At 71.0% G+C, this 229,887-nt stretch carries 216 protein-coding genes, 6 tRNA genes, 1 other RNA gene and 1 riboswitch (2 of these 224 cut by a window edge); of the genes, 138 read left to right on the top strand and 85 right to left on the bottom strand.

Annotated features, from left to right (window positions below):
* Window positions 1-756, bottom strand: the start of a protein-coding gene (locus LZP97_RS10515) for a 1,4-alpha-glucan branching protein domain-containing protein (RefSeq protein ID WP_017680828.1). 795 nt of this gene lie to the left of the window's left edge; 756 of the gene's 1,551 nt are visible here — the first part of the coding sequence; it begins with the start codon at window positions 754-756; its stop codon lies off the left edge, out of view.
* The gene (locus tag LZP97_RS10510; RefSeq protein ID WP_228287200.1) at window positions 753-1,532 is read right to left on the bottom strand and encodes a class I SAM-dependent methyltransferase; all 780 of its coding nucleotides are present in this window, start codon (window positions 1,530-1,532) and stop codon (window positions 753-755) included. The genes LZP97_RS10515 and LZP97_RS10510 overlap by 4 nt, the downstream gene beginning before the upstream one ends.
* A gap of 230 nt (window positions 1,533-1,762) precedes the next feature.
* Here LZP97_RS10510 and LZP97_RS10505 point away from each other — a divergent pair, with 230 nt between their 5' ends.
* The 9 genes from LZP97_RS10505 to LZP97_RS10465 all read left to right on the top strand — a co-directional run bounded on the left by LZP97_RS10505 (window position 1,763) and on the right by LZP97_RS10465 (window position 11,543).
* On the top strand, window positions 1,763-2,548 hold the full coding sequence (locus LZP97_RS10505) for an electron transfer flavoprotein subunit beta/FixA family protein (RefSeq protein ID WP_010596595.1): 786 nt from the start codon (window positions 1,763-1,765) through the stop codon (window positions 2,546-2,548).
* A 46-nt stretch (window positions 2,549-2,594) separates the two neighbouring features.
* Window positions 2,595-3,551 carry an electron transfer flavoprotein subunit alpha/FixB family protein gene (locus tag LZP97_RS10500; protein ID WP_010596594.1) on the top strand — a complete coding sequence of 319 codons (957 nt, stop codon included), beginning with the start codon at window positions 2,595-2,597 and terminating at the stop codon, window positions 3,549-3,551.
* A 137-nt stretch (window positions 3,552-3,688) separates the two neighbouring features.
* Window positions 3,689-4,528: a GNAT family N-acetyltransferase gene (locus LZP97_RS10495; protein ID WP_010596593.1), complete on the top strand. Its 840-nt coding sequence runs from the start codon at window positions 3,689-3,691 to the stop codon at window positions 4,526-4,528.
* A gap of 43 nt (window positions 4,529-4,571) precedes the next feature.
* The gene (locus LZP97_RS10490; RefSeq protein ID WP_234420209.1) at window positions 4,572-5,426 is read left to right on the top strand and encodes a lysophospholipid acyltransferase family protein; all 855 of its coding nucleotides are present in this window, start codon (window positions 4,572-4,574) and stop codon (window positions 5,424-5,426) included.
* Window positions 5,427-5,468: 42 nt separating this feature from the next.
* Entirely contained in the window at window positions 5,469-6,695 is a 1,227-nt protein-coding gene (locus LZP97_RS10485; protein WP_048770788.1) for a cysteine desulfurase family protein, read from the top strand.
* Between the two features lie 5 nt (window positions 6,696-6,700).
* Window positions 6,701-7,792, top strand: coding sequence for a tRNA 2-thiouridine(34) synthase MnmA (mnmA, locus tag LZP97_RS10480; protein ID WP_026137780.1), 1,092 nt, complete (start codon window positions 6,701-6,703; stop codon window positions 7,790-7,792).
* Window positions 7,789-8,841: a methionine synthase gene (locus LZP97_RS10475; RefSeq protein ID WP_048770789.1), complete on the top strand. Its 1,053-nt coding sequence runs from the start codon at window positions 7,789-7,791 to the stop codon at window positions 8,839-8,841. The genes mnmA and LZP97_RS10475 overlap by 4 nt, the downstream gene beginning before the upstream one ends.
* A 10-nt stretch (window positions 8,842-8,851) precedes the next feature.
* Window positions 8,852-10,975: an NAD-dependent DNA ligase LigA gene (ligA, locus tag LZP97_RS10470; RefSeq protein ID WP_026137779.1), complete on the top strand. Its 2,124-nt coding sequence runs from the start codon at window positions 8,852-8,854 to the stop codon at window positions 10,973-10,975.
* Window positions 10,976-11,054: 79 nt separating this feature from the next.
* Window positions 11,055-11,543 (top strand): GNAT family N-acetyltransferase, encoded by a 489-nt coding sequence (locus LZP97_RS10465; RefSeq protein WP_010596586.1) that lies wholly within the window; start codon window positions 11,055-11,057, stop codon window positions 11,541-11,543.
* 9 nt (window positions 11,544-11,552) lie between these two features.
* On the opposite strand, the gene LZP97_RS10460 is transcribed toward LZP97_RS10465, so the two are convergent.
* Window positions 11,553-12,203 (bottom strand): amino acid-binding protein, encoded by a 651-nt coding sequence (locus LZP97_RS10460; protein WP_010596585.1) that lies wholly within the window; start codon window positions 12,201-12,203, stop codon window positions 11,553-11,555.
* 290 nt (window positions 12,204-12,493) lie between these two features.
* Between LZP97_RS10460 and gatC the strand changes: the two genes are divergently transcribed.
* Both gatC and gatA read left to right on the top strand, forming a co-directional pair.
* Window positions 12,494-12,793: an Asp-tRNA(Asn)/Glu-tRNA(Gln) amidotransferase subunit GatC gene (gene gatC / locus LZP97_RS10455; RefSeq protein ID WP_003936975.1), complete on the top strand. Its 300-nt coding sequence runs from the start codon at window positions 12,494-12,496 to the stop codon at window positions 12,791-12,793.
* Complete coding sequence (gene gatA, locus LZP97_RS10450) at window positions 12,790-14,265, top strand: Asp-tRNA(Asn)/Glu-tRNA(Gln) amidotransferase subunit GatA (RefSeq protein ID WP_017680823.1); 1,476 nt, start codon at window positions 12,790-12,792, stop codon at window positions 14,263-14,265. Before gatC ends, gatA begins: the two co-directional genes overlap by 4 nt.
* A 28-nt stretch (window positions 14,266-14,293) precedes the next feature.
* Here the strand turns inward: gatA and LZP97_RS10445 are convergent, their stop codons facing one another.
* Window positions 14,294-15,619, bottom strand: a complete 1,326-nt coding sequence (locus tag LZP97_RS10445; RefSeq protein WP_010596582.1) for an alpha/beta-hydrolase family protein — start codon at window positions 15,617-15,619, stop codon at window positions 14,294-14,296.
* On the bottom strand, window positions 15,604-16,182 hold the full coding sequence (locus LZP97_RS10440; RefSeq protein WP_225222834.1) for a hypothetical protein: 579 nt from the start codon (window positions 16,180-16,182) through the stop codon (window positions 15,604-15,606). The genes LZP97_RS10445 and LZP97_RS10440 overlap by 16 nt, the downstream gene beginning before the upstream one ends.
* A 104-nt stretch (window positions 16,183-16,286) precedes the next feature.
* Here LZP97_RS10440 and LZP97_RS10435 point away from each other — a divergent pair, with 104 nt between their 5' ends.
* From LZP97_RS10435 to gatB, 4 genes are all read left to right on the top strand, one after another.
* Window positions 16,287-17,501, top strand: a complete 1,215-nt coding sequence (locus LZP97_RS10435; RefSeq protein WP_082061362.1) for a sensor histidine kinase — start codon at window positions 16,287-16,289, stop codon at window positions 17,499-17,501.
* Window positions 17,502-17,510: 9 nt separating this feature from the next.
* Window positions 17,511-18,185, top strand: coding sequence for a response regulator (locus tag LZP97_RS10430; protein WP_010596579.1), 675 nt, complete (start codon window positions 17,511-17,513; stop codon window positions 18,183-18,185).
* Between the two features lie 85 nt (window positions 18,186-18,270).
* Entirely contained in the window at window positions 18,271-19,302 is a 1,032-nt protein-coding gene (locus LZP97_RS10425; RefSeq protein WP_010596578.1) for a 6-phosphofructokinase, read from the top strand.
* Window positions 19,303-19,361: 59 nt separating this feature from the next.
* Complete coding sequence (gene gatB / locus LZP97_RS10420) at window positions 19,362-20,873, top strand: Asp-tRNA(Asn)/Glu-tRNA(Gln) amidotransferase subunit GatB (RefSeq protein ID WP_017682349.1); 1,512 nt, start codon at window positions 19,362-19,364, stop codon at window positions 20,871-20,873.
* A gap of 72 nt (window positions 20,874-20,945) precedes the next feature.
* On the opposite strand, the gene LZP97_RS10415 is transcribed toward gatB, so the two are convergent.
* On the bottom strand, window positions 20,946-21,362 hold the full coding sequence (locus LZP97_RS10415; protein ID WP_010596576.1) for a VOC family protein: 417 nt from the start codon (window positions 21,360-21,362) through the stop codon (window positions 20,946-20,948).
* A gap of 277 nt (window positions 21,363-21,639) precedes the next feature.
* On the opposite strand from LZP97_RS10415, the gene LZP97_RS10410 reads away from it, so the two are divergent.
* Complete coding sequence (locus LZP97_RS10410) at window positions 21,640-22,590, top strand: linear amide C-N hydrolase (RefSeq protein WP_048770795.1); 951 nt, start codon at window positions 21,640-21,642, stop codon at window positions 22,588-22,590.
* Window positions 22,591-22,614: 24 nt separating this feature from the next.
* On the opposite strand, the gene LZP97_RS10405 is transcribed toward LZP97_RS10410, so the two are convergent.
* On the bottom strand, window positions 22,615-23,727 hold the full coding sequence (locus tag LZP97_RS10405; RefSeq protein ID WP_082061363.1) for a PQQ-dependent sugar dehydrogenase: 1,113 nt from the start codon (window positions 23,725-23,727) through the stop codon (window positions 22,615-22,617).
* 112 nt (window positions 23,728-23,839) lie between these two features.
* Here LZP97_RS10405 and LZP97_RS10400 point away from each other — a divergent pair, with 112 nt between their 5' ends.
* Complete coding sequence (locus tag LZP97_RS10400; protein ID WP_040275066.1) at window positions 23,840-24,631, top strand: DoxX family protein; 792 nt, start codon at window positions 23,840-23,842, stop codon at window positions 24,629-24,631.
* 54 nt (window positions 24,632-24,685) lie between these two features.
* On the opposite strand, the gene ilvD is transcribed toward LZP97_RS10400, so the two are convergent.
* Both ilvD and LZP97_RS10390 read right to left on the bottom strand, forming a co-directional pair.
* The gene (gene ilvD, locus LZP97_RS10395; RefSeq protein ID WP_010596572.1) at window positions 24,686-26,527 is read right to left on the bottom strand and encodes a dihydroxy-acid dehydratase; all 1,842 of its coding nucleotides are present in this window, start codon (window positions 26,525-26,527) and stop codon (window positions 24,686-24,688) included.
* 121 nt (window positions 26,528-26,648) lie between these two features.
* Window positions 26,649-27,122 (bottom strand): PH domain-containing protein, encoded by a 474-nt coding sequence (locus tag LZP97_RS10390; RefSeq protein WP_040275068.1) that lies wholly within the window; start codon window positions 27,120-27,122, stop codon window positions 26,649-26,651.
* Between the two features lie 266 nt (window positions 27,123-27,388).
* On the opposite strand from LZP97_RS10390, the gene LZP97_RS10385 reads away from it, so the two are divergent.
* The 6 genes from LZP97_RS10385 to LZP97_RS10360 all read left to right on the top strand — a co-directional run bounded on the left by LZP97_RS10385 (window position 27,389) and on the right by LZP97_RS10360 (window position 35,636).
* Window positions 27,389-29,335 (top strand): acetolactate synthase large subunit, encoded by a 1,947-nt coding sequence (locus LZP97_RS10385; protein ID WP_026137646.1) that lies wholly within the window; start codon window positions 27,389-27,391, stop codon window positions 29,333-29,335.
* Entirely contained in the window at window positions 29,332-29,835 is a 504-nt protein-coding gene (ilvN, locus tag LZP97_RS10380) for an acetolactate synthase small subunit (protein ID WP_010596569.1), read from the top strand. The genes LZP97_RS10385 and ilvN overlap by 4 nt, the downstream gene beginning before the upstream one ends.
* A gap of 50 nt (window positions 29,836-29,885) precedes the next feature.
* Window positions 29,886-30,887, top strand: coding sequence for a ketol-acid reductoisomerase (ilvC, locus tag LZP97_RS10375; protein ID WP_029540232.1), 1,002 nt, complete (start codon window positions 29,886-29,888; stop codon window positions 30,885-30,887).
* Window positions 30,888-30,963: 76 nt separating this feature from the next.
* Window positions 30,964-32,742, top strand: a complete 1,779-nt coding sequence (locus LZP97_RS10370) for a SulP family inorganic anion transporter (protein ID WP_010596567.1) — start codon at window positions 30,964-30,966, stop codon at window positions 32,740-32,742.
* Between the two features lie 212 nt (window positions 32,743-32,954).
* Window positions 32,955-34,547, top strand: coding sequence for a phosphoglycerate dehydrogenase (gene serA, locus LZP97_RS10365; protein ID WP_010596566.1), 1,593 nt, complete (start codon window positions 32,955-32,957; stop codon window positions 34,545-34,547).
* Between the two features lie 78 nt (window positions 34,548-34,625).
* Window positions 34,626-35,636, top strand: coding sequence for a 3-isopropylmalate dehydrogenase (locus tag LZP97_RS10360; protein WP_010596565.1), 1,011 nt, complete (start codon window positions 34,626-34,628; stop codon window positions 35,634-35,636).
* A gap of 45 nt (window positions 35,637-35,681) precedes the next feature.
* Here the strand turns inward: LZP97_RS10360 and LZP97_RS10355 are convergent, their stop codons facing one another.
* Window positions 35,682-36,854: an MFS transporter gene (locus LZP97_RS10355; RefSeq protein ID WP_203010804.1), complete on the bottom strand. Its 1,173-nt coding sequence runs from the start codon at window positions 36,852-36,854 to the stop codon at window positions 35,682-35,684.
* A gap of 114 nt (window positions 36,855-36,968) precedes the next feature.
* On the opposite strand from LZP97_RS10355, the gene LZP97_RS10350 reads away from it, so the two are divergent.
* The 5 genes from LZP97_RS10350 (at window position 36,969) to LZP97_RS10330 (ending at window position 39,823) form a co-directional block, all read left to right on the top strand.
* A complete protein-coding gene (locus tag LZP97_RS10350) occupies window positions 36,969-37,745 on the top strand; it encodes a fumarylacetoacetate hydrolase family protein (protein WP_017680301.1) in 777 nt (258 codons plus the stop codon).
* Between the two features lie 68 nt (window positions 37,746-37,813).
* Window positions 37,814-39,286, top strand: a complete 1,473-nt coding sequence (gene gltX, locus LZP97_RS10345; RefSeq protein WP_010596560.1) for a glutamate--tRNA ligase — start codon at window positions 37,814-37,816, stop codon at window positions 39,284-39,286.
* 162 nt (window positions 39,287-39,448) lie between these two features.
* Window positions 39,449-39,520, top strand: a tRNA-Gln gene (locus LZP97_RS10340).
* Window positions 39,521-39,612: 92 nt separating this feature from the next.
* Window positions 39,613-39,688, top strand: a tRNA-Glu gene (locus LZP97_RS10335).
* Window positions 39,689-39,747: 59 nt separating this feature from the next.
* A tRNA-Glu gene (locus LZP97_RS10330) sits at window positions 39,748-39,823 on the top strand.
* A 56-nt stretch (window positions 39,824-39,879) separates the two neighbouring features.
* Here the strand turns inward: LZP97_RS10330 and LZP97_RS10325 are convergent.
* From LZP97_RS10325 to LZP97_RS10315, 3 genes are read right to left on the bottom strand one after another with little or no spacing between them, the layout of a single operon-like run.
* The gene (locus LZP97_RS10325; RefSeq protein WP_010596559.1) at window positions 39,880-40,047 is read right to left on the bottom strand and encodes a DUF5302 domain-containing protein; all 168 of its coding nucleotides are present in this window, start codon (window positions 40,045-40,047) and stop codon (window positions 39,880-39,882) included.
* Between the two features lie 46 nt (window positions 40,048-40,093).
* Complete coding sequence (locus LZP97_RS10320; RefSeq protein WP_010596558.1) at window positions 40,094-40,636, bottom strand: pyridoxamine 5'-phosphate oxidase family protein; 543 nt, start codon at window positions 40,634-40,636, stop codon at window positions 40,094-40,096.
* Window positions 40,637-40,677: 41 nt separating this feature from the next.
* The gene (locus LZP97_RS10315) at window positions 40,678-41,379 is read right to left on the bottom strand and encodes an IclR family transcriptional regulator (protein WP_010596557.1); all 702 of its coding nucleotides are present in this window, start codon (window positions 41,377-41,379) and stop codon (window positions 40,678-40,680) included.
* Between the two features lie 129 nt (window positions 41,380-41,508).
* On the opposite strand from LZP97_RS10315, the gene leuC reads away from it, so the two are divergent.
* The 3 genes from leuC to LZP97_RS10300 all read left to right on the top strand — a co-directional run bounded on the left by leuC (window position 41,509) and on the right by LZP97_RS10300 (window position 44,457).
* Window positions 41,509-42,927: a 3-isopropylmalate dehydratase large subunit gene (gene leuC / locus LZP97_RS10310; RefSeq protein WP_010596556.1), complete on the top strand. Its 1,419-nt coding sequence runs from the start codon at window positions 41,509-41,511 to the stop codon at window positions 42,925-42,927.
* 26 nt (window positions 42,928-42,953) lie between these two features.
* Window positions 42,954-43,550 carry a 3-isopropylmalate dehydratase small subunit gene (gene leuD / locus LZP97_RS10305; protein ID WP_048770800.1) on the top strand — a complete coding sequence of 199 codons (597 nt, stop codon included), beginning with the start codon at window positions 42,954-42,956 and terminating at the stop codon, window positions 43,548-43,550.
* 169 nt (window positions 43,551-43,719) lie between these two features.
* Entirely contained in the window at window positions 43,720-44,457 is a 738-nt protein-coding gene (locus LZP97_RS10300; RefSeq protein ID WP_048770802.1) for an HU family DNA-binding protein, read from the top strand.
* 130 nt (window positions 44,458-44,587) lie between these two features.
* Here LZP97_RS10300 and LZP97_RS10295 read toward each other — a convergent pair whose 3' ends face one another.
* Genes LZP97_RS10295 through cofC form a run of 3 tightly spaced genes read right to left on the bottom strand, consistent with a single transcriptional unit; the run spans window position 44,588 to window position 48,512 of the window.
* Window positions 44,588-45,526 carry an NUDIX hydrolase gene (locus tag LZP97_RS10295; protein WP_010594219.1) on the bottom strand — a complete coding sequence of 313 codons (939 nt, stop codon included), beginning with the start codon at window positions 45,524-45,526 and terminating at the stop codon, window positions 44,588-44,590.
* 8 nt (window positions 45,527-45,534) lie between these two features.
* Window positions 45,535-47,751 (bottom strand): RNA degradosome polyphosphate kinase, encoded by a 2,217-nt coding sequence (locus tag LZP97_RS10290; RefSeq protein ID WP_017680309.1) that lies wholly within the window; start codon window positions 47,749-47,751, stop codon window positions 45,535-45,537.
* A 50-nt stretch (window positions 47,752-47,801) separates the two neighbouring features.
* Entirely contained in the window at window positions 47,802-48,512 is a 711-nt protein-coding gene (gene cofC, locus LZP97_RS10285) for a 2-phospho-L-lactate guanylyltransferase (protein WP_048770805.1), read from the bottom strand.
* A 116-nt stretch (window positions 48,513-48,628) separates the two neighbouring features.
* Between cofC and LZP97_RS10280 the strand changes: the two genes are divergently transcribed.
* The 14 genes from LZP97_RS10280 to holA all read left to right on the top strand — a co-directional run bounded on the left by LZP97_RS10280 (window position 48,629) and on the right by holA (window position 62,514).
* Window positions 48,629-49,627 (top strand): NAD(P)H-dependent glycerol-3-phosphate dehydrogenase, encoded by a 999-nt coding sequence (locus LZP97_RS10280; RefSeq protein WP_010594222.1) that lies wholly within the window; start codon window positions 48,629-48,631, stop codon window positions 49,625-49,627.
* Between the two features lie 4 nt (window positions 49,628-49,631).
* A complete protein-coding gene (locus LZP97_RS10275) occupies window positions 49,632-50,753 on the top strand; it encodes a cystathionine gamma-lyase (RefSeq protein ID WP_026137647.1) in 1,122 nt (373 codons plus the stop codon).
* A gap of 49 nt (window positions 50,754-50,802) precedes the next feature.
* The gene (locus tag LZP97_RS10270) at window positions 50,803-51,909 is read left to right on the top strand and encodes a D-alanine--D-alanine ligase family protein (protein WP_026137648.1); all 1,107 of its coding nucleotides are present in this window, start codon (window positions 50,803-50,805) and stop codon (window positions 51,907-51,909) included.
* A gap of 30 nt (window positions 51,910-51,939) precedes the next feature.
* Window positions 51,940-53,244 (top strand): glutamate-5-semialdehyde dehydrogenase, encoded by a 1,305-nt coding sequence (locus LZP97_RS10265; RefSeq protein WP_010594225.1) that lies wholly within the window; start codon window positions 51,940-51,942, stop codon window positions 53,242-53,244.
* Window positions 53,245-53,310: 66 nt separating this feature from the next.
* Window positions 53,311-54,192, top strand: a complete 882-nt coding sequence (locus LZP97_RS10260; RefSeq protein ID WP_003937011.1) for an AAA family ATPase — start codon at window positions 53,311-53,313, stop codon at window positions 54,190-54,192.
* 1 nt (window position 54,193) lies between these two features.
* Window positions 54,194-55,645 (top strand): vWA domain-containing protein, encoded by a 1,452-nt coding sequence (locus LZP97_RS10255; RefSeq protein ID WP_048770808.1) that lies wholly within the window; start codon window positions 54,194-54,196, stop codon window positions 55,643-55,645.
* A 19-nt stretch (window positions 55,646-55,664) separates the two neighbouring features.
* Entirely contained in the window at window positions 55,665-56,387 is a 723-nt protein-coding gene (nadD, locus tag LZP97_RS10250) for a nicotinate-nucleotide adenylyltransferase (RefSeq protein ID WP_228287198.1), read from the top strand.
* A complete protein-coding gene (gene rsfS / locus LZP97_RS10245; RefSeq protein ID WP_048770810.1) occupies window positions 56,384-56,884 on the top strand; it encodes a ribosome silencing factor in 501 nt (166 codons plus the stop codon). The genes nadD and rsfS overlap by 4 nt, the downstream gene beginning before the upstream one ends.
* On the top strand, window positions 56,881-57,534 hold the full coding sequence (locus tag LZP97_RS10240; protein ID WP_010594229.1) for a histidine phosphatase family protein: 654 nt from the start codon (window positions 56,881-56,883) through the stop codon (window positions 57,532-57,534). Before rsfS ends, LZP97_RS10240 begins: the two co-directional genes overlap by 4 nt.
* Window positions 57,521-58,294, top strand: coding sequence for a diglucosylglycerate octanoyltransferase (gene octT / locus LZP97_RS10235; protein WP_026137649.1), 774 nt, complete (start codon window positions 57,521-57,523; stop codon window positions 58,292-58,294). Before LZP97_RS10240 ends, octT begins: the two co-directional genes overlap by 14 nt.
* Before the next feature lie 5 nt (window positions 58,295-58,299).
* Entirely contained in the window at window positions 58,300-59,118 is an 819-nt protein-coding gene (locus tag LZP97_RS10230; protein WP_026137650.1) for a DegV family protein, read from the top strand.
* Between the two features lie 92 nt (window positions 59,119-59,210).
* Window positions 59,211-60,014: a ComEA family DNA-binding protein gene (locus tag LZP97_RS10225; protein WP_048770812.1), complete on the top strand. Its 804-nt coding sequence runs from the start codon at window positions 59,211-59,213 to the stop codon at window positions 60,012-60,014.
* Window positions 60,011-61,549, top strand: a complete 1,539-nt coding sequence (locus LZP97_RS10220) for a ComEC/Rec2 family competence protein (RefSeq protein ID WP_048770814.1) — start codon at window positions 60,011-60,013, stop codon at window positions 61,547-61,549. Before LZP97_RS10225 ends, LZP97_RS10220 begins: the two co-directional genes overlap by 4 nt.
* A complete protein-coding gene (gene holA / locus LZP97_RS10215) occupies window positions 61,546-62,514 on the top strand; it encodes a DNA polymerase III subunit delta (protein WP_010594235.1) in 969 nt (322 codons plus the stop codon). The genes LZP97_RS10220 and holA overlap by 4 nt, the downstream gene beginning before the upstream one ends.
* A 61-nt stretch (window positions 62,515-62,575) precedes the next feature.
* On the opposite strand, the gene rpsT is transcribed toward holA, so the two are convergent.
* Window positions 62,576-62,836: a 30S ribosomal protein S20 gene (gene rpsT, locus LZP97_RS10210; RefSeq protein ID WP_003937021.1), complete on the bottom strand. Its 261-nt coding sequence runs from the start codon at window positions 62,834-62,836 to the stop codon at window positions 62,576-62,578.
* A gap of 342 nt (window positions 62,837-63,178) precedes the next feature.
* Here rpsT and LZP97_RS10205 point away from each other — a divergent pair, with 342 nt between their 5' ends.
* A complete protein-coding gene (locus tag LZP97_RS10205) occupies window positions 63,179-64,060 on the top strand; it encodes an aquaporin (RefSeq protein WP_010594236.1) in 882 nt (293 codons plus the stop codon).
* Window positions 64,061-64,098: 38 nt separating this feature from the next.
* Here the strand turns inward: LZP97_RS10205 and LZP97_RS10200 are convergent, their stop codons facing one another.
* Window positions 64,099-64,668: a type II toxin-antitoxin system PemK/MazF family toxin gene (locus tag LZP97_RS10200; RefSeq protein WP_026137651.1), complete on the bottom strand. Its 570-nt coding sequence runs from the start codon at window positions 64,666-64,668 to the stop codon at window positions 64,099-64,101.
* Between the two features lie 187 nt (window positions 64,669-64,855).
* Here LZP97_RS10200 and lepA point away from each other — a divergent pair, with 187 nt between their 5' ends.
* Both lepA and LZP97_RS10190 read left to right on the top strand, forming a co-directional pair.
* The gene (lepA, locus tag LZP97_RS10195) at window positions 64,856-66,643 is read left to right on the top strand and encodes a translation elongation factor 4 (protein WP_230831611.1); all 1,788 of its coding nucleotides are present in this window, start codon (window positions 64,856-64,858) and stop codon (window positions 66,641-66,643) included.
* A 6-nt stretch (window positions 66,644-66,649) separates the two neighbouring features.
* A complete protein-coding gene (locus LZP97_RS10190; protein WP_234575020.1) occupies window positions 66,650-67,582 on the top strand; it encodes an NAD(P)H-dependent flavin oxidoreductase in 933 nt (310 codons plus the stop codon).
* 4 nt (window positions 67,583-67,586) lie between these two features.
* On the opposite strand, the gene LZP97_RS10185 is transcribed toward LZP97_RS10190, so the two are convergent.
* Complete coding sequence (locus LZP97_RS10185) at window positions 67,587-69,545, bottom strand: glycoside hydrolase family 15 protein (RefSeq protein WP_010594240.1); 1,959 nt, start codon at window positions 69,543-69,545, stop codon at window positions 67,587-67,589.
* A 64-nt stretch (window positions 69,546-69,609) separates the two neighbouring features.
* Between LZP97_RS10185 and LZP97_RS10180 the strand changes: the two genes are divergently transcribed.
* Both LZP97_RS10180 and LZP97_RS10175 read left to right on the top strand, forming a co-directional pair.
* Window positions 69,610-69,816: a hypothetical protein gene (locus LZP97_RS10180; RefSeq protein ID WP_010594241.1), complete on the top strand. Its 207-nt coding sequence runs from the start codon at window positions 69,610-69,612 to the stop codon at window positions 69,814-69,816.
* A 98-nt stretch (window positions 69,817-69,914) separates the two neighbouring features.
* Window positions 69,915-70,931: an extracellular solute-binding protein gene (locus LZP97_RS10175; RefSeq protein WP_040275162.1), complete on the top strand. Its 1,017-nt coding sequence runs from the start codon at window positions 69,915-69,917 to the stop codon at window positions 70,929-70,931.
* 68 nt (window positions 70,932-70,999) lie between these two features.
* On the opposite strand, the gene LZP97_RS10170 is transcribed toward LZP97_RS10175, so the two are convergent.
* From LZP97_RS10170 to LZP97_RS10145, 6 genes are all read right to left on the bottom strand, one after another.
* The gene (locus tag LZP97_RS10170; protein WP_010594243.1) at window positions 71,000-71,881 is read right to left on the bottom strand and encodes a universal stress protein; all 882 of its coding nucleotides are present in this window, start codon (window positions 71,879-71,881) and stop codon (window positions 71,000-71,002) included.
* 72 nt (window positions 71,882-71,953) lie between these two features.
* Complete coding sequence (locus LZP97_RS10165; RefSeq protein WP_010594244.1) at window positions 71,954-72,709, bottom strand: sirohydrochlorin chelatase; 756 nt, start codon at window positions 72,707-72,709, stop codon at window positions 71,954-71,956.
* Window positions 72,706-74,028, bottom strand: coding sequence for a sulfate adenylyltransferase subunit 1 (locus LZP97_RS10160; RefSeq protein WP_010594245.1), 1,323 nt, complete (start codon window positions 74,026-74,028; stop codon window positions 72,706-72,708). Before LZP97_RS10160 ends, LZP97_RS10165 begins: the two co-directional genes overlap by 4 nt.
* A 2-nt stretch (window positions 74,029-74,030) precedes the next feature.
* Complete coding sequence (gene cysD / locus LZP97_RS10155; RefSeq protein WP_010594246.1) at window positions 74,031-74,975, bottom strand: sulfate adenylyltransferase subunit CysD; 945 nt, start codon at window positions 74,973-74,975, stop codon at window positions 74,031-74,033.
* Complete coding sequence (locus tag LZP97_RS10150; protein WP_010594247.1) at window positions 74,972-75,709, bottom strand: phosphoadenylyl-sulfate reductase; 738 nt, start codon at window positions 75,707-75,709, stop codon at window positions 74,972-74,974. The genes cysD and LZP97_RS10150 overlap by 4 nt, the downstream gene beginning before the upstream one ends.
* Entirely contained in the window at window positions 75,706-77,433 is a 1,728-nt protein-coding gene (locus LZP97_RS10145) for a nitrite/sulfite reductase (protein ID WP_234575018.1), read from the bottom strand. Before LZP97_RS10145 ends, LZP97_RS10150 begins: the two co-directional genes overlap by 4 nt.
* 512 nt (window positions 77,434-77,945) lie before the next feature.
* Between LZP97_RS10145 and hemW the strand changes: the two genes are divergently transcribed.
* A complete protein-coding gene (gene hemW / locus LZP97_RS10140; RefSeq protein WP_040275167.1) occupies window positions 77,946-79,148 on the top strand; it encodes a radical SAM family heme chaperone HemW in 1,203 nt (400 codons plus the stop codon).
* Between the two features lie 190 nt (window positions 79,149-79,338).
* Here hemW and LZP97_RS10135 read toward each other — a convergent pair whose 3' ends face one another.
* The gene (locus LZP97_RS10135) at window positions 79,339-79,674 is read right to left on the bottom strand and encodes a type II toxin-antitoxin system VapB family antitoxin (RefSeq protein WP_040275169.1); all 336 of its coding nucleotides are present in this window, start codon (window positions 79,672-79,674) and stop codon (window positions 79,339-79,341) included.
* A 149-nt stretch (window positions 79,675-79,823) separates the two neighbouring features.
* Here LZP97_RS10135 and hrcA point away from each other — a divergent pair, with 149 nt between their 5' ends.
* The 4 genes from hrcA (at window position 79,824) to LZP97_RS10115 (ending at window position 83,664) form a co-directional block, all read left to right on the top strand.
* A complete protein-coding gene (gene hrcA, locus LZP97_RS10130) occupies window positions 79,824-80,867 on the top strand; it encodes a heat-inducible transcriptional repressor HrcA (protein WP_017680320.1) in 1,044 nt (347 codons plus the stop codon).
* A 72-nt stretch (window positions 80,868-80,939) separates the two neighbouring features.
* Window positions 80,940-82,088: a molecular chaperone DnaJ gene (gene dnaJ, locus LZP97_RS10125; protein WP_048770818.1), complete on the top strand. Its 1,149-nt coding sequence runs from the start codon at window positions 80,940-80,942 to the stop codon at window positions 82,086-82,088.
* Between the two features lie 9 nt (window positions 82,089-82,097).
* Window positions 82,098-82,859 carry a 16S rRNA (uracil(1498)-N(3))-methyltransferase gene (locus LZP97_RS10120; RefSeq protein WP_048770821.1) on the top strand — a complete coding sequence of 254 codons (762 nt, stop codon included), beginning with the start codon at window positions 82,098-82,100 and terminating at the stop codon, window positions 82,857-82,859.
* 13 nt (window positions 82,860-82,872) lie between these two features.
* Entirely contained in the window at window positions 82,873-83,664 is a 792-nt protein-coding gene (locus LZP97_RS10115; RefSeq protein WP_048771121.1) for an alpha/beta hydrolase family protein, read from the top strand.
* A gap of 4 nt (window positions 83,665-83,668) precedes the next feature.
* Here LZP97_RS10115 and LZP97_RS10110 read toward each other — a convergent pair whose 3' ends face one another.
* Window positions 83,669-85,243 (bottom strand): MFS transporter, encoded by a 1,575-nt coding sequence (locus tag LZP97_RS10110; protein ID WP_040275171.1) that lies wholly within the window; start codon window positions 85,241-85,243, stop codon window positions 83,669-83,671.
* A 127-nt stretch (window positions 85,244-85,370) separates the two neighbouring features.
* Here LZP97_RS10110 and LZP97_RS10105 point away from each other — a divergent pair, with 127 nt between their 5' ends.
* The 6 genes from LZP97_RS10105 to LZP97_RS10080 all read left to right on the top strand — a co-directional run bounded on the left by LZP97_RS10105 (window position 85,371) and on the right by LZP97_RS10080 (window position 90,473).
* The gene (locus LZP97_RS10105) at window positions 85,371-86,045 is read left to right on the top strand and encodes a TetR/AcrR family transcriptional regulator (protein WP_048771123.1); all 675 of its coding nucleotides are present in this window, start codon (window positions 85,371-85,373) and stop codon (window positions 86,043-86,045) included.
* Between the two features lie 62 nt (window positions 86,046-86,107).
* Window positions 86,108-87,175: a PhoH family protein gene (locus LZP97_RS10100; RefSeq protein WP_010594259.1), complete on the top strand. Its 1,068-nt coding sequence runs from the start codon at window positions 86,108-86,110 to the stop codon at window positions 87,173-87,175.
* A 67-nt stretch (window positions 87,176-87,242) separates the two neighbouring features.
* Window positions 87,243-87,785 (top strand): rRNA maturation RNase YbeY, encoded by a 543-nt coding sequence (ybeY, locus tag LZP97_RS10095; RefSeq protein WP_003937044.1) that lies wholly within the window; start codon window positions 87,243-87,245, stop codon window positions 87,783-87,785.
* A 24-nt stretch (window positions 87,786-87,809) separates the two neighbouring features.
* Window positions 87,810-89,120: a hemolysin family protein gene (locus LZP97_RS10090; RefSeq protein WP_017680325.1), complete on the top strand. Its 1,311-nt coding sequence runs from the start codon at window positions 87,810-87,812 to the stop codon at window positions 89,118-89,120.
* Window positions 89,121-89,187: 67 nt separating this feature from the next.
* Entirely contained in the window at window positions 89,188-90,105 is a 918-nt protein-coding gene (gene era, locus LZP97_RS10085; RefSeq protein ID WP_010594261.1) for a GTPase Era, read from the top strand.
* Between the two features lie 62 nt (window positions 90,106-90,167).
* On the top strand, window positions 90,168-90,473 hold the full coding sequence (locus LZP97_RS10080) for a hypothetical protein (RefSeq protein WP_010594262.1): 306 nt from the start codon (window positions 90,168-90,170) through the stop codon (window positions 90,471-90,473).
* Here LZP97_RS10080 and LZP97_RS10075 read toward each other — a convergent pair.
* Both LZP97_RS10075 and LZP97_RS10070 read right to left on the bottom strand, forming a co-directional pair.
* Window positions 90,440-91,072 (bottom strand): TetR/AcrR family transcriptional regulator, encoded by a 633-nt coding sequence (locus LZP97_RS10075; RefSeq protein ID WP_017680326.1) that lies wholly within the window; start codon window positions 91,070-91,072, stop codon window positions 90,440-90,442. The genes LZP97_RS10080 and LZP97_RS10075 overlap by 34 nt on opposite strands.
* On the bottom strand, window positions 91,063-92,481 hold the full coding sequence (locus tag LZP97_RS10070; protein ID WP_048770824.1) for an amidase: 1,419 nt from the start codon (window positions 92,479-92,481) through the stop codon (window positions 91,063-91,065). Before LZP97_RS10070 ends, LZP97_RS10075 begins: the two co-directional genes overlap by 10 nt.
* A gap of 192 nt (window positions 92,482-92,673) precedes the next feature.
* On the opposite strand from LZP97_RS10070, the gene LZP97_RS10065 reads away from it, so the two are divergent.
* The 5 genes from LZP97_RS10065 (at window position 92,674) to LZP97_RS10045 (ending at window position 96,324) form a co-directional block, all read left to right on the top strand.
* Complete coding sequence (locus tag LZP97_RS10065; protein WP_026137655.1) at window positions 92,674-93,711, top strand: alpha/beta fold hydrolase; 1,038 nt, start codon at window positions 92,674-92,676, stop codon at window positions 93,709-93,711.
* Between the two features lie 64 nt (window positions 93,712-93,775).
* Window positions 93,776-94,591: a DNA repair protein RecO gene (gene recO, locus LZP97_RS10060; protein WP_082061366.1), complete on the top strand. Its 816-nt coding sequence runs from the start codon at window positions 93,776-93,778 to the stop codon at window positions 94,589-94,591.
* Window positions 94,548-95,354, top strand: a complete 807-nt coding sequence (locus tag LZP97_RS10055) for an isoprenyl transferase (protein WP_040275176.1) — start codon at window positions 94,548-94,550, stop codon at window positions 95,352-95,354. Before recO ends, LZP97_RS10055 begins: the two co-directional genes overlap by 44 nt.
* A complete protein-coding gene (locus LZP97_RS10050; protein ID WP_010594268.1) occupies window positions 95,351-95,824 on the top strand; it encodes a hypothetical protein in 474 nt (157 codons plus the stop codon). The genes LZP97_RS10055 and LZP97_RS10050 overlap by 4 nt, the downstream gene beginning before the upstream one ends.
* Window positions 95,821-96,324: a T3SS (YopN, CesT) and YbjN peptide-binding chaperone 1 gene (locus LZP97_RS10045; protein WP_017680331.1), complete on the top strand. Its 504-nt coding sequence runs from the start codon at window positions 95,821-95,823 to the stop codon at window positions 96,322-96,324. The genes LZP97_RS10050 and LZP97_RS10045 overlap by 4 nt, the downstream gene beginning before the upstream one ends.
* Before the next feature lie 43 nt (window positions 96,325-96,367).
* On the opposite strand, the gene LZP97_RS10040 is transcribed toward LZP97_RS10045, so the two are convergent.
* Entirely contained in the window at window positions 96,368-96,796 is a 429-nt protein-coding gene (locus LZP97_RS10040) for a Fur family transcriptional regulator (RefSeq protein WP_010594270.1), read from the bottom strand.
* A gap of 8 nt (window positions 96,797-96,804) precedes the next feature.
* Window positions 96,805-97,191, bottom strand: a complete 387-nt coding sequence (locus tag LZP97_RS10035) for an ArsR/SmtB family transcription factor (RefSeq protein WP_010594271.1) — start codon at window positions 97,189-97,191, stop codon at window positions 96,805-96,807.
* 166 nt (window positions 97,192-97,357) lie between these two features.
* On the opposite strand from LZP97_RS10035, the gene LZP97_RS10030 reads away from it, so the two are divergent.
* Window positions 97,358-98,749: a glycine--tRNA ligase gene (locus LZP97_RS10030; RefSeq protein WP_017680332.1), complete on the top strand. Its 1,392-nt coding sequence runs from the start codon at window positions 97,358-97,360 to the stop codon at window positions 98,747-98,749.
* A gap of 62 nt (window positions 98,750-98,811) precedes the next feature.
* Here LZP97_RS10030 and LZP97_RS27260 read toward each other — a convergent pair whose 3' ends face one another.
* Window positions 98,812-100,830, bottom strand: a complete 2,019-nt coding sequence (locus LZP97_RS27260; protein WP_048770826.1) for a TPM domain-containing protein — start codon at window positions 100,828-100,830, stop codon at window positions 98,812-98,814.
* Window positions 100,831-100,915: 85 nt separating this feature from the next.
* Here LZP97_RS27260 and LZP97_RS10015 point away from each other — a divergent pair, with 85 nt between their 5' ends.
* Genes LZP97_RS10015 through dnaG form a run of 3 tightly spaced genes read left to right on the top strand, consistent with a single transcriptional unit; the run spans window position 100,916 to window position 104,828 of the window.
* On the top strand, window positions 100,916-101,605 hold the full coding sequence (locus LZP97_RS10015) for a YdcF family protein (protein WP_026137657.1): 690 nt from the start codon (window positions 100,916-100,918) through the stop codon (window positions 101,603-101,605).
* An 11-nt stretch (window positions 101,606-101,616) separates the two neighbouring features.
* A complete protein-coding gene (locus LZP97_RS10010) occupies window positions 101,617-102,888 on the top strand; it encodes a deoxyguanosinetriphosphate triphosphohydrolase (protein WP_010594275.1) in 1,272 nt (423 codons plus the stop codon).
* Window positions 102,889-102,905: 17 nt separating this feature from the next.
* Window positions 102,906-104,828, top strand: coding sequence for a DNA primase (dnaG, locus tag LZP97_RS10005; RefSeq protein ID WP_010594276.1), 1,923 nt, complete (start codon window positions 102,906-102,908; stop codon window positions 104,826-104,828).
* 16 nt (window positions 104,829-104,844) lie between these two features.
* Here dnaG and LZP97_RS10000 read toward each other — a convergent pair whose 3' ends face one another.
* Window positions 104,845-105,090, bottom strand: coding sequence for a hypothetical protein (locus LZP97_RS10000; protein ID WP_010594277.1), 246 nt, complete (start codon window positions 105,088-105,090; stop codon window positions 104,845-104,847).
* 146 nt (window positions 105,091-105,236) lie between these two features.
* On the opposite strand from LZP97_RS10000, the gene LZP97_RS09995 reads away from it, so the two are divergent.
* Window positions 105,237-105,309 (top strand) — tRNA-Asn (locus LZP97_RS09995).
* A 212-nt stretch (window positions 105,310-105,521) separates the two neighbouring features.
* Window positions 105,522-105,595 (top strand) — tRNA-Ile (locus tag LZP97_RS09990).
* Between the two features lie 18 nt (window positions 105,596-105,613).
* Here LZP97_RS09990 and LZP97_RS09985 read toward each other — a convergent pair.
* Entirely contained in the window at window positions 105,614-106,354 is a 741-nt protein-coding gene (locus LZP97_RS09985; protein ID WP_010594278.1) for a PIG-L deacetylase family protein, read from the bottom strand.
* Between the two features lie 190 nt (window positions 106,355-106,544).
* On the opposite strand from LZP97_RS09985, the gene LZP97_RS09980 reads away from it, so the two are divergent.
* Window positions 106,545-107,009, top strand: a complete 465-nt coding sequence (locus tag LZP97_RS09980) for an ArsI/CadI family heavy metal resistance metalloenzyme (protein ID WP_017680336.1) — start codon at window positions 106,545-106,547, stop codon at window positions 107,007-107,009.
* A 70-nt stretch (window positions 107,010-107,079) separates the two neighbouring features.
* On the opposite strand, the gene LZP97_RS09975 is transcribed toward LZP97_RS09980, so the two are convergent.
* Complete coding sequence (locus LZP97_RS09975; RefSeq protein ID WP_010594281.1) at window positions 107,080-107,715, bottom strand: sigma-70 family RNA polymerase sigma factor; 636 nt, start codon at window positions 107,713-107,715, stop codon at window positions 107,080-107,082.
* 190 nt (window positions 107,716-107,905) lie between these two features.
* On the opposite strand from LZP97_RS09975, the gene LZP97_RS09970 reads away from it, so the two are divergent.
* A complete protein-coding gene (locus tag LZP97_RS09970) occupies window positions 107,906-108,745 on the top strand; it encodes a class I SAM-dependent methyltransferase (protein ID WP_029540024.1) in 840 nt (279 codons plus the stop codon).
* Window positions 108,746-108,971: 226 nt separating this feature from the next.
* On the opposite strand, the gene LZP97_RS09965 is transcribed toward LZP97_RS09970, so the two are convergent.
* Window positions 108,972-110,576 (bottom strand): MBL fold metallo-hydrolase, encoded by a 1,605-nt coding sequence (locus LZP97_RS09965; RefSeq protein WP_048770938.1) that lies wholly within the window; start codon window positions 110,574-110,576, stop codon window positions 108,972-108,974.
* A gap of 275 nt (window positions 110,577-110,851) precedes the next feature.
* Entirely contained in the window at window positions 110,852-111,055 is a 204-nt protein-coding gene (locus tag LZP97_RS09960) for a hypothetical protein (RefSeq protein WP_010594284.1), read from the bottom strand.
* 264 nt (window positions 111,056-111,319) lie between these two features.
* Between LZP97_RS09960 and LZP97_RS09955 the strand changes: the two genes are divergently transcribed.
* The 3 genes from LZP97_RS09955 to LZP97_RS09945 all read left to right on the top strand — a co-directional run bounded on the left by LZP97_RS09955 (window position 111,320) and on the right by LZP97_RS09945 (window position 113,928).
* Window positions 111,320-112,447, top strand: coding sequence for an NDMA-dependent alcohol dehydrogenase (locus tag LZP97_RS09955; RefSeq protein WP_010594285.1), 1,128 nt, complete (start codon window positions 111,320-111,322; stop codon window positions 112,445-112,447).
* 37 nt (window positions 112,448-112,484) lie between these two features.
* Window positions 112,485-113,315 carry a serine hydrolase domain-containing protein gene (locus tag LZP97_RS09950; protein WP_040275184.1) on the top strand — a complete coding sequence of 277 codons (831 nt, stop codon included), beginning with the start codon at window positions 112,485-112,487 and terminating at the stop codon, window positions 113,313-113,315.
* Window positions 113,316-113,418: 103 nt separating this feature from the next.
* Entirely contained in the window at window positions 113,419-113,928 is a 510-nt protein-coding gene (locus LZP97_RS09945; RefSeq protein ID WP_003937070.1) for a DUF3145 domain-containing protein, read from the top strand.
* A gap of 70 nt (window positions 113,929-113,998) precedes the next feature.
* Here LZP97_RS09945 and LZP97_RS09940 read toward each other — a convergent pair whose 3' ends face one another.
* From LZP97_RS09940 to aceE, 6 genes are all read right to left on the bottom strand, one after another.
* Window positions 113,999-115,432 (bottom strand): acyl-CoA carboxylase subunit beta, encoded by a 1,434-nt coding sequence (locus tag LZP97_RS09940; protein WP_010594287.1) that lies wholly within the window; start codon window positions 115,430-115,432, stop codon window positions 113,999-114,001.
* A gap of 99 nt (window positions 115,433-115,531) precedes the next feature.
* Window positions 115,532-116,779 (bottom strand): KasA/KasB family beta-ketoacyl-ACP synthase, encoded by a 1,248-nt coding sequence (locus LZP97_RS09935; RefSeq protein WP_010594288.1) that lies wholly within the window; start codon window positions 116,777-116,779, stop codon window positions 115,532-115,534.
* Between the two features lie 8 nt (window positions 116,780-116,787).
* A complete protein-coding gene (gene acpM, locus LZP97_RS09930; protein ID WP_003937073.1) occupies window positions 116,788-117,066 on the bottom strand; it encodes a meromycolate extension acyl carrier protein AcpM in 279 nt (92 codons plus the stop codon).
* Between the two features lie 117 nt (window positions 117,067-117,183).
* Window positions 117,184-118,101, bottom strand: a complete 918-nt coding sequence (locus LZP97_RS09925) for an ACP S-malonyltransferase (RefSeq protein WP_017680341.1) — start codon at window positions 118,099-118,101, stop codon at window positions 117,184-117,186.
* Between the two features lie 128 nt (window positions 118,102-118,229).
* The gene (locus LZP97_RS09920; RefSeq protein ID WP_225222858.1) at window positions 118,230-119,543 is read right to left on the bottom strand and encodes a PucR family transcriptional regulator; all 1,314 of its coding nucleotides are present in this window, start codon (window positions 119,541-119,543) and stop codon (window positions 118,230-118,232) included.
* A gap of 49 nt (window positions 119,544-119,592) precedes the next feature.
* Window positions 119,593-122,445 (bottom strand): pyruvate dehydrogenase (acetyl-transferring), homodimeric type, encoded by a 2,853-nt coding sequence (gene aceE / locus LZP97_RS09915; RefSeq protein WP_048770940.1) that lies wholly within the window; start codon window positions 122,443-122,445, stop codon window positions 119,593-119,595.
* 356 nt (window positions 122,446-122,801) lie between these two features.
* Between aceE and LZP97_RS09910 the strand changes: the two genes are divergently transcribed.
* The 4 genes from LZP97_RS09910 to LZP97_RS09895 all read left to right on the top strand — a co-directional run bounded on the left by LZP97_RS09910 (window position 122,802) and on the right by LZP97_RS09895 (window position 125,730).
* Complete coding sequence (locus LZP97_RS09910) at window positions 122,802-123,224, top strand: DUF3052 domain-containing protein (protein ID WP_003937077.1); 423 nt, start codon at window positions 122,802-122,804, stop codon at window positions 123,222-123,224.
* A gap of 47 nt (window positions 123,225-123,271) precedes the next feature.
* Window positions 123,272-123,736: a peroxiredoxin gene (locus LZP97_RS09905; RefSeq protein WP_010594292.1), complete on the top strand. Its 465-nt coding sequence runs from the start codon at window positions 123,272-123,274 to the stop codon at window positions 123,734-123,736.
* A 34-nt stretch (window positions 123,737-123,770) separates the two neighbouring features.
* A tRNA-Val gene (locus LZP97_RS09900) sits at window positions 123,771-123,845 on the top strand.
* Between the two features lie 163 nt (window positions 123,846-124,008).
* A complete protein-coding gene (locus tag LZP97_RS09895; protein WP_040275189.1) occupies window positions 124,009-125,730 on the top strand; it encodes a SulP family inorganic anion transporter in 1,722 nt (573 codons plus the stop codon).
* A gap of 54 nt (window positions 125,731-125,784) precedes the next feature.
* On the opposite strand, the gene LZP97_RS09890 is transcribed toward LZP97_RS09895, so the two are convergent.
* Window positions 125,785-127,218 (bottom strand): DUF1254 domain-containing protein, encoded by a 1,434-nt coding sequence (locus LZP97_RS09890; RefSeq protein ID WP_040275192.1) that lies wholly within the window; start codon window positions 127,216-127,218, stop codon window positions 125,785-125,787.
* Window positions 127,219-127,403: 185 nt separating this feature from the next.
* The gene (locus LZP97_RS09885) at window positions 127,404-127,616 is read right to left on the bottom strand and encodes a hypothetical protein (RefSeq protein WP_230831604.1); all 213 of its coding nucleotides are present in this window, start codon (window positions 127,614-127,616) and stop codon (window positions 127,404-127,406) included.
* 176 nt (window positions 127,617-127,792) lie between these two features.
* Between LZP97_RS09885 and LZP97_RS09880 the strand changes: the two genes are divergently transcribed.
* Both LZP97_RS09880 and LZP97_RS09875 read left to right on the top strand, forming a co-directional pair.
* On the top strand, window positions 127,793-129,013 hold the full coding sequence (locus LZP97_RS09880; protein ID WP_371851030.1) for a lipase family protein: 1,221 nt from the start codon (window positions 127,793-127,795) through the stop codon (window positions 129,011-129,013).
* A gap of 60 nt (window positions 129,014-129,073) precedes the next feature.
* The gene (locus tag LZP97_RS09875; protein WP_040275196.1) at window positions 129,074-130,912 is read left to right on the top strand and encodes an AMP-dependent synthetase/ligase; all 1,839 of its coding nucleotides are present in this window, start codon (window positions 129,074-129,076) and stop codon (window positions 130,910-130,912) included.
* A 183-nt stretch (window positions 130,913-131,095) separates the two neighbouring features.
* On the opposite strand, the gene LZP97_RS09870 is transcribed toward LZP97_RS09875, so the two are convergent.
* The 5 genes from LZP97_RS09870 to LZP97_RS09850 all read right to left on the bottom strand — a co-directional run bounded on the left by LZP97_RS09870 (window position 131,096) and on the right by LZP97_RS09850 (window position 133,747).
* Window positions 131,096-131,236: a hypothetical protein gene (locus LZP97_RS09870; protein WP_017680347.1), complete on the bottom strand. Its 141-nt coding sequence runs from the start codon at window positions 131,234-131,236 to the stop codon at window positions 131,096-131,098.
* 92 nt (window positions 131,237-131,328) lie between these two features.
* On the bottom strand, window positions 131,329-131,688 hold the full coding sequence (locus LZP97_RS09865; RefSeq protein ID WP_010594297.1) for a DUF5655 domain-containing protein: 360 nt from the start codon (window positions 131,686-131,688) through the stop codon (window positions 131,329-131,331).
* 23 nt (window positions 131,689-131,711) lie between these two features.
* Window positions 131,712-132,551 carry an SURF1 family cytochrome oxidase biogenesis protein gene (locus LZP97_RS09860; RefSeq protein WP_017680348.1) on the bottom strand — a complete coding sequence of 280 codons (840 nt, stop codon included), beginning with the start codon at window positions 132,549-132,551 and terminating at the stop codon, window positions 131,712-131,714.
* A 28-nt stretch (window positions 132,552-132,579) separates the two neighbouring features.
* Window positions 132,580-133,047 carry a low molecular weight protein-tyrosine-phosphatase gene (locus LZP97_RS09855; protein WP_017680349.1) on the bottom strand — a complete coding sequence of 156 codons (468 nt, stop codon included), beginning with the start codon at window positions 133,045-133,047 and terminating at the stop codon, window positions 132,580-132,582.
* Window positions 133,037-133,747, bottom strand: coding sequence for an HAD hydrolase-like protein (locus LZP97_RS09850; protein WP_017680350.1), 711 nt, complete (start codon window positions 133,745-133,747; stop codon window positions 133,037-133,039). The genes LZP97_RS09855 and LZP97_RS09850 overlap by 11 nt, the downstream gene beginning before the upstream one ends.
* Before the next feature lie 95 nt (window positions 133,748-133,842).
* Here LZP97_RS09850 and LZP97_RS09845 point away from each other — a divergent pair, with 95 nt between their 5' ends.
* From LZP97_RS09845 to LZP97_RS09830, 4 genes are all read left to right on the top strand, one after another.
* The gene (locus LZP97_RS09845) at window positions 133,843-134,976 is read left to right on the top strand and encodes a Nif3-like dinuclear metal center hexameric protein (protein ID WP_040275199.1); all 1,134 of its coding nucleotides are present in this window, start codon (window positions 133,843-133,845) and stop codon (window positions 134,974-134,976) included.
* A gap of 85 nt (window positions 134,977-135,061) precedes the next feature.
* Window positions 135,062-135,799 (top strand): zinc ribbon domain-containing protein, encoded by a 738-nt coding sequence (locus LZP97_RS09840; RefSeq protein ID WP_010594301.1) that lies wholly within the window; start codon window positions 135,062-135,064, stop codon window positions 135,797-135,799.
* Entirely contained in the window at window positions 135,757-136,890 is a 1,134-nt protein-coding gene (locus LZP97_RS09835) for a bifunctional RNase H/acid phosphatase (protein ID WP_172603557.1), read from the top strand. The genes LZP97_RS09840 and LZP97_RS09835 overlap by 43 nt, the downstream gene beginning before the upstream one ends.
* 226 nt (window positions 136,891-137,116) lie before the next feature.
* Window positions 137,117-137,314, top strand: coding sequence for a hypothetical protein (locus LZP97_RS09830; RefSeq protein WP_010594303.1), 198 nt, complete (start codon window positions 137,117-137,119; stop codon window positions 137,312-137,314).
* Between the two features lie 43 nt (window positions 137,315-137,357).
* Here the strand turns inward: LZP97_RS09830 and LZP97_RS09825 are convergent, their stop codons facing one another.
* Window positions 137,358-137,882 carry a DUF1697 domain-containing protein gene (locus LZP97_RS09825; protein ID WP_026137661.1) on the bottom strand — a complete coding sequence of 175 codons (525 nt, stop codon included), beginning with the start codon at window positions 137,880-137,882 and terminating at the stop codon, window positions 137,358-137,360.
* 56 nt (window positions 137,883-137,938) lie between these two features.
* Here LZP97_RS09825 and rnpB point away from each other — a divergent pair.
* The 4 genes from rnpB to LZP97_RS09805 all read left to right on the top strand — a co-directional run bounded on the left by rnpB (window position 137,939) and on the right by LZP97_RS09805 (window position 140,764).
* An RNA gene (gene rnpB / locus LZP97_RS09820) (RNase P RNA component class A) lies at window positions 137,939-138,351 on the top strand.
* Between the two features lie 212 nt (window positions 138,352-138,563).
* Entirely contained in the window at window positions 138,564-138,743 is a 180-nt protein-coding gene (locus LZP97_RS09815) for a hypothetical protein (protein WP_040275203.1), read from the top strand.
* Between the two features lie 16 nt (window positions 138,744-138,759).
* Window positions 138,760-140,169: an RNB domain-containing ribonuclease gene (locus LZP97_RS09810; protein WP_040275205.1), complete on the top strand. Its 1,410-nt coding sequence runs from the start codon at window positions 138,760-138,762 to the stop codon at window positions 140,167-140,169.
* Entirely contained in the window at window positions 140,153-140,764 is a 612-nt protein-coding gene (locus LZP97_RS09805) for a CHAP domain-containing protein (protein ID WP_040275207.1), read from the top strand. Before LZP97_RS09810 ends, LZP97_RS09805 begins: the two co-directional genes overlap by 17 nt.
* 3 nt (window positions 140,765-140,767) lie before the next feature.
* Here the strand turns inward: LZP97_RS09805 and pip are convergent, their stop codons facing one another.
* From pip to panB, 3 genes are all read right to left on the bottom strand, one after another.
* Complete coding sequence (gene pip / locus LZP97_RS09800) at window positions 140,768-141,727, bottom strand: prolyl aminopeptidase (protein WP_040275210.1); 960 nt, start codon at window positions 141,725-141,727, stop codon at window positions 140,768-140,770.
* Entirely contained in the window at window positions 141,727-142,161 is a 435-nt protein-coding gene (locus tag LZP97_RS09795) for a hypothetical protein (RefSeq protein ID WP_017680353.1), read from the bottom strand. Before LZP97_RS09795 ends, pip begins: the two co-directional genes overlap by 1 nt.
* A 91-nt stretch (window positions 142,162-142,252) precedes the next feature.
* Window positions 142,253-143,101, bottom strand: coding sequence for a 3-methyl-2-oxobutanoate hydroxymethyltransferase (panB, locus tag LZP97_RS09790; RefSeq protein ID WP_010594310.1), 849 nt, complete (start codon window positions 143,099-143,101; stop codon window positions 142,253-142,255).
* Window positions 143,102-143,385: 284 nt separating this feature from the next.
* On the opposite strand from panB, the gene LZP97_RS09785 reads away from it, so the two are divergent.
* The 4 genes from LZP97_RS09785 (at window position 143,386) to thiM (ending at window position 150,368) form a co-directional block, all read left to right on the top strand.
* Window positions 143,386-144,918 (top strand): alpha/beta hydrolase, encoded by a 1,533-nt coding sequence (locus LZP97_RS09785; protein ID WP_040275225.1) that lies wholly within the window; start codon window positions 143,386-143,388, stop codon window positions 144,916-144,918.
* A gap of 84 nt (window positions 144,919-145,002) precedes the next feature.
* A complete protein-coding gene (locus LZP97_RS09780; protein ID WP_010594312.1) occupies window positions 145,003-146,340 on the top strand; it encodes a glutamine synthetase family protein in 1,338 nt (445 codons plus the stop codon).
* Between the two features lie 118 nt (window positions 146,341-146,458).
* The gene (locus tag LZP97_RS09775) at window positions 146,459-149,470 is read left to right on the top strand and encodes a bifunctional [glutamine synthetase] adenylyltransferase/[glutamine synthetase]-adenylyl-L-tyrosine phosphorylase (RefSeq protein WP_040275228.1); all 3,012 of its coding nucleotides are present in this window, start codon (window positions 146,459-146,461) and stop codon (window positions 149,468-149,470) included.
* Between the two features lie 55 nt (window positions 149,471-149,525).
* A complete protein-coding gene (thiM, locus tag LZP97_RS09770; RefSeq protein ID WP_026137662.1) occupies window positions 149,526-150,368 on the top strand; it encodes a hydroxyethylthiazole kinase in 843 nt (280 codons plus the stop codon).
* A 19-nt stretch (window positions 150,369-150,387) separates the two neighbouring features.
* On the opposite strand, the gene LZP97_RS09765 is transcribed toward thiM, so the two are convergent.
* The gene (locus LZP97_RS09765) at window positions 150,388-150,708 is read right to left on the bottom strand and encodes a PASTA domain-containing protein (RefSeq protein WP_010594315.1); all 321 of its coding nucleotides are present in this window, start codon (window positions 150,706-150,708) and stop codon (window positions 150,388-150,390) included.
* Window positions 150,709-151,287: 579 nt separating this feature from the next.
* On the opposite strand from LZP97_RS09765, the gene LZP97_RS09760 reads away from it, so the two are divergent.
* Window positions 151,288-154,749, top strand: a complete 3,462-nt coding sequence (locus LZP97_RS09760) for an indolepyruvate ferredoxin oxidoreductase family protein (protein WP_048770946.1) — start codon at window positions 151,288-151,290, stop codon at window positions 154,747-154,749.
* A gap of 69 nt (window positions 154,750-154,818) precedes the next feature.
* Window positions 154,819-155,892 (top strand): Leu/Phe/Val dehydrogenase, encoded by a 1,074-nt coding sequence (locus LZP97_RS09755; protein WP_048770948.1) that lies wholly within the window; start codon window positions 154,819-154,821, stop codon window positions 155,890-155,892.
* Between the two features lie 146 nt (window positions 155,893-156,038).
* Here the strand turns inward: LZP97_RS09755 and LZP97_RS09750 are convergent, their stop codons facing one another.
* Entirely contained in the window at window positions 156,039-156,548 is a 510-nt protein-coding gene (locus LZP97_RS09750) for an Lrp/AsnC family transcriptional regulator (protein WP_010594318.1), read from the bottom strand.
* A 216-nt stretch (window positions 156,549-156,764) separates the two neighbouring features.
* On the opposite strand from LZP97_RS09750, the gene LZP97_RS09745 reads away from it, so the two are divergent.
* On the top strand, window positions 156,765-158,306 hold the full coding sequence (locus LZP97_RS09745) for an amino acid permease (RefSeq protein WP_010594319.1): 1,542 nt from the start codon (window positions 156,765-156,767) through the stop codon (window positions 158,304-158,306).
* Window positions 158,307-158,430: 124 nt separating this feature from the next.
* On the opposite strand, the gene LZP97_RS09740 is transcribed toward LZP97_RS09745, so the two are convergent.
* Window positions 158,431-159,045 carry a TetR/AcrR family transcriptional regulator gene (locus LZP97_RS09740; protein ID WP_010594320.1) on the bottom strand — a complete coding sequence of 205 codons (615 nt, stop codon included), beginning with the start codon at window positions 159,043-159,045 and terminating at the stop codon, window positions 158,431-158,433.
* A 242-nt stretch (window positions 159,046-159,287) separates the two neighbouring features.
* On the opposite strand from LZP97_RS09740, the gene LZP97_RS09735 reads away from it, so the two are divergent.
* Together LZP97_RS09735 and LZP97_RS09730 are read left to right on the top strand one after the other, a co-directional pair.
* Entirely contained in the window at window positions 159,288-160,214 is a 927-nt protein-coding gene (locus tag LZP97_RS09735) for a metal-dependent hydrolase (protein WP_048770951.1), read from the top strand.
* Between the two features lie 12 nt (window positions 160,215-160,226).
* A complete protein-coding gene (locus tag LZP97_RS09730; protein ID WP_048770953.1) occupies window positions 160,227-161,372 on the top strand; it encodes a hypothetical protein in 1,146 nt (381 codons plus the stop codon).
* Between the two features lie 104 nt (window positions 161,373-161,476).
* On the opposite strand, the gene glnA is transcribed toward LZP97_RS09730, so the two are convergent.
* Window positions 161,477-162,913: a type I glutamate--ammonia ligase gene (glnA, locus tag LZP97_RS09725; protein ID WP_010594323.1), complete on the bottom strand. Its 1,437-nt coding sequence runs from the start codon at window positions 162,911-162,913 to the stop codon at window positions 161,477-161,479.
* A 212-nt stretch (window positions 162,914-163,125) separates the two neighbouring features.
* Here glnA and LZP97_RS09720 point away from each other — a divergent pair, with 212 nt between their 5' ends.
* Entirely contained in the window at window positions 163,126-163,602 is a 477-nt protein-coding gene (locus LZP97_RS09720) for an RDD family protein (RefSeq protein ID WP_026137663.1), read from the top strand.
* Window positions 163,603-163,674: 72 nt separating this feature from the next.
* Here LZP97_RS09720 and LZP97_RS09715 read toward each other — a convergent pair whose 3' ends face one another.
* From LZP97_RS09715 to LZP97_RS09690, 6 genes are all read right to left on the bottom strand, one after another.
* Entirely contained in the window at window positions 163,675-164,415 is a 741-nt protein-coding gene (locus tag LZP97_RS09715) for a DUF4191 domain-containing protein (protein ID WP_048770955.1), read from the bottom strand.
* A gap of 56 nt (window positions 164,416-164,471) precedes the next feature.
* Window positions 164,472-165,482 carry a lipoyl synthase gene (gene lipA / locus LZP97_RS09710; RefSeq protein ID WP_026137664.1) on the bottom strand — a complete coding sequence of 337 codons (1,011 nt, stop codon included), beginning with the start codon at window positions 165,480-165,482 and terminating at the stop codon, window positions 164,472-164,474.
* A 66-nt stretch (window positions 165,483-165,548) separates the two neighbouring features.
* Window positions 165,549-166,331: a lipoyl(octanoyl) transferase LipB gene (lipB, locus tag LZP97_RS09705; RefSeq protein ID WP_017680361.1), complete on the bottom strand. Its 783-nt coding sequence runs from the start codon at window positions 166,329-166,331 to the stop codon at window positions 165,549-165,551.
* Between the two features lie 46 nt (window positions 166,332-166,377).
* Window positions 166,378-167,268 (bottom strand): TIGR01777 family oxidoreductase, encoded by an 891-nt coding sequence (locus LZP97_RS09700; protein ID WP_010594328.1) that lies wholly within the window; start codon window positions 167,266-167,268, stop codon window positions 166,378-166,380.
* Window positions 167,269-167,379: 111 nt separating this feature from the next.
* A complete protein-coding gene (gene sucB / locus LZP97_RS09695; RefSeq protein WP_017680363.1) occupies window positions 167,380-169,143 on the bottom strand; it encodes a 2-oxoglutarate dehydrogenase, E2 component, dihydrolipoamide succinyltransferase in 1,764 nt (587 codons plus the stop codon).
* A gap of 257 nt (window positions 169,144-169,400) precedes the next feature.
* On the bottom strand, window positions 169,401-170,909 hold the full coding sequence (locus LZP97_RS09690) for a leucyl aminopeptidase (protein WP_048770958.1): 1,509 nt from the start codon (window positions 170,907-170,909) through the stop codon (window positions 169,401-169,403).
* Window positions 170,910-170,983: 74 nt separating this feature from the next.
* Between LZP97_RS09690 and gcvT the strand changes: the two genes are divergently transcribed.
* Both gcvT and LZP97_RS09680 read left to right on the top strand, forming a co-directional pair.
* Window positions 170,984-172,084, top strand: coding sequence for a glycine cleavage system aminomethyltransferase GcvT (gene gcvT, locus LZP97_RS09685; RefSeq protein WP_048771135.1), 1,101 nt, complete (start codon window positions 170,984-170,986; stop codon window positions 172,082-172,084).
* Between the two features lie 33 nt (window positions 172,085-172,117).
* Window positions 172,118-173,221 (top strand): branched-chain amino acid aminotransferase, encoded by a 1,104-nt coding sequence (locus LZP97_RS09680; protein WP_048770959.1) that lies wholly within the window; start codon window positions 172,118-172,120, stop codon window positions 173,219-173,221.
* A gap of 15 nt (window positions 173,222-173,236) precedes the next feature.
* Here LZP97_RS09680 and LZP97_RS09675 read toward each other — a convergent pair whose 3' ends face one another.
* Together LZP97_RS09675 and cobT are read right to left on the bottom strand one after the other, a co-directional pair.
* On the bottom strand, window positions 173,237-173,989 hold the full coding sequence (locus LZP97_RS09675; protein ID WP_048770961.1) for an adenosylcobinamide-GDP ribazoletransferase: 753 nt from the start codon (window positions 173,987-173,989) through the stop codon (window positions 173,237-173,239).
* On the bottom strand, window positions 173,989-175,092 hold the full coding sequence (gene cobT, locus LZP97_RS09670; RefSeq protein WP_048770963.1) for a nicotinate-nucleotide--dimethylbenzimidazole phosphoribosyltransferase: 1,104 nt from the start codon (window positions 175,090-175,092) through the stop codon (window positions 173,989-173,991). The genes LZP97_RS09675 and cobT overlap by 1 nt, the downstream gene beginning before the upstream one ends.
* A 134-nt stretch (window positions 175,093-175,226) precedes the next feature.
* Here cobT and LZP97_RS09665 point away from each other — a divergent pair, with 134 nt between their 5' ends.
* A complete protein-coding gene (locus LZP97_RS09665; protein WP_040275257.1) occupies window positions 175,227-175,442 on the top strand; it encodes a hypothetical protein in 216 nt (71 codons plus the stop codon).
* 103 nt (window positions 175,443-175,545) lie between these two features.
* Here the strand turns inward: LZP97_RS09665 and LZP97_RS09660 are convergent, their stop codons facing one another.
* Window positions 175,546-176,211, bottom strand: coding sequence for a DUF3043 domain-containing protein (locus tag LZP97_RS09660; RefSeq protein WP_010594336.1), 666 nt, complete (start codon window positions 176,209-176,211; stop codon window positions 175,546-175,548).
* 145 nt (window positions 176,212-176,356) lie between these two features.
* On the opposite strand from LZP97_RS09660, the gene LZP97_RS09655 reads away from it, so the two are divergent.
* Both LZP97_RS09655 and LZP97_RS09650 read left to right on the top strand, forming a co-directional pair.
* A complete protein-coding gene (locus LZP97_RS09655; protein ID WP_010594337.1) occupies window positions 176,357-176,707 on the top strand; it encodes a HesB/IscA family protein in 351 nt (116 codons plus the stop codon).
* A 113-nt stretch (window positions 176,708-176,820) separates the two neighbouring features.
* A complete protein-coding gene (locus tag LZP97_RS09650) occupies window positions 176,821-177,792 on the top strand; it encodes a carbohydrate kinase family protein (RefSeq protein ID WP_048770966.1) in 972 nt (323 codons plus the stop codon).
* A gap of 63 nt (window positions 177,793-177,855) precedes the next feature.
* On the opposite strand, the gene asnB is transcribed toward LZP97_RS09650, so the two are convergent.
* Window positions 177,856-179,781, bottom strand: coding sequence for an asparagine synthase (glutamine-hydrolyzing) (gene asnB / locus LZP97_RS09645; RefSeq protein ID WP_010594339.1), 1,926 nt, complete (start codon window positions 179,779-179,781; stop codon window positions 177,856-177,858).
* Window positions 179,782-180,053: 272 nt separating this feature from the next.
* On the opposite strand from asnB, the gene ctaC reads away from it, so the two are divergent.
* Window positions 180,054-181,118 carry an aa3-type cytochrome oxidase subunit II gene (gene ctaC, locus LZP97_RS09640; protein WP_234575016.1) on the top strand — a complete coding sequence of 355 codons (1,065 nt, stop codon included), beginning with the start codon at window positions 180,054-180,056 and terminating at the stop codon, window positions 181,116-181,118.
* Between the two features lie 31 nt (window positions 181,119-181,149).
* A complete protein-coding gene (locus LZP97_RS09635; protein WP_010594341.1) occupies window positions 181,150-181,566 on the top strand; it encodes a cytochrome c oxidase subunit 4 in 417 nt (138 codons plus the stop codon).
* Between the two features lie 102 nt (window positions 181,567-181,668).
* Here LZP97_RS09635 and LZP97_RS09630 read toward each other — a convergent pair whose 3' ends face one another.
* Window positions 181,669-181,980, bottom strand: coding sequence for a hypothetical protein (locus LZP97_RS09630; protein WP_010594342.1), 312 nt, complete (start codon window positions 181,978-181,980; stop codon window positions 181,669-181,671).
* Between the two features lie 167 nt (window positions 181,981-182,147).
* Between LZP97_RS09630 and LZP97_RS09625 the strand changes: the two genes are divergently transcribed.
* Window positions 182,148-183,023 carry a cytochrome c oxidase assembly protein gene (locus LZP97_RS09625; RefSeq protein ID WP_165276436.1) on the top strand — a complete coding sequence of 292 codons (876 nt, stop codon included), beginning with the start codon at window positions 182,148-182,150 and terminating at the stop codon, window positions 183,021-183,023.
* 138 nt (window positions 183,024-183,161) lie between these two features.
* Here LZP97_RS09625 and qcrB read toward each other — a convergent pair whose 3' ends face one another.
* From qcrB to ctaE, 4 genes are all read right to left on the bottom strand, one after another.
* Window positions 183,162-184,811 carry a cytochrome bc1 complex cytochrome b subunit gene (qcrB, locus tag LZP97_RS09620; RefSeq protein ID WP_010594345.1) on the bottom strand — a complete coding sequence of 550 codons (1,650 nt, stop codon included), beginning with the start codon at window positions 184,809-184,811 and terminating at the stop codon, window positions 183,162-183,164.
* Window positions 184,808-185,935, bottom strand: a complete 1,128-nt coding sequence (gene qcrA / locus LZP97_RS09615; protein ID WP_010594346.1) for a cytochrome bc1 complex Rieske iron-sulfur subunit — start codon at window positions 185,933-185,935, stop codon at window positions 184,808-184,810. The genes qcrB and qcrA overlap by 4 nt, the downstream gene beginning before the upstream one ends.
* On the bottom strand, window positions 185,932-186,801 hold the full coding sequence (gene qcrC / locus LZP97_RS09610) for a cytochrome bc1 complex diheme cytochrome c subunit (RefSeq protein WP_026137666.1): 870 nt from the start codon (window positions 186,799-186,801) through the stop codon (window positions 185,932-185,934). Before qcrC ends, qcrA begins: the two co-directional genes overlap by 4 nt.
* 63 nt (window positions 186,802-186,864) lie before the next feature.
* Window positions 186,865-187,476 carry an aa3-type cytochrome oxidase subunit III gene (gene ctaE / locus LZP97_RS09605; protein ID WP_010594348.1) on the bottom strand — a complete coding sequence of 204 codons (612 nt, stop codon included), beginning with the start codon at window positions 187,474-187,476 and terminating at the stop codon, window positions 186,865-186,867.
* Between the two features lie 137 nt (window positions 187,477-187,613).
* On the opposite strand from ctaE, the gene LZP97_RS09600 reads away from it, so the two are divergent.
* Together LZP97_RS09600 and trpD are read left to right on the top strand one after the other, a co-directional pair.
* A complete protein-coding gene (locus tag LZP97_RS09600; RefSeq protein ID WP_048770970.1) occupies window positions 187,614-188,060 on the top strand; it encodes a hypothetical protein in 447 nt (148 codons plus the stop codon).
* Window positions 188,061-188,125: 65 nt separating this feature from the next.
* Window positions 188,126-189,199, top strand: a complete 1,074-nt coding sequence (trpD, locus tag LZP97_RS09595) for an anthranilate phosphoribosyltransferase (protein ID WP_026137668.1) — start codon at window positions 188,126-188,128, stop codon at window positions 189,197-189,199.
* A 54-nt stretch (window positions 189,200-189,253) separates the two neighbouring features.
* On the opposite strand, the gene LZP97_RS09590 is transcribed toward trpD, so the two are convergent.
* Together LZP97_RS09590 and LZP97_RS09585 are read right to left on the bottom strand one after the other, a co-directional pair.
* A complete protein-coding gene (locus tag LZP97_RS09590; RefSeq protein WP_003934124.1) occupies window positions 189,254-189,529 on the bottom strand; it encodes an Lrp/AsnC family transcriptional regulator in 276 nt (91 codons plus the stop codon).
* 42 nt (window positions 189,530-189,571) lie between these two features.
* A complete protein-coding gene (locus tag LZP97_RS09585) occupies window positions 189,572-191,353 on the bottom strand; it encodes a DEDD exonuclease domain-containing protein (protein ID WP_442792842.1) in 1,782 nt (593 codons plus the stop codon).
* Window positions 191,354-191,548: 195 nt separating this feature from the next.
* On the opposite strand from LZP97_RS09585, the gene LZP97_RS09580 reads away from it, so the two are divergent.
* From LZP97_RS09580 to LZP97_RS09520, 13 genes are all read left to right on the top strand, one after another.
* On the top strand, window positions 191,549-191,710 hold the full coding sequence (locus LZP97_RS09580; protein WP_017680373.1) for a hypothetical protein: 162 nt from the start codon (window positions 191,549-191,551) through the stop codon (window positions 191,708-191,710).
* A gap of 148 nt (window positions 191,711-191,858) precedes the next feature.
* A riboswitch (cyclic di-AMP (ydaO/yuaA leader) is annotated at window positions 191,859-192,025 on the top strand.
* A 14-nt stretch (window positions 192,026-192,039) separates the two neighbouring features.
* The gene (locus tag LZP97_RS09575; protein WP_010594353.1) at window positions 192,040-192,621 is read left to right on the top strand and encodes a C40 family peptidase; all 582 of its coding nucleotides are present in this window, start codon (window positions 192,040-192,042) and stop codon (window positions 192,619-192,621) included.
* Between the two features lie 197 nt (window positions 192,622-192,818).
* A complete protein-coding gene (locus LZP97_RS09570; protein ID WP_174557560.1) occupies window positions 192,819-193,862 on the top strand; it encodes an NlpC/P60 family protein in 1,044 nt (347 codons plus the stop codon).
* Window positions 193,863-193,918: 56 nt separating this feature from the next.
* Window positions 193,919-195,247 carry a hypothetical protein gene (locus tag LZP97_RS09565; RefSeq protein WP_099527994.1) on the top strand — a complete coding sequence of 443 codons (1,329 nt, stop codon included), beginning with the start codon at window positions 193,919-193,921 and terminating at the stop codon, window positions 195,245-195,247.
* 42 nt (window positions 195,248-195,289) lie between these two features.
* Entirely contained in the window at window positions 195,290-196,417 is a 1,128-nt protein-coding gene (locus LZP97_RS09560) for a glycosyltransferase family 4 protein (protein WP_234575014.1), read from the top strand.
* A 75-nt stretch (window positions 196,418-196,492) separates the two neighbouring features.
* Window positions 196,493-196,891, top strand: a complete 399-nt coding sequence (locus LZP97_RS09555; protein ID WP_010594358.1) for a hypothetical protein — start codon at window positions 196,493-196,495, stop codon at window positions 196,889-196,891.
* A gap of 124 nt (window positions 196,892-197,015) precedes the next feature.
* Window positions 197,016-197,453: an SRPBCC family protein gene (locus LZP97_RS09550; protein ID WP_010594359.1), complete on the top strand. Its 438-nt coding sequence runs from the start codon at window positions 197,016-197,018 to the stop codon at window positions 197,451-197,453.
* A gap of 32 nt (window positions 197,454-197,485) precedes the next feature.
* Entirely contained in the window at window positions 197,486-198,706 is a 1,221-nt protein-coding gene (locus tag LZP97_RS09545; RefSeq protein ID WP_017680376.1) for an ArsA family ATPase, read from the top strand.
* Window positions 198,703-199,143, top strand: a complete 441-nt coding sequence (locus LZP97_RS09540; protein ID WP_010594361.1) for a hypothetical protein — start codon at window positions 198,703-198,705, stop codon at window positions 199,141-199,143. The genes LZP97_RS09545 and LZP97_RS09540 overlap by 4 nt, the downstream gene beginning before the upstream one ends.
* A gap of 13 nt (window positions 199,144-199,156) precedes the next feature.
* The gene (locus LZP97_RS09535; protein WP_010594362.1) at window positions 199,157-200,131 is read left to right on the top strand and encodes an ROK family protein; all 975 of its coding nucleotides are present in this window, start codon (window positions 199,157-199,159) and stop codon (window positions 200,129-200,131) included.
* 131 nt (window positions 200,132-200,262) lie between these two features.
* Window positions 200,263-201,000: a lysophospholipid acyltransferase family protein gene (locus LZP97_RS09530; protein WP_010594363.1), complete on the top strand. Its 738-nt coding sequence runs from the start codon at window positions 200,263-200,265 to the stop codon at window positions 200,998-201,000.
* A gap of 82 nt (window positions 201,001-201,082) precedes the next feature.
* Window positions 201,083-201,574, top strand: a complete 492-nt coding sequence (locus LZP97_RS09525) for a polyadenylate-specific 3'-exoribonuclease AS (RefSeq protein ID WP_010594364.1) — start codon at window positions 201,083-201,085, stop codon at window positions 201,572-201,574.
* 90 nt (window positions 201,575-201,664) lie between these two features.
* A complete protein-coding gene (locus tag LZP97_RS09520) occupies window positions 201,665-203,050 on the top strand; it encodes a class II 3-deoxy-7-phosphoheptulonate synthase (protein WP_010594365.1) in 1,386 nt (461 codons plus the stop codon).
* Window positions 203,051-203,063: 13 nt separating this feature from the next.
* On the opposite strand, the gene pknB is transcribed toward LZP97_RS09520, so the two are convergent.
* Window positions 203,064-205,064: a Stk1 family PASTA domain-containing Ser/Thr kinase gene (pknB, locus tag LZP97_RS09515; protein WP_017681751.1), complete on the bottom strand. Its 2,001-nt coding sequence runs from the start codon at window positions 205,062-205,064 to the stop codon at window positions 203,064-203,066.
* 134 nt (window positions 205,065-205,198) lie between these two features.
* Between pknB and LZP97_RS09510 the strand changes: the two genes are divergently transcribed.
* Both LZP97_RS09510 and LZP97_RS09505 read left to right on the top strand, forming a co-directional pair.
* Complete coding sequence (locus tag LZP97_RS09510) at window positions 205,199-205,462, top strand: hypothetical protein (RefSeq protein ID WP_234575012.1); 264 nt, start codon at window positions 205,199-205,201, stop codon at window positions 205,460-205,462.
* Between the two features lie 35 nt (window positions 205,463-205,497).
* Window positions 205,498-205,869, top strand: a complete 372-nt coding sequence (locus LZP97_RS09505; RefSeq protein ID WP_026138005.1) for an Rv2175c family DNA-binding protein — start codon at window positions 205,498-205,500, stop codon at window positions 205,867-205,869.
* Between the two features lie 10 nt (window positions 205,870-205,879).
* Here LZP97_RS09505 and LZP97_RS09500 read toward each other — a convergent pair whose 3' ends face one another.
* The 4 genes from LZP97_RS09500 to LZP97_RS09485 all read right to left on the bottom strand — a co-directional run bounded on the left by LZP97_RS09500 (window position 205,880) and on the right by LZP97_RS09485 (window position 211,132).
* Entirely contained in the window at window positions 205,880-206,788 is a 909-nt protein-coding gene (locus tag LZP97_RS09500) for a phytoene/squalene synthase family protein (RefSeq protein WP_010594368.1), read from the bottom strand.
* Window positions 206,785-208,437: an alpha-(1->6)-mannopyranosyltransferase A gene (locus LZP97_RS09495; RefSeq protein ID WP_040272698.1), complete on the bottom strand. Its 1,653-nt coding sequence runs from the start codon at window positions 208,435-208,437 to the stop codon at window positions 206,785-206,787. Before LZP97_RS09495 ends, LZP97_RS09500 begins: the two co-directional genes overlap by 4 nt.
* Before the next feature lie 116 nt (window positions 208,438-208,553).
* Window positions 208,554-210,086: a phytoene desaturase family protein gene (crtI, locus tag LZP97_RS09490; protein ID WP_017681753.1), complete on the bottom strand. Its 1,533-nt coding sequence runs from the start codon at window positions 210,084-210,086 to the stop codon at window positions 208,554-208,556.
* The gene (locus LZP97_RS09485) at window positions 210,086-211,132 is read right to left on the bottom strand and encodes a polyprenyl synthetase family protein (RefSeq protein WP_040272706.1); all 1,047 of its coding nucleotides are present in this window, start codon (window positions 211,130-211,132) and stop codon (window positions 210,086-210,088) included. Before LZP97_RS09485 ends, crtI begins: the two co-directional genes overlap by 1 nt.
* Window positions 211,133-211,339: 207 nt before the next feature.
* Between LZP97_RS09485 and metF the strand changes: the two genes are divergently transcribed.
* Window positions 211,340-212,308, top strand: a complete 969-nt coding sequence (gene metF, locus LZP97_RS09480; RefSeq protein ID WP_172603580.1) for a methylenetetrahydrofolate reductase [NAD(P)H] — start codon at window positions 211,340-211,342, stop codon at window positions 212,306-212,308.
* A 52-nt stretch (window positions 212,309-212,360) separates the two neighbouring features.
* Here metF and LZP97_RS09475 read toward each other — a convergent pair whose 3' ends face one another.
* The 5 genes from LZP97_RS09475 to LZP97_RS09455 are packed head-to-tail and all read right to left on the bottom strand — an operon-like array spanning window position 212,361 to window position 217,233.
* Window positions 212,361-213,494: a glycosyltransferase gene (locus tag LZP97_RS09475; RefSeq protein ID WP_040272695.1), complete on the bottom strand. Its 1,134-nt coding sequence runs from the start codon at window positions 213,492-213,494 to the stop codon at window positions 212,361-212,363.
* 3 nt (window positions 213,495-213,497) lie between these two features.
* Window positions 213,498-214,199, bottom strand: a complete 702-nt coding sequence (locus LZP97_RS09470; protein WP_048770977.1) for an LppM family (lipo)protein — start codon at window positions 214,197-214,199, stop codon at window positions 213,498-213,500.
* Window positions 214,200-214,230: 31 nt separating this feature from the next.
* A complete protein-coding gene (locus LZP97_RS09465) occupies window positions 214,231-215,037 on the bottom strand; it encodes a carotenoid biosynthesis protein (RefSeq protein ID WP_010594376.1) in 807 nt (268 codons plus the stop codon).
* Window positions 215,034-216,623, bottom strand: a complete 1,590-nt coding sequence (locus LZP97_RS09460; protein WP_048771139.1) for a phytoene desaturase family protein — start codon at window positions 216,621-216,623, stop codon at window positions 215,034-215,036. Before LZP97_RS09460 ends, LZP97_RS09465 begins: the two co-directional genes overlap by 4 nt.
* A 10-nt stretch (window positions 216,624-216,633) precedes the next feature.
* Window positions 216,634-217,233, bottom strand: coding sequence for a GNAT family N-acetyltransferase (locus tag LZP97_RS09455; RefSeq protein ID WP_010594378.1), 600 nt, complete (start codon window positions 217,231-217,233; stop codon window positions 216,634-216,636).
* A 301-nt stretch (window positions 217,234-217,534) separates the two neighbouring features.
* On the opposite strand from LZP97_RS09455, the gene LZP97_RS09450 reads away from it, so the two are divergent.
* The 11 genes from LZP97_RS09450 to ftsW form a co-directional block, all read left to right on the top strand.
* Window positions 217,535-217,969, top strand: coding sequence for an SAV_6107 family HEPN domain-containing protein (locus LZP97_RS09450; protein ID WP_043805390.1), 435 nt, complete (start codon window positions 217,535-217,537; stop codon window positions 217,967-217,969).
* A 218-nt stretch (window positions 217,970-218,187) separates the two neighbouring features.
* Complete coding sequence (locus LZP97_RS09445) at window positions 218,188-218,604, top strand: DUF3040 domain-containing protein (protein WP_010594380.1); 417 nt, start codon at window positions 218,188-218,190, stop codon at window positions 218,602-218,604.
* A 469-nt stretch (window positions 218,605-219,073) separates the two neighbouring features.
* Window positions 219,074-219,505, top strand: a complete 432-nt coding sequence (gene mraZ, locus LZP97_RS09440; RefSeq protein ID WP_010594381.1) for a division/cell wall cluster transcriptional repressor MraZ — start codon at window positions 219,074-219,076, stop codon at window positions 219,503-219,505.
* 251 nt (window positions 219,506-219,756) lie between these two features.
* The gene (gene rsmH, locus LZP97_RS09435; RefSeq protein ID WP_010594382.1) at window positions 219,757-220,773 is read left to right on the top strand and encodes a 16S rRNA (cytosine(1402)-N(4))-methyltransferase RsmH; all 1,017 of its coding nucleotides are present in this window, start codon (window positions 219,757-219,759) and stop codon (window positions 220,771-220,773) included.
* Between the two features lie 137 nt (window positions 220,774-220,910).
* Window positions 220,911-221,543 (top strand): hypothetical protein, encoded by a 633-nt coding sequence (locus LZP97_RS09430; protein WP_010594383.1) that lies wholly within the window; start codon window positions 220,911-220,913, stop codon window positions 221,541-221,543.
* Window positions 221,544-221,605: 62 nt separating this feature from the next.
* Window positions 221,606-223,453, top strand: a complete 1,848-nt coding sequence (locus LZP97_RS09425) for a peptidoglycan D,D-transpeptidase FtsI family protein (protein ID WP_010594384.1) — start codon at window positions 221,606-221,608, stop codon at window positions 223,451-223,453.
* Between the two features lie 228 nt (window positions 223,454-223,681).
* The gene (locus tag LZP97_RS09420) at window positions 223,682-225,268 is read left to right on the top strand and encodes a UDP-N-acetylmuramoyl-L-alanyl-D-glutamate--2,6-diaminopimelate ligase (RefSeq protein WP_043823060.1); all 1,587 of its coding nucleotides are present in this window, start codon (window positions 223,682-223,684) and stop codon (window positions 225,266-225,268) included.
* Window positions 225,265-226,791 carry a UDP-N-acetylmuramoyl-tripeptide--D-alanyl-D-alanine ligase gene (locus tag LZP97_RS09415; protein WP_010594386.1) on the top strand — a complete coding sequence of 509 codons (1,527 nt, stop codon included), beginning with the start codon at window positions 225,265-225,267 and terminating at the stop codon, window positions 226,789-226,791. The genes LZP97_RS09420 and LZP97_RS09415 overlap by 4 nt, the downstream gene beginning before the upstream one ends.
* Window positions 226,788-227,870 (top strand): phospho-N-acetylmuramoyl-pentapeptide-transferase, encoded by a 1,083-nt coding sequence (gene mraY, locus LZP97_RS09410; protein WP_003934158.1) that lies wholly within the window; start codon window positions 226,788-226,790, stop codon window positions 227,868-227,870. The genes LZP97_RS09415 and mraY overlap by 4 nt, the downstream gene beginning before the upstream one ends.
* 4 nt (window positions 227,871-227,874) lie before the next feature.
* Entirely contained in the window at window positions 227,875-229,380 is a 1,506-nt protein-coding gene (gene murD, locus LZP97_RS09405) for a UDP-N-acetylmuramoyl-L-alanine--D-glutamate ligase (RefSeq protein WP_010594387.1), read from the top strand.
* Window positions 229,377-229,887: the beginning of a putative lipid II flippase FtsW gene (gene ftsW, locus LZP97_RS09400; RefSeq protein WP_010594388.1), read on the top strand. 980 nt of this gene lie beyond the right edge of the window; the window shows 511 of its 1,491 coding nt (coding positions 1-511); it begins with the start codon at window positions 229,377-229,379; the stop codon falls past the right edge of the window. Before murD ends, ftsW begins: the two co-directional genes overlap by 4 nt.

The following is a 229,887-nucleotide window of genomic DNA, read 5'->3' as shown; positions in this document are numbered from 1 at the left end:
ACCGGACTTCGGCGACCACACCCGGTAGGACACCTGCAGGTCCCGGCCGAAGGCGACGACGTCGGAGTCCCACACGGTCCGCCCGAGAGACGTGTCACCGCGCAGCGCGGGACCGTCCACCATGAAGTGCCCGACCCCGGCGGCGGCGTATCCGGTCTCCATGCCGGGGGTGAAGGCGCACTCGGGAGCCCAGATTCCCGGCGGCGTGTGCGCCCAGCGTGCGTGCGCGTCGGCCAGGCCCTCGGCGAGGGAGAATGCCCGCAGCCGAGGGTCGAGCAGCGGCTGGAACGGGTGGGCCAGAGGCCCGCCGAGCAACTCGACCGCGTCGGCGTCGAGGAGTTCGCGGAACACCGGCGATCCGCCGTGGCGCCAACGGGTTTCGAACTGTTCGAGGGCGGCGGTCGCCTGCCGGTGCTCACGGGCCCCGAGCGCGCGGTAGGACGGCTCCCGCATGCCCGCGGCCTCGTGGGCCCGCAACTGCCAGTTGCCCAGCCAGTGGTGCATGCCGGTCAGGCAGTGCGGATCGTCGAGCTGCGCGGCCAGCACGGGTGTCACCCCGAGGGTGACCAGGTGTGTGCGGCCCTCGGCGGCGAGCCGGCGCAGAACATCGGTCACCGGGAGATACGTTGCGGCCCAAGACTGGTAGAGCCATTCCTCGCCGACCGGCCAGCGACCGTGGTGGGCGAGCCACGGCAGGTGCGAGTGCAGCACGAGCGCGAACAGTCCCGGTTCCCGCCGGGGGGCGGGAGTGGTCACCGCGCCGGATCCTTCACCGCGATCGCGACGAGATCGAGACTGGCGTCGATGTTCTCGGGCGCGAGAAGGAAGTCGTCGACTGTCACCGCGGCGACGTCCGCGGTCAGGTCCGCGGGCCAGGGCTCGCCGGCGAGAGCGCGCTCGATCTGGGCGTCGATGAAGGAGCCGCCGTGCTTGGCGTCGAGGGCGCGCAGCACGGGCCCGTGGTGCACCCCGGTGGTGAGCGCGACGCGGAAGCCGGCTCCCTCGAGGAGTTCGTTGAGTTCGGCGGCGTTCAGTTCCCGGGTGTGGAACGGGTTGAGCGGGGTGTCGCGGCCGGGGGAGAACGTGATGCGGTTGGGGGTGCTGATGAGCAGTTCGCCGCCGTCCCGGAGCACCCGGTGGCATTCGCGCAGGAACCCGGACTGGTCCCACAGGTGCTCGATGACCTGGAAGTTGACCACGACGTCCACGGACGCGTCGGCGAGCGGCAGCTCGACGAGGTTGGCGTGCCGCATGTCCACGCGCGGGTACCGGGCACGCACGTGCGCGACGGCACTCTCGTCGTAGTCGAGCCCGACGACGGCGGTCGCGACATCCGCGATCATGTCGGCGCCGTAGCCCTCGCCGGCGCCCGCCTCGAGCACGGTGCGGCCCGCACACCGGGGGAGCAGGTCGCGGTAGACCACCTCGTGGCGGCGGAACCAGTAGTTCTCCTCCGCGATGCCGGGAACGGTGCGTTCACCGGTGAGGGGCAGTCGAGGGGCGTCGCCGGCGGGGACGGTGGATTCGCTCACCGCCCAGACATTAGCCCCACCTTTGTCGACCTCGTCGTCGGTGGTCCAGATCACAGCCGTGCGGCTCCCTTCGTGTGGTTATGGTGAACGAGGTTCCCATCCAAGTTACCAGCGGGTAACTTAGCGTAAGGTAATCTATCGCACACCCCCGTGCGAAGCACGAGAGCTCGGTCAAGGCGTTGCGCCTCGCCGATCCAAGGAAGTCATACACAGGAGGTCGACGTAGACCCATGACGAACATCGTCGTTTTGATCAAGCAGGTCCCCGACACGTGGTCCGAGCGCAAGCTCAGCGACGGCGACTTCACGCTCGATCGCGAGGCCGCCGACGCGGTGCTCGACGAGATCAACGAGCGCGCCGTCGAGGAAGCCCTGCTCATCAAGGAGCGCGACGGCGGGGAGGTCACCGTGCTCACCGCCGGTCCGGACCGCGCCACCGACGCGATCCGCAAGGCGCTGTCCATGGGTGCCGACAAGGCAATCCACCTCAACGACCCGGCCATCCACGGCTCGGACTCGATCCAGACCGCGTACGCGCTCGCGGCGGCTCTCGGCCAGATCGAGGGCGTCGACCTGGTCATCGCCGGCAACGAGGCCACCGACGGCCGGATGGGTGCCGTGCCGGCGATCATCGCCGAGTACCTCGGCCTGCCGCAGCTGACCCACATGCGCAAGCTCAACGTCGCCGACGGCAAGGTCAGCGGCGAGCGCGAGACCGACGAGGGTGTCTTCACCCTCGAGGCCACGCTCCCGGCCATCGTCTCGGTCACCGAGAAGATCAACGAGCCCCGCTTCCCGTCCTTCAAGGGCATCATGGCCGCGAAGAAGAAGGAAGTTCAGGCCCTCACTCTCGCCGACATCGGGCTCGATCCCGAGATCTTCGGCGTGTCCAACGCCGGCAGCACCGTCACCGGTGTCAGCCCGAAGCCCCCGCGTACCGCTGGTGAGCGCGTCGCGGACGAGGGTGACGGCGGCAGCAAGATCGCCGCGTACCTCGTCGGCCAGAAGATCATCTGATCGCACCCACGCGACACAGCAGACATACCAAGGGAGAGAAAGAGCAATGGCAGAAGTACTCGTGCTCGTCGAGCACGCCGAGGGTGCGCTGAAGAAGGTCAGCACCGAGCTGATCACCGCCGCCCGTGCACTGGGTGAGCCCGCCGCGGTCGTGACCGGCCCGGCCGGCACCGCCGACAAGCTGCAGGACGCGCTCGCCGCCGCCGGCGCCGCCAAGGTCTACGCCGCCGAGTCCGACGACATCGACGGCTACCTGGTGACCCCGAAGGTCGACGTGCTGGCCTCGCTCGTGGAGTCCGCCAGCCCCGCCGCGGTGATCACCGCCGCCAGCGTCGAGGGCAAGGAGGTGTCGGGCCGCCTCGCCGCACGCATCGGTTCCGGCCTGCTCTGCGATGTCATCGACGTCAAGTCCGACGGTTCGGCCGTGCACTCGATCTTCGGTGGCGCGTACACCGTCGACGCCAAGGCCAACGGTGAGGTGCCGGTCGTCTCCGTGCGCCCCGGTGCCGTCGAGGCCCAGCCGCAGGCCGGTGCCGCCGAGCGGGTGGACGTCGAGGTTCCGGCGCAGGAGGAGAACGCGGTCAAGGTCACCGCGCGCAACCCGATCGTGGGTGGCGACCGTCCGGAGCTGACCGAGGCGTCGATCGTCGTCTCCGGCGGCCGCGGCGTCGGCAGCGCCGACAAGTTCACCGTCGTCGAGGAGCTTGCCGACTCGCTCGGTGCGGCCGTCGGTGCCTCCCGCGCCGCCGTCGACTCCGGCTACTACCCGGGCCAGTTCCAGGTCGGTCAGACCGGCAAGACCGTCTCGCCGCAGCTGTACGTGGCGCTGGGCATCTCCGGCGCCATCCAGCACCGGGCCGGCATGCAGACGTCGAAGACGATCGTCGCGGTCAACAAGGACGAAGAGGCCCCGATCTTCGAGATCGCGGACTACGGCGTCGTGGGCGATCTGTTCAACGTCGCTCCGCAGCTGACCGAGGAGATCAAGAAGCACAAGGGCTGAGTCCCGAGGTCCTGCCGCGGCCCCGCACCCGTCCGGGTGCGGGGCCGCGTGCGTGCCGGGGCATGTTCACCGGACGTGCACGGAGGCGACACCGTGCCGCCCCTGCCGCGACGTACCGGCTCGATACACATTGCGCCATGACCACTTTGCTGGCGCCGGCCCGGGACCCGCGGCCGGAGGCGATGCTGTCGGGGCCGCGCTATTCCCTTCTCGTGTCCGCCGACCGGGAACACCGCGAGGCCGCCCAGCGGCTGCGTTACCGGGTCTTCGCCGCAGAACCCGGGTTCCGTCTTCCCGCAGGCATGGCGCCGGGCATCGACGCCGACCGTTTCGACGAGTACTGCGACCACCTGCTGGTGCGCGAGAACCACACCGGCGCGGTGGTGGGCTGCTACCGGATGCTGCCGCCGGACGCCGCCCGCGCCGCCGGGGGCTACTACACCGCCACCGAATTCGATCTCACCGCCCTCGATCCCGACGGTTTGCGGGCGGTGGAGATGGGACGCGCCTGCGTCGACCCCGCCCACCGTTCCGGCTCGGTCCTGTCGCTGATGTGGGCCGGGATCCTGCGCTACCTGCAACTCACCGGGCACAACTGGGTGATGGGGTGCGTGTCGGTGCCGATACGCACCCACCCCGCCGACGTGCCCGGCGCCAACGTACGGGCGGTGCGCGACGTGCTGCTGGCCCGGCACGCGGTCGAAGCGGACCGGCGGGTGCTCCCCCGGAAACCCGTCGTCGTCGACGGCCGCGCCCTCGAGGACATCCCCCCGCCCGCCCGGCCGGTGCTGCCGCCGCTGCTGCGCGGATATCTGCGGCTCGGTGCCCGCATCTGTGGCGAGCCCGCCCACGACCCCGACTTCGGCGTGGCCGACTTCGTGGCGCTGCAGAGCCTCGCCGGTGCCGACGCGCGCTACCTCGACCGGCTGCGGACCGCCGCCGAGAACGCCGAGGCGGCCGCGGGAGCACGGGCGTGAACGCCGCCGGAGGGCGGCCGTGAACACGCGCGCCCACGCCTGGATGCCGGCCAGTCCCTGCGGCGCGGGCTGCCTCCCGGCCGATGCGGGACGCGTGAATTTCGTCACGGCCGCGGGCCGGTGGATGCTCGTCGTGGCGGTGCTGACGACCGCCCCGTTCCTGACGGCCGGCCGGCTCCTGCCCCGCTCCGGGCGCCTCGCCGCCCAGCGGGCGTTCGCCCACGTGCTGCTGCGGTGTGCCGGGCTGCGGCTGACGGTGACCGACCTGCGGGGCCGGGACGAGGAGGGCGGGGGCGTGCTCGTCGTCGCCCCGCACGTGTCCTGGACCGACGTGCTCGTCCTCACCGCCGTCGCGCCCGCGGGGTTCGTCGCCCGCAGCGACCTGCTGGAGTGGGGACTGCTCGGCGCGCTGGCCCGGCGGATGCGGGTCATTCCCATCGCGCGCGAACGCCTGCGCGAGCTACCCGTCGTGGTCGCACGAATCCGCGACCGACTCGCGGCGGGGGAGACGGTCGCGGCGTTCCCGGAGGGCACCACGTGGTGCGGCAGGGCGTACGGCGGATTCCGTCCGGCGCTGTTCCAGGCCGCGATCGACGCCCAGCGCCCGGTGCAACCGGTCGGGCTCCGGTACGCCGACGCCGCCGGGACGATCGCCACCAGCCCGGCGTTCGTCGGCGACGAGACGATCGGCGCCTCGTTGCGGCGGCTGCTGCGGCACCGGGGCGTCGTGGTGGAAGTGGTGCTCGCCCCGCTCGAGCGGCCCGGCTCCGATCGCCGCGACCTCGCCGCGCGGTGCGAACGGTCCGTGCGGCGGAACGACGACGGAGCCGAACTCGCCAGGCTCGGCCGCGCCGTCCACGACACCGCCGGCCGGGAGGAACTCCGGGCCGGACGGTGAGGGCGGCGGGCGCGGAGCCCGACCCGCTATCCTGGTCCGGTCATGACCTCGAACCCCGCCGGAGCCTCCGGCACCTCGAAGACCGTCTACCTCGATCACGCCGCGACCACGCCGATGCTGCCCGCGGCCGTGTCGGCGATGACGGAGGTCTTCGCGACGGTCGGCAACGCGTCCTCCCTGCACGGGTCGGGACGCGCGGCGCGCCGCCGCGTCGAGGAGGCCCGGGAGTCCGTCGCCGCGGACCTCGGCGCCCGTCCCTCGGAGGTCGTCTTCACCTCGGGGGGCACGGAGGGCGACAACCTCGCGGTCAAGGGCATCTACTGGGCGCGCCGCGACGCCGATCCGCGCCGTCGCCGGGTGATCGCGAGCGCCGTCGAGCATCACGCGGTGCTCGATGCCGTCGAATGGCTCGTCGCCCACGAGGATGCCGAGGTCACCTGGCTGCCCGTCGAGGCCGACGGGCGGGTCGAGCCGGATGCGCTGCGCCGGGCCCTGGCGGAGCACTCCGACGAGACGGCCCTCGTGTCGGTGATGTGGGCCAACAACGAGGTGGGCACCGTGATGCCCGTCGCCGAACTCGCCGCCGTCGCCGCCGAGTACGGGGTGCCGATGCACAGCGACGCCGTGCAGGCGGTGGGTCATCTGCCGGTGGACTTCGCCGCGAGCGGGCTCGCCGCCATGACGATCGCCGCGCACAAGTTCGGTGGTCCCCAGGGGGTCGGTGCCCTGCTGCTGGGCCGCCAGGTGCCGTGCGTGCCGCTGACGCACGGCGGAGGGCACGAGCGCGACGTCCGGTCGGGAACGCACGACACGGCCGGGATCGCCGGCATGGCCGCGGCGCTGCGCGAGGCGACGGCCCAACTCGGCGAACGCGCCGCCGTCCTCACGGCGCTGCGTGACGAGCTGATCGCCGGCGTGACGGGCGTGGTACCGGACGCGATCCTCAACGGCCCGCGCGGTGCGGACCGCCTGCCCGGCAACGCACACTTCACCTTCCCCGGCTGCGAGGGCGATTCGCTGCTCATGCTGCTGGATGCGGCCGGGATCGAGTGCTCGACCGGTTCGGCCTGCACCGCCGGCGTGGCCAGGCCCAGCCACGTGCTCGTCGCGATGGGTGCGGACCCCCGCACGGCCCGCGGGTCGTTGCGATTCTCCTTGGGCCACACGTCGACTCGCGCCGACGTGGAGGCCCTCGTGGCGGCACTGCCGCAGGTGGTGGGACGGGCGCGGGCCGCCGGACTGGCCGGCGCCGGTAGTCGAGAGAGGTGACATCGATGAGGGTGCTCGCGGCAATGAGCGGTGGCGTGGACTCGGCGGTGGCCGCGGCCCGCGCGGTCGATGCCGGCCACGACGTCGTCGGCGTGCACCTGGCGCTGTCCACGGCGCCGGGGACGCTGCGGACCGGGTCGCGGGGCTGCTGCTCGAAGGAGGATGCGGGCGATGCCCGCCGGGCCGCCGACGTGCTCGGAATCCCGTTCTACGTCTGGGATTTCGCCGACCGGTTCAAGGAAGAGGTCATCGACGACTTCGTCGAGTCCTACGCCGCCGGCCACACCCCGAATCCGTGCCTGCGCTGCAACGAGAAGATCAAGTTCGCGGCCCTCGCCGACCGAGCCGTGGCCCTCGGCTTCGACGCGGTCGCCACCGGCCACTATGCCCGGCTCGAGGACGGCGTCCTGCGACGCGCGGTCGACGCCGGCAAGGACCAGTCGTACGTGCTCGGCGTGCTGACGGCGGATCAGCTCGCGCGTGCGATGTTCCCCGTCGGGGACACCCCCAAGGAACGGATCCGCGCCGAAGCGGCCGAGCGGGGTCTCGCGGTGGCGGACAAGCCCGACAGCCACGACATCTGCTTCATCCCCTCCGGTGACACCCGCGCCTTCCTCGGCGCCCGCATCGGGGTGCGTCCCGGCCGGGTCGTCGACGCACGGTCCGGCGCCGTGCTCGCCGAACACGAAGGGGTGCACGGTTTCACGGTCGGGCAGCGCAAGGGCCTGGGCATCGCCGGCCCCGGCGCGGACGGCCGCCCCCGCTACGTCACCGCGATCGAGCCGGACACCGGCACCGTGAAGGTGGGCTCCGCGGAGGATCTGAAGGTGTGGACGATCCGCGCCGAGCGCGCGGTGTGGTCCAGTGGCACCGCGCCGGCCGGACCGCTCGAGTGCGTCGTGCAGGTGCGCGCCCACGGCGGTGTCGCGGCGGCCGTCGCCGAGACCGTCGGCACCGGTCTCGAGGTGACCCTGCGCGAACCCCTCACCGGCGTGGCCACCGGACAGGCCGTGGTGCTGTACCGGCCGGACGCGGCCGGCGACGTCGTCCTCGGCAGCGGCACCATCGCCGGCACCGGTACGGCGACGACCCGGTGAGCGCGGAATCCTGGTCCGGTGTCGCTACCGGCATCGGCTCGTGGCCCGGCGTCGACGCCCGGGAGTCGGCGGCGACCGTGCTCGGCGAGCTCGAGGCGCTGCCGCACCTGGTCGAGCTGCCGGCCCGGGGCCTCGGGGCCGATCTCGTCGGCCGTACCGGCGCGCTGCTGGTCGACCTGCATCTCGACACGTCCACCACCGGATATCGGCTCGGCGGTCGTCGCGGCGTGGTCGCGGCCCGCGCCGGCGATCTGCTGCGCCGAGACCTTGATGCACTCGAAGAAGCTTGGGAGACAGCGGGACTCGGACCGGGTCGGACTCTGAAGGTGCAGGCGGCCGGACCCTTCACCCTCGCCGCGCACACCGAGCTGGCCGGCGGCCGGCGCGTGCTCACCGACGCCGGTGCCGTGCGTGACCTCGCCGAGTCCCTCGGCGAGGGGCTGGCGCGGCACGCCGCGGAACTGACCCGTCGCCTCGGCGCCGACGTGGTGGTCCAGCTGGACGAGCCCGCGCTGCCCGCCGTCCTGGCCGGGACCCTGACCGGGCGCACGTCCCTCGAGTCGGTGCCCGCGCTCCCCGAGCCGGAGGCGCAGCACCTCCTCGAGACCGCACTGGCGGCGATCGGCCGGCCCGTCGCGGTGCACTGCTGCGCCCCGGGCGTGCCGACGGGGATGCTGCGTCGCAGCGGTGTCGACGCCGTCGCGCTCGACGTCGCGCAGCTCACCGCCGCCGACCTCGACGGAGTCGGTGAGCTGGTCGACGCCGGAACGACCCTCCTGCTCGGGCTGGTCCCCTCCACCGCGCCCGACGCCGCCGTCCCCACCTGGCGTGAGCTCGCCGGCCCCGCGACCGCGCTGATCGATCGGCTGGGCTTTCCCCGTGCCACCTTGCGTTCGGTCGGGGTCACCCCGCGTTGCGGCCTGGCCGGCGCCGATCCCGCGTGGGCGCGCCGGGCACTGCGCCTCGCCCGCGACATCGCCGCCGCGTTCACGGATGATCCCGACTCGCTCGGGTCCGCAGCGGCCGGGAACGTCGTATCGCTCGACTAGTCTTTCCGGCGTGAGTGAATCGACGGACGCGCCCACCCAAGCTCCGCCCGACGTGCGTGAGCGCTGGCAGCAACTCGCGGAGGAGGTGCGCGAGCACCAGTTCCGTTACTACGTGCGCGATGCGCCGATCATCTCCGACGGTGCCTTCGACCAGTTGCTCGGCGCGCTGAAGCAGCTCGAGGACGACTACCCGGACCTGCGCGTCCCCGATTCCCCCACCCAGCTCGTCGGGGGCGGCTTCGCCACCGACTTCACCGCCGTCGACCACCTCGAACGGATGCTCAGCCTCGACAACGTCTTCACCGAGGACGAGTTGCGGGCCTGGGTCTCCCGCGTGGAAGCCGAGACCGGCCCGGACCTGCACTACCTCTGCGAGGTGAAGATCGACGGCGTCGCGCTGAGCCTGGTGTACGAGGACGGCCGGCTGCGCCGGGCCGCCACCCGCGGCGACGGCCGCACCGGCGAGGAGGTCACGCTCAACGCTCTCACGATCGACGACATCCCCGAAAGACTCACCGCGACCGAGGAATTCCCGATTCCCCGCGTGCTCGAGGTGCGGGGCGAAGTGTACTTCCGGCTCGAGGACTTCCACGCGCTCAACGCCGCCCTCGTCGCCGAGGGCAAGGCCCCGTTCGCCAATCCGCGCAACACGGCGGCCGGATCGCTGCGGCAGAAGAACCCTGCGGTGACCGCGCGACGGCGCCTCGGGATGATCTGCCACGGGCTCGGCCACGTCGAGGGATTCGAGCCGGTGTCGCTGTCGCAGTCCTACGCCGCCCTCGCCGCCTGGGGGCTGCCCGTCTCCGGGCACACCGCCCGTGTCGTCGGCGTCGACGAGGTCCTCACCCGGATGCGGTACTGGGGTGAACACCGCCACGACGTCGAACACGAGATCGACGGGCTCGTGGTCAAGATCGACGAGGTGTCCCTGCAGCGGCGGCTCGGCAGCACCTCGCGCGCGCCCCGGTGGGCGATCGCCTACAAGTACCCGCCGGAGGAGGTGACCACGAAGTTGCTCGACATCCGCGTCAGCGTCGGCCGCACCGGCCGGGTCACCCCGTTCGCCTACATGGAACCGGTCACGGTCGCCGGATCGACCGTCTCCCTCGCCACGTTGCACAACGCGTCGGAGGTCGCACGCAAGGGGGTGCTGATCGGCGACACCGTGGTGCTCCGCAAGGCCGGTGACGTCATCCCCGAGGTGCTCGGACCGGTCGTGGACCTGCGTGACGGCACCGAACGCGAGTTCGTCATGCCCGCCGAATGCCCCGAGTGCGGGACACCGCTCGCCCCCGCCAAGGAGGGCGACGTGGACCTGCGCTGCCCCAACCAGCGGTACTGCCCGGCGCAGCTGCGCGAGCGGGTCTTCCACGTCGCGGGCCGCGGCGCGTTCGACATCGAGGCGCTCGGGTACGAGGCGGCCACCGCGCTGCTCGAGGCCGGGGTCATCGCCGACGAGGGCGACCTGTTCGACCTGACCGCCGACGACCTGCTGCGCACCTCGCTCTTCCGCACGAAGGCAGGGGCACTGTCCGCCAACGGCGCCCGCCTGCTCGCGAATCTTCGCGCGGCCAAGGACAAGCCGCTGTGGCGGGTGCTGGTCGCGCTGTCGATCCGGCACGTCGGCCCGACCGCCGCGCGGGCACTGGCCACCGAGTTCGGCAGCCTCGACCGGATCCGGGAGGCGTCCGTCGACGAGCTCGCCGCAGTGGAGGGGGTCGGACCGACCATCGCAGCGGCGCTGGGCGAATGGTTCGCGGTCGACTGGCACGTCGCGATCGTCGAGAAGTGGCGCGCGGCCGGGGTGCGCATGCTCGACGAGCGCGACGAATCCGTCGAACGCACACTCGAGGGTCTGTCGATCGTCGTCACCGGCTCGCTCGAGGGGTTCTCACGGGATCAGGCCAAGGAGGCGATCCTGCTCCGCGGTGGCAAGGCGGCCGGCTCGGTGTCGAAGAAGACCGCGTTCGTCGTCGTCGGGGACGCGCCGGGAACGAAGGCCGACAAGGCGGCCGAGCTGGGCGTCCCTGTCCTCGACGAGGAGGGGTTCCGCCGCCTGCTCGAGCTCGGCCCGGCCGGCGTCTCGGGTGGCACGGACGCGATCGAGGAGGAGTTCGGCGAGCTCGAGAGCTGACCGGCGGCCGGTGCCGGTGTGACGAGGATCGCGCGGGAACCGTTTGGGCGGAGGGGGTGGGCACTGCGATAGTCCTCGAGTGATCGAGATCAGACGCGTGAGCCCGGACGAGTACGACGCCGTCGGCGCCCTCACCGTCGACGTGTACGTCGGCGGCGGATTCGTCGAGCCCGACGACCCGTACGCCGAGCGTCTGCGCGACACCGCCACCCGCGACGAACACGCCGAGGTGGTGATCGCACTGGCCGACGGCGAGATCGTCGGGTCGGTGACGCTGGCCGAACCGGCATCACGCTTCGCGAACATCGCCGAGAAGGGCGAACTCGAGTTCCGGATGCTGGCCGTCGCGGCGTCGGCACGCGGGCGCGGGGTCGGGTCGGCGCTGGTGCGGCACGTCCTCGACACCGCGTACGACCGCGGTGATCGCGCGGTGGTGCTGTCCACCCAGCCGGACATGGTCGAGGCGCGCCGCATCTACGACCGCAACGGATTCGTCCCGGTCACCGAGCGGGACTGGGCGCCGGTCCCCGGCGTGGAGCTGACCACCCTGGTGCGCGAACTGGTCTGAGCCGTCCGCTCAGCCGAGGACGGTGCCGATGATGCCGGCCAGGTAGCCGAGCCGGGCCACCTCGGACGGGCGGAACTCCGGGCCGCCGGGCCGGCCGAGCATCAGTACCCGCCCGTGGGTGCCCAGCGGCGCCGCCGCCAGGGTCGTGTTCATCGTCCGCCACAGGTCGGGCACCCACTCGCCCTCGTGGTCGAGCAGCATCGGCTTCTCGAGCGGCATCCACGGCACGTCCGCCGGCCGGGTCTCGGGGGCACCGGAACTGCCCACCACCCGGTACGCGCCGTGCGGGCCGGTGTCCACGACGGTCGCCCAGCCGACGCGCAGCACCCGGGGTGCACCGTCGACGAGCACCTGCAACCGGTCGTGGCGGGCGGTGGCGACCTGGTCGATCAGCTCGAGTTCGCGGTGGGTGTCGAGGATTCCCGCATAGGGCCGGATCGAGTCCACCGTGACGCCCTCGAGGCGTTCGGCGGCCGTGATGAGCGTGTCCGGCAGCGAACCGGCATCGACGTCGACGACGAGATCGTCGATCGCGAAGCCGGCACCGCGCTCGACGACGTCGAGCGAGAGGATGTCCGCACCGACCGACCCGAGCGCAACGGCGAGTGAGCCGAGGCTGCCGGGACGATCGGGAAGCTGGACGCGTAACAGGTACGACACGAGCGTCCTTTCCCGGTTCCGAAGTCACGGCCGAGGCGGGCGGCCGGCGACGGACACCATCTTTTCACTCCCGCACCCCCGCCGGACGCCGGTCCCGCACGGCGGCACCGAGGCGAGCCGGGAAACCGCCGGTCACGCGCGCGTTGTCACACGAACGACACAGGTGTTTCTCCGAACTGCAACACGGCGGGCGGCCGGCGACGGTCCGGGGAACCGGCGAAACCGTGCCGTTCGGCACGCACTACCCTGGACGGCACGTTCGTTTCTTCATCGGAAAGGGGTCACCGAAGGTGCCTGCCATCTCCCGTGACGAGGTCGCGCACCTCGCCCGGTTGTCCCGGCTCGCGCTGACCGACGCCGAACTCGACGAGTTCGCCGGCCAGCTGGATACGATCCTCAGCCACGTCAAGGCTGTGTCGGAGGTGGCCGCGGACGATGTGGCGCCGATGGCCAACCCGAACGCGGTGACCAACGTGACCCGCCCCGACGAGGTGCACCCGGGTCTGACTCCGGAACAGGCGCTCGCCGCCGCCCCGCTGGTCGAGGACGGCCGCTTCTCCGTCCCGCAGATCCTGGGGGAGGGCGAATGAGCACCGATCTCACCCGGCTGTCCGCGGCCGATCTCGCCGAACGCATCCACTCCGGCGACCTGTCGTCGGTCGAGGTGACTCGTGCGCACCTCGACCGCATCGCCGAGGTCGACGGCGAGTACCACGCGTTCCTGCACGTGGCGAGCGACCAGGCGCTGGCCGCGGCGGCCGAGGTGGACCGCGCGGTCGCGGCGGGGGAGAGCCCGGCCTCGCCGCTCGCCGGTGTCCCGATCGCCCTCAAGGACGTGTTCACCACGACCGACATGCCCACCACGTGTGCCTCGAAGATCCTCGAGGGCTGGATGTCGCCGTACGACGCGACCCTGACGACGAAGCTGCGGCAGGCGGGCATCCCGATCCTGGGCAAGACCAACATGGACGAGTTCGCCATGGGCTCGTCCACCGAGAACTCGGCGTACGGACCCACCCGCAACCCGTGGGACACCACCCGTATCCCCGGTGGGTCCGGTGGCGGTTCGGCAGCCGCGCTGGCCTCCTATCAGGCACCGCTGGCCATCGGCACCGACACCGGCGGGTCGATCCGCCAGCCTGCCGCCGTCACCGCCACGGTCGGCACCAAGCCCACCTACGGCACGGTCTCCCGGTTCGGTCTCGTCGCCTGCGCCTCGTCGCTCGACCAGGGCGGCCCGTGCGGCCGCACCGTGCTCGACACGGCGTTGCTGCACGAGGTGATCGCCGGACACGACCCGCGCGACTCCACGTCGGTGGACGCACCCGTCCGGCCCGTCGTCGAGGCCGCCCGCCAGGGCGCGCAGGGCGACCTGAAGGGTCTGCGCATCGGGGTCGTCAAGGAACTGCACTCGGACAGCTACCAGCCGGGCGTGCTGGCGTCGTTCGACGCGGCCGTGGCCGAACTCACCGCGCTCGGCGCCGAGGTCGTCGAGGTCTCCTGCCCGCACTTCGAATACGCGCTCGCCTCGTACTACCTGATCCTGCCGTCCGAGGTCTCGTCCAATCTGGCCCGCTTCGACGCCATGCGCTACGGCCTGCGCGTCGACGACGGCACGATGAGCGCCGAGCAGGTCATGGCCGCCACCCGGGCCGCCGGGTTCGGCAAGGAGGTCAAGCGCCGCATCATGATCGGCACCTACGCGTTGTCCTCCGGCTACTACGAGGCCTACTACGGGCAGGCGCTCAAGGTCCGCACCCTCATCGCGCGGGACTTCGAGAAGGCGTACGAGCAGGTCGACGTCCTCGTCTCGCCGACCAGCCCGTTCACCCCGTGGAAGATCGGCGAGAAGGTCGACGACCCGCTGGCGATGTACCTGTCGGATCTGTGCACGCTCCCGACCAACCTCGCCGGACACTGCGCGATGTCCGTTCCGTCCGGGCTGTCCGCCGACGACGGGCTGCCCGTCGGTCTGCAGATCATGGCCCCGGCGCTCGCCGACGAACGGCTCTACCGCGTCGGCGCCGCGTTCGAGGCCGCCCGCGGCCCGATCGTCGCCTGAGCCCGGGTCCCCGGTGCGACTGCCGCCGTCAGGGGCGGTCGCACCGGGCCTGGTCCGGGCCGTAGCGGTGCCCGTGACCCGGGGGCGCGTCCAGCGCCACCGGCAGATCCAGCGTCGCCTGCACGAAGCTGACCACCGGCAGCCACCGCGGCACGGGCGCGTCGCGTCGCGCACGGGACAGATCGGGCGGTGACCACAGCAGCGAGGGTCGCCACCACACCACCGGATCCGACGTGTTCGCGGTGACGGCCGCCCCGTCCGTGCGCACCGCGCCCGCCGGTGGGCCGGCCCAGATCGCCGCGCACGGACCCGTCGCCGTCGACGCCAGGGCGGCGCTGCCCCCGACCGCGCCGAGGCTCTGCCCGTACACGTGCACCTGCGGACGCCGGACCGGGTCCAGGGCATCGATGCGGGAACGCACCGACGTGAGCAGGGCGCGGGCCGACTCCGCGGCCGCGTCCCGGTCGAACAGGAACGTCACCCAGCTGGGTGCGGACGAGTACTGCTGCGCGACGAGCGCGACGTCGCCGCCGAACAGCGCGGCGAACCCCCGCACCGCGCCGGGGTCGACCCACCCCGAACCGGTGGGCACCACCACTACGACGTGGGCGCGTGCGAACCCGCCCGCGCGCTCGAGCTCGCGGACGGCCAGCGCTGCGCGCGACCGGACGTCCGGGGCGGATCCGAGCCCCACGTACGTGCGGATCGCTCGAGCGTCGGCGCTCACGAAACGGCGGCCCTCGTCGCCCAGTGACTGCCATGCCACCAGCGACGACGGGCTCCCGGCCGCGGTGGCGGCGACGGGCGCCGTGTCCGGGTACGCCGGCCCGGCCCCGACGGGAGCAACCGCGACGACCGCTCCCAGCGTCACCGCGGCGGCCGTGGCGACGCCCGCGCGGACGTCCGCCCGCCGCCGCCACGCCTCCGGAACCCGGCCGAGCACCCGTGTCGCGCCGAGTATGCACGAGGAGCACACGCACACGACGATCCAGTGCCCCGTCCCCGTCGGGGGCCGCCCCATCGCGGCCCGCAACCCGTCCTGCCACTGCGCCGCCGCGAGAACCGTCCACCCCAGCGCGACGGCCGCGGCGAGCAGCGCCACCGCCCGCGCCACCGGGCGCGCGGATCCCGCGTTCCGCCGGCGGCACAGGCCGGCGGCTCCCGCCGCGGCTGCGGCGGCGCATCCCGAGACCGCGGCCTGCGCCAGGGCCGGACGGGGCAGCAGCGACGGCGCGAGCGAGACCCACACCGCCACCGTCACCGCCACGGTCGCCGCCACCCGCGGGCAGCGCCGTGCGAGGACGTCGAACCCCGCGCCGGGGGACGTCGCGCGCCCGCTCATCGGGGCGTCCATCGCGCCGCCGCAACCAGCGCCCACACCGCGGCCGCGTACGGAAGCGGTGACTCGGGGACCGGGGCCCCGTCGCCTTGCCGCCACGAATTCACCCGCACTGCAAACGAAGCCACAGTCGCAGTGACGCCGCACCAGTCGTCGCCGGGCGCCGTCGCGCGGCACGCCTCGTGCAGCTGCCGGCTCAGCCGGGCGTCCAGGCCGCGCCGCGCCTGCGGACCCGGTTCGTGTCCCGACGACCGCGCGTACCGCAACAGGTCGTATCCGAGATCGTGCTCCCGGCAGGGCGTTTCGAAGAAGTCCGGCAGGGGGACGGGGGAGGAGCAGCCGCCGAGCGGGTCCACCAGGATCCCGTCCTCGGTGACCGGTCGATAGTGCATCGCCGGCTCGAAGCCGTCCGGGAAGGCGTCGAGCGCCGCCCCGGTGTCGCCCTCGGACAGTGCCGCCACTGTCGCAATCACGGCGCCCGGATCCGGCTGCGCGGGCGGAGCGGGCTGTGCCCACGCGGTTCCCAGACACAGCGCTGCGGCCGTGCCCAGAAGTGCTGTCATCGGTGGTCTGCGCATGTGGCGGACGTTAGGGACGGCGGGGACTGCCGGAGATCCCGCGACGGAGCGGTCCGGCCACGAGCGTCTACCGCCACGGGGCCAGGCGGCTCTCACTCCCCGGTATGACGACAGTGCCCACGCCCCGGACCTACCGTGGTGCCGTGCGCTGGACGAGAGAACACGGCCGCGGCCGTCGGTGGACGATCGCGATCGTGGCGGTGACCCTGATCCTGTATGCGGTCGCGTGGCCCACCCTGCACCTCACCCACGAGGTGCCCGTCGCGCTGATGCCCGTCGTCGCGGCGCTCGCGGCCTGGCCGTTCGTGGCGATCCGGACCGATCCCGCCCTCGGCTGGGCGGTTTCGGCCGGGGCCGCGCTGGCGATCCCCCGCGCCTTCGACCTCGCCCCCGGCTACGACTACCCCTGGCAGGTGGTGCACATCCTCGTGCTGTGCGCGCTTCTCGTCGCGGTGAGCATGCGCGCTCCCCTGCAGGTCGCCGGGCTCGTGTGGGCGGCCACCGTGGTGCTGTTCTTCACCCACGTGCCGGGGCAGAACGGCTGGGGGTGGGCACTCGGCCTGAGCGCGATGGCGGTGTTCGGCCTGCTCGTGCGGTGGCTCGTGCTGTCCCGCCGCCAGCTTGCCCGGCAGGAGGAGCTCAGCGAACTCGAACGGGCCCGCCGGGCGATCCTCGAGGAGAAGGCCCGCATCGCCCGAGACCTGCACGACATCGTCGCGCACCACATGTCCCTCGTCGTGGTCCAGGCGCAGAGCGCCCCGTACCGTCTGCCGGACGTTTCCGAGCCGGTGCGCGCCGAATTCGACTCCATCGGGGCGACCGCGCGCGAGGCGCTGAACGAGGTGCGCGGCATGCTCGGGGTGCTCCGGAGCGAGAACCTCCCCGACGACAGGGCCGCCGGCGACGAACGGGCGCAGGACCCGCAGCCCGGCCTGGACCGGCTCGGGGACCTGTTCGAGGGGGCGCGCCGCGCCGGCATGGTCCTGTCCACCGCGGAGAACGGTGACCCGTCCGGCGTCTCGGACGCCACGGCCCTGACGGTGTACCGCATCCTGCAGGAATCGCTCGCCAATGCCGCCCGCCACGCCTCCGGTGCGCCGGTGCGGGTCCGCGTGGGCTACGGGCCGGACGAGGTGAGCGTGACCGTGTGCAACGGCCCCGGGCGGGCGGGACCCGGGTCGGGGGACCGCAGCGGCGGGAACGGCATCCGCGGCATGGTCGACCGGGCCCTGGCGGTCGGAGGCCACCTCGTCGCCCATCCCGCCCCGGGCGGTGGTTTCGAGGTGCGCGCGCAGCTGCCGCGCGTCCAGGCCGCCTAGGCTGAGGCCGTGACGGACCCGACCCCCATCACCGTGTTGATCGCCGACGACCAGGCCATGGTTCGGCAGGGCTTCGGCGCGCTGCTCGCTGCCCAACCCGACATCAGCGTGGTCGGCGACGCTCCGGACGGCCGGCGGGCCGTCGCAGAGGCGGCCCGCCTGCGACCCGACGTGGTCCTGATGGACGTCCGGATGCCGGAGATGAACGGACTCGACGCGGCCCGGCACATCCTCGCCGGGCGGATCGATCCGCCGACGCGGGTCCTGATGCTCACCACGTTCGACATCGACGACTACGTCTACGAGGCACTGAGCCTCGGCGCCAGCGGGTTCCTGCTCAAGGACGCGCCCGCCGAGGAACTGATCCGGGCGGTCCGCGTCGTCGCCGACGGCCAGGCGCTACTCGCCCCGACCGTCACCCGCCGCCTCATCGCGGACGTCACCCGCCGGCGATCGCCGCGCCGCGGCCGCGAGCGGGCACTCGACGCGCTCACCCCGCGCGAACGTGAGGTGCTCGAGCTGATCGCGCGTGGACTGTCGAACCAGGAGATCGCCGCTCACCTGTTCGTCGCCGAGCAGACGGTCAAGACGCACGTGGGGAAGGTGTTCGGGAAGTTGCACCTGCGGGACCGGGCACAGGCGGTGGTGCTGGCATACGAGTCCGGACTGGTCGTGCCCGGGTGAGCGACGCCCGCGATCGGGATGCCGCGGGCGCCGGGCCGGGGCAGTATTGCCGGGAGGACCACCGACAACCTGCACGGAGGAACGAATGACGCGCATCGGCATTCTCACCAGCGGCGGGGACTGCCCCGGCCTGAACGCGGTGATCCGCGGAGCGGTCCTCAAGGGGAGGACCGTCTACGACCAGGAGTTCGTCGGGTTCCTCGACGGCTGGCGCGGATTGGTGGAAGGCGATGCGATCCCCTTGGACCGCAGCAAGGTCCGCGGATTGTCGCATCAGGGTGGCACCATCCTGGGCACCAGCCGGTTCGGCCCCTACCAGGGGCCGGACGGCGGCGCCGAGAACATCGCCCGCACACTCGAGCGCATGGGCGTCGACGCCGTGATCGCCATCGGCGGCGAGGGCACGGCCGCCGCCTCCAAGCGGTTGTTCGAGGAGGGCATCCGGATCGTCGGGGTGCCCAAGACGATCGACAACGATCTCGGCCAGACGGACTACACCTTCGGCTTCGACACCGCCGTCGAGATCGCCACCGAGGCGATCGACCGGCTGCGCACCACCGGCAACTCGCACAAGCGCTGCATGGTCCTCGAGGTGATGGGCCGGGAGGCAGGATGGATCGCGCTGCACTCCGGCACGGCCGGGGGCGCCCACGCCATCCTCATCCCCGAACAACCCGAGAGCATCGAGCAGATCTGCGAGTGGGTCACCAGCGTCCGGGACCGCGGCCGCGCCCCGATGGTGGTGGTCGCGGAGGGATTCACCCTGCCGGACATGGCCGAGGCGTACTCCGACAAGGGACGCGACGAGTTCGACCGGCCGCGGCTCGGCGGCATCGCCGACGTCCTCGCCCCGATGATCGAGGAACGGACAGGCATCCAGACCCGTGCCACGATCCTCGGCTACATCCAGCGGGGCGGCGTGCCCACGGCCTTCGATCGGGTACTCGCCACCCGCCTGGGTATGGCGGTCACCGATCTCGTCGCCGACGAGGAGTGGGGCCACATGGTGGCGCTGCACGGAACCGACATCGTCCGGGTCGGTTTCGACGAGGCGCTCGCCAACCACAAGCGGGTGCCGAAGGACCGCTACGAGGAGATGCGCATCATCTTCGGGTGAGCTCACGCCGGGCGTGAGCGCCGGATCGCCGGATGTCGGCACCGTCTAAAATCGAGCCCATGACTGCCGCCATGTCCGATGATCTGCTCGCCTACGACGAGGTGCTCGCGAAGTTCGAGCCCGTGATGGGCATGGAGGTGCACGTCGAGCTGCACACCGCCACCAAGATGTTCTGCCCGTGCCCGACCACGTTCGGAGCCGAACCGAACACCCAGGTGTGCCCGGTGTGCCTCGGTCTGCCCGGTTCGCTGCCCGTGGTCAACCAGGCGGCGGTGGAGTCGGCGATCCGCATCGGGCTGGCGCTGAACTGCTCGATCACGCCGTGGGGCCGGTTCGCGCGGAAGAACTACTTCTACCCGGACCAGCCGAAGAACTACCAGATCTCGCAGTACGACGAGCCGATCGCCACGGACGGCCACCTGGACGTGGTCCTCGACGACGGCACCACGTGGCGCGTGGACATCGAGCGCGCGCACATGGAGGAGGACACCGGCAAGTCGCTGCACGTGGGTGGCGCCACGGGCCGCATCCACGGGGCGAGCCACTCGCTGCTCGACTACAACCGGGCCGGGGTGCCGCTCATCGAGATCGTCACCAAGCCGATCGTCGGTGCCGGCGAGCGCGCCCCCGAGGTCGCCCGCGCCTACGTCACCGCGCTGCGGGACCTGCTGAAGGCCCTCGACGTGTCCGACGTGCGCATGGACCAGGGCTCGATGCGGTGCGATGCCAACGTCTCGCTCAATCCGATCGGAGCGGCGGAGTTCGGCACGCGGACCGAGACGAAGAACGTCAACTCCCTGAAGTCGGTCGAGGTCGCCGTGCGGTACGAGATGCGCCGCCAGGCCGCGGTTCTGACCGCGGGCGGCACCGTGGTGCAGGAGACCCGGCACTTCCAGGAGGCGGACGGCACCACCTCCCCGGGCCGGCGCAAGGAGACGGCGGAGGACTACCGCTACTTCCCGGAACCGGACCTCGAACCGATCGCTCCGAGCACGGAGTGGGTCGAGGAACTGCGCGCCACCCTGCCCGAGCTGCCGTGGCTGCGGCGCGCCCGGATCCAGGCCGAGTGGGGCATCTCCGACGAGGAGATGCGTGACCTCGTCAACGCCGGCGCCCTGGACCTGATCATCGCCACCACCGAGGCCGGTGCCCCGGCCTCGGAGTCGCGGTCCTGGTGGGTCGCCTACCTTGCGCAGCAGGCCAACAGCCGCGGCGTCGAACTCGTCGAGCTGCCCATCACCCCGGTGCAGGTCGCAGAGGTGATCGCCCTCGTCGCCGACGGCACGCTCACCAACAAGCTCGCCCGCAAGGTCGTCGACTACGTGCTCGCCGGAGAGGGCGACCCGAAGCAGATCCTCGCTGCCCACCCCGAGTTGGTGGTCGTGCGCGACGACTCGCTGATCAAGTCGGAGGTGGAGAAGGCGCTGGCCGCCAACCCCGACATCGCCGACAAGATCCGCAGCGGCAAGGTCCAGGCGGCCGGCAAGATCGTCGGCGACGTGATGAAGGCTACCCGTGGTCAGGCCGACCCGGCCCTGGTCAAGGAGCTCGTGCTCGCCGCCTGCAGCTGAGTTCTTTCAGGACATGTTCTTCCACGAGAGAGGGTGGCCCGCCGGGACGGCAGGCCACCCTCTCTCGTGTGTCTACTGCGATTCGCCGGCGATGTTCACCATCCACTGGATGCCGAACCTGTCGGTGCACATGCCGAACTGGTCGCCCCACGGTGCTCGCTCGAGCGGCATGGCAACGGTTCCGCCGTCGCTCAGCTTGTCCCAGTAGCCACGCAGCTCGGCCTCGTCGTCGCCGCTGAGCGAGATCGAGATGTTGTCTCCCGGGTTGTGGCTCATCTGGTTGGGGGTGTCCGCCGCCATCAGGACGAGACCGTTCGGGCTCGCCAGCATCGAATGCATGATCTTGTCCTGTTCGGACGGGTCGTCGCTCGCGTGCATCTCCGCGAACGTGCTCAGGTCCAGTTCTCCGCCGAACACGGATCGGTAGAACTCCATGGCCTGGCGGGCATTGTCGCGAAAGCTGATGTACGGATTCAGGCGTGTGGTCATGCGGGCCCCTCCCTCGGGCGTGCCACTGCTTCGGACCGATCGGCGACATTGTTGCACCGTCGCGGGCTGAGCGGGGAAGTGTGACGGAAGCAGTTGCCACACAGTGGAAGTCGAGTGATTCGGATCGTCGGGGGTGCGGGTCCTCCGCGAAAGTGCTGAGATTCGACCGAAACGTCCGTATCGTCACTGTCGTCGCGGGGAGCGGGTCGACGCTCGCGGCGCACGGGCGGCCGGTTTTCCCGTCGGACATCGTGGAGGATCAATGTGCACTCGGGCAATGTGGACCGGAAGCGGGCACGGCGTTCTCGTCGGCCGGAACATGGACTGGCGCGAGGAGATGGACACGAACCTGTGGTCGCTGCCGCGCGGGGCCGACCGGATCGGGCACGACCGTGATCCCGACCCCATGGCCTGGACGGCCCGCTACGGCAGCCTGGTGGCCACCGTCTGGGACAACGCCACGAGCGACGGGATCAACGAGGCCGGTCTGGCCGCCCACGTGCTGTGGCTCGCGGAAGCCGATTTCGGGGAACGGAACCCGGATATTCCCGCGCTCGCGGTGTCCCTGTGGCCGCAGATCTTCCTGGACCTGTGCGGGACCGTCGACGAGTGTCTCGCGCTGATGGCCGACCGGCCCTTCCAGGTCCGTCCGCTGATCGAACCGCGGTCCCAGCGTCCCGCAACCGTGCATCTCGCCCTCGAGGACGCGAACGGCGACTCCCTGATCCTCGAGCACATCGGGGGAACGCTGCGGGTACACCACGACCGCGCACACACCGTGATGACGAACTCGCCGCCGTACGACGAGCAGATCGAACTCCGGAAGAACTTCACCGGCTTCGGGGGATCCGAGCCGCTGCCGGGTACGACGGAAGCGTCCGACCGCTTCGTCCGGGCAAGCTACTATCTCGGCCGGCTGCCCGCCGTGGCGACGCCGACCCGTGCGTATGCGGCGCTGCTGAGCGTCATGCGCAACGTCGCGCAACCGTTCGGCGAGCCCGATCCGCAACGGCCGAACATCTCGATGACGATCTGGCGCACGCTGACGGACCTGACCGAGGGACTGTACATGTTCGAGTCGTCGTTCAGCCCGAACATCGTGTGGACCCGGTCGGCCGACCTGGACTTCTCGACCTGCCGCAGGCTCGACCTGTCGAAACCGGGTCTGCTGGGCAACGTGAGCGGCGCGTTCACCGACGCGGCCGAGCCGCCCTTCACGCTGTCGTGAAGGACCCGTGCCGAACGGTTCCGGCTAGTCGAAGCCGCCGCCCCCCGCGGGGAACTGGATCAGCACGACCCGATCGTCGTTCGGGCCCGGTTCGCCGCCGGACTTGTTGACGGTGGACACCCACAGCTGCCCGTCGCCACCCACCGCCGCGCCGCCGAGCCGGCCGTAGCGGTCCTGCACGGCCGTCACGGGCGCGGCCGTCACCGCCCCGGTTCCGGGGTCGACGGCAACCACCGCCACCGCCTTGCCGTCCGTCAGCGACACCGCGACGGCGTCCGCGCCGGCCGCGCATCCGGCCACGCCCGGACGCTCGGGCCACGTCCACGCCGGGGATGCACTCACCGCGCCGTCCACGTCGACACGCTGCAGCCGGTCCTCGAGGACGGTGCGGTCGGTGATCCACAGGTTTCCGGCGGGGTCCCGGCACACGTCACCCGCCGTCCCGATCCCGGACAGCACGACCGACGGCGTGGCAGCCGCACCCGGCGCCGGCACGGGCATGCGCAGCAGCTTCCCGGCGAGCGACCCCGGATCAGCCGCCGCGGCCGCATCTCCGGCGTTGCCGGTCAGCACCACCAGGTCGGTGGGGGAGGTGAACTCGAGCGCGCCCGCGTTCCCGCTCGCCCCCCGCGGGATCCCGGTGAACACGGGCTTGGGGACGTCGCCCGCGGCGAGCCGCACGACGCGGTTGTCGGTCGGGGTGGTGATGTAGGCGTAGAGCAGCCGATCCTCGTCGTAGGTCGGCGACAGCGCGAGATCGAGCAGCCCGCCGTCGCCGGATCCGTCGACCGGCACGGTCGCCACCTCCACCGGCTCCGTCTGCGGCGCCACCCGCAGGATCCGGCCCGTGCGCCGCTCCGCGACGAGAGCGGAACCGCCGTCGGGCAGGGTGACCAGTCCGCCGGTGGTATCGAGACAGGTGGCGACCACCGCGGGATCGGGGTCCTGACACGGGCCCGGCGGTGTGGGCGGTGCGCCCGTCGTCGTGGTTGCCGTCGGGGGTTCGAGCGGTTCGAGTTCGGCGCCCGCGTCGAAACTCGGTTCCGGGGTGAACGGCGTGGTGGTTGCGTCGTCGAACCGGGCGCACGACGTGGTGAGGGCGAGCAGACCCACGATCGACGCGACCGTCGTTCGCATCCGTCGCGACCCACCGACTCTCGCGCGCCTCGTCATGTCCATGACGTTACCGGGGCGGCGCGCCCCGCCTCGGTTCCCGGGTCGGCCCACCCGGTCGACCTACCCTGGTTCGGTGACCGACAAGGCGAAAGACCACATCCCGGAGCCGACGCCGCAGGATGCCGCGGAGCCGGTGTCGAGTCCCTACGACGAACCCACGCTGGAGTTGCGGCGCCCTCGTTCGTCGATGCTCGAATCCGACGACGACCTCGACCTCGACAACTCCGCCTTCGACCGGCCGGCGCAGTACGGCTACGAGGACTCCGGCGTCGCGCCGACCGAGCAGCTGTACCGGTACGAGCCCGGCGGCGCGACCGCGGCCGCCGGCGACGCGGAGGCGGGGGTGTCGACCGGTCCGGCCGAGGCGCGGCGCGGCACCCTGGACCTGGGGCTGCTCGTGCTGCGGCTCGTCGTCGGCGGCACGATGGTGGTGCACGGGCTGCAGAAGCTGACCGGTTTGTGGGGCGGTCCCGGCATGGACGGGTTCGAGGCGATGCTCGCCGACGCCGGCTACCAGCGTCCGGCCCTGCTCGCGGTGCTCGGCGCGGTGGGGGAGGTCGCGGCCGGAGCGCTGCTGATCCTCGGGCTGCTCACCCCGCTGGCCGCCGCCGCAGTGCTGGCGATCATGATCAACGCGTGGCTGTTCCGGCAGTCCGCCGAGCCGGGACTGCAGTACTTCGCGCCCGCCGGGGTCGAGTACGAGACCCTGCTCGCGGCCACTGCGGCCGTGATCGTCCTGACCGGTCCGGGCCGCATCGCGATCGACGGCACCCGCGGCTGGGCGACCCGGCCGTTCATCGGCTCCTTCGTCGCACTGCTGCTCGGCGTCGCCGCCGGGGTCTGCCTCTGGCTGTTCGGCCGCTGACGCGGCCGGTGTGTCCTTCGGGCGGCCAGGGCAGCCCGAAGGACACACCGGTGCCTACGGCACCTTCCGGACGGCCCCCTTGTCGGCCGAGGTGGCCAACGCGGCGTAGGCGCGCAGGGCGGTGGTGACCGTGCGCTGCCGGTCGACCGGCTGCCACGGCCGCTCCGACGCCTCCATCTTGGCGCGCCGCTCGGCGAGAACGGCGTCGTCGACGAGGACCTCGAGGGTGCGCGAGGGAACGTCGATCCGGATCCGGTCGCCGTTCTCGAGCAGACCGATGACCCCACCGGACGCAGCTTCGGGCGAGATGTGCCCGATCGACAGCCCGGAGGTGCCACCGGAGAAGCGGCCGTCGGTGATCAGGGCGCACTGCTTGCCCAGGCCCGCGCCCTTGAGGAACGCGGTGGGGTGCAGCATCTCCTGCATGCCGGGGCCGCCCGCGGGTCCCTCGTAGCGGACCACCACCACGTCACCGGGCTGCACCTTCTTGCCGAGGATCATCGAGACGGCCTCCTCCTGCGACTCGACGACGAGCGCCGGGCCCTCGAAGGTGAACAGATCCTCGTCGATGCCGGCGGTCTTGAGGATCGCACCGTCCGGGGCGAGGTTGCCGCGCAGGACGACGAGTCCGCCCTCGACGGTGTAGGCGTGCTCGACGTCCCGGATGCAGCCGCCTGCGGCGTCGGTGTCCAGCGACGACCAGCGGTTGTCGGTGGAGAAGGGCTCGGTGGTGCGGACGCCGCCGGGAGCCGCGTGGAACAGCTCGACGGCCTCGTCGGAGGCCTTGCCGGAACGGATGTCCCACGTGTCGAGCCACTCGTCGAAGCTCGCGGTGTGGACGGTGGTCACGTCCGTCTCGAGCAGGCCGCCCCGGCGCAGCTCACCGAGGATCGCCGGGATGCCGCCGGCCCGGTGGACGTCCTCCATGTGGTAGTCCGAGTTGGGGGAGACCTTCGACAGGCACGGCACCTTGCGGCTGATCGCGTCGATCGTGGTGAGGTCGAAGTCGACCTCGCCCTCCTGCGCGGCGGCGAGCGTGTGCAGCACGGTGTTGGTCGAGCCGCCCATCGCGACGTCGAGCGCCATGGCGTTCCGGAACGCGGCGGGGGAGGCGATGTTGCGCGGCAGGACCGACTCGTCCTCGTCCCGGTACCAGCGCAGCGCCGCCTCGACGACCGTGGTCCCGGCCCGCTCGAACAGCGCGCGGCGTGCGGAGTGCGTGGCCAGCGTCGAGCCGTTGCCGGGCAGTGCCAGTCCGAGCGCCTCGGTCAGGCAGTTCATCGAGTTCGCGGTGAACATGCCCGAGCACGACCCGCACGTCGGGCAGGCGCTGCGCTCGACCTCGTCGAGGCCCTCGTCGGTGACGGCGTCGTTGGCCGACGCCGAGATCGCCGTGATCAGGTCGGTGGGGGCCTGTGCGACACCGCCGACGACCACCGCCTTGCCCGCCTCCATCGGACCGCCCGAGACGAACACCGTCGGGATGTTCAGGCGCATCGCAGCGTTGAGCATGCCCGGGGTGATCTTGTCGCAGTTGGAGATGCACACCAGCGCGTCGGCGGTGTGCGCGTTGACCATGTATTCCACCGAATCGGCGATGATCTCGCGGCTGGGCAGGGAGTACAGCATGCCGCCGTGACCCATGGCGATGCCGTCGTCGACGGCGATGGTGTGGAACTCTCGCGGTACACCGCCCGCGGCCCGGACCGCCTCGGCGACGATGTCGCCGACGTCCTTGAGGTGGACATGGCCGGGCACGAACTGCGTGTAGGAGTTCGCAATCGCGACGATCGGTTTGCCGAAGTCGGAGTCGGTCATGCCGGTGGCGCGCCACAGTGCGCGGGCCCCGGCGGCATTGCGTCCGGCGGTGGTGGTGCGTGACCTCAACGGGGGCATCGGATTCCTCGGGGGCTAGGGCTCTTCGGGCTGCATGCTGCGCGGGCGCGGCGACACCGGGGGCCGGGCTCCCCCGGGCGGGGCGGGAGCGGGCCTGGGCGACGTCGAATCTACCCGTGTGCTATTTCGACTCGACGTCCGCGTCCGGCTCGGTGTCCGCGGCCTGTTCCCGTGCCTGCGCGTCGTGCGCGGCGGCGTACGGGTCGGTGATGCGCCCGCCGCTGCCCGCGGCGAGCTGGGGGAGGCGGCCGAACGTGACGACCGGGAGGGGTACCTCGGTGCCGTCGGTGCGGCGCGCGCGTGCCCAGCCCCGCTTGGGGAACCGCAGCCCGTCGAGCTCGTCCCACGCGAGCGTCCGGGTGGAGAACGCGGATCGGGCCGTGATGCCCTCGGGGCCGACGACGGTGCGCACCCGCAGCACCCACGCGGCGACGAGGAACGGGATCACCACCATCCAGCCGAACGCGGCGGGCCAGGCCAGCGCCGGAGAGGCCACTCCGAGCAGCACGAACCCGCACGCGAGCAGGGCGAGCCGGGAAATCTGGATGACCTGCGGCTGCTGTTCCGCCGTATGGGATGATGGGCGTGGTGGCACGGGCTGCTGTGGAGATGACACCTCACCATCTTCCCATTGCAGCCGAGGCATCTCACATTCTGGGACAGGTGACCGAACCAAGTTGACTGTCGGACGTTCGCGCGCCTACCGTCGAGCGCGTGAATCAGAATGGGTTGCTCGTAATCGGCCGGCGCGTCGTCGCCTGAGCCGCTTCTCGCAACTCGCCCACGACGCGCCACCCTCGTACAGCAGATGCTGCTGACGGGGGTTTTTTGTTGCCCGGAGCCAGAACCAGAGGAATCGCAGTGAGCGCACCAACCGCAAGGCCTCAACCGTCGCCGCGCAAGCCCGGGGCTGCGGCCCCGTCGCCCGCGGCCGCGGCCGCCCAGCCCGGTACCCGACGCCAGGTCGCCCCCGAGCGGGTCACCGGCGCCCAGTCGGTGGTCCGAGCCCTCGAGGAGCTCGACGTCGACACGGTCTTCGGCATTCCGGGCGGTGCGATCCTTCCCGTCTACGATCCGCTGTTCGACTCGCAGAAGGTCCGGCACGTGCTGGTCCGCCACGAGCAGGGCGCGGGCCACGCCGCGACCGGATACGCCCAGGCCTCCGGCAAGGTCGGCGTGTGCATGGCCACCTCCGGCCCCGGCGCCACGAACCTCGTCACCCCGCTCGCCGACGCGCAGATGGACTCCGTTCCCGTCGTGGCGATCACGGGTCAGGTCGGCCGCGGTCTGATCGGCACCGACGCCTTCCAGGAGGCCGACATCTCGGGCATCACCATGCCCGTCACCAAGCACAACTTCCTCGTGACCGACGGAGCCGAGATCCCCCGCGTCCTCGCCGAGGCGTTCTACCTCGCCGCATCCGGCCGTCCGGGGGCCGTCCTGGTGGACATCCCGAAGGACATCCTGCAGGCCCAGACCACCTTCAGCTGGCCGCCGGAGATGCACCTGCCCGGCTACCGTCCCGTCACCAAGCCGCACGGCAAGCAGGTCCGTGAGGCCGCCCGCCTGATCGCCGAGGCGAAGTCGCCCGTGCTGTACATCGGCGGCGGCGTGATCAAGGCGGAGGCCTCTCCGGAGCTGCTCGAGCTGGCCGAGCTCACCGGTATCCCGGTCGTCACGACTCTCATGGCCCGCGGCGCCTTCCCCGACACCCATCAGCTCAACTGCGGCATGCCCGGCATGCACGGCACCGTCGCGGCGGTCGCCGCCCTCCAGAAGTCCGATCTGCTGATCACGCTCGGTGCACGGTTCGACGACCGCGTCACCGGTCAGCTCGACTCGTTCGCGCCCGACGCGAAGGTCATCCACGCGGACATCGACCCGGCCGAGATCGGCAAGAACCGGCACGCCGACGTGCCGATCGTGGGTGACTGCAAGGAGGTGATCGTCGAGCTGATCGAGGCGATCCGGGCGGATCTCGCGACGGGTACCACGCTCGACTACGCCCAGTGGTGGGAGTACCTCGACGGGATCCGGCGCACCTACCCGCTCAGCTACGACCGGCCGGCCGACGGCATGCTCTCGCCGGAGTACGTGATCCAGATGGTCGGCAAGCTCGCCGGACCGGACGCGATCTACTGCGCCGGCGTCGGGCAGCACCAGATGTGGGCTGCGCAGTTCATCGACTACGAGAAGCCGCGCACCTGGCTCAACTCCGGTGGGCTGGGCACCATGGGCTACGCCGTGCCGGCGGCCATGGGCGCCAAGATGGGTGTGCCCGACGCCGAGGTGTGGGCCATCGACGGTGACGGCTGCTTCCAGATGACGAACCAGGAGCTGGCGACCTGCGCGGTCGAGGGTGTGCCGATCAAGGTCGCACTCATCAACAACGGCAACCTCGGCATGGTCCGGCAGTGGCAGACGCTGTTCTACGAGGAGCGGTACTCGAACACCGATCTGTCCACCCACACCCTGCGCATCCCCGACTTCGTCAAGCTGGCCGAGGCTCTCGGCTGTGTCGGCATCCGGGTCGAGCGCGAGGAGGACGTCGAGGAGGCGATCCGCCGGGCGCAGTCCATCGACGACCGTCCGGTCGTCATCGACTTCATCGTCGGTCAGGACGCCCAGGTGTGGCCGATGGTCGCCGCCGGCACCAGCAACGACGAGATCATGGCGGCGCGGGGCATCCGTCCGCTCTTCGACGAGGACGAGGCGGCCGCGGAGCCGGCCGTCATCCACGAGGCACTCGAGCACGAGCGGCACCCGGAACAGCGCGGTGCCGCAGCACCAGGAGAGGATCGTCAGTGAGCACCAGTCACACCCTCAGCGTTCTCGTCGAGGACAAGCCGGGCGTGCTGGCCCGCGTGGCGAGCCTGTTCTCCCGCCGCGGGTTCAACATCGAGTCCCTCGCGGTGGGCGGCACCGAGATCCCGGAGATCTCCCGCATGACGATCGTCGTGACCGTCGACGAGTTTCCGCTCGAGCAGGTGACCAAGCAGCTCAACAAGCTCGTGAACGTCATCAAGATCGTCGAGCAGGAAGAGGATGCCTCGGTCGCCCGCGAGCTGCTGCTGATCAAGGTGCGGGCGGACGCGAGCGTGCGCACGCAGGTCATCGAGACGGTGAATCTGTTCCGCGCCAAGGTGATCGACGTCTCGCCCGAATCGCTCACCATCGAGGCCACCGGTACCCGCTCCAAGCTCGACGCCCTGCTGCGGATGCTCGAGCCCTACGGCATCCGCGAGATCGTGCAGTCCGGGGTCGTCGCGGTCGGACGCGGTCCGAAGTCGATCACGGCCACCCGTTAGCCTGAACACACCCTTATTTGCTGAGAGAGGTAACAACTGTGGCAGTCGAGATGTTCTACGACGACGACGCCGATCTGTCGATCATCCAGGGCCGCAAGGTCGCGGTGATCGGCTACGGCAGCCAGGGACACGCGCACTCGCTGAGCCTGCGTGACTCGGGCGTCGAGGTGCGCATCGGCCTGAAGGAGGGCTCGAAGTCGCGGGCCAAGGCGGAGGAGGCGGGCCTGGCGGTCGGCACTCCGGCCGAGGTCTCCGAGTGGGCCGACGTCATCATGGTGCTGGCGCCCGACACCGCGCAGGCGTCGATCTTCACCGAGGACATCGCGCCGAATCTGAAGGACGGCGACGCGCTGTTCTTCGGCCACGGCCTGAACATCCACTTCGGTCTCATCGAGGCACCGGAGTTCGTCACGGTCGCGATGGTCGCCCCGAAGGGCCCCGGCCACCTGGTGCGCCGGCAGTTCGTCGACGGCAAGGGCGTGCCCGCGCTCATCGCCGTCCACCAGGACCCGAAGGGGGAGGGCCAGGCGCTGGCGCTGTCCTACGCCAAGGGTATCGGCGGCACCCGCGCCGGCGTCATCAAGACCACCTTCAAGGAGGAGACCGAGACCGACCTGTTCGGTGAGCAGGCCGTGCTCTGCGGTGGCACCGAGGAACTGGTCAAGACCGGTTTCGACGTCATGGTCGAGGCGGGCTACGCCCCGGAGATGGCGTACTTCGAGGTGCTGCACGAGCTCAAGCTCATCGTCGACCTCATGTACGAGGGTGGCATCGCCCGCATGAACTACTCGGTGTCCGACACCGCGGAGTTCGGTGGCTACCTCTCCGGCCCGCGTGTCATCGACGCCGGCACGAAGGAGCGCATGAAGGAGATCCTGAAGGACATCCAGGACGGCACCTTCGTCAAGCGTCTCGTCGCGAACGTCGAGGGCGGCAACAAGGAGCTCGAGGGCCTGCGTAAGCAGAACGCCGAGCACGGCATCGAGGTCGTCGGCAAGCAGCTGCGCGACCTGATGAGCTGGGTGGACCGGCCGATCACCGAGACCGCCTGATCGGATCCCGCCGCTTCGACGGCCCGGCACCGCTGTGGTGCCGGGCCGTCGGCGTTCCCGGGTGGATAATGCCCTGATGTCCTGGGGTCTGGGAAAGCTGCCGGGGGTCGCCGTTGCCCGCACCTACCGGCGGGAGTGGCTGCGCCCCGACCTCACCGCCGGTCTGGCGCTCACCGCGCTGCTCGTCCCCGCGGGCATGGGCTACGCGACGGCGGCCGGCCTGCCCGCCTACGCCGGGTTGTACGCCACGATCGTCCCGCTGCTGGTGTACGCCCTGCTGGGGCCGTCGAAAGTGCTTGTGCTCGGTCCCGATTCGGCCCTCGCGCCGCTCATCGCCGCGGCGGTGCTCCCGCTCGCCGCGACCGGCGATCCACAGGAGGCCCTGGCCCTCGCGGGAGTCCTGGCCCTGCTCGTGGGTGTGATCCTCGTCGCCGCCGGTTTCCTGCGGCTCGGCTTCGTCACCGAACTGCTGTCCAAACCGATCAGGCTCGGCTACCTCAACGGCATCGCGCTGGTCGTCGTGGTGGGGCAGCTGCCGACACTGTTCGGCTTCGCGATCGACGAACCGGGTCTGCCCCAGGACCTCGCCGCGATCGTCCGCGCGGTCGCCGCGGGTGACGTCGACCCCGTCGCCACCGCCGTCGGGGTGACGTCCCTGGTGGTGATCGTGGCGTTCCGCCTCCTGCGGGCGCGCATCCCGGGTGTCCTGGTCGCCGTGGCCGGAGCGTGTGGGGTGTCCGCGCTGCTGGGCCTGACGGAGCGGATCGCCATGGTCGGGGCGCTGCCCTCCGGGTTGCCGGCACCGTCCGTGGCCGCGGTGAGCTGGGCCGACGTGCTCGCGCTGCTCGGCCCGGCAGCCGGCATCGCGCTCATCGCGTTCGCGGACACGGGGGTGCTCTCGCGGACCTTCGCGGCCCGCCGCGGCGACGACGTGGACGGCAGTACCGAGATGAAGGCCATCGGCGCCGCCAATGTCGCGACCGGTCTGTTCGGGGGATTCCCCATCTCGGCCAGCTCGTCCCGCACGCCCGTCGCCGAGCAGAACGGCGCCCGCACCCAGCTCGTCGGGGTGGTCGGCGCCGTCGCTGTCCTGCTGTTCGTGCTGCTCGCCCCCGGCGTGACCGCCTATCTGCCCGAGGCGACGCTCGCAGCGGTCGTCCTGGTCGCGGCCTCGGCGCTCATCGACGTGCGCGGGGTGGTCCGCATGTGGCGGATGAGCCGGATCGAGGCCGGCCTCGCGGCGGCGGCCTTCCTCGGGGTGGCGCTCGTCGGAGTTCTGGAGGGGATCCTCGTCGCTATCGGCCTCTCGTTCGTCGCCGTCGTGGGGCACGCATGGTCGCCGTACCGCACCGAGCTCGTCGAGCTCACCCGTGTCGCGGGCTTCCACGACATCAACCGTCACCCCGAAGGGCATCGCATCCCCGGTCTGCTGCTGGTGCGGTTCGACGCCCCCCTGTTCTTCGCCAACGGTTCGATCTTCGACGACTACGTCCGCTCGCTGGTCGCGCAGTCGCCCGAGCCGGTCGAATGGGTCGTGATCGCTGCCGAACCGATCACCGGTCTCGACACCACCGCCGTCGACGAACTCGTCGACCTGGACCGATACCTCGCAGGCAGGAAGATCCGCCTGGCCTTCGCCGCCATGAAGGGGCCCATCAAGGACCGGCTCGTACAGTTCGGGGTGGGGGACCGGTTCACCCCCGACCGCTTCTATCCCACTGTGCGGACAGCGGTCGTCGCCTTCCGGCACCGCGCGTCGTCGCCGTCCCCGGAACCCGCGCCGCGCGGTAACCCCGATCACACCGCGGGTCGCGTGTCGAAGTCGCTGCCGCGCAAGAGGAATCGTCGGCGCTGAGCTCCCGCACCCGGTACCGGCCGGCGCGTGCCGCCGACCGGGCGCTGCCCCGGCCGGCACGCCCGTCGCGAAATCCACTGCGCCTCGCAGGGTGGCGGTCCGGAAGAGACACGTACGCACTAAACTGAGCCGGGTCACGGCTGCTTCGCGCACCTCGGGGTGCGGCGCCGTCGACGACCCGTCAGACAAACCAACCACAGGGGAGTTCGCACGTGAGCCAGAATGGCCGTCCCGTTGTCCTGATCGCCGACAAGCTGGCGCAGTCGACCGTCGATGCGCTCGGTGACGGCGTCGAGGTGCGCTGGGTCGACGGCCCGGACCGTCCCGCGCTGCTCGCGGCGGTGCCCGAGGCGGACGCCCTGCTGGTCCGTTCGGCGACCACGGTCGACGCCGAGGTCCTCGCCGCCGCCACGAAGCTGAAGATCGTCGGTCGCGCCGGCGTCGGCCTCGACAACGTCGACATCCCGGCCGCCACCGAACGCGGTGTGATGGTCGTCAACGCTCCGACGTCCAACATCCATTCGGCCGCCGAGCACGCCGTGGCGCTGTTGATGGCCACGGCCCGGCAGATCCCCGCCGCCGACCGCACGCTGCGTGAGCGCACCTGGAAGCGGTCGAGCTTCAACGGCACCGAGATCCTGGGCAAGACCGTCGGCGTGGTCGGCCTGGGCCGGATCGGACAGCTGTTCGCCCAGCGCCTCGCCGCCTTCGAGACCCACGTCATCGCCTACGACCCCTACCTGCCGCCGGCCCGTGCCGCCCAGCTGGGGATCGAACTGGTCGACATCGACGAGCTGATCGAGCGCGCCGACTTCATCTCCGTGCACCTGCCCAAGACCAAGGAGACGGCGGGGCTGATCAACGCCGAGCGGCTCGCGCGGGCCAAGGACGGCGTCATCATCGTCAACGCCGCCCGCGGTGGTCTCATCGACGAGGACGCCCTCCACGACGCCCTCGTCTCCGGCAAGGTTCGGGCCGCCGGCCTCGACGTCTTCCACTCCGAACCCTGCACGGACTCGAAGCTGTTCGACCTCGACAACACCGTCGTCACCCCGCACCTGGGCGCCTCCACGACCGAGGCCCAGGACCGCGCCGGCACCGACGTCGCCAAGAGCGTGCTGCTGGCTCTGGCCGGCGAGTTCGTCCCGGACGCCGTGAACGTCTCCGGCGGTCCGGTCGGCGAGGAGGTCGCACCGTGGCTCGAGCTCGTGCGCAAGCTCGGTCTCATCGCCGGCACGCTGTCGCCGGAGGCGGTGCAGAACGTGCAGGTCGTCGCCAGCGGTGAGCTGTCCGCGGAGAATGTCGAGATCCTGGGCCTCGCGGCACTGCGCGGTCTGTTCTCCGCCAGCAGTGACGAGCCGGTCACCTTCGTCAACGCCCCGGCCCTCGCCGAGCAGCGCGGCGTCAGTGTGGAGGTCGACAAGCACAGCGAGGCCTCCACGCACCGCAGCGCGGTGGAGGTCCGCGCCGTGGCCGCCGACGGACTCGTCACCACAGTCACCGGCGCGCTGACCGGCCTGCAGCAGATCGAGAAGATCGTCAACATCAACGGCCGCAGCTTCGACCTGCGTGCCGAGGGCCACAACCTCGTCGTCCACTACGAGGACCGGCCGGGCGTGCTCGGGGTCCTCGGCACGGTCCTCGGCAACGCCGGGATCGACATCCAGGCGGCGGCGCTGAGCCAGGACGTCGAAGGACCCGGCGCCACGGTGATCCTGCGGGTCGACCGGGTCGTCGGCGACGCCGAGGTCGCCCAGATCGTGGAGCAGCTCGACGCCCGCGTCGCGCAGGTCGACCTGTCCTGAACCACCCCGCTGTACCCGATGGCCGCGATCGTCGAACACGGTCGCGGCCGTCGTCGCGAAGAGGAAGAGAGTGTGTCCATGAAGCTAGCGGTCATTCCCGGTGACGGCATCGGTGTCGAGGTCACGGCAGAGGCCCTCAAGGTGCTCGGGACGCTCGTCCCCGACCTCGAGACCACCGAGTACGACCTCGGCGCCCGGCGGTACAACGCCACCGGGGAACTGCTCCCGGACGCCGACCTGGCGGCGATCCGCGCGCACGATGCGATCCTGCTCGGCGCCATCGGCGACCCCTCCGTCACCCCGGGCGTGCTCGAGCGGGGTCTGCTGCTGAACATGCGGTTCGCGCTCGATCACCATGTCAATCTGCGGCCGTCGCGGTTGTACCCCGGGGCGAGGTCCCCGCTCGCGGCCCAGCCGGAGATCGACTTCGTCGTGGTGCGGGAGGGCACCGAGGGCCCCTACACCGGCAACGGCGGTGCCATCCGCGTCGGAACCCCCCACGAGATCGCCACCGAGGTCTCGATCAACACCTGGTTCGGAGCCGAACGCGTCGTGCGGTACGCCTTCGAGCTCGCGCAGAGCCGCCGCAAGCACCTCACCCTGATCCACAAGACCAACGTGCTCTCCAACGCCGGTGCCATCTGGACGCGTGCGGTCGAGACGGTGGGCGCGCAGTACCCGGACGTCGAGACGGCCTACTGCCACATCGACGCCGCCACCATCTACATGGTCGACGACCCGGGCCGGTTCGACGTGATCGTGACCGACAACCTGTTCGGCGACATCGTCACCGATCTCGCCGGTGCGGTCACCGGGGGCATCGGACTGGCGGCCAGCGGCAACATCGATGCCTCCGGCACCAACCCGTCGATGTTCGAGCCGGTCCACGGCAGCGCCCCGGACATCGCGGGCAAGGGTATCGCCGACCCGACCGCGGCGATCCTGTCGGTCGCCCTGCTGCTACGCCACCTCGGCCGGCCGGACGAGGCGGCCCGGGTCGAGCGTGCGGTCGAGGCGGACCTCGCCGCCCGCGGCGCGGGTCCGATCGTGACCACGGAGGTCGGCGACCGCATCGCGGCCGCCCTCTGACCCCGTCCCGGTGCGGCCTCCCGGCGTCCGGGAGGCCGCACCGGCTCATTTGCGGGGGACCAGGGGCACCGCGGCGGCCGGGATCAGCGCGGCGAGCGCGAACGCCGCGGGAAAGCCGGCCAGTGCGATGAGCCCGCCGAACGCGGGACCCACGCACGCCGCGGCGACGAACTGGCCGGTGTTCTGGATGCCCAGCGCGCGGCCACCCCAGAACGGTCCCGCGATCTCGGCGACCGCGGTGAAGGCCAGGCCGTTCGGGGCCACCGTCGTCACCGAGGCCACGATCAGGAGCGCGACGGCGACGGCCGAGTCGGTGAGCGAGGCGGCCGCGAGCGCGGCCATGGACAGCACCACCGAGAGCGCCACGAGCCGCAGCGGCCGCAGGCGGCTGCCGACCCGGTCGGACCACCCGCCGGCGGCGACGCGACCCAGCGCACCGAGGAACTGCGCGGCGGTGATGACCAGGCCCGCGGCGGACTCGGTCCAGCCGCGCTCGGAGATCAGCCACACCAGCGCATAGGTCCACACCACGTACTGCGGCACCACCAGCAGGACCGACGCCGCGTGGATCCGTTGCAGCGACCGCCCGGCGCGGTAGGGGTTGTCGAGCAGGCCGAGTTCGGCGGCCCGGGCGCGTTCCGGCCGCGGTGGATCGACGATGCCGATCGCGCACGCTACCGCGGCGACGGCACACACCGCGGCGGCGAAGGCCAGGGCCGAGCCGATTCCGTGGTCGCGCGCGAGCGGAGGAATGGCCAGTGCGGCGACGGCGACGCCGAGCGGCAGCGACATCTGCCGGATCCCCATGGCGAGACCGCGCTGCTGCGGTGGGAACCAGCCGACGACGACGCGGCCGCTCGCGGCGTTGGCACTCGCCGCGGCGGCGCCGCCGAGGGCCAGCATGAGCGCGAGCATCGGCGCTGTCCCGCTGGCGGCGGCCGCGGCCGCGGCCGCCGCGGCCAGTGCGAGTCCGACGGCCAGGACCCGCCGCTCGCCGTACCGATCGGCCAGGGCACCCCATGCGACGAGACTGAAGACGACTCCGAATAACGGTGCGGCGGAAAGTGTTCCGGCCTGTGCAAGCGTGAGGCCCCAGTCCTCGTGCAGCGTGGGGATGAGGAAGGCGGCGCCGTTGACGAGGACTGCCTGAGCCGCCTGCGCGAACACGCCGAGCGCCAGGATGACCCAGCGCCGCGCGCCGATGTCCCGAACCGTCATGTCATCTCACTATCTGAAACAAGAATCCCGTAGAGTGAACTTCTGTGTGGGAGCCTATACCTGGGCGACGTGGTCCGCAGGGCTGCGGGCGGCGGCACGGATAGACTCCCCGGCATGCGCCTTGGTCGAATTGCCAGCCCGGACGGTGTCGCCTTCGTCAGCATCGAGGGGGAGGGGGACGCCGCGATCGCGAAGGAGATCGCCGAACATCCTTTCGGCACCCCGACCTTCACCGGCCGCAGCTGGCCGCTCGCCGACGTCAGGCTCCTGGCGCCGATCCTGGCGAGCAAGGTGGTCTGCGTCGGCCGCAACTACGCTGCCCACGCGGCCGAGTCCGGCAACGAGGTCCCCGACGAGCCGGTGATCTTCCTCAAGCCGAACACCTCCATCGTCGGCCCGGGGGCGCCGATCGTGCTCCCGCCGAGCAGCAACCTCGTCCACCACGAGGCCGAACTCGCCGTCGTCATCGGCCGCCCCTGCAAGGACGTTCCGGCCGCGAAGGCGCTCGACGTCGTCCTCGGCTACACGGTGGCCAACGACGTCTCGGCGCGTGACCATCAGCAGCAGGACGGACAGTGGACGCGGGCCAAGGGGCACGACACGTTCTGCCCCCTCGGGCCCTGGATCGAGACGAACATCGATCCCACGGATCTCGAGATCACCGCGCAGGTCGACGGACAGACGCGTCAGCGGAGCCGAACGTCGTTGATGGTGCACGACATTCCGAAGCTGATCGAGTGGGTCTCGGCGGTGATGACCCTGTTGCCGGGCGATGTGATCCTCACCGGCACCCCGGAGGGCGTCGGACCGCTCGTCGACGGCGACACCGTCTCGATCACCGTCGAGGGCATCGGCACGCTGACCAACCCGGTGACCGCCAAGCGCAGGTAGGCCGCGGCTTCGCGATCGGCCGGGACTAGCCTGGAGGGGTCTTTTCGATCCCTCGACCCGAGTGAGCCATGACCAACAGCGAAGTACGCGTTCGTTTCTGTCCGTCCCCGACCGGAACCCCGCACGTGGGCCTCGTGCGCACCGCCCTGTTCAACTGGGCTTTCGCCCGTCACCACGGCGGCACCTTCGTGTTCCGCATCGAGGACACCGACGCCGCCCGCGACACCGAGGAGTCGTACCGGGCCATCCTCGACGCGCTCCGGTGGCTCGGGCTCGACTGGGACGAGGGCCCCGAGGTGGGCGGCCCGTACGAGCCGTACCGGCAGTCGCAGCGGCGAGACCTGCACCTCGACGTCGTCGCCCGGCTGCTCGACGCGGGCGAGGCGTACGAGTCGTTCTCCACGCCGGAAGAGGTCGAGGCGCGCCACCGCGCTGCCGGCCGCGACCCGAAGCTCGGCTACGACAACTACGACCGTGACCTGACCGCCGAGCAGCGGCAGGCGTACCGCGAGGAGGGGCGCAAGCCCGTCGTGCGCCTGCGCATGCCCGATCACGACCTGACCTGGAACGATCTGGTCCGCGGTGAGACCACGTTCAAGGCCGGCACCGTGCCCGATTTCGCACTGACCCGCGGCAACGGCATCCCGCTCTACACCCTGGTCAACCCCGTGGACGATGCCCTCATGCGGATCACCCACGTGCTGCGGGGCGAAGACCTGCTCTCGTCGACGCCGCGCCAGCTCGCCCTCTACGAGGCGCTGCAGCGCATCGGCGTGACCGATTTCACGCCCGAGTTCGGTCACCTGCCGTTCGTGATGGGTCAGGGCAACAAGAAGCTCTCCAAGCGCGACCCCGAGTCCAACCTGTTCATCCACCGCGACCGCGGCTTCATCGCCGAGGGCCTGCTCAACTACCTCGCGCTCCTCGGCTGGGGGCTGGCCGACGACCGTGACGTCTTCTCGCTCGACGAGATGGTGGCCGCGTTCGACATCGCCAAGGTGAACTCGAATCCGGCGCGGTTCGACCAGAAGAAGGCCGACGCCATCAACGCCGAGCACATCCGCCTGCTCGAGCCGGGCGACTTCACGGCACGGCTGAAGTCGTTCCTCGTGGAGCACGGCCGTATCACCGCGGACGTCGACGACGCCCGGTTCGCGGAGGCGGCCGAGCTGGTCCAGACCCGCATCGTGGTGCTGTCGGACGCGTGGGACCTGCTGAAGTTCCTCTACGTCGACGAGGCCGACTTCGTCCTCGACGAGGCGGCCGCAGCCAAGAACCTCGGTCCCGACGCCGCGCCCGTGCTCGATGCGACGATCGCTGCGGCCGGTGGCGTGGCCGAGTGGAAGGCGGCGTCCCTCGAGGAGGCCCTCAAGGCCGCGCTGATCGACGAGCTCGGCCTCAAGCCTCGCAAGGCCTTCGCGCCGGTGCGCGTGGCCCTCACGGGCTCGCACATCAGTCCGCCGCTGTACGAGTCCATGGAACTGCTCGGCCGGGACGTCTCGCTGGCGCGTCTGCGTGCCGCCCGCGCCCGCATCGCCTGAGCCGGTCCGGGCCCGGCGGCGGGATCGCCCGTGACCGGGCCGGGCCGGATTTACCCGGCCTGACCAGGCGATTTGTAATTGGGGGCACCGATGGTGCTAACCTTCTTCTCGGTTCGGAACGGAGGCCGCACCGCCGCGAGGCGGGTCTCCGGAACAAGCCATTGGGGTATGGTGTAATTGGCAACACAGCTGATTCTGGTTCAGCCATTCTAGGTTCGAGTCCTGGTACCCCAGCGTCTGCCCGGTGATTTTGTCACCGAGCCTCGGCCGGTTAAGCTGGCTGAGCCTCCGCCGCAAGGTGGGGGAGTACCGGAGAAGAAGTTCCTGGCCCCGTCGTCTAGCGGCCTAGGACGCCGCCCTCTCAAGGCGGTAGCGCGGGTTCAAATCCCGTCGGGGCTACCACGGAAGGCCCTTCGATCGCGAGTTCGAAGGGTGTTCTTCTCCGAGCAGTGAAAGTTCCTGGCCCCGTCGTCTAGCGGCCTAGGACGCCGCCCTCTCAAGGCGGTAGCGCGGGTTCAAATCCCGTCGGGGCTACCAAACGAAGGTCCCTGCCGATCCACGGATCGGCAGGGACCTTCGTCGTTCTGCGCTCGTCAACCACTCTTGCGCCGGAAATTGCGGCGGTGGTCGGCGCTGCCGTGCGGCGCCTGCGCCTTGGCCCTCCCGTCGAGATGGTCCGTGCCGCGGCGGGCGTGCTGATTCTTGCGTTCGAGGGCTGCGCGGAACTGCTCCGCGATCCGCTCCTCGTTCGGCTCGTGCATCGCTGTCTCCCTTCCCCACCCGGTACTCGGCCGGGCCATCGGGAATCTAACCCGGCAGCCCTGCGTCTGTCGCGCGGTTTTCCAGCGATTCGAACAGGTACGGCGCGGTGCTGCCGCCGATCGGCATGGCCGCCAGTCCCAGCTTGCGGTGATCCCAGGACCGGGTTCGTTCCGCGACGACGCGCACCGCGACACGCTTGTGCATCATCTGCTCGATCGCGGGACGCACGTCCTCGGTGTACGGGCCCGTGTAGCGCTCCCACACGCTCCGGCACACGCGGAACAGCACGTCCCGGTCCTCGACCACCTCGGCATGCCCCTCCAGGGAGACTCCGCGCAGCGTGTCGTACGTGTGGCCGTCCTCGACGAGCGCGCTGATCCGGTTGTCGCGCCGCAGATTGACCGCCTTCTGCGACTTCAGCTTCGTCTCGAACCACATCTCGCCGTCGAGCACGGCGTACCACATCGCGACGAGGTGGGGGAGGCCGCCGGGGCCGACGGTGGCCATCGTCGCGACGCGGCTGCGGCCGAGGAAGTCGCCGATCTCGGCGTCGGACATCGTGATCTGTGCGCGCTGGTGGGTTCCCATCCGTGCACTGTGGCACAGGAGCCGGCGGATGCGACAGCCTTCTAGAGCCGCTTGTGCAGGGCGTCGGCGGCCGCGAGCAGGTCCGCGGCCCACCGCGCTCCGGGCCGGCGGCCCATCCGGTCGACGGGTCCCGAGACGGAGATGGCGGCGACGACCGAACCGGAGGCATCGCGCACCGGTGCGGCCACCGAGGCGACGCCGGGTTCGCGTTCGGCGACGCTCTGCGCCCAGCCCCGGCGACGCACCTCGGCGAGCACCCGCTCGCCGAATGCGGCCTCCGGCAGGATCGCCCGCTGCGTCGCGGCGTCGGCCCAGGCGAGCAGGACCCGCGCGCCGGACCCGGCAGTCATCGGCAGTCTCGCACCCACGAGGACGGTGTCGCGCAGACCTGTCGGTGGTTCGAGTGCGGCGACGCATACCCGGTGCGTGCCCTCCCGCCGGTACAACTGCACGCTCTCCCCGGTGATCTCGCGCAGCCGCGGGAGAACGAGCGAGGCCGCATCGACGAGCGGGTCACCCGCGCCCGCGGACAGTTCGGCCAGGCCGGGGCCCGGTCGCCACTGGCCGTCGCCGTCGCGCGCGAGCAGCCGGTGCACTTCGAGCCCGACCGCGAGGCGGTGGGCAGTGGCGCGGGGTAGTCCGGTGCGAGCGCACAGTTCGGTGAGGTTGCACGGTTGCCGAGCCACCGCGTGGAGGACCGCCATGGCTTTGTCCAGCACTCCGATCCCGCTATGCTGTCTCATAGGTCGATACCTCCGTCTCGCATAATGGGAAGCATAGCCCACGCGGAAACCGGCGGGGACGACAGTATTCGCGGCCCGGGACAGCCCGAGAACGGGAACCGCGTTCGTCACGTACGACAGGTGGAGAAGATGGCTGGAAAGACTCTGGCGGAGAAGGTGTGGGACCAGCACGTGGTCGTGCGCGGTACGGGAGAGGGGGCGGCACGGCAGCCGGACCTGATCTACATCGATCTGCATCTCGTGCACGAGGTCACGAGCCCGCAGGCGTTCGACGGACTGCGGCTGGCGAATCGGCCCGTGCGGCGCCCGGACCTGACCATCGCGACCGAGGACCACAACGTGCCCACGGTCGACATCGACAAGCCCATCGCCGACCCCGTCTCGCGCACCCAGGTCGAGACGTTGCGCCGCAACTGTGAGGAGTTCGGCATCCGGCTGCATCCGATGGGGGACGTGGAGCAGGGCATCGTCCACGTCGTCGGACCACAGCTCGGACTGACGCAGCCGGGCACGACGGTGGTGTGCGGCGACAGTCATACCTCCACCCACGGCGCCTTCGGTGCCCTGGCGATGGGTATCGGCACCAGCGAGGTCGAGCATGTGCTGGCGACCCAGACGCTTTCGCTGCGCCCGTTCAAGACGATGGCGATCACCGTCGACGGCGAACTGCCCCCCGGCGTCTCGAGCAAGGACCTGATCCTCGCCGTCATCGCCGAGATCGGCACCGGCGGCGGCCAGGGCTACGTGCTCGAGTACCGCGGCGAGGCCATCCGGAAGCTGTCGATGGAAGCGCGGATGACCATCTGCAACATGTCCATCGAGGCGGGCGCCCGGGCCGGGATGATCGCACCGGACGAGATCACCTACGAGTTCCTGAAGGGCCGCCCGCACGCCCCGCAGGGCGCGGACTGGGACGCCGCGGTGGCGGCGTGGGAGCAGTTGAAGACCGACGAGGATGCGGTTTTCGACGCCGAGGTCCGCATCGACGGGTCGGCTCTGACGCCCTTCGTCACGTGGGGCACCAACCCGGGGCAGGGCGCGCCCCTCGGTGCGTCGGTGCCCGATCCGGCGGCGATGGCGGACGAGAGCGAGCGCCTCGCGGCCGAGAAGGCACTGCGGTACATGGGACTCGAACCCGGGACGCCGCTGCGGGAGGTGCCCGTCGACACCGTCTTCGTCGGGTCGTGCACCAACGGCCGGATCGAGGATCTGCGGGCCGTCGCCGACGTCCTGCAGGGCCGCACGGTCGCCGACGGTGTCCGCATGCTCGTCGTGCCCGGATCGATGCGCGTTCGTGCCCAAGCCGAAGCCGAAGGTCTCGGTGAGATATTCACGGCCGCAGGGGCGGAATGGCGTCAGGCCGGCTGCTCGATGTGCCTGGGCATGAATCCGGACCAGTTGGCACCGGGTGAGCGCTGCGCTTCGACCTCGAACCGGAACTTCGAAGGCCGCCAAGGCAAGGGCGGACGCACCCACCTTGTCTCGCCTCAGGTCGCGGCGGCGACTGCGGTGCGCGGCACTCTCTCCGCTCCGGCGGATCTGGACTAGGTCACGGAACCGAAGGAGAATTTTCGATGGAAGCCTTCACCACTCACAAGGGAATCGGCGTCCCGCTGCGCCGGTCGAACGTCGACACCGATCAGATCATCCCTGCGGTGTACCTGAAGCGAGTCACTCGAACCGGATTCGAGGACGGGCTGTTCGCCGCGTGGCGCACGGATCCGTCCTTCGTGCTGAACACCCCGCCGTTCGACCGGGGCAGCGTCCTGGTGGCCGGCCCGGACTTCGGCACCGGGTCCTCGCGCGAGCACGCCGTGTGGGCGCTGTCCGACTACGGTTTCCGCGTCGTCATCTCGTCCCGCTTCGCCGACATCTTCCGGGGCAACGCCGGCAAGGCCGGATTGCTGGCCGCGCAGGTCGAACAACCGGACGTCGAATTGCTCTGGAAGCTCATCGAACAGCAGCCGGGGCTGGAGCTCGAGGTCGATCTCGACGCTCGTACCGTGACCGCCGGAACCACCGTGGTGCCGTTCAGCATTGACGACTACACCCGGTGGCGGCTGTTGGAGGGTCTCGACGACATCGGACTCACGTTGCGCCAGGTAGAGGCGATTTCCGAGTACGAAAACGCAAGGCCTTCTTGGAAACCACGAACCCTTCCGGCGCCCTGATCGAGCCCTCGAATCGGGCCTCGGCGGGCCGGATCCGACTGCACGTCCGGATCCGGCCCGCCGGCAATTTGCATGAGAATTGGCGTGGCACATAGACTCTTGCCCGTTTGCGGGTCTACCGTGGACTCGAGTCGGTCTGACGGTGGACCGTAATGTGCGGAGGAATGCAATGAACAAGGCAGAGCTGATCGATGTTCTGACCGAGAAACTCGGTTCGGACAGGCGCACAGCAACGGCGGCCGTGGAGCACATGGTCGACGCGATCGTGCGTGCAGTGCACTCGGGCAAGAGCGTCACCATCACCGGATTCGGTGTCTTCGAGCAGCGCCGCCGCGCAGCCCGGGTCGCGCGCAACCCGCGTACGGGTGAGACCGTGAAGGTCAAGCCGACGTCGGTGCCGGCCTTCCGCCCCGGCGCTCAGTTCAAGGCGGTCATCGCCGGTTCGCAGAAGCTCCCCGCGACGGGTCCGGCCGTCAAGCGCGGCGCGGCTGCGGCGGCCAAGAAGACCGCGGCGGCGAAGAAGACCGCCGCCAAGAAGACCGCGGCGGCGAAGAAGACCGCCGCCAAGGCCGCTCCGGCGAAGAAGACCACGGCGGCCAAGGCTCCGGCCAAGACCACCGCGGCGAAGAAGACCACCGCGGCGAAGAAGACCACGGCGGCCAAGGCTCCGGCCAAGACCACCGCGGCGAAGAAGACCACCGCGGCGAAGAAGACCACGGCGGCCAAGGCTCCGGCCAAGACCACCGCGGCGAAGAAGACCACCGCGGCGAAGAAGACCACGGCGGCCAAGGCTCCGGCCAAGACCACCGCGGCGAAGAAGACCACCGCGGCCAAGAAGACCACCGCGGCGAAGAAGACCACGGCGGCCAAGAAGGCACCGGCCCGCAAGGCCGCCGCCAAGAAGTAGCCGTTCCGGCACGGCGCGGGTCCGGAAGACCGTCGCCGAGAAGGGGCGCCGCCGAGAGCGGCGCTACCGCCCGGATCCCGTCCGTTCGGCGGCCATCGGGGAGATCTCCCCGATGGCCGCCGACGCGCGTTCAGGCGGCGCCGGGGGGCAGTGGGCTGTCGATGTGGTCCACTGCGACGAGCCGGTCGCCGGCCAGCGACAGGACCCAGGTGCTGCCCTTCCGGTTACGCGTGTTCGGCGCGACCACCCCGTCGTGCTCGGCCCACCATCGCACCAGGTCCGGAATCACCTTGCCCTGGCTGCAGATCACCGGCACGCCACCGCGCTGGGCGAGCTCGAGTGCCCGCTTGCGTCCGAGTTGCGGATCGGCGCCGTATTCCTCCTCCGTCAGGGAGGGCTCGACGGCGACCTCGACCCCGAGCCGGTCCGCGAGCGGTTGCACCGTCTGCACACAGCGCGCCCGGTCCGCGGCGACCACGCTGTCGGCGCCGAACGCGAGCAGTTGAGGCACGAGGGCCTGGGCCTGGGCGCGGCCCGCCGCGTCGAGGGGCCGGTCCCGATCGTCGCCGCGGTGGTTCTTGCGGCTGCCGGCCTTCGCGTGCCGCACGATCAGCACCGTCGCCGTGTCCGGCGGCAGGGCCTGGAAGCGCCGCAGCACCGTGTGGTCCATCGGGTACGACAGGGCCGCGTAGGCGTCGTCGGGTGCGAGCCAGCGCAGTTCGTCGACCTCGTCGTTCGGGACGAACCGGCCGCTGCATGCCGCGGCGGCCCAGTAGTCCACTCGCTTGAGCTTCCGGTGACCCGGAACCGGGTAGGTGACCTTGCCGAGAGACCGGCCGAGGCGCGCGGAAATCCCGGTCTCCTCCTCGATCTCGCGTACGGCGGCGACGACGGGAGTCTCGCCGGGATCGAGCTTGCCCTTGGGGAAGGACCAGTCGTCGTAGCGCGGCCGGTGCACGACGGCGATCTCGATACGGTTCCGGGCGGTCGGGTTCCTTCGCCACAGGACGGCCCCGGCGGCGAAGATGTTGGCTCGCATTGCGTTGTCGGAAACGGGGGACACCGACATCCTTCCGATCAGGAGCTGCGGCTGCGCATGAGCTCTTCTTGGTGGTCGCGGGCGGCGGTTCCCGGTGCCGGCGACGCGAGCCAGGTGCCGTCGGCCCGCAACGTCCAGCACCGGGTCGCCGGATCGAGCGCCGACTCGAAGATCGAGTCGAGTTGCGCAGCCAGCCGGGGATCCTTCACCTGGGCCATCACCTCCACCCGGCGGTCGAGGTTGCGATGCATCATGTCTGCGCTGCCGATCCAGATCTCGTCGGCCGCCCGGAAATGCAGGACGCGCGAATGCTCCAGGAATCTTCCGAGAATGGATCGCACCGTGATGTTCTCACTGAGCCCCGGCACTCCGGGCTTGAGCGCGCAGATGCCGCGCACGACGATCTCGACCGGTACCCCGGCGCGGGAGGCACGGTACAGCGCGTCGATGACCTGTTCGTCGACGAGCGCATTGGCCTTCAGGCGGATCCCGGCGTCGCGTCCGGCCTGGTGGTGCTCGATCTCGGTGTCGATCCGTTCGATGATGCCCGACCGCACGCCGTGCGGGGCGACGAGCAGGTTGCGGTACTTCGCCTTCCGCGAGTACCCGGTGAGAGTGTTGAACAGGTCGGTCAGGTCCGCGCCGATCTCCGGTGCCGCGGTGAGCAGACCGACATCCTCGTACAGACGCGCAGTCTTCGGGTTGTAGTTGCCGGTGCCGATGTGGCAGTAGCGGCGGATGAGCGAGCCCTCGCGGCGGACCACGAGGCACGTCTTGCAGTGGGTCTTGAGACCCACCAGGCCGTACACCACGTGCACGCCGGCCTGCTCCAGCTTGCGGGCCCACTTGATGTTCGCCTGTTCGTCGAAGCGTGCCTTGATCTCCACCAGCGCCACCACCTGCTTGCCGGCCTCCGCCGCGGCGATCAACGCGTTGACGATGGGGGAGTCGCCCGAGGTGCGGTAGAGGGTCTGCTTGATGGCGAGCACCTGGCTGTCGGCTGCGGCCTGCTCGATGAACCGCTGCACGCTGGTGGAGAAGGAATCGTAGGGGTGGTGCACCAGCACGTCGCCCTCGCGCAGCGTCGAGAACACGCTCTTGGGGGTCTCGCGCTCGCCGAAAGCGGGGTGGGTGGCCGGCACGAACGGCCGGTCCTTCAGATCGGGCCGGTCGACGTCGTGCACCTGCCACAGACTCGACAGGTCCAGCAGTCCCGGCAGCTGCACCACGTCGGCGGGATCGACGTCCAACTCGCGCAGCAACAGTTCGAGCATGTGCTCGGTCATGTCGTCGGCGACCTCGAGGCGCACCGGGGAACCGAAACGGCGACGGGCGAGTTCCCGCTCGAGTGCCTGCAGGAGGTCCTCGTCGCGGTCCTCCTCGACCTCGAAGTCGGCGTTGCGGGTGACCCGGAAGGCGTGGTGCTCGACGATCTCCATCCCCGGGAACAGCACGTCGAGGTGTGCCGCGATGAGTTCTTCGAGCGGAAGGAATGCGTCGATCTCGTCCGGTGAGCCGTCCCGCCGGACCCGCACGAAGCGATCGACGTTGTCGGGCACCTTGACCCGAGCGAAGTGCTCGCCGGCGGACTGGCGATCCTTCACGGTGACAGCGAGGTTGAGGCTCAGCCCGCTGATGTACGGGAACGGGTGCGCCGGATCGACCGCGAGCGGGGTCAGAACCGGGAACACCTGCTCGGCGAAGTGAGCGGTCAGGCGCTGCTTCTCGTCGTCCGCCAGATCGTCCCACCGGATGATCGAAATGCCTTCGGCAGTCAGAGCGGGCAGGACCGAGTCGAGGAAGACGAGGGCGTGGCGGCGCGCGATCTCCTGGGTGCTGCGCGCGATGAGCGCGAGTTGCGCTCGTGGCGACAGCCCGTCGGCGGAGCGGACCGACAAGCCGGTCTCGGCGCGACGCTTGAGGCCGGCGACGCGCACCATGTAGAACTCGTCGAGATTCGAAGCGAAGATGGCGAGGAACTTGGCGCGTTCGAGCAGCGGCAGCGACGTGTCCTCGGCCAGCGCGAGCACCCGCGCGTTGAAGTCGAGCCAGCTCAGTTCGCGGTTGAGGTAGCGGTCCGGGGGCAGACCGTCGGCGACGGCCTGCAGCGTCGTGGCGGCGGGCGGGGCGCTCGGCGCCGAGGCCGAACGGGTAGCGGTCGCACCGTCGAGGCCGCCTCCTCCGTCGCCGGATGCCCCGGCGAACCCGGGAGGGTCGGTGTCGATGCGCTGGTCCGTGGAATCGCCGTGTTTCACACGTCGATCATCCCTCAGTTTCGGAACGGCGGACAATCCGTCGGCGTCCGTCACCCGAAGTCGGGATGACGAACAGGCATCGGCCATCCGATCCGTCCGAGCGCCGACGCCGTCGCGGGCCCGACGCCCTGCACCGTCGCGGCCTCGAGGTCGGCGACGGTGTCGACGTCGAGCCGCAGCCCGGGCCAGTCCCCGGGTAGGGGGCGGGCGCCCGCCCGCACGTGACGGTGCGCCGAATCGGGACCGAACAGCGGGACGAGGGGTCCGGGCGTGCAGTGCAGCAGCGCCGAGGTGCCGGTGCCGGTGTGGTCCACGACGACCGCCCGGCCGGCCTCGCGTGCCGCGGACAGCGCCGCGGACAACTCGGCGGGCCGCAGCGCCGGCAGGTCCGCGTGCAGCGCGATCAGATCCACGCCCGGCTCGCGGGAGCGCACCCGGTGGGCGGCGGCGGCGAGCGCTGCGTTCAGTGGATCGACGGAGGCGGGATCGACGGAGGCGGGATCGACGGATGCGCCGGCCGTGCAAGCCGCCGGGGGATCGGCGAGTGTGTGCGCGCCCGCGCCGAGGGCGAGCGCGGCGACGTCGGCGTCGGTGGTGATGACGGTGACGGCGAGCCCCTCGACCGCCAGCGCCGCGTGCAGGGTGTCGGCGAGCATCGCGAGCACCAGGGCGGCTCGGTCGCCGGGGTCGAGGACGTGCGCGAGCCGCGACTTCGCCAGGCCGAGGGCCTTGACGGGAATCAGCACGTGCGCGGTGGTCATGGTCGTCGATTCTGCCAGTCGGCGGCGACGGCGGTCGCGGGCGCGGGCGGTGGGCGATACTGGAGCAGCCGCGGCGCTGGTCTGCGGACGGGATCGGACACGAGTAAGGGGACTGCGTGAGCAAGGCTGCGGTGTTGGGAGCGGGGTCGTGGGGGACGGCCTTCGCCAAGGTGCTGGCGGAGGCCGGAACGGACGTGACGATCTGGGCGCGGCGTGCGGAGGTGGCCGAGGCCATCGCCACCCGGCACGAGAACCCGGACTACCTGCCCGGCGTCGAACTGCCCGCCACGGTGCGCGCCACCGCGGATCATCGCGTCGCTCTCGACGGAGTGGACTTCCTCGTCCTCGCGGTGCCGTCGCAGACGTTGCGCGCGAATCTCGGGGCGTGGCGCGACGACATCGGTCCCGACGCGACCCTGTTGAGCCTGGCGAAGGGCATCGAGAGCGGCACCCTCATGCGGATGAGCCAGGTGATCGCTCAGGTGACCGGCGCCGAGCACGACCGCATCGCGGTGCTGTCCGGACCGAATCTCGCCCGTGAGATCGCCGATCGGCAGCCCGCCGCCACGGTGATCGCATGCTCCGACTCCACTCGCGCTCTCGAGATTCAAAGAGCATGTGCCACTGGTTATTTCAGGCCGTATACGAATACGGACGTGATCGGCTGCGAGATCGGTGGCGCGTGCAAGAACGTCATCGCCCTCGCGTGCGGCATGGCGGCCGGGGTCGGACTCGGTGACAACACCGTCGCCTCCATCATCACTCGCGGCCTGGCCGAGATCACGCGGCTGGGAACTGCCCTCGGCGCCAAGCCGGCCACGCTGGCCGGACTCGCCGGCGTGGGCGACCTCGTGGCCACGTGCACCTCGCCCCTGTCGCGCAACCGGTCGTTCGGCGAGCGGCTGGGACGGGGAGGGACACTCGAGAGTGCGCAGGAGGCCACCCACGGCCAGGTGGCCGAGGGGGTCAAGTCGTGCACCTCCGTCCGGGCGCTGGCGGCCAGTTACGACGTGGAGATGCCGCTCACCGACGCCGTGCACCGCGTCTGCTACGAGGGCATGTCGGTGCCCGAGGCGATCGGACTGCTCCTCGGCCGTCGAGTCAAGCCGGAGTGAGGGCGTGCCGGGGGACTCGACGCGTTGCGTGAAAGCTGTTGCCGCCGAACATGTGCCGGGGGAGCCGCTGCAACCCGGCCCGGTTCTCGCGGCCCCCTACCAGCTCGGGGCGGAGGGCACCGAAACCGACACCTACGCCCGCGCCTCCCATCCGGGCTGGCGGGCCCTCGAATCCGCGCTGGCCGCGCTCGAGGGCGCGGCGGCAGCCCGGGTCGTCGGATCCGGAATGTCGGCGGTCACCGTCGCGCTGCGGTCGCTGAGCCGGGGCGGCGGCACCGTCGTCGTCCCCGCCGACGGGTACTACCAGGTGCGGGCCTACGCGCGCGAATGCCTCGAACCCCTCGGCATCACGGTTCACGAACTCACCTGCGCCCAGTTCGGCGACGGAGGTCTACGCGCGGTCCTCGCCGGTGCTGGTGCGGGCGCGCTCGTGCTCGCCGAGACCCCGTCCAACCCGGGACTGGACGTCGTCGACCTGCGCGCCACCGCGGCACTGTGCCGGACCGCAGGCGCCCTGCTCGTGGTGGACAACACCACCGCCACCCCGCTGGGGCAGCAGCCACTCGCGCTGGGCGCGGACGTCGTCGTCGCCAGCGGCACGAAATCGCTCAGCGGGCACAGCGATCTGCTGATGGGGTACCTCGCCGTGGCCGACGGCGCACTCGTGCCACCCCTCGACCGCGAGCGCCTGCTCTCCGGCACCGTCCTCGGTCCGTTCGAGACGTGGCTGGCACACCGAAGCCTGGGCACCGCCGGGTTGCGCTTCGACCGGCAGTGCGCCAACGCGCTCGCCGTGGCCACGATGCTGCGTGAGCATCCCGCGGTCGGTGGCGTCCGATACCCCGGTCTGGACGACGATCCCGCGCACCCCGTCGCCGCGGCGCAGATGCGCCGGTTCGGGCCGCTGGTGACGTTCCGGCTCGACGACGAGCAGCAGTTCCACCGGTTCGTCGCGGTGAGCGAGCTCGTCACCGCCGCGACCAGTTTCGGGGGCATCCACACCACCGCGGACCGGCGTGCCCGCTGGGGTGATCCCGTACCGCCCGGCTTCGTGCGGTTGTCCTGCGGGATCGAGGACACCGCCGACCTGCTCGACGATCTCGACCGTGCGCTCGCCCGGCGCTGAGCAGGACTCGGATACCGGCCGGGCGGGCGGCACCGGTACGGTTTGTGCCGTGAGCACACCCCGAATCCGGGTGGCCGTCGTCTTCGGTGGCCGCAGCAACGAGCACTCCGTCTCCTGCGTTTCGGCAGGCAGCATCCTGCGCCACCTCGACCCGCAACGCTACGAGGCCGTCCCGATCGGTATCACCACCGACGGCGCCTGGGTGCTCGCCGACTCGGACCCGGAACGGCTCGCCAAGGCGGGCCGCGAACTGCCGACCGTCGACGCGGACGGTTCGGCGCTGGTGCTCACCGCCGATCCCACCCGGGCCGGTGACATCGTCGCCCTCGCCGAGGGCGAGTTCGGCAAGGTCCTCGCCTCCGTCGACGTCGTGTTCCCCGTGCTGCACGGCGCCTATGGCGAGGACGGCACCATCCAGGGGCTGCTCGAACTCGCCGGCGTCCCGTACGTGGGACCGGGCGTCCTCGCCAGCGCCGCCGGGATGGACAAGGAGTTCACCAAGAAGTTGCTGGCCGCGGAGGGTCTGCCCGTCGGATTCCAGGTCGTGCTGCGGCCCGGCACCGCGACCGTCACCGAGCAGCAGAAGCAGCGTCTCGGCCTCCCCGTGTTCGTCAAGCCCGCCCGCGGCGGATCCTCCATCGGGATCAGCCGTGTCGCCGACTGGGCGGCGCTCGATGCGGCGATCGACAAGGCTCGCCGGCACGACCCGAAGGTGATCGTCGAATCCGCGATCGTCGGCCGCGAGGTCGAATGCGGTGTACTGGAGTTCCCCGACGGCGACGTGCGCGCCAGCGTCGTCGCCGAGATCCGGATGCCCGACCCGTCCGGCGATCACGAGGCGTTCTACGACTTCGACACCAAGTACCTCGACGACGTGTGCGAGTTCGACGTGCCCGCCAAGCTCGACGACGACGTCTCCGACCGGATCCGGGACCTCGCGGTCCGCGCCTTCCGCGCCCTCGACTGCCAGGGCCTGTCCCGGGTCGACTTCTTCGTCACGGAGGACGGGCCGGTGATCAACGAGATCAACACCATGCCCGGGTTCACGTCGATCTCGATGTACCCGCGCATGTGGGAGGCCAGCGGCCTCGAGTACCGCACGTTGCTCTCCACCCTGGTCGACACCGCCCTGGCCCGGGGGACCGGGCTGCGCTGAGCCGTCCGGACGCGGACTAGTCTGGAGGCCATGACTGCCGTGACCCCTGACTCATCTGCGACCGTTTCCGGGGACGTCCGGGCGACCGGCGCCGGGGACACCCGCGAGGCCGTGCACGCCGCGGCCCGTCGCGCCCGCGTCGCCTCCCGCCGGCTCGCCCTGCTCACCACCGCGCAGAAGGACGCCGCCCTGCACGCCGCGGCGGACGCCGTGCTCGCCGCGTCCGACGCGGTGCTCGCTGCCAACGCCGAGGACATCGAGACCGCCCGCGCGGCAGGCACCGAGGAATCCCTCCTCGACCGGCTCCGTCTCACCCAGGCCCGGGTCGAGGGCATTGCGGCGGGGTTGCGCCAGGTCGCGGGGCTGCCCGACCCGATCGGCGAGGTCGTCCGCGGCTCGACCCTGCCCAACGGCCTCGAGATCCGGCAGATGCGGGTGCCGCTCGGCGTCGTCGGGATGGTGTACGAGGCCCGGCCGAACGTGACCGTCGACGCCTTCGGGCTGGCCCTCAAGTCCGGCAACGCGGCCCTGCTGCGCGGGTCGTCGTCCGCCGCCCGTTCCAACGCGGCGCTCGTCGAGGCCCTGCGCGGCGCCCTCGCCACGCAGGAACTGCCGGAGGACGCCGTGCAACTGCTGCCGAGCGCGGACCGATCCTCGGTCACGCACCTCATCCAGGCCCGCGGACTCGTCGACGTCGTCATCCCTCGTGGCGGCGCCGGCCTGATCTCCGCCGTCGTCCGCGACGCCACCGTGCCCACCATCGAGACGGGCGTGGGCAACTGCCACGTGTACGTGCATGCGTCGGCCGATCCGGAGATGGCCGAGAAGATCGTGGTCAACGCCAAGACCCGCCGGCCCAGCGTGTGCAACACCGCCGAGACGATCCTGGTGGACAAGGCCGTCGCCGACGACGTCGTGCCCCGGCTGCTGCAGGTACTGCGCAGCCACGGCGTCACCGTGCACGGCGACCTGCCCGGCCTCGAACCGGCCACCGAATCGGACTGGGCCGACGAGTACCTGAGCCTCGACGTCGCGCTCGCCGTCGTCGACGACCTGGACGCGGCCGTCGCGCACATCGACCGGTACGGCACCGGGCACACCGAGGCCATCGTCACCTCCGACCTCGCCGCGGCCCGTGAGTTCTCCGCGCGGGTCGATGCCGCAGCCGTCATGGTCAACGCTTCGACGGCGTTCACCGACGGCGAGCAGTTCGGGTTCGGCGCCGAGATCGGCATCTCCACCCAGAAGCTGCACGCCCGCGGCCCGATGGGACTGCCGGAACTCACCTCCACCAAGTGGGTGGTCTGGGGCGACGGCCACACCCGGCCGGCCTGAGGTCGGCCCGACGGCGTCGACGAGACCCCGCACCCCGACCGGCCTGCCCCGACGAAAGGACACAGCGTGGACCGTGCGCTGCCGACCACCCCGCCGATCTTCGCCGACGTCGACGAGGTGATCGACCGCCTCGCCGAGACGGGATACCTCGCCGACAAGGCCACCGCCACCGCGGTGTTCCTCGCCGATCGCCTCGGCAAGCCGCTGCTCATCGAAGGCCCCGCCGGGGTGGGCAAGACCGAGCTGGCCCGGGCGGTGGCGCAGACCTCCGGCGCCGAGCTGGTGCGGCTGCAGTGCTACGAGGGGGTCGACGAGTCGCGGGCGCTCTACGAGTGGAACCACGCCAAGCAGATCCTGCGGATCCAGGCCGGTACCGACCACTCCTGGGACGCGACCAAGCAGGATGTGTTCTCCGAGGAATTCCTTCTGCCGCGCCCGCTGCTGACGGCCATCCGCCGGGAGGACCCGACGGTGCTGCTCGTCGACGAGGTCGACAAGGCCGACGTGGAGATCGAGGGTCTGCTGCTCGAGGTGCTCAGCGACTTCGCGGTCACCGTGCCCGAACTCGGCACCATCAGCGCCACCCGCAAGCCCTTCACCGTGCTCACCTCGAACGCGACCCGCGAGTTGTCCGAGGCCCTCAAGCGACGCTGCCTGTTCCTGCATCTCGACTTTCCCGATGCCGACCTCGAGCGCCGCATCCTGGCGAGCCGGGTTCCGGAGCTGCCGGAGGCGGTCGCCGAGCAGCTCGTCCGCACGGTCCGGGTGCTGCGCGGCATGCAGCTCAAGAAGCTGCCGTCGGTGGCGGAGACGATCGACTGGGGCCGCACACTGCTCGCCCTGGGCCTGGACACCCTCGACGACGCGGCGGTCCGGGCCACGCTCGGCGTGATCCTCAAACACCAGTCCGATCAGCTGCGGGCCGCGGCCGAGCTGCGGTTGAACTGACATGGCCGGGGCACGCCCGCCGCTGCGGGACCACGGGCCGTCGGCGCCGCACGGGCTGCCCGGCCACCTCGTCGGGTTCGTCGAGGCGCTGCGCCGCCGCGGCATCCCCGTAGGACCGTCGGAGACCGTCGACGCCGGCCGGGTCATCTCGGTGCTCGACCTGCTCGACCGCGACGCCCTGCGCGAGGGGCTGGCGTGCGCTCTGCTGCGCCGGCCCACCCATCGGCCGACCTTCGACGCCCTGTTCGACCTGTGGTTCCCGGCAGCGGTGGGACGCCGCGAGGCCGGCAGGATCGATCCGACGCTGCCACGCACCCCGGACGGCGAGATCGATTTCGAGGCGCTGCGGGACCTGATCGCCGAGATGCTCGCCGACGACTCCGCCGAGGCGTTCGAGCTCGTCGAGTTGCTGACCGCGCAGATCGTCGAGGAACTGGGCCAGTACACCTCGGGTGACAAGTCGTCGTTCTCGGCGTACCAGGCCCTGCGCCAGGTCTCGCCCGAGACACTGGTGTCGAAGATCCTCGAGGGACTGCTCGGCAATGCCGGTCCCGAGGAGCGGGCTCAGGACACCGAGTACGCCACCGAGGTGGCCCGCCGCACGGCAGCGCGCCGGGTGGCGGACTTCCGGGCGATGGTCGAACGCGAGACGCGGCGCCGCACCGCCGAACAGGTCGGACGCGACCGCGTCGCCACGTACGGGGTGCCCAGACTGGCCGAGGAGGTCGACTTCCTGCGAGCCACCGACGCCGAGCTCACCGCGCTGCGCCGCAGCGTCACCCCGCTGGCGCGGCTGCTCGCGAGCCGGCTCGCCGCGCGCCGGCGACGGGCCCGCGCGGGGGCGATCGACCTGCGCCGGACCCTGCGCAAGTCGATGTCCACCGGCGGAGTGCCCATCGACCTCGTCAATCGCAAGCCACGCCCCGCCCGTCCGGAGCTCGTGGTGCTGTGCGACGTCTCCGGATCGGTCGCCGGCTTCTCCCACTTCACGCTGCTGCTCGTGCACGCCTTGCGCGAGCAGTTCTCCCGCGTCCGGGTGTTCGCGTTCATCGACAGCACCGACGAGGTCACTCACCACTTCTCCGCCGGCGCGGATCTCGGGGTCGCCATGTCGCGGATGCTGCGTGAGGCCGAGCTGATCGCCTACGACGGCCACTCCGACTACGGTCACGCGCTCGGCGTGTTCACCGAGCGGTACGCGCACAGCCTCACCAGCCGCAGCTCACTGCTCGTGCTCGGCGACGCACGGACCAACTATCGCGATCCCAACCTCGCCGCGCTCGAACACCTGGTGGCCGTTGCCCGGCACGCCCACTGGCTCAATCCGGAACCACGCGGCCAATGGGGAGCCGGAGATTCGGCGGCCGAGGTGTACCGCGAGGTGATCACGATGCACGAGTGCCGGTCCGCACAGCAGCTCGCGCAGGTGGTGGCGGCCCTGCTGCCGGTGTGAACCCGTAAGCTGGACCATCGTGCACGAGCCATCCGTCCCGAATTCCCCGCCGCGCCGGCGCGTCGGTGTCATGGGCGGAACCTTCGACCCCATCCACCACGGGCATCTCGTCGCAGCCAGCGAAGTAGCCGACCGGTACGATCTCGACGAGGTCGTGTTCGTGCCCACCGGACATCCCTGGCAGAAGTCGGGACACGATGTCAGCACGGCAGAGGACCGCTATCTGATGACGGTCATCGCGACCGCCTCGAATCCGCAGTTCTCCGTCAGCCGGGTCGACATCGAACGCGAGAAGGCCACCTACACCGTGGACACACTGCGCGACCTGCGTGCCCTGATGCCCGACGCCCAGTTGTACTTCATCACCGGCGCCGACGCGATGGCATCGATCCTGTCGTGGCAGGACTGGGCCGAGCTGTTCGAGCTGGCCCGGTTCGTGGGGGTGTCGCGTCCGGGCTACGACCTGCACGTCGAGCACCTCGCCGAGCATCTCGCGAAGCTGCCGTCCGACACCGTCGGTCTCGTCGAGATACCTGCGCTGGCCATCTCGTCGACCGACTGCCGGACGCGGGTGCGTGAGCACAGACCCATCTGGTACCTGGTGCCCGACGGGGTGGTGCAGTACATCAGCAAGCGCAACCTGTATCGGCCCGCGAACTCGCGGCGCCCCGACGGCACGACGACCGTGTCTCATCCCCACCCCGAGTCCTGTCCCCACCCCGAGAGGAAGACCCCGCAGTGACGGCAACTGCAGAAGCCATCGAGATGGCACGCATCGCGGCCCGCGCGGCCGACGAGAAACTGGCCACCGACGTGGTGGTGCTCGACGTGTCCGAGCAACTGGTCATCACCGACTGCTTCGTGATCGCGTCCGCGGCCAACGAGCGCCAGGTCAACGCGATCGTCGACAACGTCGAGGAGAAACTGCGGCTCGCCGGGCACAAGCCCGTGCGGCGCGAAGGCACCCGCGAGGGTCGTTGGACGCTGCTGGACTACGTCGACGTGGTGGTGCACATCCAGCACGACGACGAACGCAACTTCTACGCACTCGACCGGTTGTGGAAGGACTGCCCGGTGATCACCGTCGACGGCATCGGCGCGCCCGCGCCGGCGGGTGACACCGGCGCGCCCGCGCCGGCGGGTGACACCGGCGCGCCCGCGCCGACCGGTGACACCGGCGCCGGTGCAGCGGCAGGCGGCACCACTCCCGTCCCGGACGACGCACCGGGGGACCGGTGACCCACGCGGTACCGGTCCGGCGGCTGATCCTGGTACGCCACGGCCAGACCGAATACAACGCCACCAGTCGCATGCAGGGGCAGCTCGACACCGAGCTGTCCGCGCTGGGGCGGCGGCAGGCCGTGGCCGCGGCCAGGGTCCTCGTCGAGCACAGTCCCGTGGCCATCGTCTCGTCCGATCTGCGGCGCGCCTACGACACCGCCGTCGAACTCGGTGACCAGGCCGGGCTGCCGGTGGAAATCGATCCGAGGCTGCGCGAGACCCATCTCGGCCGGTGGCAGGGCCTGACCCATCACGACGTGGACGCGGTGTCCCCGGGGGCCCGCGCGGCGTGGCGGGCCGACGCCACCTGGGCACCCCCCGAGGGTGAGAGCCGGGTCGACGTGGCGCGGCGCAGCGCCCCGGTGATCCAGGAACTGCTCGACAAGCACGAGCAGTGGGTGCATCGGCCGATCATCGTCGTCGCGCACGGCGGACTGATCGCGGCACTCACGGCCGCCCTGCTCGATCTTCCGGTCGACCGGTGGCCGGTCCTCGGCGGACTCGGCAACACCGGCTGGGTCCAGCTCAGCGGATACGGTGACCGGCCCGCGTGGCGCCTCGACGTGTGGAACGCGACGGCGACGGTGGCGGCCGATGACGTCCTCTGAGCCACGGCCGACGGCCGGTCCGCGCCGGCCGACGCTGCTGGTGATCGGGGACTCCCTCAGCTACTACGGCCCGAAGGGCGGGCTCCCGGCGGACCATCCGCGAATCTGGCCGAACATCGTGGCGCGCGAACTCGACTGGGACGTGGAGCTCGTCGCACGGATCGGGTGGACGACCCGCGACGCGTGGTGGGCCATGACCCAGGATCCGCGCGTGTGGGCGACGATCCCGCGGGCCGGTGCCGTCGTGCTGGCCGTCGGGGGCATGGACACCCTGCCGTCCCCGCTGCCGACGGCGCTGCGCGAAACACTGCGTTACGTACGCCCACCGCGGTTACGCCGCGTCGTACGGGAGACCTACGGGTGGCTGCAGCCCCGGCTGTCCCCGCTCGGCTGGCCGGTGGCCCTGCCGCCGCGGGTCAGTGTGGACTACCTCGAGACCATCCGCGAGTCGCTGGCGTACATGCGGCCGGACCTTCCGGTGATCGCCACGCTGCCGTCGGTACACCGCAGCGCGCAGTACCGCGCGGTGCACCGCGGTCGTCCCGCCGCAGCCCGGGCCATCAACCGGTGGGCGTCCGAGAAGTCGGTTCCGCTGGTCGATCTCGGCGAGGCCGTGCACGCGGACATCCACTCCGGGGACGCGAATCCGGACGGCATCCACTGGGGTTGGAACGGGCACAGCGAAGTTGCCGCCGCGGTGGCCGAGGCGGTACGGATGGTGCACCGGGATGCGCGCGTCGCCGCGGAGAACATACGGTAGGCGGCGTGTCTGTAGTAGTGGTGACCGATTCGTCGTGCTGTCTCGACCCGGAACTGGTGGAGCGCTACGACATCCGTGTCGTGCCGCTGCACGTGATCGCGGACGGTGTCGAGTTGCGCGAGGGCGTGGACGACCTGCCCGCCGACCTCTCCGGCGTCACGACCTCCGGTCCCTCCCCGGCGGAACTGACGGAAGCGTACGCCGAGGCGCTGTCCGACAGCGGCGGCGACGGGGTGGTGGCCGTGCACCTGTCCCGTGAACTGTCGGGTACCTGGTCGGCTGCCCGCTATGCCGCCGATGCCCTCGGCGACCGGGTGCAACTGGTCGACAGTCGAACCACCGCAATGGGTCTGGGATTCGCTGCTCTGGCGGCGGCGGAAGCCGCCCGGTCCGGTGCGGATGTGCGGGCGGTGTACGAACGGGCGGTGGAGGTCGCCGCCCACAGCCGGACACTGCTGGTGGTCGACCGGCTCGACCACCTGCGCCGCGGCGGCCGCATCGGTACCGCCACAGCGCTGCTCGGCACCGCTCTGGCGATGAAACCCGTGCTGCACCTCGTCGACGGCCGGCTGGTGCTGCGGGAGAAGACCCGCACCATGACCAAGGCGATGACGAAACTCGTCGACGGCGTCGTCGACACCGCGGAGCCGGTGACCGCGGTGGCCGTGCACCACCGCGAGGCCCCCGAACGCGCCGAGCGGCTCGCCGCGGAACTCGCCGGCCGGCTGCCCGCCGGGACGCCGCTGTCGGTGTCGGAACTCGACGCGGTCCTCGGCGCCCACGTCGGTCCCGGCGCCGTCGGGGTGGTCGTCTCCCGAGCGTAGGAGTTGTCCACAGGCGGACGGTTCATCCACAGATTCGACGACTCGTCCCAGCCTTCGCGGTGGCGGCGGTCGTGTCCGGTTAGCGTCGCGCCATGGGCAGCAGCGACGAGCACGACCTCGTGCGCAGACGGCTCGACGGGATCGCCCGGTCCGCCGGCGACCGTCCTCCGGCGGCGCCGGACGACGATCCGTACCCGTGGTACGACGCGGCCGGCACCGCCGATCCGCCGGGTCCGTTCGAGCGGTTGCGTGCGGCCCGCTGGCAGACCGGTCGCGGCGGGACCGGGGCCCTGGCGGTGGTCGGTGTCGTGGTCGTGCTCGTCACGCTCGTCGTGACCTGGCGCGATCGTCCCGTCGCGGAACCGGTTCCGCCGCTGCCGGCGGTGGAGGTCGTAGCACCGCCGGCGGATCCCGTTGCGCCCCGGCAGGACTCGGCGCCGGAGGAGGTGGTGGTCAGTGTGGTGGGCCTGGTGGGCAAGCCCGGCCTCGTACGAATCGCGCCCGGCTCGAGGGTGGCCGATGCGCTCACGGCCGCGGGCGGCGCCCTCGAGGGGGCGGACCTGACCGGATTGAACCTGGCGCAACGCCTCGCGGACGGCGACCAGATCGTGGTCGGCACCCTGCCACCGGTTCCGCCGGCGAGCGGAATCTCCGGCGCCGCAGGGGCAGGGGACGCCGGAACGTCCGGCGCGCCCGAGGCCGGGGGGCCGGTGAATCTCAACACCGCCGACGAGGCGGCCCTCGATGCGCTGCCCGGCGTAGGTCCTGTCACCGCCGCCGCGATAGTCGCGTGGCGCCGGGACAACGGTCCGTTCAACGACGTCGAACAACTCGCCGAGGTCGACGGGATCGGTCCCGCGCGGCTGGCGCGCCTGCGGACGCTGGTGGTGGTGTGACCGAATCCGGCCGTGACGACGCGCGCCTGGTACCGAGCGCGGCCGCGGCGTGGGCCGCAACCGCGCTCGGGTTGCACGCCGGCTGGCAGGTTGCGCTGGGGCTCGCGGCGATTGCCGCGCTGTGCGCGGCGGCCACGCTCGTGCCGATACGCCGGGGGCGGTTCCGTGCCGGGGCCGCCCCGTTGCTCGCGGCTCTCGTCGTCGCCGCCGGGTTCTCTGCGGCAGTCGCACTACGGGTATGGGCGGTCGAGACGCATCCGCTTGCCGGCGCGGCCGCGCGTGACGGCTGGGCCACCCTGGCGGTCGAACCGACCGAGGATCCGAAAAGACTGGGGGACAGCGGATTCGGGGGAGATCAGGTCCTGGTCCCGGCGAGAGTGCACCGCGCCGACCTGGGGGCCGGTCGGTACACCGGCGGCGGGGCCGTCGTGGTGTTCGCCCCCGCCGAGGAGTGGGCGGAGCTGCTGCCGGGGCAACGGGTCACCCTGCGCGGCCGGCTCGCCGAATCCAGCGGCGCGGACCTGACGGTGGCCGTGGTCCGGGCCGACGGCCCACCCCGGTCGGTGCAGGCCCCCTCGCGGGTGCAGCAGTGGGCGGGGCGGATCCGCGAGCGACTCGCCTCGGCGTCCGGAGCGGTGCTCCCGCCCGCTGCGGCCGGCCTCCTGCCGGGCCTCGTGGTCGGCGACACCTCACGCCTGCCCGACGACGTGCGGGAGAGCTTCCGGGTAGCGGGCCTGACCCACCTGACTGCGGTGTCCGGTGCCAACGTCAGCATCGTTCTCGGCGCGGTGCTGCTCGCCGTGCGGGGACTCGGCCTCGGCCCCCGCACGGGCGCCGCGCTCGCGGCCGTCGCGCTGGTGGCGTTCGTCGTCGTCGTGCGCCCGTCGCCGAGCGTGCTGCGTGCCGCCGCGATGGGCGCGATCGGATTGCTCGCGCTCGTGACGAGCCGACGACGGAACGGGCTGCCCGCCCTGGCGGCCACGGTCGGGGTGCTGCTCGTCGCCGCACCCGAACTCGCGACGGACGCCGGGTTCGCCCTGTCGGTCGCGGCCACCGCCGGCCTGGTGCTGGTGGCACCGCTCTGGGTGACCCGGCTGCGGGCCCGCGGGTGGCCCCGCGCGGCGGCCGAGGTGTTCGCCGTCTCGGCGGCCGCATTCGTCGTGACCGCACCGATCGTCGCCGCGCTGTCCGGCACCGTCAGCGTCGTGGCGATCGCGGCCAACGTCCTGGTCGCACCGGTGCTTCCGCCGTTGACCGTGCTCGGTACCACCGTCGCGGCGGTCTCCGCGGTGTCGCCGGCCGTGGCGGAGCTGCTCGCTCGCGGGACCGCGCCCATGCTGTGGTGGATCCTCGAGGTGGCAGCGCGTGCCACGGCCCTGCCCCTGGCGGAGGTGCCCGTCCCGGCGGGCGTGAGCGGAGCGGTCGCCGTCGTCGGCGGGCTCGTCGCTGCCCGGTACCTGCTGCGGCTACGGCGCGGACGCCCGGCCGGGGCACCGACGGTGATGTCCGGGGGACGTGGCACGATCGATCGGTGACCAACCCGCAGTTGCATCTCGTGCTCGGTGACGAAGACCTCCTCGTCGAACGGGCCGTCGCGCGGATCGTCGGTGCCGTCCGGGCCCGGACGGGGTCTGGTCCCGAGCTCACCGTCTCGCGGCTGCGCGCCGGCGACGCCGGCGCCGCCGAACTCGCCGAGCTGCTGAGCCCGTCGCTGTTCGCCGAGGACCGGGTGGTCGTCCTCGAATCCGCCGCGGAGGCCGGCAAGGACGCCGTCGCACTGATCGTCGACGCGGCGACCGACCCACCCGAGGGGGTGACCCTCGTCGTCCTGCACAGCGGCGGTGGCCGCGCGAAAGCCATGGTGGGCGAACTGCAGAAGTGCGGCGCCGAGACCCACGAGTGCGCCCGGATCACCAAGCCGGCCGAGCGCGTGGACTTCGTGCGGGCCGAGTTCCGCACCGCCGGTGTTCGAGTAGCACCGGAGGTCGTGCAGGCCGTGATCGACGCCGTGGGCTCCGACCTGCGGGAGCTGGCGGCGGCGTGCAGTCAGCTCGTCGCCGACACGGGCGGCAAGATCGATGCTGCCGCCGTGCAGCGTTACTACTCCGGCAAGGCCGAGGTCACGGGGTTCGAGGTGGCCGAGAAGGCCGTCGCGGGTGACGAGGCCGGGGCGCTGGAATCGCTGCGGTGGGCGACGCATCGTGGTGTCGCGCACGTCCTGCTCGCCGACGCCCTCGCCGATGCCGTCCACACGATCGCACGAGTCGGTTCGGCCGGGCGCGGCGACCCGTTCAAGATGGCCTCGGAACTCGGGATGCCGCCCTGGAAGGTGAAGAAGGCCCAGGGGCAGGCACGCACGTGGGATCCCCGATCGATCGGGGCGGCGCTGCGAGTGGTGGCCGATCTCAATGCCGACGTCAAGGGCGCGGCCGCGGACGCCGACTACGCGGTCGAGCGCGCCGTGCGCCGCGTCGCGGAGCTGGCCGGCCGGACCCGTTAGACGACGGAAGCCGCCCGGTCCGAGGACCGGGCAGCTTCCGGAGCAGAGCTTGCGTTCTACCTCAGAGTCCGTTGGCGACCTTGGCCAGAGCGGACTTCTTGTTGGCGGCCTGGTTGGCGTGGATGACGCCCTTGCTGGCTGCCTTGTCGAGCTTGCGGCTGGTGGAGACGAGGAGCTCGGTGGCCTTGTCCTTGTCACCGGCGGCCGCGGCCTCGCGGAAGGAACGGATCGCCGTGCGCAGCGAGGACTTGACCGACTGGTTGCGGAGTCGGTTGCGCTCGTTGGTGCGGATCCGCTTCACCTGGGACTTGATGTTGGCCACGCGTAAAATCCTGTCGTCTTGCTGGTAGTTGGTCGGAAAGCTCTGGGCGCACTACGGCACCGACGGACCACGATACCAGCGGCCCGGCGGAACCCCAAAACTGGTACCCGGGACCGCACACCGGGTGCCGATACGGTCGCGTCCGGCCGGCCTGCCGGGAACTGTCCTCGACGTCACCGGAAGTTGTTGTGGCGGTCATCCGGCTTGCGTAGTGTCCGCTGTGTTCTGTTGCGGTAGTGCTGTGCGGCCGGTGGGCCCGTCTTCGACCCGCGGTGTTCGCCAGTGCGGATGTTCGACACATCGGATCCGGTCCTTCGGGGCCGCACGACGCGAGGTGGGCGCATGACGAACGAACACGAGACTGGTCCCGAGGACCGGGCGGCGAACCGGAAGGCGGACCGGGTACGCGGCGGTGCCGAGCCCGAGACGGCGCTCGAAGCCGTCGAGAAGGAAGAATTCTCGGACGCGAAGAAGTACGCAGCGGAGGCGATCGGCACGTTCGTGCTCGTGTTCTCCGCGGTCGGCACGGCGGTCTTCGCCGGAGACAAGGTCGGCAATCTGGGCGTCGCGCTGGCGTTCGGGCTGACGCTGCTCTTCCTCGTCTACGCCATCGGGCCGATCTCCGGGTGTCACGTGAACCCGGCGGTGACGGTCGGTCAGCTCGCGATCGGGCGGGTCACCGCCAAGCGGGCGGTGTTCTACATCGTGGCCCAGATCCTCGGCGGGCTCGTCGCGGGCGTGACGATCTACTCGGTGGCGCAGTCGCTCCCGACCTACGACCGGGCCGCGCAGGGACTCGGTGCCAACGGTTGGGGACCGCACAGCCCGTCGGCAGTGGAAGGACCGCTGGGCGGGGTGCTCATCGACGGTTACGGAATCGGCGCGACCATGATCGTGGAGGTGCTGCTGACCGCACTCCTGGTGTTCGTGGTGCTCGCCGCGACGGACCAGGCCTCGGACGTGCTGCTGGCCGGCGTGTCGATCGGCTTCACCCTGACAGTGATCCACCTGATCTCGATCCCGATCGACAACACCTCCGTCAATCCGGCCCGGAGCATCGCGGTCGCTCCGTACCAGGACGGTGCGCTCGCGCAGCTCTGGCTGTTCATCCTGTTCCCGCTGATCGGCGGCGCCCTCGGGGCGCTCGTCTACCGGTCGCTGTTCGGCCGGTTCGCCGGGCTGCGGCCGTCCGTGGCGCCGCCGGCCGGCGTCCGCCGACGGTGACGGGACGCGGCTACCGCCGACGGTGACAGGACGGCCGGCTACCGCCAGCCGTAGTCGGCGCGCAGGCGCGCCGCGACCTGCTCGAACCGGGACCGGCCGAGCACCGCGCCTTCGCGCCGGATGCCGTCCTCGGGCACGTCGAGCACGCGGTCCAGCCGGACCCAGCTGGGCCGGTTGCCGGCGTCCCAGCTGCCGTTACCGAGCGCCAGCCAGTCCCGGTGACCGTCCCGGTCGTCGTTCGACGACAGCATGAGGCCGAGCAGGGTGCCGCCGTTGCGTCCGACGACGAGCACGGGCCGGTCCTTGCCCTTGGTCGCGTCCTCCTCGTAGGCCACCCACGTCCACACGATCTCGCCCGGGTCGGCGCGGCCGTCGAGATCGGGGGCGTACGCGATCTGCCGGGCGCGCTGCGCGGTGGGGGAAGTACGGGAGGTCACCGGACGGCCCGGCTTCGGGACCGGTCGGGTGGTGTCGGCTGTCCCGGAGCCGAGGGCGGTCCGGGCCCGGTCGAGAGCGCCGGAGCGCTGCATCTGCTCGAGCAACCGCGGCCCCTGCTCGACCGCGAGCCGTCCCAGTTGCCTGCCGAGTTTCTTCCATGTGCCAGCCACGTCGGCGAGCTTAGCGGCGCCCGCCGCCGCACAGGTGCGGCCGCGGGACCGGACCCGCCGCGACTTGGATATTCTGCAGGGGTGACCGCGGCCCGCCAGGGCTGCTGCCCGTCCGAGTCAGGAGCCCGACATCAGCACCTTCGCCGACACCACGTTCACGGACCCCGCGAAGATCCGGAACTTCTGCATCATCGCGCACATCGACCACGGCAAGTCGACGCTCGCGGACCGCATGCTGCAGCTCACCGGTGTGGTCGAGGAGCGCCAGATGCGTGCTCAGTACCTCGACCGGATGGACATCGAGCGCGAGCGCGGGATCACCATCAAGGCCCAGAACGTGCGGCTGCCGTGGCAGGTCGACGGCGAGGACTACGTCATGCACCTCATCGACACGCCCGGGCACGTCGACTTCACGTACGAGGTCTCCCGTGCGCTCGAGGCGTGTGAGGGTGCGGTGCTCCTCGTCGATGCCGCCCAGGGCATCGAGGCGCAGACCCTCGCCAACCTCTATCTCGCTCTCGACAAGGACCTGACGATCATCCCGGTCCTGAACAAGATCGATCTGCCCGCGGCCGACCCGGACCGCTACGCCGCCGAGATCGCACACATCGTCGGCTGCGAGCCCGAGGAGGTGCTGCGGGTGTCGGGCAAGACCGGGGTGGGCGTGCGGGAACTGCTCGACGAGGTGATCCGGCAGGTACCGCCGCCGGTCGGCGACCGCGACGCGCCCGCCCGCGCGATGATCTTCGACTCGGTGTACGACACCTACCGTGGCGTCGTCACGTACGTGCGTGTGGTCGACGGCAGGATCGTGCCGCGCGAGAAGATCAAGATGATGTCCACCGGCGCCACCCACGAGCTGCTCGAGGTGGGCATCGTCTCGCCCGAGCCGAAGGTCACCACCGGGCTCGGAGTCGGCGAGGTCGGCTATCTCATCACCGGCGTGAAGGACGTGCGTCAGTCGAAGGTCGGCGATACGGTCACCTCGGCGCGGGGCGGCGCCGCCGAACCCCTCACCGGTTACCGGGAACCCCGCCCGATGGTCTACTCCGGCCTGTATCCGGTCGACGGGTCGGACTATCCCGTCCTGCGCGATGCCCTCGACAAGCTGCAGCTCAACGACGCCGCGCTCACCTACGAACCCGAGACGTCGGTGGCACTCGGCTTCGGTTTCCGGTGCGGCTTCCTCGGCTTGCTGCACATGGAGATCACCCGGGAACGACTCGAGCGCGAGTTCGGCCTGGACCTGATCTCCACCGCTCCCAACGTGGTCTACCGCGTGGTCCTCGAAGGTGGGCAGGAGCACATCGTCACCAACCCGTCGGACTGGCCCGAAGGCAAGGCCCGCGCGATCTACGAGCCGATCGTCAAGTGCACGATCATCTCCCCGAGCGAGTTCATCGGTTCGATCATGGAGCTGTGCCAGTCGCGGCGTGGCGAACTCGGCGGCATGGACTACCTGTCCGAGACCCGGGTCGAGTTGCGCTACACCCTGCCGATGGCCGAGATCATCTTCGACTTCTTCGACTCGCTGAAGTCCCGCACCCGCGGCTACGCCAGCCTCGACTACGAGGAGGCCGGGGAGCAGGAGGCCGCACTGGTGAAGGTGGACATTCTGCTCCAGGGCGAGGCCGTCGACGCGTTCAGCGCGATCGTGCACAAGGACGCGGCCGCCGCGTACGGCAACAAGATGACCACCAAGCTCAAGGAGCTGATCCCGCGTCAGCAGTTCGAGGTGCCGGTGCAGGCGGCGATCGGGTCGAAGATCATCGCCCGGGAGAACATCCGTGCGATCCGCAAGGACGTGCTCGCCAAGTGCTACGGCGGCGACATCAGCCGCAAGCGCAAGCTGCTCGAGAAGCAGAAGGAAGGCAAGAAGCGGATGAAGACGATCGGCCGGGTGGACGTCCCGCAGGAAGCGTTCGTGGCCGCGCTCTCGTCCGAGGCGTCCTCGGACAAGCCGAAGGGGAAGTAGTCCACCGTGCTCGAGACCTGGCTCACCCGCACCCTGGGCATCACCGTCCCGCTGCTCGGCGCCCCCATGGGCGGCCGTGCCGGCGGCCGCCTGGCCGGGGAGGTGACCCGGGCCGGCGGGCTCGGCCTGATCGGGGCCGCGCGCTACAACACCTCGGAGTGGCTGGCCGCCGAGTCGGCGGTGGCTCGTGAACTCGGGGGTGGACCGCTCGGTTTCGGGCTGATGACCTGGTCGCTCGCCGACGACGACAGTCTGCTCGACGCGGTGCTGGCCGAACGGCCCCGCGTGGTGTCGCTGTCGTTCGGCGACCCGGCCCCCTACGTGCCGCGCGTGCGGGCGGCCGGTGCCGTCGTGATCTCGCAGATCAACACGATCGACGACCTGCGGGTCGTCGAGGCCGCCGGGGTCGACGCCGTCGTCGCCCAGGGGCACGAGGCCGGCGGTCACACCGGACACATCGGGACGTTGCCGCTGCTGCAGGAGGTGCTCGAGTCGACGTCGCTTCCGGTGCTCGCCGCGGGTGGCATCGCGTCCGGGCGGGGACTGGCTGCGGTGCTCGCGGCCGGTGCGGAGGGCGCGCTCGTCGGCACGGCGTTGCTGGCGAGTCCCGAGACGGTGGGACCGGAGTACGCCCGGGACCTGCTCGTCGCGGCGCGCAGCAACGACACCGTCTACACCGACGTCTTCGACCGGGCCCGGCACCAGCCCTGGCCGGCGCGGTGGGGTGGCCGGGCCCTGGCGAACGACTACACCGCCGAATGGCACGCGCGCGGCGCCGACGAGGAGACGCTCGCCGCCGCGTACGACGCGGCCGACCCCCGGCGGGGCGTGGTCTACGCCGGGGAGGCCGCCGGGCTCGTGCGGGAACAACGGCCCGCCGGCGAGATCGTCCGGGACATCGCGGACCGTGCGGAGGAACTGTTGCGCCGATCCTGGTAGCGGGTCACGGCGCACGGCGCGCGGGCTGGAACTCGCCGGCCGCGATCTGCTCCTCCGCGCGGATCACGTGCACGACCGCATTGATCTGGGCCAGGTGGGTGAAGGCCTGGGGGAAGTTGCCCAGGTGCCGGCCCGAGCGCGGGTCGATCTCCTCGGCGTAGAGCTTGAGCGGGCTGGCGTAGCCGAGGAGCCGTTCGCACAGGATGCGGGCCCTTTCCACCTCCCCGATCTCCACGAGGGCGGAGACCAGCCAGAACGAGCAGATCGTGAAGGTGCCCTCCTCGCCGGTCAGCCCGTCGTCGGTCGAGTCCACCCGGTACCGCAGGACCAGTCCGTCCTCGGTGAGTTCGTCCTCGATCGCCAGGACCGTCGCCCGCACCCGCGGATCGTCGGCCGGCAGGAACCGCAGCAGCACCACCAGCAGCGCCGAGGCGTCGAGGGAGGGGTGCCCGTAGCGCTGGGTGAACACCCCGCGCTCGTCGACGCCGTGCGCGAGGATGTCCGCCTTGATCTCGTCCGCCACGGCCTCCCACCGCACCGCGTAGTCGGGGCGGCCGTGTGTGCGCGCCAGCCGTGCGCCCCGGTCGAGCGCGACCCAGCACATCACCTTGGACGAGGTGAAGTGCTGGGGCTCACCCCGCACCTCCCAGATGCCGCGATCGGGCAGGCGCCAGTGCTGCTCGGCCTGCCCGACGAGGCGTTTCACGGCCGGCCAGAAGGACTGGGGCATGTGCCGGCGGGTCCTCGCGTGCAGGTACACCGAGTCCAGCATCGCGCCCCAGATGTCGTGCTGCACTTGATGATACGCATCGTTTCCGATCCGTACCGGACGCGCTCCGTCGTAGCCGCACAGGTGCTCGAGCTGCGATTCGGTGAGCACCCGCTCGCCGCCCACGCCGTACATGACCTGCAACGGCTGCAATGTGCCGTCCTCGCTGCGGGACGCGTCGGAGATGAAGGCGAAGAACGCGTCGGCCTCCCGGTCGAGCCCGAGCGTGTACAGACCCCACAGCGCGAACGTCGAATCGCGTACCCACGCGTAGCGGTAATCCCAGTTCCTTTCTCCGCCAGGTGTTTCCGGAAGGGATGTGGTGGCTGCGGCGAGCAGTGCCCCGGTGGGCGCGTAGGTCAGTCCCTTGAGGGTCAGTGCGCTGCGCTGCAGGTAGCTGCGCCAGGGGTGATCGGGGAAACGACCGGTGGTGATCCACTCCCGCCAGAAGTCCGCGGTCTCGGCCATCTTCGCGGCGGCCTCCTCGTACGTCCCCGGGCACGGCACGTCCGACCACGACAGGGCGACGAACGCCTTGTCGCCCTTGCGCATCCGGGTTCGTGCCCGTGCCTCCCCGTCCTCGAGGCCGAGCCGGAGATCGGTGGTGAGCCGCAGTTCGGGGTGCTCCCCGGGTTCACCGGCGGTGCAGTACGCCGTGGCCTCCTCGTACACCTTGCCCGTGTACTCCCAGCGCGCCGGGGCGCGATGGTAGTCGAACGCGGGGGCGCAACTGACCTCGAGTTCCACGGTCCCGCTCACGCAGCGGACGGTGCGCAGCAGCATGTGCTCGGCGTCCCAGTCCGTCGGTGTCCGCGTGTGGGTCCGCGACCGCTCCTGGACGGCATGCCACGGCGCCATCACCAGGGCGTCGCGCACCACTATCCATCCCGTCTCGGTCTGCCACGTCGTCTCGAGGATCAGTCCACCGGGCAGGTACCGGCGTGCCGCCGGGACGGTGCGGTCGTGCGGGCCGATGCGGAAGTAGCCGGCACTGCGGTCGAGGATCGCGCCGAACACGCTGGGCGAGTCCGGCCGGGGCAGGCACATCCATTCGACCGCCCCGTTGCGGGCGATGAGGCAGGTCGTTTCGCAGTCCGACAGGAACGCGTAGTCGTCGATCGGCGGGTAGGGGCTCCGGTGCGGCGGGTGCGAATGCGCGGACGAGAGCCCCGATCCTTCAAACGTGTGTGCCATCACCACATGATCCCGGCACCCGGCCCCCGGCGTCCACCGAACGGGTGCCGACTAGGGTGGGGGCGTGGATCGGGCGGCATCGTGGTGGGACGGCTTCGAGTTGTGGCTGGCCGGCCTCCCGTTCGTCCCGCAGGTCGCGCTCGTGCTGGGTGTCGTGGTGCCGGTGTGCGCCGGCGTGGCCTGGTTGCTCGACCGTGCCCTCGCGGGCGTCCTCGCGGCCGTCGGGCGCAGGGAGCCGGCCGCGTCCGAACCGAAGACGGAGGATCGCTGACATGCCGCGCTCACGCGTGACCCTCACCCTGGCCGCCCTGCTCGTTCTCGTCGTCGTGGCCTGGCTGCTGACCCGTTGATCCGCGCCGGAGGTGTGTCGTGAGATTCCGTCCGAGCCGGCACGTCGTCGCGCTCGCAGCCGCCGCCGCGCTCACGGCGTGCTCGGCCGGTGACGGGCGGGGGAGCGACGACGGTGGGGCCGGCGCCGGCCCCACCGTCGACCTGTACGCCGCCGAGGGGGCCCGGGCAGCGCTGGACGCGGTGATCGCCGCGTTCGGCAGCACCGACGCCGGCGAGGACGTCCGCTTCGACGTCACGTCCGGTCCGTCCGCGCAGCAGGCTGCCGCCGTCGTCGACGGCGCCTCGGCGGATTTCGTGACCTTCGCCACGGTGCCGGACCTGTCCGGGCTCGTCGATGCCGGGTTGGTCGACGCGGACTGGAACGCGGGGGTGTACCGGGGGATTCCGTACGGATCCGTCGTGGCGATGCTCGTGCGGGAGGACAACCCGTGGGGCGTGACGGACTGGGACGACCTGCTCGCTCCGGGCCTCGAAGTGATCACGCCCGACCCGTCGGCTTCCGGCGCGGCCGAGCTCAACCTGCTCGCCGCCTACGCCGCGACGAGCAACGGCGGTGCCGACCCGCAGGCGGGCCGGGACTACCTCACGGCGCTGGTCGGTGACCACATCGAGTCCTGGCCCGCGAGCGCCGAAGAGGCCGTGGAGATGTTCGTGCGGGGTGCCGGCGACGTGCTGCTCCTGTCGGAACGCGACGCGGTCCGGCTCGAGCGCGACGGCGCCGCGGTCCGGCGCGTGCCCTTGACCACCACCCTCCGGATCGACAGTCCCGCGGTGGTGATCGACAACGCGCCCGACGTGGTGGCCGCTCAGGAGTTCAACGACTTCCTCTACACCGCGCAGGCGCAGAGGATTTGGGCTTCCGCCGGATTCCGGCCGGCCGACCCGGGCGTCGCGCGGGAGTTCGCCGGAGACTTCCCGGCCCCCGAAACGCTGTGGACCGTCGACGATCTCGGTGGCTGGAGTGCGGTCGAGGCCGAGCTGTTCCGGCCCGGCACCGGCAGCATCGCCGTGATCTACGCCGAGGCGACGAAGTAGGAGGATGCCGCCCCCACGGTCGAGGCGCTCGAAATTCCTTGCGCGAAGCGGAGTTCTGGGACCGAGGGTCATTCCCGGCAGATGAGCACCGGGCAGCGGGAATGGTGGAGCAGGCCCTGACCGGTGGAGCCGAGGAGGGCCGACGCGATCGTGCTGCGACCGTGGCTGCCCACCGCGACGAGTTGCGCGTCGACGGAGCGCTCGATGAGGGCCACCATCGCGCCGCGGCGCTCGAGCTCGGGCCGCACCTCGACGTCGGGATATCGCTCGCGCCACCCGCCCAGGCTCTCCGCGAGGTCGGCGGCCTTCTGCTGCGCGTACGTCGACCAGTCGACGAAGCGCGCGGACTCGTCGTAGCCGCGCAGGGTGGACTGCTCGGTCCACGCGTGCACCGCGATCAACGGGACGCCGAGGAACGAGGCGAACTCGAACGCGTGCTCGATGGCGGCCGTGCTCAAGGCGCTGCCGTCGACACCGACGACGACCGGCCGGGTGTCCACCTCCTCGTGGTCGCCTTCGCCCCGCCACGCCACGACCGGGCAGCGGGCCTGGTTGGCGACGCGGACGACGTCGGAGCCGGCGAACATCGAGCGCAGTTCCCCGGTCGTGGTTCGGCCGACCACCAGCAGACGGGCCGTATTCGACAGTTCGACGAGGGTCTTCGCCGGGGGGCCCGACCGGCTGCTGCAGTCGACCTCGACATCCGTACGACCGTCGAGCGCCGCGCGCCGGGCACGTTCGAGCAGCCGTTCGCTGTCGGCCTGCAAGAGCTTGGCGAACTCCTCCCTGGATCTGCCGGTGGCGCTCGGCGCCTCGGGGAGCACGTTGACCAGGTGCAACGGCTCACCGAAGATCCGGGCGGCGGACGCGGCCCAGTGCGCCGCGGAGAACGAGCCGTCCGAACCGTCGACCCCGACGACGATCCCGTGCCGAATCGGTGCTGTGGCCATGACGATGCCTCCTTGCCTCGAGTCCAGTCTGTGCCGACAGGACCGGAGTGCGCCAGAGGCAATCGGTGGGCGTCAGGCGGTGCGACGCGACGCGACCCCGGCGTGCACGAGCGACTGCCGGTAGCGCTCGTCGACCACGAACCCGACGGCGGGGGAGTCCGCGAGGGTGCCGGAACAGACGACCTCCGGGAACTCCGCCCGGGCGGCGGCGACGGCGCGGTCCCACAGCAGTCCGGGCGCGAGCATCCAGGGGGCGAGCACGAGCGTGCTGGCACCGGCGGCACGCAGGTCCGCCAGGGCGTCGACGACCGTCGGCGCCGCGGCGGTGGCGAAGCACGTGCGGCCCCACGCCCACGCCGTGCCCCGCAGCAGGCGCGGGGTGATCGCCGCGGTGGCGGCATTGGCGTCCCGGCGCCGGGATCCGACCGCGCACAGGGCGACGCCCACGCTCGGGTCGGTCCGGGAGACACCGGCCGCGCCGATCGTCTCGCGGACCGCGGACACGAGACGGTCGTCCGCGCCGAGGACGTCCGCCTGGACCACGTCGAGACGCGGATGCCGGACGCGGGCCTCGGCGAGGAGCGCGGGCAGATCGACCCGGGCGTGGAAGGCGCTGCCCAGCAGCAACGGGACCACCACGACGCGGCGGTGCCCCTCGGCGGCGACGGCATCGACGACCTGCCCCACCGAGGGGGTGTTCAGATCCAGGAACGCAAGCCGCACCTCCCGGTCCGGGTGGCGGTCCCGCAGCGCCGCCAGCGCGGCAGCCATGGCGCGCGCCGAGCGCGGGTCACGGCTGCCGTGCGCGACGGCGACGAGGGGGATCATGCGGGGACGCGGTCCCCGAGCTCGATCTCGGCGAGGCTGTTGCCCACCAGGCCCGCGGCGAGGGTGTTCCCACCGGCGGGGTCGATGAGCAGGAAGCTGCCCGTGCGGCGGTTGACCTTGTAGTCGTCGGCCGCGATGGGTTCGGCGACCCGGACGGTGATGCGGGCGATCTCGTTGAGTTCGAGCGACTCGGGGGCGGGAACCGACGTCAGGGTCTGTTCGTCGAAGCGCTCCTCGAGCGTCCCGACGATCGCCTGGGTCGTGCGGGTGCCGTGCTTGAGCAGCAGCCGGGCGCCGGGCCGCAGCGGCTTCTCGGCCAGCCAGCACACCGTCGCCTCGAACTGGCCGATCGGTTCCGGGGCGGCGGCCGGGGCGGCGATGACGTCCCCGCGCGAGACGTCGACGTCGTCCGCGAGGACGAGGGTGACGCTGCGGCCGGCATGGGCGAACGCGAGCTCGCCGTCGGCGGTGTCGATCCGCTCGATCGTGGTCCGGGTGCCCGCGGGCAGGATCACGACCTCGTCGCCGGGCCGGACGGTGCCTGCCGCGATCTGTCCGGCGTAGCCGCGGTAGTCCGGGTAGTCGGCGGTGCGGGGCCGGATCACGTACTGCACCGGGAACCGCAGCCCGATCTCGTGGCGGCCGTGGACGTCGGCGTCGACCGGGACGGACTCGAGGTGCTCGATGAGCGTCGGGCCGTCGTAGTACGGCGTGTTCTCCGAACGGACCGCGACGTTGTCGCCGTGCAGTGCGGAGACCGGGATCTCCTGCACGTCCTCCGGCGACCAGCCGAGCGACCGGGTCAGCTCGTTGAACCGGCCGCAGATGTCGGCGAACACGGCCGCCGGGTCGTCGACCAGATCGATCTTGTTGACCGCCAGCACGAGCTTGGGCACGCCGAGCAACGCGAGCACGGCGGCGTGCTTGCGGGTCTGCGCGACCACACCCTTGCGTGCGTCGACGAGCAGCACCACGAGCTGGGCGGTGGATGCCCCCGAGACGGTGTTGCGGGTGTACTGCACGTGTCCCGGGGTGTCCGCCAGCACGAAACTGCGCCGGGGGGTGGCGAAGTAGCGGTACGCGACGTCGATGGTGATGCCCTGTTCGCGCTCGGCACGCAGGCCGTCGACGAGCAGGGACAGGTCCGGGGTGTCGAGCCCCTTGTCGACCGAGGCGCGGGTGACCGCGTCGATCTGGTCGGCGAGCACGGACTTGGTGTCGTACAGGAGCCGGCCCACCAGGGTGGACTTGCCGTCGTCGACACTGCCGGCGGTGGCGAGCCGGAGCAGCTGCGTGCTGTGCACGGGGAGGTCGCTCATGATCAGAAATATCCCTCTCGCTTGCGGTCCTCCATGGCCGCTTCGGACACGCGGTCGTCGCCGCGGGTGGCGCCGCGCTCGGTGAGCCGCGACGCGGCGACCTCGTCGAGGATCGCCTCGTTGTCGGCCGCCTCGGACAGGATCGCGCCGGTCGTGGACCCGTCACCGACCGTGCGGTAGCGCACCGACCGGACCTCGAGTTCCTCACCCTCGGCCGGGCCGCCCCACACGCCGGGTGTCATCCACATGCCGTCCCGCCGGTACACCGGGCGCTGGTGGGCGTAGTAGATGCTCGCGAGTTCGATGTCCTCGCGGGCGATGTACCGCCAGATGTCGAGCTCGGTGAAGTTGCTCAGCGGGAAGACCCGCACGTGCTCGCCCGGGGCGTGCCGGCCGTTGTAGAGGTTCCACAACTCGGGCCGCTGCCGCTTGGGGTCCCACTGGCCGAACGCATTGCGCAGGGAGAAGATCCGTTCCTTGGCGCGGGAGCGTTCCTCGTCGCGGCGGCCGCCGCCGAACACCGCGTCGAAACGGTTGTCGGCGATGGCGTCGAGCAGCGGCACCGTCTGCAGCGGGTTGCGGATCCCGTCGGGCCGCTCGGTGAGGCGGCCGTCGGCGAGGTAGTCCTCGACCTTCGCCACGTGCAACCGCAACCCGTACTTCTCGACGACGTGGTCGCGGAACTCGAGGACCTCGGGAAGATTGTGCCCGGTGTCGACGTGCAGCAGCGCGAACGGCAGGGGCGCCGGCCAGAAGGCCTTGAGCGCCAGGTGCAGCAGGACCGTCGAGTCCTTGCCGCCCGAGAACAGGATCACCGGGCGCTCGAACTCGCCGGCGACCTCGCGGAAGACGTGGATCGCTTCCGACTCGAGGGCGTCGAGGGTGTCGAACCTGGTGCCGTCCGACGTGTTCCGGGATTCGGTGAATTTCGTGTCGATGAGTGTCATGAGGCGTGCAACCCGCATTCGATCTTGGCTCGGCCGGCCCACCGTCCGCTGCGCGGATCGGCTCCGGGTAGTGGTTTGGCGGTGCAGGGGGCGCACCCGATGGAGGGGTAGCCCTCGTCGACCAGGGGATTGACGAGGATCCCGTGTTCGTCGATGTAGTTCTGCATGTCCTCGTCGGACCACGCGGCGATCGGGTTGATCTTCACCAGCCCGAAGGCGTCGTCGAAGGAGATCAGCGGGGCGTTGGCCCGGGTCGGGGCCTCCACCCGGCGGATGCCGGTGACCCACGCCTGGTAGCCCGCCAGGGTCTGCTTCAGCGGCACCACCTTCCGCAGGCGGCAGCACTCGTTGGGGTCCCGCGCGAACAGGTCCTTACCGAGCAGGGCGTCCTGCTCGGCCACCGTCTGCTGCGCCTTGGCCTCGACCAGGTTCACGCCGTACACCTGCGCGACGGCGTCCCGGGTGCCGAGGGTCTCGGCGAAGTGGTAACCGGTGTCGAGGAAGAGCACGTCCACGCCGGGGTGCACCTGCGCCGCGAGGTGCACGAGCACCCCGTCCTGCATGTTCGACGCCACGATGTACGAGTCGCCGAAGTTCTCCTCGGTCCACTGCAGCAGGTCTTGCGCCGAGGCGCCCTCGAGAGCGGCCGCCCCCTGCGCGGCCAGTTCCCGCAGTTCCTCCGTCGTCCGTGTCGTCGTCACGTTCCGTCCTTCGATCGTCTGCTCCCCGGTCATCGCAAATCGGCCTCGTCCGCGCGCAACACCCACTGCGAGAAGCGTTCTCCCGCGTTGCGGTGCTTGACGAAGTTGCGCACCACCCGCTCGATGTAGTCGCCCGTCTCGGCGCTGGTCACCTTGTGCTGGCGCAGCTTGCGGCCGAATGCCGCGTCCATGCCGAGCGTCCCGCCGAGGTGCACCTGGAATCCCTCGACCTGGTTGCCGTCCCCGTCGTCGACGAGCTGGCCCTTGAAGCCGATGTCGGCGACCTGCGACCGTGCGCACGAGTTGGGGCAGCCGTTGATGTTGATCGTCACCGGAACGTCCAACTGGGCGTTGACGTCGGCGAGGCGCTGCTCGAGTTCGGGCACCAGCGCCTGCGAGCGCTTGCGGGTCTCGACGAACGACAACTTGCAGAACTCGATGCCCGTGCAGGCCATCAGGTTCTTGCGCCACGGCGTCGGGTTCGCGGGCAGACCCAGCTCGTCGAGGTCGGCGATCAGCTGATCGACCTTCTCGTCGGCCACGTCGAGCACGATGAGCTTCTGGTAGGGCGTGAAGCGGATGCGATCGGATCCCGCCTTCTCGGCCGCGTCGGCGACGGCGGCGAGGATCGTGCCGGAGACCCGGCCCGCGATGGGGGCGACGCCGACCGCGTTGAGTCCGTTGCGCAGTTTCTGCACGCCCACGTGGTCGATCGGTCGAGTCGGCTGCTCCGGGGCGGGCCCGTCCAGCATCGGCCGCTTCAGGTACTCCGTTTCGAGAACCTCGCGGAACTTCTCCACGCCCCAGTCCTTGACCAGGAACTTCAGCCGAGCCTTCGACCGCAGCCGGCGGTAGCCGTAGTCGCGGAAGACCGACACGACGGCCTCCCACACGTCGGGTACCTCGGCGAGCGGGACCCACGCGCCGACCCGTTGCGCCAGCATCGGATTCGTCGACAGGCCACCGCCGACCCACAGGTCGAACCCGGGGCCGTGCTCCGGGTGGTTCACGCCGACGAACGCGACGTCGTTGATCTCGTGCACCACGTCCTGCTGGCCGGAGATCGCGGTCTTGAACTTGCGCGGCAGGTTCGAGTACTTCGGGTCGCCGATGTAGCGGCGGACGATCTCCTCGACCGCCGGTGTGCCGTCGATGATCTCGTCGAGGGACTCGCCGGCGAGGGGGGAGCCGAGGACCACGCGCGGGCAGTCGCCGCACGCCTCGGTCGTCTTCAGGCCGACGGACTCGAGGCGTCGCCAGATCTCCGGGACGTTCTCGACTTCGATCCAGTGGTACTGGACGTTCTCGCGGTCCGACAGGTCGGCGGTGTTGCGCGCGAACTCGGTCGAGATCCCCGCGATGGTGCGCAGCTGCGCGAGATTCAGGGCGCCGCCGTCGCAGCGCACCCGCATCATGAAGTACTTCGCCTCGAGCAGATCGATGTTCTCGTCGCCGGTGTAGGTGCCGTCGTAGCCCTGTTCGCGCTGCGTGTACAGGCCCCACCAGCGGAACCGGTTGCGCAGGTCGGTCCGGTCGATGCCGTCGAATCCGGTGTGCGCGTAGATGTCTTCGATGCGACGGCGCACGTTGAGCGGGTTGTCGTCCTTCTTGACCTGCTCGTTGGGGTTGAGCGGCTCACGGTATCCGAGAGCCCACTGGCCCTCCGCGCGCCGTTTGGCGGGGCGAGTAGGCCGGGGGCGGGGCGCGGCGGTTTCGGTCGTATCGCCGGCGGGGGAGACGTCGGTGGTCGACGACATACGGGTACTCCTGGAATTCGCGGGGGACCGGATCGGGGGTCGGCAGGGCGGGCTGAGCGCGGCGCGGACATGCCTCGATCCGGCAGGAATCGGGGCTGCCGGAGGGGGTGGGCCGACTATCGACAGTCGGCGCAGAAACCGGCGGTGCAGGACAGACACCGCGATGCACAGACGCGCTTGAGGTCGACGTGGCGTCGCGCCACGAGTCGCACTCCGGGTCCGGTCATGGGGACCATTGTGCCATGTCACGGCCCTGTTCTCGAAACGTGGCGGTATTTACACCGGAAATCGGGGAAATGCCGAGGTGGCAGGGCCGGACCCGGAGTGGCGTGTCCGGGTCGTGTTCGAGCGACAGCCCCGTGCGGCTTCCGGAACACCGGCCATCCGGAACACAGGCCTTCCGGAACACAGGCCTTCCGGAACACAGGCCTTCCGGAACACTGGCCTTCCGGAACACTGGCCTTCCGGAACACTGGCCTTCCGGAACACTGGCCTTCTGGAACACTGGGGGAGTGAGCGGAACGGGTGTCGGAGTCGGTGCAGGACTCGAGCTGCCGGCTTCGGCGCTGGCCGGGATCGGTTCCCGCCCGTTCGGTGTGTACGTGCACGTCCCGTTCTGCGCGACGCGCTGCGGCTACTGCGACTTCAACACCTACACCGCCGGGGAGCTCGGCACGTCGGCGTCCCCGCAGTCGTGGCTCGAGGGCCTGCGCCGAGAGCTCGATGCCGCGGCGCAGCTACTCGGGTCTCCGCCGGCGCAGACCGTCTTCGTCGGTGGTGGTACCCCGTCGTTGCTCGGTGCCGACGGCCTGGGGCAGGTGCTCGGCGCGGTGCGATCGAGTTTCGGCCTCGCCCCCGGCGCGGAGGTGACGACGGAGTCCAACCCGGAGTCGACGTCCCCGGACTTCTTCGACCGGATCCGTGCGGCCGGATACACGCGCGTGTCGCTGGGCATGCAGTCGGCTGCCCCGCACGTGCTGGCGGTACTCGACCGCACGCACACCCCGGGCCGGGCCGTCGCGGCGGCGGGCGAGGCACGCGCCGCCGGGTTCGGCCACGTCAATCTCGACCTGATCTACGGGACCCCGGGGGAGCGGGACGAGGACCTCGACGCGTCCCTCGATGCCGTGCTCGCGGCGGGGGTCGATCATGTCTCGGCGTATGCACTGATCGTCGAGGACGGCACCGCGCTCGCCCGCCGGGTGCGGCGGGGTGAGCTGCCGGCCCCCGACGACGACGTGCTCGCGGCCCGCTACGAGCGCATCGACGCGCGGCTCGAGGTCGCCGGTCTGACCTGGTACGAGGTGTCGAACTGGGCGCGCGCCGACGATCCGTCGGCCCGGTGCGCCCACAACCTCGGCTACTGGGACGGCGGCGACTGGTGGGGGGCCGGGCCGGGGGCCCACGGCCACGTCGGCGGCGTGCGTTGGTGGAACGTCAAGCACCCGGCGCGCTATGCGGACGCGCTCGCCGCCGGTGAACTCCCCGTCGGCGGCAGCGAACTGCTCACCGCCGCCGACGTCCACACCGAACGGGTGATGCTCGAGGTGCGGCTGCGCACCGGCCTGCCGCTGGACGTGCTCACCCCGGACGAACGAGGCGCCGCCGAGACGGTCGTCGCGGACGGCCTCGCCGAACTGCGCGCCGGCCGGCTGGTGCTCACCGACCGGGGCCGGCTCCTCGCCGACGCCGTGGTGCGCACGATCCTGACCTGAGCTGCACGGCGGCGGGCCGCCCCGAATGCACGGCGGCGGGCCGCCCCGAATGCACGGCGGCGGGCCGCCCTGAACTGCACGGCTGCGGGCCGCCCCGAATGCACGGCGGTGGGCCGCCCTGAGCTGCACGGCGGCGGGCCGGCTCGACCGCCCGGCGGCGTGACACCATGCCCGCGCGGCAGTGCGACGTCTACGACTCGGCGGTGTCTGCGTCCGCCGTGTGCGGGAACAGGACGTCGTAGTCGAACACCCGCGCGTGCAGGACGGTGCGGTTGCGCAGCGCCGAGCGGACGGCGCGGTGCAGGCCGTCCTCGAGGTACAGCACGCCCTTCCACTGGACGGCGTGGGGGAAGAGGTCGCCGTAGAAGGTGGAGTCCTCGGACAGCAGCCGGTCGAGTTCGAGCACCTTCGTGGTGGTGACGATCTGGTCCAGCCGCACCTGCCGGGGTGGGATCTGCGCCCAGTCGCGCAGCGAGAGCCCGTGGTCGGGATACGGCTTGCCGTCCCGGACGCCCTTGAAGATCATGGCACCAACTTACGACGCATCGTCGGCGGGCGCCGTGCCGCTCGCCACCCCGGCCCGGCGACTAAACTGGAGCGAAACGGCACGCAGTGCACCGTCCTGCGGTGATGCGTGCCGTTCCGGGTGCGACTGCAGAGACGGAGGTGGGCGGGGTGTCGAGCACCGAGGAACGACGCTTCGAGGTGTTGCGAGCGATCGTGGCCGATTACGTGTCCACCAAGGAACCGATCGGTTCGAAGACCCTCGTCGAACGCCACAACCTGGGTGTGTCCAGCGCGACGGTCCGCAACGACATGGCCGTGCTCGAGGCCGAGGGTTACATCACCCAGCCGCACACCAGCTCGGGCCGGGTTCCCACCGACAAGGGTTACCGCCAGTTCGTCGACCGGATCGCCGACGTCAAGCCCCTCTCGGGAGCCGAACGCCGCGCGATCCTGCAGTTCCTCGAGTCGGGCGTGGACCTCGACGACGTGCTGCGCCGCGGCGTCCGGTTGCTGGCGCAGCTGACCCGGCAGGTCGCGGTGGTGCAGTACCCCACGCTGTCGGCGTCCTCGGTCCGCCATCTCGAGGTCGTTGCGCTGACTCCTGCGCGATTGCTGCTGGTGCTCATCACCGACTCCGGCCGGGTGGACCAGCGCATCGTCGAGCTCGGTGACGTTCTCGGCGAGGAGGACCTGGCGCGGTTGCGGGATCTGCTCGGGGCGGCGCTGACCGGTAAGCGGCTCGCCGCGGCATCGATCGCGGTCAGCGAGCTCGCCGGGGACGCGCCCGACGGACTGCGCGATGCGGTCATCCGGTGCGCGACCGTGCTGGTGGAAACCCTCGTCGAACATCCCGAGGAACGGCTCGTGCTCGGCGGCACGGCGAACCTGACGCGCAACGCCGCCGACTTCGACGCGCATGCGGGCTTCCCCGGCTCGTTGCGTACCGTGCTCGAGGCGCTCGAGGAGCAGGTGGTGGTCCTCAAGCTGCTGGCGGCGACACAGGACGCCGGGCGCGTGACGGTGCGAATCGGCGAGGAGACCCAGGTCGAGCAGATGCGCGGCACGTCCGTGGTGTCCACCGGGTACGGTGCCGCGGGCACCGTCTTCGGTGGCCTCGGTGTGCTCGGCCCCACCCGGATGGACTATCCGGGGACGATTGCGTCGGTGGCTGCGGTCGCCCGCTACATCGGTGAGGTGCTCGGCGAACGCTGAGCGCCGGTCGGCGCCGACGGACCATCCGACGACACAACTAGCTGTGCGAATAGAGAAGGACGAAGAACTCACGTGGCACGGGACTACTACGGGACGCTCGGCGTGTCGAAGAACGCGACCGATCAGGAGATCAAGCGGGCGTACCGCAAGCTTGCGCGCGAGCACCACCCGGATGTGAACCCGGACGAGGCGGCGCAGAAGAGGTTCCAGGAGATCTCCGCAGCGTACGAGGTGCTCTCCGACCCGGAGAAGCGGCGCATCGTCGATCTCGGCGGGGATCCGCTCGAAACCGGTCCGGGTGCGGGTGGGGGCTTCTCGGGAGCCGGCTTCGGTGGTCTCGGCGACGTGTTCGAGGCGTTCTTCGGCGGCGGGGCGACCACCTCCCGCGGACCGCGCGGCCGCGTCCAGCCCGGCGCGGACTCGCTGCTGCGCACCCGGCTGACACTCGAGGAGTGCGCCACCGGTGTCACCAAGCAGATCGCCGTGGAGACCGCGATCCTGTGCGACGGGTGTGCCGGGTCCGGCACCCACGGCGACTCCAAGGCCGTGCGTTGCGAGACGTGTGGCGGCGCCGGTGAGGTGCAGTCGGTGCAGCGCTCGTTCCTCGGCCAGGTCATGACGTCGCGGCCGTGCCCGACGTGCCGCGGTGCCGGGGAGACGATCCCGGACCCGTGCCGCAAGTGCGGCGGCGACGGCCGGGTGCGGGCTCGCCGGCAGATCACGGTCAAGGTGCCGGCCGGTGTCAGCAACGGCATGCGTATCCGGCTGGCGGCGCAGGGCGAGGTCGGCCCCGGCGGCGGTCCCGCCGGCGACCTGTACGTCGAGATCATCGAGCAGGCGCACGACGTGTTCGTGCGCGACGGCGACGACCTGCACTGCACGATCCGGGTCCCGATGGTCGACGCGGCACTCGGCACCACCGTCGTGCTCGACACCCTCGTCGACGGGCCCGCCGAGATCACCGTCGATCCCGGCACTCAGCCCGGGTCGGTGGTGGTGCTCCGCGGGCACGGCATGCCCAAACTGCGTTCCGGGGTGCGCGGGGACGTGCATGCCCACCTCGAGGTCGTCGTCCCGTCGAAGCTCGACGGCAAGCAGGTCAAGCTGCTCGAGGAGTTCCGGCGCAAGCGCGAGCACGAGGTGCCCGAGGTCGTCACCACCGGCTCGCAGCACGCCGGGGGCTTCTTCTCCCGACTGCGCGACGCGTTCAGCGCGCGCTGAGGCCGCGCGGTGGCCGCAACGCTGTTCTATCTCGATCCCCTGCCCGACGCGGGAGCGGTCGCGGTCCTCGACGGCAAGGAGGGTCGCCACGCGGCGACGGTGCGGCGCATCGCGGTGGGCGAGCGCCTCGTCCTGTCGGACGGGCGCGGCCACGTCGCGGACGTGGAGGTGACGGCGACCGCGAAGGACCGGCTCGAGGCCCGTGTCCTGGCCCGTCGGGAAGTCCCCGCACCGCGTCCCCGGGTCACCGTGGTGCAGGCGTTGCCGAAATCCGATCGTTCCGAACTGGCGGTAGAACTGGCCACGGAGGCGGGCGCCGACGCGTTCGTGCCGTGGCAGGCCGCGCGGTGCGTCGCCCGGTGGGACGGTCCGAAGGCCGCCAAGGGTGTCGGGCGATGGCAGGCCGTCGCGGTGGCGGCCGCCAAGCAGTCCCGGCGTCCTCACGTGCCCGAGGTAGCGCCGGTCCACCGGACCGCGGACGTCGCCGAGGCCGTGCGCGCGACGGTCGCTCGCGGGGGTGTCGCGGCGGTCCTGCACGAGTCCGCGACCGACCCCTTCGGCTCGCTGTCCCTGGCCGACGCCGCCGAACTGCTGCTCGTGGTCGGACCGGAGGGCGGCGTCGACGACGCCGAGCTGGCGGCGCTGACGACGGCGGGAGCGCGGCCGGTGCTGCTCGGGCCGACGGTGCTGCGAACGTCCACGGCCGCGGCGGTCGCGCTGGGCGCGGTGGGCGTGCTGACCCCGCGTTGGGATGCGCGACCGCTCCACTGACACACTCGAGGACATGTCCCGAGTGCGCATCGCCTACGGTCCGCAGCCGCAGCAGTTCGGCCACCTGTACCTGCCGGACGCCACGGACCCGGCCGTGCCCGTACCGGTGGTGATGGTCGTCCACGGCGGCTTCTGGAGCGGCGACTACCACCTCAACCTCGGTACGCCACTCTCGCTCGAACTGGCTGCGCACGGCGTGGCGGCCTGGAACGTCGAGTACCGGCGGATCGGTGCGGGCGGGCGGTGGCCGGAGATGTCGGCCGACATCGTCGCCGCCCTCGACGCCGTCGCCACCGCCGTGGTCGAGCAAGCCCGGACCGCAGGCGTCGCACTCGATCCGGGCCGGGTGCGGGTGGTCGGGCACTCGGCCGGCGGTCAGCTCGCCGTGTGGCTCGCGGGCCAGCGAACGCAGGTGCGTCCCGAACTCGTCGTCTCCCAGGCGGGTGCGCTGGACCTCGCGTCCGCGGGCGAACGTGGCCGCCGGGTGGGCTACATCGAGGATCTGTTCGGTCAGCCCTACGAGGCGGACCCGCAGCTGTACCGGTCGGCGTCGCCCCGGCACCGGGTGCCGATCGGGGTACCGGTCGCGCTCGTGCACGGCACCGAAGACGCACAGGTGCCGGTGAGGGTCGCCGAGCGCTATGCCGAGGCGGCGGCCGCCGCGGGTGATCCGGTGGCACTGCACGTCGTCGACGGTGAGGATCACTTTGCGTTCCTCGACAAGCGGACGCGCAGCTGGGCGCTGTCGCGCGAGCTGCTGCTCGCCCCGGAGCCGATCGGTTCGCGGGTGCGTCGGGAGGGCTGACGGGTCAGCGGCGCGGGGGCAGGACCGCGGTGACGACGACGGCGCCGACGGCCAGGGCGACGCCGCCGACGAGGCTCGCCGACGTGATCGCCTCCGAGAACGCGTCGGCCGACGCGTCGAGAAGCGGTCGGGCGTAAGAGGAGGCGAACGGGTTCTTCGCCAGCTCCTCGGCGACGAGGGCAGCGCCGCCCACGGAATCGCCCGCGGCGGCGACGGCCGTGTCGGCCTGCGCGGCCGTCGGCCCGTCGAGGTTCGCGAGCGGTAGTCCGGTGAGGAACGCGGAGATCTCACGCTGGTACGTGGTGGCCAGGACCGAGCCCAGCACGGCGATGCCGAGGGATCCGCCGAGTTCGACGGCGGTGTCGTTGAGGCCGCCCGCGGCGCCGAGTTCGGCCTCGGGGAATCCGCTCATCACGAGGTCGGTGGCCGGCGGAGCGGCCAGCCCGATGCCGAGGCCGAGGAGAACGAGCGCGACGAGGAAGATCGTGTATCCGGAACCGGCGTCGAGGAGGGTCAGAGTGAGGACTCCGGCGGCGGCGACCGCCGTGCCGGCACCGATCGCGACGCGCGCGCCGAGACGCGGCGCCAGCCGGCCGCTCACGGCCGATCCGACCGAGACCGCGGCGGCCAGTGGAAGCAGGCGCAGGCCGGTCTCGAGCGGGCTGTAGCCGAACACGAACTGGAACTGCTGCGCCACGAAGTAGATCGCCCCGAACGACGTGAGGAAGAGCAGCAGCACGGACAGGCACGCACCTGCGACGGACCGGTCGGCGACGCGCCCGAGGGCCAGCAGCGGCTGCGGGTGCCGCAGCTCCCAGGCGACGAAGCCGCCGCCGGCGAGGAGGGCGACCGTCAGCGCGCCGAGCGCCGTTGCGTGCCAACCGAAGTGGAAACCCTCGATGATGCCGGCGACGAGCGCGCCGACGGCGGCTACGGACAGGGCGCCGCCGACCCAGTCGATGCGGGTGACGTGCTCGGCCCGCGAGGGCGGCACCAGTGCGAGCGCCCCGACCGCGGCGAATGCCGCGATCGGCACGTTGACGAGGAACGTCGAGCCCCACGCGTGCTGTTCGAGCAGCCACCCCGCGAGCAGGGGCCCGAGCGCGATCGCCAGTCCGGACGTCGCGGCCCACGCGGCGATTGCGCGGGGTCGTTCCGCGGCGGGGAACATGGCGACGAGCAGGGACAGGGTTGCGGGCATGATCACCGCGGCGCCGACGCCCATCGTGATGCGGGCGCCGATCACTTCGGCCGCGGTGCCGGCGAGGCTGCCGAACACGGCGCCCCCGGCGAAGACGGCGAGGCCGGTGAGGAGGGCGCGCCGGCGGCCGTAACGGTCGCCGAGGACGCCCGCGAGCAGCATCAGCGCGGCGTAGGGCACGGTGTAGCCGTCGATGACCCACTGCAGGTCGGTGCTGGTCAGCTGCAGTTCGCGCAGCATGCTCGGCGCCGCGACGATGAGTGCGGTGTTGGCCATCACGACGATCAGCAGGCTCAGGCAGAGCACCGCGAGGCCGGCCCACCGGCGCGGATACGGGCGGGTGGGATCCGTGGCCGGACGGACCAGGCTCGAGGTCATCGGCGCTCCTCACGACATGCCGGTGCGGCGGCAATTTGCACATCCATGTGCAAGTTAGAAAGTTGCACACCTGTGTGCAAGTAAAGTTGACGGACGTCACACTCTCCGGTGGAAGAAGGTGTTCAGCGTGGCCGAACCGGGCCGGGAGCCGCGGCGGCGGACGAGCCGGAACCGAGCCCGGATCCTCGAGGCGGCGATGGGGTGTTTCGCGGCCGACCCGGACGCCAGCATGGACGACGTCGCCCAGGCTGCCGGCGTGGTGCGCCGCACCGTCTACGCCCACTTCCCGAGCCGCGAGGCGCTCGTCGACGGCATCGCGGAGGAGGCGGCCGCCGCGCTCGCGGCGGCGGTCGACCGGCCGGATCCCGAGGAACCCGACCTGGCGCTCGCCGTCGCCGCCCTCATGACCTGGCCCGTCGGAGACCGCTTCCGCGTGCTGTTGTCCTTCGCGCGCAAGGAGGTCGGCGACGAGCGCATCGGTGAGCTCATCGCCCCGCTGCGCACCCGCACCCTCGCGATCGTGGAGCGGGGCCGCCGGTCGGGGGTGTTCTCCGCGTACCTGCCGCCCGTCGTCCTCGTCGGGATGCTCGAGGGGCTCACGATGGCCACCCTCGAGCAGGCCAACCGCGGCATGGTGCACGACGCGGGTGAGTCGGTCGCCCTGGCCGCCCTCGTCCTGATGGGGGTTCCACCGGAGCGTGCCGTCGCCGTCGTCCAGCGGGCCCGGCGAACGCCGTGGGATCAGCACCGGGCACCCGCCCCGGGCGGCAATGCGGTGGGGCGCGGAGACACCCGGCGCTAGACTGACATCGTCACGACACCCGTCGTGCGCCAGCCGACCCGAAAGCAGGCCGTACCGTCCACGTGAGTGAACCAGACGACACCCGAGACACCGGGAACGCCGAACGGACCACCGTCCGTTCCAACTTGGACCTGCCTCCCGAAGCTGCGGCACCGCTGCTCGGCTCGGCCGACGAGAATCTCATCGCCCTCGAACGGGCACTCGGCGCGGACATCCACGTACGCGGCAACTCCGTCACCCTCACCGGCGCGCCCGCGGACGTCGCGCTCGCGGAACGGGTGCTCGGGCAACTCGTCACCCTCGTCGGACGCGGGCAGCCGGTGACCCCGGACGCGGTGCGCCGCACCGTGGGCATGCTCACGCAGGGCCTGTCCGACGCGCCGGCCGACGTCCTCAGTCTCGACATCCTGTCCCGGCGCGGCAAGACCATCCGGCCCAAGACCCTCAACCAGAAGCGTTACGTCGACGCCATCGACACCAACACGATCGTGTTCGGCATCGGGCCCGCCGGCACCGGCAAGACGTACCTCGCCATGGCCAAGGCCGTGCAGGCGCTGCAGTCGAAGCAGGTCACCCGCATCATCCTCACGCGTCCCGCCGTCGAGGCGGGGGAGCGCCTCGGCTTCCTGCCCGGCACGCTGCACGAGAAGATCGACCCGTACCTGCGCCCGCTGCACGACGCGCTGCACGACATGATGGATCCGGAAGCCATCCCGAAGCTGATGCAGGCCGGAGTCATCGAAGTCGCACCGCTGGCGTACATGCGCGGACGCACCCTCAACGACGCGTTCATCATCCTCGACGAGGCCCAGAACACGACCGCCGAACAGATGAAGATGTTCCTGACCCGGCTCGGCTTCGGGTCGAAGATCGTCGTCACCGGCGACACCACACAGGTGGACCTGCCCGGAGGCGCCCGCTCCGGGCTGGCCGCCGCCGCCGAGATCCTCGACGGCATCGACGGCATCCACTTCGCGGTCCTCGACAGCAGCGACGTGGTGCGTCACCGGCTCGTCTCCGACATCGTCGACGCCTACGAGCGATTCGAGGCCGATCGGCCGGCCGGCGTCGCGATGGGCAACCGCGCCCAGCGGCGGGCAGCGGCCCAGAACCGGGTGCCGCGCCGGTGACCGCGACCGAGGGCCCCTCCCGCCTCGCACCCGCCGTGTCCGCAGCTGCCCAGAAGGAACTCCACAGATGAGCATCGAGATCTCGAACGAATCGGGGATGGACGTCGCCGAGGAGGACCTGATCGACATCGCACGGTTCGTCATCGCCCGGATGGACGTGCACCCCGCCGCAGAACTGTCGATGGTGCTCGTCGACTCCGGCACCATGGCCGATCTGCACATGCGCTGGATGGACCTGCCCGGCCCCACCGATGTGATGTCCTTTCCCATGGACGAGCTCGAACCCGGCGGCCGCCCCGACGCTCCCGAGCCCGGCCCCTCGATGCTCGGCGACATCGTGCTGTGTCCGTCCTTCGCTGCGGAACAGGCCGACAAGGCCGGCCATTCACTCGCGCACGAACTCGCGGTGCTCACCGTCCACGGCGTTCTGCACCTGCTCGGCTACGACCACGCCGAACCCGACGAGGAGAAGGAGATGTTCGGTCTGCAGAATCAGCTCCTCGAGGAGTGGTACGAGGAACTGCGGCGCGCGGAGCACGAGGCCCGGCTCGCCGCCCGCGACCAGCAGCTCCTCGGCAAGGCCGGGTTCTTCGACCCGACCGAGCGGTAGCGGCGTCGTGATCGGAGCACCGGCATGAGTGCCCCAGCGCTCGTCGTCGCCGCCGTCGTGCTGGTGGCGCTCGGCGGATTGTTCGCGGCGGTCGACTCGGCGCTGAACACGGTCTCCCCGGCCCGGGTGGAGGAACTGGCGAAGGGGGAACGGCCCAGCGCGCAGAAGCTGCTGGTGATCCTCGGAGACCGCCCCCGGTACGTCAACCTGATGGTGCTGCTCCGCATTCTGTGCGAGATCACCGCGACGGTCGTGCTGGTGGCGGCGCTGCTCGACCGGATGGACCACACCTGGGCGCTGGTCACCGCTGCCGTGGTCATGGTGCTCGTGGACTACATGGTGATCGGCGTGGGTCCGCGCACCCTCGGCCGCCAGCACGCGTATTCCATTGCCCTGGGCGCAACGGTGCCGCTGCGCGTGATCGGTGTGCTGCTCGGCCCGCTGAGCAGGCTGCTGATCCTGATCGGCAATGCGATCACGCCCGGCCGCGGATTCCGGAACGGGCCGTTCGCCAACGAGATCGAGCTGCGCGAGCTGGTGGACATGGCTCAGGAGCGTGGCGTCGTCGCGGCCGAGGAACGGCGGATGATCCAGTCGGTGTTCGACTTCGGTGACACCACGGCGCGCGAGGTGATGGTGCCGCGTCCCGAGATGGTGTGGATCGAGGCGGACAAGACCGCCGGCCAGGCCACCTCGCTCGCGGTGCGCAGCGGGCACTCCCGCATCCCCGTGGTCGGCGAGAACGTCGACGACATCCGCGGCGTCGTGTACCTGAAGGATCTGGTGCAGCAGACCTACTATTCACGCGACGGCGGCCGGAGCGTGACCGTGGCCGAGGTGATGCGGCCGGCGGTGTTCGTCCCCGATTCCAAGCGTCTCGACGATCTGCTGGCCGACATGCAGCGCGACCGCAATCACATGGCGCTGCTCGTCGACGAGTACGGCGGCATCGCCGGTCTCGTCACCATCGAGGACATCATCGAGGAAATCGTCGGCGAGATCGCCGACGAGTACGACACCGCAGAGATCGCCCCCGTCGAGGATCTCGGCGACGGCACCTTCCGGGTCTCCGCTCGATTGCCCGTCGAGGACCTCGGTGACCTGTTCGACGTCGCGCTCGACGATCTCGAGGTCGACACCGCCGGTGGACTGCTCGGATTCGTGCTCGGCCGGGTACCGTTGCCGGGCTCCGAGGTGGAGATCCACGGTTTGCGGCTGCGCGGCGAGGGCGGCCGCGACGCCCGCGGCCGGGTCCGCATCAACACCGTGTACGTGCAACGGGTTCCCGCGACCGAGGAGGCCGCCGCGGTCGCCGAGGAGCCGGTCGACGGGTGACCTCGTCGCCGAGGCCCCACACCCCGTGCCGACCCGTTCGGCGGCACCACAGACGAGGAGTTCTGCATTGACCGATCCCGACTTCCGTTCCGGCTTCGTGTGTTTCGTCGGCCGCCCCAACACCGGCAAGTCGACGCTGACGAATGCGCTCGTGGGCAGCAAGATTGCGATCACCTCGTCGCGTCCGCAGACCACCCGGCACACCATCCGGGGCATCGTCCACCGGGAACACGCACAGATCATCCTCGTCGACACCCCCGGCCTGCATCGGCCGCGGACCCTGCTCGGGCAGCGGCTCAACGACCTGGTGCGCGACACCTATTCGGAGGTCGACGCGGTCTGCGTGTGCATTCCCGCGGACGAGAAGATCGGCCCCGGTGACCGCTGGATCGTCGAACAGGTGCGGCAGGTTGCCCCGCGCACGAAGCTGATCGGCATCGTCACGAAGATCGACAAGGTGAGCAAGGAACGACTCGCACCGCAGCTGCTCGCGGTGTCCGAGCTGCTGGGACCCGACGTGGACGTCGTTCCCGTGTCCGCCACCTCGGGGGAACAGCTCGAGGTCCTCGTCGACGTTCTCGCCTCGCACATGGAACCCGGCCCGGCGTTCTACCCCGACGGGGAGCTGACGGACGAGCCCGAGGAGACGCTCATGGCCGAGCTGATCCGCGAGGCTGCGCTCGAGGGGCTCGGCGACGAGCTGCCCCATTCGCTCGCGGTCGTGATCGAGGAGATCTCCGAGCGGGAGGGTCGAACCGAGAAGCAGGGCGAACTGCTCGACGTGCACGCGCTGCTGTACGTGGAGCGGCCGAGCCAGAAGGGCATCGTCATCGGCAAGGGCGGTGCGCGCCTGCGCGAGGTGGGTACCGCCGCCCGGTCGCAGATCGAGAAGCTGCTCGGTGTGAAGATCTACCTCGATCTGCACGTCAAGGTCGCCAAGGACTGGCAGCGAGATCCGAAGCAGCTCGGCCGCCTCGGCTTCTGATCTACGGTGGTCCCCGGGGTCTCGGGGACACGCCCCGGCCCGCGAACACGGAAGAGGCAGCCGTGAACGGTGATTCGGCGAGCGGTGTGCGGGCGGTGGTGACGCGGAATCGCGCCGCGGTCGGCGTCGTTCTCGCGGCACTGTGTCTCGGGCTCGCCGTGCTCTGGGTGTTCGTGGTGCCGGCGAAGGCCGGCGCCACGACCGGGGTGCAGGAAGCGGCGATCCGCTACGGCCACCCGGTGTGCTGGGCGCTGCTGGCGACGGCCTCCGTCCTGTTCGCGGTGCGCGCCCCGCGCCGGTCGGTCGACGTCGTCGTGCGGAGCGCCCTCGCGGCCTACGTGGTCTTCGTCGTCGCCACCGTGGTGTGATCGGTGGCCGCGTCGTCTCCGGCGGTGTCCGCGGACACCGCACTGCGGACCAGGTGCAGGACGGAGGTCGCGATGTCCACCGCGCCGCCGGTGGCGAGGCGCCGCAGCTGCAGGCCCGTGATCGTGGCAACCAGCGTCGGCGCGATCGATTCCGCTCGGGGAACGCCGAGTTCGGTGAGAATGGTGGCGGTCAGTGCATCGTAGGCGGACCAGCACTGTGCCGCGGCGTCCCGCAGCTGGGCATCCCTGCCCGCCTGGATGTAGAGCTCGAACGGGGCGATCCGCTCGGCCGAGAACGACAGGTCCTCGGCCACCTGCTCGGTGAGTGCTGCGGCGTCGACCAGGCTCGGATCCCGGCTCCGGTACTCCTGCGCGAGCTCGCGCAGTCGTGTGGTCTCGTCGGCGACGAACGTCGTGAGCGCCGAGCGCAGCAGATCGGACTGGGTGGGGAAGTGGTAGGTGATCGACCCGAGCGAGACCCCCGCCCGGGCGGCGATGCGGCGGTTGGTGACCGCGGCGATGCCGTCCGTGCCGATCAGGTGCAGGGTCGCCGCGACGATTCTGCCGCGGACATCCGTGCCCATCGCGCTCACCACCATCGCCGCGGCGTGTGACGATCCCAGCGCAGTTCCGACTCGAGCTGGGAGGCGAGGGAGATCAGCACAGGCTCCGCGTTCTCGTGCCCCATGAGCTGGGCGCCGATCGGCAGGCCCGATCCGGTGAATCCCGCCGGGATGTTCACGCTGGGCCAGCCCAGGACGTTCCATGGCCAGGTGTAGGGGCAGGCGGCGGTGATCACCTTGTCGGTGGCCCAGCCGCCGAGTCCGTCCATCGCATCCACCGCCGGGGGCGGGGTCGCCGTGGTGGGGGCGAGGATCACGTCGAACCGGTCGAAGATCGCGCCGATGCGTCGGCGGATGCGCGGTTCGGCGGCCCGGGCGGCACGGAGCGCGCGGCCGCGGAGCAACCGGCCGGTGCGCGCGTTCGCCCGGGTCCGGGGGTCGGCCAGGGCGGGGTCCGGCAGGCGTCGCACCCAGTCGTCGATCCCCGCCATCGACCGGGGCAGAAAGTTCAGGCCCAGCAGTGGGCCGTAGGCGGGGTCGGCGAGGGCGACCTCGTGGCCCAGGGCGCGCAGGGCGCCGGCCAGGGATTCCACCCCCGCGCGGATCTCGCCGTGCAGCCGGGTGCGGGTAGCGGTGTACGGCAGGGCGAACGAGAGCGCGACGCGGAGCCGGCCCGGGTCGCGGCCCACGGCGTCGGACACCGTGACGGCCTCGGCTTCGTGCAGGTCGCCGACGTGGCCGCCCGCGACCGCGTCGAGCAGCAGTGCGGCGTCGGCGACCGTGCGCGCGAGGGGGCCGTGCGTGGTCAGGCCGTAGAACGCCTCGGGATCGGGCCACATCGAGATCCGCCCGCGCTGCGGCTTGATACCCACGAGGTTGGTCCAGGCGGCCGGTATGCGGACCGATCCGGCGCCGTCCGAGCCGAGGGCCGCGGACACCATCCCCGCTGCCACCGCCGCGGCACTGCCCCCCGACGACCCGCCGGGGGTGCGGTCGCGGTGCCACGGGTTGCGGGTGTGACCGAACGCGCTGCCGCCGGTGAACGGCCACTGGCCCAGTTCGGGGGTGTTCGTCTTGCCGACGATCACCGCACCGGCGGCCCGCAGTCGCCGCACCACCTCGGCGTCCTGCTCGCGTACGGTGAACTCGCCGGCGCATCCGAAGGCGGTGACCTCCTGTGCGATGTCCGTGTCGTCCTTCACCGCGACCGGCACGCCGAGCAGAGGGAGGCGGACCCCGGCGGCGAGACGCCGGTCGGCCTGTTCGGCCTCCGCGAGGGCCCGCTCCCGCCGGACGCTCCGGAAGGCGTTGAGGGCGGGATCGGCGGCCGCGATGCGGTCCAGGGCGGCCCGCGTCGCGGCGACGGACGTGATGGCGCCCGCGGCGAGGGCGGCGGCCTCGGCGGCGAGGCCCGGCGCGCGGGTGTCGGCGCGGGGTGCGGTCATACGGCGGCGTCCTCCTGTGCTGTTCGTTCGAACGAACAGTAACGTGTTCCAGTGGCTCCGGTCGAGAGCCCGCACCGAAAGATGTGATGCTCGTCACATTTAGGCCATCAGCGGCGGGGCGCTGGGTATGCCCCCGGGGATATCGCGGGCGCCTCCCGTGATGTCGTGGAGACCGGCTGGCAGGAGTTACACATGGGTTCATCACGCACACGCACCCTCCGGCGCGTACCGGATACGGAGACGCGGGTGGTCTTCCGGACCATCCACGGCTACCGCCGCGCGTTCCGGATCGCCGGTGACGGGCCCGCCCTGCTGCTGATCCACGGGATCGGCGACAACTCCTCGACCTGGCGGGAGATCATCCCGCATCTGGCCCGCAAGTACACGGTCATCGCCCCGGACCTGCTCGGCCACGGCCGCTCCGACAAGCCCCGCAGCGACTACTCGGTCGCCGGATACGCCAACGGGGTCCGAGATCTGCTGTCGGTGCTGGGCATCGACCGCGTCACGGTGGTCGGGCATTCCCTCGGCGGCGGTGTCGCGATGCAGTTCGCGTACCAGTTCCCGCAGTTGATCGACCGGCTCGTGCTGGTCTCGGCCGGTGGCGTCACCAAGGACGTGCACCCCGCCCTGCGGGCACTGTCCCTGCCGGGGCTGAGCGAGGCGCTCAAGCTGCTGCGGATCCCGGGTGCCATGCCCGCTGTGCGTATCGCCGGGGGGCTACTGGGCCGATGGCACGACACGCCCCTGCGTCCCGGTGTCCTGCTGCACGACACCTCGGACCTGATCCGGGTTCTGGGGGGCCTGCCCGATCCCACGGCGTGCGAGGCGTTCCTGCGCACGCTGCGCGCCGTCGTGGACTGGCGTGGTCAGGTGGTGACGATGCTCGACCGCTGCTATCTGACCGAGGACCTGCCCGTGCAGCTGATCTGGGGTGAGCACGACAGTGTGATCCCGGTCGGGCACGCGCACCTGGCGCATTCGGCGATGCCGCATTCCCGGCTCGAGGTCTTCCGCAACTCCGGTCACTTCCCGTTCCGCGACGACCCCATCAGGTTCGTCCGGGTGGTCGAGGAGTTCCTCGACTCCACCGCCCCCGCCGAGTTCGACGAGCAGCGCTGGGGCCGGCTGCTCGTCAACGGTGTCAGCGAGCGCCGGATCACCGGTGGTCCGGCCGCCCGGCAGGCCGTGCTCGGTGCGATGGGCGCCGAGGAGCGCAGCGCCACCTGAGCCGATCGGGTGAATGCGGACGCGGGGTGCGCCCGGTGTCGGCCGGACGTGACAGACTCGGATCGTGAGGTTGTACCGGGATCACGCGGTGGTGCTGCGCCAGCACAAGCTGGGCGAGGCCGACCGCATCGTCACCCTGCTCACCCGTCGCCACGGGCTCGTGCGGGCCGTCGCGAAAGGTGTGCGCCGCACCCGCTCGAAGTTCGGGGCCCGGCTCGAGCCGTTCGCGCACATCGACGTGCAACTACATCCGGGTCGCAGCCTCGACATCGTCACGCAGGTCCAGACCGTCGACGCGTTCGGTGCCGACATCGTCGACGACTACGGCCGCTACACCACCGCGTGTGCCGTGCTCGAGACCGCCGAACGGCTCGCCGGTGAGGAACGCGCTCCCGTCCCGCAACTGCACCGCCTCACCGTCGGTGCCCTCCGTGCGCTGTCCGACCGGATCCGGCCGCCGGAGCTGATTCTCGACGCGTACCTGCTGCGCGCGATGGCCTACGCAGGCTGGGCACCGGCGATCGACCGCTGCGCCCGCTGCGACGAGCCCGGCCCGCATCGCGCATTCCATGTCGCGGCCGGGGGAGCGGTGTGCGTGCGGTGCCGTCCGCCGGGTGCCGCGACCCCCGGCGCGGGGGTGCTGGACCTGATGGACGCGCTGTTCCACGGTCGCTGGCAGGGCACCGAAACGGTGTCCGCGGCCACGCGTGGGCAGGCCAGCGGCTTGATCGCCGCCCACCTGCAGTGGCATCTGGAGCGGCAGTTGCGGACCCTGCCCCTCATCGAACGCAGTCGTCCCCATGCCGTGACTGTGGAGGGGGAGACGGTCGGGCAGGATGGGGGGCGTGATTCGACGCCGCACCCCGCAAGCATCGCGTGACCGCGAGATCCGGCCACCCGACCCGCATCCGTCCGGCGCCCGCCCACCGGGGCTGCAGCCCGAACTGATCCCGCGGCACGTCGCCCTGGTCATGGACGGCAACGGACGCTGGGCGCAGGAACGCGGCCTGCCCCGCACCGCCGGCCACGAACGCGGCGAGGCGGTGCTGATGGACACGGTGTGCGGCTGCATCGAGATGGGCGTCAAGTGGCTCTCGGCGTATGCGTTCTCCACCGAGAACTGGAAGCGCAGCCCGGACGAGGTGCGCTTCCTCATGGGCTTCAACCGGGACGTCATCCGCCGCCGGCGCGACGAGATGCACGAGATGGGGGTGCGCGTGCGCTGGGCCGGACGACGGCCCAAGCTGTGGCGCAGCGTCGTCAAGGAACTCGAGATCGCCGAGGAACTGACCCGCGACAACGACGTGATGACCCTCACCATGTGCGTGAACTACGGGGGTCGCGCCGAGATCGCCGATGCCGCAAGGGAAATCGCGCGTCGTGTGGCTGCGGGTGAGCTCGACCCGGAACGCGTCACCGAGGCCACGGTGGCGCGGTACCTCGACGAACCCGACATGCCGGACGTGGACCTGTTCCTGCGGCCGTCCGGTGAGCAGCGCACCTCGAACTTCCTGCTCTGGCAGTCGGCCTACGCCGAAATGGTGTTCCAGGACAAGATGTTCCCCGACTTCGACCGTCGGGACCTGTGGGCCGCGTGTGTGGAGTACGCCTCGCGCGACCGTCGATTCGGGGGTGTGAAGTGACGGACGCCGGGACCGGACCGGGCGATCGGGCACCCGACCCCGGCGGAATGGACCCGAGCGGACTGGGCCTGCGCGAGCGGATCGCGTCCGCGCTGGCGGAGTTCGTCGCCCTGCACGAACCCAGGACGAACGGCGACGACGCGCTGGGATTCGACTACGCGGGCGTGCCCTGCGCCGTGCGGGTGGTGACCCTCACCGAAGGCCTCGACGTGGTGTCGCTGACCGGAATCCTCGCGTGGGACCTGCCACTCGACGACGCGTTGCGCACACGCGTCGCCACGGCAGCCGACGCGCTGCAGTTCGGGTCGATCCACCTCGTCGAGCGGGACGCCGAGGCGGACGTGGTGCTCCGGTACTCCTTTCCCGCCACCGGGCTCGACGATTCGCCCCTGACGACGATGCTGCTGCTCGTGCTCGGTGGTGCCGGCGACGCGCGCTCGGCCGTCGCGGGTACGGGCGGATCCGAGTGAGCGAACTCGACTGGGACCTCCCGATCGTCACCGGGGACGACGACGCGCTGCGCGCGGCCGTGCTGCGTGTCCTGTCGACGGTCCTCGCCGAGGAGATCGAACCCGACACGGACGGCGATGTGCCGATCTGGGTCGACGATGTGCTCACCTACGTCGTCGTCGACTCCCGGGCGGGAGTGGTGGAGCTGACGACGTACCTGGTGGAGCGGATCGCCGGTCGCACCCGCGCGGCCGAGGTCCTCGTCGACCTGCAGGCGCGGTGGCCGGACGCGAGGCTCGAACTCCACCAGGATCGGGTGACGGCGGTGCAGCGCGTCCCGGCGCACCCGCTGGTGCCGGCGCACCTGGCGCGCGCGGTCGCGGTCGTGGCGGCGCTGGTGCCGTCGGCTCCCGACCTCGCAACGCGGCTCGGCGGCCGGGCGTGCGTGTTCGACGAGCCGGGCGGCGAGACCGGCGATCTGCTGGGCGGGTGCGGTTGCGACGGCTGCGGGTGCCGCTGAGGGTCACCGCTCAGCGGAGGCTGCGCTCAGCGGGAGGTTGCGCTCAGCGGGAGGTTGGGGGCTCGGCGTCCGCGCACTCGCGGCAGGTGCCGAAGATCTCGACGGTGTGGCTGACGTCGACGAAGCCGTTGTCCTCGGCCACCTCGTGGGACCAGCGCTCGACCGCGGGCCCGTCCACCTCGACGGTGAATCCGCACGCGCGGCACACGAGATGGTGGTGGTGACCGGACGAGCAGCGCCGGTAGACGGACTCCCCGCTGTCGGTGCGCAGCACGTCGACGGTGCCGGCTTCGGCAAGGGACTGCAGGGTGCGGTAGACGGTGGTCAGGCCGATGCCCTCGCCGCGCCGGCGCAGTTCGTCGTGCAGGTCCTGGGCCGAACGGAATTCTTCGATCTCGTCGAGCAGCGCGGAGATCGCACTGCGTTGTCTGGTGGAGCGGACTCCGACGACGGGTTTGGGGGCGGGCGGCACGGCTGGGGTCAACCTTCCTCGACGTGGGCGACGGCATCGACGACGATGTGGGCGAGATGGTCGTCGACGAGACGGTAGAGCACCTCGCGTCCGGCGCGCTCGCCGCGGACCACGCCTGCGGCCTTGAGGATGCGCAGGTGCTGGCTGATCAGCGGTTGGGTGACGCCGAGCGCCCCGACCAGCTCGTGGACACAGTGTTCGGACTCGCGCAGTTGTAGCACGATCGCGATGCGCACGGGTGCGGCCAGGGCGCGCAGGAGCTCGCCGGCGGCGGCGAGGGTCTCCCGCGACGGAGCCGGGGCCGGGGCGGGTGCCGCCGAGCCCGGACGGCAGTCCTCGTGCGGAGGGGGCGCGGCGCTGGCGTCGCCGCCGGGGCCGGTGTCGGCAACGCTCAACGGGTCTCCTTCGGGTCCTCGGCCGCGTTATTGCAAACCGATCCCATTTTGATATGCACGAATGTGCATGTCAACCGGCGCGACGTTCGGCCCCGCCGACCGGAGCGATAGGCTTACGGGTCGACGCACGCTGCGAAACCCCGCATCGAAGATGGAGTGAATCCGAGTGGCACCGAAATCCAAGATCGATACCGTCGCCAACCTGGCCAAGCGCCGGGGCCTGGTCTATCCCTGCGGTGAGATCTACGGCGGTACGAGGTCGGCCTGGGACTACGGGCCGCTCGGCGTGGAGCTCAAGGAGAACATCAAGAAGCAGTGGTGGCGCAACATGGTCACCAGCCGCGAGGACGTCGTCGGACTGGACTCGTCGGTGATCCTGCCGCGTCAGGTGTGGGTGGCCTCGGGTCATGTCGGGGTCTTCAACGATCCGCTCGTCGAGTGCCTGAGCTGTCACAAGCGCCACCGCCAGGATCACCTGCAGGAGGCGTACGCCGAGAAGAACAAGCTCGACGATCCCGACGCTGTTCCGATGTCGGAGATCGCCTGCCCCGACTGCGGCACCAAGGGCCAGTGGACCGAGCCCCGCGACTTCAACATGATGCTCAAGACCTATCTCGGCCCGATCGAGAGCGAGGAGGGGCTGCACTACCTGCGTCCCGAGACCGCGCAGGGCATCTTCGTGAACTTCGCCAACGTGCTCACCACGTCGCGCAAGAAGCCGCCGTTCGGCATCGGCCAGATCGGCAAGAGCTTCCGCAACGAGATCACCCCGGGCAACTTCATCTTCCGGACCCGCGAGTTCGAGCAGATGGAGATGGAGTTCTTCGTCAAGCCGGGCGAGGACGAGCAGTGGCACCAGTACTGGATCGACTACCGGATGGACTGGTACACCGGACTCGGCATCAACAAGGACAACCTGCGCCTGTACGAGCACCCGCAGGACAAGCTGTCCCACTACTCCAAGCGCACCGTCGACATCGAGTACCGCTTCCACTTCCAGGGCAGCGAATGGGGCGAGCTCGAGGGCGTCGCCAACCGCACCGACTTCGACCTGTCGACGCACGCGCAGCACTCGGGTGCCGACCTGAGCTTCTTCGACCAGACCACCAACGAGCGGTACACCCCGTACGTCATCGAGCCGGCAGCGGGTCTGACGCGTTCGCTCATGGCGTTCCTCGTCGACGCCTACAGCGAGGACGAGGCACCCAACGCGAAGGGTGGCGTCGACAAGCGCACCGTGCTGCGCCTCGATCGCCGGCTCGCCCCGGTCAAGGCGGCGGTGCTGCCGCTGTCGCGCAATGCGGATCTGAGCCCCAAGGCGAAGGACCTCGCCGCGCAGCTGCGCCAGTACTGGAACATCGAGTTCGACGACGCCGGCGCCATCGGCCGCCGCTACCGCCGCCAGGACGAGATCGGCACCCCGTTCTGCATCACGGTCGACTTCGACACCCTCGAGGACCAGGCCGTCACCATCCGCGAGCGCGACACCATGGCGCAGGAGCGCGTCGGGCTCGACCAGGTCGAGGGTTACCTGGCCCAGCGGCTGATCGGCGCCTGACCGCGCAGCCGCAGTGAGGGGGTCGCCTCGCACGAGGCGACCCCCTCACTGCACGGTCGCGGTCAGAACCGCCCGCCGCTGCTGCCGCCGAACCCGCCGCCCCCGAAGCCCCCACCGCCGAAGCCCCCGCCGCCGAAGCCCCCGCGGCCACCGGTCAGGACGCTGTTGATCAGGATGCCGCCGAGCACCGCACCGGCGATGTTGCCGCCGGAGGCGCCGCCGCGGGGCGGACGCTGCTGACGGTCCCAACGCTGCACGTCGTTCTGCGCTGCGCGCAGCGCATTCGCCGCGAGGGTCCCCGCCGCCTGAGCGTGTTGCAGGGCCCGGCCCGGGTCGTGGGCGGCGAGCTGCTGCGCGGCCTGCAGATGGCGCTGCGCCTCCGACAGGCGGGTGCGGGCTTCGGCGCCGATCACGCCGCGCCGCGTCCCGATGAAGTCCGCGGCAGCGGTGACCTGGGACTGGGCGGCCGTCAGATCCTGCTCGAGACGTTGACGGCTGCGCTGCGCCTGCTCCTGTGCCTGACGGGTGCGGGCGCGCAGCGCGTCGAGGCGGGCGTCCGCCTCCACGACTCGGGTGAAGCTGCCCAGCGGGTCGGTGTTCATCGCCGCCCGCGCGTGGTCGAGTGCCTCCTGCGCGGCCCTGCGGGCTTCGGCGAGTTCCGCGCCCCCGGCATCGGCGAGCTGTCCCGCGTCGGCGATGCCCTGTTCGGCGTCGGCCATCGCCGCCGGCAACGTCGCGATCGCCCGCCGGATGTCGTCGGCGGCGTGGTCGATCGCGTCGAGCATGGTCGCCGCGTGCCCCAGAGCGCCTTCCGCTTCCCGGATGGCGCGCACCGCGTCGCCCTGCTCGCCGACGGGGCGCGCCACCGCGGTGCGGCCCTGGTCGACTGACTTCTCGGCGAACTCGATCTCGTCCTGGGCCAGCGCCACGTTGTCGGTGATCGGGGCGAGCGCGCCGGCCGGGAACTCCGTGCGCAGGTTCGCCAGCGTCGCCTCGGCCTCGGGGAGGCGGGCCCGCAACGCGATCGCGCGCTGGGTGAGTGCGTCGAGGCGGGCGGGTGCATCGAGCAGCAGATCGCGCATCCGGTCGAAGGCCTCGACCTGCGCGTCGAGTTCCCGGTCCGCGCGCCCGCACGACGAGATCAACTGCACGAGCATGTCGCGCTGCTGCTGAGGCGTCTCGGGGATGGCGTCGTCGAGCCGCTGCCGGATCTCGAACGCGGACGCCAGGGCCGACTGCGCCTGACGGTAGGCGTGGTCGAACGGTTGAACCGCGGCATCGCCGAATTCCCCGCGCGCCAGTTCGAGCGCCTCGTGGCTCGAACGGACCGCGTTGTCGGTCTCGACCAGGATCTTCTGGGCATGCAGTTCGAGTCCTTCGAGCGGCAGTGCACTCAGTGCGTCGGTGTCGGTCGGGTCGGTGTCCGCCGCGGCCCGGGCGCCCGCCTCGGCCCGCTTGCGCTTGGCGCGCTTGGAGTACAGGTACACCCCGCCGGCGCCGGCGGCGATGACCCCGCCCCCCACGAGCAGCGTGGTGCCCGAGCCCGAGCCCGAACCCGAGGCCGACAACGCCTCGTCGAGACCCTCGGCCGCCGCCACCGCGGCCCCGGCCCAGTTCTCGTTCCGCAGCTGCGGCACGATCCGGTCCGTGCTGATGGCGTCCCGCTCGGACGCGGTGACCCCGGACAACGCGTTCGGCGTCCACAGCGCGTACTCGCGGTCCTGCGTGGCCACGGCGAGCAGGGCGGTGTCGGTGCCGAAGTTGCTGGCCTGCGCGGTCTGCTCGGTCCAGTCGTCGGACGACAGTCCGGAAAATGTCGGCACGTACGCCACCCACAACTGCACCCCGTGCTCGGCGTAGAGCGCGTCCGCCGCCTGCTCGATCTGCGCCGTCTCCGCCGGACCCAGTACGCCGGCCGTGTCGGTGATCGGCTGCGGGAGCCGGAAGGGCGGCTCGGCCGTCGCCGAACCGGGCAGCAACAACCAGGCCAGCGCCGCCAGCAGGACCGGCACCGACAGCGACAGCGAACGGTGGAGCGGACGGACCGGACGTGGCCGGACGACGACCGAATGCGGTGACATGCGTTCGAATCTATCGGCTCGCCTGCGTCGTCGCCCGTGGCGCGTCGCCGGGTGGGCACACACGCAACACTGGCAGAATCGGGGAGTGAGTACCGCAGCCCGTCTACGCCCAGCACCGCCCCTCCCCGAAACCCGGCGTGGGTTCGGGACGAGCGTCGCGCGCTGGACACGCCGGCTGGTGCTCGGAGTGGTGCTCGCGGCGATCGCGGTCCTCGCCGGGACCGCGGTGCGGGTGTGGCAGGTGGCGCGCATCGACGACTGGAGCCCGGCCGACGCCATCGTCGTGCTCGGCGCCGCCCAATACTCCGGCACCCCCTCGTCGGTGTTCCAGGCCCGCCTCGACCAGGCCTTCACCCTGTACGAGAACCGGGTAGCCGAACGGATCGTCACCGTCGGCGGGAAGCAGGAGGGTGACCTGTTCACCGAGGCGGCCTCCGGCAAGAACTATCTGGTCGCCAAGGGTGTGCCGGAGTCGGCGATCACCGCGGTCGAGGAGGGCTCGGACACGCTGCTCAGTGTCGAGGCGGTCGGACGCGAGATGAGCGCGCAGGGGCTGCACTCCGCGGTGCTGGTGAGCGATCCGTGGCATTCGCTGCGTACTCGCACCATGGCCCGCGACGCCGGTCTCGATGCGTGGACCGCGCCGACCCGCACCGGACCCGCCGTGTACACCCGGGAGTCGCAGCTGCACGGGATCGCCCGTGAGACGGGCGCGCTGATCTGGTACCAGCTCACCCACGACTCGGCGGACTTCCCCTACACGGCCGCACAGTGAAGGAGGACGTGATGCCGGGCTACGACGAACACGACCTCGAACGGCGTGTCACCGAGGTCCCGAAGGTATCGGCGCTCGCCGGTGCCGGGCCGGCGACCGCGAGCCGTACGCCGTTCGCGCGGGACCGCGCCCGGGTCCAGCACAGCGCCGCCCTGCGGCGGCTCGCCGACAAGACCCAGGTCGTCGGCCCCCGCGACGGTGACACTCCGCGCACCCGGCTCACCCACTCGATCGAGGTCGCCCAGATCGGCCGCAGCATCGCCGACGGGCTCGGTTGCGATCCCGACCTGGTGGACCTCGCCGGCCTCGCGCACGACATCGGGCACCCGCCCTACGGTCACAACGGCGAGCGCGCCCTCGACGAGGTAGCCGCCGGGTGCGGCGGATTCGAGGGCAACGCGCAGAATCTGCGGATCCTCACGTGCCTCGAGCCGAAGATCGTCCATCCCGACGGCGCGAGCGCCGGTCTCAATCTCACCCGCGCGGCCCTCGACGCGACACTGAAGTATCCGTGGACCCGCCCGGCGCCCGGCGCGAAGTTCGGCGCCTACGACGACGACGCCGACGTCCTCGAGTGGGTGCGCGACGGCGCGCCGGACCGGCGCAAGTGCCTCGAAGCCCAGATCATGGACTGGTCCGACGACGTCGCCTACTCCGTCCACGACGTCGAGGACGGCGTGATCGACGGACGGATCGACCTGCGCGTGCTCACCGACCCGGCGTCGGTGAACACGCTCGTCGATCTCGGCATGCGCGAGTTCTCCGGTCTCGATCCGAACGAGCTGGTGGAGGCCTCGAAGCGACTGTCGCAGATGCCGGTGGTCCAGGCCGTCGACACCTACGACGGCAGCCTCGCGTGCTCGGTGGCGCTCAAGCGGCTCACCAGTGAACTCGTCGGCCGCTTCGCGACGGCCGCGATCATCGGCACCCGCGCCGTCACCGGCGATCGCCCGGTCACCCGCTACGACGCCGACCTCGTCGTCCCGCCTGTCGTCGCGTCCGAGGTGGCCCTGCTCAAGACCATGGCCCTGCAGTTCGTGATGTCCGATGCCGCCCACCGGCAGCGTCAGGAACGGCAGCGGGAACGGATCCACCGCGTCGCCGAATGGCTCGAGCGCACGGCCCCTGTCGGCCTCGACCCGTTCTTCGTCCCCCTCTGGGACGCCGCGCCCGACGACGCCGCCCGCATGCGGGTGATCGTCGACCAGATCGCTTCGTGCACCGAGTCCCGGCTCGAGCGGATCGACCGCGACAGCCTCGCCGCGCAGGCGAGTTGGGGGTAGCGCCTAGACTCGTCGTCGTGGCCGGGCGAATTTCAGACAGGGACATCGCGGCCGTCCGTGACCGCGTCCGGATCGAGGACATCGTCGGCGAGTACGTCGCCCTCAGGCGCGGCGGCGCCGATTCGATGAAGGGGCTGTGCCCCTTCCACGACGAGAAGTCCCCGTCCTTCCACGTCCGTCCCAACCACGGCCACTTCCACTGCTTCGGCTGCGGCGAGGGCGGCGACGTGTACTCGTTCCTGCAGAAGATCGAGCACATCAGTTTCGTCGAAGCCGTCGAGCAGCTCGCCGACCGGGTCGGCTACACCCTCAACTACGAGGGCGGGGGACCGTCGGTGCAGCGCGACCGCGGCACCCGCGCACGGCTCGTCGCCGCCAACGCGGCGGCGCAGGAGTTCTACGCCGAGCAGCTGCGGACGCCCGACGCTCAGGCGGCGCGGGACTACCTGACCGAACGCAGCTTCGACGAAGCCGCGGCCGCGGCGTTCGGGTGCGGATACGCTCCCGCCGGCTGGGATGCGCTCACCAGGCACCTGCTCTCCCGCGGCTTCGAATTCGCCGAGCTCGAGGCGGCCGGTCTGTCCAAGCAGGGTCGCCGCGGACCCATCGACCGGTTCCACCGGCGGCTGCTGTGGCCGATCCGCAACCTCGCCGGCGACGTCATCGGATTCGGAGCCCGCCGCCTGTTCGACGACGACACGCTCGCGGCAAAGTACGTCAACACCCCGGAAACGTTGCTCTACAAGAAATCCCAGGTGCTGTTCGGACTCGACCTGGCCAAGCGGGAGATCGCCAAGGCGCACCAGGCGGTGATCGTCGAGGGCTACACCGACGTCATGGCAATGCACCTGTCGGGCGTGAAAACCGCAGTGGCCGCGTGCGGCACCGCGTTCGGCGACGAGCATCTGGCGATGCTGCGGCGACTGCTCATGGACGACAGCTACTTCCGCGGTGAGATCATCTACACCTTCGACGGCGACGCCGCCGGCCGGGCTGCGGCGATGAAGGCGTTCGAGGGCGACCAGAAGACCACGGCGAAGACATTCGTCGCGATCGCACCGCAGGGCATGGATCCGTGCGAGCTGCGGCAGGAGTCCGGCGACGGAGCGGTGCGCGACCTCGTCGCCCGGCGCACCCCGATGTTCGAGTTCGTCGTCAAGTCGATTCTCGCCGAGCACGACCTCGACACCGCCGAGGGTCGGGTGGAGGCGCTGCGCCGGACGGTTCCCGTGGTGGCCCGGATCAAGGAACGTACGCTGCGCGACAGTTACGCGGTGCAGTTGTCGCACTGGGTGGGCTGGGACGACATTCCGGCCGTCCGCCGCCGGGTGCAGGAGGAGTCCCGTCGCGTCGCGCGCGGCGGCGACGAGAAGGCACGCACCGTCGCGCCGCACCAGCGGGCGGAGGCGGGGCCCGCGGAGACGGTCCTGCGTCGGCCGCGTCCCGACGATCCGGCGCTGTGGCCGCAGCGCGACGCCCTCAAGGCGGCGCTGCAGTACCCCGGCATCGCCGGGACCGTGTTCGATTCGCTGCCCGCGGAGACGTTCACCGATCCGGCCTACGCGGCCGTCCGCGAAGCCGTGGCCGCGGTCGGCGGGACCGGCGCGGGACTCGGCGGCGCGGAATGGGTCGACGCCGTCGGCCGCGCCGCCACCGACCCCGTGGTGCACTCGCTGGTCATGGAACTCGCGGTGGACTCGCTGCCCGCGGAGGAGGACCGGATGCCCCGCTACATCGGCGGGGTCCTCGCGCGGCTGCAGGAGGTCTGGGTGGGGGAGCAGGTCGCCGAACTCAAATCCAAACTGCAGCGCATCTCCCCGGCCACCGAATCCGACGAGTTCCACTCGCTGCTCGGGGACCTCGTCGCACTCGAGCAGTATCGGCGCAGCCTGCTCGACCAGGCCATCGGCGACACCAGCGGCGACGGCCTGGCCGGCTGACCCCACGCCACCCGCGTCACCGCCGCAACTGGTCGCGGGGGACGAGGATCGTGGTCTGCTCGTCGAGCGGCTTCATCGGTTCGAGCTTCGGCTCCGGGCTGAGGGAGTCGGCCAGCTTCTGCCGGCTCACCTCGATCGCCTTCTTCGTCACCGGGCTACCTGCGACCGCCTTCGCCGTCCTGCTGAGCTGTTCGTATCGGGCGCGGCCCGCCCGTGTCCCCAGGACGTAGCCCGCGGCAACCCCCACCAAAAGTCCGATCAACGTCGTCTCCGTTCAGCCGTGTCAGCGTCTTACCCATCCTGCCCGATCCAGGTCCCCGGGCTCACAGGCAGGCGATTTGGTGCCGCGTCGGGTGGGGCGCTACAGTTCTTCACGCACCGCGGGAAACGGCGGGGCACGCAGGACAATCCCCTGTAGCTCAATTGGCAGAGCATTCGACTGTTAATCGAACGGTTGCTGGTTCGAGTCCAGCCGGGGGAGCTTCCGGAAAACCCCTTCCACCCGATCTCGGGTGGAAGGGGTTTTCGCGTCCCGGCCGGCACGAACCGTGGCCGGTGTGACGGAAGTTACACACGCCTCCTCGTGGCCGCGGTTCGGCCTGGCCCGGCGACACGGGGTGACCCGCGACCGGGACCGGCCGTCGCGGCCGGTAGCATTCGGCACACGTCGCGTACCTTCGGATACGCGCGGACGGGGCGGTAGCTCAGTCGGTTAGAGCCGTGGACTCATAATCCATTGGTCGCGGGTTCGAGCCCCGCCCGCCCCACCCTTCCCGCTCCGGCCGTCACACCCCCTGGAGCCGGATCTGCTGGAAGGCGACGGCGTGCCGCACGCCGATTCGGGTTCCGGCGGCCGCGGTGAACTCGCGCAGGAACGCCGCAGGATCGAAGTCCCGGCCCAGCCCGTCCAGGTAGGACCGGTGGGCGCGCAGTGATTCGATTCCGGCGTCGAGACTCTCGGTGACGTCGACGGCGTGCGACGGCTCGTTCGCGCCCATCAGGTACACGTGGCCGACCCCGTGCCACGGAGGCAGGTTCTCGTCGAGCAACTCGGGGAAGATCCAGCGATTGCCGGCGTCGCGGGCGCCGTCGAGTACCGCCAGGCCCACGGCGCGGTGGTCGGCCTGATTGACGATGCGCCCGCCGTCCAGTCCGTAGGTGGGCTCGTACGTGGCGGTGATCAGCACGTCCGGCCGGAACCTCCGGATCTCGCGGGCGATGGCGCGGCGCAGGTCGAGTCCGTATTCGACGACGCCGTCGCGGTATCCGAGGAATGTCACGTCCTCGACGCCGACGACGGCGGCGGCTTCGAGCTGCTCGCGGCGTCGCAGAGGTGCCGCCTCGGCGGGGGTGCGGCCGTCGATGCCGGCCTCGCCGTCGGTGGCGACGACGTAGGCCACCGACTTGCCCGAGCGGGTCCAGCGGGCGACGGCGCCGGCCGCGCCGTACTCGAGGTCGTCGGGATGCGCGACGACGGCCATCGCGCGGTTCCAGTTCTCGGGCAGCGTGGTCGATGTGGTGTTCACGACGGGTCCTTTCGAGTCGGTGACCGGGTCTCCTTTCGGACGTCGCACCGCGGCGAAGGACGCATTCGCCGAGCGCGAACGACGCGGCTGCGTCCGTTCGGCGCGACGGTCGTCAGTAGGGAGGACACACGGTGACGAGGATCCATGGTGGATTCCCGGGCCGGTGTCCCGATTTCGAGGAGAGACCGCCATGTCTGCCACCCGAGTCCAGCTCGCTCTCAACGTCGAGGACATCACCGCGGCGACCGAGTTCTACACCGCGTTGTTCGGGGTGTCACCGCACAAACAGCGCCCCGGGTACGCCAACTTCGCGATCGAGGACCCGCCGCTGAAGCTGGTGCTGATCGAGAATCCCGGTGCGCGCGAACGTCTGAACCACCTGGGGATCGAGACGGACGGCCCCGACGAGGTGTCCGGAGCGCTGGCTCGGTTCCGTGCTGCCGGACTGACCGCCACGATCGCCGAGCAGGATCTGTGCTGCCATGCCGTGCAGGACAAGGTTTTCGTCGACGCGCCCGACGTGCCCAACGGATGGTGGGAGTACTACGCCGTGACCGACGACGATCCCGCCAACCCGGACGGGCTGACGGGTTCGGCGTGTGCGGTCGCCTGCGCGAGCGAGGACAGCCCGACAGCGGGGGCCTGCTGCGGCTGATCGGAACTCGCCCCGGTGTGCCGTCCGGCGACGGCACACCGGCGCGCACCGCAGGATCAGCACCCCTGGATCAGCGGGGGTCGCCGGCGCAGCGGCAGTCGGTCGGGGTGGTGTAGTCCACGGGCATCCCGTGCGCATCGAGGGTCAGGGCGCAGCACCGTCCGAGCAGTTCGGCCAGCTTCCGCCGGCCCCGCTGGACCCGGGACTTCATTCCCGACAGCGACACCCCTTCGACGGCGGCGGCGCGGGCCTGCGTCAGACCTTCCAGGTCGGTCAGCTCGACGGCTCGGCGCTGCTCGGGGGAGAGCCCGTCGAGCAGCGGGCGCAGGCAGGCGGCCAGCTCCCGCTGGGCGGTCGCCGCGTCGTCCCCGTCCGGTCCGGCCGGGTCGGGCGCGTCGCCGGTGAGCGGTGCGAGCCGGTCCCGATCCCGGGCGGCCCGTCGGTAGTCGTCGATGATCGCGCTGCGGGCGATCCGGTACACCCACCGGATCAGGTGCTCGCGGTCCTCGACCCGGCCGAGGTTCCTGTGGACGCGCAGCAGGATTTCGCCGAGCACGTCGTCGGCGCGGTCCGGATCGGCGATCCGCCGCTGCACGAAGACGCGGAGCTGCGCTCCGAACTCGCGCCAGACGGCTTCGGTGGTCAGGGCGTCCGCGTCCGTCGCGGACCTGGTGGATGCCGTGGTCAGGGTGGATGCCGTGGTCATGGTGTGGTCCTCCGGGAAGGGGCGCTGTACGGGCGGTGTCCCTCCACAGACGACGGTACCGGGGAAAGGACGCACTCCCACGTCGGTGCCTGCACGCTCCGCCGGGATTGCGTCCCTGCGGCGGCGGCGACGTCTGTCTCGGTGCCAGTGCGGGACACACGATCCCGCAGCATCGGACGAAGGAGTGATCATGACCGGCATCGTGGAACGTGACGGCGACCGGGCGCTGAAGGCCAGGCACCGGGCGTTGTGGGCGGCCGGGAACTATCCGGCGGTCGCGGCCGACCTGATCCCGACGTTCGGGCCGACGCTCGTCGCCGCGGCCGGGGTGGTGGCGGGCCTGCGGGTCCTCGACGTGGGCGCCGGATCCGGCAACGCTGCCATCCCGGCCGCCGAACGGGGCGCGATCGTCACCGCCGCCGATCTGACGCCGGAGTTGTTCGTCGCGGGCCGCAGCGCCGCGGCGGAGCGGGGCGTGGACCTCGAGTGGGTGGAGGCGGACGCGGAGGCCCTGCCGTTCCCCGACGCCGGCTTCGACGTCGTGCTCTCCAGCGTGGGCGCGATGTTCGCACCACACCACCGGGCCGTCGCCGACGAACTGCTGCGGGTGTGCCGGCCGGGTGGGACGATCGGGATGATCAACTGGACACCGGAGGGCTTCATCGGTCAGCTGTTCCGGCTCATGGCCCCGTATGCGCCGCCGCCCCCGCAAGGCGCGTCGCCGCCCCCGATGTGGGGCGACGAGCGGCACGTCCGCGAGTTGTTCGGCGATCGGATCAGCGACCTGAGCATGGATCGCCGAAGCGTGGTGATGGACCACAGCCCGGAGCCGGCCGAGTTCCGCGAGTACTGGAAGCGCAACTACGGTCCGGTGATCGCGGTGTACCGGTTCAACGCCGCCGACCCGGACCGGACCGCGGAGCTCGACCGGAGCTTTCTGCAGTTCCTCACGGACTGGAATCGAGCCGGAGAGCCCGGCCGGACCGCGTACGACGCCGAGTACCTGCTGCTCACCGCCCGCAAGAGGTAGCCGCCCCGGTAGGTGCGGGCGCTGCAGTGCTGCCGAAGGGGGAGGATGCGAGGCCCCGCCGGCTTCGCGCGTCGTCGCCGGCGGGGCAGGGCCACTGTGCAGGGGGGCGTGGCCGGATTCGAGCGTAGGCGGCCTGCGAGCGGATGTGAAGGAGAACGGCCCGGTCGGGCAGGGTAGAAGGTCCCGAACCAGGCGATTCGGGCGCCTCGAGGGGGTGCGGACCGGCTCAGCGGCGCTTCCGCGTGCCGTGCAAGGGGTGGACATCCGCGTAGCTGTCGAGGATCTCGCGGATCTCGGTGACGGCCTTCCGGCGCGACTCCGCATCCGCGATGCGTCCGAGCTGCTGCTTGAGGCTCACTGCCAGTTCGGCGTAGTCGTTCTGCCAATCGCGCCCGCTCAGGCGCGCGACGTCCGCGCGAGCGGGTCGAACCCGTGACGCGGGGGCGCCGGGCGCCACCTGGTAGCTCTCGCCGATCTCCGGGGTGACGATCGACAGCGAAGGATCGAGCTCGTGCACCAGTTCGGCCAGCGCCGCCACGGCCTCCGGCTCGCCGTGGGTGAGGAACAGGCTGCCTGCCACGGGACCGCGTGCCGTGATCCAGTCCAGGAGTTCGGCCTGATCCGCGTGTGCGGAATAGCTGTCGATCCGCCGGATCTGCGCCCGCACGTCGATGTCCTGACCGGAGATGCGGACACGCTTCGCACCGTCGAGAATCACGCGGCCGAGCGAACCCTGCGCCTGGAAGCCGACGAACAGAATCGTCGAATCCCGGCGGTGCAGATTGTGCTTCAGGTGGTGACGGATGCGCCCCGCCTCGCACATTCCCGAGGCCGCGATGATGATCGCTCCCGAGACGTCGTTGATCCGCTTGGACGTGGAGGCGTCGTCGATGTAGTGGATCGCCGGATGGTGGAAGATGTTCTTCCCCTCGAGATCCTCGAGTTCGCTCGCGTGCGCGGCGAACACCGCGGTCGCCCGGTTGGCGAGCGGTGAGTCGACGAACACCGGCACCGCGGGGATGCGGTTCTCGTCGACGAGGTGTGCGATGTCGAGCAGCAGTTCCTGCGTCCGTTCCAGCGCGAAGGCGGGGACGACGAGGTTGCCGCCGTGCCCGACCGCACGGTCGATCTCCTCTTCGAGCAGGTCACGCCGTTGCTCGATCGTCATCCGCACGCGGGTCCGGTTTCCGTAGGTGGATTCGCAGACGAGATGGTCCGGCCCCGAGGGGCCGGTCGGGTCGGGGTGGAACGCCTTCTGGGCGGGACCGAGGTCGCCGGAGAAGAGCAGGCGCACACCCTCCGCGTCGATCTCCGCCGACGCGGCCCCCAGTATGTGCCCCGCGTTCCACAGCCGTGCGCGAAAGCCTGCAGCGGGCTCGAACCACTCTTCGAGCGCCACAGGACGGGCCTGCCCCCAGGCGGCAAGGGCGTCTGCCTCCGTGTACAGCGGGGCGAACCTCCTTCCGCGCGTGCGGTCGCGTCGCCGATTCCGCCGCTCGGCTTCGAACTCCTGGATGCGCCCGGCGTCGGCGAGCATGAATTCCAGCAGGTCGGTGGTCGGGCCGGTGCAGAAGATCGGCCCCTCGAAACCCTGGGCCACCAGCTTGGGCAGCAGACCGCAATGATCGATGTGGGCATGGGTGAGGACGACGGCGTCGATCTCGTCCGGTGCGAACGCGAAGTCACCGTAGTTCAGCTCTTCGAGAGTGCGTGAGCCCTGGAACAGGCCGCAGTCCACCAGAATCCGCGTCGAGTCCAGCGCGATCTCCGTGCACGAGCCGGTGACCGTCTGCGCGGCGCCGTGGAAGACGAGAGTCGGGTCGTGCGCCACACGCAGCTCCTACGACATGGAATCGCGGCCGAAATTGCGGGTACCACAGTCAAGCTATCCGAACCTCGGGTCGGTCGGACCCGGTTGGGCATGTCGCGTATCGGAGTGCGCCGACGGGACCGCACCCGCCGGCCGTGGATATCACCCCGGGTCTCACCCTCGCCTGCTGTCACACGCGCCGGCGCCTGCCCGATGGACATCGTGGTGGCGTCGAGCACCCCGACGTTCGGCGCCACCTCGGACCGGCGCCCGGCCCGGACGGGCCGGGCGCCGCGTCAGTCCCGCAGCTCCGCGCACACGGTGCGCGGCCGCTCGGCGCGGGCCGCACCGTGCGGGCGCCGTCGTGGTCCCTTCGGCTGCATCGGACCGGGCCGCGGGGACCGATGCTCGGCTCTGAGGGCGATCGCTGCCCCGACGATCGTGGCCACCACCGCAGCGACGGCGACCCACGCGACGAGCAGCGAGGCGATCACGTTCATGCCGTCTACACCGCCGCTGCCCGGGGAAGGGTTACGCGGTTTTCGATCTTCACCCTGGGATTCACCCTGGTCGACGTCCCGTTCGCGTGATCGGTCCGGTTTCACCGCGCCGGCGCCGCCGGCCCGGCGGGTGCGGCGGGTGCGGCGGGGGTGCGGTCCGGCTTGCGGCCGGGCCGATCACCAACGATAGAACCTGTTCCAATTTCGCCGTCTTGTGGCTATGGTCACATGCGTACACACGCACTGTGACGGAGGGCGATGCAGATGAAGACCAAGGGCGCGATCCTGTGGGGTCTCAACGAGCCGTGGTCGGTGGAGGAAATCGAGATCGGTGACCCGGTCGCGGGCGAGGTGCAGATCCGCATGGAGGCGGCGGGGATGTGCCACTCGGACCACCACATCGTCACGGGAGCGACGCCCATGCCGTCCTTCCCGGTGATGGGCGGCCACGAGGGGTCCGGCGTCATCACGAAGGTCGGCGACGGCGTCGTCGGCCTGGAGGTCGGCGATCACGTCGTCCTGTCCTTCATTCCGGCATGCGGTCGCTGCCCGTCGTGCGCCACCGGTCACTCGAACCTGTGCGATCTCGGCGCGGGCCTGCTCAGCGGGATGGCGATCTCCGACGGCACCTACCGGATCCAGGCGCGCGGACAGCACGTGATCCCGATGTGCCTGCTCGGCACCTTCTCGCCGTACATGACGGTCAACCAGACACAGGTCGTCAAGATCGACAAGGACGTCCCGTTCGAGCTGGCCGCCCTCGTCGGCTGCGGCGTGCCCACCGGCTGGGGCTCGGCCACCCACGTCGCCGACGTCAAGCCCGGGGAGGCTGTCGCCGTGATCGGCGTGGGGGGCGTGGGGATGAGCGCCCTGCAGGGCGCCGTCGCGTCCGGAGCGCGACAGATCTTCGCGATCGACCCCGTGCCGTGGAAGCGGGAGCAGGCCCTGAAGTTCGGCGCGACGCACGCCTACCCGTCGATGGCCGAGGCGCTCATGCCGATCATGGAGACCACGTGGGGACGCATGGCGGACAAGACGATCATCACCGTGGGCGAGATGCGCGGCGAGTACGTCGAGGAGGCCTTGCAGCTGACCGCGAAGAACGGCCGCTGCGTGGTCACCGCGATGGGGCACATGACGGACATGGACGTGAAGCTGAACGCGTTCCTGTTCGCGATGCTGCAGAAGGATCTGCAGGGCAACATCTTCGGCGGCTGCAATGCGCGGGTCGACATTCCGAACCTGCTCGCGATGTACAAGGCCGGACAGCTCAACCTCGCGGACATGGTCACCCGCACGTATACCCTCGAGCAGGTCAACGACGGCTACCAGGACATGCTCGACGGGAAGAACATCCGCGGCGTCATCCGGTACACCGACGCCGATCGGTGATTCCGCGGCCACCGGTGCCGTCTTCTAGGCTGGGTACGTGAACAGCCTCGACGCGATCTCCGACTGGCCTGTCGACCACGCCGCCGCCGCGGTTCTCACCCGCGCCGGCGGCGTCGTCGCAGAGCGCGGCGACCAGTTGCGGCTCTACCGTCTCGCATCGGTCACCAAGCCGCTCGTCGCCTACGCGGTCCTCGTCGCTGTGGAGGAGGGCGCGCTCGAACTCGATCAGCCCGCCGGTCCGCCGGGGTCGACCGTCCGCCATCTGCTGGCGCACGCCTCGGGACTGGCCTTCGACGAACGCGTGTCGCAGGCGGAGCCCGGCCGCAAGCGGATCTACTCGAGCGCGGGCTTCGAAATTCTCGCGGAGCTCGTCGAGGGCGAGACCGGCATCCCGTTCCCCGAATACCTCACCCAGGCCGTCTTCGAGCCGCTCGGCATGCGGGAGTCGTCGCTGCCGGGACCTGCCGGGCACGGTGGGCAGTCGTCGCTCACCGACCTGACGCACTTCGCCGCGGAACTGCTCGCGCCCCGTCTGGTGTCGACCCAGACGCTTGCGGAGGCCACCCGGGTGCAGTTCCCCGGTCTCGACGGGATCGTGCCCGGGTACGGGATGCACAAGCCCAACGACTGGGGGCTCGGTGTCGAGATCCGCGGCCGGAAGGACCCCCACTGGACCGGTGCGGCCAATTCACCCGAAACGTACGGGCACTTCGGTCAGTCCGGTACATTCCTGTGGGTCGATCCCCGCGCGGGGATCGCGTGTGTCGTGCTGACGGACAGGGCATTCGGCGAGTGGGCGAAACCACTGTGGCCCGCCCTCGCGGACGACGTCCTCGCCGAATTCTCAAATTCCTCATCCGTTCCCTAGCGAAACAGGAGTAACACGGGCAGACTGTCCTCTGTCGCCATGCGCGACCGCTTCGATGTCAGGCCGTTGGGGAAGACGTCCCTCGTCGAAGTGGAGGTGTGTAGTGCGTGCGTCGAACCAGTTCGCGGATGCGACGACCGGGGTGGTCTACATCCACTCGTCGCCTGCTGCGGTCTGCCCGCATATCGAATGGGCACTGGCCGCCACCCTCGATTGCCGTCCGGATCTCACCTGGATCGGTCAACCGGTCGACGTCGGACAACTGCGCACCACTGTGAACTGGGCGGGTCCGGTGGGGACCGCCGCACGCCTCGTCGACGCCCTCCGGGTGTGGCCGATGATCCGCTTCGAGATCACCGAGGACCCCAGCGACGGCGTCGACGGCGAGCGCTACAGTCACGTGCCCGGACTGGGACTGTGGCGGGGCAACACGAGCGCGAACGGCGACGTCGTGGTCGGCGAGATGCGGCTGCGGTCACTGCTCGCCGGTGGCAGCAACATCGTCGAGGAGCTGAACCGGGTGTTGGGCACGGCCTGGGACGAGGCCCTCGAGCCCTACCGCAGCGGCGGCGAGGGCGCCGAGGTGACCTGGCTGCGCCGGAACGTGGGATAGGCCGCTACGCGGCCCGTGCGTCTTTTGGGCTGCTGGGGCAACCCAAAAGACGCACCGGCGGCGCAGCCGCCTACAGCGGGATGTTCTTGTGCCGGCCGCGACGCGCCGGAGCCGACGCCAGCGCCTGGGCGAGCGTGCTGCGGGTCGTCGCCGGATCGATGAGTTCGTCGACGACACCGATCGACATCGCCCGGCCGACGCCGCCGGCGATGGCTTCGTGCTCGGCGGCGAGACGGTCGTGCAGCGCCTCGCGTTCCTCTTCCGGTGCCGCGGCCAGGGCCCGCTTGTGCAGGATCCCCACCGCCGCCTTGGCGCCCATCACGGCGACCTCGGCGTCGGGCCAGGCGAACACGGCGGTCGCACCCAGGGCCCGGGAGTTCATCGCGATGTAGGCGCCGCCGTAGATCTTCCGGGTCACCAGCGTCACGCGGGGCACCTCGGACTCGGCGAAGGCATGCAGCAGCTTCGCTCCGCGACGGACCACACCCTCCCACTCCTGGCTCACGCCGGGCAGGTAGCCGGGCACGTCGACGACGACGACGAGAGGGACCCCGAACGCATTGCACAGGCGCACGAAGCGCGCGGACTTCTCGGCGCTGACGGAATCCAGGCAGCCACCGAGACGCAAGGGGTTGTTCGCGATGACGCCGACGGTGCGGCCGCCGAGACGACCGAAACCGGTGACGACGCTGCGCGCCCAGCCGGCCTGCAGTTCCTCGAAGCTGGACTCGCCCTCGACGTTGTCGAGCAGCTCGTGCACGATCGGGCGGACATCGTAGGCGCGGCGCGGGGATTCGGGCAGCAGCGCCCGCAAGTCGGTGTCGCCGCGACGGGCGGCGTCGAGGTCGAACTCGCCTTGTTCGGCAAGCATCGACACGAGGCGACGGGCCCGGTGCAGGGCGTCGTCCTCGTCGTGGGCGGCGATGTGCGCAACGCCCGACTTCTTGGTGTGGGTGTCCGGACCGCCGAGCGATTCCATGTCGACCTGCTCACCGGTGACGCTGCGCACCACGTCGGGACCGGTGACGAAGATGCGGGCCTCGGGCGCCATGATGACGATGTCGGTGAGTGCCGGTCCGTAGGCGGCGCCACCCGCCGCGAACCCGAGGACGACGGAGATCTGGGGGATCCGCCCGGAAGCGCGGACCATTGCCTCGAAGATCAAGCCGACCGCGTGCAGGGAGTCGACGCCCTCTGCGAGCCGGGCACCGCCCGAATGCCACAGCCCCACGATCGGGATGTCCTGCTCGAGGGCGGTGTCGATGGCGTCGACGATGTGCTTGCAGCCGTCCACGCCCATGGCGCCACCCATCACGGTGGCGTCGGAGCAGTACGCGACGGTCCGGACGCCGTCGATGGAACCGATCGCGGCGAGCATGCCGGACTTGTCCCGGGGGTGCAGCAGGCTCAGGGTGCCCGCGTCGAACAGTCGCTCGAGCCGCCGGAGCGGATCGCGGGGATCGACGGCAGCGTCGCGCGTCTGAGCAGGTTCCAGGACGGTCATCGCGTTCTCCTCGGGCAAGGCAAGAGCGGGGGATGGGCGCCGGGGGTGGGGATCTCGTGACGAGATCCCCACCCCGACGGCGAGCGAAGTCCGGTCGGGTCAGGCCCGGCCGAACGCGAGCGCAACGTTGTGCCCACCGAAACCGAACGAGTTGTTCAGCGCGAAATCGATCTGGCCGTACCGGGCTTCGCCCTTCACGACGTCGAGATCGATCTCTGGATCCTGGTTGTCCACATTGAGCGTGGGCGGGATGACCCCGTCCCGCAGGCTCAGGACCGTCAGGACCGCTTCCAGCGCACCGACCGCACCGATCGAATGCCCGAGGGCACCCTTCGGTGCGTACACCGCGGCGTGGTTGCCCACCGCGGCATTGATCGCCTTCGCCTCGGCGATGTCGCCGATGGGCGTGGCGGTGGCATGCGCGTTGACGAAGCCGATGTCGGACGGCGTCAGGCCGGCGCCGTGGAGGGCCTTCGTCATGGCGCGTGCCGCGCCGGTCCCCTCGGGATCGGGGGCCACGATGTGGAATCCGTCCGAGGTGATGCCGGCGCCGAGCAGACGGGCGTGGATGGTGGCGCCGCGAGCCTTGGCGTGTTCCTCGGTCTCGAGCACCATCAGCGCGCCGGCCTCGCCGAAGACGAAACCGTCGCGGTCCTTGTCGAACGGGCGCGACGCCCCACGCGGATCCTCGTTGCGGGTGCTCAGTGCCCGCATCATGGCGAAGCTGGCGGTGGCAACCGCGTCGAGCTGGCCCTCGACACCACCGGCGACGACGATGTCGGCATCGCCCATCGCGATCATCCGGTAGGCGTGGGCGATGGCCTCGTTGCCGGACGAGCAGGCGGACACCGGCGTCATCACGCCGGCCTTCGCGCCGAGCTCGAGACCCACGGTCGCCGACGGGCCGTTCGGCATGACCATCTGCACGGCGAACGGAGACACCTTGCGGTAGCCGCCGCCGCGCAGCTTGTCGACCGCGTCGATGAGCGCTTCGCCACCACCGAGACCGGTGCCGACGACGACGCCGAGGCGTTCGCGGTCGACCTCCGGGCTGCCGGCATTCGCCCACACGGTGCGGCCGAGGTGGAGCGCGAGCCGCTCGACGAAGCTCATCCGGCGGATCTCGACGCGTGAGAGGGTTTCGTCGGGGCTCGTCGTGAGCTTGCCGCCGATGCGAACCGGCAGGTCGAACTCGTCGACGAATCCGGTCAGCGTGTCGATCCCGCTCTCACCGGCGAGCAGGCCCTTCCACGTGGCATCCACGTCACCTGCGATCGATGTCGTGGCCGCGAGGCTGGTGACGACGACGTTGGGAAATGTCCCTGTGCGGGGAGAGGCGGAAGTCACGGTTGAGCTCACTCGTTGTCGTTCGTGGCCTGGACGCCCTCGGCCTCGAGCTTCTGGATGTACGCGACGGCGTCACCGACGGTGCGCAGGCTCGCGAGATCCTCGTCGGGGATCTTCACGCCGTACTTGTCCTCGGTCTGCACGGCGATCTCCACCATGGACAGGGAGTCGATGTCGAGATCGTCGACGAACGACTTCTCGACGGTCACCTCGGAGGGCTCGATGCCGGTGACCTCTTCGATGATCTCCGCGAGACCGGCGATGATTTCTTCCTGGGTGGCGGCCACGTCGTGGCTCCCTTCTTCGTTTCGTCTTGCTGTGATCGGACCGGGTGGAGGGTTCCGCCCGGATTCCGGGTGCCCGTCGAGGGCAGGTCCCGTGCTGCGCGACGCGCGCGCAGCAAACTAACCGACTCTGATCGATTCGGCCAGCGCTGAGATCTCCTCAGGGGTCTGGAGTGCCGTGGTCGGCGTGCCGCGCATCTCACGCTTGGCGATGCCGACCAGGGTGCCGGCCGGGGGAAGCTCCACGACCGCCGAGACCTCGGCCGCACGCAGGGTCGCGGTGCACAGGTCCCAGCGCACCGGTCGGGTGACCTGTGCGGCAAGCTTGGTCAGTGCGTCCGCTCCCGAGGCGACCGGCGCCCCGTCGGAGTTGGACAGCAACGTGCGGGTCGGATCGCTGGGCACGATCTTCGCCGCGGCCTCGGCGACGGCTTCCTGGGCCGGGGCCATGAATGCGGTGTGGAAGGCCCCGGCGACCGGAAGGGGCCGGATCCGGGCCTTCTCCGGAGCGTTCGCCGCGAGCTCCTCGAGCGCCGTGAGGCGGCCGGCGGCGACGATCTGGCCGGCGGCGTTCACGTTCGCCGGCGTCAGGCCCAGCTCGGCCAGCCGGGCGAGCACCTCGTCCTCCCGGCCGCCGAGCACGGCCGACATGCCGGTCGGCTCGAGCGCGCACGCCCGGGCCATCTCGGCGCCGCGGACGGCAGCGAGCATGACCGCCTCGTCCGCGCTGATGACGCCGGCGATGGCCGCGGCGGCGAGCTCACCGACCGAATGCCCGGCGACGATCGTGTCGTCCGGGACGAGGCCGCGGGACTCGAGCTCCTCGTAGGCGAGCAGTGCCGTCGCGACGACCAGCGGCTGGGTCACGGCGGTGTCGGTGATCTCCGCGGCCGTCGCGGTGGTGCCGAGGCGTTCGAGGTCGAGGCCCGAGGCCTTCGACCACAGCTGGACGCGATCGCGGGCGCCGGCCTGCTCCAACCAGGAGGCGAGCATGCCGGGTTTCTGGGACCCCTGACCGGGGGCGAGCAGCGAAATCACGATGATCAGGGAACACCCTGGAGACAGTCCTGCGAGATGTCGGTAGGGATGAACTCTCGGGTGCAGTTTTGTAGGGTTTCAACAAAACTGCACGTCGGCGTTCACCATCGACGAAGTGCCGTCCCCTGTTACGCGCCCGGTTCGCGCAATGTGAAACGGGAGACGGGTGGGACTGGAGTCCGCAATTCGTTATGACTTCGAGCCAACCTTCCCACGGTGGCCGCGATCCGCAACACGTACGCATCACGGGGATTCGTCGGGTCCCGGCCGGTGACTTCTGTGATCCGCTTGAGTCGGTACCGCACGGTATTTGGATGAACAAACAGCTGCCGGGCGCAGGTCTCGACAGCACCCCCGCAGTCGAGGTATGCGTCGAGGGTGTCGGCCAGCGCCACACCCGCCTCGGTGAGCGGAGCCACCACATCGTCCTCGAGGGCAGCGATCGCTCCCGCGTCGCCGAGCAGGGCCCGCTCCGGCAACAGCTCCGCCGCATGCACCGGCCGCGGCGCGCCCCGCCACCCGGCCACCGCTTCCATCCCGGCCATCGCCTCGACCGCGGAGGCATGCGCCGACGCGAGGGTGGGCGTGGTGGGACCGATCACCACCGGATCGTCCGAGAAGCTGCGCATCAGCTCGGACCGGAACGCCATTGCCTCGACGCTCCCGTGCAGCTCGCCGCTGACCACCATCACGAGCCGCTCGCCCTGCACCACCGCCAGCGCCGCCCGGCCGTGCTGCTGCGCGATCGAGTGCACGGTCGTCACGACCGAGACCCCCTCGTTCGGCGGGGGAGTGCCGATGATCACGGTGGCCGGCGCCGTCGCATCCCAGTTCAGCGTCGCGGCGCGCGAGAGCATGTCCGACCCGGTGTCGCCACGGACCACCGCGTCGACGACCAGCGCCTCGAGGCGGGTGTCCCACGCGCCGCGGGACTCCGCGGCGCTCGCGTACACCGAGGCCGCGGCGAACCCGAGTTCCCGGCCGTAGCGCAGCGTCGCCTCGGTGAGCGCGACGAGTTGCTGCTCGTTGCGTGCCAGGGCCGGCAGCCACTGCTCGAAGAACTCCATGGCAGCGCGGACCATGTCCACGGTCTGGCGCAACGTCAGCCGCCGCGCCAGGTCCTGCGGGATCACCTGGAACGCGTCCAGGCTGAACCGCAGGTCGCTGTCGGGATTGCGCACCCATTCGAGGAAGTCGACGACCGCCGTCTGGATGATCAGCTGCACGTTGGACCGCTGCGACGCGTCGAGATCGGCGAAGAACGGCAACTGTTCCTGCATGGAGTGCACGGCCTCGGTGGACAGCCGTCCGGAGAACTGCTTGACGCGACGCAGGAGCGCATCGGGCAGGGGATCTCGCTCCGGCCGCGCCGGCGGCACCGGACGCCCCGTAGGGACGCCCGGTGCGCGCTTCGGACGCGGCTCTGCGGGTTCTACGACCATGGGACGAAACTACGCCCGCGGCCCGCCGCCCGCGGCAGAGCGGTTCGGATCAGGCCACGCCGGGATCCGAGGTCTGCTCCGGTGCGGCCGCCACGTCGTCGATCCGGTACCGCTGGGCGGCCTCGACCGCCCGCGCGCGATCGACAGCGCCGTCCCGGCCGAGGGCGGCGAGCACCGCGACCACCGTGGACTCCGCGTCGATGTTGAAGAATCGGCGCGCGGCGGGGCGGGTGTCGGAGAACCCGAACCCGTCGGCGCCGAGGGTGGTGTAGTCGCCCGGCACCCACTGCCGGATCTGGTCCGGTACCGCACGCATCCAGTCGGAGACGGCCACGAACGGCCCGGCGGCGTCGGCCAGGATCTTCGCCACGTACGGCGTCGGAGCGTCGGCGCCCGGGTCGAGCAGCGCCTGCCGCTCGCATTCGACACCGTCGCGGCGCAGCTCGCCCCACGAGGTCACCGACCACACGTCTGCGGCCACGCCCCACTCCTCGGCCAGCATCTCCTGGGCCCGCAACGCCTCGGGCATGAGCACGCCGGAGGCGAGGATCTGCGCCTTCGGCCCGGCGCCCTCGCCGCGGCGGTACAGGTAGATGCCCTTGAGCAGGCCCTCGACGTCGAGGTTCTCCGGCTCGGCCGGCTGCACGTACGGCTCGTTGTAGAGGGTGATGTAGTAGAAGACGTTCTCGCCACCGAACCCGTCGACGCCCTCCGTGCCGCCGTACATGCGGCGCAGACCGTCCTTGACGATGTGCGCGAGCTCGTAGGAGAACGCGGGATCGTAGGACACCACCGCCGGGTTCGTCGACGCCAGCAGCAGCGAATGCCCGTCGGCGTGCTGCAGCCCCTCACCGGTGAGGGTGGTGCGGCCGGCTGTCGCGCCGAGCACGAATCCGCGGGCCATCTGGTCCGCCGCCGCCCACAGGCCGTCGCCGGTGCGCTGGAAGCCGAACATCGAGTAGAAGATGTACAGGGGGATCATCGGCAGCCCGTGCGTGGCGTACGAGGTGCCGACCGCGGTGAACGAGGCGGTGGACCCGGCCTCGTTGATGCCCTCGTGCAGGATCTGCCCGGCGACGCTCTCCTTGTAGGCGAGCATCAGCTCCGCGTCGACCGACGTGTACAGCTGGCCGTTGCGGTTGTAGATCTTCAGCGACGGGAACCACGAGTCCATGCCGAACGTGCGGGCCTCGTCCGGGATGATCGGCACGATGCGCGGACCGATCTCCTTGTCGCGCAGCAGCTCCTTCATGATGCGCACCAATGCCATGGTGGTGGCCACCTGCTGCTTGCCGGAGCCCTTGCGGACCACCTCGTAGGTCTTGTCCCCCGGCAGCGGCAGCGGAGCGTCGGCGGTGCGGCGTTCGGGCAGGAACCCGCCGAGCGCGCGGCGCCGCTCGAGCATGTACTGGATCTCCGGCGAGTCGTTGCCCGGGTGGTAGTACGGCGGCATCTTCGGGTTCGCCTCGAGTTCGGCGTCCGAGATCGGGATGCGCTGCAGATCGCGGAAGTACTTGAGGTCCTCGAGCGTGAGCTTCTTCATCTGGTGCGTGGCGTTGCGACCCTCGAAGTGCTTGCCGAGGGTGTACCCCTTGATCGTGTGTGCGAGGATCACCGTCGGCTGACCCTTGTGCGCCATGGCCGCGGCGTACGCCGCGTAGATCTTGCGGTAGTCGTGGCCGCCGCGCTTGAGGTTCCAGATCTCCTGGTCGCTGAGGTTCTTGACCAGCTCCTTCGTGCGCGGATCGCGGCCGAAGAAGTGCTCACGGACGAAGGCCCCGTCGTTGGCCTTGTAGGTCTGGTAGTCGCCGTCCGGCGTCACGTTCATCAGATTGACGAGCGCACCGTCCTTGTCGGCGTGCAGCAGGGCGTCCCACTCCCGGCCCCAGACCACCTTGATGACGTTCCAGCCGGCCCCGCGGAAGAACGACTCCAGCTCCTGGATGATCTTGCCGTTGCCGCGAACCGGACCGTCGAGGCGCTGCAGATTGCAGTTGACCACGAACGTGAGGTTGTCCAGACCCTCGGTGGCCGCGACGTGCGCGAGACCGCGCGACTCCGGTTCGTCCATCTCGCCGTCGCCGAGGAACGACCACACGTGCTGGTCGGAGGTGTCCTTCAGACCGCGGTCGTGCAGGTAGTGGTTGAACCGCGCCTGGTAGATCGCGTTCATCGGGCCCAGGCCCATCGACACCGTCGGGAACTCCCAGAAGTCCGGCAGCAGCCGCGGATGCGGGTAGGACGGCAGGCCGCCGCCCTGGTCGGCGTGGCTGGCCTCCTGGCGGAACCCGTCGAGTTGCTCGGCCGGGATGCGGCCCTCGAGGTAGGCGCGGGCATAGATGCCGGGGGAGGCGTGCCCCTGGATGAAGATCTGGTCACCGCCGCCCGGGTGGTCCTTGCCGCGGAAGAAGTGGTTGAAGCCCACCTCGTACAGCGCCGCGGAGGACGCGTAGGTGGAGATGTGGCCGCCGACGCCGATGCCGGGACGCTGTGCGCGGTGCACCATGATCGCGGCGTTCCACCGGATGAAGGCGCGGTAGCGGCGCTCGACCTCCTCGTCGCCGGGGAACCACGGCTCGTTCTCGGTCGGGATGGTGTTCACGTAGTCGGTCGAGGTCAGTGCCGGAATGGACACATGGCGTTCGCCGGCGCGCTCGAGCAGGCGCAGCATCAGGTAACGGGCACGCGCAGGACCGGCGGACTCGAGCAGCCCGTCGAACGACTCGAGCCACTCCGTGGTCTCGGCCGGGTCTATGTCCGGCAGGTAGGAGGCCACGCCCTCGCGGATGACCCGCACGCGGCCGTCGGTGGCCCCGGTGGTGTTCGGCGAGGATCCCGCTTCCGAGGCGCCCGGTGTGGCGGCGCTCGTCGAGGAATCGGGCTCGTGGATCAGGTCTGTCAACGTCTGCTCCTCATCGTGGTGGGGCGCGCAGGTGTGGCGCCCGCTCCGTAGGGCCGGCTCTTGTGGGAGCCGACTCATCGACATCTGAACGAGATGCACTGCTCATCTTCCCCCATCGCGCGGTAGGAGGCATCCCCCCGGGTGTACAACGCCTGCAGGCCGGGTATCCGCACGGTTCGGGTCCGCGCGGCGGGTCGGCGTGTGGCGCTTCTCGCGGTAACGTCCCGGGAAGATTCTTGTGAGTTTCCGTGCGATTCGGCTTGCGTTGAGCTCCCCGAGGATGTTCGCTTTGAAAAATCGCTCATGACATCCGGTACGCGGCACGCCCGCGGCCACAACCGAAGGAGGACACCACCGTGGTCGCCGCGGCGGACGCCCAGAACTACGTTCAGAAGCTCGGTATCTCCCACGACCAGGTGGTTCAGGAACTCGGTTGGGACGAGGACACGGACGACGACCTGCGGGCCGCCGTCGAGGACACGATCGGATCGGACCTGCTCGACGAGGAATCCGACGAGGTCGTCGATGTGGTGCTGCTCTGGTGGCGCGACAGCGACGGAGACCTCGTCGATGCGCTGATGGATGCGATCGGCCCGCTCGCCGACGAGGGCGTCGTCTGGGTTCTGACGCCGAAGACCGGGCGTCCGGATCATGTCGAGCCCAGCGAGATCGCCGAATCGGCCACGACCGCCGGCCTGACCCAGACCTCGACCGCCAATCTCGGCGACTGGGTGGGCAGCCGGCTGGTGCAGCCGAAGGCCGCCCGCACCAAGCGCTGAGCACACCGCTCAGTTCCTCTCCATCGACGTAAGGACTACCGACGCACATGGCGATCGAGGTGGGTGCCCAGGCGCCCGATTTCACACTCAAGGACCAGAACAACCAGGAAGTGACGCTGTCGAGCTTCCGCGGGAAGAAGAACGTGCTGCTCGTGTTCTACCCGCTCGCGTTCACCGGCGTCTGCCAGGGCGAGCTGTGCGCCGTGCGGGACGACCTGCCGACCTACGAGAACGACGACACCGCGATCGTCGCCGTGTCGGTGGGGGCCTCGCCCACGCACAAGATCTGGGCCGCCGAGCAGGGCTACACGTTCCCGCTGCTCTCCGATTTCTGGCCGCACGGTGCCGTGGCCCAGGCCTACGGTGTGTTCAACGAGAAGTTCGGTTTCGCCAACCGCGGCACCTTCGTCGTCGACAAGGACGGCATCGTCCGGTTCGCCGAGGAGAATCAGCCCGGCGAGCCCCGTGACCAGGGCGCTTGGGTGCGAGCGCTGGCCGCGCTAAAGTCCTGAGGCACAGTCCGGCGGCGCGAGCCGCCGGATCTGCGGGCGTGTAGCTCAGTGGTAGAGCTCTGGTTTTACACACCAGCGGTCGGGGGTTCGAAACCCTCCGCGCCCACCAGGAATGTGGCCGTGAAAGACCTGGTCAGGGACCGGGCGCGTATGCCTCGACGGGACTTTTGCCCACACGTGTCGACGTCCGCGGACGCAGCCGGGCTCGTGGGGCCGCACCCGGGGGTCTTTGGGCTCTGTCGCGGCTGGGCAGGGTTTGCTGTGCTCGTGGGGTGAAGGTGCCGCTGCTCACCTCGTTCGAGGGCTATCGGGCCGACCGGATCGGCCGGGACCTGCTGGCCGGCCTGACGGTGTGGGCGGTTCTGGTGCCCGAGGCCCTCGCGTACGCCACGATCGCCGGGGTGTCCCCGGTGATCGGCCTGTATGCCGCGCCCGCGGCGCTGCTCCTCTACGCGCTGTTCGGCAGCTCCCGGCACCTGGTGGTGGGGCCGATGGCGGCCACCGCTGCGCTGTCGGGTGCTGCTGTCGCCGGCATCGCCGGTGACGCCGATGCGGCAGCGCTGACGGCCGGTCTGGCGCTGCTGGTCGGGGTGCTCGGCATCCTCGCGGGGCTGGCGCGTCTGGGGTTTCTGGCTTCCTTCATCTCCGAGCCGGTGCTGAAGGGATTCATCGTCGGCCTGGCGCTGACGATCATCGTCGGTCAGCTCCCGAAGCTCTTCGGAGTCCCGAAGGGGGACGGGGACTTCTTCGAAAAAACCTGGCACCTGGTCACGTCGCTGGGTGGGACGAACGGCTGGACGTTGGCCGTCGGCGCCGGCTCCCTTGCGCTCGTCCTGGTCCTGCACCGGGTGTCGCCCCGGCTGCCCGCACCGCTGGTCGCGGTCGCCCTGGGCATCGTCGCCGTCTCGGTCCTCGACCTCGACGCCAAGGGAGTGGAGATCGTCGGGCAGATCGAGGGCGGGTTACCTCCGCTCGGCCTCCCCAGCATCCCTGGATCCGACTACGTCGCGCTGCTCGCGTCGGCGGCAGGGATCCTGCTGGTCGCGTTCGCCGAGGGCGTCGGAGCAGCCAAGAACTACGCCGCCGAGCGGCACTACGAGATCGATCCGAACCGGGAACTGCTCGGGGTGGGCACAGCGAACATCGGCGCGGGGCTGTCCTCCGGGATGATCGTCAACGGGTCCCTGTCGAAGACCGCGGTCAACGTCTCGGCCGGGGCGGTGTCGCAGCTCTCCGGCATCGTCGTGGCGGCGCTGACGGTGCTGACCCTGCTGTTCCTGACCGGTCTGTTCGCGAACCTGCCGGAGGCCACCCTCGCTGCCGTGGTGATCGCGGCCGTCACGAAGCTCGTCGACTTCCGGACGCTGCGCAAGTACGCGCGTCTGGCCACCCCGAGCCTGCGGCGGATCTACGGCGTCACCGCGTACGCGGACTTCCTCGCCGCGGCGAGCGCCATGGCGGGTGTGCTGGTCTTCGACATCCTTCCCGGGCTCTTCCTCGGCGTGGCGGTGTCGGTCCTGCTCCTGCTGTTCCGGGCCTCGCGGCCGCACGTCGCCGAGCTGGGTCGCACACCGGACGGAAGCCGCTGGGTCGACCTGCAGCGCCGTCCCGACGCGCTCACCGAGCCGGGGATCGTGGTGCTGCGCCCGGAGGCCGGGCTGATCTACGCCAACGCCGACAACGTGGCGGCCGCCGTACGCGGTCATGTCCGGGACGACACGCGGGCCGTCGTCCTCGACACCGCAGCTGTGCCGGGAATCGACATCACCGCCGTCGGCATGCTGGACCGGCTGTATGCCGAACTCGAGCACCGTCGCATCCGTCTGCTCTTCGCCGGCGAGATCGGCCAGGTGCGCGACCTGCTCAGCGCGACCGGCATCGCCAGTGTCGTCACAGGCGCACACCCGACCGTGGACGCGGCCGTCGCCGCGGCCGTCGCCGCGGCCCGTCGCAACCTCGACCAGCCCCCGGACGACGACCCGACGTCGGCGTGACCTCCGGACGGGCGGTGGAGAAGCACCGGCCGTCCGGGTGGACCATCCCGGCCGCTACGCGAGCGGTTCGATGTCGGGCAGTCTCCATGTCTTGTCGAACCACGGTTCCAGCGGACCGTAGAGCCGGAATGCCACGAACCAGCTCTTGCCGGGCAGCGTCTGGATCCAGTTTCGGCTGTCCTCGGGCCGGTCGGGACCGAAGCGGATGTCGACCGAGCCGTCGTCGTTCGGGGCGAGGTCCTTGTCTTGACTGGAAATCGACGGCCAGTCCTGTCCGGTCTGCAGCATCGAGCGGGTCTGGGTGTCGTAAGCGATGACGGACCAGAAGTTGGCGACCGGAACATTCGCGGGCACGTGCAGCCGGTAGGTCCTGCCGCCGTCGAAGTGCGCGCCCTCGGAGTCGACGAAGGCAAAGGCGTACTGCGATGCGGCGCCGACCATCTCGACCTCGAGGGCCGGACTGATCGGTGCTCCCACAAAGTAGTACTGGGCGACGGAGTCCAGCAGGGCGGCGCCGTCCTCCTGGAAGCGGTAACCGCCGAGAAGCACGGTCCGCCAGGTGCTGTCCGGGTAGTAGTCCGCCTCCGGCCGGCGGAACCGGTAACAGAGGGCACGGGCAGTGGCGTCGGCTACGGTGGCAGCTTCGGTGAGGACGGCCCGCATCCGCTCGTCGGGGTCGAACGGCTTACCGTGCCGAATGCCGATCGAGGCGAACATCCCCAGGGTGAGAGGATCGGACGACTCGGCTGGCTCGGACTGCACGGTCTCGTCGAGCAGCTCCCACGCCCGATACTCGGCGGGCGCAACGAAGACGATCGGTTCGGGTGAGATGTTCACGAAACGGAGCGGCGGCGGGTCGTCGGCCTCCGCCAGCGGATAGACCCGAGCCATGGCCTTGATGGCCTCGACGCCCGGGTGAGGATCGCCGTGCTCGTCGAGGAAGCTGCGCCACAGCAGCCACAGGACGTAGGTGCGCGGCCGCACGACCAAGTAACCGCCGGGGACCTTGCGGTCGTAGCCGGGCGGCAGGAACAGGTACTTGCCGCCCTGGCCCCTGTCCGGCCCGGTCAGGCCGACGTCGACGACCCACCGCTGCCAGGCATCGTTGATCATGCCCAGCACGCTCGGAGGGCTTTCGAGAACAAGCGGGCCGTCGTGCAGGTCCATCAGCATGGTGCTGTACGAAGTGTTGTTGTTGCCGGTGAGGACCACGCTGCGCGGGTAGACCAGGTCTTCCCAGATCGCCATGGTCGAGTTGGCCGGACCCAGCGCCAGCATTGCCTTACGCACCGCTGCCACTTCGACCGGGGCCAGGGCCAGCAGGTACGCCTGTACCGCCCGCTGGAAATCCAGGTTGTCGAACACCGTCCGGGTCGTCTCTTCGTCCGGGACTCCGTCGAAGAACCGCAGCGTGCCCAACCGGGTGCGGACTTCGTCCGGCACCTCGATACCAGGCGGAATCGGGGTGCTGTTCGAATGCGAGGTCATGGAGTCCTCCTGTGTCGACAGCCCCTGCCGGGATCCGCGGCCCACGCGACCGCTTGCGCCACCCACTCAGTGTGGACCGTTACTGCCCCACGGTCTGCCGGATCGACGAGAACACGCGACGGGGCGCCGGCACGCCACCGGCAGTTCGGCCGGTTCGATTCGCTCGCCGCCGTGGTCGTCGCGGTCTACTTCTCGTCGGGACGACGCGAGCCGTGGGGCGAGACGAATTCGACAGGTACGTCGTCGACGACGTTCTCGGCGAACGAGAAGCTGCCGTCCTCGTAGTGGGTCGGTCTCGCCAAGCGCAGCAGCCTCCCGCCGTCGTAGACGCCCATCACCCGCCAGTACTCCTCGGCCCACCAGACACCTTGACCGAGCCGCACTTCGCCGGGTTTCACGAAAACCTCCTGGCCGGACTCGAATTGCGCCGTCGACGGGCCGGTGTCGATGGCCGGAGCGGCGCGCGCGTCGCCGGCGCGAGGCTCTCGGGCAATCGTATTGTTCACGCACCGGGAGTGCAGGTGTCTGGCATAGTCGATCCCGGTCCGACGTCCGGGTGGTGGTGGGGTATGCCGTGGGTTTCGTGATTGGCCGATCCGTCCGAAGCGCTGTGTTCGCGATCGCGCTCGCACTGGTTGCGACCGTGTCCGGCACCGGCAGTGCCGGTGCCGAACCGCTGCTACCCGCTCCCGATCCGGACCCGTTCTACGCCGCGCCGCCCGATCTCCCGGCGCGCGCACCGGGCGATGTGCTGCGGGTCCGGCAGTTGCCGCCCTCGTACTACTTTCCGGGCAGCACGGTGTGGGAAGTGCTGTTCCGCACCACGGATTCGCAGGATCGACCCGTCGCGGCGAATACGACCTTCGTGCGGCCGGCGCATCACGTGCCGAACGGGCCGCTACTGTCGTATCAGCACATCATCAACGCGCTCGGGCACAAGTGCAAGATCGTCTCCCAGCTCTACACCAGCCATCCGTTGCACCAGATCCGGGAGGCCGCCGGACTCAATCTTGCGCTGGCGCGCGGGTGGGCGGTGGCGCTGCCCGACCATCTGGGCCCACGGATGGCCTACGGCGCCGCCAAGCTCGGCGGCCGGGTCACGCTGGACGGAATCCGCGCCGTGCAACGCGTGCCGGAACTGCAGGTGGCGGAGAGCAAGGTCGCGCTGGGCGGCTATTCGGGGGGCGGGATGGCCACCTCGTGGGCCGCGGCGCTGGCCCCGGAATACGCCCCGGAGCTGAACATCGTGGGAGCCGCCGAGGGCGGTGTCCCGATGAACCTGGTGAAGATGGCCGAGAGCCTGGGCACCGCGCCGCATCCGGCGTTCGGCCTCGCGATGGCTGCCGCCCTCGGGCTCGAACGCGAGTATCCCGACCGCATCCACGTCACCCCGCAGCTCAACGCCCAGGGACACTGGCTCAAGCAGCTGATCGCCAACGGCTGCACCAACGAGATCATGTTCTGGGGAGTCGGTCGCAGCGCGGCCGAGATGACCGACAACCGCCGGTTCCTCGACGATCCGGCAGCGCGGACGGTGATGGAGGAGAACAGCCTCGAGCTGTATGCCGGCGTGCCGAAGGCGCCGATCTTCGAATGGCACAGTCCGACAGATGCGCTCATCCCGGTCGACTCCGTGATCGCCACGATGCGCCGCTACTGCGCGGCCGGGGTGCCGGTGCAGACTCTCCTGACCCCGACGCCCGACCATCTCTCCGCTGCCGCCCTGGGCCTGTTCCCGGCCCTGGACTGGGTCGACGCACGGTTCCGCGGCGAACCGGCGCCCAGCACCTGCTGACGCCTCCGCCGTTTGCGCAACTGCCCACGTCGGCGATTGCTGCGGATCTACACTCGGCGCATGGCTGCGCTGCGGGCGGTGGACGAGACGGTCGACTTCGCGAAGATCGACGATCAGGCCCCGTCGGTGGCCCGGTTGTTCGTCGACCGGGTCGCCGCGACGCCGGAGGCCGAGGCCTTCCGGTACCCCCGGGGCAACGGCTGGGGAAGCACGACCTGGCGCCAGGTCGGCGACCGGGTCACCGCACTCGCCGCGGGCTTGATCGCGCTGGGAGTCGAACCCGAGGACCCGGTGGCGATCGCCTCGTCGACCCGGTACGAGTGGGTGCTCGCCGACTTCGCGATCATGTGCGCCGGCGCCGCGACCACCACCATCTATCCCACGACCAACGCGCCCGACGTCGCCTTCATCGTCGCCAACTCGGGCAGCGCCGTCGTGGTCGCGGAGGACTGGACCCAGGTCGACAAGCTCGTCGCCCACCGCGCCGATCTGCCCGAGGTGCGGACCGTGGTGGTCGTCGACGGCGAAGGCGACGGGGACTGGGTCGTCACCCTCGCCGACCTGGAGGACCGGGGCCGCGCACTGCTCGCCGAGTCGCCCTCCGTCGTCGCCGACCGGGTGGCTGCGATCCGTCCCGAGCAGTTGGCGAGCATCATGTACACCTCCGGCACCACCGGCAAGCCGAAGGGCGTGCTGCTGCCGCACTCGGGGTGGACGTACACCGCCGCGGCCGTCGACGCGGTGAACATCCTCGGCCCCGACGACCTGAACTTCCTCTGGTTGCCGCTGTCGCACGCCTTCGGCAAGGTGATGCTGGCGTTGCCGCTGCAGATCGGCTTCACCACGGTGATCGACGGCCGCGTGGAGAAGATCGTCGAGAACCTCGCTGTCGTGCGCCCCACCTTCATGGGCGCCGCGCCGCGCATCTTCGAGAAGGCGCACGCGCGCATCGAGGCGATGGTCGCCGAGGAGGGCGGGGCGAAGAAGAAGATCTTCGACTGGGCCGTCGGCGTCGGCCTGCGTGTCTCGCAGGCCCGGCAGGAGGACCGCACCCCGTCCGCCCTCGACCGGCTCCGGTACCGGATCGCCGACCGTCTGGTGTTCTCCACCGTCAAGGAACGTTTCGGCGGTCGCCTGCGGTTCTTCGTCTCGGCGGCGGCGCCGCTCGACCGTGCCGTCGCGCAGTGGTTCGATGCCGCCGGCATCATCATCCTCGAGGGGTACGGCCTGACCGAGACATCCGCCGCGTCGTTCATCAACCGCCCGTACGCGTACCGGCTCGGCACCGTGGGCTGGCCCTTCCCCGGTACGGAGGTGCAGATCGCCGAGGACGGCGAGGTGCTCCTGCGCGGGCCGGGCGTCATGGACGGCTACCACGAGCGGCCCGAGGCCACCGCGGAGGCGCTCGAACCGGACGGCTGGTTCCACACCGGCGACATCGGGGAACTCGATTCCGAGGGTTTCCTGCGGATCACCGACCGCAAGAAGGACCTGTTCAAGACCAGTCAGGGCAAGTACGTCGCGCCGTCCGCGATCTCCGCCGCCTTCAAAGGCATCTGCCCGTACGCCGGCGAGATCGTCGTGTACGGCGAGAGCCGGCCCTACTGCGTCGCCCTCGTCGGCCTCGATGCCGAGGCGATCACCGAATGGGCGGGCAAGAACGGCATGGCCGGCAGGGAGTTCGGCGAGATCGCCCGGGACGAGCGGACCCACGCGCTGATCGGCGAGTGCATCGACCGGCTCAACGACCGGCTCAACCGCTGGGAGCAGATCAAGAGGTTCGCCGTCCTCGATCGGGAGCTGTCCATCGAGGCGGGAGATCTGACACCGAGCATGAAGCTGCGCCGCAAACTGGTGGTCGACAACTTCGCCGATCGGATCGAGCAGCTCTACGCCTGACGGGGCAGCATCCCCGGCGCCGGTTCGGAATCCGCCCACGTCACGGCGTGCGCGGGTTCCGAAGTGGCGGGCGGATCTCCCGGGCGCATCCCCACCTGGGATCCGGCGGGCGACGTCCGGCTGCCTCGACGGTCCGCTGTTCGAGTAGCCGGGCCTGCCGATCCGCGGGAGCCGCGTCCGGGTTCAGGCCTCCGGTCCGGCGTCGTCGTCCTCGCCCTCGGCCTGATCCGGCTGCGTCGGGGCGCTCGACTGCAACTGCTCGGGGTCGGCGTCCGGGTCCTGGGATGCGTCGTACTGCTGCGGGTTTCCGGTGTTCTCGGTCATGGGCGACGGATGCACCGGCCGGACCGGTCCTAAACCCGTTGCCGACCCGTTGCCGACCCGTCGTCGCTCCGGGCGGTGCCCGGCGGAGCCTGCTACCCGGAGCCTGTCCCGGCCGTCTCGTACGCCTCCGCCAGCAGCGCGACGACGCCGTCGTCGAGCTGGTCCGGGGTGGCGATGCTCAAGCGGTGGGTCGTCACCTTCGCGGTGGTCGGGAAGGCCTCCCGCAGCTGCGGGTGATGGACCCGCCGCGGCAGGTCCACGGCGATCTCGAGCCGCGACGAATAGACGAACGCCGCCGCGAAGATCCGACCGCGTCCCCATCGCACCTCGGCGGGACGGACCTGCTCCTCGACGTCGTCGCCGAGGCCCAGCACGAGCGTGCGGAGCCGGCAGAACATGTCGACGGCGGCGTCGTCCTTGTCGGCCAGGTAGTCGTCGATCGTCGCGTGCATCGCGGGCTCCTCGCCTGAGTGGCTCAACGGGACCGGCCGTAACGGTCGGCGAGCTTGTCGTCGGTGCTGCGCTCCACCGGGGCGGGCGTCGGCTCGGCCTCGGGTGCGGTCGCCGGCGCCGGTTCCTTCCGCTTGCGGCGCTCGCGCAGCTCCGCCCACACGAAGTACCCCAGCCCCAGCGGCGCCATGATTCCGAATGCCACCCACTGCAGCCCGTACGACAGGTAGGGGCCGGCGTCGAGTTGCGGCAGCGGGATCGTGCCCAGCCCCCCGGCCTGGTTCTCGGACAGCTGCAGGTATCCGCCCGTCAGCTCCAGGCCGGTGAACGCCGCGATCTGCGCGGGATCGATCGAGTAGACCTGGGCGTGGCCGGCGTCGCGGAACGGGGCCCTGCCCTCGGCGGTTCCCTCGGACATCCGCAGGCGCGCCTCGACGGTCACCGTGCCGGTGGGCGGCGGGGCGAACCCGGGGATCTCCGTGCCCCGTTCCGGACGCACGTATCCGCGGTTCACCAGGACGGTGCGGCCGTCGGCGAGCCGAAACGGTGTGAGCACCTCGTAGGCGGGGGAGGACTCGACGCTGCGCAACCGCACCAGCAGATCCGAGTCCGGAAGGTACGAGCCGGTCGCGACGACGCGCCGCCACTCGTCCTCCGGAGCCGGCGCGGGCCCGGTGAGCAGCTCCTCGACCGGCACGGGGTCCGTGGCCAGCGAGGCGGTGATCCGGTCGTTGCGCTCCTCGGTGGTGGTGTTCTTGCCGAGCTGCCACGGCGCGAGCACGGTGAAGCACGCGTAGGCGAAGCCGCCCACCACCAGGGCCAGCACCAGCCAGCTCGGGCGGAGCAGGAACGTCAGTCGTCGCACGTAACCACGGTAGCCGGTGACGCGGGCCTCAGTGCCGTCGCACCCAGTCGAGCAGACCCGGGATCGCCGCCTCGATCTGCCGCCGGACCAGTTCGAACTCGTGCCGGTCGCCGTAGTACGGATCCGGAACCGACTCGCCCTCGGCGTCCGGGTCGAAGCTGCGCAGCAGCGCGCGGCGCTCGGCGGGCACCCCGAGCTGCGCGAGCATCCGGTCGTGGCCGGCGTCCAGCGCGACCACCAGATCGGCGGCGAGCTGTTCGTCGGTCACGCGCCGGGCGCAGTGCCCGATCGGGTAACCGTGCCGCCGCAACAGCTCCGTGGTGCGGGGATCCGCGTCCTCGCCGGCGTGCCAGTCGCCGGTGCCGGCGCTGGTGACCCGCACCCGCCCGGCGAGGCCGGCCCTGCGGAGATGCTCGGCGAAGATCTTCTCCGCCATCGGCGAGCGGCAGATGTTGCCGGTGCACACGAACGTCACGTGCAGGCGCTCAGCGGTCACCGGTCAGCATCCTCGTCAGTTCGCCGACGCTGGACGTGGACCGGTGCGCGGCGGCCGCCTCGTCGGCCGCGCCGTACCCCCACTCGACGAACACCGTCGGGATGCCCCACCGCGCGGCACCCGTCACGTCGTGCTCGCGGTCACCGACCATGACCACGCCGCCGGTGCCGCCGTCCTCGGCGGCGACCGGGTCCACCCCGAGCGCGACCAGACTGTGCGCGATCACGTCCCCCTTCGCCCGCCGCGTCCCGTCGTCGCTCGCGCCGCCGATGAAGTCGAAGTGGCCGGCCAACTCGAAATGCTCGAGGATGCGGACCGCGAAGTTCTGGTTCTTCGACGTCGCGACGGCGAGGCGGCTGCCGGCGTCGCGCACTCGCCCGAGCATCGTCGCCACCCCGTCGAAGACGGAGTTCTCCGCCCAGCCCCGCTCGTCGTACCGCTCGATGTACGCGGTGAGAGCCCGGTGAACCTGCTGCTCGTCGAGACCGAGTCCGCGCAGGGTGTCGATCATCGGCGGACCGAGGACGCGCTGCGGCTCGTCGTGCGCCGGTTCCGGAGCGCCCACCGTGGCGAGCGCATGCCGGAACCCGTCGATCACGCCCGCCGCCGAGTCCGTGAGGGTGCCGTCGAGGTCGAACAGCACCACGGGTGCCGGCAACAGCAGAGGATGCAGATCGGCGAGAGTCGTCACGCCCCCCATTGTCCCGGCTGCCGGCGAGGCCCGCCGCGTAGGGTCGGGGACAGTTTGCGGGGACAGTTTGTGGGGACGACGGCGGAGACGACGGAGGAGGAGCGGTGACGGCGGTGACGCTGCGCGAGGTGATCGACGTGCTCGAGACGGCCTACCCGCCGTCGCTGGCCGAGTCGTGGGACTCGGTCGGACTGGTCGCCGGCGATCCCGACGAACCCGTGAACAGGGTGCTGCTCGCGGTCGACGCCACTGCGGCCGTGGTCGACGAAGCCCTCGACTGGGGTGCGCAACTGCTCCTCGTGCACCACCCGCTGCTGCTGCGCGGTGTCGACACCGTCGGCGCGCACACCCCGAAGGGCGCCCTGATCCACCGGCTCATCCGGGGCGGCTGCGCGCTGTTCACCGCCCACACCAACGCCGACCGCGCCGATCCGGGCGTGTCCGACGCGCTGGCACAGGCGCTCGGCCTGACCGGACTGAGGCCGATCGAGCCCAAGCCCGAACCGGCCGTCGACAAGTGGGTGGTCCTCGTGCCCGCCGACTCGGCCGAACAGGTGCGCGCCGCCCTGTTCGACGCCGGCGCGGGCCGGCTCGGCAACTACCGCGAATGCTGCTGGACGACCTCCGGGACCGGACAGTTCCGTCCCGAGGCCGGCGCGGATCCGGCGATCGGCACCGTCGGCGAACTCGAGCGCGTCGCCGAGGACCGCGTCGAGGTCGTCGCCCCGCGATCCGTGCGCGGCCGGGTGCTTGCCGCTCTGCGCGCGGCGCACCCCTACGAGGAACCCGCGTTCGACGTGCTCGAACTGGCCGAGCTGCCCGGCTCGCGGGGACTGGGCCGCGTCGGCGACCTCCCGGTGCCGCAGACGCTGCGCGAGTTCACCGAACGCGTCGCCGCGGCACTGCCGGCCACCGAGTGGGGGGTGCGCGGTGCCGGCGACCCCGACCGGATCGTCCGCACCGTTGCGGTGTGCGGCGGCTCCGGCGACTCCTTCCTCGGCACCGTCGCACGGCTCGGCGTCGATGCGTACGTCACCGCGGATCTGCGGCACCATCCGGCCGACGAGCACCTGCGCGCCGGCGGACCCGCGCTCGTCGACGTCGCGCACTGGGCCAGCGAGTACCCGTGGTGTGCGCAGGCGAAGGGAGTGCTCGACGCCGCGTTCGCCGATCACGACGGGTGGGCGGCCCGCGTCAGCGAGCTACGCACCGATCCCTGGACCACCGCCGCCCGGTAGGTCCGGGTTCCTCGTGACCGGCCGCGCGGTACGGTAGGCAGCTATCACCCCCATGATCTCGCCGCCGAAAGCAGGAACCCGCCGAGTGAACGTCGAACCCGCCGTGCAGTCCAAGCTCCTGGCCCTCGCCGCTGTGGACACCGAGGTGACCCGCCTGGCGCACCGGCGCCGCACCCTGCCCGAACAGCAGGAGGTCGAACGGCTCGAGGCGGAACGCACCGCGCGGCGGGACGCCGCCGTCGCCGTCGAGATCATCCTCGACGACCTCGACCGCGACATCCGCAAGCTCGAAGGGGAGGTCGAGGCGGTCCGCCAACGGGAGGAGCGTGACCGTAAGCTCCTCGCCGGCGGCAGCGTGGCCGCCAAGCAGCTGTCCGAACTCCAGCACGAGCTGACCAGCCTCGAACGGCGGCAGGCGCTGCTCGAGGACGAGCTGCTCGAGGTCATGGAACGCCGGGAGGCGTCCAAGGCCGACCACGACCACGCCGGCGCGCGGCTGTCGAGCGTCGACGCCGAACTCGCGGACGCCGTCCGCCTGCGCGACGAAGCGCTCGCCGACATCGAGGTCGCCGAGCAGCGGTGCCTGAGCGACCGCGCGGCACTCGTGGAGGCCTTTCCCGCCGAGCTCGTCGACCAGTACGAGGCGCAGCGGTCGAAGACCGGCACCGGCGCGGCCCTGCTGCAGGCGCGACGGTGCGGCGCATGCCGCCTCGAACTCGACCGCGGCGAGATCTCTCGCATCGCCGCCGCCCCGCCCGAGGCGCTCGTGCGCTGCCCCGAATGCAACGCGATCCTGGTACGTACCAAGGAATCCGGGATTTGAGCCGGGTCGTTGTCGAGGCCGACGGCGGTTCGCGCGGCAACCCCGGACCGGCCGGCTACGGTGCGGTGGTCTTCGATGCCGACCGCGAGGCCGTGCTGGCCGAACGCAGCGCGAGCATCGGCCGCGCCACCAACAACGTGGCCGAATACCAAGGCCTGATCGCCGGATTGACCGCCGCCGCCGAACTCGGGGCCGACGAGGTCGACGTCCGAATGGATTCCAAGCTCGTCGTCGAGCAGATGTCGGGCCGATGGAAGATCAAGCACCCGGACATGATTCCGCTCGCCGCGCGTGCCCGCGAATTGGCCGGAGGATTCTCGCGGGTCGAGTTCACCTGGGTGCCGCGCGCGGAGAACGCCTACGCCGACCGGCTCGCCAACGAGGCGATGGACGGTGCTGCCTCGGCCACCACAGGTTCCGAACCGCCGTCGTCCGCATCGGCGCCGCCGGCGAAATCGCCCGGCTGGACCGGTGCCGTCGGGACACCCACGCGGATGCTGCTGCTGCGGCACGGGCAGACCCCGCTGTCGGTGGAGCGCCGCTACTCCGGGCGCGGTAATCCGCCGCTGACCGAGCTGGGCCGCGCGCAGGCGCGCGCGGCTGCCCGTCGGATCGGCGAGCGTGGCAATGTCGCCGCGGTGGTCTCGTCGCCGCTCGGACGGGCGCGAGAGACCGCCGAGGCCGCCGCGGCGGTGCTCGGTCTGCCCGTGACGGTGCACGACGGGCTCCTCGAGACCGACTTCGGCAAGTGGGAGGGACTGACGTTCCGCGAGGCGGCGCAGCGTGACCCCGATCTGCACCGTCGCTGGCTGGGCGACACCTCGGTGCGCCCGCCGGGTGGGGAGAGCTTCGACGAGGTCCGCGGCCGTCTCGCTGCTGTCCGGGACGATCTGGTCGCGGAGTACGGCGGGGCGAACCTGCTCGTCGTCTCCCACGTCACGCCGATCAAGACCCTGCTGCAGATGGCGCTCGATGCCGGGCCGTCGCTGCTGTATCGCCTGCACCTGGACCTCGCGTCGCTGAGCATCGCCGAGTTCTATCCCGACGGTGGCGCGGCCGTGCGCCTGGTCAACGACACCTCGCACCTGTAGGCGCCCGCGGCATCGGTGTGTCCTTTGGGCTGCGGTAGCCGCCCAAAGGACACACCGACGGCGGCGTCCCGGTTCGGTGACCGACACGTGGGGTATGCACCAGCGAGAGTGGTTACACCGACAGTGATCACACCGACGGTGATCACACCGACGGTGATCACACCGACGGTGATCACACCGACGGTGGCCAGAGCAGCAGTCTGGGCAGCATTCGGAGGTGCCGACAATGACCGAACCGCACGACGAGCCGAATCTCGACGACGTCATCACTCCGACGGAACACGTCACCCGCGATCGCCGTGAGCACGGCAAAGCGCCGGAACGCCTCGACGACGACTATCTCGAATATCGCACCGAACAGGAACGCATCGCCGCCGGTCTCGACGACTACGACCCCGATCGCGTACCTCCGGCGACGGACTGACCCCGTCCGCGGGCGCCCGACCCCGCACGCGGCGTTCCGTCGTTCACACCTGCAGTTTCCGCAGCGTGCGCAGGTTGCGCGTCGTGGTCACCGCCTTGTAGCGGGGCTTGCCGAGGCTCCGGCCGAAGGCGCTCCGGACCGTCTGCCCGCGCTCGACGTCCCAGTACAGGACGCCGTCGCCCCGGGCGACGCGCTCGACCGCCGGGTCGAGACCCGCCGCCGTCGCCGCGAGTTCGTCCAGAACCGCGGGATCGGCGACGAAGATCGCGTATGCGTGCCGGCCGTCGCGCTCCTGGAACGGGTAGGCGTCGACGATCGCCGCGACGGCGGCCTGATCGTGGACGAACACGAACGCCTCGTAGCCGAATCGAGCGCGCAGCGCCGCCTCGATCCGTGCCTTCGATTCGGCGGTGTCGGCCGGGCCGGCGTCGAACAGCACGTTGCCCGACGCGAGCACGGTGCGGACGTTCCCGAAACCGAGTCCGGAGAACACGTCCTTCAGATCCGCCATCGCGATGGTGATGCCGCCGACGTTGATGCCGCGCAGCAGAGCCACATATCTCGCCATGGCGGTACCGTAGTTCGCATTTGCGACACGTGAGGCAGTACGCTGATCGACGCGGACGAGTTGGCCGGGCGACCGCGGCACAGGGAACCGGCACCGTGGCGGTGCCAGGCCCTGGATCGAGGAAAGTCCGGACTCCACAGAGCAGGGCGGTTGCTAACGGCAACCCGAGGTGACTCGCGGGACAGTGCCACAGAAATCAGACCGCCCACCCTTCGGGGTGGGTAAGGGTGAAACGGTGCGGTAAGAGCGCACCAGCACCCCGGGTGACCGGGGTGGCTCGGTAAACCCCGCCCGGAGCAAGGTTGAAGGCCGCACCGACCCGTCGGTGCGGCTGCGCAGGTGTCCGAGGGCTGCTCGCCCGAGCCTGCGGGTGAACCGCTCGAGGTACCCGGCGACGGTGTGCCCAGATGGATGGTCGCCACCCCGCCTCGGCGGGGTACAGGATCCGGCTTACAGGCCGGCTCGTCCGCCCACCCGGCTCAGATCGGGGCGACGACCAGCAGGTGCGCCCAGTAGGAGGCGGCCTCGTGTCCCAGGTAGGGAAGCAGGAAGTCGTAGAGCAGGTACGACATGCGATTCCTTTCGCGTCGTCGAGCGGGGACCAGGGGCCGACCGTACCAGCCGCGCCGTCGCACGCGGGTTACCCCGACACTCGGCGCCGCGTGGGGCAGACTGGAAGTCATGAGCGACGAGGGCTGGTACTACGACGTACACACCGGAAAGGTCAGCCAGGGGAAGGACCCGAGCGCGCTGAACCGCATGGGGCCGTACCCGGACCGCGCCACCGCCGAACGGGCACTCGAGATCGCGGCCGAGCGCAACAGGGCAGCGGACGAGGCCGACGAGGAATGGAACCGCTGAGCGGTTCCCCGGCACGGTGACGCACACCCGCATCGTCGTCGCGCCCGCGATCGACTTCGGTGCCGTCCGCGCCGAATTCGCGCTCGACGACGACTACCCCCTGCCCGCCGTCGCCGAGGCCGACGCCGCAGCCGACCGCTGGTCCGCCGCGCGGGTGGACCGCACGGATCTGCCCCTGGTGACCATCGACCCACCGGGATCGATGGATCTCGACCAGGCCCTGCACCTCGAGCGGACCGTCGACGGATTCGTGCTGCACTACGCGATCGCCGACGTCGCGGCATTCGTCGCCCCCGGCGGCGCGCTCGACCGCGAGAGCAGGCGCCGCGGTCAGACCTACTACCTGCCCGACGGGTCGGTCCCGCTGCATCCGCGGTCGTTGTCCGAGGACGCGGCCAGTCTGCTGCCCGGCCGCGTGCGCCCGGCGGCGCTGTGGCGCATCGTTCTCGACGAGGCCGCCGAGCCTGTGGATGTGACGGTGCGGCGCGCACTGGTCCGATCCGTCGCACGGTTCGACTACGCCGGGGTGCAGGCCGGTGTCGACGCCGGTGTCGTGCACCCGTCGATCGCGGCGCTGCCCGAGTTCGGCCGGCTCCGCGAAGCGGCGGCCCGGGCCCGGGGCGCGATCGAACTGCGGCTGCCCGAACAGGACGTGATCGCCGACGGGAACGGCTGGCGGTTGACCACCCAGCCGCGCACGGAGGTCGACGACTGGAACTCCCATGTCTCGCTGCTGACCGGAATGTGCGCGGCGCAGATGATGCTCGACGCGCGGATCGGGTTGCTGCGAACCCTGCCGGCGGCCGCTCCCGAAGCCGTGACGCAACTGCGGCGCACCGCCTCCGCCCTGGGCGTGCCCTGGCCGGCCGATGTGCCGGTGGGTAGTTTCCTGGCCGGCCTCGACATGACCGTGCCCGGCACGCTGGTGCTGATGAGCGAGGCCCCCGCGCTGCTGCGCGGCGCGTCGTACGTCGCGTTCGACGGCGAGGTGCCGGAGCAGCCGGGGCACGGGGCGATCGGAGCGCCGTACGCACACGTCACGGCGCCGCTGCGGCGGTTGGCCGACCGGTTCGCGACGGAGGTGTGCCTGGCGGTCTGTGCCGGCACCGACGTGCCGGCATCCGTGCGCGCGGCGCTCCCGGAGCTTCGCGAGACCATGACCGGTTCCGATGCGCTCGCCGGGAAGGTGACCCGCGCGTGCATCGAACTCACCGAGGCGACGGTCCTCGTCCCGCACGTGGGGGAGACGTTCGATGCGACGGTCCTGCGCGCGACGAACGGCCGCCGGGACGCCGAGGTGTTCGTGCCCGACGCCACCGTGATCGCCCCGTGCACCGGGGAACCGAAGGAAGGCAGCCGAATCCGGATCCGGCTCACACACGCCGACCCGCAGACGCGGAAGGTGCGGTTTGCGTACCCGGCGTGACGGCGCTGCCGGCCGCGAGCGGCGGCCGCGGGGCCTGTTCGCCGGCATCGTCGCCGCGGTGGCGCTCGTGGTCCTCGCCGCGGTGCTGGTGCTCGGCGCGGTACCGAGCCGATACCTGCCCTGGGACACCGCCGATTTCCCGGACGTGGACACCTCGTCGCTGACGCAGCCGCAGGCGCGGATCGTGGAGTTGCTCGGGGACGAACACCGCACGCAGCGACCCGGGACCTTCTATTCCGAGGGCGCCGAGGAGCCGTGGTGCGCGAACTTCGTCAGCTGGATCATGCGGGAAGCGGGCCGCCCGCTGGCCAATCCGCATTCCGGGGACTGGCGGATCCCCGGCGTGTACACCCTGCAGGAGTACTACGACTCGGCCGGCCGATTCGAACCGGCCGGCGGCGGCTACCGGCCGGTGGTGGGTGATGTGGTGCTGTACGAGAACGAGCTGTGGGTCGGCCAGCACACCAACATCGTCGTCGCGGTCGACGGCGACACCGCGACGACCGTCGGCGGCAACGAACTCGGCCGTATCCGCGTGCACACCGTCGACGTCACGTCCGACTCGGCGGTGGTCGGGTTCGGCCGCCTCGAATGAGGTTCAGCGAAAGCGGTCGGTCGCCTCGAGCAGGTGATGGGTGATGCCGGGTTCGTTCGCGGCGTGCCCGGCGTCGTCGACGACGACGAAGTCCGAGCCGGGCCATGCCTTGTGCAGTTCCCACGCGCTCGTCGCGGGGCAGACCACGTCGTAGCGGCCCTGCACGATCACCCCGGGAACGGCGTGCAGCCGCCCGGCGTCGCGCAGCAGCTGCCCTTCCTCGAGGAAACCGCGGTGGCGGAAGTAGTGGTTCTCGATGCGGGCGAACGCCAGCGCGAAACGCGGGTCCGACGTCTCCGCCACCCGTTCCGGTGCGGGCAGCAGGGCGCTGGTCGCACCCTCCCACGTCGACCACGCCACGGCGGCCCGCAGCGCGACGTCGGGGTCGGGCGAATGCAGCAGCCGGTGGTACGTGTCGACCGGATGCTCGCCCTCCGGCGCGCCGGTCAGCGGTTCCAGGAAGCGCTCCCACAGTTCGGGGAAGAGCTGTCCGGCACCACCGTTGTAGTACCAGTCGATCTCGCTGCTGCGCAGCAGGAAGATGCCGCGCAGCACCAGCTCGGTGACCCGGTGCGGATGCCGTTGCGCATACGCCAGCGCCAGTGTCGACCCCCACGAGCCACCGAACACCTGCCAACGGCCGATCCCCAGCCGCCGCCGCAAGGCTTCGATGTCGGTGAGCAGGTACTCGGTGGTGTTGGCGGACAGATCGGCGCCGTCGGCGACGTGCGGGACCGACCGGCCGCAGCCGCGCTGATCGAACAGCACGATCCGGTACGCCTCCGGATCGAAGAACCGGCGGTGTGCGGGGACGGTGCCGCCGCCGGGGCCGCCGTGCAGGAACACCACCGGCTTGCCGGCCGGATTGCCGCTGACCTCCCAATAGACGCGCTGGCCGTCACCGACATCGAGCATGCCCTGCTCGTGCGGCTCGATCGGCGGGTACGGCTGCCGCAACGGCATCAGAAGCCGACCAGGGCGGACGCGAGGGTCGGGATCTGCAGCGCCTCGAGTGCCTCGCCGCGCACCTCGGGGCACTGGGCGGAGGCGATCGCGTCGACCCGGTCACGGTCCCGGGCGAGCGCCAGCATGTCGATGCCGTTGCGGGCGGCCCACTCGCCGACCAGCAGGTTCAGACCGGGCTTGCTCATGGACGGGGTGTAGGTGCGCCAGCTCTGCAGCTGGGCCTCCATCTGCGAGCACAGCTCGGCGGCCTGGGGCTCCGTGACTCCACCCGGAAGCGTGCTCGGCTCCGATGTCGCGTCCGTCGTCGGCTGCGCCGACACGGAACTCGAGCCGCTGGGGGCGGGCTGGCCGCCGGACGCGCACCCGGCCAGGCCGGCGATCGTCGCACCGGCGACGGCAACGGCGAGCAGTGTGCGACGGGGACGAATCATCTGCGGTGCACCTCGTGGGTCGGTACGGCCCGGGCCTACGGGCGAGGGAACCTGCGGCCGGACCGGCCGCAGGTTCCCTCGCCCTGCCGGATCAGAAGGAATGCTCGGGACCGGGGAACGTCCCGGCCGCCACCTCTGCAGCATATTCGGCGGCCGCGCGGCGCAGTTCGTCGCCCACGCTGCCGAACTTCTTGACGAACTTCGCGGTCCTGCCGCTGGTGTATCCGGCCATGTCCTGCCACACGAGGACCTGGGCGTCGCACTCGTTTCCGGCACCGATCCCGACCGTGGGGATGGTCAGCTTGCGGGTGACCTGACCGGCGATGTCGGCGGGCACCATCTCCATGACCACGGAGAAGGCCCCGGCCTCCTGCACGGCGATGGCGTCGGCGACGAGCTGTTCGGCGCCGTCGCCGCGGCCCTGCACCCGGAAACCGCCGAGGCTGTTGACCGACTGCGGGGTGAAACCGACGTGCGCCTGGACGGGGATGCCGGCGGCGGTGATCGCGGCGATCTGCGCGGCGACCCGCTCGCCGCCCTCGAGCTTGACGGCGTGGGCGCCGCCTTCCTTCATGAAGCGGATGGCGGTGGCGAGGGCCTGCTCCGGCGATGCCTCGTAGGTGCCGAACGGCAGGTCGGCGATCACCAGTGCGTGCGGGGCGCCGCGCACCACGCCGCGTACGAGGGGGAGCATCTCGTCGACCGTGACCGGCACGGTCGTGTCGTAGCCGTAGACGACGTTCGCGGCGGAGTCGCCCACGAGCAGCACCGGGATGCCGGCCTCCTCGAAGATGCGGGCGCTCGAGTAGTCGTACGCCGTCAGCTCGGCCCAGCGCCGGCCCTCGGCCTTCATGGCCTGCAGGTGATGGACCCGCGTCTTGCGGCGAGGAGCGTCGGACGGAGTCGAGCCGCCGTAGAGGGCAGTCGTGGATTCGGACATCAGAGGTCCCTTTCTGCCTCGAGGCCCGTGCGGGTCCCCGGGTTGGGTGATGACGGTCTCAGTCTGCCACCGGCGTCATCCGGGCAGTAGCGGCACCGGTGGTGCGATTGGTCACATCCGCCGGTCGCGGCCGCAGGACCGGTCCCGAACCGCCGACCCGGCCGCAGGACCGGTCCCGAACCGCCGACCCGGCCGCAGGACCGGTCCCGAACCGCCGACCCGGCCGCAGGACCGGTCCCGAACCACCGACCCGGCCGCGGTTGCTCCCGTGGCACCATCGCTGGGTGTCGTCCCTTCCACTCCGCGCCGTCGCGGTGACCGCCGTGGCGCTGCTCGCCGCCGGATGCAGCACCACGACCGAGACCGCGCCGCCGCGGACGGCGCCGCTCGGCGCCCCGGCCGGCCTCGAGCAGTTCTACGGACAGCAGGTGCAGTGGGAGTCCTGCCGGGACTACGGCGCCGACGCCGGCTCGCTGCCGCGCGGCGTGCAGTGTGCGCGGATCACGGTGCCGCTGGACTACGACGACCCGGGCGGGGAGACGATCACCGTGGCGATCTCGCGTTCGCCCGCGTCGGGGCAGCGGATCGGCTCGCTGCTCGTCAACCCCGGCGGGCCGGGTGCGTCCGGGCTCGGGCTGGCCACCGTCGCCGACGGCACCGAGCTGACCGACCGTTTCGACGTGATCGGCTTCGATCCCCGCGGCATCGGCGCCTCCGAGCCCGCGGTGCGCTGCCGCACCGACGCCGAGGCGGACGCCGACCGCGCGTTCGACGACGGCGACATGAGTCCCGAGGGCATCGCGCGCACGGAGCAGCGGCACCGCGACTACGCCGAGGCCTGCGCGCAACGCACCGGCACCGACCTGCTCGCCCACGTGGGCACCCGCGAAGTGGTGCGCGACATGGACGTGCTCCGTTCCGTCCTCGGCGACGAGAGACTCAATTACCTCGGCTTCTCGTACGGCACCCGGATCGGCACGCTCTATGCGGAAACCTTCCCCGACCGGGTGCGGACGATGGTGCTCGACGGTGCGCTCGATCCCGAGCAGGATCCCCTCGACGAGGTCCTGCTGCAGGCGGCCGGCTTCCAGACCGCATTCGACGCGTTCGCGGCGGACTGCGCCCGCTACGACGACTGTGCGCTCGGCACCGACCCGGCTGCGGCGGTGGAGAAGTTCCGCGCTCTCGTGGATCCGTTGATCGCGGCGCCCGCGGACACCACGGATCCGCGGGGCCTGAGCCACCGGGACGCGGTCACCGGGGTGCAGCAGGGCCTGTACTCGCCGCGGCTGTGGGGTTCGCTGCGGGCGGGCCTCGCGGCGCTGACCGACGGCCGGGGCGACACGCTGTTGCTGCTCGCGGACCTGTACGAGGGACGCGGCGACGACGGCACCTACACCAACGCCACCGACGCGTTCAATGCAATCCGGTGCGTGGACGATCCGCCGGTGACGGACCCGGCCGTCGCGGCCGAGGCCGACCGGCTGTACCGGCAGGCGGCGCCGTTCCTCGACGACGGGCGGGCGAGCGGCGCCGCGCCGCGGGATCTGTGTGCCTTCTGGCCGGTGCCGCCCACCGGTGCGCCGCACACCCCGGACGTGCCGGGCCTGCCGACCGTGCTCGTCGTCTCCACCACCGGGGACCCCGCGACGCCGTACCAGGCGGGGGTGGACCTGGCCCGGCAACTCGGTGGCACGCTCGTCACCTTCACGGGTACCCAGCACACCGTCGTCCTGGACGGCGAGGACTGCGTCGACGGCCCGGTGACCGGCTATTTCGTGACCGGGCAGGCGCCCGCCGCGGACCTGCGGTGCTGACCACCCGACGATGTGAGCGACACGCCGGAACCACAACCCGCGGATGTAACACGGATTTAACGCACTGTGCCTAGTCTCGGCCGTATGGATCGCCAGAAGGAGTTCGTGCTCCGCACCCTCGAAGAGCGCGACATTCGGTTCGTGCGCTTGTGGTTCACCGACGTCGTCGGAACCCTCAAGTCGGTGGCGATCGCCCCGGCCGAACTCGAAGGAGCCTTCGAGGAGGGCATCGGGTTCGACGGCTCGGCCATCGAGGGTTTCTCCCGCATCTCCGAGGCCGACATGGTCGCCCGCCCGGACGCCTCGACCTTCCAGGTGCTGCCGTGGGCCGACGGCAAGGGTCAGCAGTACTCGGCCCGCATGTTCTGCGACATCACCATGCCCGACGGCACCCCCAGCTGGGCCGACCCGCGACACGTGCTGCGTCGCCAGCTCAACAAGGCGTCCGACCTGGGATTCAGCTGCTACGTGCATCCCGAGATCGAGTTCTTCCTCATCGAGAACGGTGAACCGGGGGCGCTGCCGGTGCCCGCCGACGACGGCGGCTACTTCGACCAGTCGGTGCACCGCTCGGCCCCGAACTTCCGCCGGCACGCCATCGACGCGCTCGAGTCGATGGGCATCTCCGTCGAGTTCAGCCACCACGAGACCGCACCCGGTCAGCAGGAGATCGACCTGCGGTACGCCGACGCGCTGTCCATGGCCGACAACGTGATGACCTTCCGCTACGTGGTCAAGGAGATCGCGATGTCGGAGGGCGTGCGCGCGACGTTCATGCCCAAGCCGTTCCGCGAGCACGCGGGCTCGGCCATGCACACCCACATGAGCCTGTTCGAGGGCGAGAACAACGCGTTCCACGATCCGGACGATCCGTTGCAGCTCTCGGCGACCGGCAAGGCGTTCATCGCCGGGGTGCTCGAGCACGCCAACGAGATCAGTGCCGTGACCAACCAGTGGGTCAACTCGTACAAGCGCATCGTGCACGGCGGCGAGGCGCCCACCGCAGCGTGCTGGGGCCCGTCCAACCGTTCCGCCCTGGTGCGGGTGCCGATGTACACGCCGAGCAAGGCGTCGTCGCGCCGGGTCGAGATCCGCACACCCGACTCGGCCTGCAACCCGTACCTGACGTTCGCGGTGCTGCTCGCCGCCGGCCTGCGCGGCATCGAGAAGGGCTACGAGCTCGGGCCCGAGGCCGAGGACGACGTGTGGGCGCTGACCTCCGCGGAACGGCGTGCGATGGGGTACCGCGAGCTGCCCACCGACCTCGACATCGCCCTGCGGGAGATGGAGAAGTCGGAACTGGTGGCCGAGGCACTCGGGGAGCATGTGTTCAACTTCTTCCTCCGCAACAAGTGGACGGAGTGGGAGAACTACCGCAGCCAGGTCACCCCGTACGAACTGGATCAGTATCTGGGCTTGTAACCCCTTGCCGGCCGCGGCCGCCCGGGGGAGTCGCCGCGGACCGGCCGGTTGACGACGACGAAGAGGTGAGGTCCGTGCCCACTCGGGCGGCAGTGTCCCGCGCCGGAACGACGCCACCATGGTGAGACCGCCGGCGGCGCGCTCGGCGATACCGAGCGCCGGGCGGCTCGGCCTGCTCGCTCCGACCGCGCCGGACGAGCTCCGGCAGCTCGGCTGGACCGGCACCGAGAGCACCGAACTGCTGTGGGCGCTCTCGCGCGCACCCGACGCGGACCTCGCGCTGCGGACCCTGGCCCGCCTGCACGACGCGCTCGGGGATGGCTGGGCGGAACTCGTCGCCGCGCTGCGCACCGACAAGGGACTGCGCGGGCGGCTGTTCGGCCTGTTCGGAGGCTCGTCCGCCCTCGGCGACCACATCGTCGCCCACCCGGAGCGGTGGCGTGATCTCGCCGGGGCGCTGCACCTGCCCGACCGGCGAACCCTCACCGAGCGGATGCTCGGCTGTGTCGACGCCGAGCCCGAGGCCGGGACGGGCGAGAACCGTCTGATCTACCGGGCGAAGATCACCGGTCCGGCCGCGGTGGCGGCTCTGCGCACCGGCTACCGCGATCAGTTGGCGCTGCTCGCGGCCGCCGATCTCGCCGCCGTCGTGGAGAACGAACCGGTCCTGCCGTACCTCGAGGTGGGCCAGCGGCTCGCGGATCTCGCCGATGCGGCCCTGACGGCGGCCCTGGCGGTGGCCGTCGCCAACGTCGTCACGGACGGTCCCTGCCCCGTCGACCTGGCCGTGATCGCGATGGGCAAGTGCGGGGCCCGCGAGCTCAACTATGTCAGCGACGTCGACGTCGTGTTCGTCGCCGAGCCGTCCGATGCCCGCGCCAGCCGCATCGCCGGGGAGATGATGCGGATCGGCACCTCGGCGTTCTTCGAGGTCGACGCCGCGCTGCGTCCCGAGGGCAAACGCGGCGAACTGGTCCGCACCCTGGACTCGCACGTCGCGTACTACCAGCGCTGGGCCAAGACCTGGGAGTTCCAGGCGCTGCTCAAGGCCCGGCCGATGACCGGCGACCTCGATCTCGGTCGCCGCTACGTCGAGGCACTCAGTCCGATGGTGTGGACGGCGTCCGAGCGGGATGCGTTCGTGCCCGAGGTGCAGGCGATGCGCCGGCGCGTCGAGGAGCTCGTGCCCGCCGAACTGCGCGAGCGCGAACTCAAGCTCGGCCGCGGCAGCCTGCGCGACGTCGAGTTCGCGGTCCAGCTGCTGCAGCTCGTGCACGGCCGCGCCGACGAGTCGCTCCGCGTGCCGAACACGGTGCAGGCGCTGTCCGCCCTCGCCGACGGGGGATACGTCGGGCGCGACGACGCCGCGAACCTGCGGGCCTCCTACGAGTTCCTGCGGTTGCTCGAGCACCGGCTGCAGCTGCAACGGCTCAAACGCACGCACACGCTGCCGCCCCCCGAGGACCGGGAGGCGATGCGCTGGCTCGCTCGCGCCGCGCACATGCGCCCCGACGGCCGGCACGACGCGCTCGGCGTGCTCGAGGCGGAGATCAAGCGCAACGCGGCCCGGGTACGCAAACTGCACGCGAAGCTGTTCTACCGCCCGCTGCTCGAGTCGGTCGCCCGGGTGGACAAGGAGGCGCTGCGGCTGTCGCCCGACGCCGCGGTCCGCCAGCTCGCCGCACTCGGCTACAGCGCACCGGAGAACGCCCTCGGCCACCTGACGGCGCTGTCCGGTGGCGCCTCGCGCAAGGCCCGCATCCAGGCGCTGCTGCTGCCCCAGCTGCTCGAGGCACTGGGGGAGACGAGCGACCCCGACGCCGGCCTGCTCGCCTACCGCCGCCTGTCGGAGGCGCTCGTCGACCGGGTGTGGTTCCTGCGGACGCTGCGCGACGAGCCGTCCGTCGCGGACCGGCTCATGACCGTGCTCGGTTCCTCCGCCTACGTGTCGAATCTGCTGGTTCGGGCCCCGGACGTCGTCCGGCTCTATGCGGACGGCGCCGGTGGTCCCCGGCTCCTCGAACCGCAGCCCGAGGAGGTTGCCAAGGCCATCGTCACCTCCTCGGCCCGCTACGGCACCCCCGACAAGGCCATCAACGCGGCCCGGTCGTTGCGCCGGGCCGAACTCGCCCGTATCGCCAGCGCCGACATTCTCGGAATGCTGGACGTACCGCAGGTGTGCCGCGCGCTGTCCGCCGTGTGGGCGGCCGTGCTCGAGGCTGCCCTGAGCGCCGTGATCAAGGCGTCCGAGCTGGAGGACGGGCCGGCTCCGGCACGGCTCGCGGTCATCGGCATGGGCCGCCTCGGCGGTGGCGAGCTGGGCTACGGATCCGACGCCGACGTGCTGTTCGTGTGCGAACCGACCGCCGGCGCCGACGAGACCGCCGCGGTGAAGTGGGCGAACCAGGTCGCCGAGCGGGTGCGCGCCCTGCTCGGTGCGCCGAGCACGGATCCGCCGCTCGAGGTCGACACCGGGCTGCGACCCGAGGGGCGCAGCGGCCCGATGGTGCGCACCCTCGCGTCCTACCAGGCGTACTACGCGCAGTGGGCGCAGACGTGGGAGGTGCAGGCACTGTTGCGGGCCGACGCGGTGGCCGGGGACGCCGACCTCGGGCTGCGCTTCCTGCACATGATCGACGCCACCCGGTACCCGGCCGGCGGGGTGTCGGACGACGCGGTGCGCGAGATCCGCCGGATGAAGGCTCGCGTCGACTCGGAACGGTTGCCGCGCGGCGCCGATCCCGCCACGCACACCAAGCTGGGCCGCGGCGGTCTGGCCGACATCGAATGGACCGTGCAGCTGCTGCAGCTGCAGCACGCTCACAACATCGAGTCGCTGCACAACACGTCGACGCTCGAGACGCTCGACGCGATCGGTGCCGCCGAACTGCTCAGCAGCGCGGACGTCGCACTGCTGCGCGACGCGTGGCTCACCGCCACCCGCGCCCGCAACGCGCTCGTGCTGGTGCGCGGCAAACGGACCGATCAGCTGCCCGGTCCGGGGAAGCTGCTCTCGGCGGTGGCGCAGGTCGCCGGCTGGCCGGGGGGTGACGCCTCCGAGTTTCTCGACCACTATCTGCGGGTCACCCGGCGTGCGCGGGCAGTCGTGGAACGTGTGTTCGGGACGTGAGATCCCGGATCCAGCTGCCGCACCCACGCGATTCGTATGTGAGAAAGGGAGATTCGTGACGACTTCGCGCCGTGTCCCGACGGTCGACGCCGTGGCCGGGGCGCTGGGGGAACTGCGGTCGCGGACGCCGGTGGTGCAGTCCCTGACGAACGTGGTCTCGGCGAACTTCGTGACCAACGTGCTTCTGGCGGCGGGCGCGAGCAATGCGCACATCGACAACGTGCACGAGGCCGGCGGATTCGCGCGGGCGGCCGACGGCGTCCTGATCAACGTCGGCACCCCCGACGATGCCACCGCGGAGGCGTTCCGTCTCGCGGCCCGCAGCGCTCACGAGGCCGGCACCCCGTGGGTCCTCGACCCGGTGGGCGTGGGGGGTCTGCCGTGGCGCAGCGACCTCGCCGCCGAACTGCTGGCGCACCGGCCGACGGCGATCCGCGGCAACGCCTCCGAGATCATCGCCCTGGCGGGCCTGCGGGGCGGGACCCGCGGCGTCGACAGTTCCGCCGACGCGGCGGCGGCGGTCCCGGCGGCGCTGGCCCTGCTCGATCGTGCCGAGGCCGTATCGGCTTCGGGCGCAATCGATCACCTCGTCGGCCGGGACGCCGGCGGGGCAGTGATCGGTGTGCGGGTCGGCGGTGGCAGTGCGATGCTGCAGCAGGTGACGGCCACGGGTTGTGCCCTCGGCGGTCTCGTCGCCGCATACCTCGCCGTCGCACCGACGCCGTTGATCGGGCTCGCCGCGGCCCACGTGCACGTCGCCGTCGCCGCGGAGATCGCCGAGGCGGCCGCCGCGGGCCCCGGCACGTTCGCCGTGGCCTATCTCGACGCCCTCTACACCGTGGACGCCGACACGCTCCGTGCCCGCGCGCAGCTCGAGATCTTCGAACCGCGCAGGTAGCTCGGCGACTCCGGATCTCTCAGCGGCAGACGACGACGAGACCCACGCCCAGCCACACCTGTCGTTCGACGCGATCGAACTCGTCGTCGTCGTGGTCGTACACGTAGTCGACCTCGGTGCGGTAGCCGCGATCTCGTTGTTCGGTGACGCGGCAGTCGCCGGACAGATTCCCGGCGCGGTTGGTGATCCTGTAGGGGATGCCTTCCGCGTCCAGGAGGGCGATCGCCTGCTGTTCGCTGAGGCCGACGACATCGGGCGCGGGTTGCGCTGCGGCGAGGCCGGAACCGAGAAGGAGGGTGGCGGCGGCCGCGCACAGCGCGGCCGGGAGGGTGGTGCGCATGACAACGTCCTTTCGGGAACGATGTCGCGATGGAGTGAATCCGGTGGGGGACATCCGTGCCGCCGGTGGTGGCGGGGGCGGCGTCCGTCAGATGTGGTCTATCGGCGCGATCCGGCGGTGGATCCGGGCGGCGAGCGCCCCCGCGGCGCGGACCGTGGTCCGGCCGTGGACGACGGTGCCCCGGCACGGCGGGGTGCGCAGACGTTCATCAGCAGTTCCCCAAGGCGCCCCGACCCGGAACCGGCCGGCGCCACTTCAGGGTACTCCCGGCTTCTGACAAATCCGGCAGAACTGGCGGACCTGCCGGAACGGGCCGCTGCGTGCGGCCCGCAGTCCGTCGGTCGGAACCGGACGGCGGAGCCCGTACCGGATCGGTCGGCGGGAGCGCGCGCCGGGCGAGGCGCCGACGGCTGATCACCGTGACCATCTGCCCGATGTGTCGCACGTCACAACTGAACAGAATGATCCGCTGAAAAGTTGTCTGTTGACTGATTCAATCAGCTGTGTCGATCATTGCTGAACCAGTTGATGTGACTCGAGCGACGTGCGCAGCACCTGTCGCAGCAAAGGAACAGTGCGATGACCGAAACCGTGGTCCGCGAAATCGAGCGTTCTCCCTACGATCTGGACGACCGGTACCGCTCCGGCTCGGGCACGGTGCTCCTCACCGGTGTCCAGGCGATCGCCCGCCAACTCGTCGAACAGCACGTGCGCGACATCCGCGACGGCCGCCGCGTGGCCACATTCGTCTCCGGGTATCCCGGCAGCCCGCTCGGCGGGCTCGACAAGCTGCTGCACGGCATGCCGAAGGTCCTCGCCGAGCACGACATCACCTTCGTGCCCGGATTCAACGAGGAACTCGCCGCAACCTCCGTATGGGGCAGTCAGGGCCAGCTGGGGGCGGGCACGCCCACCCACGACGGCGTGGTCGGCGTCTGGTACGGCAAGGGGCCCGGCCTGGACCGGGCCACCGACGCGCTGCGGCACGCGAACATGTACGGCGTGGACCCGAACGGCGGTGTCCTGCTGATGGTCGGCGACGACCCGGCGTCGAAGTCGTCGACCGTGCCCGCGGTGAGCGAACGGTCCCTCGCCGCCCTCGGGATCCCGGTCCTGTTTCCGCGCAACGCCGCCGAGATCGTCACGATGGGCCTGCACGGAGTCGCGCTGTCGCGCGCGTCCGGCTGCCTCGTCGCTCTCAAGGTCGTCGCAGACGTCGCCGACGGCGCGTGGTCCGTCGACGGTTCGGTTGCGGACCTGCGCATCACCGTTCCCGAGATCGAATGGGAGGGAAGGCCGTTCGTGTACCGGCAGCGCCCGATGGCGGCCCCGGGCGACAGCGTGATCGCCGAGGCGGACCTGTACGGGCCGCGCTGGGCGATGGTGCACGCGTACGGGAAGGCCAACGGCCTGGACGTCGTCGAGGTCGACCCCCCGCACGCCCGGATCGGACTCGCCGCCACCGGTACCACGTTCGACGCGCTGCGACAGGCCCTGCTCGATCTCGGGGTGACCGACGCCGACCTGCACCGCGCCGGCATCCGGCTGCTGCGCATCGGAATGCCGTACCCGATCGGTCCCGACCTGGTACGCGAATTCGCTTCCGGTCTCGACCAGCTCGTCGTCGTCGAGGACAAGACCGCGTTCGTCGAAACCCAGATCCGGGAGATCCTCTACGGCACCGACCATCCGCCGCGCATCGTCGGCAAGAAGGACGCCGACGGCCGGCCGCTGATGCCCGTCGACGGCGAGCTCACCGCCGGACGGATCCGCGGTCCGCTGCGCCGGGTGCTGCGCGGACACGTCGACCTCGGACCTGCGCCGTTGCCCCAGTTGCCGCTGGAGGTGCTGTCTGCCAAGCGCGCCCCGTACTTCTGCAGCGGCTGCCCGCACAACCGCTCCACGGCCCTGCCGGACGGCTCGATCGGCGGCGGCGGCATCGGCTGTCACGCACTCGTCACCATGTCCGGCCGCGCCGACAGCGCCGTCACCGGCCTGACCCAGATGGGTGGCGAGGGCGCGCAGTGGATCGGGCAGGCACCGTTCACCGACATCGGCCACATGTTCCAGAATCTCGGCGACGGAACGTACTTCCACTCCGGTCAGCTCGCCGTGCAGGCGTGCGTCGCGGCCGGGGTGAACATCACCTTCAAGCTGCTCTACAACGACGTCGTCGCCATGACCGGCGCGCAGGACGCCGAGGGCGCACTGACCGTTCCTGCGCTCACCCGCAAACTCGCCACCGAGGGCGTGCGCAGGATCATCGTCTGCTCCGACGACCCGAAGCGGCACCGCAAGCGCTCCCTCGCCCGCGGCGTGCAGGTCTGGCACCGCGACCGGCTCGACGAAGCACAGCGCGTGCTGCGCGAGGTCCCCGGCGTCACCGTGCTCATCTACGACCAGCACTGCGCGGCCGACGCGCGCCGGCAACGCAAGCGCGGGACCCTGCCCGCCCGCACCACCCGGGTGGTGATCAACGAGGCGGTGTGCGAGGGCTGCGGCGACTGCGGCGTCAAGAGCAACTGCCTGTCGGTGCAGCCGGTCGACACCGAGTTCGGGTCGAAGACCCGGATCGACCAGACCTCCTGCAACACCGACTACTCGTGCCTCGACGGGGACTGCCCGTCGTTCGTGACGGTCGAGGCGTCGCCCGGCCGGAAGGCTCGGCGCCGCAGCGTCCCGACGCCGCCGGCCGTGCCCGACGTCGACGTCGACACCCCGGAGGGCACCCGCAACGTCTTCCTCGCCGGCATCGGCGGCACCGGCATCGTCACCGTCAACCAGGTGCTCGCGACCGCCGCGCTGCGCGCGGGCTTCGACGTCGAGTCCCTGGACCAGATCGGCATGAGCCAGAAGGCGGGCCCGGTGGTCTCGCACCTGCGGTTCGCCGCCGACGGCCTCGCACCGGGGAACCGGGTGACCACCGGCGGTGCGTCGTGCCTGTTGGCGCTGGACCTGCTGACCGCGGCGGATGCGAAGAACCTTGCCTACGCCGACCCGCACTCGACCGTCGCGGTCGCCTCGACGAGCCGCACCCCCACCGGGGACATGGTGTACGACAGGTCGATCCGGCACCCGGACGAGCAGCAGCTGCTCGCGCGGCTGGGCGCGGTGACCCGTCGGCTGGTCTCGTTCGACGCCCTCGCCGCCGCGCAGGCGCTCTTCGGTGACACCTCCGCCGCGAACTTCCTCGTCGTCGGCGCCGCCCACCAGCTCGGCGGACTGCAGATCCCCGCCGCGGCCGTCGAGGAAGCGATCGAGATCAACGGCGTGGCGGTCGCGGCGAACATCGCGGCGTTCCGGTGGGGGCGGGTGGCGGTCGCCGACCCGGACGCGTTCGCGGCCGCGACCGAACCGGCGCGGCCCGAGCGGAGAGCCACCGTCGTACCGGAACACCTGCTGGCCGGCACCACCTTCGACGGCGAGGTGCTGCGACTCGTGCGGGTGCGCGCCGCGTCACTGATCGACTTCCAGGGTGACCGTCTCGCCGCCCGGTACATCGAGCGGGTGCAGGCGGTGTGGGAGGCCGAACGCCGCGTCACCGCGCGCACGGACTTCAGCGCGGCCGTCGCGCGCGGACTGTTCAAGTTCACCGCCTACAAGGACGAGTACGAGGTCGCGCGGATGCTCGTCGACCCCGCCTTCCTCGAAGAGGTGCAGTCCCAGGTGCCCGGCGGAGCGCAACTGACCTATCGGCTGCACCCGCCCGTGCTGCGCGCACTCGGTCGCACGAAGAAGGTCGGGTTCGGTCCGAAGTCGCACGTGGCGCTGCGGGTGCTGGCCAAGGGCCGCCGGCTGCGCGGCACCCGGCTCGATCCGTTCGGGTACGCCCACGTCCGCAGGGTCGAACGCGCCCTGCTCGCGCACTACACCGCGACGATCGACCGTCTCGCTGCCGAATTGGACATCGAGAACTACGACCGTGCGGTGCAGGTCGCGGAGCTGGCGGACGCGGTCCGCGGCTACGAGGACGTCAAGCTGCGCTCCGTCGAGCAGTACCGCACACGCCTCGCCGGCCTGGGCATCGACACCGACTTCTGATGCCCCCGTCTTCCGATGTCACCGACTTCCGACGTCACCGAATCGTCTCTGTCCGAAAGGAATCCACTCGTGACCGCCTCCCTTCTCGACCACGCGCCGGCCGGAGTCTTCGACCGTTCCCGTCGCCTGTCCGACCGCCCGCACGAGCAGGTCGTCTTCTGTCAGGACGCCGCCACCGGCCTGCGCGCGATCGTCGCGATCCACTCCACCGCGCTCGGCCCCGCCCTCGGCGGCACCCGCTTCTACCCCTACGCCGACGAGGCCACCGCGCTCGAGGACGTGCTGCGCCTGTCGTGGGGCATGACCTACAAGGCCGCGGTCGCCGGGGTGAACCTCGGCGGCGGCAAGGCCGTCATCCTCGGTGACCCGGTCACGGACAAGAGCGACGCGCTGCTCGCCGCGTACGGACGGTTCGTCGAGTCCCTCGGCGGTCGCTACGTCACGGCCGCCGACGTCGGCACCGCCGCCGGTGATCTGGACGTCGTCGGCCGGCACACCCGGCACGCGGTCGGACGCACCACCGCAGCCGGCGGATCCGGGGACAGCTCGCCGCTCACCGCGCTCGGAGTGTTCCGTGCGATGCGGGCCGGCGCCGAACATGTCTGGGGCACAGCATCTCTGGACGGACGCACCGTCGGTGTCGAGGGGCTCGGGAAGGTGGGCTACGAGCTGGTGCGGCTGCTCGTCGCCGACGGGGCCGACGTGATGGTCGCCGACGTGAACCCCGGGGCCGTGGCCCGGGTGGCCGCCGACTTCCCCGTCCGCATCGCGAGCAGCGTGGTCGACGCCCCGGTGGACGTGTACGCACCGTGTGCGCTCGGTGGGACGCTCACCACGTCGACCGGCAGCGCGCTCGGGGCGCGGCTGGTGTGCGGTGCCGCGAACAATCAGCTCGCCCGCCCCGAGGTCGAGGATCTGCTCCGCGACCGGGGCATCACCTGGGTGCCGGACTATGTCGCCAACGCCGGCGGCCTGATCCAGGTCGCCGGTGAGGTCGACGGCTCCGACTCGAGCGTCGTCCGGTCCAGGGTGGACGCAATCTTCGACCGCACCGCCGAGATCTTCGCGATGTCGCGAACCCTGGGCATCGGGCCCGGCGCGGCGGCGAACCGGCTCGCCGAGCAGCGCATCGACGCGGCCTGACGGACGCGGGCGGCGTACCGTCCCAGCCGGTCGCACGGCGAACAGGGGAGGCACCACGGTGCCTCCCCTCTCGCTCGTGCACCGGGTGCGGGCGCGACCCGGAAGCGGTTGTCCCCGAGCGCCGGTGGGCCGAACGGCGACGTCCCTCAGCGACGGTCGCTCGTCGGCACGGAGCGCCCGTGCCCGGAGTCGCGGGTGAGATGTTCGAGCAGGGGCTGCGTCCGGTACGCCACGGGCGTCGTCAGGGCCAGCGTGGTGGTGGTGTGGGCGACGCCCTCGATCGCGTGGATGCGTTCGAGTTGCAGGAGCAGGTCCTCCTGCGACTGTGCCGCCATCCGGATCAGCAAGTCCTCCCGGCCCGTCGTCGCGTGCACCTCGAGTACTTCGGGGAATCGTTCGAGCTCCGCGATGACGTGCCCCATCCGCGCCTGCACAAGTTCCGCGCCGATGAACGCCTGCAGCGGCAGGCCGAGCTTCGGCAGATCGACCACCGGGCGATATCCCGTCACGGCGCCCGACTCCTCGAGCTTCCGGATCCGCGACTGGACGGTGTTGCGGGCGACGCCGAGCTTCGCTGCCAGATCGACTATGCCGGCTCGCGGGTTGTGGGTGAGCTCGGCGAGGAGAGCCGCGTCGAGCCGATCGAAACTGAGCACGGTGACATCCTTTCAGTTGTGATGGGCGTCACATTTGAGCATCGTGCGTAGCTGTTGCCGAAGATGTTGACACGAAAAGTGACAGTGCCATGATTGCTGCACTGAATTGCTCACGCAATCCCTCTCTGCGGCACCACAATGCGTCGCCCATGAGGGCCGTGCCCCCGGTCGCCCACGAGGTCCGGCGGGCCCCCATCCCATCCCGAGGAGCACACCATGCCCGGAGTCGGCATCTGGCGCACCAAGTCCGTCGAACAGTCCATCGCGGACACCGACGAACCCGGTTCGCGGTTGCGGCGGCAGCTGACCGCCAAGGACCTGACCGTGTTCGGCGTCGCCGTGGTGATCGGCGCCGGCATCTTCACCCTCACCGCGCGCACCGCGGGCAACGTCGCGGGCCCGTCGATCTCGCTGGCCTTCGTGCTCGCCGCGATCACGTGCGGCCTCGCGGCCCTGTGCTACGCGGAGTTCGCGTCGACCGTCCCCGTCGCCGGAAGCGCCTACACCTTCTCGTACGCGACCTTCGGTGAGTTCGCCGCCTGGATCATCGGCTGGGACCTCATCCTCGAGTTCGCGCTCGCCTCCGCCGTCGTCGCCAAGGGCTGGTCGCTGTATCTCGGCGGCATGCTCGGCGGCACCGCACACACCACGATGCACCTCGGGCCGCTCGCGGTCGACTGGGGCGCGTTGCTCATCGTCGGCGCGATCACGGTCGTGCTCGCCGTCGGCACCAAGATGTCCTCGCGTGTGTCGGCCGTCGTCACCGCCGTCAAGGTCGCCGTCGTCGTGCTGGTCATCGCGGTCGGCGTCTTCTACATCGACAAGAGCAACTACTCGCCCTACATTCCGCCGGCGGAGGGCGCGCAGGGCACCGCGAGCGGCGTGCACCAGTCGCTGTTCTCGGCGCTCACCGGGGCCGACGGCAGCAGTTACGGGTGGTACGGCCTGCTCGCCGCCGCGAGCCTGGTGTTCTTCGCCTTCATCGGCTTCGACGTGGTCGCCACCACCGCGGAGGAGACGAAGAACCCGCAGAAGTCGCTGCCGCGCGGCATCTTCGCCTCGCTCGCCATCGTCACGGTCCTCTACGTCGGCGTGACGCTGGTGCTGACCGGCATGGTGAAGTACACCGACCTGCGGACGGGCAGCGCACTCGTCGGCGACGGCAGTGCCACCCTGGCCACCGCGTTCGAGGCTCACGGCATCACGTGGGCGCAGACGGCGATCAACATCGGCGGCCTCGCCGGCCTCACCACCGTCGTGATGGTGATGATGCTCGGCCAGACCCGCGTGCTGTTCGCGATGTCCCGGGACGGGCTGATGCCGCGGCGGCTGGCCACGACGGGCCGCAAGGGCACCCCGGTACGCATCACCCTGCTGGTCGGCAGCATCGTTGCCGTCCTCGCCGCGGTGTTCCCGATGGGTGTGCTCGAGGAGATGGTCAACATCGGCACCCTGTTCGCCTTCGTGCTGGTGTGCATCGGTGTGATGGTGCTCCGCCGCACCCGCCCCGACCTGCCGCGTGGGTTCCGGGTTCCGCTCGTGCCCCTGGTGCCGATTCTCGCGGTCCTCGCGTGCGGCTGGCTGATGCTCAACCTGTCCGTCGAGACGTGGCTGCGGTTCGGGGCCTGGATGGCCCTGGGCGTGGTGGTCTACGCCGTCTACGGCCGCCGCACGTCGGTGCTCGGGCAGCGACTCCGGGCCGAGGCGGCCCGGCGGGCCGAGGCCTCGCACGCCGCCCGCGAGCCCCAGCCGGTGTAGCGCGGCCCACGGACCCGGCCCCGCGGCGACCGCTGCGGGGCCGCGACCGTGCGACGGGTCGACGCCCCGGCGGCCACCCCGGGGCCCGCCCGGCCGGGCGGATCCCGTCACCTGGTCGCGGTCGTCAGCGGGGGAGGTCGCGCTGTGCGAGGATCGCGGGTCCCATCCAGCGTCGGAGGTATCGCCGCAGGTCGTCGTCGCTCCGCGGGGGATCGTCGGGGGAGACGAAGAAGGACTGCATCGTGCGCAGCACGTACTCGACGAGCTCGCGCAGGGCCACCTCGTCGTATCCGTAGCGCGCCCAATCGACGTCGAAGCGCTCGATCATCGTCATCCCGAATTCCTGCGCCTCGTCGGACGTGAGGCCGTCGGGACGGACGTTCGAATACGTGCCGGTGAGCAGGAGGCCCAGATGTGGCGTGCGCCGAACCTCGGAGAGGGTGTAGACGACGCCTTCCGTCATCGCGTCCACGGGGTCCGCGAGGCCGTCGATGTGCCGGGCGAGGCGATCGAGGAATCCGTCGACCGACGCGATCGCCGCGGCCCGCATCAGCGCATCCGCGCTGGGGAAGTAGCGGTAGACCGTCTGGCGGATGACACCCAGCGATTCCGCGACCTCGGCCAGGCTGATGACGGAACCCGTCCGGCCGATCAGATCGACTGCGGCGGAAACGATTCGGCGAGACGCTTCGTCGTCGTTCTCCGGGGGGCTGCCGCCCCAACCGCGTCGTCGTGCCACTGCTCGCTTCCTCGGATCGGGCCGCATCGGGACCGGCGGATCCCCCTCGGCGGGGTCCTGTCGACCGTCCGCTCGAACGACCGACGGTAGCACGGGGGCGGATCCTCGCCCGCGCCACCGACCGTGTAACGCGTTCTCATCATACGTAGGCTGCGTTATATGTATGATCGCTGCGCCGGGGCTTCGGAGCCGTCGCGGGGCCGCCGGACCAGCCCATTCCCGCAAGACGAGGTGCAACGCCCGTGACCGACCTGCAGATCCGAAAAATGAACTTCGCGTTCGAGGAAGACGACGTGCCGTTCCTGTGGAACGAGGAGAACCCGGCCTTCTCGAGCATGGCGAACGCGGTCTCGTTCCTGGCGATCGGCTTCGAGAAGATGATCGTGAAGATGATCCTCCAAGCCAAGCCGCTGATCACCGACCCCGACGTCGCCGCGGAGGCGGACGCGTTCATGCGTCAGGAAGGCCAGCACTCGACCGCACACCGGCAGCATGTCAAGGCCCTGATCGTGCGGTACCCCGGGCTCCGGGAAACCCTCGACGCCGTCATCGGGGAATTCGACCGGCTCACCGCACAGACGTCGCTGAACTACCGGCTCGCCTACACCGCAGATCTCGAAGCAACCTTCACGCCGGTGTTCAAGTTGATGCTCGACAACGAGGCCACCCTGTTCCGGCCCGGCGACGACCGGGTGGCGTCGCTGTTCATCTGGCACTTCGTCGAGGAGGTCGAACACCGGAGTTCGGCGCTCGTCGTCTTCGACTCCGTCGTCGGCTCCGACATCTACCGGATGCGCGTGGCCCCCTCGGTCTTCCGTCATGTGCTGCACGTCATCCGGCTGGCCTGCCAGGGCTTCAACGACCACGTTCCGTTGGAGGATCGCGGGATCGACGCGCTGTCGATGTTCGCGTCGTACCGGCGCGCCCAGCGTCTGCGCAGATGGTTGCCCCTCCTGCGCGCGCAGGACCACGGCCCGATGCCACGCGCCTTCGACGATCTGCCGCTCGCCGAGCAACTCGTCGCACTGGCGGGAGTGGTGCGCAGCCAGTTGCCGAAGCACGATCCGGCCCACGAGAAGTTGCCGGTACTCGCGGACGTGTGGTTCCGGCGCTACGAGGACGGCTACGACGTCACGCGCTGGTACACCGCCGACGCGGTCGCATCGTAGGGAGCCGCCTCGATGACCGACCTGTGCTCACCCACCTTCGCCGAACTCGCCGCGTCCCTGGGCTTCTCGTGCCAGGAGGCCGGTGGCCTCGTCGAGGTCCGCAACCCCTCGGCCCTGGAGAACTGGACCCTTCCCGTTCTCGAGGTCACCATCGTGCTCGGCGCGGTGCTCGCGCTCGTGCTCGCCGTCGTGCGCCTGCGCCGCCACGGCGACCCCACCACTCTGGTGCTCTGGTTCGGTGCCACCGCCTACCTGTTCGTCATCGAACCTCCGCTGTACTTCCCGGCTGCCTTCGGCATCGAGGAGCACGTGGACACGATGTTCGCCCACAACGTGTTCACCGTGGAATTCCTGTGGGGCCGGCTCCCGCTGTACATCGTCGCGATCTACCCGCTGATGGCCACGCTGGCGTTCGAGATCGTCAGAATGCTGGGGGTGTTCCGCCGCCACGGAGTTCTCGTCGGGGCCGTGTGCGTGGGATTCGTGCACCACGCGTTCTACGAGATCTTCGACCATCTCGGACCCCAGTTGCGCTGGTGGCACTGGGCGGTGACGAATCCGATCAACCAACCCCTGTTCGATGCGGTCCCGCTCCCGAGCGTGGTGGTGTTCGCCGCGCTCTGGCCGATGTCGCTGGCGCTGTGCGTGCAGTTCTTCGTCGGTCGCCACGTCGACCGCGGCCGACACTTCTCCGGTCTCGAGCTGGTGTGGCGCACCGTCGTGATCGGCCTGCTGGCGTCACTGGGCACGTTCGTTCTCCCGCTCCCGGCGACCGTCCTGGGCATGGGCAGTACCACGGTCCGGGCGGTGGTCTACGTGGTGGAACTGGCCGTCGTCACCGTCGTCGGGGTCGTGGTGCTCGTTCGCCGCTGGGTGTGCCTGCGACGGGGCGAGCCGGCGGTTCCCGCGTACACGAACCGATTCGTCCAGGTCTACAGCGTGGTGTATCTCGTCGTCATGGCGTTCCTGTGGGTCACCGCGCTGCCTGAGTTCTTCCGTGCCGTCGACGGCGTGACGAGCACCGGCGACCCGGTGGGCAACCTGTGGTACGCGCTGGCGTGCTTCGTCGTCGCGGCACTGTGCGTGGCCGCCACGCTGACCGTGCCGCAGGGCACGAGCGACACCACGCCCGCCCACGCGCGGGCGCCTGCCGCATAGCGGATCCGCGTACCCCGCAGGTACGAGGGGCCGCAGACACGAGTCCACCCGCCTCGCGGAACGCAAGGCGGGTGGACTCGTGACGAACGACGTGCGGAATCGACTCAGCAGTCGTAGTACAGCTGGAACTCGTACGGGTGCGGCCGCAGGTTGACCGGGGCGATCTCCTGCTCGCGCTTGAGCGAGATCCAGGTCTCGATCAGGTCGGAGGTGAACACGCCGCCCTCGGTGAGGTACTCGTGGTCGCGCTCGAGGTTGTCGATCACGGTCGCGAGGCTGGTCGGGGCCTGCGGGATGTTCCGGGCCTCCTCCGGCGGGAGCTCGTAGAGGTCCTTGTCGACCGGCGCCATCGGCTCGATCTTGTTCTTGATGCCGTCCAGACCGGCGAGCATCTGCGCCGCGAACGACAGGTACGGGTTGCCCGAGGCGTCCGGCGCGCGGAACTCGAGGCGCTTGGCCTTCGGGTTGTTGCCGGTGATCGGGATGCGGACCGCGGCGGAGCGGTTGCGCTGGCTGTAGACCAGGTTGATCGGGGCCTCGTAGCCGGGCACGAGGCGGTGGTACGAGTTGATCGTGGGGTTGGTGAACGCCAGCAGCGACGGCGCGTGGTGCAGGATGCCGCCGATGTACCAGCGCGCCAGGTCCGACAGGCCCGCGTAACCGGCCTCGTCGTGGAACAGCGGCTTGCCTTCCTTCCACAGCGACTGGTGCACGTGCATGCCCGAGCCGTTGTCGCCGAACAGCGGCTTCGGCATGAAGGTCACCGACTTGCCGTGCTTCCACGCGGTGTTCTTGACGATGTACTTGAACAGCTGCAGGTCGTCGGCCGCGCCGAGCAGGGTGTTGAACTTGTAGTTGATCTCGGCCTGACCGGCGGTACCGACCTCGTGGTGGCCGCGCTCGAGTTCGAAGCCGGCGTTCTGCAGGTTGGTGGAGATCTCGTCGCGCAGGTCCACATAGTGGTCGTACGGCGCGACGGGGAAGTAGCCGCCCTTGGGGCGGACCTTGTAGCCGAGGTTCGGCGAGCCGTCGGCGTTGGCCTCGACGCCGGTGTTCCACGCGCCGGAGACCGAGTCGATCTCGTAGAACGCGCCGTTCATCTGCGAGTCGTAGCGGATCGAGTCGAAGATGTAGAACTCGGCCTCGGCACCGAAGAACGCGGTGTCGGCGATGCCGGTGCTGGCCAGGTACTCCTCGGCCTTACGGGCGACGTTGCGCGGGTCGCGGCTGTAGGACTCGCGAGTGAACGGGTCGTGGACGAAGAAGTTGACGTTGAGCGTCTTGGCGGCGCGGAAGGGGTCGATGCGCGCGGTGGTCACGTCCGGCAGCAGCATCATGTCCGACTCGTGGATGGACTGGAAGCCGCGGACGGAGGAACCGTCGAACGCCAGGCCGTCCTCGAACACGTCCTTGGTGAACGCAGCCGCGGGGATCGAGAAGTGCTGCTGGATGCCGGGGAGGTCGCTGAACCGGACATCGACGTACTCGACGTTTTCGTCCTCGATGTACTTGATGACCTCTTCGGCCGAGGTGAACGCCACGCTTGTGCTCCTTCAGTCAATGCGCGCCATGGGGATGGGGCGTCTGCGTCGGATACAGACCGTATTGAGCTGGTGTTGCCCGACCATCAATCCCATGTTTCACCGATGTTACAGCTCGTCTTCCGGTGTCGTGAGGACTGCATTTGTGGTAGAAGTCACCGGCGGGCACGTGGGTCGGGCCGGTCCGTCCGTTGCACCCTATCCTGGACACCATGGCACGCATGACCGGCAGCTGGCTCTCCGGACCCGCTGCGGCGATCCCCAAGGGGCAGGACAAGGCCCAGGACTACCGCGGGCAGTTGCTCGGACTACCCGCGAGCGGACGCGGTGCGCTCGCCGGTACCGGCCGGCGCGCGAGCGCGCTGGCGATCGACTGGCTCACCTCCGTCGGCATCGCGACCGCGATCGTGGGGGAGCGGCCCTTCGAGAATCCCCAGCTGTCCACCTACACCCTGCTGGTGTGGTTCGTGGTCGGGGTGCTCACGGTGACGCTGTTCTCGTTCACGCCGGGCCAGTATCTGGTCGGCCTCCAGGTCGCCCGGGTCGACGCGCCGGTGCGGGTGGGGCTGATTCGCGCCCTGGCGCGGCAGCTGCTGCTCGTGTTCATCGCGCCGGCCGTCGTCACCGACGTCGACGGCCGCGGCCTGCAGGACCGGGCGACCGGCACGGCGCTCGTGCGGTCCCGCTGACGCGTCCGTCCCCGAAACGTCGAACGGGAGCCTGCACCGGGTAGGTGCAGGCTCCCGTCGTCTGGACGGACCTCAGCGCCGGCGCATGGTGCGCTGCACGCTGCGCATCTTCGCGCCGGCGGGCATCGGACCCTTCGGGAGCGCGGCGCCGGACTTCTTCGTGCTCAGGGCGGCCAGCCGGCCCTCGATCGCGTCCATCCGCTTGGTGTCGATGTTGCGCGGCAGTTTCGACAGGTGCTTCTGCAGCTGTGACAGCGGGACCTGACCCTCGTCGTTGCCGACCACGATGTCGTAGATCGGCGTGTCGCCCACGAGGCGCGCGACCCGCTTCTTCTCCTGTGCGAGAAGGGCTTTCACGCGCTGCGGTGCTCCCTCGGCCACCAGGATCACGCCCGGGCGGCCGATGACGCGGTGCACGGCGTCGAGTTGCGTGGTGCCGGCCACCGCATGCGTGACGCGCCAGGAGCCCTGCAGGTTGTCCAGCGCCCACGCCGCCGCACCGGCCTGGCCCTCGGCCTTGCCGTACACCGTCTTCTGCACCCGGCGACCGAAGATGACGAACGCGAGCAGCACCCCCACGAGCAGGCCGACCGGCAGGAGGAACCACTCGATACCGAAGATCAGCCCGATCAGGAAGAACACCAGGGTGGAGACGACGATCGCACCGATCATCCACGGCAGCAGCAGCTTGTCTTCCCTGCGCTGCAGCTGGAACGCCTGCCAGAGCTGGGTTCGCCGCTCCTTCGACGCCTGCTTGCGCGCGGCCTTCGCTGCGGCCTTCGCTTCCTTGTCGGGTTTGCTGCCTCTCGCCATAGCACCCAGGATACTTTCCCCGCGGTGTCCTTCTCGCCACCGCGGGTCCGGTGCGGCTACGAGGTCAGACGCGCCAGCACGGAGCTGGCTTCCTGGGCCGCCGTGCCCCCCTCGGCCAGGTGCGCCTGTGCGGCGGGCAGCTCGCGGCCGTGGTGTGCCATCGCCTGCGCGTACAGGCGCCCCGCGCGGTACGACGACCGGACCAGCGGCCCGGCCATCACGCCGGCGAATCCGATCTCCTCGGCGGTCTTCGAGTGCGCCACGAACTCCTCGGGCTTGACCCAGCGCTCGACGGGATGGTGCCGCGGCGACGGGCGCAGGTACTGGGTGATGGTGACGATGTCGCAGCCGGCGGCGTGCAGGTCGTGCAGCGCCTCGGTGACCTCCTCCGGCGTCTCGCCCATGCCGAGGATCAGATTGGACTTGGTCACCAGCCCGAACTCGCGGGCCGCGGTGATCACGTCCAGCGACCGCTGGTAGCGGAACGCCGGGCGGATGCGCTTGAAGATCCGGGGCACGGTCTCGACATTGTGCGCGAGCACCTCGGGACGTGATTCGAAGACCTCGGTGAGCAGCTCCGGCTTGCCGTTGAAGTCGGGGATGAGATTCTCGACGCCGGTGCCCGGGTTGAGCTCGTGGATCTGCCGCACGGTCTCGGCGTAGAGCCACGCACCGCCGTCGGGCAGGTCGTCGCGGGCGACACCGGTGATCGTGGAGTACCGCAGGCCCATGGCCTGCACGGACTCGGCGACCCGGCGCGGCTCGTCGCGGTCGAGCTCGGCGGGCTTACCGGTGTCGATCTGACAGAAATCGCATCGACGGGTGCACTGCTCGCCACCGATGAGGAACGTCGCCTCCCGATCCTCCCAGCATTCGTAGATGTTGGGACAACCGGCCTCCTCGCAGACCGTGTGCAGGCCTTCGCGCCGCACCAGTCCCTTCAGCTCGGAGTACTCCGGGCCCATCTTCGCCCGGGTCCTGATCCAGTTCGGCTTACGTTCGATCGGCGTCTGTGCGTTTCGGGTCTCGATCCGCAGCAGCTTGCGTCCTTCTGGGGCCACAGTCACGGACCCGATCCTACGCCCGACGGTACGGACCGGGCTCACCCCGGGGCGGGCCCCCGGAGGCGCCGCTCAGCCGTACCGCACCGTGGTGAACTCCGGGCGCGGGGTCTGCGGCGGCTCGGCACCGACAGCCTGTTCGAACGTCACCCGTTCGATGTCGTGGTCCGTCACCGGCAGGCGGCCGTCGAGCGCGTCGATCACCGCCGCCGTCACCGCCGGCATCACCTCGGCGACGGTGACGTCCCGGCCGAGCTCACCGGTGAGCGAGGTGACGCCCGCGTCGCGGATGCCGCACGGCACGATCGAGTCGAACGCGTCCAGGGTGGCGTCGCAGTTGAGGGAGAACCCGTGCATCGTCACCCCGCGCTGCACCCGCACCCCGATCGCGGCGACCTTGCGCTCGGGCAGCCAGTGCCCGTCGCGCAGCTCGGCCGGCAGCCACACCCCCGAGCGGCCCTCCACGCGGCCGCACGTGAGCCCGAGGTCGGTACAGACCTCGATCAGTGCCTGCTCGAGACGTCGCACGTAGCCGACGACGTCGATGGGTTCACCGAGCCGGATGATCGGGTAGCCCACCAGCTGTCCGGGTCCGTGCCAGGTGATCTTGCCGCCGCGGTCGACGTCGATCACCGGCGTGCCGTCCGTGGGGCGGTCCTCCGGGTCGGTGCGCTTGCCGGCGGTGTACACGGGCGGATGTTCGAGCAGCAGCAGGGTGTCGACACCGCGGCCCTCGGCCCGGTCGGCGGCGATCTCCCGTTGCCGCTCCCACGCTTCCAGATAACCGATCAGCCCCAGATGCGCCACCGCGACGGGTTCGGAATCGAAACGGGCGGAGGAAGATGCGCTGCTCATAGTCCCCGACCCTACGCCGTCGGGGAGCCGTCGCGAAGAGGTGGCTTCAGGTTCCGAGCGCGTGTGCCAGGGCGGCTCCGATCGTCGGATACCGGAACTCGAAGCCCGCCGACTCGAGCACCGCCGGCAACGCGCGCTGCCCGGTGAGCACCAGGGCGTGCGCCATCTCCCCGACGACCGCGCCGACCACGAATCCGGGCGTCGTCCACGGCGCCGGGCGGTGCACCGAATGCGCCAGCGCCTCCGTGAACCGGGCGTTGGTCACGGGAGCGGGGCCGGTGACGTCGACCGGACCGGCGATATCGCCGCGGCCGAGGACGAAGCCCAGCGCCGCCACCACGTCCTCGAGCGCCACCCACGACATGTACTGCCGGCCGTCACCGAGCCGGGAACCGAGGCCGAGCCGGAAGAGCGGATGGAGGCGGCGCAGGATGCCGCCGTGCGGGCTGAGAACGATCCCGACGCGGAGGACGATCGTGCGCACCCCGGCGACGCGTGCGGGCGCGGTGGCGGCCTCCCAGTCGCGGCACAGGTCCGCGACGAACCCCCGCCCGGCGGGGCTGCGTTCGTCCACCACGTCCTCGCCGGTGTTCCCGTAGACGCCGACGGCGCCCGCATTGACCAGCGTCGGAACCCCGGCGGAGGCGGCGGCGGTGGCGAGGACGTCGGTCGGGACGATCCGGCTGTCGCGCAGTTCCTGCTTGACCGCGCCGGACCAGCGACGCTCGTCCATTCTCGAGCCGCACAGATTCACCACGGCGTCGACGCGGTCGAGCGCCGCGGGATCGACCCGGCCCGTCGGCGGGTCCCAGAACCATTCGTCCGGCGCTGCCGGCGGACGGCGGACGAGGCGACGCACCTCGTGCTCGTGCGCCCGCAACCATGCCACCGAGGCCGTTCCGATCAGCCCCGACGAGCCCGCCACGAGGATGCGCATGCCGGTGATTGTCCCGCATTCGCAGAGGCCGGGACGCGGAAGCGGGGGCCTCGTCGGTGTGACGATGCCCCCGCTTCCCGGTCCGGTGAGTGCCGGGCTACACCCGGTGGATCACAAGCCCAGATCGGCGTCGAACGCCGCTTCCTCGAGACGGTGCTTGATCGTGGTGAGGAACCGGCCCGCGTCCGCACCGTCGATCAGCCGGTGGTCGTAGGTCAGCGGCAGGTAGCACATCGACCGGACACCGATCGACTCGTTGCCCACCTCGTCGGTGACGACCACCGGTCGCTTGACGATTGCGCCGGTGCCCAGCATCGCCGCCTGCGGCGGCACCAGGATCGGCGTGTCGAACAGGGCGCCCTGGCTGCCGATGTTCGTGATCGTGAAGGTGCCGCCGGCCAGCTCGTCCGGCTTCAGGCCACCGCTGCGCGCCCGCTTGGCGATGTCCGCGATCGCGCGGGCCAGGCCGGCCAGCGACAGGTCGCCGGCGTTGTGGATCACCGGGGAGAGCAGACCCTGCTCGGTGTCCACGGCGATGCCGAGGTGCTCGGCGGCGTGGTAGGTGATCTCCTTCTTGTCCTCGTCGTAGGAGGCGTTGATGTTCGGATGCGCCTTGAGGGCCTCGACGACGGCCTTTGCGAAGAAGGGCAGGAAGGTGAGGTTGACGCCCTCACGTTCGGCGAAGGTCGCCTTCGCCTGCGACCGCAGATGCGCGATCTTGGTGACATCGACCTCGAAGGTCTGGGTGAGCTGTGCGGTGGTCTGCAGGGACTCGCGCGTCTTGATCGCGGTGATCTGGCGGATCCGGTTGACCTTCTGCGTGGTGCCGCGCAGGTGGGCGAGCTCGGGCCGGACGCCGGCGGTCGTGGCCGGAGCGGCGGCCGGAGCCTTGGCGGCGGGAGCCTTCGGGGCCTCGGCAGCGGGGGCCTTCGCGGCCTCGGCGGCGGCGAGCACGTCCTGCTTGCGGATGCGTCCGCCGACTCCGGTGCCGGACACCTTCGACAGGTCGACGTCGTGCTCGGCGGCGAGCTTGCGGACGAGGGGCGTGACATACGGCGTGGCGCCACCCGGGGTCTCCGCGGCAGCGGGCGCCGGGGCGGGCGCCGGAGCGGCCTGCTTCGCGGGCTCCGGGGCGGGCTGCTTCGCGGGCTCGGGGGCCGCCTGCTTCGCCGGCTCGGGCTCGGGCTCGGGCTTCGGTTCCGGCTTCGGTTCCGGCTTCGGTTCGGGCTTCGACGGCGCCGCGGCCGGGGTTCCCGACCCGATCACCGCGAGCTGTCCGCCGACCTCGACGGTCTCGTCCTCGTCGGCGTTGATCTCGAGGAGCACACCGGCCACGGGGGACGGGATCTCCGTGTCGACCTTGTCCGTGGACACCTCGAGCAGGGGCTCGTCTACCGCGACCTCGTCTCCGACAGACTTCAGCCACCGGGTGACGGTGCCTTCGGTCACGGACTCACCGAGCGCCGGCATGGTGACCGGGGTGCCTTCGGCGGAGCCGGTGTCGGAACCGGACGAAGCCGGCGCCGGCTCGGGCTCGGGCTCGGGCTCGGGTTCGGGCTCCGGGGTGGACTGCTCCTCGGGCGCCGCCTCCTCCGACGGGGCGGCAGTGGGAGCGGTCGACGATCCTCCGTCGTCGGCGGAGTCACCGATCACCGCCAGCTCACCGCCGATCTCGATCGTCTCGTCCTCCTGGGCGACGATCTTCACCAGCACACCGGCCGCGGGCGAGGGGATCTCGGTGTCGACCTTGTCCGTGGAAACTTCGAGCAGCGGCTCGTCGACTTCGACCGTGTCTCCTTCCTGCTTGAGCCATCGCGTGACAGTTCCCTCGGTGACGCTCTCACCAAGCGCTGGCATCTGGACGGAGAAGGCCATGTCTGTTGACTCCTCGACGGTTGTATTCGGGTGTGTTGAGTTGTGCCGACCGATGGTCGCGGACCATTGTGTGGTCGCTGACCATTGTGCTCGAGGCCACGGTCTCGTGCGGTGTCTTGCGGTGTTCGGTTGAGACCACACCCGATGCCGGGTATGACCTCGACCATCCTTGCACTGATCCCTCGGCGGCGTTCGACGAGGGTTGGGTCGCGTGCGCCCGCGCGTCCCCGCAACCCGGCAGGGACGCGCGGGACGGATCACCCGTTGTTCGCGATGTCCTCGATGACGGCGATGAGGGTGCGCACCGGGACGCCGGTGCCGCCCTTGCCGACATAGCCGAACGGGCTCCCGGTGTTGAAGGCCGGCCCGGCGATGTCGATGTGGGCCCACTGCACACCCTCGGCGACGAACTCCTTCAGGTACAGGCCGGCGGCGAGCATCCCGCCCCAGCGATGCGGCGTGACGTTGGCCAGGTCGGCGACCCGGGACTTCAGGTCCGCGCGCAGTTCGGCCGGCAGCGGCATCGCCCACCCGTTCTCCCCCACCTCCTGCGAGAGCCGGGCGACGCGGTCCCGGAACTCGTCGGTGCCCATGACGCCGGGCGTCCGCGTCCCCAGCGCGACCATCTGCGCGCCGGTGAGCGTCGCGGTGTCGATCAGGTAGTCGGGCTCGTCCTCGCAGGCGCGGACGATGGCGTCGGCCAGGATGAGACGGCCCTCGGCGTCCGTGTTGATCACCTCGACGGTGGTGCCGCCGTACTGGGTCAGCACGTCGCCGGGTCGCTGTGCCGTCGCGGACGGCATGTTCTCGGCCATCGGTACCGTCGCGGTCACGTCCGCCGCCACGCCGAGCTTCGCGGCGAGCACGACCGTCGCGACCACCGCCGCCGCACCCCCCATGTCGGACGTCATGTTCTCCATCCCGGCGGCCGGCTTGATGGAGATGCCGCCGGTGTCGAACGTGATGCCCTTGCCGACGAGCGCGACCTTCGGAGCCTTCCGCTTCTTCGCCGAGTAGCTCAGGCGCACGAGCCGCGGCGGACGCGACGATCCCTTGCCGACCCCGACGATGCCGCCGTAACCCTGCTGCTCGAGCGCCTTCTCGTCCAGCACCTCGACCTTCAACCCGGCGGCGGTGCCGAGCGCCTTCGCGCGCTCGGCGAACTCGGCCGGGAACAGGTGACTCGGCGGGGTGTCGACGAACCGGCGGGCGGTGGCGACCGCCTCGGCGACGGCGACCGACCGGGCCAGCTCCGCCTTGGCCTCTCGGGCGCGGGGCGACGAGACGAGCAGTTCGATCCGGGCCGGCGGCTGCGCGTCGCCGGCGTTCGACTTGGTGGTGCGGAACTCGGTGAACGTGTAGGCGCCGAGCGCGAAGCCCTCTGCGGTTGCGCCGAGATCCACGGCGGACAGGGCCGTCGCGACCACGGGGACGCCGGCGAGGGCGCGCGCCGCAGCGCCGGCGGAGCGGCGCACCTGCTCGGCGTCGAGCTTGTCGGCGGCGCCGAGCCCGACGGCGAGGACGCTGGTGACCGGCAGGGCGGCGGGCGCGGGGATCCGGGTGACCTCCTCGGCTCTGCCCTCGGCGCCGACGGACTGCAGGGCGTCGAGCAGTCCGCCGAGGACGTCCTCGTCCACCAGGCCGTCGCCGAGCAGGGCCTCGGGGCCGCCGTCGCCGGCGGTCAGCCCGACGACGAGGACGTCCGCGCGCTTGGACACGCTTCCGGCGAGAACGAGTTCGGGAAGGGTGGGCGAAAGGGCACTCACAGGCGTCTCCTAGGGGGGAAGGGGGTCGTGGCACCGATGCTAGTGATCTCGGGGGGTGGGATAGCGTGGGGCACATGAGCGACCAGCCACTGCTGCAGGGCCCGATCCACGCCGTCCACACCGAACTCGGAGCGACCTTCGCGGCCTTCGGTGGCTGGCAGATGCCCGTTTCGTACGCCGGTACCGTGGCCGAGCACACCGCCGTGCGCGAGAACGTCGGCCTGTTCGACGTCAGTCATCTGGGCAAGGCTCTCGTCGCCGGACCGGGCGCGGCGAACTATGTCGACGCCACCCTCACCAACGACCTGCGCAAGATCGGGCCGGGCAAGGCGCAGTACACCCTCTGCTGCACCGAGTCCGGCGGTGTCACCGACGACCTGATCGTCTACTACGTCTCCGACGAGGAACTGTTCCTCGTGCCGAACGCCGCGAACACCGCAGCGGTCGTCGAGGTCCTCGCCGCGCATGCCCCCGAAGGCGTGACGGTGACGAACCAGCACCGGGACTACGGTGTGTTCGCCGTGCAGGGACCGAACTCCGAGGCCGTCCTGCAGGGGCTGGGGCTGCCCACCGACCTGGGCTACATGAGCTTCGTGGACGCCCGGTGGAACGATCTGCCGGTACGGGTGTGCCGCACCGGATACACCGGTGAGCGCGGCTTCGAACTGGTGCCGCGGTGGGCCGACGCCGAGTCGCTGTTCCGTGCCCTGGCCGACGCCGTGCGTGCGGCCGGCGGTCAGGCCGCCGGCCTCGGGGCTCGCGACACTCTGCGGACCGAGATGGGATACCCGTTGCACGGGCACGAACTGTCGGAGGCCATCTCGCCCCTGCAGGCTCGCTGCGGGTGGGCCGTGGGCTGGAGCAAGCCGGCCTTCCGCGGCCGCGCGGCGCTCGTCGCGGAGAAGGAGTCCGGTCCGGCGCGGCGACTGTGGGGCGTGCGGGCGCTCGACCGCGGGGTGCTGCGACCCGGCCTGAAGGTGTTGCGCGACGGAACTCCGGTGGGGGAGACGACGTCCGGCACGTTCTCCCCGACGTTGAAGGTCGGGATCGCGCTGGCGCTTCTCGAGACGGCGGGGGATCCGGCCGCCGGTGACGAGGTCACGGTCGACGTCCGTGGACGCGCCCTGCGCGCCCAGCTCGTCGCGCCTCCGTTCGTGCCCGACCACACCAAGTAGGACCGTGCGGGCGGTTCGATAGGATCAACGGTCATGACCGGTGTCCTCGAATTCGCCCATGTTCCGCACCCCTCGCCCGCTTCCGCGGAACGGCGCGGAGAAGTATTGGCGGATCCCGGTTTCGGCCGGTACTTCACCGATCACATGGTCACGATCGACTACACCGAGGGCCGCGGCTGGCACGACGCCACCGTCCAGCCGTACGGACCGATGCAGCTCGATCCGGCCGCGATGGTGCTGCACTACGGTCAGGCGATCTTCGAAGGTCTGAAGGTCTACCGTCAGCCCGACGGCAGCATCGCGGCCTTCCGCGTCTACTCCAACGCCGAGCGGATGCGCCGGTCCTCGCGGCGCCTGGCGATGGCCGAGCTGCCGGACGAATTGTTCGTCCGGTCCATCGCGGAGCTGGTCGACGCCGACCACGAATGGGTGCCGGCCGCCGGGGGTGAGGAGTCGCTGTATCTGCGGCCGTTCATGTTCTCCACCGAGGCGGGTCTCGGCGTGCGGCCCGCGAACCAGTACCGGTACGTGCTGATCGCCTCCCCGGCCGGCGCGTACTTCCCCCGCGGCGTCAAGCCGGTGAGCGTGTGGATCTCGCAGGAGTACGTGCGGGCCGCCCCGGGCGGCACCGGCGACGCCAAGTTCTCCGGCAACTACGCGGCGTCGCTGCTGGCGCAGGCGCAGGCCGTCGAGCAGGGGTGCGACCAGGTGGTGTGGCTCGACGCCGTCGAGCGCCGCTACATCGAGGAGATGGGCGGCATGAACCTGTGCTTCATCTTCGGTTCGGGCGCCGACGCGAAGCTGGTGACGCCGGAGCTGTCCGGCTCGTTGCTGCCCGGCATCACCCGGGACTCGCTGCTCACGCTGGCCAGGGAGGTCGGCCTCGAGGTGGAGGAGCGCAAGATCTCGGTTCAGGAGTGGGAGTCCGAGGTTGCCGACGGGCGGATCACCGAGGTCTTCGCGTGCGGGACCGCGGCGGTGATCACCCCGGTCGGCACCGTCAAGAGCCGTGACGGCGAGTTCACCGTCGGCGACGGCGAGCCCGGCAAGGTCACCATGGCGTTGCGTGACACCCTCACCGGGATCCAGCGCGGCACCTTCGCCGACACCCACGGCTGGCTGACGACGCTGCGCTGAGGCCGGCGGCCGTCGCTACCCGACGGCCGCGCTCAGCGCCGCCGCCACCACCGTCACCGTCGTCTCGAGGCCGGCTCCGAGCGCGTCGCCGTTGAGGCCGCCGAACCTGCGCACGCAGTGTCGCACCAGCAGCAGTGCGGCCACGAGCCCCACGGCGACCGTCGCCGGACCGGCCCACCAGGCGCCGGGCACGCACCAGGCGGCCGCGACGACCGCGACGACGGCCCACAGGACGCCCACCCCCAGCGGCTGCGTCCCGGCGACCAGGGCACCGAACCCGCTGCCCGGTGCTGCGGCCACACCGCGGCGGCATGCGAGCACGACCGCGACCCGGCCGGCGGTGACCGCGAGGACCACGGCGAACCACGATCGAACGTCGGCGAGCGCCCCGAACGAGGCCGCCTGCGCTCCCAGCACGAGTACCAGGGTGGCCGCCCCGAACGGCCCGGCGCCGCCCGACTTCATCACCTCACGTGCCCGCTCCGGCGGCCCGTAGCAGCCGAGCCCGTCGGCGGTGTCGCACAGGCCGTCGAGGTGCATGCCCCGCGTCGCGAGGCCCAGAAATCCCACCCCGATCAGGCCGGCGAGCAGGGGAGTGCAGCCGGCGGCGACGGCCGCCCAGAGCGCGCCCGCGGTGCCCAGGCCCAGCACGAGGCCGGCCACCGGTGCCGCAGCGATGGCCGCGCCCGCCGCGCTGCGATCGATGTGCCCCGGCCCCCGGATCGGCAGCACCGTGAGCCAGGACAGAGCGAGAGCGACGCCGCGCATCAGTCGCCGCGCGGCTCGGCGACCGGCGCGCCGTCCTCGTCGCGGGTGCTCACGCCGGCCTCGGCGAACGTCGCCATGTTCGTGAGCACCGCGACCGCACCGTGCAGGATCGGCAGCGCGGCAACCGCTCCCGAACCCTCGCCGAGACGCATTCCCAAGTCGACGAGGGGGTCGAGGTTCAGGTGCCGCAGGGCCAGCGTATGGGCCGGTTCGGTGGAGCGGTGCCCGGCGACCCACCAGTCCCGGGCCCCGGGAGCCAGCTCCTCGGCGACGAGCGCGGCAGCGGTGACGACGACCCCGTCGAGCACGACCGGGGTCCGGCGCACCGACGCCTGCGCGAGGTAACCGACCATCGCGGCGAGGTCGGCACCGCCGGCGGTGCGCAGCAGGGCCACCGGGTTGCGGGCGTGAGGCCGGGCGCGGCGCATCGCGTCGCGGATCGCGGCGACCTTGCGCATCCAGGCGGCGTCGTCGATCCCGGTGCCACGGCCCACCGCCGCGACGGGTTCGGTGCCGGTGAGGGTGGCGATCAGCGCCGTGGCAGGGGTGGTGTTCCCGATACCCATGTCGCCCGCGACGAGGAGGTCGGCTCCCGCGTCGACCTCCTCGTCGGCGACGGTTCGTCCGGCGGCGATCGCCTGCAGGGTCTCCTGCTCGGTGAGCGCGTCCTCCCGGTCGACGGCGCCGCTCGACCGGCGCACCTTGTGCGCGGAGACGGCCGGATCCGTGTCGCCGTCGACGGCCATGTCCACGACCCGGACCCCGGCGCCGGCGACCCCGGCGAGCACGTTGACCGCGGCGCCACCGGCGAGGAAGTTGGCGACCATCTGAGCGGTGACCTCGGGGGGGTACGCGGAGACGCCGCCGCGGGCTACCCCGTGATCACCGGCGAACACCACCACGCGGGGGCGGGCGAACGGCCGGGGCGGGACCTGCCCCTGGCAGGACGCGACCCAGCAGCCCAGTTCCTCCAGCCGGCCGAGGGAACCGGCGGGCTTGGTGAGGTCGCGCTGCCGGCCTTCGGCGCGCCGGCGGACCTCCGGATCGGGCGCGACGACGGGCGGGAAGACGACGTCGGCGGAGGAAACGGATTCGCTGCTCACGGGGCACCTTTCACGAAGTCGCGGAGGCCGAAGCCACCGCTGGACGCTATCAACCCGCTCTGCGGCAGAAAATCGACGGTAGATGGCCTTGCTGCCACTGTCTCGGCCGGGTCGCCGGCGACAGACTGTCCGTCATGAGCCAGGTCGTCGTGATCGTCCTCGTGCTGGCCACGCTCTTCGCCGGGCTCGAGCTCGCGCGGGCCCGTTCCCGTCCCGCGCCGCGCTGGGTGACCCGGGCATGGTGGCGCTGTGACCATTTCCGGCCGCACGATCCGTCGCCCCACGGTGGCGACCCGTCGGCCGGCTGGGTGCGCACCACGATCGACGCGCGCCGGTCGCCGCAGCACTGATCGGCGTGCCGGTCGCCGCAGCACTGATCGGCGTGCCGGTCGCCGCAGCACTGACCGGCGTGCCGGTTGCCGCAGCACTCACCGGCGTGCCGGTGGGCTGCGGTCAGACGGCGTCGCCGGGGGAGACCCGGGGCAGCGGCGCCCGGAGCTTGCGTATCTGGGAGGCCCGCACGAACGCGTACCACCCGAGACCGAAACCGCCCTCGGTGGTGTCGGGGAAACGGGCCCGGACCTTCTTGTTCACGAGACGGCCGAGGTAGATCCCCTCGATCACCATGAGCACGATCATCGCGAACATCGCGAGCGTCACGTACTGCTGGACCACCGGACCGAGGAACATCGTCATGATGAGGATGAGCGCCATCGGCATGAACAGACCCACGAGGTTGCGACGGCTGTCCACCAGATCGCGGACGTAGGCCCGCACGGGACCCTTGTCGCGGGGCAGCAGGTACTTCTCCTCGCCGGCGAGCATCCGGGTGCGGCGCTCGCCCGCGGCGGCGCGGCGCTCGGCGGCTCGAGCCTTGCGTTCGTCCTTGGAGAGGGACTGCTTGGCTGCCTTGCGGCGTGCCCGCGCCTCCTTGGCGGTCAACGGAGCCGGAGCGACGGGACCGCGCCGACGCGCTTCGGCCTCCCGGCGCTTCGGAGTGGGACGGCCCTTGCCGGTCGTCCCCTTGCCCCCCTCGGACTGCGGGGCGGCGACGGACTCGGACACACCGAGGTCCTCGTTGTCGGATTCGTCGGAACCGCCGCGGCGTAGCAACTTCACCCCTCCAGGCTATGGGAAAACCGGCCCGGCCGGGAAATCGCCCCCGGTCAGGCCCCCGCGCGGTCCGGTACCGCGCATGAGGAATAGATCCGCGCGCGGTACCGTTGAGGGAACCGGGTTTCACACGAAAGACGAGGGAGCGCCCATGACTGTGCAGGACGAGACCGCCACTCACGGCGTCACCATGACCGAGGCCGCCTCCGCCAAGGCGAAGGCACTGCTCGACCAGGAGGGCCGCGACGACCTCTCGCTGCGCATCGCCGTGCAGCCGGGTGGGTGTGCCGGCCTTCGCTACCAGCTGTTCTTCGACGACCGGACGCTCGACGGTGATCTCACCCGTGACTTCGGTGGCGTCGTCCTCGCCGTCGACCGGATGAGCGCGCCCTACGTCGAAGGCGCGTCGATCGACTTCGTCGACACGATCGAGAAGCAGGGCTTCACGATCGACAACCCGAACGCCACCGGCTCCTGCGCCTGCGGCGATTCGTTCAACTGACGCAGGTCCCGTAGTGCGGCCCCGGCGCGATCTCGCGTCGGGGTCGCACTGCTGTCCGGTGGGTGCGGGTAGCGTGAGATCGATCCCAGTCCTCCGCTGAAAGGCCCAGCCACGTGACCATCGCCGTGACCGGTTCCATCGCCACCGACCACCTCATGCGTTTCCCCGGACGCTTCGCCGAGCAGCTCGTCGCAGACCAGCTCAGCCACATCTCGCTCAGCTTCCTGGTCGACGACCTGGTGGTCCGCCGTGGCGGTGTGGGCGGCAACATCGCCTACGCGATGGGCGTGCTCGGCGGGGCACCGGTGCTCGTCGGAGCGGTGGGCGCCGACTTCGCCGAGTACCGCGCGTGGCTCGAGGGCAACGGCGTCGACTGCAGCCCCGTGCACGTGTCGCAGACCGCGCACACCGCGCGTTTCGTGTGCACGACCGACGAGGCGATGGCCCAGATCGCGTCGTTCTATCCGGGCGCGATGTCCGAGGCGCGGGACATCTCCCTCGCCGGGGTGACCGGGACGCACGGTGTCGACCTGGTCCTGATCGGCGCCAACGACCCGGAGGCGATGGCCCGGCACACCGACGAATGCCGACAGCTCGGCGTGCCGTTCGCGGCCGACCCGTCTCAGCAACTCGCCCGCCTCAGCGGTGAGGAGGCTGCCCGGCTGATCGACGGCGCCGCCTACCTGTTCACCAACGAATACGAGTGGGGACTCCTGCAGCAGAAGACCGGCCTGACGGAGGAGCAGATCCGCGCCATGGTCGGGTTGCGGGTCACCACGCTCGGCGGTAACGGTGTCGAGATCGTCGAACGGGACGGCCGCCGGACGCACGTGGGCGTCGTGCCCGAGCGGGCCAAGGTGGACCCCACCGGCGTCGGCGACGCGTTCCGGGCGGGGTTCCTGCTGGGACACCGGGCGGGCCTCACCCTCGAACGCGCCGCCCAGCTCGGCTCGCTCGTCGCGGTTCTGGTGCTCGAGACGACCGGCACCCAGGAATGGACCTTCGACCGCCCCGACGCGGTCAAGCGGCTGACGGTCGCGTACGGGCAGGCGGCCGCGGACGAGATCGCCGCAATCCTGCCGTGACCGGCCGGTGTGCCTTTTGGGCGGTCCCCACCGCCCAAAAGGCACACCGGCCGCGGAGCGGCCCTACACCTCGACGGGGTACGCCGGCTCCTGGATCTCCGGCACGATGCGCTGCTCGACGAAGATGCCGTGCCAGATCATGAACACCAGCACCGTCCACAGCCGTCGGCTGTGATCGGTCCGGCCCTCGCGGTGCTCGTCGAGCATCCGGGCCACGGCCGCCTTGTCCAGCAGGTGCTCGGTGCCCGACTCGGCGATCACGTCGCGTGCCCAGTCGAACAGTTCGGGTCCGCGCAGCCAGTGCCGCAGCGGCACGGGGAAGCCGAGCTTCGCGCGGTGCAGCACGTGCGGCGGGACGATGCCCTCGAGGGCTCGTCGCAGCGCGTACTTGGTGGTGTTCTTCGTGATCTTCTGATCCAGCGGCACCTGTGAGGCGACGCGGAAGACCTCCGGGTCGAGGAACGGCACGCGCAGCTCCAGCGAATTCGCCATCGTCATCTTGTCGGCCTTGACGAGGATGTCGCCGCGCAGCCAGGTGAACAGGTCGAGATGCTGCATCCGCGCGACAGGATCCCACCCGGCCGAGCGGGCGTAGATCGGCGCGGTGACGTCCTGGTGCGTCCACTCCGGACGGAAGTCGCGCAGCACGGCCCGCAGCTGCGCGTCGTTGAAGCTGCGGGCGTTGCCGTAGTACCGCTCCTCGAGCGTCATCGACCCGCGATGGAGCAGGCTCTTCCCGCGGGTGCCCTCGGGGATGCGCTCCGACAACTTGCCGGCCGCACGCCGCATCGGCTTCGGCAGGTACTCGAACGGCTTCAGCGACAGCGGCTCGCGGTAGATGGTGTAGCCGCCGAACAACTCGTCGGCGCCTTCCCCGGACAGCACCACCTTCACGTGCTTGCGCGCTTCCTTGGCGACAAACCACAGGGGCACCAGCGCGGGATCGGCGACGGGGTCGTCCAGGTACCACACGATCTCGGGGATCGCGGCGGCGAACTCGGCGGGGGAGACGACCTTGACGACGTGGCGCGCGCCGATCGCGGCGGCGGACTCGGCGGCCACGTCGACCTCCGAGTAGCCTTCGCGCTCGAACCCGGTGGTGAAGGTGATCAGATTCGGGTTGTGCCGCATCGCGAGAGCCGCGACGGCCGTGGAGTCGATACCGCCGGACAGGAACGATCCCACCGTCACGTCGGCGCGCATGTGCTTGGCGACGGAGTCCTCGAGCGCCTCCGCGATCTCCCGGTACCGGTCGTCCTCGCGACCCGCGGCGAAGGGACGGACGGGGAACGTCGGCTCGAAGTACCGGGTGATCTCGGGGCGGCCCCCCGGACGCACCCGGGCGAAGCACCCGGACTCGAGCCGCCGGATCTCCGCGTGCAGGGTCTCGGGTTCGGGCACGTACTGCAACACCGTGTAGTGCTCGACGGCGCGGGGATCGAGTCCGGTGCCGATCCCGATCACCTCGGCCAACTCGAGCAGGCTCTTCTTCTCGCTGCCGAACGCGGTGCCACCCGTGCCCGTGGCCAGGAACAGCGGCTTGATCCCGAACGGATCGCGGGCGAGGAACAGCTCGCGCGTCTCGGTGTCCCAGACTGCGAACGCGAACATGCCGCGAAGTCGTCGCACCGCGTCGGCACCCCAGTGGTGGAACGCGGCGACGATCGTCTCGCTGTCGCCCTCGGTGGCGAACTGTGTCCCGTACTTCTCGGTCAGCTCGGCACGCAGCTCCAGATAGTTGTAGATCTCACCGTTGAAGGTCAGGGCATAGCGCTCCGGAGACTCCGGCGGGCCCCAACGCAGCGGCTGGTGCGAGTGCGCGATGTCGATGATCGACAGCCGATTGAAGCCGTAGACCAGGTCACCGTCGTGCCAGGTGCCGTGCTCGTCGGGTCCGCGGTGGCGCAGGCAGTGCATCGCGGAGTCGACCTTGGCGACGGCGTCGTCGCTGGTGCCGTCAGTGGTCAGTAACCCGAGCAGTCCGCACACGGCGTCCGATACCTCATTCCGGTTGGGATGGATTCGGCCCCCGGGAATGTTGCCGCGGCAGGGACCGACGGTCTGCATGGCAGTATGCCGCAGCCCGGGGGTTGCGGCAGCCGGCGGCCGGTGTCGACCCTGTCGTGAGCAGCGGGCACGCAACGACGCGACACGTTGTGTGCGCCCCGGGGATGGATCGCAGCCGGGTTTGGTCTACGCTGCGTAGTAATTGGGTCTGCCCTCCGGGTGTGCCCTAGTGGAATTGCGGCGATCAGGAAGGCGTGAACGTGGCGCAAGGTCGGATCCTTCGGCGGTTCGGGCTGGCAGCATCTCTCGGTATTGCAGCCCTGCTGCTGACGGGATGCAGCAGCGAGGAAGTCCTGCGTTTCGGCTGGCCGGAGGGGATTACCCCGCAGGCCGAGCGTATGCGTGAGCTGTGGACGTGGTCGGTCGTCGCCGCCCTCGTCATGGGTGTGCTGGTGTGGGGCCTGACCTTCTGGGTGGTCATCTTCCACCGCAAGAAGAAGGACTCGCCGGAGTTCCCGCGGCAGACGGCGTACAACGTGCCGCTCGAGCTGCTGTACACGGCTGTGCCGTTCGTCATCATCGCGGTGCTGTTCTACTTCACCGTGGTGGTGCAGAACTACGTCCTCGAGAAGGAGGACAACCCGAACGTCGTGGTCGACGTCACGGCGTTCCAGTGGAACTGGAAGTTCGGCTACCGCACGATCGATCTCGGTGAGGGCACGGCGCGCTACGAGGGCACCGACGAGATCGCCCAGGCCGCGGTCGCCGGTGACGGCGAGGAGCATGCCGGCGGCGAGCACGAGGTGCCGGCACCGATCCACGGTCAGGAGGCCGAGGACCTGTCGTACCTGCACTACAACAAGATCGAGACCGTCGGCACCAGCAACGAGATCCCGGTCCTCGTCCTGCCGACCGACCGCCGGATCGAGTTCGTGCTCGCCTCCTCCGACGTGATCCACTCCTTCTGGGTGCCGGAGTTCCTGTTCAAGCGGGACGTCAATCCGAACCCGCTGAACAACAGCTCCGATCCCGTCTTCCAGATCTCCGAGATCCAGGAGGAAGGCGCGTTCGTCGGCCGCTGCGCCGAGATGTGCGGCACCTACCACGCAATGATGAACTTCGAGGTCCGCGCGGTGAGCCCGGAGCGGTTCGCGGAGTACATCGAGCTCCGCAAGCCCGTAGAGGACGGCGGTCAGGGCCTGACCAACGCGCAGGCGCTCGAGCGTATCGGCGAGTCCCCGGTCGCGACGTCCACCACCCCGTTCAAGACCGACCGCACCGACCGGGCGGCCAGCGGCGTCGTCACCGCGGGCAACTGACCGGTAACCCTCCGACCAAGGACAAGCTGATATGAAGATCGAAGCCAAGCTCTTCGAAGTCGTGACGGTGTTCTTCGTGCTCGTCGCCATCGTCTACGGAGTGTTCACCGGACTGTCCCGCACGGGCATCGAGTGGGCCGGCCTCACGGCGATCGTGCTCTCGGCGGGCCTGACCCTGATCGTCGGCACCTACTTCCGCTTCGTGGCCCGTCGCCTCGACACCCGCCCGGAGGACTACGAGGAGGCCGAGATCAGCGACGGCGCAGGCGACCTGGGCTTCTTCAGCGCGGGGAGCTACTGGCCGATCCTGCTGGCGGGGGCGGCCGCCTTCGCCGCCATCGCGCTGGCCTTCTTCCAGCCGTGGCTGATCGTCCTCGCCGTGGTGCTGATCCTGGCTGCGGCGGCCGGCCTGGTGTTCGAGTACCACGTCGGACCCGAGAAGCACTGAGCGCACGCAGAAGCACGACGCCCGCGGGGCGGCCTCATCGTGAGGCCGCCCCGCGGGCTTCTGCGTCTCCGGGAGCACCGTGCTGCGGACGACGGTCGGGGGTCACCGTGGCGACCGGCCCGAGGCGAGGTCGCGGGGCACGGGACCGACACCGGCATGCCGGCCCGGCAGAGTCGCGGCGTGCAGCTGTCCCGGTCCGCGGCCCCGGCGAGCTGCCAGAGCGTCCGCGACCACCCCGGTGACGAAGGCGTACACCGCCTTGTGCAGGACGTCGACCACCAGTTCCGAGCGTGGCCACGTCTGTGGCGGGGCACCGACCCCGGTGGCATTCTCCAGGATCTGATCGTTGGTCAGCCGCAGAACCGTGAACTTCGCGGACGCCCACGGCCCTCGTAACCCCACCTCCGACATCACCGACCGCACTATTCTCAGCACGGCACCCTGCCCGTAGTGCACGGCCCGGTTGTCGAGCTGCTGCCGTACGACCTCGCCTGGAACGGTTTCGCCCTGGTGCTCCTCGTCGTGGGCGCGGTCCTGCTGGTGCGGGCAGTCCGTGCGGACCACCGGTAGGCGGCGACGGCATGCACGACCACTCGATGCTCGCCCCGGGCAGTCCGGGGCTGCTGCACCTGCTCGTGGTCGTCGTCGCCGCGGCAATCGCCGGTACCTACCTTGCCGCGTCGAGCCGTCTTCGGCGGCGCGGCGACGTCTGGTCGCGGGCACGGGATGCGTCCTTCGTCGCCGGGTGTGCGATCGTCGCTGCGGCGACCGTGCCCCTGCCGGTGCCGGCTTTCACCGGCCACATGGGTGTCCACTTGGGGGTGGGGATGGTGGGCCCGGTGCTGCTCGTGCTCGCACGCCCCGTCACGCTCGCCTTGCGAGCGGTGCAGTCGGGTCCCGCGCGACGGGCGCTGGTGTCGGTAGCGCACTCGGGGCCCGTCGCGGTGCTCACAGCTCCGCCGGTCGCGGCCGTTCTCGATCTGGGTGGGCTGTGGCTGCTGTATCGCACCGGCCTGTTCGCGGTCATGCACCATAGTCCGCTGCTCGGGGCGGTCGTCCATCTGCACGTGTTCGCGGCCGGGGTGCTGTTCGCCTACGCGATCTGCCAGGTGGACCCCGTCCGGCACCGCTACGGTCTCGGATCGCGGGCAGCGGTCCTGTTCCTCGCCGGGACGGCACACGCGATCCTGGCCAAGAGCCTCTACGCGTCCCCACCGCCCGGTCACGAGGTCGCCACGTCGGATCTGCAGGCCGGTGCGTTGGTGATGTACTACGGCGGTGACCTCGTCGAGGTGGCGCTCGCCGTCGTGCTGGCCGTGGAGTGGTACCGCCGTACCGGCCGGGACCGGGCCCGGAGCGTCCGCCGGGACGCAGCCGAGGGCCCCCACGCTCCTCCTCGGACCGGTGTCGGCGCGACGCCGCGTGGGCACCGGAGTGCCGACACACCCGGACGGTAGCGGGCGGTCGCCCCGGGCGTCTGCCGAGGTGGGGGAGCGGTCGGATGCGCGCACGCGGCTCGGAGGGGTGCGGGATGCCCGCGAACGGCAGAGGCCCCGAACCGCGTGCGGTTCGGGGCCTCCGGCTTCGGACGGGCGTCAGTGCGTCCGGCCGTCACCGTCCGTCGGCGTGCCGTGGACGCGTTCCTGGTACTCGCTCAGGATGGCACGCTGCTCGACCTCGGCCTCGTGGTGCGCGGCCTCGAGGGCGGTCGCCTCCTCGGCCGGGTCCGCGCTCCACCAGCTGCCCGCGCCGGGCTTGCCGGCGGTGCCGAGCTTGTTCATGCGCTTGGGCACCGGAGCGCCCTGGTACTCGAGCGGGATCGGATGGCCGTGCTCGTCCACCGGGCCGAGCGGCTGGTGGATCTCGATGTACTCGCCGTGCGGCAGGCGACGGACGATGCCCGTCTCGATGCCGTGCTCGAGCACCTGACGGTCGCTGCGCTGCAGGCCCAGGCAGAACCGGTAGGTCAGGTAGTAGGCGAGCGGCGGGCCGAGCAGGATGCCGATGCGGCCGATCCACGTCATCGCGTTCAACGAGATGTCGAACTTGTAGGCGATGATGTCGTTGATGCACATGATGGTCGCGATGGCGTAGAAGGTCAGGGCCATCGCGCCGATCGCGGTCCGGACCGGGACGTCCCGCGGACGCTGCAGCAGGTTGTGGTGCGCGTCGTCCTTGGTGAACTTCTTCTCGATCCACGGGTAGGCGATCAGCACCGCGAAGACCAGGCCCATGATCACCGCGATCCAGAACACCGCGGGGATCGTGTACCGGCCGAACAGGTAGATCTCCCAGGCCGGCCAGATCCGGGCCAGGCCGTCCGTCCACATCATGTAGATGTCGGGCTGCGAGCCGGCGGACACCTGCGACGGGTTGTACGGGCCGATGTTCCAGACCGGGTTGATCTGGAGCAGACCGCTCATCAGGGCCAGCACCGCGAAGGTGATGGCGAAGAACGCGCCGGACTTGACGGCGAACACCGGCAGGATCCGGACGCCCACGACGTTCTGCTCGGTACGGCCGGGGCCGGGGAACTGCGTGTGCTTCTGGTACCAGACGAGCGCGAGGTGGGCTGCGATCAGGGCGAGAATGATGCCCGGAAGCAGCAGGACGTGCGCGACGTACAGGCGCGGGATGATGAGCATGCCCGGGAAGTCGCCGCCGAAGATCAGCCAGTGCATCCACGTGCCGATCACCGGGATGCTGATGGTGATGCCGGACAGGGCGGCGCGAAGACCGGTGCCGGAGAGCAGGTCGTCGGGCAGCGAGTAGCCGAAGAAGCCCTCGAACATCGCGAGGATCAGCAGCAGCGAGCCGATCACCCAGTTCGCTTCGCGCGGACGGCGGAACGCACCGGTGAAGAACACGCGCAGCAGGTGCACGATGATCGACGCGGCGAACATCAGCGCAGCCCAGTGGTGGATCTGCCGGACGAACAGACCGCCGCGCACCTCGAACGAGATGTCCAGGGTCGTCTCGTACGCGCGCGACATCGTGACGCCGCGCAGCGGGGTGTAGGCGCCGTCGTAGACGACGTGCGCGAGGGACGGATCGAAGAACAGCGTCAGGTACACGCCCGAGATCAGCAGGATCACGAAGCTGTACAGCGCGATCTCACCCAGGAGGAAGGACCAGTGGGTGGGGAACACCTTGTTGATCTGACGCCGCAACCCGGCCGCCGGGTGATAGCGCGAGTCGATGTTCTCCGCCGCGTGGGCGGCGCGGGACGGTGTTGCAGTACTCACGGGCGACGCTCCCAAAATGCCGGACCGAGAGCCTCGATGAAGTCGCCGCCGGCGACGAGGAAGCCCTCTTCGTTCACTGTAATAGGCAACTGCGGCAGTGCGCGAGCAGCAGGACCGAACAGGGGCTTGCCGTACTCCAGAGCATTGAACTGCGACTGGTGGCAGGGGCACAGGATGCGGTTGGTCTGCTGTTCGTACAGCGAGGTCGGGCAGCCCAGGTGGGTGCAGATCTTCGAGTAGGCGAAGTAGTCGCCGTAGTTGAAGCTCTCCTGGCCCTTGCGCTTGATCACCTTCGCGGTGTCCTCGGTGCGCAGGCGGATCAGCATGACGGCGTTGCGGATGCCGCGCAGGCCCTCGAGGAGGGCGTGCTCGTCACCGCGGTCGGACTCGCGGAACGGGAACACGGTCTCCATGCCGCCGGCGTCGAGGTCCTCCGGGCGGACCAGGACGATGTCGTTCACGCGCCCGGTGTCGCGGCGCAGGTAGATCGTCTCGCCCGGGTACCGGGGGGTCCAGCCCGAGACCCACAGCGGGGAGTCGTCGCCTTCGGCCCAGGGGTTCTTGATCAGGCCGCCGAGCGGCATGATCAGGCCGAGGCCGAGGGCACCGCCACCGAACAGCGCCGTGCGCTTGATCAGCTTGCGGCGCGGCAGCGTGGAGGTGTCCAGCGAGTCGGAGAGCTCGGCGACGATCGTGCGCCGGTCGACCTCCGAGGAGACACCGTCGTGCCGATCCTGGATCGACACCTCCTCCGGAATGAACTTCTTGGTGAACTGCACCGCACCGACGCCGACGCCGAGGATGGCCAGACCCAGGGTCAGGCCCAGCAGCGGCGTGTACAGGTTGTACAGCGCGTAGTTGTCCTCCCCGGGGCCCTGGTACTCCCACGGCCAGAAGATGAACACCGCGATGAACGCGAGGGCCGACACGCCCGCCAGCCCGAACCAGAAGGCGACGTTGCGTTCCGCGCGCTTCTCGGCGCGGGTGCCGCCGACGGGCCAGCGATCCTTGCGGAACGCCACGTCCACACCGTCGAGGTTGGTGCCGAGCGCGACGAGATCGTCGCGGCTCATCTGATCGAGATTCTCGATCGTGTGCTTGTTCGGCGTTTCGCCGCCACTCATGACCTTGCTCCGATCCACAGTGCCGCACCCACGACGGCGACGATCCCGACCACCCACATCGTCGGGCCCTCGGAGGCGGGGCCGAAGCCGCCCAGGCCGTATCCGCCGGGGCTCTGCGTCTCGCTGGACGCCTTGACGTAGGCGATGATGTCCTGCTTCTCCTCCAGCGTGAGCTGACGATCGGAGAACTTGGGCATGTTCTGCGGACCGGTCAGCATCGCGGTGTAGATCTGCTGCTCGTTCGCCGGGTCGAGGACGGGCGCGAACTTGCCGGACGACAGTGCGCCACCCCGGCCGGTGAAGTTGTGGCACGAGGCGCAGTTCTGGCGGAACAGTTCGCTGCCGCGCGCGACGTCGTCGCCGCGCAGCGAGGACTGCGCGATCTCACCGTTCTCGTCGCGGATGAGCGTGGGGCCGCCACCGTTGGCCTGGATGTAGGCGCCGAGGGCGTCCGTCTGGGCCGCGTCGAACTTCGGCGTCTTGCGCAGGGCCTGGGCCTCGTTGCGCATCATCGGCATGCGGCCGGTGGAGACCTGGAAGTACACGGCTGCCTCGCCGACACCGATCAGGCTCGGGCCGCGGTCCTGCACACCCTGCAGGTTGGCGCCGTGGCACGTGACGCAGGAGGTCTCGTAGAGCTGCTTGCCTTCGCGGATCAGTGCCGACTGATCCTCGTTCGCCGTCGCCACCTGCGGCGCGGGGGTCAGCGCGGAGGCGAGGAAGCCCGCGCTGAGCAGGCCGAGGGCGAGCACCAGCGCACCGGTGACGCGGCGGCGCAGCTTGCGCTGACGGCGGGACTTGGCGGACGCGGCCGCGGACTGACCGGGCATGTCACCCTCGGAAGCGAGAGGTGGGGATGAACTCATCTGTATCCCTTTGGTATGTCGGGACGGACTGGACGTCAGGGGGCTGCCTGGGCGTTCAGCTGGCTAACGGATGAAATAAATCGTGGCAAACAGCGCAATCCACACGATGTCGACGAAGTGCCAGTAATAGGAGACGACGATCGCTGCGGTGGCCTGCGCCGGCGTGAACTTGCTGACCCTCGTGCGTACGAGGAGGAACACGAAGGCGACGAGGCCGCCGATGACGTGGAGGCCGTGGAATCCGGTCGTGATGTAGAAGACCGACCCCCAGACCATGCTCGAGATCGTCACGCCTTCCGCGACCAGCTGGGTGTACTCGAAGCCCTGGCCGAGCACGAAGAACGTGCCCATGGCGAGGGTGATGAGGTACCACCGCCGGAGGCCGAACACGTCGCCGCGTTCGGCGGCGAACACGCCCATCTGGCAGGTGAAGGAGGAGGCGATCAGCACGAGGGTGACCGGCACCGCCAGCGCCAGATTGAGATGGACAGGCTCCGGCGGCCAGTTGCCGTCGGCCTGTGCCCGGGCCACGAAGTACATGGCGAAGAGCCCTGCGAAAAACATGAGCTCACTGGACAACCACACGATGGTGCCGACGCTGACCAGATTGGGCCGGTTCAGCGAGTGCACGCGCTGGGTGATTGCAGTTCCTGAAGTCCCTACTGCGCTCGTCACGTTCGCAAGTATGACTGGTCGTAGTAACTCTTGGGCACTCGGGGCTGAAATCGGCGCGTCTTTGCTGGTGACCGGCCTGTGAGTCCCCGATCCGGGGGGTCGTCGCGCCCCGTCGCCGAGCATGGGATCGTGGTGCGATGAGCAGTGGTGCAGGGGTGTGGAGCCGGGTCCGCCGGGTGTTCTCACGCAGGCGTCCGGAGCCGCTCGATCCGTCGCGGCCGGACCTGGTGGTGGTGGTCTCGTCCTTCGACGACGTCGAGGCCTGTTCGACCGCCCTCGAGCGGGGCTCGGCGTCGGAACCGGCCTGGTCCCCGGAAGCGGAAGCCGTGCTGCGCCATCACCTCGAACTGCCGGCCGATTCGGTGGATCAGGCGATCGCCCTCTGTGGACGGGACGGGTACGCCCCCGCACAGCCCGCGCGTCCCGCCGGGACCGGCCTCGAGGCCGTCCTGCTGCAGCGGGTGCAGGTGCTCGATGCGCTGCACTGTTCGCAGGAACGGTCGCGGATGGCCTCCCTCGCCCAGCGCCTGGGCGGCACCGCGCTGGGGTGGGACGCCCTGCAGCCGGCGACGGGCGCTGACTAAGCTCCTCCGTGCGCCGCCGACGACGGCGTCGGACAAAGGAGCGAGATGCGGCGAGGGCAGGTGCGATGAACGCTGGACGACAGGCGGATGCGGTGGCCCGGAGCTGGCCGGCGGTCCTCGGTGCGCTCACCGCCGGACGCGACCTCGCCCGGGCGGAGGCCCAGTGGGCGATGGACGAGATCATGTCCGACAACGCCACGGCCGCGCAGATCGCCGCGTTCGGCGTCGCGCTGAAGATGAAGGGCGAGACCCCCGAGGAACTGCTCGGCCTCGCCGACTCGATGCTCGCTCATGCGCGCCTGGTGCCGGTGGACGACGACGTCGTCGACATCGTGGGCACCGGAGGGGACCGGGCGAACACGGTCAACATCTCCACCATGGCGTCGCTGGTGGTGGCGGCGTGCGGGATCCGGGTCGTCAAGCACGGCAACCGGGCGGCGTCGTCGAAGAGCGGCGGCGCGGACGTGCTCGAAGCGCTGGGCGTGCACATCGACCTCGGTCCCGAGGCCGTCGCGGAGTCGGTCGCCGAGGCCGGTATCGGCTTCTGTTTCGCACCCGTCTACCACCCGGCGCTCCGGTTCGCAGCCGCACCGCGCAAGCAGATCGGCATTCCCACGGTGTTCAACGTGCTCGGGCCGTTGACCAACCCGGCCCGGCCCCGCGCCGGCCTGATCGGATGCGCCTTCCCGGAGTTGATCGGCACGGTCGCCGGGGTCCTCGCCGAGCGGGGCAACTCGGCCCTCGTCGTGCGCGGCGACGACGGTCTCGACGAACTGACCACGTCCACGACGTCGACGGTGTACGTCGTCCGGGACGGCCACGTGAGCACCGTGAGCCTCGATCCCACCGACCTGGGCGTCGCCCGGGTGCCGCTCGAGGCGCTGCGCGGCGGCGACGCCACCGACAACGCCGTGATTGCGCGGGCGGTCCTCGCCGGGGAGCACGGCCCGGTGCGCGATGCGGTCCTGCTCAACGCCGCCGGGGCGATCGCCGCCTTCCGGGGGTTCGAGGGGTCGCTCGCCAGTGCCCTGGCGGCGGGGATGCAGACCGCAGCCGAGGCGCTGGACTCGGGCGCTGCGGCGGCTGTCCTCGCTCGCTGGGCCGAGGTGACCACCCGGCTCGCCGCCGGGTCGAGGTGACCACCCGGCTCGCCGCCGGGTCGAGGTGACCGCGGGGCGGACCGGGCATCCGTCCTATTCGCCGATCGAGAACCCGGCCTCGACATCGGCGCTCGAGTACGACTGGAAGGCGATGTGCGTCGCCGTCTTGGCCACGCCCTCGAGTTTGTTGATCCCGCGGGTGACGACCTCGGCGATCTCTTCGTGGTCCCGCACCCGCAGCAGCGCGATCAGGTCGATGTCGCCGGCGCAGGAGTACACCTTGTCGACACCGGCCAGATCCGCGACCGCCTGAGCGGTCTCCGGAATCCGGTGGGCGTCGGCGTGGATCAGGACGATGGCGTGGATCATGAGCTCTCCTCGGCTGCCGGGAACGCACGTGCGGGCGAGCACTCAGCGTAGGGGGTGCGCGACCGGGACCGGCTCGGCCCCGGCACGTGCCGTCCGGGCGAGTTCACCCCACTGCGCCCAGGCGCCGGCGCCGCGAAGCGGCTCGGACCAGCCCTGGGAGGTTCGGACGATGCGGACCCCGTCGTCGTGGAGCCAGCGGACCAGCAGGCCGAGTTCCTCGACGAGCGCGCCGCGCAACGGCGCCGTCGTCGGCCGCACCGTCTCGGCTGCCGCGACGATCGCGTCGACCACGGGCATCGGCGGGACGCCGCGCGGAGCGACTCCCGCCCCCGCGAGCCGGCCCGCCCGGATCACCGCGAACTCCCAGCCGCCCTCGACGCGCCGGCGGGCGGCGACCAGCTCGTCCACCGCCGCGAGCGCGGCCAGGCGCTGCGTCCGGCGCAGTGCGAGCACGGCGTCGGCCGTCCGGTCCCGCAACCGGGCCGCGCTCTCGAACAGTTCGGCAGCGCCGAGGTGTTCGACACGCCGGCGCATCCGATGCAGCGGCTCGTCGTCGTCGCCGCGAAGCAGGGCGCGGGCGAGATCCACCTGCTGCGCGTACTCGGCGGGTGTCTGCAGTCCGGCTACTGCGGCAGCGCAGGCTCCGACGGCGTCCGGCGGGCAGTGCTCGCCGTGGCGCTTCGTGCGGGGGATCCGGCGGGTGCAGGTCCGAAGGCGGCAGAACTCGGCGACGGTGGTGGCGACGGCGGCGGCGTCGGCCCGCGACGAGAACGGGCCGACGGCGTCGACGGTGGGGCCGCCGACCGGATGCGGGGGAGCCGCGACGGGTGTCCGCACGACGGACAGCCGGGGGAACGCCTCGTCGGTGAGGGTGATCCACCAGCCCCGGGCGGGGAACTTGGAGCGGCGGTTGTAGGGCGGGGCGTGCGCGGCGAGCAGCCTCAACTCCCGCACCCCCGCCTCGAGGGCATGGGCGCATTCCACGTGGTCGATCCGGGTGGCGAGCGCCACCATCTCCCTCAGCCGGGGCCGGGTCTCGGAACCGGTGAAGTAGTTGCGCACGCGGCGGCGCAGGTCGACGGCCGTACCGATGTACAGCACCTCGTCGGAGGGCCCGCGGAACAGGTACACACCGGGCCGTCGCGGCAGGTGTGCCGCGAGGGACCGCTTGGCGCGTTGCTCCGCGGTGACCGCCGGCAGATAGTCCCGCAGTTCGGTGAGGCTGTGGACGCCCTGGTTCCCGACGCGCTCGATGAGCGCGTGCAGGACGTCGACGGTGGCGCGGGCATCGTCGAGAGCACGGTGCGTGGGCGTGGTGGACACACGGAACAATTCGGCCAGCGCCGACAGTCGCACGGACGGGGCCTCGTCCCGGCCGAGCACGCGGCGGGCGAGCTTGACCGTGCACAGCACCGTGAACCGGGGCCACGCGACCTCGGCGCGGGACGCTGCGGCCCGCAGGAACCCGACGTCGAAGCCCGCGTTGTGCGCGACGAGCACGGCCCCGGCGGCGAACTCGAGGAACGAGGGCAGAACCTGCTCGATCCGGGGCGCGGAACGCACCATGGCGGTCGTGATGCCGGTGAGCTGGACGATGTTCGGCGGGATCGAACGGCCCGGGTCGACGAGCGTGGCGAACTCGCCGAGAACCTCGCCGCCACGGATCTTGACCGCGCCGATTTCCGTGATGGCGTCGTCCGTGGAACTGCCGCCGGTGGTCTCGAGGTCGACGACGACGAACAACGTCTCCCGCAACGGCGTGTCCAGTTCGTCGAACCCGAGCTGCACCCCGACGGCGGGATCGGGTCGGCGGGGCACGGTCACGTCGTCAGGGTAGGAGTCGGGTCCGACACCGCGGGGAGGGGGATCCGGCACGCCGGCAGAGGGATCCGACACCGCCGGGTGGGGGAAGAGAGGGGTCGGACGCCCGGAGTCGGCTCGACGAGACGAGGATCACATCGCCGATCGCCCGGGCGGGTGTGGGCGGCGCGCCGACGGGGTAACGACTCGGGTGGTGCGGTGGGACGTGTCGCCGCGGTGGGCGGTGTCGCGGGCGTCCTCGCCGCCGCGATCGCCCGCGAGACCTGCGGCGACGTGGCAGCGGGCCGGTGGTCGGCGCGGGACGTGCCGGAGGTGGCCGCCGTGCCGTCGTCCCTCGAACCGACCGTTACGTTTCCGTGATCGAACGGCCGGAGCCGTCCGGCCCGAATCGGGCATATCCGTCAATCCGCGGCGCGTACGGCGCGGGCGGTCGACATCCTCCGATGCGATTTCGTAATCTTTTCGAGACCAAGCGGTGAGGATGTCGAACCACCAGAGGGGAGACGCCGCTCGGTCACCGCCTAATCGGCGCATCCGCAACGGGTGCCCGAGCCGGGGACCCACGTTGTCCTCTGGGGTGAATCCCTCCGACCGCACCCGCGGAACGGGGGGTAGGGCTGATCTTCCCAGCCCGAACCCGTCAGCTAACTCGGTCGGCGGACGAACGGAAGAAATGGAGCAAACCCCTCGTGGCGTCTCAGATTTCCAAGCGCACCGTCCGGCGCGCTGTCGTTGCCGGTGCCCTCGCTCTCGGTGCGGTCACCGTCTCTGCCGGACCCGCACTCGCCGAGCCGGTCACCATCCCCGGCGTCGGCTCGTTCGACCTGCCGGCCGGCGTGACCCTCCCGCCGGAGGTCGCCAACCTCGTCCCGCCGGCCCCGCAGGGTGCCGCACCGGCTCCGGCCGCGCCCTTCAGTGCGCCGGTCACCTCGGTCGCCCAGCGCGCCGTGGACGCAGCCCACAGCAAGCTCGGCGCCCCCTACGTCTACGGCGCCGCCGGTCCGAATGCCTTCGACTGCTCCGGCCTGGTGCAGTGGGCCTACAAGCAGGCCGGTCTGAACCTGCCGCGCACGAGCTACGACCAGGCCGCCGCCGGCCGGGCCGTGGACGTCTCCGCGCTGCAGCCCGGCGACGTCGTGTCGTTCTACGGCGGTAGCCACTCCGGCATCTACATCGGCAACGGCAACGTCATCCACGCGTCGACCTCGGGTCAGCCCGTGAAGATCGCGCCGATGAACTCGATGCCGGTCGACGGGGCCCGCCGCTACTGAGCGACGACTCCACGACTGTCACGCACTGCAGCGGGGCGGACCGGTCGACGCCGGTCCGCCCCCGCTGACGCTCCGGACGGGCACTACCGGCGCAGGGTGAGCTACCGGCGGGTAGACACGAACCGGAGCGCTTCCGTAACCTGATCGAGATTTTTCGGGTAACGGGTGCGCAACGTCGAACGAAAGGACCTGGTCCCGTGGTGGTGGACAGGACGAAACGGTCGCTTCGGGCGCTGATGATCGGGGTGCTCCTCGCGGTGTTCTCGGTGGCCGTCCCGGCCGGTGCCGATCCGGTGGGGGAGAGCCCCACCGCCGCACTGGAACGGCTGGCCGAGTTGTCGCGCAAGTCCGAGCAGACCACCGAGGCGCTGCACAACGCCGGAATCGACCTCGACGCGAAGGTCGAGGCCCAGCGGGCCGCCGAGGCAGCTCTGGCGCGCGATCGCGAGGCGCTGGCCGCCGCGGAAGCGGAACTGGCCGTCTTCCGGCCCACCGTGGACAAGCTCGCCGTCGCCAACTATCGCGGTGCCCGCACCAACCGGCTGTTCGCCCTGATGGTCAGCGATTCGCCCCAGCAGCTGCTCGACCAGATGTCGGCGCTCGACGTCATCGCCCACCAGACCGCCGACCAGGTCGCGGGATTCCGCACCGCGTCGGCCGCGGCCGCGGAGGCTGCGCTCGCATCCGAGCGTTCGGCCGACGAGGCCCGCGCCGCCGCCGAGCAGGCCCAGGTCGTGCGGGACGAGCTGCAACGGCAGCAGAGCGAACTCGAGGCCCGGATCGACGAGGTGCTCGCGGCCTTTGCCGACCTGAGCGCCGAGGAGAAGGCCACCCTGGCCGGCGCCCCCTTCCCCCCGGGATTCGATGCCGAGAAGATCCTGTCGAGTCTGGCCCCCGGCAGCGGCAGCGGCGCCCTGCAGGCCGGCATGACCCGGATCGGCAGCCCGTACAGCTGGGGTGCCACCGGCCCGTCCGAGTTCGACTGCTCCGGCCTGGTGGTGTGGGCCTACAAGCAGATCGGCAAGAACCTGCCGCGGTCGAGCCAGGCCCAGGCGCAGGGGGGCACCCCCGTCCCGCGGGATCAGCTCCAACCCGGCGACGTCGTGACGTTCTACGACGACGCCTCGCATGTGGGGCTGTACGCGGGCAACGGCAACGTCCTGCACGCCTCCACCTACGGCGTGCCGGTCAAGGTTGCCCCGATGGACAGGATGCCGTTCCACAACGCCCGCCGGTACTGACGTCCGTCGCGCCCACCCCCGCGGCGCGGTCGTGGGCGCGACCTACACTGGCCGCCGTGCCCGCGCCCTACTCGTCGCCCCGTCCCCCTGGCAGTCGCCGGTGGGAACGGCTCGGTGTCGCCGGACTGGTCGTCGCGGTCGTGGCCGTCGGTCTCTCGCTCGCGTTCACGCCCGACGACGGCCCGGCCGAACCGGCGTCGCACCGCGCTGTGCAGGGACTGCTCGATGCATGGTCCCGGGCCGTGCGCACCGCCGACCGGGCGGTGCTCGCCACCGTCGTGGATCCCCGCGCCCGCCCGGGTCTGCTCGAGGCGGAGGTGCGCCGCGCCGAAGCCCTGGCCGCGTTGCCGCTGGCGGACTTCGCCTACGAGCTCGGACCGGACCTCGGGACCGACGTCACCGGCGACCTGGTGGCCCGGCTCGGCGCCGACGAGGCCCGTGCCCTCACCGTCCTGCTGCGCTACGCCGTCGAAGGGATCGACGACGAACCCACGCGCAAGCCCGTGACGGTGGTCCTCGCCCGCCGGGGAGAGCGGTGGCACCTCGTCGACGACCGCCCGCTGCCGGGTACGGACACCACTACCTGGCGGGGGCCGTGGGACTTCGGCCCACTCGAGGTCCGGGCAGTGGAGACCGGGGCCGGGAACCGGTCCCTCGTCGTGGGCCACCCCGAGCACTCGTCCCTCGTCGCCGACATCGCCGCCGAACTCGCCTCCGCCGTCGAGGCCGTGGACGCCGTGTGGGGAACCGGATGGCCCCGCCGCGCCCTCGTGCTCGTCACCGCCTCGCACGACGAGTTCACCGCGCAGGTCGGCAGCCGCTACAACGGCGCGGACATCGCTGCCGTCGCGGTCTCCGACGTCGTCGACCACGAGCGGGGCCGGGCCACCGGTCAACGCATCGTCTTCAGTCCCGCCGCCGAGCAGCGGCTGGACGAGGCGGGGCTGCGGGCGATCCTGCGCCACGAACTCACCCATGTCGCGGCGCGCACCGACACCGTGGACGGGTCGCCGCTGTGGATTCTCGAGGGCTATGCCGACTACGTGGGCTACCGCGGTGCCGGCGGCGACCTCGCCGCGATCGCGCCCACCCTCGCCGCGGTCGTCGCCGAGCGCGGGGCGCCGAGCACGCTGCCCGCGGACGCCGAGTTCGCCGGCGACGGCGCGCGCCTGGCGTACGAGAGCGCGTGGTCGATCGCGGCGTTCGTCGCCGAGGAGTTCGGCAGCGAGCGGCTCACCGCCCTGTACCGGCGGCTGTCCGCCGGGCCTGCCGGCACCCGGGAGCTCGACGCCGCCCTCGGCGACGTGCTCGGTGTGGACGCGGATCAGCTCGTCGACCGATGGGGGAGCCGGCTCGAGAGGCAGGTGCCGGCTCCCGTTGGCTGACCCGCCGTCCGGACCCACCGCGGCACCGCCTACGGTGAGCGCATGCCCCGAACGCTGCTGGTCACCAACGACTTTCCGCCTCGGCCCGGGGGGATCCAGTCCTACCTGCAGGCGTTCGCGGCCCAGGTGCCGCCCGACGACCTGGTCGTCTACGCCCCGCGATGGCGAGGGGACAGTCACGTGAAGTTCGACGCCCGGCAACCCTTCGAGGTCGTCCGCCACCCCACGACCCTGATGTTGCCGACCCCCGCCGTGGCCCGGCGGGCGGCCCGGCTGATGACCGATCGCGGCTGCGAGACCGTGTGGTTCGGCGCTGCGGCGCCGCTGGCCCTGCTCGCTCCCGGGTTGCGTCGCGCCGGCGCCCGCCGGATCGTGGCCAGCACCCACGGGCACGAGGTCGGCTGGTCGATGGTGCCCGCCGGACGGCGGGCGCTGCGCCGCATCGGCAACACCACCGACGCCGTCACCTACGTCAGCCGGTACACCCGCGGTCGATTCGCCTCGGCGTTCGGGCCCGGCGCAGGTCTCGAGCACCTGCCGTCCGGCGTGGACACCGAGGTGTTCCGGCCGGATCCAGCGGCGCGCGCGGACCTGCGCGCCCGGTACGGGCTCGGGGACCGCCCCACCGTGCTGTGCCTGTCCCGGCTCGTGCCGCGCAAGGGCCAGGACATGCTCATCCGTGCACTGCCCGAGGTCCGGCGCCGTGTCGACGGGGCGGTGCTCGTGATCGTCGGCGGGGGCCCGTACCACGACCGTCTCCGCAGGCTGGCCCGCACGGTCGGGGTCGAGGACCACATCGTGATCACCGGAGGAGTGCCGGCCGCCGAGCTCGCCGCCCACCACACCCTCGCGGACGTGTTCGCGATGCCGTGCCGTACGCGCGGCGCCGGTCTCGACGTCGAGGGTCTCGGAATCGTCTATCTCGAGGCCTCCGCCACCGGGGTGCCCGTGGTGGCGGGCCGCTCCGGTGGCGCGCCCGAAACAGTGCGGGAAGGAGAGACCGGTGTCGTCGTCGACGGCACGTCGGTCGCGGCGGTGGCGGCCGCCGTCGCCGACCTGCTCGCCGACCGCGACCGCGCGGCGGCGATGGGCGCGGCGGGCCGCGCCTGGGTGGGCGCCGAATGGCGGTGGGACGTGCTCGGCGAGAAGCTGCGGCGTCTGCTGGCCTGACGTGCCGACCGTCCGGCCCCGACCCCATGCAACCCCCTGGACGAGCCGGGACCGGCCATGTGTGAAGCTGTCCCCGTGAGCAGCATTCAGGTGGCCGATCAGGCCTTCATCGCCGCGGCGCCGAGGCGGATCGCGGCCGAGATCGCCCAGCCCCACCGCTGGCGTTCGTGGTGGCCCGACCTGGACCTCACGGTCCGAGAGGACCGAGCCGAGAAGGGCATCCGATGGTCGGTCGGCGGGGCGCTGACCGGCACGATGGAGGTCTGGCTCGAGCCGATGCTCGACGGCGCGATCGTGCACTACTTCCTGCACTGCGAACCGGCCGGGATGCCGCCGGAGAAGGCGGGGGGGTGGGATCTCGCCGCCATGAATCACCGGCGCCGCGTCGCCGGCAAGGTCATGACGTTCGACGTCAAGCGGCGGCTCGACGCCGGGCGCGCCGCCGGCGAACCTCCACAGGACCCCCGCCCCTGACCGACGGGGCCGTACCTGCAGGCGACGAGCCCGCACCGGAACTACTACGGTGTGATAGACAGCGGTTCCCGCGTGTGCCGATCCGGTAGGACGAGGGGACAGACGGAAAGGAAGCGTTCGTCGCATGGCCGAGAAGACCAAGCGGTCGATCACCATCGATGCTCCGTCGGATCGGGTGATGGCCGTGATCGCCGATTTCGACGCGTACCCGGCCTGGGTCTCGGCAGCGAAATCCGTGGAAGTGCTCGCCGTCGAGTCCGGAGGCCGCGCCGAACGGGTCCGGTTCGTGCTCGACGCAGGCGTGGTGCGCGACACGTACGAGCTGGTCTACGAGTGGGCTTCCGACGGCCGGTCGGTCAGCTGGGAGCTCGTCGCCGGGGAGATCCAGAAGGCCCAGTTCGGTTCCTACATCCTCACCGAAGCGCCGGAGGGCGGCACCACCGTGTACTACGAGCTGACGGTGGACCTGACCATCCCGATGATCGGACTGTTCAAACGGAAAGCCGAGAAGGTGATCACCGACACCGCGCTGAAGGAACTCAAGAAGCGGGTGGAAGGCTGAGCGGGCTCGCCGGGCGGCCCGGCCCCGCCGCCGTGCGGCTGTTCGTCGGCAAGGGGGGCGCCGGAAAGACGACCCTCGCCGCGGCGACCGCCCTCGCGGCAGCCCGCTCCGGAGTTCCCACCCTCGTCGTCTCGCTCGATCAGGCGCACTCGCTGACCGACGTGCTGGCCGTCGATCCGGCGTCGACCGGGTCCGTGGACGCCCGCATCGTGCCGGTCGCCGAGGGTCTCGACGCGCTGGAAATCGATTCGCTCGCGCTGCTCGAGCAGCGGTTTGCGCTCCTGACCGCGCTCGCCGCCGCGGGCGGTGCCCACGGGCACGGTGACCGGTTCGGGATCCCCGCGGCCGAGGAACTCACCGGCCTGCCCGGCGCGCAGGAGATCCTCGCCCTCGGGGAGGTGGCCCGCCTGGCCGAGTCGGGACGCTGGGGCGAGGTGATCGTCGATCTGCCCGCATCCGCGGACGCCTTCCGCATGCTCGCCGCGCCGGCAACGGCCTCGGAGTACATCGAGCGGATCTGGCCCCGGCACAGCCGCATCGTCGCGGCGACCGGGGCCGACCCGCGCCTCGCCCTGGTCGTGGCACTGGTCGACCGCGTCGTCGAACACGTCTCGACCGTGCAGGACCTGCTCGGCGACCGCACGCGCACCCGAGTCGACCTCGTCGCCACCGCCGACCGGCTCGGCATCGCCGAAACGCGACGACTCCGGTCCTGGACGGCCCTGTCCGGGCTACGGCTGGAACGCGTGATCCTCAACCGGATCGTCCCGGACCTCCCGGCAGAGGAGACCGGACCCGCCGCGGCCTGGCTCGCCGAACAGCGCGGCGGACAGCGCCGGATCGTGGCCGAGATCGCGTCGACCCTCGGCGACGTCACCGTGGTCGAGTGCGAGCAGCGGTGTGCCGAACCGGTAGGGTTGGCCTCTCTGGCGGCGCTCGCGGAGTCGCTGCATCCGGACGGAGCAGCACCGCTCACGCAGGAGGATGCCGGCCTCGAGCCGGTGCGGGTCCAGCATGAATCGGGGACAGGGGTGGATGCGGTGTACACGATGCGGATGCATCTGCCGCTGGCGGATGCGGCATCGCTGACGCTCGGCCGGGTCGACGACGACCTGGTGATCGGCGCCGACGGCCTGCGCCGCCGGGTGCGGCTCGCGTCCGGTCTGCGGCGCTGCACCGTCGCCGGCGCCGAGTTCGAAGGATCCGACCTGCTGGTGCGGTTCCGTCCCGATCCCGCGGTGTGGCCCCGATGAGCGCCGACCACGACGTCCTCGTCGCCGAACTGCGGGCGCTGGCCGATGCCGTCCTCGACCGGCTCGAGCAGACGGTGCAGCGATTCGCCGAGCCGGAGTCGTCCCCCCGGTCGCCGGCGCCCGGCTCGGTGTCGCCCGATTCGGTGTCGCCCGATGCGGGGACCGAGCCCGCTACCGACACGTCCGCCTCGACGGCGGGCGGTTGCAGCTGGTGCCCGCTGTGCGCCGTGGCCGCCGCCGTCCGGGGCGAGCCGCACGAGCTCCTCACCCGGCTCGCAACTCAGATCGCGGCCCTGATCGCGCTGCTGCGGGACCTGCTCGCCCGGTACCTTCCGGCCCGAGGACCCGCCCCCGACGCGCCCGGTCCGCAGGACCCGCCTCCGGCTCCCGGCCGCAACGGCACGTTCGTGCCGATCTCGGTCACGATCCGACGCTGATCGGACCCACGCCGTGAGCACGGATCGACTCACGATCGGAATCGACGTGGGCGGCACCAGCATCCGCGCGGCCGTCGTCGACGGTACCGGCACCGTCGTCGACACCGTCCGGGCGCCGACCCCGCACTCGGCCCGTGCCCTCGACGGCGCCCTCGACCGCACCGTCGCCCTCCTGGCGGGCCGCAACGAGGTCACCGCCGTCGGTCTCGCCGTCGCCGGGTTCCTCACCGCCGACCGTCGCGTCGTCCGCTACGCCCCGCACCTCCCGTGGGCGGATGTGCCCGTGGCGGAGCGGATGAGCGCGCGGATCGGCCTGCCGGTGGTTCTCGAGCACGACGCCAACGCCGCCGCGTGGGCCGAGTACCGGTTCGGTGCCGCCGCGGGTGTCCGGACGACCGTGCTGGTCGCCGTCGGCACCGGGATCGGCGCCGCCCTGCTGCTCGACGGTGTGCTGTTCCGGGGTGCGCACGGCATCGCCCCGGAACTCGGGCACCTGCAGGTGGTTCCCGACGGGCGCGCCTGCGCGTGCGGGAAGCGCGGCTGCTGGGAGCGGTACTGCAGTGGCACCGCGCTGGTCGACACGGCGATCGAGCTGCTCGCAGCAGGTCCGGACCGCTCCTCCCAGCTCACCCGCGACGTCGCGGCGGATCCCGGCGCGCTGACCGGACGACGGATCGCCGGAGCCGCGCAGGACGGCGACCCGCTCGCCGTCGCGGCGATGGGGGAATTCGCCCGCTGGCTCGGACTCGGCCTGGCCATGGTCGCCGACCTCTTCGACCCGGAACTGGTGGTGGTCGCCGGCGGAGTGTCGGAGTCGGCGTCCCTGTTCCTCGACGACGCCCGCGGACACTACGCGGCGGCCCTGACCGGCCGGGGCCACCGGCCGCTCGCGCGGGTCCGTGCCGCACACCTCGGCGACGCCGCCGGCCTGGTGGGCGCGGCCGACCTCGCCCGGCACCGGTCCGGACGAAACGGACCGAGCGAGTGAGATGCTCGTCACGTCCGTCGGTGTGAGGCGGGACCCCGGCATGCCACGGTGTGCACGGCAACACCTCGCCGTCGTAGAGTCGATCGGCAGGCACGGTCTGCCTGCGCGTTTCGGAGACGGGGAAGGACGCCATGTGGTATTGGCTATTCAAGTACGTCCTGCTGGGGCCGCTGCTGTGGCTCATGGGGCGGCCGAAAATCGAAGGTGCGGAGAACATTCCGACCGACGGCCCCGCGATCCTCGCCAGTAACCACAAAGCCGTCCTCGACTCCTTCTTCCTTCCGCTCGTGGTGCGGCGGCGCATCACCTTCCTCGCCAAGAGCGAGTACTTCACCGGCACCGGATTCAAGGGCCGGTTCCAACGTTGGTTCTTCTCCGCGGTCGGTCAGGTCCCGATCGACCGCACCGGGGCGGATGCGGCGCAGGACGCCCTCAACGCCGGTGTCCGCGTCCTCTCCCAGGGCAAGCTGCTCGGCATCTACCCGGAAGGCACCCGGTCGCCGGACGGGCGCCTGTACAAGGGCAAGACCGGCATCGCCCGGCTCGCCCTGCAGACCGGCGTCAAAGTGATCCCCGTGGCGATGATCGGCACCGACGAGATGAACCCCATCGGGTCGAAGATGTGGAAGCCGGCCAAGGTGACGGTCCGGATCGGTGAACCGATCGACTTCTCCCGCTTCGAAGGCATGAGCGGCAACCGATTCGTCGAGCGCACCGTCACCGACGAGGTGATGTACGCGCTGATGCGCCTGTCGGACCAGCAGTACGTCGACATCTACGCCGCCACCCTCAAGAACCGGCCCGCCGAGGAGGATGCGGCGTCCGCAGCCGCCGACGCGGACCGCCTGCCCGACACGCAGGCCGGCTGACGCCGGCGCCGGCGGCACCGCCCCGGCCGTGACCGGGCGCCGGCGGCACCGCCCCGGCCGTGGCCGGGCATAATGTGCGCACGTGCGTTACTTCTACGACTGCGAGTTCATCGAGGATGGTCGCACCATCGAGCTCGTGTCGATCGGTGTCGCCTGCGAGGACGGGCGCGAGTTCTATGCGGTGTCGACCGAATTCGATCCCGAGCGGGCGGGGCCGTGGGTACGCCGGAATGTGCTGCCGAAGCTTCCGCCCCCCGCGCACCCCGCCTGGAGGTCCCGGACCCGCATCCGCGACGACCTGCTGTCCTTCCTGATCCCCCGGCCGGGCATCCAGCCCGAACTGTGGGCCTGGCTCGGGGCCTACGATCACGTCGCGCTCGTCCAGCTCTGGGGCACGATGCCGGAACTGCCCGACGCGCTGCCCAAGTTCACCCGCGAGTTGCGCCAGCACTGGGAACAGCACGGCAGGCCGCCGCTTCCGGCCGTACCCGACGACAATCACGACGCCCTCGCCGACGCGCGTCACAACCTCGCCAAGTTCGAGGCCATCGAGGCTGCCCGACGACGCCGCTGAGGTCCCGAGCCGAGGTCGGCGCGGGGGGTGTGGCGTCGACCTACCCGGGGGTGCGTATCCGTCGTCGCGCCGGGGCCATATCCTGATGGTGTGAACTGGACTGTCGATGTGCCGATCGACCGCTTGCCGACCCTTCCGCCGCTCCCCGACGAGCTGCGCGAACGGCTGGACGCGGCCCTGGCCAAGCCCGCCCTGCAGCAGCCGAGCTGGCCCGAGGACCAGGCGTCGGCGATGCGCACCGTGCTCGAGAGCGTGCCACCGATCACCGTGGCCCGCGAGGTCGAGGAGCTGCAGAACCACCTCGCCGCGGTCGCGCGCGGCGAAGCCTTCCTGCTCCAGGGCGGCGACTGCGCCGAGACCTTCGCCGACAACACCGAGCCGCACATCAAGGCCAACATCCGCACGCTGCTGCAGATGGCCGTCGTGCTGACCTACGGCGCGTCGCTGCCGGTCGTGAAGGTCGCACGGATCGCCGGGCAGTACGCCAAACCGCGATCGTCGGACATCGATGCGCTCGGGCTGCAGTCGTACCGGGGCGACATGATCAACTCCCTCGTCGCGGACGCGGCCGTGCGCGCACACGATCCGTCCCGGCTCATCCGTGCCTACGCCAACGCCAGCGCCGCGATGAACCTGGTCCGGGCCATCACTGCCGCCGGCGAGGCGGACCTGCACCGGGTGCACGACTGGAACCGGGAGTTCGTCGCCTCGTCGCCGGCCGGTGCGCGGTACGAGGCCCTCGCCTCCGAGATCGACCGCGGCCTGCGTTTCATGGACGCGTGCGGCGTCGTCGACCCCAATCTGAAGGCCGCCACCATCTACGCCAGCCACGAGGCGCTGGTCCTCGACTACGAGCGGGCAATGCTGCGGCTCGACAACACCGACGGGCACCCGCGGCTGTACGACCTGTCCGCGCACTTCCTGTGGATCGGTGACCGTACCCGGCAGCTCGACGGCGCCCACATCGCCTTCGCCGAGCTACTCGCGAACCCGATCGGCCTGAAGATCGGTCCGAGCACCACGCCCGAGATGGCGGCTGAGTACGTCGAGCGGCTCGATCCCACCAACAAGCCGGGCCGGTTGACCCTCATCTCCCGGATGGGGCACGCGAAGGTGCGCGATCTGCTACCTGCGATCATCGCGAAGGTGCAGGCGACCGGACGTCAGGTCATCTGGCAGTGCGACCCGATGCACGGCAACACGCACGAGGCGTCCACGGGGTACAAGACCCGGCACTTCGACCGGATCGTCGACGAGGTGCAAGGCTTCTTCGAGGTGCACAACGCACTCGGCACGCACCCGGGCGGCATCCACATCGAACTCACCGGCGAGGACGTCACCGAGTGCCTCGGCGGCGCGCAGGACATCTCCGACATCGACCTGCACGGCCGCTACGAGACGGCGTGCGATCCCCGCCTGAACACGCAGCAGTCGCTGGAGCTGGCGTTCCTGGTCGCGGAGATGCTCCGCGGCTGACTCCGGCAGGGTCTCAGGGCAGGGCGGTGAGGGTCACCGTGCCGCCCGGCTCGACCCGGTCGCCCGCCCCCGGGCTCTGACCGATCACCACCGAGCGGTCGGAGCCCGCGAACTGGCGCACCTCGACGTCCAGACCGAGCCGGCCGAGTTCGTCGCGCGCCGCGGCGACCGTGCGGCCCAGCAGTGAGGGCACCTTCACGGCATTCGACACCAGCAGCGTGACGCTGCCGCCGGCGTTGACCCGGTTCCCGATCGCCGGATCGGTGCCGACGACTCGTCCCGCATCGACGTCCGCGTCGAACACCTCCCGCGACTCGCGCACCGTGAGTCCCACCGTGTCCAGGGCCCGCCGGGCCTCGTCGACGGTGCGGCCCGCGACGTCGGGCACATCCACCGGCGGTGACCCCTTGCTGACGATCACCGCGACTTCCGCCCCCACCGGAAGGACTGTGCCGGGTGCCGGGTCGAGCGCGGCGACCCCGCCCTCCTCGACGGCGGTGCTGTAGGCCGAGCCACCGTCCACCGGGACAAAGGTCCGGTTACGCAGTTCCTGTTCGATGACGTCGCGGTCGCCGTCACCGACGATCGTGGGCACGGTCGGCCGGCCCAGCGAGACGAGCAGCACGACCTCGTCGCCCCGGGCGACCCGGCTGCCGGCCTCCGGGTCGGTGCCGAGCACGGTGTCGACGGAGGCGTCGTCGGAGTACTCCCCCCGTACCTCGGGGGTCACGTCTGCGGCCTGCAGGGCCGCGAGCGCGGTGTCCCGATCGGCCCCGAGCACGCTCGGGACGGTGGTCATCCGCCCGGACCCGAGCCACCATCCGCCGAAGCCGACGGCCAGCGCCAGGACCAGGATCGCCAGTAGCCACAGCAGCGTCGTCCGCCGGTTCCGTCGGCGCTCGGCGGCGAAATCGGCCGGCTCGGCCCGGAGCCCCGAGGTCTCGGCACGCGGGTGTTGCTGGGTGACGACCTTGGTGTGCTGCGGACCGGCGGGGGAGAGCTGGGCGGCGAGACCCGGAGCCGCCGGAGGGGGCAACGGTCGCGACGGCGGTGCCGCTGCGCGCACGGCCACGGTCGGTGGCGCGGGAACCACCGTAGCCGTCGCCGGTTCCGCGGCGGCCGAACGATGCTGCGCGGACCGCTGCGGAGCGGGCACCCGGTAGCGGGGCAACGCCAGGGCATCGCAGACCTCGCTCAGCGCGGCGGCCATCGCCCCGGCATCCGGGAACCGCTCACCGGGCTCTCGTTCGGTGGCGTGCCGGACCAGCTCGTCGAACTGCTCCGGGACCCCGTCGATGAGGGCGCCGGGGTCCGGGACGTCCCGATCGACCCGCTGGTAGGCCACCGACAGCGACGTGTCGCCGGTGAACGGGGTGCGTCCGGTCAGCATCTCGAACAGCAGGATCCCGGTCGCGTACACGTCGCTGCGTGCGTCCGCGGTACCCGTGGTCACCTGTTCCGGCGACAGATATGCGGCGGTCCCCAGGATGACACTGCGCGACGTCGTCGTTGCCGCGGCGACCGCACGCACCAGGCCGAAATCGGCGATCTTCACCTCCCCGGCATCGGAGATCAGCACATTCTCCGGCTTGACGTCACGGTGCACCAGGCCGGCGCGGTGCGCCACGGCGAGCGCCCCCAGCACCGGCGCCGCGACGGCCGCCGCCGCGTGCGGGGGCATCGGGCCCCGCTCGCGCAGCAGTTCACGCAGCGTGCCGCCCTCGACCAGTTCCATCACCAGGAAGACGTGGTCCCCGTCCTGTCCCTGGTCGTACACCGCAACCAGACCCGGATGGGTCAACCGCGCCACCGAGCGCGCCTCGAACTCGAACCGCGCCAGGAACTGGGGATCGGCCGCGAACTGCGGATCCATGACCTTCACCGCCACCGGACGGTCGAGTCGCAGGTCCGTGCCTCGGTACACGATGGACATGCCGCCGCGGGCGATCGGTGCCTCGATGCGGTAGCGCCGTTCGAGCACCGTGCCGATCAGGCGGTCGCCTCCAGAGCTCACCCGGTGTACCCCCGTGTCCGTGCCGTCGTCTTGCTGCGTCAGGTGCGGCGTACGCGGGGAAGACCGCCGGGTTCGCCTCTGTCGATCGTAGCCAGCGCACCAACCGTCCGGTCGCCCGAGCGCGGCTCGCCGCGGTGACACCTGCGCGGCTCGCCGCGGTGACACCTGCGCGGCTCGCCGCGGTGACACCTGCGCGGCTCGCCGCGGTGACACCTGCGCGGCTCGCCGCGGTGACACCTGCGCGGCTCGCCGCGGTGACACCTGCGCGGCTCGCCGCGGTGACACCTGCGCGGCTCGCCGCGGTGACACCTGCGCGGCTCGCCGCGGTGACACCTGCGCGGCTCGCCGCGGTCACTCCTGCGCGGCTCGCCGCGGTGGCCACCCGTACCGGCCGTTGACGGCCCGCCGCCGTGGACCCGATAACGTTGGCAGCGTGAGTGCTATCCCTTACAGCGAAGACGTCCTCGACCGCTCCGTACCCGTGCTCCAACTGGTCGACGTGGCGAAGCAGCTCGGTCTGGTGATCACCCGGGTCCACCAGCTGCTGCGTGACCGCCAACTCCTGGCGATCAAGCGGGACGGCGTGCTGGCGGTGCCTGCGGCATTCTTCGACGACGACGGTCAGATCCTCACGGGCATCCCCGGTCTCATCGCGGTGCTGCACGACGGAGGATTCCGGGACGACGAGATCCTGAACTGGATGTTCCGGGACGACGACACGCTCACGGGCGGCTCTCCGGCCGCGGCGATGCACACCCACGCGAGGCGGGAGGTCATGCGCCGGGCGCAGGCACTCGGCTTCTGACTCCGGGCGTTCAGCGCAGGCGGGCCAGCTGGGTCAGCGCAACCCGCGCACGGCGCCGGCCGGGGACCACGGCGCGCTCGTCCAGGACGCGGTAACCGCTGCGCTCGACCTCGTCGAGGATTCCGCCGTACAACGCGAAGGCGGTGCGGATGCCGGGCCGGATCCGGTCCGGCAGCAGCGCCAGACCGGGCTCGGCGCGCCGGTACTCCGCGCGCGTGAGCGCCACGAAGTGGGCCAGTGCCCGGCGCACCCGCGGATCCGGGGTCCCGCCGGTCCGCCGACCGTGCTCGAGCAGCGCGACATCGACCCCGAAGGCGGCCCACGTGTCGGCCGGCAGGTAGGTACGTCCCCGGTCGAGGTCCTCGCCCACGTCCCGGATGAAGTTCGTGAGCTGGAAGGCTTCTCCGAGCGCCGCGGCGTAGGGTGCAGCCGCGTCGATGTCGGCCACCTCGAACACGGGCAGCAGCTGCAGCCCGATGACCGCCGCCGAACCGTACATGTACTCCCGCAGCTGCGGCATGTCGTCGTAGCGCGGGCGGAACTCGGGGGTGCCGGGAATGTCCATCCGCATCGACCGGACGAACGCCTCGAAGTACTCCAGAGGCAGGTCGTAACGCCGGATGGTCTCGGCCAGCGCCCCGACCACCAGACCGGTCGCGTCCGCCGGTCCGGGGTCGCCCGCGAGCGCGGCGTGCAGCCGGCGCTCCGTTTCGGTCACCTGCAGGGCAGCGGCGGCCGGGTCGTCGACGGCGGTCACGTCGACGATGTCGTCGACGAGACGAGCGAAGCCGTAGAGGGCGTGGACCGCCGACCGCCGCGGCCGGGGCAGGAGACGAGTGGCGAGATAGTACGTCCGGCCGTGTGTGGCCGCCAGTTCCTCGCAATAGCGGAATCCTGCGTCGGTCTCGGGCACGGTCACCTCGGATCCGGGCGGACGGTGGGGACGGGCGGTTCCCGTCGCGCGCGCAGCCGCAACGGGTCGACGGTACGCAGCGACGCGGTGGCGATCACCGAGGCGACCACAGCCAGGAGCACATGGGCGAGGTTGTACATGCCGATCGAGCCGTCGGGGTTGAAGATCAGCATCAGCCAGGTCGACAGGCCCACGAGCACCGCCAATGTGGTCGTCGACAGGGCGAAGCCCGCGGCCACCGCGAGCGGCCACGAGTAGTACCACGGCAGGGCGGCCGGCGAGAGCATCGTGATCGCGGTCAGCGTGATCACGATGCCGAGCACCGCATCGCGCTCGGTGCGCCGGAACCGCCACCACGTCACCACCATGATCACCAGCAACGCGACGGCGCAGAGCATGCGGGTGACATCCAGGATCGAGCCCAGCTGCCACGGCGTGAACCACGTGACCGCGTGCGCCATGATCGTCGGCAGCGACAGCCAGTTGATGATCTTCGACGAGCCGGACAAGGCCGTCAGCCAGCCGATGCCGACTCCTGCGAGCGCCGAGGCCGCCCCGAACACGGCCGCGAACACCAGCAACCCCGCGCCTGCGGTCTTCCCGAACAGCACGATCGGCGATGCCGGTTCGCGGCCCTGCGCCCGCGCCCGGTCCCGCTCGTGCAGAATCCAGATCCACACCAGGAAGGGCAGCGCGATTCCCGCCGATGCCTTGACCGCGGCGCCGACGGACACGAGGGCGATGCCGCCGACGTGTCGGCCCTCGAGGACGAGCACGATGCCGGCGATCATGAACCCGACCATCAGCATCTCGTTGTGCACACCGCCGATGAGGTGGATCAGGATCAGGGGGTTGAGCACCGCAAGCCACAGGGCGATGCGGGGGTTGCCGCCGAGCCGGCGTGCGAGCTTCGGCACGGCCCACGCGGTGAGCACCAGCCCCGGCAGCATCGTCAGCCGCAGCAACCAGGTACCGGTGACGACATCGTCGCCGGTCAGCGACGTGATGCCCGCGCCGAGCAGCAGATGCACCGGACCGTACGGGGTGGTGGTCGTCTTCCACACGTTGCTCACGTTGTCGAGCAGCACACCCGGGTTGACGACCGGACCGTCGAGGTACGGGTCGAAGCCGTCGCGCAGCATCGCCCCCTGGGCGAGGTAGGAGTAGGCGTCGCGGCTGAACATCGGCGGCGCCACCAACAGCGGCGCCACCCACATCGGCAGCACCGTCCACAGTTCGCGCAGGGTCACGTGCCCGGAGAGTGTGCTCCGGCCCAGCCGTACCCAGGCCGCGATCATCAGCAGGACGCCGGCCCAGATCAGGATCGTCGAGAGCAGCAGGCCGTGCCCGAACCGCAACCAGGACAGGTACAGCTCTTCGAGCAGCGGGTCCTGCCGCCGGACGCTGCCCGCCCCGAAGCCGCCGAACGTGACGAAGGCGGCGCCGAGGGCGCCCAGGAGGCCCGCATTGCCGGCCGGGCTCCGCAGGAAGTCGCCCGGTCCGCTCCGCGCGGGCCGCGAGGCGGCAGGCTGCTGTTCCGGCGGGCGCTGCTGTTCCGGGGGACGCTGCTGTTCCGGGGGACGCTGCTGTTCCGGGGGACGCTGCGGTCCGGACGGATGCTGTGGAGCAGCGTCGGAAGGGGCAGGGGACGACATGGTTGCGAGTTCCTCCCCCGGGAAGTCGTGGACGGTGCGGGGCCCGGGCGCGGCGCGGGCGGACAGGTGAACGAGGTGACAGTTTAGTTCAGCCGCCACCGTCCGCGGTCCACCACTCACCGCGAGGTGCGGACCCCGAGCCGCTCGGCCGCGAGCCGGCCCGACAGCACGACCGTCGGCACGCCGACCCCCGGCACGGTCCCGGAGCCCGCGAGCACGACGTTGGGATGGCGCGGATCCAGGTTCCGCCGCCGGAACGGGCCGGTCTGCCGGAAGACGTGCGCCCCGGAGAACGGGCTGCCTTCCAGCATGCCCCGGGCCTGCCAGGTGGCCGGGGTGTCGATGTGGTCGATGCGGAACTCGTCGGCGACGCCGTCGTATCCGCGCCGGCCGAGGACGGTCAGCAGTTCGGCGGCGTACGGGTCGGCCAGAGCGGACCAGTCGTACGGGGCGCTGTCCAGGTTGGGGCACGGCGCGAGCACCGACAACGGCTCGTGCCGGACGCCGTCGCGGACGAAGCCCTGACCCGGGTCGCTCAACGCCGGCCGGGTGATCAGCAGCGACGGGTCGCTCATGAGCCGGCCGCGGCCGCGTCCCGCGCTGATCTCGGCGAACGTCTCCTCCCACGACGCCCCGAAGTCGATGGTGTGGTGGTGGGTCGCAGGCCAACGCGCGGCAACGGCGGACGGCACGCTCCCGTGCAGCACCACGGCCGACGGTGACGCGAGCACGCGGCGCCGCCGACGTGGCGGCAGCAGCCTGTCCACGACCGGCAGGTCCGGGCTCAGCACCACGGCATCGCACAGCACGCGTTCCCCCGAGGCGGTGCGCACGGCGGTAGCCGTGCGGCCGTCGAAGTCGAGACCCGTGACCTCGGTGCCGAGGCGCAGGTCCCCGCCGGCAGCGACGATCGCGTCGGCCATCGCGCGGGCCAGCACCCGCATGCCACCCTCCACCGCATACACGCCGAGGGAGGTGTCCATGTGGGCGATGGCGCCGTACACCGCCAGGGCCCGGGCGGGTGCGACGCCCGCGTACAGCGCCTGGAAAGTGAACACGCGGCGCAACCGCGGGTCGGTGATCCGGCGGTTCACCTGGGCCCCGAGCCGGCCGAACCCTCCCAGCCGGAGCAGCGTCGCCAGGTCCCGCACCGCCGCGGGGGAGGCGACTAGGTCGAGGGGGGAGTCGAAGTTCCCGGCCATGAACCGGTCGAACTCGGCGTCGAAGATCTCCGCGAGCCAGGAGCGCAGCCGAAGGTAGCGTTGCGCCTCCTCGGCCCCGCACACCCGGGTGATCTCGGCGACCATCGCGTCCGGATCGGTGTGCACGTCGAGGGTCGTGCCGTCGGCGAACCGGGCGTGGTACGCCGGGGCGAGCCGGCGCAGCCGTACCGCCGGGGTGACGGACTCGAAGTCGGCGCCGACCGCCGCCAAGGCGTCGGCGATGAGTTCCGGCATGGTGAGCACGGTGGCGCCGTTGTCGATCTCGTAACCGGGTCCGGTGTGCACCCCCACCCGGCCGCCGACGGTCGCCTCGCGTTCGAGGACGGTCACCTTGCGGCCGGCGCCGAGCAGGTACAGCGCCGTCGAGAGCCCGGCCAGGCCGGCGCCGACGACGACCACGCGCTCGGCGCCCGTCACGGTGCGCATCAGGCGGCCCGCCGCGTCGCGTCGAGCGCCGCCGCCCGCAGGCGGGCCTTGCCCTCGTCCGTCGCGCCCGAGCCGTCGAGCGTCGCCAGCGCGGCGTCGGTGAGCGCGGCGATGCGCCGCTCCACCCGGTCCACGGCTCCGAGCTCGGTGATGACCGTCCGCAACCTCTCGACGTCCGCGTCGGACAGGTCCGAACCGATACTCTCGCGCAGCAGCCGGGCGGCCTCGGGATCCCGGGCGTCGGCGGATTCCAGGGCCAGCGCGTACAACACCGTCCGCTTGCCCGACCGCAGGTCGTCACCGGACGGCTTGCCCGTGACCTCCGGATCCCCGAACACGCCGAGCAGGTCGTCGCGAAGCTGGAAGGCGAGCCCGATATCGGTGCCGAACTCCCGGTAGGCGGTGATCAGCGCGTCGTCGGCGCCGGCGAGCGCGGCGCCGAGATGCAAGGGCCGCTCGATCGTGTACGCGGCGGTCTTGAACCGGTTGACACGCATCGCAGCGGGCACGGACTCGTCGGCGGACACCTCGCCCGCGATGTCGAGGAACTGCCCGCCGAGGACCTCGGTGCGCATCGCCGACCACACCGGTGCGATCCGCGCGGTCGTGGCCGAATCCAATCCGGCCTCCCGGACCATGTCGTCGGCCCAGGCCAGAGCGAGGTCACCGAGGAGGATGGCCACGGCGGTACCGAACTGCTCGGGCCGGCCCCGCCAGCCCGATGCGCGGTGCTGCTCGGCGAATTCGACGTGCACGGTCGGGAAGCCACGGCGGGTGGTGGACGCATCGATGATGTCGTCGTGGACCAGGGCGCAGGCCTGCACCAGTTCGAGTGCCGAACAGGCCCGCAGCACGGCGGGCGCGTCGAGACCGGACGGATCGCCGCCGGCGCCGATCCAGCCGTTCCACGCGAACGCCGGACGCACCCGCTTGCCGCCGCGCAGCACGAAGGACTCGAGTGCCGTCACGGCCTCGGGATAGCCGCCGCCGATCGGCTCGACGAGATCGATCCGCGAGACGAAGAAGTCGCGCAGGGCGCCCTCCACGAGATCGGGGAACAAGGCGGTGGGCACGGGTTCGGATCCGGTGAACAGGGCGTCCTCCTGGTCGTGTGTGGAGCGGCCCGTCGGGCGACGGCGGGTGCGGCCCGATCGCGCGACGAAACGCGCCGAGTCCACCCGCGCCCAGCCTATCCGGCGGCCGGGGGGCTTGCCCCGGTTCGGCCCGCTCCGACGTGCCCCTATGCTGGTCGGGTGACATTCGATTCCGACAGCGGGCCGGTCGGCGGTGGAGAATCCCGTACGCCGTCGGTGGTGGACCGTCTCCGTGCGCCCCGCGGCGCACGCATCCCGTTCTCGGTGGAGTTCTCCCCGCCGCGCGACGCCGACGCGGAGGCGCGCCTGTGGCGCGCCGTGCGCGAGTTCGAACGCCTCGGCCCGGCCTTCGTGTCGATGACGTACGGAGCGGGTGGTTCCACCCGGGACCGCACCGTGCGGGTCACCGGTCAGCTGGCGCAGGAAACCACGCTCCTGCCGGTCGCGCACCTGACCGCCGTCGGGCACAGCATCGACGAACTGCGCGCCATGGTCGGTGCCTACGCCGATCGCGGTATCACCAACATCCTCGCGTTGCGAGGAGACCCGCCGGGCAATCCGCTGGGTGAATGGACCCGGCATCCGCAGGGGCTCGAGTACGCGGAGGAACTCGTCCGTTTGGTCCGCGACCTCGGTGACTTCCATGTGGGGGTGGCGTCGTTCCCCGAGGCGCACCACCGCTCCCCGGACCTCGAGCACGACACGCGGTATCTCGTCCACAAGCTGCGCGCGGGCGCCGAGTACTCGATCACCCAGATGTTCTTCGACGTCGAGGACTACCTGCGACTGCGGGACCGGGTCGTGGCCTACGATCCGGAGCAGGGAGCCAAACCGATCATCCCGGAGATCATGCCGATCACGTCGTTGCGCACGGCGCGGCGCAGCCTCGAGCTGTCCGGGTCGAAGCTGCCGGCCACCCTCGAAGAGCGCCTCGTCCGGGCCGCCGGGAACGGCCCGGAGGAGGACCGTGCCGCCGTGCGGGAAGTGGGCATCGACGTCGCCACCGAGATGGCGGAGCGGCTCATCGCCGAGGGCGCGCCCTGCCTGCACTTCATCACCCTGAACTTCGCGCGGGCCACCCGCGAAGTGCTCGCCCGTCTCGGCATCGCGGTGCCCACGGCGGTCTGACCGGACGCTCGGAGCGGGGCACTCAGGGCAGGGGCACTCAGGGCAGGGGCACTCAGGGCAGGGGCCTGTCCTTCCAGCCGAGCCGGCCGGTGCGTCGCGCACGGAGCGAGTCGATCGCCAGCGCCGCGAACGCGCACACCCCGAACGGGTGGGTGCAGCCGGCCGCCACGTCGGACCGGTCGGGGCTGCCGCGTTCGGTCGCCCGGGCCACGGTCCGGGACACGATCGCCGCGGCGGTGCCCACGACCCCCCAGCGCCGGGCCGGTCCGGGACCGAGAACAACCGCCACGGGCGGCAGCACGTAGGTCACCGCGGCAGCGACGAGCACCGCCGCGGACCCGGCGGGGGAACCGAATGCCGACCACAGCCAACGCGTGTATCCGGCGCGCAGCGGCGCTGCGCCCTCGTACATACGGCAGGACGCGAGGTTGCCGGCCGCGGCCACCATGGTGCGCCGTCCGGACCGGCTCAGAGCCCGGGCGAGGTCGAGGTCCTCGGTGGGGCTGGCCGCGACGGCGACGTGTCCGCCCACGGCGGCGTACGCCGACGCGTCGAACACCAGGAACTGACCACACGAGACCGCCATCGACGGTCGGTTCGAGCGGTGGGACACCGCGATCGGCAGCGTCGCGAACCAGGACCAGAACAGCAGCGGCTGTACGAGGCGTTCGGCGGCGGACCCGGCCTGCTGGAAGGGCCACGGGGTGAGCAGGTGGGCCCGGCGGTCGCGCAGCACGGTCACCGCGGCCGCCACTGCACCCGGGGCCAACCGCACGTCCGCGTCGACGAAGGCGACCACGCCGGACGGATCGGTGGCCGCGTAGGCACGTGCGCACGCCGCGGCCTTGCCCGTCCACCCGGGGGGTGGTGGCGCGGTCGAGCGGATCACCGTGACGCGGGGATCGTCCCCGGCCGCGAGCCGGGCCGCCTCGGTCGTGCCGTCGACCGAGTCGTCGTCGAAGATCACCACCCGCAGCCGGCGCAGACCGCGCTGGGCGCGCAGATCCGCGACGAGCGGGGGCAGGCGACGGGCTTCGTTGCGGGCGGGGACGATCACCGTCACCGGTTCGTCGACGACAGCGCCGGGGGCGAGCCTGGGCAGGGTGAGGCGATTGGCGACAGCCACGGCGGCTCCCAGTGTCGCGGCGACGGCCCCGGCACGGACGACGCCGACCAGCGCCCGCATCGCCTACGACGCCGTCGCGTCGTCGCGAGCTCGCCGCGGGGGAGCGGGGTTGCGGTTCATCCAGGCGAGCGCTCCGATGATCGCCGCGACACCCGTCGTGACACCGGCGACGATGCCTGCCCAGCCGGCGAATCCCCTGGTGTTCGGATCGGCGTAGCGGACCTCGGCGCGCAACGTGCTCACCTCCCCGGCCGGCAGCTTCCACGTGACGATCGAATCGGAGTCACGGTTGCCGTTGGTCGTCGCGACCCGGGCCGGGAACGCGATCGTGATCTGCACGTCGGTGCCCTGGACGGGTACCGACTCGAGGTCGACCTTGCCGTTGACGCTCACCAGGTCGCCGGCGCGCTGCAGCGCGAGCTGGAAGGTGCCCGAGGTCTGGTCCGACATCGACCCCAGCTGTTGCACGTCCCCGAAGCTCAGATCACTGAAGAACACCTGACTACCGACGTACCCGTCCTGGTCGTACTCCTGCACGCGGACCTTGCCGGCGAGCGAGTCGGGAGCCGTCAGTTGCGGTCCATTGTCGTTCTCGTCGGCGGGGATCGTCGCGGCCACGATCTGCCCGGAGACACGGTCGTCGGCCGAGACCCCCATCGTCGCCTGCACCCGCAGGCACCCGGCGAGGACAGGGACGAGCAGGAGCAGGAGCGCCGCCGCCGCGAGGGACCGGCGGCGGGAGCGGGGCGAGGTGGGCGGCTGCACAGCGACATCGTGCCAGGAGCGGGGGGACGTGTCAGACGCGAGCCCCTACCCCGGCGCGTCGCCGCAGGGACCACAGCAGCGGGACGCCGAGCGTACTCATGACCGCCGCCCCGTAGAGAGCCGAGTACTTCAGCTCGGGTACGCCCAGGAAGACGCTGTGGGCGAGCGCGGACCCGAGCCACGTCCACAGGAACAGCACCAGTGGGACGGTGTCGGTGCCCGGCTGCACCGGTCCGGTCCGGTCGAGCAGATCCAATCCCACGGCCATCAGCGTGGCGACGACGATCCAGCCGAGGTAGTTGGTGAGCGGGATCTGCTCGAGACCGGGCAGGCCGCCGCCGTTGCACCAGCTCCACTGACCGTCGGAGACCATCTGCGGATCGAGGTACAGGTCCCAGCCGACCATCCCCACCGTGGTGAGCGCGATGCGGGTCACCCGCTCGCGGTTCCCGTCCGGCCGCGAGATCCCGCCGCGCCCGGCGAGCAGCGAGGCCACGTACCAGACCGGGTACATCCCCGCCGTCCAGGCGAGCGGCACCACGAGGGGCACGTCGAACAGCGCGGGACCGAGCCGGTCGACGGCGTATGCGTAGCAGCCGTACGGGTACCCGGTCGCCGTGCCCACCACCTCGGAGGCGAAGCCGACACCTGCCGTGATCGCGAAGAATCCGGCGGTCCAGACCGGGCCGCGTCGCGTCGCCGCGTGCGCGAGCCCGGCGGCCGCGAGGAGGGTGACCACGGCGACGGTGACGAGGTCGCGGGCCTGGCCGGAGGTCAGCGGGTAGGCGATCTGCGCGGCGATGGCACCGCCGGCGAGAACGACGGGAAGCCGGTTCATCGACGCCACCGCCCCAGCGCACGACGTACCGGGCCACCCGCGGAATCGGCGAGCGCGCGCTGCGCGGCAGCGCGTCCGCTCGCGCCGGAGACCCCGCCCCCGGGGTGGGTGGACGCGCCGGTCAGATAGACCCCGTCGGCGCCCGGGACCCGGTGCCCGGACAGCTCCGGCAGCGGCCGCCACATGAACATCTGGTCCAGCGACATCTCCACGTGCATGACATTGCCGCCGAGCAGGCCCAGTTCGCGTTCGATCTCGTGCGGCGTCTGGATGTGCCGGTGCCGGACGGAGCCGGCGAAGCCGGGCGCGAACCGCTCCATCTCGGCGACGATCCGATCCGTCTCCGACTCGGCCAGCGCGGACCACTGCCGGCCGCCGGAGAGCCGGTACGGGTGCCACTGCGACCACAGGGTCACCTGGTGTTCGCCGGGCGGGGCGATCGACGGATCGAGCGCCGTGAAACTCATGGCCAGCACGGCCGGTCGCGGCGGCAGTTCCCCCGCCAGGGCGGCGCCGTGCGCGAGGCGGAGCCGGGCCCGGTCCTCGACGAGCAGCTGCAGACCGCGCACGGTCTCGGCGGCATCGGCGGGACCGCTCGGATACCGGGGCAGCGCGTCGGTCGCCAGGCGTACCACCATGCCGATACCCGGACCGACGCGGATCCGTCGCCGCCACGCGTCGAGGCGGGCGCGGTCGAATCCGCCGCGTTCGAGCAGATCGAACGTGGTCAGCACGTGACAACCGGCGATCACGGCGCGCGCGGTGACGACCCGTCCGGAATCGGTGCGGACCGCCCAGCCGTCCCCGGCGCGGCGGATCTCGGTGACGGCGTCGCCGAGCGCGACGACGCCACCGTCGGACCCGAGACGGGCGGCCAGGGCCTGCGTCAGCGCGCCGCTCCCGCCGATCGCCCGGCCGGGCGGCAGGGTGTGCATCAACGCCGCGACGCCGACCATGGGTGCGGTGCCGGGCTCGGACATCGGGGGCCCGGACTGGGCGCCGAACCAGGCGAGGGCGGCTTTGAGCGGTTCGTCGTCGAAGTACTCGTCGAGGAGGGCGTCGCCGGTGCCGAGGAACTGGCGGGAGAGGTCGCTACCGCCGCTGCCGGTGTCGAGACCCCAGAAGGACGAGAGCAGGTGCCGGCCGGTCGGCGGCGCCGAGAACGAGCGCATCACGCGGGCGCTGCGCGGACCCCACACCGTCACGAAGCGGCGGTAGGCGTCGGCCTCGCGTGGACCGCACGCGGCCTCGACGGATCGGCACGTGCGGTCGAGATCGCGATGGAAGACGATCCCCGGGCGGTCGCTGCCCGCCGGGGCGGGAGCGAACGCCCACGGGTCGCAGTCGACATAGTGCAGGCCGTGCGCGGGCAGATCGAGTTCCTCGACGATGCCGGTGTGCCGGATCATGACGTGCGCCGACGAACCGCGGTCGACCGCGTGCCCCGGGAAGCGTTCCACAGTCGACACGGCGCCGCCGAGTACGGTGTCCCGCTCGAGCACCTCCACGGACCGGCCCGCGCGGGCGAGGTAGCACGCGCTCACCAGGGCGTTGTGCCCGGAACCCACTACGACCGCGTCGATCACCCTGTCCACGCTACGGACCTTCGAGCGGAAGGTCCCGGCCCAGGACGGCGAAGGGACGGGCGTCCCCGGTGAACCGGAAGTGGCGGACGACGTCGCGGAACCCGAATCGCCGGTACAACCGCCAGGCCCTGTTGTCCTCGCCGGGTGCCTCGGGAGTCGACAGCAGCACCGTGCGCTCGGGACGGTCGCTCAGCAGCCGGCGCAGGAGCGCCTCGCCGATACGGTGACCCTGGGCGTCCGGCCGCACGTGCAGCTCGGTCAGTTCGAAGTAGTCGCCGAGGACGGCGTCGATCGTCTCCGGGGGGTAGCCGGCGTGGCGCATCCCGGTCCGCACCTGCTGGTTCCACCACTGGTGTGGTGACCCGCAATAGCCGTAGGCGATCGCGACGAGCGTCGACGGCTCCTCCGGCAGAGCCGCCGCGACGGCCTTCCATCCCGGGCGGGCGGAGTGTTCGGACCACATGGGCGCGCGGTGGTACTCGGTGCCGCGCGGGTATCGCATGGCGGCCACGTAGATGGGCAGCACCTCGGGCAGTCGCGCGCGGAACTCGGCGGCGGAGAGATCGACGACGATCGGTGCCGCGCCCCGCGGGGTCGCATCCGTACTCATGACGGGGACTGGACCGCCTTCCCTTGACTGCGTGTCGGTAGGTGCAGCTATATTGAATACGTCGAACGGATGTTCGATACCGGGGATCCGGTGATGTTCGAGGGAAGCGAACATCACCGGATCGTCGGGGCCGTGACCCGGCCGGTGCCCGGCGGGGTGCAGGGAGGTGTTCGGAATGATGACCGCGGCACGAACCACACAGTCCGCTGCCACACCGTCGGCTGCCACACCGTCGGCTGCCACACCGTCGGGTGCTACCGGTCCGCGGGCCGTCGGCCGTCCGGACTGCGCCGCCCGCCCGGTGTCCTCGCGCGCGGCAACCCTGCTCGACCGCGCGGACGAGTTGCTGTCGGCCGCCGCCGGCACCCCGGAGCCGTCCGAGCGGTTCCATCTGGCGTATCTCGCCGCGCTGCGCGGGGCCGGGGCCGTACTCGCGGGGGCCGAACTGCGGGCGGTCCACCGGCCGGCGCGTCGGCCCCGCACTCGCAACGCGTGGGTGCTCATGGCGCGCGCGGAGCCGGGATTCGCGGTCTGGGCCGACTTCTTCGCCGATCGTTCCGACACGCGCGCGGCGATCGAGGCGGGGGTCACCCGCTCCGTACCTGCCGACGAGGCGAGCCGCTTCTACGACGAGGTGGGCCGTTTCCTCCACGAGGTCGAGGACTACCTGACCGGCGCCGACGACCGCTCGGGGGGCGCAGAACCCGGCTCCGGAGCCGGCCGCCGCAGCGCATGATCGATGCGCGACGCAGCCCGGGTCGTTCGACGGCCCGGGCCGGGTCCGTCGGCCTCTCGTATGCAGGTCCTTCGGAACCGTGATCGAACTCGAATCCGCAGTTGGTGGTCCCCGCCGGGATGTACTCGTATTATTGAGCCAGGCGGCCGTCAAAGTCGGCCCCCCGTCGATCTGGACCGCAGATCCGGCGGCCACCGTTTAGTGCCGGGGGAGGTACCGTGCCACTCTCCGAGCACGAGCAGCGCATGCTCGAACAGATCGAGAGCGCGCTCTATGCTGAGGATCCCAAGTTCGCCTCTACCGTCCGGGGAAGCCGGATGGGGATGGCGTCCAGTCGGCGTCGGCTCCAGGCCGGCGCGTTGTTCGCACTGGGTTTGGCGTTGCTGATCGCGGGCGTCGCCCTCCCGGTGAAGCCGGGCGGGTTCCCGATCATCAGTCTCGTCGGATTCATCGTCATGTTCGGCGCGGGGGTCCTGCTCCTCCTCGGAGGCAAGCGCGGTCCAGGCGTCGGCGACGGTCCCCGCGGATCAGGTCGCGGTCCCGCGGAAGGTAGATCCCGCGGCGGCCGCAAGTCCGGCGGAGGGTTCAGCAAGAGGATGGAGGACCGCTTCCGTCGGCGTTTCGAGCAGGAGTAGCGCGCAGTACTTCACGCGAGTTCCCATGAACGGCGCGTCCCGGTAACCGGGGCGCGCCGTTCGGCTTCTCCCGGCGCGGCGGCGGGCGGCCCGCCGCCCCCACCGCACCCGACCGTCGTCCCCCACCTCTCCCCACCGCCCCCTCGCCGCCGTGCCCCACCGCGCCCCACTGCGGCGCCCGGCTCCGGTGAGCGGCCGTCGAGGCCGAGGCGACCAGGGTGTTCTCCCGGGCCCGAGTCCGTCGTCTCGCGGCGGGCCCGAGTCTCCCGCGGCGCGGCGGCACCGGCCTCGTCGTCGTCACCCACTCCGCCCCACCCGCCGTGAACTGCGGACGGTCGGAAAACGGCGCCGCGCGTGGGCGCGTAAGCGGTTGAACGTGGGGGAAAGTGGGGTAGTGTGGGTCGCGGCGGAGGGGTTCCTCCGTCGAGCGAAGGACAGGGTCCGGCCGGGGCGTGGCGGGGGGTGTCGAGTGTTCCTCGGTACCCACACGCCCAAGCTGGACGACAAGGGGCGGCTCACGCTGCCCGCGAAGTACCGAGACGAACTGGCGGGAGGGCTGATGATCACGAAGGGTCAGGACCACAGCCTTTCCGTCTTCCCGCGCGACGAGTTCGCCGCCCTGGCCGAGCGTGCCGCCGCGGCCTCGCGGAGTAATCCGCAGGCCCGCGCGTTCCTTCGGAGCCTGGCGGCGGGAACCGACGAGCAACGTCCCGATGCGCAGGGCCGGATCACCCTGTCCGCGGCCCACCGCAAGTACGCGGGACTCACGAAGGACTGCGTCGTGATCGGTGCCGTCAAACATCTGGAGATCTGGGACGCGGCGGCGTGGGAGCAGTACCTCGCCGAGCACGAGGAAGAATTTTCCGAAGCGAGAGACGAGGCCCTGCACGACATTCTGTGACCGGAACCGCAGCAACGACCGTAGTGCCACCGCGGCGAGTGCCGCGAGGCCTCTGCCCGACAGCGACCCTGACACACTTCCCCAGTGCCAGGTTCGTGAAACGGAACCCTGACGTACTTCCCCAACGCCAGGTTTCCAGTTCGGACAGAGACCTCGATGCATTCGCCGCGGTCGTCTCCGGACCCCGCCGCGACCCCCACCGAAGCCACGATCCGATCGCCCACGAACCGAGCAGGACAACCGGAGGAAGAATGGCGGAGGGGCAGGACGCGGCGGCGATTCCGGAGGCCGCGAGTCCGGAGAGCTTCGGTCATGTCCCCGTTCTGCTCGACCGCGCCGACGAGTTGCTCGGCCCCGCCCTCGAAGCCGCCGGTGCGGGCGCGATCTACGTGGACGCCACCCTCGGTCTCGGCGGACACTCCGAGCACTTCCTGCGCACCTACCCGGGGGCGCACCTGATCGGACTCGATCGCGACCCCGACGCCCTCGCCGTCGCCCGCCGGCGGCTCGCACCGTACGCCGACCGCACGCAGTTCGTGCACACCCGTTACGACGGCATCGCCGACGCCCTCGCCTCCTGCGGACTGGATCGGGTCGGATCCGTCCATGCGATCCTGTTCGACCTCGGCGTGTCCTCGATGCAGCTCGACGAGACCGAGCGGGGCTTCGCCTACTCCCGCGACGCCCCGCTGGACATGCGCATGGACCCCACCACGGGGATGACCGCGGCCGACGTCCTCAACACCTACAGCCACGGCGACCTCGCCCGCATCCTCAGCACCTACGGGGAGGAGCGGTTCGCCGGGAAGATCGCCTCGGAGATCGTGCGCCAGCGGGCGAAGGCGCCGCTGCGCACGAGCGGGGAGCTGGTGGAGTTGCTCTACCGGACCATCCCGGCCGCGTCCCGCCGAACCGGCGGGCATCCCGCCAAGCGCACGTTCCAGGCGCTGCGCGTCGAGGTCAACGGCGAACTCGACTCGCTGCGGGCCGCGATCCCGGACGCCCTGGATGCGCTCGCCGTCGGGGGACGGGTGGTGTTCATGTCGTACCAGTCCCTCGAGGATCGTGTGGTCAAGCAGATCCTCACGCCGCTGACGAAGTCGAAGAGCCCCGAGGGCCTCCCGGTGGAACTTCCGGGTACCGAGCCCGAGCTGCGGGTGCTTACCCGCGGCGCGGAACGGGCGACGGAGCAGGAGATCGAGGCAAACCCGCGTTCGGCGCCGGTGCGCCTGCGTGCCGCGGAACGAATCGCCAGGAGGTACCGATGACCGTACAGGTGGCAGCACCTGCCCGCCGTCCGGCGCGATCGACGGCCGCCCAGCGCGCCTATCAGCGGCGCAGTCGGCGTACGGCACATCTGGCCGCGGAGTCGACGACCCCCGCCCGGGCCCGCCGCAGCGGTCGTGTGGCGGCGCGAATTCCGTTCGTGGCCACCATCATCGCTCTCCTCGGGATCGGCATGGCCGTGACCCTCCTGTTGACCACGCGCGCCGCGGAGGACTCCTACCAGCTCAGCGCCGCGCGCGACTACAACCAGCGCCTCGTCCAGGAGCGCGCCGTCCTGCAGCGCGACGTCCAGGCCGGCAACTCGGCGCCGGTGCTGGCGATGCAGGCCGCGAAGCTCGGCATGATCCCCACCGGTGAGGTCGCCCGGCTCGTCGTCGGGGACGACGGCGGGGTACGGGTGGTGGGAACGCCCGCACCCGCCGAGGGGGCTCCGGCCGCGCCGCTGAACCCGCCGTCCCCCGATGACCGGACCCGGGCGCAGCTTCCACCCCTCGCGGGCAGCGCGGGCAGCGAGAACCCGCGACCGGTGACCCCGTCGGCCGGCGCCGATCGGTCCGCCGCGCCCTCCGGTGCTGCCGGCGGTGAGGCTCCCACCGCGACGACATCCCCGCTCACTCCGCCGTCCGCCGAGTCTGCCCCGGCACCCGAGTCCGCCACGCCGTCGCCCGGCAATGCCGGGGCCGCACCCGGTCAGCCGGAACAATTGGTGCCCGTGACCCCTGCGACGCAAGCCGAGGACGGGCGCCGGTGAGGCGAGGGACCCCACCGTCTTCCCGGCCGGTCCGCGGCCGCCCCGCCCCCTCCCGCCGGCCGATGCCCGTCCGGCGGGCCCGCTCCCGCCGGGTCTCCGGCGGGGCCGACACCACCGGGTTCCGGTTCCGCTACCGGTACGGCCGCGCGGTGATGTTCCTGGCGCTCGGGGTCGCGGCCGCACAACTGCTGTGGGTGCAGGTCGTCCAGGCTCCGCAGTTGACCGCCGAATCGGCCAGCCAGCGCACGACGCGGCTCGTCGAGCCCGCCACCCGCGGCACCATCGCCGACCGGAACGGCAATCCGCTGGCCTACACGATGGAGGCCAAGGCGCTGACGTTCCAGCCCGTGCGGGTGCGGCGGGAACTCGACGAGGCGCGGGCCGAGGACCCGACCCAGCCCGAGACCGACGCGTATCTGGAAGGCGTCGCCGCCGCGATCCACGAGGCGCTGGGCGCGGCCGCTCCCGAGGACGCGATCCTCGACAAGCTGCGCAGCGACGAGACGTTCGTCTATCTGGCGCGAGGCGTCGACCCGGCGGTTGCCACCGCGATCGTCGACGAATACGACCGGGTGGGTCTCGAGCGTCAGGACATCCGGCTGTATCCCGGCGGTGCGCTCGCCGCCAATCTCGTCGGCGCGACCGGCTGGGACGGGCACGGCCTCCTCGGCCTCGAGGACGCCATGGACTCCGTGCTCGCCGGCACCGATGGTTCGTCGACGTACGATCGGGGCTCCGACGGCGCGGTGATCCCCGGCAGCTGGCGCGATCAGCAGCCCGCCGTCGACGGCTCCGCGGTGGAGCTGACCATCGATTCCGACATCCAGTACTACGTGCAGCAGCAGGTTCAGCGGGCCAAGGACCTGTCCGGGGCGAAGAACGCCTCCGCCGTCGTGCTCGACGCCCGGACCGGCGAGGTCGTCGCCATGGCCAACGACGGTACGTTCGACCCCTCGATCGGGGTCGGCAACAACCCGAAGGACGCCGAACTCGGCAACCCCGCCGTCAGCACCCCCTTCGAACCGGGATCGGTGAACAAGATCGTCACCGCCGCCGCCGCGATCGAGGACGGGCTCACCACCCCGGACGAGGTGCTGCAGGTGCCCGGCACGATCCGGATGGCCGGCGTCACCGTCAAGGACGCATGGGACCACGGCGTCGTGCCCTACACCACGACCGGTGTGTTCGGAAAATCCTCCAACGTCGGGACTCTGATGCTCGCCGAACGGGTCGGTGAGGACCGGTTCGCGCAGATGCTCGACCTGTTCGGCCTCGGGCAGCGCACCGACGTGGGCCTGCCCGGCGAGTCCGCCGGCAGCGTGCCCAGTCGCGAGCAGTGGTCCGGTGGCACGTTCGCCAACCTGCCGATCGGGCAGGGTCTGTCCATGACGCTGCTGCAGATGGCCGGGATCTACCAGGCCGTCGCCAACGACGGCGAGCGGATCCCGCCGCGCGTCGTCCGCGCCGTCGTGGCCCCGGACGGCACCCGCACCGAAACACCCCGGCCGGAGCCGGTGCGGGTGGTCAGCCCGCAGACCGCCGCCACGGTGCGCGACATGTTCCGAGCCGTGGTGCAGGACGACACCGGCAATCAGCGCGGCACCGGTACCCCGGCCGCGATCGAGGGCTACCAGGTCTCGGGCAAGACCGGCACCGCCCAGCAGGTCGACCCGGCCTGCAAGTGCTACTCGAACTCGAACTACTGGATCACCTTCGCCGGGATCGCGCCCGCCGACCGTCCCCGCTACGTGATCGGCATCATGCTCGATGCGCCCACCCGCAGCGCCGACGGCAGTGGCGGCCAGTCCGCCGCACCGCTGTTCCACACGATCGCCTCGTGGTTGCTGCAGCGCGAGGGCGTGCCGCTGTCGGCCGACCCGGGCAGCAAACTGATCCTGCAGGTGGACTGAGCCGCGCGGGTGCGGTCGATCGCCGAGCACCTGTCGGCGCCGCCGCCACCCGTCGGTAACCTGACACGTCGGTACCGTGACACCGCGGTCGAGCCCGGGCACATGGCGGCCGCGGGAGTACGAAGAACGGCAGAGACACTGCCGCGGAGCGAGAGGAGCCTGGTGCCTGTGCCGTCGAGTCCGGACCCGTCCCCGCCGGGAGGCGGCCTGAGACCCGAGCATCCACCGGTGACGCCACTCCGCGACCTTGCTGCCGCCGTGGGCGCGACCGTCGGCACCGTCGAACCGGGCGTCGCGGCCGCCACGACTCCCGTCGCCGACGTGTCCGTGACCGGGGTCGACCTCCGCGCCCAGGGGGTGCGGCCCGGTGACCTGTTCGCCGCCCTGCCGGGCGCCCGCGCGCACGGCGCCGAGTACGCGGCGGAGGCGCTGGAGCGCGGCGCCGTCGCCGTCCTCACCGACGCCGCCGGCTGCGAACGCCTCGCCGCCGTCGTCACCCGTCCCGTGCCGGTGCTGATCCATCCGGATCCGCGGTCGGTCCTCGGCATCGTCTCCGCCGCCGTCTACGGCGAACCGTCGCAGCACATCCAGGTCGTCGGGATCACCGGCACCTCCGGCAAGACCACCAGCTCCTATCTGGTCGAGGCGGGACTCGCCGCGGCCGGGCGGGTGACCGGCCTGGTGGGCACCATCGAGACCCGGCTCGCCGGCCGGCGGGTGCCCAGCGCGCTCACCACCCCCGAGGCTCCGCAACTGCACGCCCTGTTCGCGGCCATGCGCGAGCAGGGCATCGACACCGTGGTGATGGAGGTCTCGAGCCACGCCCTGTCCCTCGGCCGGGTCGCCGGGGTCCGCTTCGCGGTCGGTGCCTTCACGAACCTGTCCCAGGACCACCTCGACTTCCATCGTGACCTCGACGACTACTTCGGCGCGAAGGCCCGGTTGTTCGCGGCGGACTCGCCCGTACGGGCGCACCGCGCCGTCGTGTGCGTCGACGACGAGTGGGGCGTGCGGATGGCGGAGATCGCCCGGGCCGCCCACCCCGCCGAGCCCGACGCCGTGCGCACCGTCGCCACCACCGGCGCGGCCGACTGGACCGCGACGGCGGTGCGCACCGATCCGTCCGGCTCCCAGACGTTCACCCTCACCGGCCCCGACGCCGCCGAGCGGCGCGTCGCGGTGCGCCTGCCCGGCCACTTCAACGTCGCCAACGCCGCCCTCGCCGTCGCGGTGTGCGCGGCCGCCGGGGTCGACGTCGACGCCGCGGCCGCGGGCATCGCCGACGTCGACGTGCCCGGGCGCGTCGAGCGGGTCGACCGCGGTCAGGGATTCCTCGCCGTCGTCGACTACGCGCACAAGCCTGCTGCGCTCGAGGCCGTCGTCGCGACGCTGCGCGGGCGGGCGGCCGGTGGCCGCCTCGCCGTCGTCGTCGGCGCCGGCGGCGACCGGGACCACGGCAAGCGGCCCCTGATGGGTGAGGTCGGAGCCCGGGGAGCGGACCTGCTCGTCGTCACCGACGACAACCCCCGCACCGAGGACCCGGAGGTCATCCGGGCCGCGGTGCTCGCCGGTGCCCGCGCCGTCCCCGACCACCAGCGGGGACAGGTCCGCGAGATCGGCGACCGGGCGGCTGCCATCGAAGCGGCCGTGCGCTGGGCACGTCCGGGCGACATCGTCCTCGTGGCCGGCAAGGGCCACGAGACCGGTCAGGAGATCCACGGGGTCAAGCACCCCTTCGACGACCGCGAGGTGCTCGCCGCGGCCATCGACCGGTTCACCGGCGCAGGTAGCGAGCAGTACGGAGGCACCCGATGATCCCGATGACACTCGCCCGCATCGCGGAGGTGGTCGGCGGGACACTGCACGACGTCGACGACCCGGCCGTCGAGGTGACGGGCACCGTCGAGTTCGACTCCCGCAAGGTCACCCCGCACGGGCTGTTCCTCGCCCTGCCGGGAGCCCGTTCCGACGGGCACGATCACGCCGCCGAGGCGATCGCCGCCGGTGCCGCCGCGGTGCTCGCCGCCCGGCCGGTGGGTGTGCCCGCCGTCGTGGTGCCGCCGGTGCCGCCGGTCGAGACCAACTCGCTGGCTTTCGAGCACGACGCCGACGGTTCCGGCGCCGCGGTGCTCGCCGCGCTGGGTGCCCTCGCCCGCGCCGCGGTCGACGAACTCACCGCGGCCGGACTGACCGTCGTCGGCGTCACCGGCTCCGCCGGCAAGACCTCCACGAAGGACCTGCTCGCGGCGGTGCTCGCGCCGCTCGGTCCCGTCGTCGCACCGCCCGGCTCCTTCAACAACGAACTCGGACATCCGTGGACGGCGCTGCGCGCGACCCCCGACACCCGGTTCCTGGTCCTGGAGATGTCGGCGCGCGGACCCGGGCATATCGCGGCCCTCGCCACCGTCGCCCCGCCACGGATCGGGGCGGTACTCAACGTCGGCACCGCCCACCTGGGGGAATTCGGTTCCCGGGAGGTCATCGCGCGGACGAAGGGCGAGCTCGTCGAAGCCCTGCCGCCCGCCGCGGAGGGCGGCGTGGCGATCCTCAACGCCGACGATCCGCTGGTCGCCGCGATGGCGCCCCGCACCCGTGCCCGCGTCGTGTTCGTCGGCAGCGACCCGGCCGCGCACGTCCGGGCGACCGACGTCCACCTCGACGAGCACGCCCGGCCCACGTTCACCCTGGTCGTGCGCGACGGCGACACCGAGCGCCGCGCCGCGGTCACCCTCGCGGTGCACGGCGAGCACCACATCGGCAACGCCCTCGCGGCCGCGGCCGTCGCCCTCGAGTGCGGCGCCACCCTCGAGCAGGTCGCGACCGCGCTCGGCGGCGCCGGCGCGGTGTCGGCGCACCGCATGGACGTGCGCACCCGCGCCGACGGCGTCACCGTCGTCGACGACGCCTACAACGCGAACCCCGATTCGATGCGCGCGGCGCTCAAGGCGCTGGTGACGATGGCGCGCGCGGGCGAGAGCCCGCGCCGGACCTGGGCGGTGCTGGGGGAGATGGGTGAACTCGGGGACGAGTCGGTCGTCGAGCACGACGCGATCGGCCGGCTCGCGGTGCGCCTGGACGTCACCCGCATCGTCGCGGTCGGCGCGACGCGTCCGGTCCGCGGTCTCTACCAGGGTGCGGTGATGGAAGGATCCTGGGGCGACGAGGCGACCCACGTCCCCGACGCCGACGCGGCGATCGCGCTCCTCGAGCGCGAACTGCAGCCCGGCGACCTGGTGCTGGTCAAGGCCTCGCAGTCCGTCCGGCTGTGGACGGTGGCGGAGGCGATCCTCGCAGGATCGGTGGGCACGGCAGGAACGGAAACGGAGGCCGCACGGTGAGACAGATCCTCTTCGCCGCGGGAATCGCACTGGCGGTGTCGATCCTGCTGACGCCGGTGCTGATCAAGGCGTTCTCGCGGCAGGGATTCGGCCAGGAGATCCGCGTCGAGGGACCGCAGAGCCATCAGTCAAAGCGCGGCACCCCGACGATGGGCGGCGTGGCGATCCTCGCCGGCCTGTGGGCCGGCTACTTCGGCGCGCACGCCATCGGCCTGGCCTACGAGGGCGCGGAGGGACCGTCGGCCTCGGGCCTGCTCGTGCTGGGTCTGACCACCGCGCTCGGCGGCGTCGGCTTCCTCGACGACTTCATCAAGATCCGCAAGCAGCGCAACCTGGGCCTGAACAAGACCGCCAAACTGGTCGGCCAGCTCGTCGCCGCCGTCGCCTTCGGCATCCTCGCCCTGCAGTTCCGCAACGGCGACGGGCTCACCCCCGGCAGCACCCACCTGTCCTACGTGCGCGACATCGCCACGGTCTCGATGGGTGCGGTGGTGTTCATCCTCTTCGTGTACCTGCTCGTGAGCGCGTGGTCCAATGCCGTCAACCTCACCGACGGCCTCGACGGCCTCGCCGCGGGATCGATGAGCCTGGTACTCGGCGCCTACGTGATCATCACGTTCTGGCAGTACCGCAACTCGTGCGTCGCCGACCCCGGCAAGGGCTGCTACGACGTACGGGACCCGCTCGACCTGGCGTTGCTGTGCGCCGCCGGCGCCGCCGCGTGCATCGGTTTCCTGTGGTGGAACGCCGCCCCCGCGAAGATCTTCATGGGGGACACCGGCTCGCTCGCCCTCGGCGGCATGCTCGCGGGTCTGTCCGTCACGACGCGCACCGAGCTGCTGATGGTCGTCATCGGTGCCCTGTTCGTCGCCGAGGCGGCGTCCGTGGTCATTCAGGTTGCGGTGTTCCGGTCCAGCCGGCGTCGCGTGTTCCGGATGGCGCCGTTCCATCACCACTTCGAACTCGGCGGCTGGGCCGAGACGACGGTGATCATCCGGTTCTGGTTGCTCGCGGCCATCGCCTCGGCCATCGGCATGGCCCTGTTCTACAGCGAATACCTAGCGGCGATCGGGGACTGACACCGTGACTGACGAACTGCGCCGCCAAGACCTCGACCGGCTCCGCGGCGCCCGCGTGCTCGTCGCCGGGGGCGGGATGTCCGGCCGCGCCACCCTCGGGCCCCTCGCGGACCTCGGCGCGGCGGTGACCGTGGCCGACCGCGACCCGCAGGCCCTCGCGCGCTGCCGCGAACTCGGTGCCGACACCGTCGATCTCGACGACCTCGTCGCGGACGCCTCGTCGCTGCATGCATACGCCCTGGTCGTGACCAGCCCCGGCTTCGCGCCGGACGCACCGCTGCTCTCGCACGCCGCGGGGGCGGCCGTGCCGATCTGGGGGGACATCGAACTGTCCTGGCGCATCGACCAGGCCGAGATCTACGGCCCGCCGCGGCGCTGGCTCGTCGTCACCGGCACCAACGGCAAGACCACGACGACGATGATGCTGCAGTCGATTCTCGAGGCTTCGGGGCTCGCGTCCGTGGCGTGCGGCAACATCGGCCTGCCCGTGCTCGACGCGCTGCGCCGCACAGAACCCCGCGCCGACGTCCTCGCCGTCGAACTGTCGTCGTTCCAGCTGCACTGGGCGCCGTCGGTGCGGCCCGAGGCCGGCGTGATCCTCAACATCGCCGAGGACCACCTGGACTGGCACGGCGGGATGGCGGGCTACATCGACGCCAAGGCGCGAGCGCTGGCCGGCACCGTCGGCGTGCTCGGCCTCGACGATCCGATCGCCGGGAGCCTGCGCGACCGGTCGCGGGCCGTCGTCACGGTCGGCTTCACCCTCGGCTACCCGCAGGCCGGTGAGCTCGGCATCAGTGGCGACGTTCTGGTCGACCGCGCGTTCGCCGACTCCGCAGTGCTCGCTGCGGTCGCCGACGTGACCCCGGCCGGGCCCGCCGGCCTGTCCGACGCGCTCGCCGCCGCGGCACTGGCCCGGGCGATCGACGTCCCCGCCTCCGCCGTGCACGACGGTCTGCGCCGGCACCGCGTCGGACCGCACCGCGCCGCCCCCGTCGGCACCGTCGACGGCGTCGCGTACATCGACGATTCGAAGGCCACCAATCCGCACGCGGCGCGCACGTCGCTGCTCGCCCACGACCGGGTGGTATGGGTCGCCGGCGGCCTGCTCAAGGGCGCCCACGTCGACGACCTGGTGGCGGAGGTCGCCCCCCGTCTCGCCGGGGTGGTGCTGCTCGGCCGGGACGCCGACCGCATCGCCGACGCGCTCGCGCGACACGCCCCCGACGTCCCCGTGGTCGTCCTCGACACGCGCGACGATGGACCGATGAGCACGAGCGAACCGGGGACGGTCCCGACTACGGCACGCCGGGTGGCGCTCGCGGGTGTGGACGGGCCCGAGGCCATGCGGACCGCGGTGCGCGAGGCGGCGTCGCTGGCGACGGCGGGGGACACCGTGCTGCTGGCGCCGGCCGCGGCGTCGCTGGACATGTTCGCCGACTACGCGCAGCGTGGTCGCGCGTTCGCCGCCGCGGTCGAGCAACTGCGCGGGGGCGGGACGCGGCGGTGAACGCGCCGCAGCCCGCCGACGGGGCGGCGCGGAACCGGGTCGGGCTGTGGCTGGCCCGGCCCCTGGCCTCGTTCCACCTGGTCGTCACGATCGCGGTGCTGCTCACCGTGCTGGGCCTGGTGATGGTCCTGTCGTCGTCGAGTGTCGAGGCCGTCGCCACGAACGGTTCGGCCTACGGCCTGTTCACCTCGCAGGCGATCTTCGCGGCTCTCGGCCTGGTCATCTTCTACCTCGCCCTGATCGTTCCGGTGCGGGTGCTGCGCCGGTTCTCGTTCCCGGCGTTCGCGGTCACCGTCGTGCTGCTGGTCCTGGTGCTCATCCCCGGCATCGGCACGGAGTCGCAGGGCACCCGCGGGTGGTTCGTCGTCGCCGGCGTGTCGCTGCAGCCCTCCGAGCTGGCCAAGATCGCCATCGCCGTGTGGGGTGCGCACCTGCTCGCGTCGCGCCGCGCGGAGCGCTCCAGCACCCGCGAGATGATGATTCCGTTGGTCCCGGCCACCCTCGTGG

The sequence above is a fragment of the Rhodococcus sp. DMF-1 genome (assembly GCF_021441945.1).
In the GTDB taxonomy this organism is placed as follows: domain Bacteria; phylum Actinomycetota; class Actinomycetes; order Mycobacteriales; family Mycobacteriaceae; genus Rhodococcus; species Rhodococcus ruber.
Note: the sequence above shows the minus strand (reverse complement) of the source record. Positions and strands in the feature narration are given on the sequence as shown.

Excerpts from the sequence above, each read along its gene's own strand:
- LZP97_RS09760 (WP_048770946.1), top strand. The coding sequence starts at position 151,288 with ATGACCGAAACCGTGGTCCGCGAAATCGAGCGTTCTCCCTACGATCTG.
- LZP97_RS10485 (WP_048770788.1), top strand. The coding sequence starts at position 5,469 with ATGACCTCGAACCCCGCCGGAGCCTCCGGCACCTCGAAGACCGTCTAC.
- LZP97_RS09835 (WP_172603557.1), top strand. The coding sequence starts at position 135,757 with ATGCAACGCGATCCTGGTACGTACCAAGGAATCCGGGATTTGAGCCGG.
- LZP97_RS09655 (WP_010594337.1), top strand. The coding sequence starts at position 176,357 with ATGACTGTGCAGGACGAGACCGCCACTCACGGCGTCACCATGACCGAG.
- LZP97_RS09700 (WP_010594328.1), bottom strand. The coding sequence starts at position 167,268 with ATGCGCATCCTCGTGGCGGGCTCGTCGGGGCTGATCGGAACGGCCTCG.
- gltX (WP_010596560.1), top strand. The coding sequence starts at position 37,814 with ATGACCAACAGCGAAGTACGCGTTCGTTTCTGTCCGTCCCCGACCGGA.
- LZP97_RS09795 (WP_017680353.1), bottom strand. The coding sequence starts at position 142,161 with ATGATTCGTCCCCGTCGCACACTGCTCGCCGTTGCCGTCGCCGGTGCG.
- LZP97_RS09600 (WP_048770970.1), top strand. The coding sequence starts at position 187,614 with ATGAGCAGTGGTGCAGGGGTGTGGAGCCGGGTCCGCCGGGTGTTCTCA.
- LZP97_RS10170 (WP_010594243.1), bottom strand. The coding sequence starts at position 71,881 with ATGGCCACAGCACCGATTCGGCACGGGATCGTCGTCGGGGTCGACGGT.
- LZP97_RS10255 (WP_048770808.1), top strand. The coding sequence starts at position 54,194 with ATGGCCGGGGCACGCCCGCCGCTGCGGGACCACGGGCCGTCGGCGCCG.
- gcvT (WP_048771135.1), top strand. The coding sequence starts at position 170,984 with ATGAGCGACCAGCCACTGCTGCAGGGCCCGATCCACGCCGTCCACACC.
- sucB (WP_017680363.1), bottom strand. The coding sequence starts at position 169,143 with ATGGCCTTCTCCGTCCAGATGCCAGCGCTTGGTGAGAGCGTCACCGAG.
- LZP97_RS10325 (WP_010596559.1), bottom strand. The coding sequence starts at position 40,047 with ATGCACGAGCCGAACGAGGAGCGGATCGCGGAGCAGTTCCGCGCAGCC.
- LZP97_RS10320 (WP_010596558.1), bottom strand. The coding sequence starts at position 40,636 with ATGGGAACCCACCAGCGCGCACAGATCACGATGTCCGACGCCGAGATC.
- LZP97_RS10110 (WP_040275171.1), bottom strand. The coding sequence starts at position 85,243 with ATGACCTCGAGCCTGGTCCGTCCGGCCACGGATCCCACCCGCCCGTAT.
- trpD (WP_026137668.1), top strand. The coding sequence starts at position 188,126 with ATGAACGCTGGACGACAGGCGGATGCGGTGGCCCGGAGCTGGCCGGCG.
- LZP97_RS10405 (WP_082061363.1), bottom strand. The coding sequence starts at position 23,727 with ATGCGAACGACGGTCGCGTCGATCGTGGGTCTGCTCGCCCTCACCACG.
- ilvD (WP_010596572.1), bottom strand. The coding sequence starts at position 26,527 with ATGCCCCCGTTGAGGTCACGCACCACCACCGCCGGACGCAATGCCGCC.
- leuD (WP_048770800.1), top strand. The coding sequence starts at position 42,954 with ATGGAAGCCTTCACCACTCACAAGGGAATCGGCGTCCCGCTGCGCCGG.
- LZP97_RS09720 (WP_026137663.1), top strand. The coding sequence starts at position 163,126 with ATGGCACGCATGACCGGCAGCTGGCTCTCCGGACCCGCTGCGGCGATC.
- LZP97_RS09765 (WP_010594315.1), bottom strand. The coding sequence starts at position 150,708 with ATGCGCACCACCCTCCCGGCCGCGCTGTGCGCGGCCGCCGCCACCCTC.
- LZP97_RS10010 (WP_010594275.1), top strand. The coding sequence starts at position 101,617 with ATGCCGGGCTACGACGAACACGACCTCGAACGGCGTGTCACCGAGGTC.
- LZP97_RS10065 (WP_026137655.1), top strand. The coding sequence starts at position 92,674 with ATGGGTTCATCACGCACACGCACCCTCCGGCGCGTACCGGATACGGAG.
- LZP97_RS10300 (WP_048770802.1), top strand. The coding sequence starts at position 43,720 with ATGAACAAGGCAGAGCTGATCGATGTTCTGACCGAGAAACTCGGTTCG.
- LZP97_RS10435 (WP_082061362.1), top strand. The coding sequence starts at position 16,287 with ATGACGACAGTGCCCACGCCCCGGACCTACCGTGGTGCCGTGCGCTGG.
- LZP97_RS10505 (WP_010596595.1), top strand. The coding sequence starts at position 1,763 with ATGACGAACATCGTCGTTTTGATCAAGCAGGTCCCCGACACGTGGTCC.
- LZP97_RS10185 (WP_010594240.1), bottom strand. The coding sequence starts at position 69,545 with ATGGCACACACGTTTGAAGGATCGGGGCTCTCGTCCGCGCATTCGCAC.
- LZP97_RS10205 (WP_010594236.1), top strand. The coding sequence starts at position 63,179 with ATGACGAACGAACACGAGACTGGTCCCGAGGACCGGGCGGCGAACCGG.
- LZP97_RS09825 (WP_026137661.1), bottom strand. The coding sequence starts at position 137,882 with ATGGCGAGATATGTGGCTCTGCTGCGCGGCATCAACGTCGGCGGCATC.
- LZP97_RS09970 (WP_029540024.1), top strand. The coding sequence starts at position 107,906 with ATGACCGGCATCGTGGAACGTGACGGCGACCGGGCGCTGAAGGCCAGG.
- LZP97_RS09745 (WP_010594319.1), top strand. The coding sequence starts at position 156,765 with ATGCCCGGAGTCGGCATCTGGCGCACCAAGTCCGTCGAACAGTCCATC.
- LZP97_RS10445 (WP_010596582.1), bottom strand. The coding sequence starts at position 15,619 with ATGGACGCCCCGATGAGCGGGCGCGCGACGTCCCCCGGCGCGGGGTTC.
- LZP97_RS10355 (WP_203010804.1), bottom strand. The coding sequence starts at position 36,854 with ATGACGGTTCGGGACATCGGCGCGCGGCGCTGGGTCATCCTGGCGCTC.
- LZP97_RS09920 (WP_225222858.1), bottom strand. The coding sequence starts at position 119,543 with ATGGTCGTAGAACCCGCAGAGCCGCGTCCGAAGCGCGCACCGGGCGTC.
- LZP97_RS09635 (WP_010594341.1), top strand. The coding sequence starts at position 181,150 with ATGAAGATCGAAGCCAAGCTCTTCGAAGTCGTGACGGTGTTCTTCGTG.
- LZP97_RS10415 (WP_010596576.1), bottom strand. The coding sequence starts at position 21,362 with ATGACCACACGCCTGAATCCGTACATCAGCTTTCGCGACAATGCCCGC.
- LZP97_RS10500 (WP_010596594.1), top strand. The coding sequence starts at position 2,595 with ATGGCAGAAGTACTCGTGCTCGTCGAGCACGCCGAGGGTGCGCTGAAG.
- LZP97_RS09980 (WP_017680336.1), top strand. The coding sequence starts at position 106,545 with ATGTCTGCCACCCGAGTCCAGCTCGCTCTCAACGTCGAGGACATCACC.
- mnmA (WP_026137780.1), top strand. The coding sequence starts at position 6,701 with ATGAGGGTGCTCGCGGCAATGAGCGGTGGCGTGGACTCGGCGGTGGCC.
- cysD (WP_010594246.1), bottom strand. The coding sequence starts at position 74,975 with ATGACACTCATCGACACGAAATTCACCGAATCCCGGAACACGTCGGAC.
- octT (WP_026137649.1), top strand. The coding sequence starts at position 57,521 with ATGACGTCCTCTGAGCCACGGCCGACGGCCGGTCCGCGCCGGCCGACG.
- LZP97_RS10145 (WP_234575018.1), bottom strand. The coding sequence starts at position 77,433 with ATGTCGTCGACCACCGACGTCTCCCCCGCCGGCGATACGACCGAAACC.
- lipB (WP_017680361.1), bottom strand. The coding sequence starts at position 166,331 with ATGAGCAGCGCATCTTCCTCCGCCCGTTTCGATTCCGAACCCGTCGCG.
- LZP97_RS09465 (WP_010594376.1), bottom strand. The coding sequence starts at position 215,037 with ATGAACCGGCTTCCCGTCGTTCTCGCCGGCGGTGCCATCGCCGCGCAG.
- LZP97_RS09455 (WP_010594378.1), bottom strand. The coding sequence starts at position 217,233 with ATGAGTACGGATGCGACCCCGCGGGGCGCGGCACCGATCGTCGTCGAT.
- LZP97_RS09590 (WP_003934124.1), bottom strand. The coding sequence starts at position 189,529 with ATGATCCACGCCATCGTCCTGATCCACGCCGACGCCCACCGGATTCCG.
- LZP97_RS09540 (WP_010594361.1), top strand. The coding sequence starts at position 198,703 with ATGAGCGCCGACCACGACGTCCTCGTCGCCGAACTGCGGGCGCTGGCC.
- LZP97_RS09940 (WP_010594287.1), bottom strand. The coding sequence starts at position 115,432 with ATGACCGTCCTGGAACCTGCTCAGACGCGCGACGCTGCCGTCGATCCC.
- LZP97_RS09815 (WP_040275203.1), top strand. The coding sequence starts at position 138,564 with ATGAGCGACGAGGGCTGGTACTACGACGTACACACCGGAAAGGTCAGC.
- LZP97_RS10490 (WP_234420209.1), top strand. The coding sequence starts at position 4,572 with ATGCCGGCCAGTCCCTGCGGCGCGGGCTGCCTCCCGGCCGATGCGGGA.
- LZP97_RS09415 (WP_010594386.1), top strand. The coding sequence starts at position 225,265 with ATGATCCCGATGACACTCGCCCGCATCGCGGAGGTGGTCGGCGGGACA.
- LZP97_RS09960 (WP_010594284.1), bottom strand. The coding sequence starts at position 111,055 with ATGAACGTGATCGCCTCGCTGCTCGTCGCGTGGGTCGCCGTCGCTGCG.
- LZP97_RS09865 (WP_010594297.1), bottom strand. The coding sequence starts at position 131,688 with ATGCACGCGACGATCGACGACTACCTGGCCGACAAGGACGACGCCGCC.
- LZP97_RS09730 (WP_048770953.1), top strand. The coding sequence starts at position 160,227 with ATGACCGACCTGTGCTCACCCACCTTCGCCGAACTCGCCGCGTCCCTG.
- LZP97_RS09475 (WP_040272695.1), bottom strand. The coding sequence starts at position 213,494 with ATGCGGGCGCTGGTCGGCGTCGTCCGTGCCGGGGCCGTCGCCGCGACA.
- LZP97_RS09715 (WP_048770955.1), bottom strand. The coding sequence starts at position 164,415 with ATGGCGAGAGGCAGCAAACCCGACAAGGAAGCGAAGGCCGCAGCGAAG.
- LZP97_RS10360 (WP_010596565.1), top strand. The coding sequence starts at position 34,626 with ATGAAGCTAGCGGTCATTCCCGGTGACGGCATCGGTGTCGAGGTCACG.
- ybeY (WP_003937044.1), top strand. The coding sequence starts at position 87,243 with ATGAGCATCGAGATCTCGAACGAATCGGGGATGGACGTCGCCGAGGAG.
- LZP97_RS09890 (WP_040275192.1), bottom strand. The coding sequence starts at position 127,218 with ATGACCTCGCATTCGAACAGCACCCCGATTCCGCCTGGTATCGAGGTG.
- LZP97_RS10350 (WP_017680301.1), top strand. The coding sequence starts at position 36,969 with ATGCGCCTTGGTCGAATTGCCAGCCCGGACGGTGTCGCCTTCGTCAGC.
- LZP97_RS09875 (WP_040275196.1), top strand. The coding sequence starts at position 129,074 with ATGGCTGCGCTGCGGGCGGTGGACGAGACGGTCGACTTCGCGAAGATC.
- LZP97_RS09550 (WP_010594359.1), top strand. The coding sequence starts at position 197,016 with ATGGCCGAGAAGACCAAGCGGTCGATCACCATCGATGCTCCGTCGGAT.
- LZP97_RS09780 (WP_010594312.1), top strand. The coding sequence starts at position 145,003 with ATGGATCGCCAGAAGGAGTTCGTGCTCCGCACCCTCGAAGAGCGCGAC.
- LZP97_RS09830 (WP_010594303.1), top strand. The coding sequence starts at position 137,117 with ATGACCGAACCGCACGACGAGCCGAATCTCGACGACGTCATCACTCCG.
- LZP97_RS10115 (WP_048771121.1), top strand. The coding sequence starts at position 82,873 with ATGTCCCGAGTGCGCATCGCCTACGGTCCGCAGCCGCAGCAGTTCGGC.
- LZP97_RS09850 (WP_017680350.1), bottom strand. The coding sequence starts at position 133,747 with ATGGGGGGCGTGACGACTCTCGCCGATCTGCATCCTCTGCTGTTGCCG.
- LZP97_RS10150 (WP_010594247.1), bottom strand. The coding sequence starts at position 75,709 with ATGACCGGGGAGCAGACGATCGAAGGACGGAACGTGACGACGACACGG.
- LZP97_RS09560 (WP_234575014.1), top strand. The coding sequence starts at position 195,290 with ATGCCCCGAACGCTGCTGGTCACCAACGACTTTCCGCCTCGGCCCGGG.
- qcrC (WP_026137666.1), bottom strand. The coding sequence starts at position 186,801 with ATGAGTTCATCCCCACCTCTCGCTTCCGAGGGTGACATGCCCGGTCAG.
- pip (WP_040275210.1), bottom strand. The coding sequence starts at position 141,727 with ATGCCGTTGCGGCAGCCGTACCCGCCGATCGAGCCGCACGAGCAGGGC.
- LZP97_RS10160 (WP_010594245.1), bottom strand. The coding sequence starts at position 74,028 with ATGAGCGACCTCCCCGTGCACAGCACGCAGCTGCTCCGGCTCGCCACC.
- LZP97_RS10090 (WP_017680325.1), top strand. The coding sequence starts at position 87,810 with ATGAGTGCCCCAGCGCTCGTCGTCGCCGCCGTCGTGCTGGTGGCGCTC.
- LZP97_RS10410 (WP_048770795.1), top strand. The coding sequence starts at position 21,640 with ATGTGGACCGGAAGCGGGCACGGCGTTCTCGTCGGCCGGAACATGGAC.
- LZP97_RS09955 (WP_010594285.1), top strand. The coding sequence starts at position 111,320 with ATGAAGACCAAGGGCGCGATCCTGTGGGGTCTCAACGAGCCGTGGTCG.
- gatB (WP_017682349.1), top strand. The coding sequence starts at position 19,362 with ATGACTGCCGCCATGTCCGATGATCTGCTCGCCTACGACGAGGTGCTC.
- LZP97_RS10070 (WP_048770824.1), bottom strand. The coding sequence starts at position 92,481 with ATGACCGCACCCCGCGCCGACACCCGCGCGCCGGGCCTCGCCGCCGAG.
- LZP97_RS09425 (WP_010594384.1), top strand. The coding sequence starts at position 221,606 with ATGCCCGTCCGGCGGGCCCGCTCCCGCCGGGTCTCCGGCGGGGCCGAC.
- LZP97_RS10265 (WP_010594225.1), top strand. The coding sequence starts at position 51,940 with ATGACTGCCGTGACCCCTGACTCATCTGCGACCGTTTCCGGGGACGTC.
- LZP97_RS09905 (WP_010594292.1), top strand. The coding sequence starts at position 123,272 with ATGGCGATCGAGGTGGGTGCCCAGGCGCCCGATTTCACACTCAAGGAC.
- LZP97_RS10425 (WP_010596578.1), top strand. The coding sequence starts at position 18,271 with ATGACGCGCATCGGCATTCTCACCAGCGGCGGGGACTGCCCCGGCCTG.
- LZP97_RS10495 (WP_010596593.1), top strand. The coding sequence starts at position 3,689 with ATGACCACTTTGCTGGCGCCGGCCCGGGACCCGCGGCCGGAGGCGATG.
- crtI (WP_017681753.1), bottom strand. The coding sequence starts at position 210,086 with ATGCGCACCGTGACGGGCGCCGAGCGCGTGGTCGTCGTCGGCGCCGGC.
- ilvC (WP_029540232.1), top strand. The coding sequence starts at position 29,886 with ATGTTCTACGACGACGACGCCGATCTGTCGATCATCCAGGGCCGCAAG.
- LZP97_RS10135 (WP_040275169.1), bottom strand. The coding sequence starts at position 79,674 with ATGATCTTCAAGGGCGTCCGGGACGGCAAGCCGTATCCCGACCACGGG.
- LZP97_RS10440 (WP_225222834.1), bottom strand. The coding sequence starts at position 16,182 with ATGCGCAGACCACCGATGACAGCACTTCTGGGCACGGCCGCAGCGCTG.
- gatA (WP_017680823.1), top strand. The coding sequence starts at position 12,790 with ATGAGCACCGATCTCACCCGGCTGTCCGCGGCCGATCTCGCCGAACGC.
- LZP97_RS09675 (WP_048770961.1), bottom strand. The coding sequence starts at position 173,989 with ATGCGCGGCGTCGCTCTCGCTCTGTCCTGGCTCACGGTGCTGCCGATC.
- qcrA (WP_010594346.1), bottom strand. The coding sequence starts at position 185,935 with ATGAGTGGCGGCGAAACGCCGAACAAGCACACGATCGAGAATCTCGAT.
- LZP97_RS09870 (WP_017680347.1), bottom strand. The coding sequence starts at position 131,236 with ATGACCGAGAACACCGGAAACCCGCAGCAGTACGACGCATCCCAGGAC.
- LZP97_RS09530 (WP_010594363.1), top strand. The coding sequence starts at position 200,263 with ATGTGGTATTGGCTATTCAAGTACGTCCTGCTGGGGCCGCTGCTGTGG.
- LZP97_RS10295 (WP_010594219.1), bottom strand. The coding sequence starts at position 45,526 with ATGTCGGTGTCCCCCGTTTCCGACAACGCAATGCGAGCCAACATCTTC.
- cofC (WP_048770805.1), bottom strand. The coding sequence starts at position 48,512 with ATGACCACCGCGCACGTGCTGATTCCCGTCAAGGCCCTCGGCCTGGCG.
- LZP97_RS10055 (WP_040275176.1), top strand. The coding sequence starts at position 94,548 with ATGGGGGGCGTGATTCGACGCCGCACCCCGCAAGCATCGCGTGACCGC.
- leuC (WP_010596556.1), top strand. The coding sequence starts at position 41,509 with ATGGCTGGAAAGACTCTGGCGGAGAAGGTGTGGGACCAGCACGTGGTC.
- LZP97_RS09775 (WP_040275228.1), top strand. The coding sequence starts at position 146,459 with ATGGTGAGACCGCCGGCGGCGCGCTCGGCGATACCGAGCGCCGGGCGG.
- LZP97_RS09680 (WP_048770959.1), top strand. The coding sequence starts at position 172,118 with ATGACCGGTGTCCTCGAATTCGCCCATGTTCCGCACCCCTCGCCCGCT.
- LZP97_RS10370 (WP_010596567.1), top strand. The coding sequence starts at position 30,964 with ATGTCCTGGGGTCTGGGAAAGCTGCCGGGGGTCGCCGTTGCCCGCACC.
- LZP97_RS09975 (WP_010594281.1), bottom strand. The coding sequence starts at position 107,715 with ATGACCACGGCATCCACCCTGACCACGGCATCCACCAGGTCCGCGACG.
- LZP97_RS09625 (WP_165276436.1), top strand. The coding sequence starts at position 182,148 with ATGCACGACCACTCGATGCTCGCCCCGGGCAGTCCGGGGCTGCTGCAC.
- LZP97_RS10225 (WP_048770812.1), top strand. The coding sequence starts at position 59,211 with ATGGGCAGCAGCGACGAGCACGACCTCGTGCGCAGACGGCTCGACGGG.
- LZP97_RS09495 (WP_040272698.1), bottom strand. The coding sequence starts at position 208,437 with ATGTCGTCCCCTGCCCCTTCCGACGCTGCTCCACAGCATCCGTCCGGA.
- LZP97_RS10075 (WP_017680326.1), bottom strand. The coding sequence starts at position 91,072 with ATGGTGGTGAGCGCGATGGGCACGGATGTCCGCGGCAGAATCGTCGCG.
- LZP97_RS09665 (WP_040275257.1), top strand. The coding sequence starts at position 175,227 with ATGAGCCAGGTCGTCGTGATCGTCCTCGTGCTGGCCACGCTCTTCGCC.
- LZP97_RS27260 (WP_048770826.1), bottom strand. The coding sequence starts at position 100,830 with ATGTCACCGCATTCGGTCGTCGTCCGGCCACGTCCGGTCCGTCCGCTC.
- LZP97_RS10165 (WP_010594244.1), bottom strand. The coding sequence starts at position 72,709 with ATGATCCCCCTCGTCGCCGTCGCGCACGGCAGCCGTGACCCGCGCTCG.
- panB (WP_010594310.1), bottom strand. The coding sequence starts at position 143,101 with ATGTCCGAATCCACGACTGCCCTCTACGGCGGCTCGACTCCGTCCGAC.
- rsmH (WP_010594382.1), top strand. The coding sequence starts at position 219,757 with ATGGCGGAGGGGCAGGACGCGGCGGCGATTCCGGAGGCCGCGAGTCCG.
- LZP97_RS10315 (WP_010596557.1), bottom strand. The coding sequence starts at position 41,379 with ATGAGACAGCATAGCGGGATCGGAGTGCTGGACAAAGCCATGGCGGTC.